Source organism: Streptomyces sp. NBC_01283 (assembly GCF_041435335.1).
Classification (GTDB): Bacteria; Actinomycetota; Actinomycetes; order Streptomycetales; family Streptomycetaceae; genus Streptomyces.
In genome coordinates this window covers 1,869,502-2,100,187 of the sequence record NZ_CP108430.1, presented here as the reverse complement: position 1 = coordinate 2,100,187, position 230,686 = coordinate 1,869,502, and the positions used below count along the sequence as shown (strand labels likewise).

Below are 230,686 nucleotides of genomic sequence, written 5' to 3'. Positions count from 1 at the left end.
CCGGAGTCGCGCACGGCGTCGAGGACGGCGACGGCGGTGGACATCGCGTACGCGATCTCCTGCACCGGAGTGGCCCCGGCCTCCTGCAGGTGGTAGCTGCAGATGTTGATCGGGTTCCACTTGGGGATGTGCGCCACCGTGTAGGTGATCATGTCGGTGGTGAGGCGGAGGGAGGGCCCCGGCGGGAAGACGTGCGTCCCGCGCGAGAGGTACTCCTTGACGATGTCGTTCTGCGTCGTCCCCTGGAGCTGCGTGATGTCCACGCCCTGCTCCTCCGCGACCACCTGATAGAGCGCCAGGAGCCACATGGCCGTGGCGTTGATCGTCATCGAGGTGTTCATCTGGTCCAGGGGGATGTCCTGGAACAGCCGCCGCATGTCGCCCACGTGCGAGACGGGGACCCCGACCCGGCCGACCTCACCGCGGGCGAGGATGTGGTCCGGGTCGTAGCCGGTCTGCGTGGGCAGGTCGAACGCGACCGAGAGGCCCGTCTGACCCTTGGCGAGGTTGCGCCGGTACAACTCGTTGGACGCCTCGGCCGTGGAGTGACCGGCATAGGTCCGCATGAGCCACGGCCGGTCCTTCTGACGCTCTGTCATGTGCGAACCCTCAGCCCTCAGACGTTCCGGAAGCGGTTGATCGCGTCGATGTGCTTGGCCCGCATCTCCGGGTCGCGCACGCCGAGGCCCTCCTGGGGCGCGAGGGCGAGGACGCCGACCTTGCCCTGGTGGAGGTTGCGGTGCACGTCGTAGGCGGCCTGGCCGGTCTCCTCCAGGGAGTAGACGCGGGAGAGGGTGGGGTGGATCTTGCCCTTGGCGATCAGCCGGTTGGCCTCCCAGGCCTCGCGGTAGTTCGCGAAGTGCGAGCCGATGATTCTCTTCAGGGACATCCACAGGTAGCGGTTGTCGTACTCGTGGTTGTAGCCCGAGGTCGAGGCGCAGGTGACGATGGTGCCGCCCTTGCGCGTGACGTAGACCGAGGCGCCGAAGGTCTCGCGGCCCGGGTGCTCGAAGACGATGTCCACGTCCTCGCCGCCGGTGAGCTCGCGGATGCGCTTGCCGAAGCGCTTCCACTCCTTGGGGTCCTGGGTGTGCTCGTCCTTCCAGAACTTGTAGCCCTCGGCGTTGCGGTCGATGACTGCCTCGGCGCCCATGGCCTCGCAGATGGCGGCCTTCTCCGGGCTGGAGACGACACAGATGGGGTTGGCGCCGCCGGCCAGGGCGAACTGGGTGGCGTAGGAGCCGAGGCCGCCGCTCGCGCCCCAGATCAGGACGTTGTCGCCCTGCTTCATGCCGGCGCCGTTGCGCGAGACGAGCTGGCGGTAGGCGGTGGAGTTCACCAGGCCGGGGGAAGCGGCCTCCTCCCAGCTCAGGTGGTCCGGCTTGGGCATGAGCTGGTTGGACTTCACCAGGGCGATCTCGGCGAGGCCGCCGAAGTTCGTCTCGAAGCCCCAGATACGCTGCTCGGGGTCGAGCATCGTGTCGTTGTGGCCGTCCGAGGACTCCAGCTCGACGCTCAGACAGTGCGCGACGACCTCGTCGCCCGGGTTCCAGGCGTTCACGCCGGGGCCGGTGCGCAGCACGACGCCCGCCAGGTCGGAGCCGATGATGTGGTACGGCAGGTCGTGGCGCTTGGTGAGCTCGCTCAGACGGCCGTACCGCTCCAGGAAGCTGAACGTGGAGACGGGCTCGAAGATCGAGGTCCACACGGAGTTGTAGTTGACCGAGGAGGCCATGACGGCCACCAGGGCCTCGCCCGGGCCCAGTTCGGGGACCGGCACGTCGTCCAGGTGGATCGACTTGCGGGGGTCCTTGTCGCGGGTCTCGAGCCCGGCGAACATCTCCACCTCGTCCTTGTGCACGGTGATCGCGCGGTACGAGTCGGGGAGCGGAAGAGCGGCGAAGTCGGCGGACGTGGAGTCCGGCGACTGGATCGCGTCCAGGATTTCCTTCACGGTGATGCCTCCGGCGAAGTGCGGGCCCCCTCTGAGGGGACCACGCTCTTGAGGGTTACGTCGGGTGCTGCTGGTGCTTGTGAGGGGTTGCCGTCGGTTCGGCGAAGGTGTTGCTCGGCAGCGCTTGGTGTGGCGCGGGAGGTTGCCTGTGACGCAGGCGTCCGGGCGCACGAGCCGTGGCTTGTGGGGACAGCCGGCGTACGGAAGTTCTCTGCACGCCGGCCGCCCGGACAACATCAACGTATGACACCGCGTGCCAGTGAGCAAGACACTGAGTGCCATCAATTTTTGATGGATGATCGATCAGTGCAGGTCAGAGCGTGTGGCGGCATGACGGAAGGGGCGCTACCGGTGGGTAGCGCCCCTTCAAAAGCCCAGGACAAAAGGGTGTAAAAACGGATCTCGATCTAGGAATTCACTGGGAATCCCGCTCCCGCAGCGCCTTCTCGATCGTGCGCATGATCTCGTCCAGCGGTGCGTCCGTCCGGGCCACGGTGACCAGGACATCGCCCCCGGTGCTCACCGAGGCCGCCGGAGCGGTGGTGGTGTCGCGTCCCGCCCCGATGCCCGAACCGAAGGTCCTGCGGACGATGGCGAAGGCATGGTCCAGCTGGGTCTCCACGTCGCCCTGGCCGCCCGCGCGGAGCCACCGCCGCAGCACGTGGTTGTGTGCCGTCACCACCGCCGACGCCGCGACCTCCGCCAGGAGCGGGTCGTCGTTGCCGTCGTGGTGGGCCTGCTCGTCGAAGTGGCCCAGGAGATAGCGCGTGAAGAGCCGTTCGTAGCGAGCCACCGAGGCGATCTCGCGCTCGCGCAGCGTGGGGACCTCGCGGGTCAGGCGGTACCGCTCGACGGACACGGCGGGCGAGGCCGCGTACATCTTCATGACTTCCTTGATGCCCCGGCACACCGTGTCGAGCGGGTGCTCGTGCGGCGGCGCCGCGTTCAGGACCGCCTCCGCCCGGATCAAGGTGTCGTCGTGGTCCGGGAAGATCGCCTCTTCCTTGGAGCGGAAGTGCCGGAAGAAGGTCCGGCGGGCGACCCCGGCCTGTGCGGCGATCTCGTCGACCGTCGTGGCCTCGTACCCCTTGGACGCGAAGAGCTCCATCGCGGCGGCCGCCAGCTCCCGGCGCATCTTGAGGCGTTGGGCGGCGGCGCGGCTGCCGGCCGCGCTCTCCGGAGCGTCGGGCGTAGCGGGCGTACGTGAGGACTTGGCGGCCTTGGGCATGACCCGAACGTACTGCATATGCGCAGCCGAGTGCTCCTGCGGGACGGGGCCGCCCGGGGGTTCGAGCAGCCCGCCCCAGTCCGTGCGAGGTCTGCCGTCAGGCGCGCTCCCGTCCGCTTCCGGCCTACCGTCGGGCATATTCGCGGAAGCCGCGGCCGGTCTTGCGGCCGAGGCAGCCCGCGGCCACCAGGTGTTCGAGCAGGGGAGCGGGGGCGAGGCCCGGGTCGCGGAACTCGCGGTGCAGGACCTTCTCGATGGCGAGCGAGACGTCCAGGCCGACGACGTCCAGGAGCTCGAAGGGGCCCATGGGGTAGCCGCCGCCGAGCTTCATCGCGGCGTCGATGTCGTCGAGCGTCGCGTAGTGCTCCTGGACCATCTTGATCGCGTTGTTGAGGTAGGGGAACAGCAGCGCGTTCACGATGAAGCCAGCCCGGTCGCCGCAGTCCACCGGGTGCTTCTTGATGGTCGCGCAGACCTGCCGGACCGTCGCGTGCACGTCGTCGTCCGTGAGGACCGTGCGGACCACCTCGACCAGCTTCATCGCCGGTGCCGGGTTGAAGAAGTGCATGCCGATCACGTCGCCGGGACGCGAGGTGGCGCGGGCGCAGGCGACGACCGGCAGGGACGAAGTGGTGGTCGCCAGGATCGCGCCCGGCTTGCAGACCTTGTCGAACGCCGCGAACAGCTGCTGCTTGATCTCCAGGTCCTCGGCGACCGCCTCCAGGGCCAGGTCGACGTCGGTGAACGCGTCGTACGTCCCGGCCGGAACGATCCGGTCCAGTGTCTTGGCCGCGGTCTCCGCCGTCATCCGCCCCTTGTCGACGGAGCGCGAAAGCGACTTGGCGATACGGGACTTGGCCTTCTCCGCCTTCTCCTCGCTGCGCGCGGCGAGCACCACGTCGTAACCGGCCTTGGCGAAGACCTCGGCGATGCCGGACGCCATCGTCCCCGACCCGGCGACACCGACCGAGCGGATGGTGCGCCCGCCGCCCTGGCGCCCGTCCTCCGGCGGGGTCAGCGCGTCCCGCACGACGACCGAACTGCCGGGCTCCGCATACGAGTAGAAGCCGCGCCCCGTCTTGCGGCCGGTCAGGCCCGCCTCGCTGAGCTGTTTGAGGATCGGGGCGGGTGCGTGCAGGCGGTCGTGGGACTCGGAGTACATCGCGTCCAGGACCGTGCGGGCGGTGTCGACGCCGATCAGGTCGAGCAGGGCGAGGGGGCCCATCGGCAGTCCGCAGCCGAGCCGCATCGCGGCGTCGATGTCCTCGCGGGACGCGTACTTGGCCTCGTACATCGCGGCGGCCTGGTTGAGGTAGCCGAAGAGCAGGCCGTCGGCCACGAATCCGGGCCGGTCGCCGACCGCGACGGGCTCCTTGCCCAGCGCGTACGCCAGGTCGGTGACGGAGGCGACGGCCGCGGGCGCGGTCAGCACGGACGACACCACCTCGACCAGCTTCATCGCCGGTGCCGGGTTGAAGAAGTGCAGGCCGAGCACCCGCTCGGGGCGCTGTGATTCGGCGGCAAGGCGGGTCACGGACAGCGCGTTCGTGCCGGTCGCGATGATCGTCCCGGGGCGCACGACACCGTCGAGTTCACGGATGATCTGCTGCTTGATCTCGTACGACTCCGGGGCGACCTCGATCACCAGGTCGGCGTCGGCCGCGGCCTGCAGGTCGGTGAAGGTGCGGACGCGGGCGAGCGCGTCACGCCGCTCGTCCTCGGTGAGCTGCTCACGGCGCACGGCCCGCGCGGTGGACGACTCGATGGCGGCGACGGCCTGGGCGCCCGCGGCCTCGCTGATGTCGATGCCGATGACCTCGCGTCCCGCGCGGGCCAGGACCTCGGCGATGCCGGTGCCCATCGTGCCGAGACCGATCACGGCGACGGTGTTCAAGGGAGTGTCCATGCGTGGACTCCAGGAAGTGAGTGACGACTGAGGGGCGCACGCGGTGCGCGGCAACTGAGGCGCGGCGTACGGAAGGTGAACTGCTGCGTGTCGTGACCGGGCGGCGAAGCGCGCACGCCCGTGAGGAGTCGACCGGCTCTGTCCCGGAGCCGCGTCGTACTGGATGGAGCTGAGGTGCTGAAGCACCGAACCGACAAGCAATCGCACCGGCTGCGTCACCAGGCCGCTGCGAGGTTGGGGAACTGCTGACAGGGAGTGTGCCCCGCTCACATGAGATTAACCGGCGAGTAACGAGCGCGCCAGTCCCCAGGGTTTGTGATCTACATCGCGGATAGGCTCCCCGTCATGGACGTGGAGTTGCGCACGGTGACGGAACGCTTACGCCGCGAGGCGGGGGTCTCGGAGAGTTACGAGAGGCTGGTCGCGACCGGCGATGTGGAGGAACTGGCGGAGGTGCTCGCCGCGGCGGGTCAGCCACTGTGGGCACGGGAGCTGGCGGCGGTCCGCCTCGGTGCCGCCGGGGACAACCGGGCCTTCGAGTCCCTGGTGCTGCTCCTGAACCACCGGGACCCCTCGCGCTGCGCGGCCGCCGCGTACGCCCTGGCCAGGTTGCGTGATCCACGTACGGCACGGGCGGCAGCCGCCCTGGCCACCAATGAGCTGAGGGTCGCCTACGCCCTGTACCCCGTGCGTCTGCTCACCGAGCTGCGCGCCCCCGAATCGGCGCCCGCCCTCATCACCACGCTGGGGCGCAGGCTCGCCCCGCACGATCCGTACGGGAAGATCGCGCTGGCCTGCGTGGAGGGCCTGGGGGCGCTGGAGGACCCGCGGGCCCGGCCCGTTCTGACCCGCGCCATCGGCTATCCGCGGCTCGCGGCGGCGGCCGCCGCGGCCCTCGCCCGACTGCCGGGCTAGCTTTCCGGCGGGCCGGTGTCCGCCGTGGTCACAGGACGGCGTACGCCTCGATCTCCATCATGAACCGCGGCGACACGAGAGCGGCGACCTGCACGGCGGAGGACGCCGGGAGCCGCTCCGGGTCCATGTGGACGTCGCGTGCGGCCCGGATCGCGGGCATGTACGCCATGTCCGTGACGTAGTACGTCAGCTTCACTATGTCGTCGAAGCCGCCGCCCGCGGCCAGCAGGCAGCGCCGCAGATTGTCGAAGACCTGCCGCGCCTGGGCGGCCGCGTCCCCCTCGCCGACCAGTTCCCCGCGCTCGTCCAGGGGGAGCTGCCCGGAGATCGCGACGAAGCGGCCGGTGCCCATGACGACGTGCGTGTACGCGGTGGCGGGGAAGACGCCGTCGGGGGCGTTGATGTGGGTCAGTCGGCTCATGGGTCCATCCTGGACGGTGGGTTCACAGCAGGGCGAGCTGGGTGCCGCCGGGAGGGGCGGTCTCGGTGTGGGCGCCTGAGTCTTGGGGTGGGCGGATACGGCGGGTGGCGTCCGCCCGCGCGGGGCCGATGCCGAACTCCTCGGCCAGCTCGTGCACTTGGCGGGTGATCCGGCGCTGGTACCACTTGGGTGCGTAGGCGCCTTCCGCGTACAGCCGTTCGTAGCGCCGCACGAGATACGGATGGTGCTGCTCCAGCCAGGCCATGAACCACTCGCGCGCCCCCGGCCGCAGATGCAGCACGAGCGGCGTCACGGACGTCGCTCCCGAGGCGGCGATCGCCCGTACGGTCGCCCGCAGTTGCTCGGGCCGGTCCCCGATGAAGGGGATCACGGGCGCCATGAGCACCCCGCACCCGATGCCGTGATCGGTCAGCGTGCGCACCACGTCGAGCCGCCGCTCCGGAGCGGGCGTGCCCGGCTCGACCGTGCGCCACAGCTCCTGGTCGACGAAGCCGACGGACACGGAGATCCCCACGTCGGTGACGGCGGCGGCCTGCCGCAGCAGGTCGAGGTCCCGCAGGATCAGCGTGCCCTTCGTGAGGATGGAGAAGGGGTTCGCGTGGTCGCGCAGGGCGGCGATGATCCCCGGCATGAGGCCGTAGCGCCCCTCGGCCCGCTGATAGCAGTCGACGTTCGTGCCCATCGCGATGTGCTGGCCGTGCCAGCGGGGCGAGGCGAGCTGGCGGCGCAGCAGGTCGGGGGCGTTGACCTTGACCACGATCTGGCTGTCGAAGCCGAGCCCCGTGTCCTGGTCCAGATAACTGTGCGTCTTGCGCGCGAAACAGTAGACGCACGCGTGCGTGCACCCCCGGTACGGATTGACCGTCCACTCGAACGGCATGCGGGACGCTCCGGGCACCCGGTTCACGATGGTCCTGGCCCGGATCTCGTGGAAGGTGATCCCACGGAACTCGGGGGTGTCGAAGGTCCTGGTGGTGACCGCGTCCGCGCCGAACAGCGCGGCATCCGCGACACCCCGTGACGGCCCGTCGGCGAGGTTCTCCCAGCGCATGACGCCTCCTCGGTAGCACTGACCACAGAATAGAACACATGTTCCCTTGATCGTGCGAGGGGATGCCTCGGGGACCACGAGTGGACCCCGAGGGGACCCCGATTTGAGGGCCCGGTGCGCAGGGTGGTTGGCTTCCGGGGATCACCCTGAACAACCGAGTGCTGGAGGAAGTGCCATGGCGCAGGTCGAGGCGACCACGGAGCGGATCATCGCGGCGCGGCCGGAGGACGTCTTCGACGCGCTCGCCGACTACGAAGGCACGCGTCCGAAGATCCTGTCCGAGCACTTCAGTGAGTTCGAGGTGCGTGAGGGCGGGGACGGCGACGGGACGCTCGTCCACTGGAAGCTGCAGGCCACCAGCAAGCGCATCCGGGACTGCCTCCTCGAGGTCAGCGAGCCGACCGACGGTGAGCTCGTCGAGAAGGACCGCAACTCCTCCATGGTCACCACCTGGACCGTGACCCCGGCGGGAGAGGGCAAGGCGCGCGTGGTCGTCTCCACCGTGTGGAACGGTGCGGGTGGCATCGGCGGCTTCTTCGAAAAGACCTTCGCGCCCAAGGGGCTCGGGCGGATCTACGACGCGGTGCTCGGCAAGCTCGCCGCCGAGGTCGAGAAGTAGGCCCTCAACTCCGGTAACCCATAAGGGTTGTTGTCACGCTCACCGTTTCGAGTGGTTTTCTGTTCGGGCCAATTGTACGGCGTAGGGCTCCCACCGGCGCATACGTGCGCCTGACCCCACACAGGGGCGACTCGTCGCGCTTGCTCGCAGTTGTCGCGTAATGCGAGAAATGCGGCGCAGGCGCTGACGAGGGGAGCAGGACGTGGGTGGCACGACGCTGGTGCAGGGCGCCGAGCAGGAGGACGCCGAGGGGGCGGCGGTGGCCACGGTGCCGCCGGGCATCGAAGAGGCGCCGCCACCCCAGGAGCACGTGTCGGCGACGGCAGGGCTCAGCCCCGGGCGCGTCCGGATGGTCTTCGTCGGGCTCATGCTCGCCCTGCTGCTCGCCGCGCTCGAGCAGATGATCGTCGCCACCGCGCTCCCGAAGATCGTCGGTGAGCTGCACGGCCTGGACCGGATGTCCTGGGCGATCACCGCCTATCTGCTCACGTCCACGATCGGGCTGCCCATCTACGGCAAGCTCGGGGACCTCTTCGGGCGCAAGGGCGTCTTCCAGTTCGCCATCGTCATCTTCGTCATCGGCTCCGCGCTGGCCGGCTGGTCGCGCACGATGGACCAGCTCATCGCCTTCCGTGCCATCCAGGGCATCGGCGCGGGCGGCCTCATGATCGGCGTACAGGCGATCATCGCGGACATCGTCCCGCCCCGGGAACGCGGCCGCTACATGGGCCTGATCGGCGCCTCCTTCGGCCTCGCGTCGGTCGCGGGACCGCTGCTCGGCGGGTTCTTCACCGACCACGTCACCTGGCGCTGGTGCTTCTACTTCAATGTGCCCTTCGGGCTCGTCACCCTCCTCGTCGTCAGCTTCGGGCTCAAGCTGCCCAAGCGCACGGTGAGGGCCCGACTCGACGTCCTCGGCGCGCTGTTGCTCGCCTCGGCCTCCACCTGCCTGGTGCTCGTGACCAGTTGGGGCGGCACCGAGTACGCGTGGGGATCGCGCGTCATCCTCGGGCTCGCGGCCGGAGCCGTCGCCTCGACGGTGCTCTTCGTCGTCGCCGAACGCTTCGCCGCAGAACCGATCATCCCGCTACGGCTGTTCCGCGACCCGGTCTTCAACATCACCGGCGTGGTGGGCATGGTCGTCGGCGTCGCCCTCTTCGGGGCGGCCAGCTATCTGCCGACCTTCCTGCAGATGGTGGACGGCGCGAGCGCCACCGAGTCCGGGCTGCTCATGCTGCCGATGATGGGCGGCGTCGTGGGCGCCTCGGTCCTCTCCGGCCAGCTCATCAGCCACACCGGGCGCTACAAGATCTATCCCGTCATCGGCGGCATCCTGTCCGTCATCGGCATGTGGCTGCTCTCCCGGCTTGAGGCCGACACACCCCGGCTGCACTACAGCATCTGGATGGCCGTGCTCGGTGCGGGCGTCGGCCTCGTCATGCCGGTGCTCATCCTCGCCGTACAGAACGCGGTACGCCCCTCCGACCTCGGCACCGCCACCAGCGCCAACAACTACTTCCGGCAGATCGGCGGCAGCGTCGGCGCCGCGATCTTCGGCACGCTCTTCGCCGACCGGCTCGCGGACTCGCTCGCCGACCGCATCCCGGCCGGGGCCGGTCTCCCGGACCCCGAGGCCATCACCCCGCAGCTCGTCCACGCGATGCCCGCCCCGCTGCGCGAGGGCTACATCCAGGCGTACGCCGACGCGATGCCCCGCATCTTCCTCTACCTGGTGCCGGTGCTCGTCCTCGGCATGCTGATCACCTTCTTCCTCAAGGAGACACCCCTGTTGTCCAGCGCAGCGTCCCAGGACGCCCCCACGGCCGAGCCCACGAACATCCCCCAGGCCCGCACCTCGTACGCCGCCGGGGTCCCCGTCTGCGGCACCGTGCAGCACCCGGACGGCACCGTGGTGCCCCGCGCCGCCCTGACCCTCATCGACGTCGGGGGCAGGCAGATCGGCCGCGGTGCGAGCGGGGACGACGGGCGGTACGCGCTCTCCACGCCGGGCTCGGGATCGTTCGTCCTGATCGCGGCCGCCGGGGGCCATCAGCCGCAGGCGGTCACCGTCACCGTCGGCGAGCGCCCCGTGGAACTGGACGTGGTGCTCGGCGGCGCGGGGCGCCTGGCCGGCAGCGTGGTCACCGCCGACGGGACGCCGGTCAGGGACGCCGCGGTCACCCTCACCGACGTCCGCGGAGAGGTCGTCGCCACCACCCGCAGCGGGCGCGAAGGCGGTTATGTGATCACGGAACTGGTGGCGGGCGAGTACACCCTGGCCGCCAGCGCGCCCGCCTTCCGGCCCGCGGCCCTGCCCGTTTCCGTGCAGGCCTCCCGCGAGACCCGGCAGGACGTCGAACTCGCGGGCGGTGCCGTCCTGCGCGGGACCGTGCGGGCCACCGGCGGGCGGCCCGTGGAGGACGCCCGCGTGACGCTGCTCGACGCGGCGGGCAACGTCGTGGACACCCTCACCACGAGGGAGGACGGCACCTTCCGGTTCATCGACCTGTCGTCCGGCGAGTACACCGTCATCGCCGCGGGCTACCCGCCGGTGGCGACCGTGCTCCAGGTCGCGGGCGGCGGGCGTACGGAGCGGGATCTGCAACTGGGCCACGAGGACTAGGGCCCTTTGGGCGGGGCGGCTGGGCGTCTGGGCGGGGCGTCTGGGCGGGTCGGTTGGGCGGGGCGGCGAAAAATACCCGCCGGAGGCGCCCCCGCACGGCCCAATTCCCATATTGAGCCCCATGGCAACCTGCGTCGGTCGTACGGTGGTTGGGGCGGCGCAGGTCTTCGCGGTGCCGCCGGAAGGAGCGTTGGCCATGGAATACGGCACCCCGGGCGGGCCGGTGGCGCAGCTCGCCGTGGCCGGCCGGATCCCCCTCGCCGTGGTCGTCATCGACGGCGCGGGCCTCGTCTCGCACTGGAGCGCCGGCGCACGGAAGCTGTTCGGGTACGCGAAGGAGGCGGCCGTCGGAAGTCCGGCGGGCGACCTGCTTCCGGTGGCGGGCGCGATCCCCGGGGGACGCGCGAGCTACGGCGAGTACGACGGCCTGGGTCCTGACCTGGAGACCTCCCTCGACGGACGCATCTCGTACCCTGCGGCCGGGCGCGCGCGGCTGTCCGTGCCCGGCGGCGAAGACCACCGGGTCGACGTCCTGTGGTGGGCGTACCCCCTCGTCGGCCCCGGCCCCGAGCGGTTGCTCGTGCTCGCCGCGGACGCCGACCGGCTGGCCGACGATGACGACCGCGAGCCGGGACAGGTCGAGCGGATAGCACCGGGGTTCGCCCTGCACACAGACTTCCCGGGAGCGGACGAGCTGGCCGGCCGGCTGCCCGAGATCCTGCCCAGCATGAGCGTGGGCGAGAGCTCCCGCATCGTGTCGCAGGTCCTTGAACTGGGCTATCCCGTCCTGGAGTTCAGCAAGCACGACCGTGTTCCCGTCACCCCGGACTGGGGTGTGCCGCGGCGCGCCGAGCGCAAGGCGCGCAGGCTGCGCGTCCAGCAGGAAGCCGCCCAGGGCGTCGCGCCGGGGCCCGCCGCACCCGAAGAGGCCGAGGATCTCGAATACGCGGCGGTGCGCGAGCACCTGGAGTTCCTGAACGAGGTCAGCGGGCGCATCGGCTCCTCGCTCGACCTCTCGCAGACGATCATCGAGGTCAGCCGGGCCGTCGTGCCGCGGTTCACGGACGTCGCGGGCACGTATCTGCGCGAACAGGTCGTCGCGGGCGAGGGCTTCCCGGAAGGTCCGCCGGACGAGACCACGATGTGGCACAGGGTCGCCGTGGAGCACACGGACGAGCCGGGCCGCTGGGACGACGTCGTACCCGTCGGCGAGTCCATGCCGTTCCCGTCGCACACACCGTTCTTCCAGTGCATGACCTCCGGCGACCCGGTCCTCGTGCCGCGCATCACCGAGGAGATGGGCAACGCGATCGCCTCGCAGTTCGAGAAGCGCGACATCCGCCCGCTCATCAACCACCGCTCGATGCTCGTCGTACCGCTGAAGGCCCGCAATGTGGTGCTCGGATTCATGATCCTGCTGCGCCACCGGGAACGGCCCGTCTTCAACGACATGGACCGCGTCACCGGCGCCGAACTCGCCGCCCGCGCGGGCCTCGTGCTCGACAACGCCCGCATGTACACCTACCAGGAGAGCGTCGCCGACACTCTCCAGGACAGCATGCTGCCGCACATCGAGCCGCGCATGACGGGCTGCGACATCGCCACCCGCTATCTGCCGGGCACGCTCCTCGGCCGGGTCGGCGGCGACTGGTTCGACTCCGTGAAACTTCCCGGCTCGCGCACCGCGCTCGTCGTCGGAGACGTGATGGGCCACGGCCTCAACTCGGCGGCGATGATGGGCCAGTTGCGCACGGCCGTGCAGACCATGGCCGCCCTCGACCTGCCGCCCGCCCAGCTCCTGCGCAACCTCGACGACCTGGCACAGCGGCTCGGCGAGCACTACCTCGCGACGTGTCTCTACGCGGTGTACGACCCCATCGCGAGCGAACTGCACCTCGCCAACGCGGGACACATCCCGCCCGTACTCGTCCGCGCCGACGACGGCCGCAGCGAACTCCTCGACCTGCCGACCGGGGCGCCCATCGGCGTCGGAGGCGTGCCCTTCGAGGCGGTCACCGTCCGGGTGGCGCCCGGCGACCGGCTGCTGATGTGCACCGACGGCCTCGTCGAGGTCCGCGGCGAGGACATCGGCGTCGGCCTCGCCACGCTCACCGAGTCCGCGGCCCACCCGGCCGCCTCCATGGACGCCGCCTGCGACACCATCATCCGCGCCCTCAACACCCGCGGCGGACGCAAGGACGACGTGGCCCTTCTGATGGCACGCCTGAACGGCGTCGCGGACGAGGACGTCGCCCACTGGCGGCTCGCACTGGACCCGAGCGAGGTGAGCAGGGCGCGCGAGCTGGTCCGCGAGCAGCTGCGCACCTGGTCCCGCGACGCCCTGTCCGAGACCGCCGAGCTCCTGGTCAGCGAACTCGTCACGAACGCCGTACGGCACTCGCGCGGCGGCCGTGTCGAACTCCGCCTCGTCCGCTCGGGGGCCACGCTGATCTGCGAGGTCGAGGACGACGACCACACCCTGCCCACGCTCCTGAACGCGGGCCCCGGTGACGAGTTCGGTCGCGGACTGCGGATCGTCAGCGTGCTCGCCAAGGAGTGGGGGACCAGTCGTACGGCCTCCGGCAAGACCGTGTGGTTCGAGCTGGTGCCGCCTAGTAGGTGAGAGCCCCGGGCGTCTCTCGGGGCGTGCGATCGGCAGGGAACGCGTGAAGGCGCGGCGAATGATTGCGCCGGTGACTTGTCCGCGCACCCCGGGCGCGATAGACCGATCTCGCCGACGGCTTCGACGGTCGTCGTCACGACCCTGGGGAGCTGGCCATGAGTGTCACGAGTCGGTACAAGGAGGCGTGGGAGGGGTTCTGGCGGGATGCTCCCGACGAAGAGGGCGCCGTCTTCTGGGACGCCGAACCCGTGCTCACCGTCGGCATCCACCTCGCCCTCTTCGAGCCGCACATGACGGCCGCCGGCCTGCCCGTCGTGGACCTCGGCTGCGGCAACGGCACCCAGACCCGCTTCCTCGCCGACCGCTACCCGCGTGTCCTGGGAGCCGACCTGTCCGCCGCCGCCCTGCGGCAGGCACGGAACGCCGACCCGGCGGGGCAGGTGGAGTTCCGGCAGGTCGACGCTGCGGAGAAGTCCGAGGCCGAGCAGCTGCACGCGGAGCTCGGCGACGTGAACGTCTATATGCGCGGGGTGCTCCACCAGTGCGATCCCGATGACCGTCAGCCACTCGTCGACGGCATCGCGACGCTGCTCGGCGAGCGCGGCAGGGCGTTCGTCGTCGAGCTCGCCGAGGCCGCGGGGGCGGTCCTGAGAGGCCTCGCCACGAGCCCGGAGGGCCCGCCGCCGAAGCTGGCGCCGGTCTTCTCGCACGGCCTCACGCCGGGCGAGGTCGCGGACGCCGCCGTGCCGGAGTACGTCACGGCGGCGGGCCTCACGGTGCTCGCGAAGGGAGAACTGCCGCTGACCACCACCGAGTTCACCCCGGACGGCACACGGATCGAACTGCCGTCGAAGTGGCTGGTGGTGGGGCGGGCGGGCTGAGGGGCCGACTCCGTCTGTCCGGGGCCTCGGCAGAGGAGCGGGGCCGTCTCAGAGGGGCGGGGCGGGCAGCGCGGCGACCACGGGGTGATCGGTGTCGAGAGGCCCGAGCCGGGAAGCACCACCCGGCGAGCCGAGCTCGGCGAAGAACTCCAGGTCCGTCTTGCGGTAGTCCTGCCACTCGTCGGGAGTGTCGTCCTCGAAGAAGATGGCTTCGACCGGACAGACGGGTTCGCAGGCACCGCAGTCGACGCACTCGTCGGGCTGGATGTACATCTTCCGTGCGCCCTCATAGATGCAGTCGACGGGGCATTCGTCGATGCATGCCTTGTCCTTGAGGTCGACGCAGGGCTGGGCGATGACGTACGTCATGAGGATCGCTCCACGGTCCAGGTGTCGCCGCCCGCGAGGAGTGCGGCCAGGTCGCCCTTGCCGTTCTGCTCGATGGCGGTGTCGAGTTGGTCGGACATCAGGGTGTCGTAGACGGGGCGTTCGACGTTGCGGAAGACGCCGATGGGGGTGTGGTGCAGGGTGTCGGGGTCGGCGAGGCGGGACAGTGCGAACGCGAGCGTGGGCGAGGTGGAGTGCGCGTCGTGGATGAGGATCTGAGACTCGGTCTCAGAGGTGACCGGGACGACTTTGAGGTCACCGGTGGCCGCATCGCGGACGACGCCTTTGGAGCCCAGGCCGTTTTCCAGGGGTGCTCCGAAGCGGATGGGCTGGCCGTGTTCCAGGCGGATGACGGCTTCTTCGGCCTGCTGTTTGTCCTTGAGGACCTCGAAGGCGCCGTCGTTGAAGATGTTGCAGTTCTGGTAGATCTCCACCAGGGCGGTGCCGGGGTGTTCGGCGGCCTCGCGCAGTACCGAGGTGAGGTGTTTGCGGTCGGAGTCCACGGTGCGGGCCACGAAGGAGGCTTCGGCGCCGATGGCGAGGGAGACGGGGTTGAAGGGTGCGTCGAGGGAGCCCATCGGCGTGGATTTGGTGATCTTGCCGACTTCGGAGGTCGGGGAGTACTGGCCCTTGGTGAGGCCGTAGATGCGGTTGTTGAAGAGCAGGATCTTCAGGTTGACGTTGCGGCGCAGGGCGTGGATGAGGTGGTTGCCGCCGATGGACAGTGCGTCGCCGTCGCCGGTGACCACCCACACGCTCAGGTCGCGGCGTGAGGAGGCCAGTCCGGTGGCGATGGCGGGGGCGCGGCCGTGGATGGAGTGCATCCCGTAGGTGTTCATGTAGTACGGGAAGCGGGAGGAGCAGCCGATGCCGGAGACGAAGACGATGTTCTCCTTGGCCAGGCCGAGTTCGGGCATGAAGCCCTGCACGGCGGCCAGGACGGCGTAGTCACCGCAGCCGGGGCACCAGCGCACCTCCTGGTCGGACTTGAAGTCCTTCATGGACTGCTTGGCCTCGGCCTTGGGGACCAGGGAAAGCGCTTCGATCGTGCTCCCGGTGCCTTCGGTCTTCGTGTCAGCCATTGATGGCCTCCTTGAGAGCCGTGGCGAGCTGCTCGGCCTTGAACGGCATTCCATTGACCTGGTTGTACGAGACCGCGTCCACGAGGTACTTGGCGCGGAGGAGAGTGGCGAGCTGCCCGAGGTTCATCTCGGGAATCACCACCTTGTCGTAACGCTTCAGGACCTCGCCCAGATTCCGCGGGAAGGGGTTGAGGTGGCGCAGATGGGCCTGCGCCACGCTCTCGCCGACCGCCCGCAGGCGGCGTACCGCGGCGGTGATGGGCCCGTAGGTCGAACCCCAGCCCAGGACCAGCAACTTGGCGTCGCCGGTCGCGTCGTCGACTTCGAGGTCGGGGACCTGGATGCCGTCGATCTTGGCCTGGCGGGTGCGGACCATGAAGTCGTGGTTGGCGGGGTCGTAGGAGATGTTGCCGGTGCCGTCCTGCTTCTCGATGCCGCCGATGCGGTGTTCGAGGCCGGGCGTGCCGGGGATCGCCCAGGGGCGGGCCAGGGTCTGCGGGTCGCGCTTGTAGGGCCAGAAGACCTCGGTGCCGTCGTCCTCGGTGTGGTTGGTCCCCGAGGCGAACTGGACGCGCAGGTCCGGGAGTTCATCGGTGTCCGGGATGCGCCACGGCTCGGAGCCGTTGGCCAGGTAGCCGTCGGACAGCAGGAACACCGGCGTGCGGTAGGTGACCGCGATGCGGGCCGCCTCCAGCGCCGCGTCGAAGCAGTCCGCCGGGGTCTTGGGTGCCACGATCGGCACCGGCGCCTCGCCGTTGCGCCCGAACATCGCCTGCAGCAGATCCGCCTGCTCGGTCTTGGTCGGCAGACCGGTCGAAGGGCCGCCGCGCTGGATGTCCACGACCAGCAGCGGCAGTTCCAGCGACACCGCGAGGCCGATGGTCTCCGACTTCAGCGCCACACCTGGCCCCGAGGTCGTCGTCACCGCGAGCGAGCCGCCGAACGCCGCACCCAGCGCGGCGCCGATCCCCGCGATCTCGTCCTCGGCCTGGAAGGTCCGCACACCGAAGTTCTTGTGCCTGGACAGCTCGTGCAGGATGTCGGAGGCCGGGGTGATCGGGTACGAACCCAGGTAGAGCGGCAGGTCCGCCTGCCGGCCCGCGGCGATCAGGCCGTAGGAGAGGGCCAGATTCCCGGAGATGTTGCGGTACGTGCCGGTCGGGAAGGCGTGGGCGGCCGGAGCGACCTCGTACGAGACGGCGAAGTCCTCCGTCGTCTCGCCGAAGTTCCAGCCCGCGTGGAAGGCGGCGATGTTCGCCTCGGCGATGTCCGGCTTCTTGGCGAACTTCGTGCGCAGGAACTTCTCGGTGCCCTCGGTCGGGCGGTGGTACATCCACGACAGCAGGCCGAGCGCGAACATGTTCTTGCTGCGGCCGGCGTCCTTGCGCGAGAGGTCGAACTCCTTGAGCGCCTCGACCGTCAGCGTCGTCAACGGGACTGGGTGCACCCGGTACGCGTCAAGGTCGTGGCCCTCAAGCGGACTTGATGCGTACCCCACCTTCTGGAGCGCTCGGGGCGTGAACTCGTCCGTGTTGACGATGATCTCCGCACCCCGCGGCACGTCACCGAGATGGGCCTTCAGCGCCGCCGGGTTCATCGCTACGAGCACGTTCGGCGCGTCGCCCGGCGTGAGAATGTCGTGGTCGGCGAAGTGCAGTTGGAAGCTGGAGACTCCGAGCAGTGTTCCCGCGGGGGCGCGGATCTCGGCGGGGAAGTTCGGCAGTGTGGACAGGTCGTTGCCGAAGGATGCCGTCTCCGAGGTGAACAGATCCCCGGTGAGCTGCATGCCGTCGCCGGAGTCACCCGAGAACCGGATGATGACTCGATCGAGCCGCTCTGTCTGCTTCGTCACCGGCACAAGTCCTCTCTCGCTAGGGGTGGTTGGGCGGTCGGACGGCTGTCCGACCCGCCACCCGGCCCGAGCCTAGAAGCGCCGTCAGGGTATTTCAATAGGCGTTGAATTCATCCTGGACCGCCGGTCGACCGGCGGCGGACCACCGTTGGGGCGCTGTTCGGCCGCCGTTCGAGCGGTATTGGACCGGCACCGGATCGCCGGGCGGGCGTCGGCGGGTCATCGGCTCGTGGCGGTGCCTGGACCGATGAACTCACTCTATGTAGACTTCATCGTCAGTTGAATTGATTCTGTGCGGGCTCGCGATCGAGAGGGGCTGCCGCAGTGGGGGACGACAAGGGTGTGCCGAGTACGCGTGAGGCCCATCATGCGGTCCGCCGCGGACCTCTTCGCCGAGCAGGGTTTCCGCAGGGCCTCCGTGTGCTCCATAGCCGCGAACGCGGGCTGCGATCCCGCCCTGGTCGGGCATTATTTCGCCTCCAAGGAGGCCCTGTTCACCGCCGTGGCGGCGGAGACGGTCCGGCCGGCCGAGGTGCTTCGTGAAGCTGTCGGGCGGCGCGATCCGGACGCCGCGGAGTGGCTGCTCCGCAATGCCGTGGCCGACTGGGACGACGGGGTGCAGCGCACGCGCATCCTCGGCGTCCTGCGGTCCGCGCTCGATCTGTCCGCCGCCGAGTCGCGGCTGCGGCAGTCGCTGGTGCCCGAGAGGGTCGCCGACGATGAGGGCGGCGAGATGCGGCTCGCGCTGATCGGCGGCCTGTTCGTCGGGGTCGTGATGGCACGTCATCTGGAGCTGCTTCCGGCCGAGTTGGCGAAGGAAGGCAGCTCCGACGAACTCGTCCGCGCACTCATGCCGGTCGTCGCCGGCTGTCTCGAGGCCGGGCGCTGATCCGGTCCGGCAGGCGCGAGGGACCGCAGCGAGTGTAGGGCGGCCCAACCCTTCAGGCCTTTGCGTTCATAAACGCAAAGGCCCACTTCGGCATGCGCCGGTCCGGGGGTGCTCAGTGCTGTTGAAGCTGCCCCAACGTCCCGCCGCAGCAACGTAACTACGCCTCAAACCTGCCCGCACGGCATTGAGTTGAGCGGAGCCCGGATGTCCGGAAGCGAGCCATCAGGGTTGCGTGAGGAAATTCAATTCTCGTAGACTTCATTGGACGGTGAATAATCCAGCAGGCCGCAGTCAGTGGGCCCGAGGGGGGAACATGGAAGCAATGAGTACCGATGTGAAGGCGGGGAATCCGCCGGGTACTTCGTCCGGGTCAGGGTCCGCCGGACACTCCGCGCGCTGGGTGGTCCTCGCGGTCACGCTCTCCGCGATTTTCATGCAGATGCTGGACACCACGATCACGATGGTCGCCCTGCCGTCGCTGCAGAGCGACCTGGGCGCCACCTTCGCCGAGATTCAACTCGTCGTCGCCGTCTACTCGTTGGCCTTCGCCTGTGCGTTGGTGACCGGTGGCAGGCTCGGCGACATCTACGGCCGCCGGAAGATCTTCCTCATCGGCATGCTGGGCTTCACCGCCGCATCGGCACTGTGCGGCGCGGCCCCCACGTCGACGTTCCTGATCGGGTCCCGGGTGCTGCAAGGCCTGTGCTCGGGCCTGATGTTCCCTCAGGTCCTCTCGATCATCCAGGTCACCTTCTCGACGCGTGAGCGCCCCAAGGCCCTTGCCATGTACGGGGCTTCGATCGGCCTCGGCACCGTCCTGGGGCCCGTGCTCGGCGGCTGGCTGATCGATCTGGACGTCCTGGGCACCGACTGGCGTGCGATCTTCTACGTCAACCTGCCCGTCGGCCTGGTGGCACTCGCACTCGGCCTCGCCAAGATCCCCGAGTCCAAGGCCGACGGTGCCCAGCGCCTCGACGTCGTGGGCGCGACGATCCTCTCCGCGGGACTCTTCAGCCTCATCCTGCCACTGGTCATCGGCCGCGAGCACGACTGGCCGACCTGGAGCCTCGCACTGCTCGGCCTCAGCCCGCTGATCCTGATCGGATTCGCGCTCTACGAGGGCAGGCTGTCGAACAACCCCGCCAAGTCGCCGCTGGTGCCGATGCGGCTGTTCAAGGAACGGTCGTTCTCGGTCGGGCTGCTGATCAGCATCGTGTTCTTCGCGGGCATCCCGTCCTTCTTCATGACGTTCTTCATGAGCCTGCAGGTCGGGTTCGCCTACGCGCCGATCTCGGCGGGTCTGGTGAGCCTCGGCTTCGCCGTCCTCATCGCGGCCGGTTCGGCGCGCTCCACGGCCGTGGTCAAGAAGCTCGGCACCAAGACGCTCGCGCTCGGCACCGGGCTGCTGCTGGTCGGCATGTCCGGGGTGATCGCGACCGTGCACTGGGCCGGATCGGACCTGCACGGCTACCAGCTGATCCCCTCGCTGATGGTGGCCGGCCTCGGCGGCGGCTTCTTCCTCGCCCCGTGCACCGGCATCATCCTGGCCGGCATCCGCTCCCGCGAGGCGGGCTCGGCGTCCGGCATGCTCGCCACCGTGCAGCAGGTCGGCATCGCGATCGGCATCGCGGTCGCGGGCATCCTCTTCTACGGATTCCTCGGCACGAACGCCGACGACTCCAGCCAGGCGGCCGTGTCCGCGCTGCGCAGCGACCTCACGGCGGCGGGTGTCGTCGACGGTCAGCAGGACAAGGCCGTCGGCGGATTCCGGACCTGCTTCCACGACCGCATGAACCAGAAGGACCTCACCGAGACACCGGAGAGCTGCGCGGCCATCGAGAAGGAGATGGCGAACAACCCGGCCCCGCAGGAGGCCAAGGACAAGGTCCGGGCCGCGGTCCTGGAGAAGGCGGTGCCCGAGGCGCGCAGGACCAACTTCAGCGAGAGCTTCGAGCAGGTCGTCTACTGGCAGATCGGCTGCTTCGGCCCCTCCTGCCTGCTCGTCCTCGCCCTGCCGAGGATCCGCCCGGAGGACGTCACGGACGTGCCCGGAGGCGCGTGACACCACCCTGAGGAACCGGAACCGGAACCGGAACCGGATCGGGGGCCGGGGGAGACCCCGCGCCACCGGTCCGGGTCCGGTTCCCCGTCTGCGAAAGGAAGCCGCGGTGGACACCGTCGTGCCGGTTCTGTCGCTCGGCATCGTCTCGGCCCTCGCCTACGCCGCCGCTGCCGTCGTGCAGCGGCGGGTGGCGGCGCGGGGGACCGGTGGTCTCTTCCGTACGGGGGCCTGGTGGGCCTCCGTCCTGTTCAACCTGTCCGGCGCGGCGCTCCACGTGGGGGCGCTGCGGCACGGACCGCTCATCACCGTCCAGACCCTCGGCGTCCTCACGCTCGTCGCCGCGCCCCTCCTGTCCGCCGCCGTCTCGCGTACGAGGATGACCTCGGCCCAGTGGGCCGGTCGCCTCGAAGATCACCTGGCGGGCCTGACGCGACAGACGTCAACTGCCTTCGGGGGCGCGACAGTTGACAGGCCGGGGAACCCTGATCGAGGGTTCCCCGGCCTTCGTGTTCACGTCCGTACGGAGCCGTCGGTCCTGGTCGTCCGTACGGAGCTGGTCAGTCCTGGTCCTCCGAAGGGGCGTCCGGGAGGTCCAGGGAGGCGAGCCGCAGGTTCAGGGTGGGCGTCACCCAGCGGATGATGTCCTCGAAGTCCATCGAGGCCAGCGGCTCGACCTTGAGCACGTAGCGCACGATGGCCACGCCCGCCAGGTGGGACGAGGCGAGGGCCGAGACGATGGACGCGTCCGGGTGGTCCTTGAAGACCATCTGTCCGGCCCAGTTCTCGATGCTGGTCTCGATCCGGTCCCGCAGCAGGTCCGAGGTGGCGCTGTCGGCGAGGCCGGCGCGGTAGATGGCGGTCATCGCATAGCGGGTCTCTTCGTGCTCCCAGAAGTTCAGGTACGTCCGGGCCAGCCATGCGGCGGTCCTGGCCGAACCGTCGGGCTGGGGCGCGTCGAATTCGTCGAAGGCGGCGGAGACGCTCAGCTGCGACTCGACCGCCGCGCGGAACACCCCCTCCTTGTTGTTGAAGAAGTGGTGCACCAGTGCCGGGTCCACCTGTGCTGCCTCGGCGATGGAGCGGATGGTCGTGCTCGTGTAGCCGCGGTCCGCGAAAAGGTGGAGCGCCGCGACGAGGATCTGCTCGCGCGTGCCGCTGTCGCCGGACCGGCGGCCACTGCGTGCGCGCAACGGCCTCGGCTTCTTCCCGGCGGGCGGCTTCTGGGGGGAGGGGGACTTTCGGGCGGACGTCGAAGGTCCGTCCGTGCGCCTGGGCGTCATGGAATCACTGCACTTCGGGGGGTGTCAGAGTGGGTAATTCATTGCGTAGTGAAAACATCCTAACAGGCGCTATCCGAGGACTTCCAGACTCGTGCGTGGATCTTGGCGCGGAGCCGCGCCCCGCGCCGGTCACCCGGCCGTTGGTGCCTGTTGCCGGTGCGGTCACCGGGGGTTGGCGGGTCCGATCAGGGTCTGGCGCAGCGCGGGGGCGATCGTTTCGATCACCGTTTCGAGGTCGGCGGCGGCGACCACCTCGACGCCGATCAGGTGCCGGACGATCGCGGTACCGCCGAGGTGGGCGCCGAAGAGCGCGGTCCGCAGATCCGCGTCGGGGCCGGGCGGCAGGTGGTCGACCTGGCCGTTCAGTGACTCCGATACGCACGTGCGCAGGACCGCGGACGCGTCCCGGTCGGAGAGCGCGATGCGGTGGACCTCGACCAGCGGTGACTCCTCGTCGCCGGGCTCCCACAGGGGCAGGTAGCTGCGGGCGAGGCGGGTCGGCAGGTCGTCGTCGATGCCCGCCGGGATCTCGGGGGGACGCGGTGGTGGGGGCTTGGCGGGCGGGTGTCGAAGCTGATGAAGAACGACTGGCCCGCCGGGATCTCGGCGAGCCGCTCCTCGGTGCTGAGTAGCCCGTTGGTGAAGATCTGCGTGCTGAACGGCTTCCTGCGCGCATGCCGGATGATCTCCCCCGCGTCCCGGTGCGAGAAGATCTCACCCCCCGTCAGAAACACCTGGAGCACGCCCATGTCGGCGAAGTCGTCCAGAAGCCGCTTGATCCGCGGGGTGGATATCTCGTCGGGCCGCTTGAGCGCGGAGTCCGCGTAGCAGCGCCGGCAGCGCAGGTTGCAGAGATTGGTGGTCTCCACGAACGCGATGGCGGGCGCGGACGGATGGAACCGCTCAAGCTCCACCAGTGGATCGGTGAGTACGTGGCTCATCAACTCGGTCGAGGAGACGGGGCTTCCCGCGTTGTGACGCAGGATCATCTCCCTGGCGGGCGCCGCCAGGAACTCGACGTGCCCGTCCGGCAGGAGAGCGACGAGGCCGCCGTCGTTCATCTGGAAGGGGATCTGTCGCGCGAGCGAGCCCTGCCTCTCCTGGTCGTAGGGGGCGCCGCGGGGGCGGACGAACATCAAAGTCAACGCACATTGAACTCGTCCGGTGTTGAACTCTACGACCGTTGAACAGAGCTCCGCAAGGCACCTGCCGCAGCTCCTGTCGACCCGCGGCTCCCGCCGCCCCGAGCTCCTGCCGACATGCCGCGAGCCCCCGCCCGTGTCAGGATCACGGGCGGGAACCCGTACGCCGATGGACCCGCTGGAGCCGCTGGAGCCGCGCCATGCCGAGGGACGCAGCCGACAGCCGCGGCCGGCGCCGGACGGGCCGGATGAACCGGGCGGACCGGATGTACTGGGCGGACCGGATGAACCGCGCCGACGGACTGCCGCCCGCCGCGGGAGCCGCGGTCATGGCCACCGCCGTGCTCTCCGTCGGACTGCACCTGCTCGGCGTGGAGTGGGCGTCACTGGCGCTGCTCGTGGTGGCGCTGCTGGTCTGGCTGTTCCTGGCCGCTGTCTTCGCCCGGCATCTGCTGACCGAACGGGACCGCTGGCGCCGCGAGATCGACACCCCGCCCGCGCTGACCGCCGTCGCCGCCACGGCGGTACTGGGCACCCGGCTCTCCCTGCTCGGGCACCAGCCCGTCTCCATCGCCCTGCTCTGCCTCAGCGCGCTGCTCTGGCCGCCGCTGATGTCCCACGTCATCCGCCACTGGCAGAGCAAGGTGCCGGGCGCCGCCTATCTGGTGTGCGTGGCCACCCAGGCGATCGTCGTCCTCGCCGCGACCGTCGCCACCGCCGACCGGCAGGCGTGGCTGATGTGGCCCGCCCTTGCCCTCTTCGCCATCGGCCTCGTCCTGTACGGCGTGGTGCTGCTCCGCTTCGACTTCCGGCAGCTCGCCACCGGCCGGGGCGACCACTGGATCATCGCCGGTGCCATGGCCATCTCCGCCCTCGCCGGATCGAAGCTGGTCGCCGCCGCCGTGCCGGACGGCCCGCTGCGGTGGGCGACCCCGGCGCACGACGTCCTGCGGATCGTCACCCTCGTCGCGCTCGGCATCGCCTTCGCCTGGTATGTCGTACTCGTCGGCTGCGAACTGCGGTGGCCACGCCTCCACCACGACGTCCGCCGCTGGGCCACCGTCTTCCCCCTCGGCATGACCGCCGTCGCCGCGCTCTCCACCGCCACGGCCGCGGACGTTCCGGCGCTCTGGACCTGCGGGAAGGTACTGCTCTGGCCCGCGCTCGCGGTCTGGGCGGTGGTCGCGGTCGGCGCGTTCCGATCGGCGCGCGACGACGCGCGGACCCCGACCGCCCCCGCGGACCTCAGCCCGCCGCGCTGACGGCCCCCGCCACGCTCCGGGGATCCCCCTGCGTCACGTCACGGGCCACCTCGCGGGCGGTCCTCGCGAACGCCGCGACCGCCCCCGTGCCGTGGCCGGCCCGCCACACCAGGCCGTACCCGACCGGCTCGGCATCGGTGAAGGGCACGTACGCGACTCCTGGCCGGGCGAAGTACGTGCCCGTGTGCGCGGGAGCGAGGAACGCGCCCTTGCCGCCCGCGGCCAGCATCAGCGCCTCCTGCATGTTGGTGACCCCGGGCCCGCGGCCGATCGCCCTGCCGGACGGTGTGCGCGCGGGGACGTGGTGTTCGAGCCAGTAGTCGGGCACCTCGCCCTCGATCGTCAGGAGCGGCACGTCGGCCAGGTCCTCCAGCGACACCGAGTCCCGTGCGGCCAGCGGATGCGCGGAGGCGATCGCCAGGACGCGTTCCTCAGCGATCAGCGCGGGACCGCCGCCCAGGTCATCCTCGCGCACCGGCAACTCCGTGAGCTGCACGTCGAATTCGCCCTTGCGCAACTGCCCGTACGGATCGCCGAGCGGCACCTCGCAGATCTCCACCGCGAGCCCCGGATGGCTCACGCGCAGCACCTCCGTCGCCCTCATCACGATCTCGCCGGCCAGCGGATTGGCGAAGCCGACGTGCAGCACGCTGTCGATGCCGCGCGCGGTGGCCGCGGCCCGCTCGACGGCCGCGTCGATGGCCCGGTGGTGCGGTTCCAGGTCGGCGCGGAGCCGGCGGCCGATCGCGGTCAGCCCGACGCGACGGCTCGTGCGCACGAACAGCGGTGCGCCGACGCGGCGTTCGGTGCGCTGGATCAGCTGGCTCACCCGGGCGCGCGACAGCCGCATGCGTTCGGCCGTCCTGCCGAAGTGCAGCTCCTCGGCGAGGAGCAGGAAGCACTCCACTTCATCGCGTTCCATCGGCGTCCCCCAGGCAGCTCGGATCGGTAAGCCCGACTGAACGAACGTTGTGTTCTTCGCCGTTGTTCCGGCCCTGCGCCCTGATCGAGGGTGAGTGAGCCGGGAAAACCCCGGCACCAGCGACGATGTGGCGGAGAACCGACGTGAGTACGCGAAGAGAGTCATCAGCCGGGGCGCCCAGCGCCTCCCCGGTCACCTTTACACCCCGGGAGCGGGGCGTCCTGCTCGTCCTGTGCGGCGCGATCTTCCTCGAAGGCATCGACGTCGCCATGCTCAACATCGCCCTGCCGTCCATCCGCGCCGATCTGGGCCTGTCCACCGGGTCCCTGCAGTGGGTCATGAGCGCCTACGTCCTCGGATACGGCGGCTTCATGCTGCTCGGCGGCCGTGCGGCCGACCTCTTCGGACGCCGCCAGATGTTCGTCCTCTGGCTCTCCGTCTTCCTGGTCTTCTCCGGTCTCGGCGGCTTCGCCACCGAGGGCTGGACACTGATCGTCGCCCGCTTCGTCACGGGCGTCGCCGCGGCCTTCATGACCCCCGCGGGCCTCTCCATCATCACCACCGGCTTCGAGGAGGGCCCGCGCCGCAACAAGGCGCTGCTCTTCTACTCCGGCACCGCCGCGGGCGGCTTCTCCATCGGCCTGGTCGTCGGCGGTCTGCTCACCGGCATCGGCTGGCGCTGGGTGTTCTTCGTGCCCGTGGTGCTCTCCGCCCTGATCCTGGCCGCCGCGCTCGCCTTCGTCCCCAGGTCGCCGCGGCCCGAGCGCACCGGGCAACGCGTCGACCTGCTGGGCGCCCTCACCGTCACCGCGGCGATCGTGCTGCTCGTCCTCGGCGTGGAGCGCGCATCCCACGCGAGCGCCGCCGTCACGGCCGGCATCATCGCCGCGGGTCTGGCCCTCATCGCCGTCTTCGTCGCCGTCGAGCGCCGCTCGGCCGCCCCGCTCGTCCGCCTGGGGATCTTCCGCAGCGGCGCCCTGGTCCGCGCCAACCTCGCGGGTCTGTTCTTCGCGGGCGGCTTCTTCGGGTTCCAGTTCCTGGTCGTCCTCTACCTCCAGGAACTGCGCGACTGGTCCACCCTCCAGACCAGCCTCGCGCTGATCGTCGTCGGTGCCGACGCGGTGCTCTCGCCCACCCTCACCCCCAGACTGGTCGAACGCTTCGGCAACCCGCGGGTGATCTTCGGCGGCCTGCTGCTCGCCGCGCTGTCCTACGCCCTGTTCCTGCCGGTCGGCGCCGACTGGTCGTACCCGGCGATGTTCCCCGCCCTGATCATCCTCGGCCTCGCCTTCGCCCTCACCTACGGCCCGCTCACCATCGTCGCCACCGAGGGCGTCAAGGAGGAGGAGCAGGGCCTGGCCGGAGGGCTGCTCTACACCGCTTTCCAGTTCGGTGCCGCCCTTGGTCTCTCCGCGGTCACCTTCGTCAACGTCCGTGCCACCACGGCGAGTTCACCCGCCGCGCTGCTCGACGGCTATCGCGCGGCCCTCTGGGTCCCGCTCGCCGCGGCCCTGCTCGCCGCGCTGATCAGCGCCTTCGGACTCCGCTCGGGGTCCGGCGGGACACGTACTCCTCGTCCGTACGCGACGCGCGACGCGGTCGCCGACGGACCTGGTCCAGGAGTTGGTGAACGCGTAGCGTGAGGCGGCATGAAGATCCTGATCAGCGCAGACATGGAGGGGGCCACGGGTGTCACCTGGCCCGCTGACGTGCTGCCCGGTACGCCGCAGTGGGAGCGATGCCGTTCGATGTTCACCTCGGACGTGAACGCCGCCGTGCTCGGCTTCTTCGACGGGGGCGCCGACGAGGTGCTCATCAACGAAGCCCACTGGACCATGCGCAATCTGCTCCTGGAGGACCTCGACGAGCGGGCCGAGATGCTCACCGGTCGGCACAAGTCCCTCTCCATGGTCGAGGGCGTCCAGCACGACGACGTGGACGGCATCGCGTTCATCGGTTACCACGCGGGCGCCGGCATGGAGGGTGTGCTCGCGCACACCTACCTCGCCAACTCGATCACCGGCGTGTGGGTCAACGGCGACCGCGCGAGCGAGGGGCTGCTCAACTCCCACGTCGTCGCCGAGTACGGGGTGCCCGTGGTCCTCGTCACCGGCGACGACCTGGCCTGCGAGGACGCGCTCGGCTACGCGCCCGGCGCGCTGAAGGTCGCCGTCAAGGACCACGTGTCGCGGTACGCGGCGGTCTGCCGCACCCCGCGGCGGACCGCCTCCGACATCCGGGCCGCCGCCAAGGAGGCGGCGCGGCTCGCCGTGCGGCACGAACCGGTCCGGGGCGGCCCGTTCACCGTCGAGCTCGAATTCGACGCCGAGCATCTGTCCATGGCGTCCACCGTGGTGCCGGGCGTGCGGCGCACCGGCGAGCGGAAGATCGCGTACACCAGCGACACCATGTACGAGGGCATTCGTACGTTCAAGGCGGTCACGACGATCGCATCGGCCGCCGTGGAGGAACAGTATGGCTGAGGAGCAGCCGGGGCATCGGGCCGCCGGACACGTCGACGAGCAGGCGCTCGACGAGGTCGTCCGGTTCACCTCGGAGCTCATCCGCATCGACACCACGAACAGGGGCAGCGGCGACTGCCGGGAGCGGCCCGCCGCCGAGTACGCCGCCGAGCGCCTCGCCGGAGCCGGGCTCGAACCGACCCTCCTGGAGCGGACACCGGGCCGTACGAACGTGGTCGCACGCATCGAGGGCACGGACCCCTCCGCCGACGCGCTGCTCGTCCACGGCCACCTGGACGTCGTCCCCGCCGAGGCCGCCGACTGGAGCGTGGACCCCTTCTCCGGGGAGATCCGCGACGGTGTCGTATGGGGTCGCGGCGCCATCGACATGAAGAACATGGACGCGATGATCCTCTCCGTGGTGCGCGGCTGGGCGCGCGCGGGAGTGCGGCCCCGGCGGGACATCGTCATCGCGTTCACCGCCGACGAGGAGGCGAGCGCCGAGGACGGCTCCGGGTTCCTCGCCGACCGGCACGCGTCCCTCTTCGAGGGCTGCACGGAAGGCATCAGCGAGTCCGGTGCCTTCACCTTCCACGACGGCCGCGGCAATCAGCTCTACGCCATCGCGGCGGGGGAGCGCGGCACCGGCTGGCTCAGGCTGAGCGCGCGCGGCAAGGCGGGCCACGGCTCGAAGGTGAACCCCGACAACGCCGTGAGCAAGCTGGCCGCCGCGATCGCCCGCATCGGCGAGCACCGCTGGCCGGTGCGGCTCACGCCGACGGTCCGGGCCGCCCTGACCGAACTGGCCGCGCTGTACGGGGAACAGGCCGATCTGGATGCGCCCGGATTCGACGTGGACGCGCTCCTGGAGAAGCTCGGCCGGTCCGCCGACCTCGTCGCGCCGACCGTACGCAACAGCGCCAACCCGACGATGCTGCAGGCCGGTTACAAGGTGAATGTCATCCCCGGGGAGGCCGTCGCCTATGTGGACGGCCGGTATCTGCCGGGCGGGGAGGAAGAGTTCGCCGCCACCCTTGACCGGCTCACCGGAGTGGACGTCGACTGGGAGTTCCACCACCGTGAGGTGGCGCTTCAGGCGCCGGTCCACTCGTCGACGTACGCGAAGATGCGGGCCGCCGTCGAGGAGTTCGCGCCCGAGGGAAAGGTCGTGCCGTACTGCATGTCCGGCGGCACGGACGCCAAGCAGTTCTCACGACTCGGCATCACCGGCTACGGCTTCTCGCCGCTGAGGACACCGGAGGGCTTCGACTACCAAGCGCTCTTCCACGGAGTCGACGAGCGCGTCCCTGTCGACGCGCTGCACTTCGGCGTCCGCGTACTCGACCGCTATCTGAGAACGGCCTAGGGAACACAACCGATCATGGGGGAAGAGAAGGACATGATGGAGACCCAGGCTTACGGATCATGGCCGTCGCCCATCGACGCGGCGCTCGCCGCCGCCCACGACGGCTCCCCGGCCACCGTGGGCTTCGTCGGGGACGAGGCGTGGTGGACCGAGCCGAGGCCGGCCGAAGGCGGCAGGCGCGCCCTGGTGCGGCGGCGCCGGGACGGCACGGAGGAGTCCGTGCTGCCCGAGCCGTGGAACGTGCGCAGCCGGGTCATGGAGTACGGGGGACGTTCGTGGGCCGGGGCCGAGGGCCCCGACGGGCCGCTGGTCGTGTTCGCCAACTTCGCGGACCAGCGCCTGTACGCGTTCGCGCCCGACGCCCCCGCGGTCGCGCCGCGCCCGCTGACGCCGCTCTCCGACGTGGGCGGCGGCCTGCGGTACATCGACCCGTGCGTGCACCTGGGCCGGGGCGAGGTCTGGTGCGTCCTGGAGGAGTTCACCGGGGAGGGGCCGACCGACGTGCGCAGGGTCGCCGTCGCCGTGCCGCTGGACGGCTCGGCGGCCGGCGACCGCGCCGCGGTGCGCGAACTCTCCGACGACCGGCACCGGTTCATCACCGGGCCCCGGCTCTCACCGGACGGCGCCCGCGTGGCGTGGATCGCCTGGGACCACCCCCGGATGCCGTGGGACGGCACCGAGCTGCTGGTCGCCGACGTCCGCGCGGACGGCACGTTCTGCTCGCCGCGGGTGTTCGCGGGCGGCCCGGAGGAGTCCGTCGCGCAGGTGGAGTGGGCCCCCGACGGGCGGCTGCTGTTCGCCAGCGACCGCACGGGGTGGTGGAACCTCTACCGCGGTGACGCCTCCGACGGCGGCGACGGCATACCGGTCTGTCCGCGCGAGGAGGAGTTCGGCGGCCCCCTGTGGCAGGTCGGCTCCGGCTGGTTCGCGCCCCTGGACAGCGGCCTCGTCGCCGTCGTGCACGGCAAGGGCGCCACGGCGCTCGGCGTGCTCGACCCGGAGACCGGCGAAGTCGTCGACGCGGCGGGCCCCTGGACGGAGTGGACGGCGACCGTCGCGGTGAACGGCACCCGCGCCGTCGGCGTCGCGGCGAGCCCCCGCAGCGCGTACGAGGTCGTGGAGCTGGACACGAGCACCGGCCGCGCCCGCGTCATCGGCGCCGCCCACGACGACCCGGTGGACACCGCGTACTACCCCGAGCCGCGCATCCGCACCTTCAGCGGCCCGGCGGGCCGCGAGGTCCACGCGCACGTCTACCCCCCGCACCACCCGGCCTGCGTGGCTCCCGACGAGGAACTCCCGCCGTACGTGGTGTGGGTGCACGGCGGGCCCACCAGCCGCTCCCCGCTCGTGCTGGACCTGGAGATCGCCTACTTCACCTCGCGCGGCATCGGCGTCGCCGAGGTCAACTACGGCGGCTCGACCGGGTACGGCCGCGCCTACCGCAACCGGCTGCGCGAGCAGTGGGGCATCGTGGACGTCGAGGACTGCGCGGCCGTCGCCCTGGCCCTGGCCGACGAGGGCACCGCCGACCGCGGCCGGCTCGCGATCCGCGGCGGCAGCGCGGGCGGCTGGACCTCTGCCGCCTCGCTGACCACGACGGACGTGTACGCCTGCGGCACGATCATCTACCCCGTCCTGGACCTCACGGAATGGGCGGCCGGCGGGACCCACGACTTCGAGTCGCGGTACCTGGACTCGATGATCGGACCGTTCGACGAGGTGCCCACGCGGTACGTGGAGCGTTCCCCCGCGGAGCACGCCGACCGGGTCAGCGTGCCCTTCCTGCTGCTCCAGGGGCTCGACGACGTGATCTGTCCGCCCGAACAGGCCGAGCGGTTCGTCTCCGAACTGGAGGGGCGCGGCGTGCCGCACGCCTACATCGCCTTCGAGGGCGAGGGGCACGGATTCCGCCGCGCGGACACCCTGATCCGCGCCCTGGAGGCGGAACTCGCCCTGTACGCCCAGGTGTTCCGGCTCAAGCTGGCCGGCGCCGCGCCCACCTTGGAGCTCTCCAAGTGATACCCCTGACGCGCCCCGCGCGGCTCACTCCCGGCGCGCGGGTCGCCGTCGTCGCGCCCAGCGGACCCATCCCGGAGGAACGGCTCCAGGCGGGCCTCGACATCCTGCGCGGCTGGGACCTGGACCCGGTCGTCGCCCCTCATGTCCTGGACCGCCACGAGCGGTTCGACTACCTCGCGGGTACGGACGCCGACCGCGCCCGTGACCTCCAGGAGGCCTGGTGCGACCCGTCCGTCTCCGCGGTGCTCTGCGCGCGCGGCGGCTACGGCGCGATGCGCATGGTGGAGTCGCTCGACTGGGCGGCGATGCGGGCGGCGGGCCCCAAGGTGTTCGTCGGCTACAGCGACATCACCACGCTGCACGAGGCGTTCGCCGCGCGGATGGGCCTCGCGACCCTGCACGGGCCGATGATCGCGGCCATGGACTTCCTCAAGAACAGCCGTGCGCAGGAGCACTTGAGGGCCATGCTCTTCGCGCCCGAGGAGGTCCAGGTGATCGCCTCGGGCGGCACCGCGCTCGTGCCCGGCCGCGTCCGGGGCGTCACGCTCGGCGGCTGCCTCTCCCTGCTCGCCGCGGACCTCGGAGCCCCCGAGGTGCGCACGTCGGCGCGTGGCGGGCTGCTCTGCCTGGAGGACGTGGGCGAGGAGGCGTACCGCATCGACCGCTACCTCACCCAACTCCTCCGTGCGGGCTGGCTGGAGGGGGTGCGCGGGGTCCTGCTCGGCTCGTGGGCCCAGTGCGATCCGTACGACACCGTGCGGGCGCTGCTCCTGGACCGGCTCGGCGGGCTCGGGGTGCCGGTCGTCGAGGAGTTCGGCTTCGGGCACTGCGACGGGGCGCTGACGGTGCCGTTCGGGGTGGAGGGTGAACTGGACGCGGACGCCGGGACGTTGACCCTGGACGTGCCCGCGCTGGCGTGAGGGGGCGAGGGCGTGCGACCGGCGCCGCCGTGCGCGGCGCACTTCCGCACTGAATCTCCGTCAATTCCTGCCGGGAACTCCTGTCACGGGCGTTGACCTTCGCCTGACACGTGTCACAGCATGACCCCTGGCCGGTTACTGACCGGTTGGTAGTTGGCTTGTCCTCAGCGTGGAGGTCTCGTGCCCCGTCGTACCGCACCCCGTCGTGCCCGCACCCGTGCGCCGCTCGCCCTCGCCGTCGGCGCCGCGCTGGCCGCGCCGCTGGCACTGGCGGCGCCCGCGCCCGCGAGCGCGACCGGCCCATTCACGGTCACCCCACTGAAGTTCACGGTCCAGGCGGGCGGCAGGAGCTGCACCGTCGACGCCGACCTCTACCGCCCCGCCGGAGTGGACGCCTCCCACCCGGCGCCCGCCGTCCTCACCACCAACGGCTTCGGCGGCAGCAAGTCGGACGGCGGGACGGCTGCCACCGGCAAGGCCTTCGCCGAGCGCGGCTACGTCGGGCTCGTCTACTCCGGGCTCGGCTTCGGCAAGTCCGGCTGCCTGATCTCCCTCGACGACCCGGACATCGACGGCAGGGCGGCCTCCGGCCTCGTCGACTTCCTCGCGGGCAAGCGCGCGGCCGACGACGGCACAAAGGTCGACTACGTCACCAAGGACGGCACGGCCGACCCGCGCGTCGGCATGATCGGCGGTTCCTACGGCGGGGCGATCCAGCTGGCGACGGCCGCCGTGGACCACCGGGTCGACGCCCTCGTGCCGATGATCACCTGGAACGACCTCAGCTACTCGCTCGACCCGAACAACGCGTCCGACCGCAGCGTCCCGGGCGCCTCCAAGTGGCAGTGGATGAACGGCTTCTACCTCATCGGCGAGGGCCAGCCGCTCCTCGAACCGAGCCTGGACCCCTCCCGCGTCAACTCCCTCACCTGCCTGCACTTCGCCACCAAGGCCTGCGAGACGATCCGTACGCTCAACTCGGGCCGCTACCCCGCCGACAAGACCGAGGCCCTCCAGAAGTACGCCCGCAGCGTCTCGCCCGTCTCGTACCTCTCCCGGGTCAAGGCACCCACGCTGCTGATCCAGGGCCAGGTCGACAGCCTCTTCAACCTCAACGAGGCGCAGGCGACGTACAAGACGCTCAAGGAGCAGGGCACCACGACGAAGATGATCTGGCAGTCGGCGGGGCACAGCGGCGGCCTCACCGACGCGGCATCAGGTGAACTCAACCTCTCCCAGGGCAATCTGGAGACCAGCTACGTAGGCAAGCGCGTCCTGTCGTGGTTCGACCGCTACCTCCACCAGAAGAAGGGCGTCGACACCGGACCCGCCTTCGCCTACCACCGGGACTGGGTCCCGGCCGACAGCGCACCGAACGGCTCCTACGCGACCGCGGCCGAGGTGCCCGCCCTGAACCGCAAGCTGTACCTGTCAGGCGACGGCAAGCTCGTCGACCACCGCGAGCAGGTCGCGCGCGGCAGCCGCGAGTACCGCAACTGGTCCATCCCCACCAGCCACTCCGAGAGCTCCCTCGCGGGCCTGATCGGCCTGCCCGATCCCGCGCCGCGCGACACCAAGGGCACCTACCTCGACTGGACGACCGAGCCGCTGGCCGCCCCCGTGGACGTGGTGGGATCCGCGAAGGCCACCCTCAAGGTCATCTCGCCCCGGACCGAGCGGGTGCAGGACTCCGGCGACGCGGCCGACAAGCTGGTCCTCTTCGCCAAGCTGTACGACATCGCGCCCGACGGCAGGAAGACGCTCGTGCACCGCCTCGTGGCGCCCGTGCGCGTGCCGGACGTGACCAAGCCGTTCACCGTGTCGCTGCCCGGGATCGTGCACCGGTACGCGGCGGGGCACAAGCTGCGGTTCGTGGTGGCGGCGAGCGACGACGCGTACGGGGGCAACAGGGGAGTGAAGCCGGTGACCGTGACCAGCGCGCCCGAGGACACCGGGGTGATCGAGCTGCCCGTCGTCCGCTGACCACCCGCCCGTGGGGCCGGGGCTCACCCGTACGGCCCACACCCCCACCCCGGCGGGGCACCCACCGCGCGCGATCCCGGCCCAGCTGTCCATGCTGGTCACCGGGGGAGGCCGGTCGAAGCTCCGACGGAAGGTCCACGTATGAGTCCCAGCAGCTCCACGGGCGGCTCCAAGGGCGGCTCGGGCGCCGGTGGCGTCATGACGCCCGGCAGGATCGCCGTCTTCGTGGTCGCCGTCCTCACCCTGGTCTTCATCTTCGAGAACACCCGCCACACCAAGATCAGGCTCCTGATCCCCGAGGTGACGATGCCGCTGTGGGTGGCACTCCTCGGCACCGGCCTGATCGGCGCGCTGTGCGGGGCGTACTTCATGCGACGGCGCAAGTGAGGGCCCCGGACCCGGGCGGTTAGCGTGGCCGGATGCACCGCAGCACCGCTCATCTCGCCGAGGGACCCCGCGTAGGCATACGTCCCTACACCTACGCCGACGGCCCCGAGTTCACCGCACGCGCCCGCGAGAGCCGGGAGCTGCACCGCCCCTGGCTGTTCCCGCCCACGACGGACGAGGCGTACGCCGCCTACGCGGGCGGGCTCATCGCGGGCCACGGCAAGACCGGGTTCCTGGTCTGCGAGCGGGGCCGGGAGGACGCTCCCGGCGGCGCCATCGCCGGATTCATCAACGTCAACAACATCGTCGAGGGCGCCTTCCGGTGCGGGGCACTGGGGTACGGCGCCTTCGCGCACGCGGCGGGCCGCGGTCTGATGAGCGAGGCACTCGCACTCGTCACGCGGTACGCCTTCGACACACTGGACCTGCACCGCCTGGAGATCAACGTCCAGCCCGGCAACACCGCGTCGATCGCGCTCGCCCGGGGCCGCGGGTTCCGCCTCGAAGGCTTCTCGCCGGACTTCCTCCACATCGGCGGGGCGTGGCGCGACCACCAACGCTGGGCGCTGACCGCGGAGATGACCCGGCACACGGACCCCTTTGCACAATCCTGACCGGGATAGCCCCTGGTCGGGACGGCTCCGACCGTGTTCCATGGTGATCGTGACGACCACCGTGCGACGTGACGTACTGACGCTGCCCGCCGCCCCGTTGGGCCCCGAGAACCCGCTGCCTCCGCTGCGGCCGCTCCGTGAGGTGCACACGCTGGACGAGCGCGGCAGAGAGGGGCTGCCGCGCGACATGGCGCGGCAGCTCGGGTACGAGCCGCTGCGCGGTGTCCTGCCGACGCGGGTGCTCGACGGGTACGGGCGCGAGCGGACCGACACGGCGATCGACACACTGGTCATCGAGAACGACCGGCTGCGCGCCACCGTCCTGCCCGGCTTCGGCGGCCGTGTCCACTCCCTCTTCCACAAGCCGACCGGACGCGAACTCCTCTACCGCAACCCCGTGTTGCAGCCCGCCGCTTTCGCGCTGAACGGCGCCTGGTTCTCCGGCGGCATCGAGTGGAACATCGGCGCCACCGGCCATACGCCCCTGTCCTGCGCGCCGCTGCACGCCGCGCGGGTGACGGCGCCCGACGGCGGCGAGATGCTGCGGCTCTGGGAGTGGGAGCGGCTGCGGGACGTGCCGTTCCAGGTGGACCTGTGGCTGCCCGAGGACTCCGACTTCCTCCATGTCGGCGTGCGGATCCGCAATCCGCACGAGCGGGCGGTGCCGGTCTACTGGTGGTCCAACATCGCGGTGCCCGAGGAGCGCCGGGTCCTCGCCCCGGCCGACGAGGCCTGGCACTTCGGCTACTCGGGCGCTCTGCGCAAGGTGCCGGTGCCGGAGACCGACGGGGTGGACCGGACGTATCCGACGCGCAGCGAGTACGCCGCCGACTATTTCTACGACGTACCGGACCGGACGCGCCGCTGGATCGCCGCGCTCGACGACGACGGACACGGCCTCGTCCAGACGTCGACCGACCTGCTGCGCGGTCGCAAGCTCTTCGTGTGGGGCTCCGGCACGGGCGGGCGGCGCTGGCAGGAGTGGCTGACGGAGCCGGGCACCGGAGGGTACGCGGAGATCCAGGCCGGCCTCGCGCGCACCCAGCTGGAGCACGTACGCCTGGACACCGAGGGCGAGTTCACCTGGCTGGAGTCGTACGGACCGCTGTCCGCGGAGCCCGGACTCGTGCACGGCTCCGACTGGCGGGCCGCGCGCGAGGAGGCGCGGGCGCGGCTCGCGGACGCGCTGCCGCGCGGTGCGGTGGAGGAGGCGTACGACGCGTGGCGGCGGTGCGCGGACACCGAGCCGGGCGAGGTCCTCGCCGCCGGGTCCGGATGGGGTGCGCTCGAAGTCCTGCGCGCGGGGTACAAGTTGCCGGGCACGCCGTTCGCCGAGTCCACGCTGGGCCCCGAACAGGAGCCGTGGCTGGAGCTGTTGCACTCCGGGGCCGTTCCCGAGCCGCGCCGGGTGGCGCCTCCCGGGCCGACCCTGGTCGCCCCGCACTGGCGGGACATGCTGGAGACGGCACCCGCGCGTCCGGTCGCCGAGTATCACCTGGGTGTGGCGCAGTGGCACGCGGGCGACCTGGCGCAGGCGGTGCGCAGCTGGGAGCGCGGCCTCGAACTCGCCCCGTCGCGCTGGCCGTTCCTGCGGTGCCTCGCCGTCGCCGACCAGGACTCGGGCCACATCGAGCGCGCCGCCGACCGGTACGCGGAAGCCTTCGACGACCTGTGCCAGGAGCGGCGCGACGACGGCGTCCTGTGGACGTCGGCGAGTGCCGCCCTCGGCAGGGAGGCGATAGGCGTCCTGCTCGCGGCCGGACGCCGTGCGGCGGCACGCGGTGTGTGGGACCGGCTGCCCGCGTCCACGCGGGCGGAAGGCCGCTTCCGCCTCATCGAGGTGCAACTGCTGCTGGCGGAGGGGGAGAAGGCCGCCGCGAAGGCGGTCTTCGACGAGGGCTTCGAGGTGGCCGACCTGCGCGAGGGCGCCGAGGTCCTCGGCGAGCTGTGGCGCGCGGCGACCGACGAAGAGCTGCCCGCCCGGTACGACTACCGGATGCGGGCCGCGTCGGAGGAGTGAAGGTACCCGGGAGAGGCGGGGCAGCCGCCCCTCCCGGGAGATCGGTTACGCCAGCTCGCCGTTCCTGGCCACGACGCGACCGCCGTGCACCACCATGTCCCGCTGCGGCATGTCCACCAGGACCTGCTGGACGTTCTCGCCGCGCGCGAGGATGAAGTCGGCCGGGGCGCCGGGCTTCAGGTCCGCGTGGTCCAGGCCCAGCACGTCGGCGCCGCCGTGCGCGCCCACGCGGTAGCAGTCGGCCAGTTCGTCGTCGAGGCGGACGTCGGTGACCCAGCCGAGTATGTGCGCGCGGTGCAGCATGTCGGCGTTGCCGAACGGGCTCCACGAGTCGCGCACCCCGTCCGAGCCGAGCCCGACCCGCACCCCGTGCTCGCGCAGCTTCGCGATCGGCAGGACGAGGGACTCGTTCGGCGCGACCGTCGTCAGGGAGATGTCCTGCTCGCCCAGGTCGGCGGCCATCCTGCCCAGGTCGGTGTCGGACAGGTTCGGCAGGCAGAAGACGTGGCTGACCGTGACCTTGCCGCGCAGCGACAGCGCGCGGGTGCGGTCGATGATGGCCCGCAGGACCTCCGTGCCCTTCTCGTCGCGGTCGTGGAGGTGGATGTCCACGCCGACCCCGTGGCGGTCCGCGAGACCGAAGACCAGGTCGAGCTGTTCGTCCATCGCGTGGTCGAAGCTGATCGGGTCGATGCCGCCGACCAGGTCGATCGCGCCGGAGCGGGCCGCTTCCTCCAGGAGCTCCGCCGTGCCGGGGGTCCGGATCACGCCGTGCTGCGGGAACGCCACGATCTGCACGTCGAGCGCGTCCCGCAGCCGCTCGCGGGCCGCGTTCACGCCCTCGACACCGGCCAGGTCGTAGGCCGGGGCCACGTCCACGTGGGCGCGCATCGCGCGGGTGCCGCGTGTCACGGCGTGCGCCATCAGGCCGTACGCGCGCTCGCCGACCGGGCGGGGCTGGCTCTTGAACACCTCCACGTCCTGGGCGCAGTAGTCGGCGATGCCGCTCGCCGGTTTCCGCGTCAGCCAGGGGCTGCCCCACGTCGTCTTGTCCGGGTGGATGTGGGCGTCCACGAGCGAGGGCAGGGCGACCCGGCCGCCGCCGTCGATCACCGTGGCGCCCTTGGGCGCCCGGTCGTCCGTGATCTTCCCGTCGACCACCGTCAGGTCCACGGGGGTCTTCACACCGAAGGGGCGGACGTTGCGGAACACGACGGCCTTGGGGTGCTTGCCGTTGCCGCGGGGAGCGGCGGCGGCCGGTACGGCGGCCGAAAGGGCGGCTCCGGTGCCGGCGAGGGCGGCTGCGGCGCCGATCACGCCGCGGCGGGAGAGAGGCGTCATGGGGGTCTCCTTGAGGGGTGAGGTGCGCGGGTGACTGCGGGGAGGGGCGGGGGAGTCGGGCGACTCGGGGGAGTTCAGAGCGCGATGCCCGAACGCACCACGCGTACGGGCTTCTTGAGGACCGTCACGTCGGAGAGCGGGTCGCCGTCCACGAGGAGCACGTCACCGGCGAAACCGCGCGCGAGGCGGCCCGCCGTGCGCTCCAGGCCGAGCAGCTTCGCGGCGCCGGTGGTGGCCGTGCGGATCGCGTCGAGCGCGGAGAGCCCGGCCGCCCGCATCAGCTCCACCTCGCGGCCGATGGGCTTGATCTTCCCGCCGGAGGAGTCCGTGCCCGCGGCCAGCGGAACCCCCAGCTCGTGCGCGGCGAGCACGGCCCGCTTCAGGACCGGCAGGTACTGGCGGCCACGCTCGGCGAGCACGGGGTCGGAGGAGTCGACGAGCCCGGCGATCGCGGTCAGGGTAGGCGTGAAATACGTGCCCCTGCGCCGCATCTCGTGCAGCGTGCGCTCGCCGACGAACGCACCGTGCTCCAGCGAGCGGATGCCCGCCATGACCGCGTCGTCGCAGCCCTTCTCGCTGTAGCTGTGGCAGAGCACGCCCTTGCCGCCGCGCCGGGCCGCCGCGACCACGGCGGACAGCTGCTCGCGGTCGTACACCTGGGCCAGCGGGTCCTGCTCGGGCAGCCCCGCCCGCTCGTTGACCCGGGTCTTGATGACGTCCGCGCCACGGGCGAGGTTGACCTGGACGACGCGGCGCAGCGCCTCGGGCGAGCGTACGCCGTCACGGAGCCTGGCCAGCGGGGTCAGCTCCGGGTCGGCGAGAACCGTGTCGCCCAGGTCGGGCGTGACGAAGACACCGGCGGCACGCAGCCGGGGTGCCTGCTCCGGCGCCTGGCGTGCCAGCTCCCGTACGGCGATGTCCTGGAAGAAGTTGGTCGAGCCGCTGCGGGCGCTGGTGGCCCCGCGCAGCACCGCGTCGCGTGCCTCGGCCGCGGTGTTGAGGTGGATGTGCGCGTCGACGAGACCGGGCAGGATCCAGCTGCCGTGCGCGTCGAGCACCTCGGCCCCCGCGGGCACGTCCGCCCGCCCGCGCCTGCCCGCCGAGCGGACGACACCGTCCACGATGACGACCACCGCGTCCTCGGTGACCTCGCCGGTCGAGGGGTCGAGGAGCGTGCCGCCCTCGATGACCAGATCACCGCCGGTCGGCCGCCCCTCGCGCCCGCCCGCGGCGTTCGCCGGGGGCGCGGACGCGGCAACGACGGCCGTGGTCCCGGCGAGCGCCGCGGCACCGGCGAGGACGCCACGCCGGGTGAGCCGTGAGGAGGGCGGAGGGGTGTTCTCGACGCACATGGGGCTGCTCCAGGACGGGTTACGGAGGGAACGCGTCCGCCAGTTTGTATACCAAGCTGGAGTGGCCCGCAAGGAGTCGAGGGCTGAATCTGATGAATTGTCCAGTGAGTGACTAGAAGCGTGGCAAGCGAGGAGATGATTGGTATACAGAAGCTTCGGTCGCCGCTCTCAAGCCTCGCTCTCAGGCCTCGCTCTCCTCGAAGAGCGACCGCAGCGCCACCGCCTGGCTGTCCCGCACGTGCAGGAGCGTGCTCGCCGCCGCCGTCTCCTCGTCGCCCGAAGCGATCTGGCGGTAGATCAGGTCATGCTGGGCCCGCATGTGGTCCGGCTCGGCGCGCATGCCGAACAGGAGCTGGAGCTGCCAGCTCAGCTGCTCCATCGTGCGGGCCAGGAGGGCATTGCCGGAGAGGGTCACGATGCCCTCGTGGAAGGCCGTGTGCGCGGCGACCTCGCGCGGCCCGTCGTCCACGTCCGACGCCTGCTCGGCCTGGTGGAGCGTGGCCCGCAGCGCGGCGAGTTCCGGTGGCTCGTCCGGCGCGCTCCGCGCCACCCGGCGCGCCGCGAGCCGGGACGCCTGGACCGCGAGCGGCTCCCACACCTCGTAGAGGTGCCGCACATCGGAACGTTCCAGGCGGCGCACCCGGACCCCGCTGTGCGGCAGGAGTTCCAGCAGGCCCTCGGTGACCAGCGCGCGCAGCGCCTCCCGCACGGGGACCCGCGACATCCGCAGCTCCTCGGCGACCTCACGCTCCACCAGCCGCGAGCCCAGCGGATAGCGGCGGTCCACGATGCGCTGCCGGACGGCCTCGCGCGCCTGGGCGCTCATCGAGACCCGTTCCGTACCGTCCGCCGTACTGCCCGCCACGTGCACCGTCCTCCGTTCGGCCTGCCTGCCGTGGAGGATACGGGCAGACCGGTCAGGTCGCCGGGCGCCGGTCCGCGTACTCGAAGACCGTGCCGTCCGGGTGCACCGCGATGAGGTTGCGGCCCACCGGCGTCGGCAGGGGGCCCGCGATGACCCGGGCGCCGGACGCGTTCAGGACGGCGTACGCCTCGTCGACGTCCGGTACCGCGATCGTCGCCGAGACCTTCCGCAGGATTTCCAGCTCCCGCTCGGGCCCGCTCATCAACAGGAAGCAGCCGACCGCCGCGACCGACACGCCCTCGCGCTCGAAGCGCTGGGCGGTGCCGCCCGCGAGACGTTCGTAGAAGGCGACCGAGGACTCCAGGTCCTCGACGCAGATACGCAGCGTGGCTCCCAGGATCTCCATACGGGCGAGCCTAGTTGGCCCGGCCGCGATACGTGATCGTTTCGGGTGACTTCCGGGAGTGCCACCCCGTGGCGGCCACCACATCGGCCGCGATGTCCTGAACCCGCCGCCCGTCCGTCGCCACGCGGAGCGTGCCGTCGGCCGCGTGCTCCTCCAGCCGCCGGGCCATCAACGCGCTGCGGCGTAGCTGCTGTTCGAGCTCCGAGCCCCGTTCGCGCGCGGTCAGTCGCTCCTCGACGGTGGCGTCCGACGCGGTGAGGAGGACGCGGATGATGCGCGGGCCGCGCAGGGCGGCGGTGAAGAGCCGCTCCTCGCTCCCGAGGACACTCGCCGTGTTCGTGTAGACGAGGCGACGGCAGCCGAGGTCCGTGTAGTTCGCCCAGAGCGCCGCGAGATTGCGTTCGGTGATCCCGCAGCGGTGCGGGTCGCCCTCCGGTGCCGGATGGACCGCGTCCAGGACGTCGCCCTCGATGTACGCGTGCCCCACGTCGGCCGCCCTCAGCAGCGCCGCGACCTCAAGGCCGACCGAGGACTTGCCGGCCCCGGAACGGCCCCCGATGAGCAGTGCCTCTGTCCTTCGCATGCGGTGAGCGTGGCAGGCCCGGGTGCCCTCACGCGACCCGGTATTCCTCGACCTCCTCGGTGCGCCGCAGCTCCAGGCCGTGGCCGACGCCGCCGTCGGGGCGGACGGTGCCGCCCGTCGGGTCGAGGGCCCCGTCGAAGAACATCGACTCGATCCGCACATGGTCGTGCAGCCACTCGATGTGCCGCAGGTTCGGCACGCACGCGGCGACCGCGGCATGCGCGTGCGGGGCGCAGCGGGCCGACACCTCGATGCCGTGCGCCTGCGCGAGGGCGGCGGCCCGCAGCCACTCGGTCAGCCCGCCGCAGCGCGTCGCGTCCAGCTGGAGGCAGTCCACGGCGGGGATCATCCGCGCGAAGTACGACAGGTCGTAGCCGTACGCGCCCGCCGCCACGTCGCAGACCAGCGCGTCCCGCACCAGGGCGAGGCCCCGCAGGTCGTCCGAAGGCACCGGCTCCTCGAACCAGCCCACGCCGTGCTCGGCGAGCACCCGGCCCACCCGGACGGCCTGCTTGCGGGTGTAGGCGCCGCTCGCGTCGACGTACAGCTCCGCCTGCGAGCCGATGACGTCACGCGCGGTGCGCACTCGCAGCACGTCACGGGCCGCGGCCCGCCCCCAGGCCTCGCCGACCTTGATCTTGACGCGGGGTATGCGCTGGCCGTGCACCCAGCCGTTCAGCTGGGCCGCCAGATGTGTGTCGTGGTAGGTCGTGAAGCCCCCGCTCCCGTAGACGGGCACCTCGTCGCGGGCGGCGCCCAGGAGGCGGACGAGCGGGACCTCCAGGAGGCGTGCCTTCAGGTCCCACAGGGCGATGTCGACCGCCGATACGGCGCACGAAGCGGCGCCGGGGCGGCCGGTGTTGCGGACCGCCTTCGTCATCGCCGCGTGCGCCGCGGGGATGTCCAGCGCGTCGAGGCCGGTGACGGCGGGGGCGAGCTGCTCGGCGAGCAGGGAGACGGTGGACGCGGGACCGTAGGTCCAGCCCGTGCCCGTCGCGTCGCCCGCCGTGATCTCGACGATCACGATGGTCGTGGTCTCCCACGCGAAGGTGCCGTCCGCCTCGGGGGCGTCCGCGGGGACCGTGTAGGCGGACATGGCAGGGCTTTCGATGGGCACTGAGTCCTTCATCGGGACCGTCCTGGATCACGTGCGGGGGTGGGGGACAGCAGGGGCGAAACCGCCGGCGCGTCGTCGTACGAGTAACCCCCGGACCGGCGGTCAAACGGCGCCCGCGCAGGTCCCGGCCCGCATTCCGGCGGCGTTTGACGGCGGTGGGCAGGGGGGACCCGGGAGGTCCCGCGTCCCCGGGCCGCCGGGAGGTCACGCACGCCAGGAACCGACGGCCGGCGCTACCGGCGGAGCCGCCGGAACCGGAAGCCCCACCTCAAGGAGGACCCGCCATGACTACCAGCGAACTCTCCCCGCTCGCACGGCAGTTGCGGGTCGACTCGGTGCGGGCCGCGGCTGCCGCCGGCTCCGGGCATCCCACCTCGTCGATGTCCGCCGCCGACCTGATGGCCGTGCTCCTCGCGCACCATCTGCAGTACGACTTCGACCGGCCCGACCATCCCGGCAACGACCGCTTCATCCTCTCCAAAGGGCATGCCTCGCCCCTCCTCTACGCGGCGTACAAAGCGGCGGGAGTCGTCACCGACGCCGAACTGCTGACCTTCCGCAAGCAGGGCAGCCGCCTCGAAGGGCACCCGACGCCGCGCCGCGTCCCGTGGGTCGAGGTCGCCACCGGGTCCCTCGGGCAGGGGCTGCCCGTCGGCGTCGGCATGGCCCTCTCCGGCAAGCGGCTCGACCGGATTCCCTACCGGGTCTGGGTGCTGTGCGGCGACAGCGAGCTCGCGGAGGGCTCGGTGTGGGAGGCCGTCGAGCACGCCGGGTACGAACACCTGGACAATCTGACCGCCGTCGTCGACGTCAACCGCCTCGGGCAGCGCGGCCCCACCCGGCACGCCTGGGACCTGGACGCCTACGCACGGCGCTTCGCCGCCTTCGGCTGGCATGTCGTCGAGGTCGACGGCCACGACCTGGAGGACGTCGACCGAGCCTTCCAGGAGGCCCGCTCCACCACCCGGCAGCCCACGGTCGTCCTCGCCCGCACGGTCAAGGGCAAGGGCGTCGCCGCCGCCGAGGACCGTGAGGGCCTGCACGGCAAGCCGCTGCCGGAGGCGGCCGTCGAGGAGCTGGGCGGCGTGGGCGACGTACGCGTCGAGGTGCGCAGGCCCGCCGCCGCGCGGGCGCTGCACGCGACGCGCAGCGGTCATCTGGAACTGCCGCGCCACGAGGTGGGCGACTCCGTCGCCACCCGCACCGCCTTCGGCCAGGCGCTGGCCGCGCTCGGCACCGCCCGCGGCGACGTCGTGGCCCTCGACGGGGAGGTCGGCGACTCCACGCGGACCGAGTACTTCGCCAAGGAACACCCCGACCGCTTCTTCGAGTGCTACATCGCCGAGCAGCAACTCGTCGCCGCAGCCGTGGGGTTGGCGGCGCGCGGCTGGGTCCCGTACGCGTCGACGTTCGCCGCGTTCCTCACCCGCGCCCACGACTTCGTCCGCATGGCGGCGATCAGCGGCGCCGGCATCAACCTCGTCGGTTCCCACGCGGGCGTCGCCATCGGTCAGGACGGGCCGTCCCAGATGGGCCTCGAAGACCTGGCGATGTTCCGCTCCGTGCACGGCTCGACGGTCCTGTATCCGTGCGACGCCCACCAGACGGGGAAGCTCGTCGCGCAGATGGCGGGCCTGGACGGCGTGCGGTACCTGCGTACGTCACGGGGGGACACGCCCGTCATCTACGGGCCCGGTGAGGAGTTCCCCGTCGGCGGTTCCAAGGTCCTGCGCTCCTCCGACGTCGACCGGCTCACGGTGGTCGCGGCGGGCGTGACCGTCCACGAGGCGCTGACCGCGGCAGAGTATCTCGACCGCGAGGGCATCCAGATGCGGGTCATCGACCTGTACTCGGTCAAGCCCGTCGACCGCGCCACCCTGCGCGCTGCCGCCGAGCGCACCGGCTGTCTGCTGACCGTCGAGGACCATCGGCCGGAGGGCGGCCTCGGCGACGCCGTCGCCGAGGCGTTCAGCGACGGGGGTCCGGTGCCGCGCATGGTGCGGCTCGCGGTGAACACCATGCCGGGATCCGCGTCCCCCGACGAACAACTGCACGCGGCAGGCATCGACGCGGAGTCCATCGCGGCGGCCGCGCGGCTGCTCGTGGAGCAGGCGGTCGTGCGGTGACCCCGGTCAGGGCCGCCCGGCCGCCGTGGACCGCGCCCTGAACCAGGCGTTGGCGGTGGGCCGGAACATCAGGACCGTCGCCGTGAGCACCGCGCTCAGATGCAGCACGCGGCTCGCGCCGAACAGCACGTCCACCACCCCCAGGTCCCGGAAGGCGTCCCCCAGATCATGGCCGTCGGCCAGCCACCGGAGGGGTTCGACCACCAGGGACAGCGTGCCGAGGACGCCGAGCCCCACGGCGAGCGTCAGACGCGCCCAGTTCCTGCCCCGCCTCAGCTGGACGGCGACCAGGACGGCCGCGGAGAACACGGCCATCCGCAGCAGCAGGCCGCCGGCCAGCTCCCCGGCGGACGTGTCGCCCTCCGAGATCAGCCCGCCGACCATGAGCACCGTCTCGAAGAAGCCCGCCACGACCGCGGTGATCCAGAGCGCGAACGCGGCGTGGACGGGTGGGGGAGCGGAGGTCCCACCGCCGCTGGACCGGGAGGAGGGAAGGGGTCGTCTCTGCGTGCCGTGCGCCATGGTGTGCCTCGCTCACTCGGGTCCGCCCTGAACCCTCGCCCTGAATCCTTCCGGCGCGGGCGGCTCCGGGCACGCCCATCAGCCCCCGTCTTCAGGTGTCGTCAGCACCCCTGCGCGGCCTGAAAGGAACCCCACGTACGGCTTCGCACAGACGGAAGTCCCCGAGCCCGCGGGCTCGGGGACTTCAGGGTTCCGAGTACGGCTACCCCTGGTGGGCGGCTACCACCGGTACCAGCGGGACCGTGTCCCGGAGGCAGTCGTGCTGCGCATCAGGAACCCGACGAGCCAGATGACGAGCACGGCGACGGCGATCCACCAGAGGATCTTCACGGCGAAGCCCGCGCCGAAGAGCAGCAGGGCCAGCAGAAGGACCAGCAGAATAGGAACCATTGTCTTACCTCCTGCTGCTCCGGGTATCCCCGACCGGCCGCTCTAAGCAGCCGAGCGCGCACCCGCGTACGACTGTGGGCGACGCCACGCGAGCGTGCGGCGCCCCGCGTCACTTACGGCACAGGATCTCCCCGTGCAGCACGGCGAACCAGCCGTCGTCCTGCGCTCCCCACTCCCGCCACGCGTCGGCGATCGCCCGCAGTTCACCGGCGTCGGCATGCCCGCCCTCCACGGCCCGGTCGGCGTAGCCGGAGGCGACCGTGCGGTCCGCCCAGAGCCCGCTCCACCAGGCGCGCTCCTCCGCCGAGCTGTAGCACCAGGTGCTCGCGCTCGCGGTGATGTCAGTGATGTCGTCGAAACCCGCCTTCAGCGCCCAGGACTTGAGGCGGCTGCCCGCGTCCGGCTCACCGCCGTTGGCGCGGGCCACCCGCCGGTACAGATCGAGCCAGTCGTCCATGGCGGGGGACTTCGGGTACCACGCCATCGCCGAGTAGTCCGCGTCACGGGCGGCGACGATGCCGCCCGGCGCACAGACGCGCCGCATCTCGCTCAGCGCGCGCACCGGGTCGCCGACGTGCTGGAGCACCTGATGGGCGTGGACGACGCAGAAGGAGTCGTCCGGGTAGTCCAGGGCGTGCACGTCGGCGACGGCGAACTCCACGTTGTCCAGGCCGCGTTCGGCCGCCGTCGCACGGGCCCGGTCCAGGATTCCGGGCGCGTGGTCGACGCCCGTGACATGGCCGTCGGGGACGAGAGCGGCCAGGTCGGCGGTGATGGTGCCGGGACCGCAGCCGATGTCGAGGACGCGCATGTGGGGCTTGACCGCGTCGACGAGATAGGCGGCCGAGTTGGCGACGGTGCGCCAGGTGTGGGAGCGCAGCACGGACTCGTGGTGTCCGTGCGTGTAGACGGCGGTCTCCTCCGGCATGACGGGAACTCCTTCGTTCGCTGCCGCTTGTTGCGGTGGTCGGAACGCTACGCCGACATGTCGAATGATGAGACCCACGTATCACTATGTGGTCAATGGGGTGACGGGGACGGGCGGTACACGGTCAGCGCCTCGGGCAGCTTGTCGACCGTCAACCGGCCCTGCGTGACGGTCTCTTCGCCGTCGTACGACACCACCGTCCCCGGCTCCAGACCGTCCACCCGCAGCCCGGGCAGATGCGCGGCGGTCTGCGCCGGCGAGCGCATCAGCGGCCCCGCGAGCGCCGCGGCGAGCAGCCGTGAGCCGGGCCTGCGGCCGCCGTGCACGATGCGTACGTCGAGCAGTCCGTCGGCCAGGTCGAGCCTGCGGCCGGGCGTGAACCCGAGCCGGTGGTGGACGCCGTTGCCCACGAAGAGCAGCCACAAGTCCCGCTGCCTGCCCCGGAATTCGGCGCTCAGCGGCTGCCGGTCGGAGCGGAGCAGCCGGACGGCGGCAAGGACCGCCGCGGCCCGGCCGCCGACGCGGTGGGTCCAGCGGTCGCGCAGCCGCACGAGCTCCGGGTAGACGCCGAGGCTGAAGCTGTTGAGGAAGTACCCCTGCGGGCCACCGCTCCCGTCGCTGAAACGCCCGACGTCGACGGCGATCGCGTCCCCCGCCTCGACCGCCCGGCAGAGATCGCGCGGGTCCTCGACCCCGATGTCGTACGCGAAGTGGTTGAGCGCGCCGCCCGGCAGGACCGCGAGCGGCAGCCGGTGCCGCAGGGCGACGGGGACGGCCGCGTTGGCGGTGCCGTCCCCGCCGCACACGCCGAGCACCCGGGCCCGCGCGGCGGCACTCTCCAGCTCCGCACCGAGGCGGTCCGGTCCGCACTCCACGACCTCGGCGAGCGGCAGGGCCTCGCGCAGCGCCTGGGCGCGTCCGGGGGCGCGGGCGGCGGAGTTGACCACCAGGACCAGGCCCTTGCCGCCGGGCAGCGCGGGGGCGTCGACGCGGGGCCTGCCCGGCGGCGGCAGCAGATCCCGGGTCGGGACCATGCCGCGCACGGCGAAGGCCGCGCCCGCGCCGAGCGCCGCCCCCGCCAGGACGTCGCTCGGGAAGTGCACGCCGGTGTAGACGCGGGACAGCGCGACCGCGCCCGCGACCGGTGCGACGCCCGCGCCCCAGCCCCGCGACTCCAGCGCGACCCCGGTGGCGAAGGCGGCGGCCGACGCGGAGTGCCCCGACGGGAAGGACGTCGTGATGGGCTGACGCTTGAGCTGCCGCATCAGCGGCACCCCGTCGAGCATCGGCCTGGCCCGGCGCACCGAGCGCTTGCCGAGGGTGTTGATGGTGGCCGAGGCGAGCGAGAGCGACGCGGTCCCGCGCAGCGCGGCACGCCGGGCCCGCGGGGTGCGGGTCGCCGCGATCCCGGCGGCCACCCCGAACCACAGGAGGCCGTGGTTCGCGCTGCGGCTCAGCCGGGGCAGGAAACGGTCGCCGCCCGGCCAGTGCCGGGTGGCGACGGCGGCGAAGGTGCGATGGTCCAGGGCGATGAGACGCGTTCGCAGAGGCATGGGGGCGCGGGTACCCCGCGGAGCGGCTTCCTTTCCCCTGCCGCCGGGCGGGGCAAGAAACCGGCCACGGGGCGCGAGGGCCGGGCGGAGCCGGGCGAAACGCATTTGCGGCGATCGGCACCCGCCACGGAGAATCCCCCGCATGGGACATCTGGAAGCCGCGCACATCGAGTACTACCTGCCGGACGGCCGAGCCCTGCTCGGCGATGTCTCCTTCCGTGTCGGTGAGGGCGCCATCGTCGCCCTCGTCGGGGCGAACGGCGCGGGCAAGACCACCCTGCTCCGCCTGATCTCGGGCGAGATCCAGCCCCACGGCGGCACCGTCACCGTCAGCGGCGGCCTCGGCGTCATGCCGCAGTTCGTCGGCTCCGTGCGCGACGAGACGACCGTGCGCGACCTGCTCGTCTCCGTATCGAACTCCCGCATCCGCGAGACCGCGAAGGCCGTGGACGTCGCGGAACACCTGATCATGACCGTCGATGACGAGTCCGCCCAGCTCCAGTACGCCCAGGCGCTCTCCGACTGGGCGGAGGCACACGGCTACGAGGCCGAGACGCTCTGGGACATGTGCACCACGGCCGCGCTCGGCATCCCGTACGACAAGGCGCAGTTCCGCGAGGTCCGCACGCTCTCCGGCGGTGAGCAGAAGCGGCTCGTGCTCGAAGCCCTGCTGCGCGGCGGCGACGAGGTGCTGCTCCTGGACGAACCGGACAACTACCTCGACGTCCCCGGCAAGCGCTGGCTGGAGGAGAAGCTCAAGGAGACACGCAAGACCGTCCTCTTCGTGTCGCACGACCGCGAGCTCCTCGCCCGCGCCGCCGAGAAGATCGTCAGCGTCGAGCCGGGGCCCGCGGGCGCCGACGCCTGGGTGCACGGCGGCGGCTTCTCCACCTTCCACGAGGCGCGCAAGGAGCGCTTCGCGCGCTTCGAGGAGCTGCGCAGGCGCTGGGACGAGAAGCACGCCCAGCTGAAGAAGCTGGTGCTCAGCCTGCGGCAGGCCGCCTCCATCAGCCATGAGCTGGCCTCGCGGTACGCCGCCGCGCAGACCAGGCTCCGCAAGTTCGAGGAGGCGGGACCGCCGCCCGAGCCGCCGCGCGAGCAGGACATCACCATGCGGCTGCAGGGCGGGCGGACCGGCATCCGGGCCATCACCTGCAAGGGCCTTGAGCTGACCGGCCTGATGAAACCCTTCGACCTGGAGGTCTTCTACGGCGAGCGGGTCGCCGTCCTCGGCTCGAACGGCTCCGGCAAGTCGCACTTCCTGCGCCTCCTCGCCGGCGGCGACGTCACGCACACCGGCGACTGGAAGCTCGGCGCGCGCGTCGTGGCGGGCCACTTCGCCCAGACCCACGCCCACCCCGAGCTGTTCGGCCGCACGCTCCTCGACATCCTGTGGCGCGAGCACGCCCAGGCCAAGGGGCCCGCGATGTCGCGGCTGCGCAGGTACGAGCTCACCGGGCAGGCCGAGCAGCGCTTCGAGCGGCTCTCGGGCGGCCAGCAGGCGCGCTTCCAGATCCTGCTCCTGGAGCTGGAGGGTTCCACCGCCCTGCTGCTCGACGAGCCCACCGACAACCTCGACCTGGAATCGGCCGAGGCGCTCCAGGAAGGCCTTGAGGCGTACGAGGGGACGGTGCTCGCGGTGACGCACGACCGCTGGTTCGCCCGCTCCTTCGACCGCTATCTCGTCTTCGGCAGCGACGGTCTCGTGCGCGAGACGCCCGAGCCGGTGTGGGACGAGCGGCGCGTCGAGCGGAAGCGGTAGCGGCTCCTGGCTCCAGGAGGACAATGGCGGGCATGGCAGAAACGACTGGCACAGCGGGCCCGTCCGATCCGGCGGCCCGCCCGCTCCTCGCCCGGCACGCCGCCGCGCTCGACCTGTTCACCGACCGGGTGCACGCGGTCGGTGCCGATCAGTGGGACGCGCCGACGCCGTGCGCCGACTGGTCCGTGCGCGACCTCGTCAACCACCTCACCGCCGAGCAGCTCTGGGTGCCCTCGCTGGTCCGCGACGGCGTCACCATCGACTCCGTCGGCGACGCCTTCGACGGCGACATGCTCGGACCGGACCCGGTCGCGTCCTGGGACACGGCCTCCGCCGGGTCCCGGGAGGCGTTCCGCGAGCCGGGCGCCCTGGAGCGGACGGTCCACCTCTCCTTCGGGGACACCGGGGCCGATTTCTACTGCGGACAGATGATCACCGACCTCGTCGTGCACGCCTGGGACCTCTCCCGGGCGATCGGCGCGGACGAAAAACTTCCGGATGACCTCGTCGCCTTTTCCGCACGGGAAATCAAGCCGTACGCTGCGGACCTGGCGAAGACCGGGCTCTTCGCTCCCGCGGTGGAACCGTCGCAGGGCGCCGACGCGCAGACGAAGCTGCTGAGTCTGCTGGGGCGCCGGGTGTAGCCGCGGGGGAGCGCGAGTGATGTCGGGGGAGCGGGTGAGTCACGCGTGAGCACCGAGACGCTGAGGACGTCCTTCAGGAGCGCGGACGTGGACGAGGCACGGCAGATGATCGGTGCCACGTTCTACAGCAATTTCATGGATGTCATCGACGGGCCCCGCACCTTCAGCGCCGAGTTCGAGATCGGGCAGCTCGGCGCGCTCACCGTCGGGGAGCTCAGCTGCGGCGCCGACGTGCGGATGCGGGTGGGCGAACTGGGCGCGTATCACGTGAACATACTGCTGGGCGGGCAGATGCACTTCCGGCAGGGCGGCGGCGCGAGCACCGTCGCGACCGCGGAGCGGGCCGGGGTGTTCCAGCCCGTCGGCGACACGGTGGTGGAGCGGTGGACCGGGGACTGCCGGATCCTGGCGGTGAAGATGGACCGCGAGGCGCTCGACCAACGCCTGGAGCAGCTCATCGGGCGGCCTGTCCGCACCCCGCTGGCACTCGCCCCCGAGCTGGACACCACCCGTGGCCCGGGGCGCGGCTGGGCCCGGCTCGTCACCACGGTCATCGAGGACTTGCGCGAGGAGCCCGGCGAGCCCGTGGACATGGCCTCGCTCTATGCCTTGCCCCTGGTCTCCGCGCCCCTCCAGGAGGCGATACTGAACGGACTGCTGCTGGCAGTCGAACACCCCTACCGCGAAGAACTCACCTCTCCGGCACAGAAGTTGCGCCCGGCCCCCGTGAAACGCGCGATGGACGCGGTCAAGGAACAGCCCGAGTACCCCTTCACGCCCGCCGGTCTGGCCGCCGAGGCGCGGGTCGGGGTGCGCTGGCTCCAGGAGGCGTTCCGCCGCTATGTGGGCATGTCCCCCATGGCGTACGTACGCGACGTACGGCTGACTCGCGTGCGCGACGAACTGCGGGCCGCGGAGCCCGGTGAGCTCAGCGTGAGCGAGGTGGCGTACCGGTGGGGCTTCAGCCATCTGGGGCGGTTCGCCGAGCAGTATCACGCCAGGTTCGGGGAGCTGCCGTCCCAGACGCTGCGGAGCTGAACCCGGAGACACCGTCGCCCGGAGCCCGCGTCGTCCTGACCTCCTGACCGCGCGTCCATCGGACCGTGCGTTATGCGGACACTGGCCGCGCTCAGCGGATCGTGACCGCCGGGTCGCTGATTTATCGTTTCACCTGTCACCGGTTGGGCCGGTCGCTGCCCACGGGTCCTTAACCCGCCCCAGGGGTACGACCGTGACGGACCGCCGGGGACGATCCGGCCCGGCCTCAGGCCGGGCCGGGCCCGCGCCGCGGGTCCGGTCGCTCCCCCTGCACCACCGTGCAACCGGACCCGCTCCCCTCCGGACCGGGCCAGGCCCCCCGCCCGGCCGGGGGCCGGGCCGCGGCGCACGTCGCCGTGGTGTGCGGCGCCTCGGCCTCAGGTGGACGCGGCGACATCCCGGAGGGTCACCATGCCCACCGGCTGGCCGTCCTCGACGACGGGCAGCCTGCGCACGGCGTACTCCAGCATCAGGCTGACCGCCGACGACACCGCGTCGTCCGGCGCGACCATCACCGGGTTCGGGGTACAGATGGCCTGCGCGCTGACGGTCAGCGGATCGGCGCCGTCGGCGACGGCGCGCAGGGTGATGTCCCGGTCGGTGAGCACGCCGACCACCCGGCCGCCCGTGGCCACCAGTACGTGACCGATGTCCTGGGCACGCATCACCTGCGCCGCCTCCACCAGCGAGGCATCGGGACCTACTGCCGCGACGCCCGGTGTCATGACGTCCCTTACGACAACAGCCATGGTTGGGGCCCTTCCATGCGGGGGGTGAGTGCTTCCGCCGCAGTACCCGTGTGCGGCCGGTCCATGCGGGTTTGCCCCGAAGAAGTGTGAGTGGGGGAGGACCCGGGGCAGAGGTCCATGGTCCGCAGCCATGACGCACATGTGTTTGCCTCCCGGACCCGGGGGCAGGCGAAGAAGACAGTGCTTCGGACCGGAGGCACGTCCGTGGGAGCAGCTTGAGCTGACCCCGGGTGTGCCCCGTCGCGGTCTCGCGCGCATCCCACGGTGACTCTTCAACCCAAGGCACCCACAAGGGAGTTGCGACGCATCATGCGACCCGACGCGCGACAGACGAAGCGCCACCCGCACGACGACGCCCCCGACACCGCCGCCGCTTTCCGCAGGCTCACCGAGATGCCGCACGGGCCCGAACGCGACGCACTGCGACAGGAGTTGGTCAAGGCCTGGCTGCCGATGGCGGAGCGGCTCGCGGGCCGGTTCCGCAACCGCGGCGAGGCACTGGACGACCTGCGCCAGGTGGCGGCCCTCGGCCTGGTCAAGGCCGTCGACCGCTACGACCCCGAGCGCGGCAGCGCCTTCGAGAGCTATGCCGTGCCGACCGTCACCGGCGAGATCAAGCGCCACTTCCGCGACCACATGTGGACCCTCCATGTGCCGCGCCGGGTGCAGGACCTGCGCAACCGGGTGCGGTTCGCCCGCCAGGAACTGACCCAGACCGTCCCCGGGCGTGCGCCGACCCTCGCCGAGATCGCCGAGAAGGCGCAGCTCTCCCAGGAGGACGCGGCCGCCGGTCTCGAGGCGCTCGACAGCTTCACCGCCCTCTCCCTCGACGCCGAACTGCCGGGCAGCGAGGACGGATACGCGCTGCGCGACGCACTGGGCGCGCCCGACCCCGCACTCGATGTCGTCATCGACCGCGAGGCCGTCAAGCCGCGCATCGCCGCGCTGCCCGAGCGGGAGCGTGACATCCTCTACATGCGGTTCTTCGGCGACATGACGCAGAGCCGCATCGCCGATCAGCTCGGCATCTCCCAGATGCACGTCTCGCGTCTGATCAGCCGCTGCTGCGACCGGCTGCGCGACGAGGTCATGCAGGACGCCGCCTAGGGCCTGGCGGTGGTCCCGCGGCTCGTGTGCCGGGTCATGGCCAGCGCGATGTGGCGGGACATCACGTCGGCGGTCTGGGCCTCGGCCATCGAGAAGGCGAGCCGCGCCCCGCTCCTGAACAGCGTGAGGACGCCTTCCACCGGCCCGTCCGAGCGTCCCCTCAGCGGCACGCACAGCAGGGACGTCACCTGTGCGCGCACGAGGACGGGGGCGCCGGACGTGTCCCGGCCGAAGGACTCCGGGTCCTCCGGACGGACCTGGAGCACGGGCGCCCCGCCGCGTGCCGCCTCGACGACGAGGGGGCACGCGGCGGGCGTCTGTGCGAGGACGTCGCCGACCGGCGCGTCCTTCGGTCCCAGCACGGTCGTACGCCGCTGTCGCGCGGCCCCCTCGTCGGCGATCACCCAGTCGGCGAACCGCGGGTGCAGGACGCCGGCCGCCCGTGCGAGCACGGCCGCGCGGTCCCCGGCGGGAGCCGTCAGGAGGGCGGTGGTCATGGCGTCCGCGAGGTCGATGCGGGCCGCGTGCCGGGTCGCCTCGCCGAGGTCGGGAGCCGGAGAGTGGAAGGCTTCCTGGTGCGATACGCGCGATACGCGCGACGCATGTGATCCCGCGGGCCGCGTGCCCGGCTGAAGCACCACCAGGACCGCCGTGCGCGGCTCGGCGCCGGGCCGCAGCGCGGTGAGCGTCGCGTGGACCGGGAGGTGCGGGTCGCGCTGGAGATGGACGGTGAGGCTGCGGTCCCCCTCGCCGCGTGCGACCGCTGCGGTCTGCGAACGGAACGCGACCCGGTCCGCGTGCAGCAGGAAACCGGTCAGCGGCCTGCCGGTGGCGTAGCCCGCGCGTGCGCCCGTGAAGCCGGTCGCGGCGAAGTTCATCCGCCGGACCACCGACTCCCGGTCGACCAGGGCCACGGGCAGGGGGAGGCGTTGGAAGAGGGCCCGCAGGAGTCGCTGTTCGTCCCGGTCGGGCGCACCGCTGCCCAAGTGGCCCTCGGCGACGAGCCGTTCGTAGAGCGGCCGCAACTGCGCGGCGACATGGTCGAGTTCGAAGATCGCCGCGTCGAGCACCGTGCCCAGGTCATTCGTAGGAACGGAGCGGGCCGACTTCAACTCGGTGACGCGGCGCACGAAATCCGCAATCTCTTCACCGAACTCCTCCGTTTGGGCCATGTGCTGAACGTAGCCGGTGCGGTCGTTTTCCGGGGGGAGTCGCGGGAAGGCGGACCAGAGGAGGCAGAGGAGGAGGAAACCACCATGCCCCTCATACCGGAACCGGACCTCGACCTGGCGGGACCCGAGTCCGCGCTGCCGGGCCGCAGGCTGTCGGAACTGGCGGAACACGCCGTGCGCTGCACCACCGCGTGCTGCGGCGCGGGCACGACCGTATCGGAGGGCGGCAGTGAACACCCCGCTTCGGTGACCCACCCCGACCTCGCCGGTCTCGTCTCCGTTCAGCTGCGCTCGGGCGCCGGGCCCATCCCGGCGGCGCAGGAGCGCGGTGCGCCGGTGGAGACCCGTGACCTGCTCCGGGACGAACGGTGGCCCGAGTACCGCGCCATGGCGCTGGACTCCGGCGTGCGCTCCAGCATCACGCTCCCCTTCCAGCGCGCGGGGCTCACCGTCACCCTGACCCTGTTCAGCTTCCGCCCCGGCGCCCTGGACGACGTCCGGCACGGCCCCGCCCAGGCGCTGGGCGACCTCGCCACGACGGGCCTGGTCCGCGACCGCCGCTACCGCGCGGCCCTCACCGAACTGGACCACCTCGGCACGGCCCTGCGCACCCGCCCCGTCGTCGACCAGGCCTGCGGCATCGTCATGCACGTCCTGACCTGCGACGTGGACAAGGCCTTCACGGTCCTGCGCCGCATCTCCCAGACCACGAACCGCAAGCTGGCCGACGTCGCCGCGGCGGTGGTGGAGACACGGGGCAAGGGTCTTGAGCGAGAACTGGCGGGGCTGGCCACCGAAGACTGACCGCACTCCCTTGAGGGGGTGGGAACCGTGGCAGGCCCCGGGAGAGAAACCACCCGGCCGGAGGCCCCCGCGCGCGCGGAACGGCCCGTCGCGTTTCGATGGGGCCATGCGGACGGAACCCGAAGGCCGTGGCCCTGTCCGGTACGGACCTCCCCTGCCGGAGCCGGGCCTCCCGGTCCTGCCCGAGCTGTCCGCCGTGCTCGCCGGTGCCGCGGGCCGCGCCCACGCCGAACCCCCGGGCGGCGGCCCAGCCCTCCTGGACGCCGCGAGCGGCTACTGGGCCCGGCGCGGACTCCCGGCGGAGCGGAGCCAGGTCGCCGCCGCGCCGGGCGCCGCGCCCCTGCTGCTCGCGCTGACCGTCGCCCTCGGTGACGGCGACGTCCTGCTCCCGCGTCCGTGTCCCGCCTGGTGGGCGCCGCAGGTGCGGCTGCTCGGCCGGTCGGTCTACCACGTGCCGACGCCCGCCGAGTGCGGTGGCGTCCCCGACCCGTACGCCCTCCTGGAGACCGTCCGCCGCATCCGCGCCGAGGGCGGCACCCCGCGCCTCCTGGTGCTCTCCGTCGCCGACGACCCCACCGCCACCGTGCCCCCGCCCGAAGTGCTGCACGAAGCCGTGGAGGCGGCGGCGGACGAGGGGCTGCACATCGTCAGCGACGAGACCTGGCGCGACACCCTGCACCGGCCGCACGACACCGTGCTCGTCGGCCCCGCCGAGATGGACCCCGAACGGGTGACGGTCCTCACCGATCTCTCCGGACCGTTCCTGCCGCCGGGCTGGCCCGCCGCGATCGCCCGGTTCCCGGCCGGTGCGCGGGGCGGCGCCCTGCGGGCCCGCACCCTGGACGTCCTCACCGCGCTCGGCGCGTCCGTCGCGGCGCCCGTCGGCGCTGCGGCGTCGTACGCCCTGGGCGAGCCGGACGAGGTCACCGACCGCCTCGCCGGTGCCACCCACCTGCACGCGCGCGTGGCCGCCGCGGCGGCCACGCGCGCGGTGCTCGCGGCGGGCGCGCTCGCCCGGCCCCCGGCGGCGGGCCGTCACTTCTACGTGGACCTCGGGCCGCTCCGCCCTGCCCTCGCCGCGCGCGGTGTCGGCGACTCGCAGGACCTGGAGGACTTCCTCGGCGAACGCCTCGCCATGCCCGCCCCCGGCAGCCACCGCTTCGGCGACGAACTGGGGGCACTGCGCGTACGTCTGTCCACCGGACCTCTGCTCGGCTCCACCCGGCAGGAGCGCCTCGCGTCCCTCGCCGCACCGGACGCGCTGGAATTGCCGCACGTGGAAAGGGCGTTGAGCATGCTTGGATCGGCCTTCGACGATCTCCGCGCAGCAGCACAGCGAATGGAGCCTCCTCGGTGACGCAACAGACGCAGTCGCAGAAGCAGACACATAAGCAGTCGCAGAAGCAACAAGCGCACACGCATCAGACACCCGCCCGCGTCAGACCCGCGGAGGTCCGACCCGTTGACCTCGGCGTCCCCCGTCTGTGGCCGAAGTCGTTCGCCGACCGGCTCACCGCGCCGCTGCCCGGCCTGCGCGCCTTCGCGCGGTTCGCCCGTGAAGGCGCCCTGCGGCCCGCCCCCGAAGGTCTCGCCGACATCCAACGGCTGCCCTTCGAGCCGGGGCCCCTGCCGCGCGTGGACCACCGCACCATCGCCGTCACCTGGGTCGGCCACGCCAGCTGGGTCGTGCGGATCGGCGGTCTCACGGTCCTCACCGATCCCGTCTGGTCCCGCAAGATCCTCGGTACCCCGGCCCGCGTCACGCCCCCCGGCGTCGCCTGGAGCGCGCTGCCGCGCGTCGACGCCGTCGTCATCAGCCACAACCACTACGACCACCTGGACGCCCCGACCCTCGCCGGACTCCCCAGGGACACACCGGTGTTCGTGCCCGCGGGGCTCGGCCGGTGGTTCACGCGCCGCCGGTTCAGCCGGGTCACCGAGCTGGACTGGTGGGAGGCCGTCGAACTGCCGGGCGTGCGCCTCGACTTCGTGCCCGCCCACCACTGGTCCAAGCGGAGCCTCGTCGACACGTGCCGGACGCTGTGGGGCGGCTGGATCCTCACCGACGCCGACGGGCAGCGCGTCTACTTCGCGGGCGACACGGGCTACGGCCACTGGTTCGAGCGGATCGGCGCCCGCTATCCCGGCATCGACCTCGCCCTCCTGCCGATCGGCGCCTACCACCCGCGGTGGTGGCTCAGCGACGTCCACTGCGATCCGGAGGAGGCGGTGCGGGCGGCTGCCGACGTCGGGGCGCGCCGTCTCGCCCCGATGCACTGGGGCACGTTCCTGCTGTCGGGCGAGCCGGTCCTCGAACCGCTGACCCGGGTGCGTACGGCCTGGGAGAAGGCGGGACTGCCCCGCCAGGACCTGTGGGACCTGCCGGTCGGGGCGTCCCGCGTACTCACCCGGGCCGATGGGTCCCATGAGACGCATGAAGCCCATGAGGCGCATGACACCGAAGCGGCCGACGCACCTAGGACGCCGTACGCCGGACCTTGCGCCACACCGTCGGCGCCACGCTGATCAGCACCGTCAGACCGACCGCCACCACCACGCCCTGCCACGGCTCCTTGAAGAGGGAGCCGCCGAGAATGCCGATCAGCTGGTACGTCACGGCCCAGGCGAGGCACGCCGGTACGTCACCGCGGGCGAACTCGCGCAGCGGCATCTTCGCCATCAGACAGGCCAGCATCACCGGGATCCGCCCGGCGGGCACGAGCCGGGACAGGACGAGGACCAGCACGCCGTGGTCGGCGAGCTTCTCCTGCGCCTGCGCGAGCCGCTCCTCGGGCGCCCGGTCCCGGATCGCCGCGAGCCAGCGCGAACCGTTCTTCGAGTGCATGCCGCGCCGCCCGAGCCAGTACAGCGCCATGTCCCCGAGGAACGCCGCGAACGCCGAGATGCCGAACACCACGAGCAGCGCGAGCGGCGCCTCCTGGTGGAAGGCCACCACCGCGGCCGAGCTGACCAGCGCACCCGTCGGCACCACCGGCACCAGCGCACCGACCACGATGAGCAGGAACAACGACGGATAGCCCACGGCCTGCTGGGTCGACTCCGGTGCCACCTGGGCCGTCAGGGCGAGGATCACTGAGGGTCTCCCTTGGTGACCTCGGGCCACACGCTCTCGCCGTGCCCCAGGCGGTGCACGGCCACCTCGGGCGCGATCCGCGCCGCCTGGCGCACGAACTCCTCTCCCGGAGTGTGGAATTCATGCGGCCGTACGGCGTCCATCCCGATCGGCCAGTACGTGCCGTAGTGCACCGGCACCGCGCTGCGCGGCGCGATCCTCGACAGGGCCTCCGCCGCGCGCGCCGCGTCGAGATGACCATGGCCGAGATACGGCCCCCAGCCGCCGACCGGAAGCAGCGCCACGTCGATGTCCCCGACCTCGTCGGCCATCGAGTCGAAGAGTCCGGTGTCCCCGGCGAAGTACGTCCGCGCCTCGCCCCGCACCACGAAGCCGAGCGCGGGCGTGCCGTGCGGCCCCACGGGCAGCCGCCGCCCGTCGTGCCGCGCCGTCACCACGCGGACGACGAGGTCCCCGATCCGCACCTCGTCGCCCGGCACGACGTCGACGAGGTGCAGATGGGAGAGCCTGCGGGCGAGCCCGGGCACCTGTCGGCGGGCGCCGCGCGGCAGCAGCACCCGGGTGCCGGGTGCGATCCGTGCGAGAGAGGGCAGATGCAGATGGTCGGCGTGCAGATGGGACAGGAGCACGGCGTCGGCGACGGCCGCCTCGGGCGGCGGGAGCGCGCCCCTGCGCCGGCGCAGATGGGCGAGGCGGCGGGCGAACAGCGGGTCGGTGAGCACCCGGACACCCGAATCCTCGACCGTGCAGGTGGCATGACCCCACCAGGTGATCTCCACCGGCACTCCGGTTCCTCCTTCGCGCGACTGTTTACGAGCCTACGGCCAGGAGTAGGGTCTTCGGCTGACGCCCGTGGTGAGGACGCCAGAGGTGAGGGGGGACGCGATGGCAGACGCCGCAAGCGCGACAGTGGTGCGGGTCGCCGCGATCGCCAGCCTGACACCGCTGGAGGAGCTGGACGCCGACCCCTTCCTGGTGGACTCGCGCAGCCAGCACGCGATGTGCGCGCGGTGGGCCGCGGACCGGGGGTACGTCGTCACCCGGGAACTCGTCGTCCGCGGGCTGCCCGCCGATCACGCCGTGCTCTGGGCCGACGTCGACGAGGGACTCGTGGACCTGTTCGTCGTGCCGAGCCGCCGGGTCCTCGACCGGGCGCTGCGCGCACCGGACGAGTTCACCGCGGAGTGCGGGCGGCGCGGGGTGCGGATCGAGACGGCGGGCCTGGAGGAACCGTCGTACGACGCGGTGATGAAGGCCCACGTCCACCGGCGGCTCTCCATGCCGACCGCGGGGTACGACGGCCGCTGACACCTGCCGCCCACCCGGCCCTTGCCCCTGTGACACGCTGGTGTCCTGATCTGTCATGAAACGTGAGGCGGCGCGGCGTGGGGCGAGAGCGATGGCGGTCGGTCGGCAGTGCGCTGTGGAGATCCGTCGCCGTATGGCTGGTCAGCACGCTCACCATGCTCGCGCTCGCCGGGATCCTGCCCGACTTCCAGCTGCAGTCCGACGACGGCGACAGCGCCACCCGCATCGCGATCACCGCCGCCCTCGGTGCCGGAGCCTTCGGACTGCTCTCCTCACTGGTGTGGCCGCTGCTCGTGCGGGCGCTGCTGCTCGTGCCCGCGCTCGTGCTCGGGCTGCTCGCCTTCTTCCTCAACGGGTCGCTCCTCCTGCTCGCCCTCAGCCTGATCCCGGACGGCCGGGGTGAGGCCAACGCCGAGACCGCGGTCGTCGTGGCCGCCGTCATGTCCGCCGTCGCCTCCGCCACCGGCGGTGCCCTCGCCGTCCGCGACGACGACGCCTACCGCCGCCGCCTCTACCGGCTCTCCGACCGCAGGCGCCGCCGCCTCGCCGAGGGGCGGGTCGGTCCCGTGCCGCCCGGCACCGTCTTCATCCAGCTCGACGGCGTGGGCCACGACGTCCTGCGCACCGCCGTGGACAAGGGGCTCATGCCGACCGTCGCGGCGTGGCTCGGCCAGGAGGGCACGCCGAGCCATCGCCTGACCCCCTGGCGCACCGACTGGTCCAGCCAGACCGGCGCGAGCCAGCTCGGCATCCTGCACGGCTCCAACCACGACGTCCCCGCCTTCCGCTGGTACGAGAAGGACACCGGGGAGGTCATGGTCTCCAACCGGCCCGCATCCGCCGTCGAGCTCCAGCGCCGCGCGATCGAGCGCACCGGCGACGGCGGCCTCCTCACCCTCGACGGCGCGAGCCGCGGCAACCTCTTCAGCGGCGGCGCCGAACAGGTTGCCCTCGTACTCTCCATGGCCGCGCGCCGCGGCAAGGAGAACCGTTCGCGCGCCGGGTACTTCGCCTACTTCTCCGACCCCGCCAACGCCGTCCGCACCGCCCTGTCCTTCGTCGCCGAAGTCGGCCGCGAGATCGGCGAGTCGACCCGCGCCCGGCTCAGAAGGCGGCGCCCGCGCGTCGGCCGGGGCGGGCTCTACCCCTTCATCCGCGCCTTCGCGACCGTCGTCGAGCGCGACGTCGTCGTCACCGCGGTCATCAGCGACATGCTCGCGGGGCGCACCGCGGTCTACGCCGACCTCGTCGCGTACGACGAAGTGGCCCACCACTCGGGGCCCACGGGCCCCGACGTGGAGAAGGTGCTCCAGCGGCTCGACCGGTCCCTCGCACTGATCGCGAAGGTCGCCGAACACGCCCCCCGCGCCTACCGCGTCGTGGTCCTCTCCGACCACGGCCAGAGCCCCGGCGAGACCTTCCGCACGCGGTACGGCCTCACCCTCGGCGACCTGGCACGGGCCGGCTGCGGCCTGCCCGTGCCGCGCAAGGCGCAGCGCACGCACAGCGGCGCCGAGGCCCGTGCGACGGTCCGCACCGCGCTGCGCCGCCCCGTCGAGGAGGGCGCGGGAGAGCACCGCCCCGCCCGCCGCGCGGAGCCGATCGTCCTCGCCTCCGGCAACCTCGGCCTGATCTCCTTCCCCGACGTCCCGCACCGCATGACCCGCGAGGAGATCGACCTGCGCCATCCGGCGCTGCTGCCCACCCTCGCCAACCACCCGGGCATCGGCTTCCTCCTCGTACGCAGCCAGGAGCGCGGCCCGGTCGTCCTCGGCGCGCGCGGCAGCGAGGTGTACCTCGACGAGGAGCCCGGTGACCTCGGGCCGCTCACGGACTTCGGGCCCGGCGCCGCCGACGCCGTGCGCCGCACCGACGGCTTCCCGCACGTCGCCGACATCATGGTCAACTCCTGGTACGACCCCCAGGACGGCGAGGTCCTCGCCTTCGAGGAGCAGATCGGCTCGCACGGCGGACTCGGCGGCGCCCAGACCCAGCCGTTCCTCCTGTCGCCCCTCGTGCTCTCCGCGCCGGTCGACGACGGACACGAGCTCGTCGGCGCCGAGCGGGTCCACGACGTGCTCCGGCGCTGGCTCGGCGAGTACCAGGGCCCGGAGATTCCGCTGGTGGGAGGGGGCGGAGGGGCTGCGGACGATTCCCGGCACGAGGGCCCCGGAGACACAGCTTTTGCGGTCGCCGACCCTGCCGCGCAGGACAATACCCACTGATTTTGTACGGTTCCCGTCGTGCCCGACCATGTCTCTCGCCCCGGCGATCCCGGGCGTCCGGCACGATGAGAGGCACCACCCCATGCACGACACCGGAACCGCGATCCAGCCGGCTCCGGCCCCCGACCAGGAAGAACAGCGGACGGAGCGGCACGAGGAGCCGGGCAGCAGGCACGCCCGACGCTTCGGTCTCCCGATCGCCACCTGCCTCGTCATGGGCAACATCATCGGCGGCGGCATCTTCCTGCTCCCGGCCTCCGTCGCCCCCTTCGGGACCATCAGCCTCGTCGCGTTCGGCGTCCTGACCGCCGGCGCCATCGCCCTCGCCCTCGTCTTCGGGCGGCTCGCGCAGCGCGATCCGCGCACCGGCGGGCCGTACGTCTACGCGCGCGCCGCGTTCGGCGACTTCGCGGGCTTCCTCGCGGCCTGGTCCTACTGGGCCACCGCCTGGGTGTCGAACGCCGCGCTCGCCGTCGCCGCCGTCGGCTATCTGGACGTCCTGATACCGGTCAACGACCACAAGTGGACCGCCTGCCTCGCCGCCCTCGTCCTGCAGCTGCTTCCCGCGCTCGCGAACCTCGCGGGCACCCGCTACGTCGGCGCGGTCCAACTCGTCGCCACCGTGCTGAAGTTCCTGCCCCTGCTCCTGGTCGCGGTCGGCGGGCTCTTCTTCTTCGACAGCGCCAACCTCGGGCCGTTCCAGGCCGGCGACGACAGCCCGGCCGGTGCGATCTCCGCGTCCGCCGCGATCCTGCTCTTCTCCTACCTGGGAGTGGAGTCGGCCGCCGTCAGCGCCGGTGAAGTACGCGACCCGCGCCGCAACGTCGGGCGCGCCACCATCCTCGGCACCCCCGGCGCCGCCCTCGTCTATCTGCTCGGCACCCTCGCCGTCTTCGGCACCGTCGCCCACGACAAGCTCGTCGGCTCCACCGCGCCGTTCTCGGACGCCGTCGACGTCATGTTCGGCGGCTCCTGGGGCGGCACGGCGGTGGCGGTCGCCGCGCTGGTCTCGATGGTCGGCGCCCTCAACGGCTGGACCCTGCTGAGCGCCCAGACGCCGTACGCCGCCGCCAGGGACGGACTCTTCCCGAGCGCCTTCGGCAAGAAGAAGCGCGGCGTGCCGCCCGTGGGTGTCCTGGTCACCGTCGTCCTGGCCTCGCTGCTCACCGTCTACAACTACACGGCGGGCTCGGGCGCCGTCTTCGAGTCCCTCGTCCTGATCACCACGTTCACCGCGACCGTGCCCTACCTCCTGGCCACCGCCGCACAGATCTACTTCCTGGTCTCCGGGCAGGGCGAGCGCGTCAACCGCGCCCGCCTGGCGCGGGACGGCATCCTCGCGGGCGTCGCGTTCGGCTTCTCCATGTGGCTGGTCGCCGGCTCCGGATACGCGGCCGTCTACCAGGGCGTCCTGTTCCTCTTCGCGGGCGTGCTCGTCTACGCCTGGATGGCGGCCCGCAAGGAGCGGACCGCCACCCGCTGACGGACTACCTGGCGAGCGCCGCGACCACCCAGCGACGGGTGACGAACATGCTGTCCGCCGCCCCGATCTCGATGAGCTTGCGGGCGGCCGGGTAGGCCTCGTTGCCCTCGATCTCATAGCCGACGTCGAACGTGCCGGGCACGTCCCTGACCTCGGGCTCGCGCCGTGCCGCCGCGCCCTGGCCGCTCTGCTCGTCGGCCGTGACGGCGGCGAGCTCGGCGAGCAGCTTGCGTTGGGCGGCGGCGAGCGCCTGGCGGGGGTCGCGCGTCCGCGGCGCGGCTGCGGCGCCCTTGCCGCCCGAGGGAGGCGGTGCGATGTCGGTGCTCGGCTCGCGCGTCGTGCCGGTGGTCTCGCGCGTGGCGATCTGTGCCTGGACGACGGTCGCGTCGTTGTCCAGGACCACGCGGATGAGACCGCGGTCGGGCGTGATGACCGGTATGCCGTCGAAGACCTGCCGGAACGTCACATGGGTCTCCAGGGACACCGGCTCCCCGAGCTCGGAGCCGTCCTTCGCCCCGGAGTTCTGCATCAGGTCGTGCACGCTGTCCACGACGAGCTCGGCGCCGTCGGCGTGCCGCTCGGCGAACGTGCGCGCCGCCTCGACCGCCCGCTCCGTGGGCAGTTGCCGCAGGTTGCGGTGGTTGGCATCGGCGAGCTTGACCCACCGGATCGCGTGCGGAGCCGTGGAGACGGTCCGGTCACCGGAGGTGGCGCTGAGCACGCCCTGCCGCTCGACCTGCACCTCTTGCAGCGCCGCCGACGGGAAGTCCGCGATGCGGCCCATCCTGGTGAGCTCCTCGCCCGGGTCGCGCGGCGCGAGCTGCACGATCTGCGGGCTGTCCGGCGCCTGCGTCAGCGGCTCCCTGAGGGAGTCACGGGCGTTGAACCAGCGCCATGCGTACCAGTTGTCCGGCACGTGCTCGCGGTAGAGGGTCCGCTCGCCGTTGAGCCGGGCCGTGGCCTCGGCCTGGTTGGCGCCGACCGCGGCGACCGAGGGCGCCTGCCCCTTGTAGATGTCCCAGCTCGCGTTCAGCCACGCGTCGGTGAACGTCTGCCCGGCCCGCCACTTCTCCCAGAACTTCTTGCCGTAGTCCGGGCTGTCGATGCTGACGGTCTCGAACCCGAAGATCATGCGGAAGCCGATGTTGGGCCCCGCCCAGGTACGGATGGGGGAGTGCCCGCCGAGCACCCGGACCGAGTTGCAGGTGGACCAGAAGATGTAGTTCACCTTCTCGTTGCCCAGCGCCATCCGGTTCGAGATCGCGTCGCTGCGGCCGTCCCAGACCGCGCCGAGCGGCGCGAAGAAGACGCCGTTGCCGTCCATGCCGCCGTGGCCCGAGTGGTAGACGGCGACCACCGCGTCCATGCCGTACCGGTCCTGCCAGTTGTCGTACGTCTCCTCGTACGCCCACACCTGCGCCCCGCCGTCCGCGAACCAGAAGTTCCGGTCGTAGAACTGCTGGAGGTAGGCGAGCCATCCGGTGGCGTCTTCGTGCGTGTGGAAGAGAGTGTTCTGGTTGACGAACCTCTGGATGCTGAAGGCCCCCCACCAGCCGAACGTCGAGTCGCGGTCACCGGCGGCCCCTGGCTTCGCGCCTTCCAGTGGAGACGGACCGCGTTCCGAGTAGTTCATGCGCATGGCCAAACCCCCTGAGTGGACTCCTCGTCCCGTGGGCGAGGGGGCCTCAAAGTGTCACCGCAGACGCGCCGTGCACAGTTGGCATTTCGGCCATAGCGGCCACGCCCCGGGACTGCCGTGGTGCCTCAGACACCCCGGGTTTCCCGGCTGGACGGCCGGGATGTGATCGGATGGGCGCACGGAAGTTCCGGGACGCATCACGGAACCGCACTGAAGGGATCTACATCGTGGCTACCACGCGCTCCGCGCACACGGTCTGGGAAGGCTCTCTGACGGAGGGCTCGGGAACCGTTACCTTCGACTCCTCCGGGATCGGGGAGCAGGCCGTTTCCTGGCCGTCCCGCGCCGAGCAGGCCAACGGCAAGACCAGCCCGGAAGAGCTGATCGCCGCCGCGCACTCCAGCTGCTTCTCCATGGCGCTGTCGCACGGTCTGACGGGCGCGGGCACCCCGCCCACCCGGCTGACCACCTCAGCCGACGTCACCTTCCAGCCGGGCACCGGCATCACCGGCATCCACCTCACCGTCGAGGGTGAGGTGCCGGGCCTCGACGAGGCCGCGTTCACCTCCGCCGCCGAGGACGCCAAGGCGAACTGCCCGGTGAGCCAGGCCCTGACGGGCACGACCATCACGCTGTCGGCGAAGCTCGCCTGACGTACTTGCGTACGGCTTTACGCCATTTTCCGGCCGTGCCGCCGTCCTCCGGGGCGGCGGCACAGCCATGGGCGGCATTGACAATATGCCGCTCAAGTTTTGTGATGGAGGTCGAAGTACGCCGGGAAACGGGCTCGCGGTGGAAGGGGACTGGACATGGCACGTGCAGTCGGGATCGACCTCGGTACGACGAACTCGGTGGTGGCCGTCCTGGAGGGCGGTGATCCCACGGTCGTCGCCAACGCGGAGGGAGCGCGCACCACACCGTCGGTCATCGCCTTCGCGAAGAACGGCGACGTCCTCGTCGGAGAGGTCGCCAAACGGCAGGCGGTCACCAACGTGGAGCGCACCGCACGCTCCGTCAAACGGCACATGGGCGACGGGAGTTGGCGGTTCCCCGAGGGCGGGTCCGTGGACGGCACCCGGTACACCGCGCAGGAGCTGTCCGCCCGCGTCCTGCAGAAACTCAAGCGTGACGCCGAGTCCTACCTGGGCGAGGACGTGACGGACGCGGTCGTCACCGTCCCCGCGTACTTCGACGACACCCAGCGCCAGGCCACCAAGGAGGCCGGTGAGATCGCGGGCCTGAACGTGCTCCGCATCATCAACGAACCGACGGCCGCGGCCCTCGCGTACGGCCTCGACAAGGGCGACGACCAGACGGTCCTCGTCTTCGACCTCGGCGGCGGCACCTTCGACGTCTCGCTCCTGGAGATGGGCGAAGGCGTCATCGAGGTGAAGGCCACCAACGGCGACACGAAGCTGGGCGGCGACGACTGGGACCAGCGCATCGTCGAGTACCTGGTGCGGCAGTTCAAGAACGCGCACGGAGTGGACCTCGGCAAGGACAAGATGGCGCTGCAACGCCTGCGCGAGGGGGCCGAGAAGGCGAAGATCGAGCTGTCGTCGTCGAGCGAGACGGACATCAACCTGCCGTACGTCACGGCGTCGGCGGACGGCCCTCTGCACCTGGCGGAGAAGCTGACCCGCGCTCAGTTCCAGGAGCTGACAGCGGACTTGCTGGAGCGCTGCCGCGGCCCCTTCCACCAGGCGGTGAAGGATGCAGGCATCAAGCTGTCGGCCGTCGACCACGTGATCCTGGTGGGCGGTTCGACGCGGATGCCCGCCGTGACGGAACTGGTCAAGGAACTCACCGGCAGCGAACCGCACAAGGGGGTCAACCCCGACGAGGTGGTGGCGCTCGGCGCGGCGCTCCAGGCCGGTGTGATCAGGGGCGACGTGAAGGACGTGCTGCTCCTGGACGTGACGCCGCTGTCCCTCGGGATCGAGACCAAGGGCGGCATCATGACCAAGCTCATCGAACGCAACACGACCATTCCCACCCGGCGTTCGGAGACCTTCTCGACCGCCGAGGACAACCAGCCGTCGGTCGGCATCCAGGTCTTCCAGGGGGAGCGGGAGATCGCCGCGTACAACAAGAAGCTCGGTGTCTTCGACCTCACCGGACTGCCCCCGGCGCCGCGCGGCGTGCCCAAGATCGAGGTCACCTTCGACATCGACGCCAACGGCATCATGCACGTGTCCGCCAAGGACGAGGCGACGGGCCGCGAGCAGCGCATGACGGTGACGGGCGGCTCCGCGCTGCCCAAGGACGACATCAACCGCATGGTGCGGGAGGCGGAGGAGCACGCGGAGGAGGACCGCAAGCGGCGCGACGCCGCCGAGACCCGCAACCAGGCGGAGCAGCTCGTCTACCAGACGGAGCGGTTCATGCGGGAGAACGAGGAGCGGATCCCCGCGGACACCAGGGCCGAAGTGGGCGCGGCGGCAGAGGAGTTGAAGGGCATCCTGAAGGACAGGCCCGACGACACGGCGGCACTGCGCACGGGCGTGGAGAAGCTCGGCTCGGTCAGCCAGCGGATGGGGCAGGCCATGTACGCGGCTGCCGGCGAGGGCGCACAGGAGCAGGAAGCTCCGGGGCCCCCTCCCGAGGACGGCGTGGTCGACGCGGAGATCGTGGACGACGAGAAGCCGGGGGAGCCCGGGAAGGGAGCGGGGGAGTAGCGCACCCGGTCACGACCCCGTCTTCTCCCACCCCCGCCGCTCCGGACGCGGTCCCACCCGGCGGGGGTCCTTGCTCCGGTACACCACGTACGGGCGGAACAGGTACTGCACGGGTGCGCTGAACATGTGCACGAGCCGCGTGAACGGGATCAGCGCGAACAGGGCCATCCCCACCACAGCGTGGATCTGGTAGAGGACGGGGACGCCCGCCATGAGATCCGTGTCCGGCTGCAGGGTGAACAGGCTGCGTGCCCAAGGGGCGATCGACTCGCGGTAGTTGTAGCCGTCACCCGACGCGTGCGTCAGCTTGGCCACCATGCCGAGCACGATCGCCGCGAACAGCACGAGATACATCAGCTTGTCGTTGGCCGTCGTCGCCCGGAACACCGGCGCGTTCGTCCGCCGCCGGTAGAGCAGCAGCAGGATGCCGAGGACGAGCAGGACGCCCGCCGCCGTGCCCCCGTACAGCGAGAACAGGTGGTACGTGTGCTCCTTCACGCCCACCTTCTCCGTCCACGACTCCGGGACGAACAGCCCCACCAGGTGCCCGACGAGCACGAACAGGATCCCGTAATGGAACATCGGTGACGCGATGTTCAGGAGCTTCGACTCGTACACCTGCGAAGAGCGCGTCGTCCAGCCGAACTTGTCGTAGCGGTAGCGCCACAACAGGCCCGCCACGAGCAGCACGACGGCCACGTACGGGATGACGCCCCAGAGCAGTGTTCTCATCAGTGCTCCCCGATCAGTGCGAAGGGTTCGAGGCCGACGTCCTCCCGCGGCGGCCCCGAACGGGCAAGCGCCTGCGCCGCCGCCCGGTCCTTCGGCGAGGGCCCCGGCAGCGTCGCGCACACCGCTTCGAGGATGGGCGCGTAGGGCGTGCCGAAGTCGGTGAGGGCGAGCCGCAGCAGTTCGAGGCCCGGCCGGTTCTCCTCCAGGAGGACCGGCCCCGCGTGCGCCGAGAACTCCAGGACGGCGGGCAGGAAGTCCGGCAGCTCCTCGCCGGTGAACTCCATGCCGTGCTCGCGGTAGACCTCCTTGAAGCGCACCAGCGCCATCCCGCGCCGCCGCGTGTCACCGTCGCGCCACCAGCTCAGGTACAGGCTGTGGCGGTTCTTGAAGTCGAAGACCTGGACGTAGTGCGCGGCGAGGTCGGACGGATCGGCCGCCGCCGCATGCGCCAGGAAGCCGCCCAACTCCGGTGCGGCAGACGTCAGTTGCGGCAGCAGGCAGCGGAACCCCTCGTCCGGGTAGGACAGGCAGTGCGCGGCTGCCTGGTAGAGCACGGCGTTCTCGCTCACAGGGTGTCCTTCTCGGAGGCGGGGGGCTGCTCGTCGGCGGTCTGCCGGTGCCGCAGCGCGTGGAAGTTCTCGATGGTCACCAGCGGCAGCTGCCTGCGGCCCGAGTCCTGCCCGAAGGGGCCGTCGCCGCCCATCCCAGGACCGTCCTCGTAGTCGAGGCTGCACGAGTCCGGCAGCGCGGACTCCTCCAGGCGCTGCGCGTCACCGACCGCGGCGGTCGGGATGACGTAGCGGTCCTCGTACTTGGCGATGGCGAGCAGCCGGTACATCTCCTCGATCTCCTGGCCCGACATGCCCACGGCCTCGGCCACCGAACTGTCCGGCCGGTCACCGAGGTTGATGGCCCGCATGTGCGCCCGCATCGCCGCCAGCTTCTCCAGGGAGGACCGCACCGGGCCCATGTCGCCTGCCGTGAAGATCTCCGCCAGGTATTCGAGCGGGATGCGCAGGGTGTCGATCGCGCCGAAGAGGTTGTCCAGGTCCTCGCCGTCGTGCCCGGTCTCGCTCAGCGCGTCCACGACCGGCGAGAGCGGCGGGATGTACCAGACCATCGGCATCGTCCGGTACTCCGGATGCAGCGGAAGCGCCACCTTGTACGTGCTGATCAGCGCGTGCACGGGGGAGCGTCGCGCCGCCTCGATCCAGTCGTGTCCGATCCCGGCCTTCTCGGCCTCGCGCCGCACCTCGGGGTCCTCCGGGTCGAGGAACACCCCCAACTGCGCCTCGTACAGCGCCTTGTCGTCCTTGACGGACGCCGCCTCGGTCACCTTGTCGGCGTCGTAGAGGATCACGCCGAGGTAGCGCAGGCGCCCCACGCACGTCTCCGAGCAGACGGTGGGCAGCCCGACCTCCAGGCGCGGGTAGCACATCGTGCACTTCTCGGCCTTGCCGGTGCGGTGGTTGAAGTACACCTTCTTGTACGGGCAGCCCGTCACGCACTTGCGCCAGCCCCGGCAGGCGTCCTGGTCGACCAGGACGATGCCGTCCTCCTCGCGCTTGTACATCGCCCCGGACGGACAGGACGCCACGCACGCCGGGTTCAGGCAGTGCTCGCAGATCCGCGGCAGATAGAACATGAAGGTCTGCTCGAAGGCGAACTTCACCTTCTCGGCGGCCTTCTCGCGCGTCTTGGCCACCATCGGGTCGAGATCGCCGTACTCCGTCGCGCCGCCCAGGTTGTCGTCCCAGTTCGACGACCACTCGATCTTCATGGGCTTGCCGCTGATCAGCGAGCGCGGCTCGGCGACCGGGTAGTCGTCGCCCAGCGGGGCGTCGGTGAGGTTCTTGTACTCGTACGTCCAGGGCTCGTAGTAGTCCTTGATCTCCGGCAGCTTGGGGTTGGAGAAGATCTCCAGGAGGGCCTTGATCCGGCCGCCGTTCTTGAGCTTCAGGGCGCCCCGCTTGTTCAGCTCCCAGCCGCCGCGCCACTTCTCCTGGTCCTCGTAGCGGCGCGGATAGCCCTGGCCGGGCCGGGTCTCGACGTTGTTGAACCAGACGTACTCCATGCCGTCGCGGTTGGTCCACGCCTGCTTGCAGGTGACCGAACACGTGTGGCAGCCGATGCACTTGTCGAGGTTCATGACCATCGCGATCTGTGCCATGACGCGCATGTGTCAGTACTCCACCTTCTGCGAGCGGCGGCGGATGACCGTCACCTCGTCGCGCTGGTTGCCCGTCGGGCCCAGGTAGTTGAAGGCCCACGACAACTGGGCGTAGCCGCCGATGAGATGGGACGGCTTGAGGATCAGACGGGTCAGGGAGTTGTGGATGCCGCCGCGCTTGCCCGTGGTCTCCGCCTTGGGGACGTTCACCGTGCGTTCCTGCGCGTGGTGCATGTAGACCGTGCCGGCCGGCATGCGGTGCGAGACGACCGCCCGTGCGACCACCACGCCGTTGCGGTTGACCGCCTCGATCCAGTCGTTGTCCTGCACGCCGATCGCGTCCGCGTCCTGCGGCGCCATCCAGATGCACTGGCCGCCCCGGGAGAGCGACAGCATGAAGAGGTTGTCCTGGTACTCGGAGTGGATGGACCACTTGTTGTGCGGGGTGAGGTAGCGGACCGTCACCTCCTTTTCGCCGTCCGGGCCAAGCCGTGGTTCCCCGAAGAGGCGGTTCATGTCCAGGGGCGGCCGGTAGACGGGCATCGCCTCGCCCAGCTCGTGGATCCAGTCGTGGTCGAGGAAGAAGTGCTGGCGCCCCGTGAGCGTGTGCCACGGTTTCAGGTGCTCGGTGTTGAGCGTGAACGCCGTGTAGCGCCGGCCACCGGCCTCGCTGCCCGACCACTCGGGCGAGGTGATCACCGGCACGGGCGCCGCCTGCGTGTCCGCGTAGGTGATGCGCTTGCCCTCGTGCTCGGCCGCCAGGTGCGCCATCTCCTGGCCCGTGCGCTCCTCCAGGGTGTGGAAGCCCTGCGTGGCCAGGCGGCCGTTCGTCGTGCCGGACAGGGCGAGGATGGTGTTCGCCGCCTTGACCGCCGTGTCCATGGCGGGGCGCCCGTCGGCGGGGCCGCCGCGCACGACGCCGTTGCGCTCGCGCAGCTCGTCGACTTCCTGGTCGGGCCGCAGCGCGATGCCCTTCGCGGGCAGGCCCAGCTTCTCCGCCAGCGGGCCGAGCGCGGCGAACTTGGCGCCGATCGCCGTGTAGTCCCGCTCGACCACCGTCAGGCCCGGCATGGTCTTGCCCGGGATCGCCTCGCACTCGCCCTTGCGCCAGTCCAGGACGACACCGCCGGGCTGGGCCGTCTCGCCGGGGGTGTCGTGCTGAAGCGCGGTGGCCACGACGTCCTTGCGTACGCCGAGATGGTCCACGGCCAGCTCGCTGAGCCGGTCCGCGATCGCCTTGAACGCGTCGAAGTCGGTGCGCGCCTGCCAGGGCGGGTCGACCGCGGGGGTGAAGGAGTGGACGTAGGGGTGCATGTCCGTGGAGGACAGGTCGTGCTTCTCGTACCAGGTCGCCGCGGGCAGGACCACGTCCGAGAGCAGCGTCGACGACGTCTGCCGGAAGTCCAGCGAGACGAGCAGATCGAGCTTGCCCTCCGGGGCCTCGTCCCGCCACGTCACCGTCGAGGGCCGCTCGTCCGGCGACGCCTCCTCCGCACGCAGCGAGGAGTGCGTGCCGAGCAGGTGCTTGGTGAAGTACTCCGCGCCCTTCGCGGACGAGCCGAGCAGATTGGCCCGCCACAGGGTCAGGACGCGCGGCCAGTTCTCCGGGGCGTCCGGGTCCTCGCAGGCGAAGTTGAGCGTGCCCGCCTTGAGCTCGTCGACGACGTTGGCGACCGGGTCACCCGATGCGCCTGAAGTGTCGCCCAGGTCAAGGGAGTTGCGGTCGAACGTCGGATACGAGGGCATCCAGCCGGTGCGCGCCGAAAGGGCCAGGCAGTCCGCTCCCGTCATCCCCGCGAACCGTCCCTCGCCAAGGGGTGACGCGAGCACGTCAGCGGCGAACTTGTCGTAGCGCCACTGATCGGTGTTCAGGAACCAGTACGCGGCGCCGATCATCTGCCGCGGCGGCCTGCTCCAGTCGTTGGCGCTGGCCAGCGTCGCCCAGCCGGTCGCGGGACGGCACTTCTCCTGCCCGACGTAGTGCGCCCAGCCGCCGCCGTTGCGGCCCTGGCAGCCGGTGAGCTGGAGCAGAGCCAGGAAGGCGCGGTAGATCGTCTCGGAGTGGAACCAGTGGTTGGTCCCCGCCCCCATCAGGATCATGCAGCGCCCGCGCGACTTCTCGGCGGTCCGCGCGAACTCCCGCGCGATCTTCACCGCCTTCGCGGCCGGGACCGAGGTGTGCGCCTCCTGCCAGGCCGGGGTGCCGGGTGCGTCGGCATCCTCGTACGAGGAAGGCCACTCGCCCGGAAGGCCCTCGCGCCCGACGCCGTACTGCGCGAGGAGCAGGTCGAAGACCGTCGTTACCAGCGGACCGTCCTGCCCGCCGAGGCGCGTGGCGGGCACCCCGCGGCGGACGATCTCACCACGCCCCTGACCGTGTGTGCCGCCCTCGGTGTCGAAGCGCGGGAGCAGCACCTCGACGCCGGTGGAGACATCGGAGCCGTGCAGGGTCAGCTGCGGCTTGATGTTGCCGAGCTCCAGATTCCACTTGCCCTTGCCGGAGTCGGTCCAGCGGAAGCCGAGCGAACCGTTCGGCACGGCGGGCTGCCCGGTGTTCTCGTCGAGGACCGCCGTCTTCCAGTCGCCGCCCTCGCCGCTCTGCCCGAGGTCGGTGGCGCGCAGGAACTTCGCCGGGACGTACGCGCCGTCCCGCTCGGTCAGCGTCACCAGGAAGGGCAGGTCGGTGAACTTGCGCACGTAGTCGGTGAAGAAGTCCGTCTGCCGGTCGACGAAGAACTCCTTGAGGATGACGTGGCCCATCGCGATGGCCAGCGCGCCGTCCGTGCCGGGGTGCGGGTGCAGCCACTCGTCGGCGAACTTGGCGTTGTCGGCGTAGTCGGGCGCGACGACCACGACCTTCTGGCCGCGATAGCGCGCCTCCGCCATCCAGTGCGCGTCCGGCGTCCGCGTCACCGGGACGTTCGAGCCCCACATCATCAGATACGCGGCGTCCCACCAGTCACCCGACTCCGGTACGTCGGTCTGGTCGCCGAACACCTGCGGCGAGGCCACCGGCAGGTCCGCGTACCAGTCGTAGAACGACAGCATGGGCGCGCCGATCAGCGACATGAAGCGGGCGCCCGCCGCGTGCGACACCATCGACATCGCGGGGATGGGGGAGAAGCCCGCGACCCGGTCCGGGCCGTGCGTCTTGATCGTGTGGACGTGCGCCGCCGCGATGATCTCGACGGCCTCGTCCCAGGTCGCCCGCACCAGACCGCCCTTGCCGCGCGCCTGCTGGTACGTCCTGCGCCGCTCCGGATCGCCCTGGATGTCCGCCCAGGCGAGCACCGGGTCCTTGAGCCGGGACTTCGCCTCGCGGTACATCTCCAGGAGCACGCCCCGCAGATACGGATAGCGCACCCGGGTCGGCGAGTACGTGTACCAGGAGAACGCGGCGCCGCGCGGGCAGCCGCGCGGCTCGTACTCCGGCCGGTCGGGGCCGACGGAGGGGTAGTCGGTCTGCTGGGTCTCCCAGGTGATGATGCCGTCCTTGACGTACACCTTCCAGCGGCAGGAGCCCGTGCAGTTCACGCCGTGCGTCGAGTTCACGACCTTGTCGTGGCTCCACCGGTCCCGGTAGAAGGCGTCCGCGTCCCGACCGCCGACGAGTCCGATGCTGTGCAGGTCGGGGGCGGCGGTGCCGCGGCGGAAGAACTTCCCCGCGCGCAGCAGCGCGGCGCCGGGCTCGGTCGTCTCTGTCACGCTTGAGCTCCCTAGGTCTGCCTTTCAACGAACCTAGGCCCGGGGCAGCGGGGGCACACGGCGGCGACCGCCGTACGGGTTGTGCGCGCACCACCCGTGGCCGGCCGGGGCGCCGCCCTTACCTCTGACGTAATCGACCCCTGCTCGCGCGACCGGCACCGTGGTCCTCACGGATCCGGTCCGGCGCACTCCGGCCCGGATCCGGCTCCCTTCCCTTACGCAGCCTGGAGGCCGGACCCCATGTCAACGTACTCCGCACGCCCGCTCACCGCACTGGCCCGCACGAACGACCCGAAGACGATGCTGCGCCGCTTCCTCGCCCTGGACGCGGTGGTGACCACCGGGAACGGACTGGCGTACGCCGTCGCCCCGGGCCCCCTCGGCCGCTTCCTCGGCGTCGACGCGGGGCTCCTGCTCGGCCTCGGCGTCTTCCTCACGCTGTACGGCGCGGGCGTCGGCTACCTCGCGGCACGCAAGAGCCCGCCCACGCTGCCCGTCCGGGGGGTGATCGAGGCGAACGCGGCCTGGGCGGTGCTCAGCGTCGTCGCCCTGGTCACCTGGCTCTCGCCCAGCACCGCGGGCGCCGTGTGGATCCCGCTCCAGGCGGTGGCCGTAGGGGGCTTCGCCGCTCTGCAGTACGCGGCGCTGCGGGCAGCGCGGTATTAGGGACCGCGCGGTACTGACCCTAGGAAGCCGACTGGAGGTACTTGACCGTCGCCGGGTCGGCCGGCAGGAGCGTCTCGATGGCCAGTTCGGCGACCGTCACGTCCATGGGGGTGTTGAAGGTCGAGATCGACGAGATGAAGGAGAGCAGATGCCCGTCGTGCTCGATGCGCAGGGGCAGCGCGAAGTAGGGCACGCCGCTCTGCGGCCCGTCTGCCTCGAACACGTCGACACCGGGATCCGCCACCGGGTACGCCGCCACCTCCTCGTACACCGCACGGAGACCGGCGGACCGCTGCAGTGCGATCTGCCGCTCCATCTGGTGCAGCAGGTGCCCGCGCCACTCGCGCAGGTTGCGGATCCTGGGGGCGAGGCCCTCCGGGTGGAGCGTGAGCCGCATGGCGTTCAGCGGCGGTTGCAGGAGGTGCTCGGGGATGCCGTCGAGGATCATCGTGATGCCCTGGTTCGCGGCGATCACGTCGTACGTCGCGTCGACGACCAGGGCGGGATAGGGCTCGTAGCCGCGCAGGAGCTGCTCCAGGCCCTCCCGCAGGGCGCCCATCGAGGGGTCGTCCATCGGGGTCTCCCGGAAGCGGGGCGCGTAACCGGCCGCCAGAAGCAGCGAGTTGCGGTCCCGTACGGGGACGTCGAGGTGCTCGGCGAGGCGCAGCACGATCTCCTCGCTCGGGCGCGACCTGCCGGTCTCGATGAAGCTGATGTGCCGCGCCGACGAGTCGGCGCGCAGGGCCAGCTCCAGCTGGCTCACCTTGCGCCGCTCGCGCCAGCCGCGCAGGAGCGGGCCGACGCCGGTACTTTCCCTGGTGGACACGGCAGTTGTCATACCCAGACAGTAATCGAAGGCATACGCGATTCGCCGGGTCCGCGGCGAGGGAGGGTGACCGGTCGGCGGCCTGATCAGGGCTTCGCGGGGGCCGATGTGTCAGGCTGAGGGGCACAGGTTCACATGTATGCCGCACGCACGCCGCAGGGCACACCGTATGCACGCCGTACGGAGAGGAAGGGACGCGTCATGTCAGTCGAACCGCTGTCGCAGAAGGACATCGAGGAGCGGCTCGCCGAGCTGCCCGGCTGGTCGCTCGAAGGCGACCGGATCACCCGCTCCTTCCAGCTCGGCTCGCACTTCGCGGCGACCGCGATGGTCGTCCACATCGCACAGATCCAGGAGGAGCTGGGCCACCACTCCGAGCTGACGCTGGGCTACAACACCGTCTCCCTGTCCGTGAACACGCACAGCGCGGGCGGCGCCCTCACCGCCCTCGACTTCGAGCTGGCGGGCAGGGTCGAAGAGCTGGCCGTCGGGCACGGGGCGGTCTGAGCGCGGATGCTGGACTACGGCAAGGAAGCCGACCGCTATGACGCGTCGCGCGGCGGCGCGCCGCGAGCCGACGCCGCTGCCGACGCGGTCCGCGGCCTCCTGCCGCCGGACGCCCGCACCCTCCTGGACGTCGCCTGCGGCACGGGCCTGGTCACCCGGCGTCTTGCCGGGGCGGGCCTTCGGGTGACCGGAGTGGACTCGGCGCACAACATGGCGCGCATGGCGTCGGGACGGCTGCCGGGCGCCATCGTACTGGGCGACAGCCGCAGTCTCCCGTTCCCCGACGGCTCGTTCGACGCGGTGTGCGCGGTGTGGCTGCTCCATCTGCTGTCCGGCGCCGAGGACGCGGCGGCGGTCGTCGCCGAGTGCGCCCGGGTACTGCGGCCCGGCGGCATGTTCGTCACGACCGTCGACAAGGCCGCCGCGCACGACGTGGGCAGCGACATCGACGCCGTGCTCGCGCCGCGCCCGGTGCGCCCCGCGGCCGACCGCGCCCAGGCCGTCGAGACGTACGCGGCGGCGCGGGGCCTGACACCGGCCGGCAGGTCCCGGTTCCAGGGTCACGGCCAGGGCCGCACGCCCCGGTCCACGGTCGAGGACCTCCACCGGGGCTGGTTCACGCAGATCCCGCCGGACGGCCCCCTGGCCGCACGGCTCGTGGAGGGACTCGCGGCGCTACCGGACCAGGAAGTACGGCGCCCCGACCCGCGGTTCACTCTCATGTCGTTCCGGAAGCCGTCGACCGCGTGAACGACATCGTCCAGTTGACCAGGCGCGGACATCGAAGTAATCGAACCCCCGGAACTCCGTGAGGCATTGGCTACGACGGCGGCGAAACCGCACGCCCGCTACTCCTCGCCCCTTGAGACGGTGTTTGCCGAAACCGCAAGGCGGCTGGCCAGAGGGGAGGCGGCGGCGCAGGCTGGAGGCGGCTCGGACAGCACCCTCCCGACATGCAAAGGCGGCGGCAAAAGATGGCCCACGACCACAAGCACGGCCACACCCACACGCACACCCACAAGCACGGCCACCACCACGAGGACATCGACTGGGCGACCATGGGCCCGATGCTGGAGCGCAACGCGGAGCTCGCCGCCCCGCAGAACCGCGAGATCGCGGCGTGGCTGCGCACCTGGCAGCCGGAGCCCACGCTGATCGCGGACGTGGGCAGTGGCTCGGGCAGCATCTCCTTCCTCCTGGCCGAGATCTTCCCCAAGGCCGAGGTCATCGCGGTGGACCCGGCGGAGCCGCTCCTGGAGCGGGCGCGGGAGCGGGCCGCACGTGAGGGCCTGACGGACCGGGTGAGCACTCTCCGGGCGGAACTCCCGGAGGGAATCGGCGCGTTGCCGCCCGCTGACCTCCTCTGGATCGGCCGGGCCCTGCACCACGTAGGCGACCAGGAGGGAGCACTGGCCGCCCTCGCGGACCGCCTGGCGCCGGGCGGTGCGATCGCACTCCTGGAGGGCGGCCTGAACCAGCGCAGCCTGCCCCGCGACATCGGTTTCGGCCGGCCGGGCCTCCAGACCCGCTTCGACCTGGCGGACGACAAGTGGTTCACGCGGATGCGCGCGGACCTGCCCGGAGCGAAGGCGGTCACGGAGGACTGGCCCAGGCTCCTCGCCGAGGCGGGCCTGCGCCACGCGGGCACCCGCTCGTTCCTCCTCGACCTGCCGGCCCCCGTCTCCGACGCCGCTCGCGCCCAGATCATCTCCGAGCTCGCCCGCCGCAGGGAGATGCACGAGGACACCCTCGACGCCGACGACCTGACCACGGTCGACCGCCTCCTGGACGAGAACGATACCCAGAGCCTGCACCACAGGCCCGACGTGTTCCTGCTGTCGGCGCAGACGGTGCATGTGGGGGTCAAGGGCTGAGCCGCTGACGTATCTGCCCAAGAGTGACTGCCCGAAGGGCTGTTGACGTTACCTTTTAGACGACGTCGATCAGACTGCGGAGGGGAGTCGGGCTGTGAGCGAGCTGATGCGATGGGAGTCCGACGAAGGCCCGGTCGTCGTGGAAGTGGACTCCAAGGACCCGGGTTTCAGGTCGGTGGCCCGCAGGAGCGACGGCAGCGATATCCACGATGTCGAGGGGCACTTCGGGGCGGCGCTGGGCAACGTACGCGGTGCCGCCCTGTCCGCCCTGCAGACCTTTCGCACCACCGCGCTCGATCCCGATGGGATCGAGCTCGAGTTCGGGGTGAAGTTGAGTGCCGTCGCGGGAGCCGTCATCGCGAAGACCGCCGCCGAGGGGCACTTGACCGTCAAACTGACCTGGGCCCGGCGTGACGAGCCGGGTGAGCGGTGACGGTGCGGGGCGGATAATGCGAGGCATGGACTGGCGTGCCCGCATCGACATGGGCTGGCGTGCCCGCGTCGATACGGTCGACGGCGTTCCCCGCGGGGCCGGCATGCTGGTCGACGCCACGCGCCTGATCACCTGTGCCCATGTCGTCGACGGGTACTCGGCGGTGTCCGTCACGCTGCCGCACATCACCGGCGCGCTGCCCGCGAAGGTGGCGTGGTCCGGAGACTGGCGGCGCCTCGGGGACCGCGGTGACATAGCGGTGCTCGAACTCGCCCACCCGCTGCGCGTGGCACCCTGCGCGTTCGCCCCGCTCGACCTGCTGCGCCGCCGGCCGGGGCGTGCCGCCCCCGAACTGTGTGCGCTGGGCTTTCCGTTCGGCCACGAGCAGTTCGGGACGCACGCCACGCTGACCACCAGCGCGGACCGGCTCCTCGGCGAGGAGTGGCTGGAGGTCGACGTCGTCCAGGCCCATCTGCGGCGCCTGGACGAGGGGTTCAGCGGCGCGGCGGTCTACGACCCGGAGTCCGGCGAGGTCGTCGGCATGGTCACGGACGCCGTGCTCGGCGGGGATCAGGAGGGGTACATCGGGCGGATGCTGCCCATCGACACCATCCGACGCCACTGGGAGGACCTGGACGACTTCCTGGCCCTGGACTGGCTGTCGGTCGAACCGCGCCGTGAACTGCGCGCCCTGTTCGAGGAGGTGCGCCTCGACACCGATGCCCTCGAACTGCTCGTGCGGCGCGCCTTCCCCACCTTCCGCCGCCCGCTGCCCGCCTTCCGCTCGATCTGGCACGCCATCCGGTACGTCGGCGAGGAACTGACCGGCGACGAACGGCTGTTGCGGCTGCTGCGCGAGCTCAGGGCGCGGCTGCCGGAGGCAGACGTCGGAGCGTGGCTGCGGCGCTGGATGCCCGAGCACTGCGCGGACGAGGCGTACGACGGGAAGGCCGCGCAGCAGCAGACGCCCGTGCCCGTCGGCTCCGTCATGTTCCGTGCGGAGTCGATGACCCGTGGCGCCGGCCTCGACCTCACCGTGTGCACGGTGATCGACGGCGTGCCCGTCGGCTCGTCGGGACCCGTCAGGATCCGCCCGCGGCAACTCCGTACGAAGGTCGAGGCGATGCTCGCCGACCAGATCGGCAAGGTGCACGAATGCGACTGGATGCTGGAGTTCGTGGTCCCGGAGCGGCTGATGAGCGAGCCCTTCGAGGAGTGGCAGATCCACGAACCGGGGGCGGCGCGCCCCCGCCCCATGCGCACGGTACCCGTGGTGGTCCGGCACATGGACCGCCTCAAGCCGCTCACCGTCTCCCGTCTGACCCGCAGGCGCTGGGAGACGGTGCGGGCCCGCGGCGAGACCCGGCCCCGGCGCGTGGCGTGCGGACTGCCCTACGGATACGACGAGTTCCACGACTGGCTGGACGCGGACGACGAGGTGTGCGCCCTCGCGTATGCCGCGACGCCCATGGGGGACTGGCTCTCGGCAGCCCTGGACACCGGTGTACCGATCATGCTGTGGAGACGGCACGACTGCGGCGAGGGCGGCCACGCGCAATGCGCCCCCGAGAAGTTCCTCGACCGGCTCACGGAAGCGGTGGCGGTCCTCGACCCCGACCGGCTGCCGTTCGAGGTCATGCGGCTGCGCAAGGAGGCCCGCTCCCCGGACAAGGGGGACGCCGAGCACTGCGGGCACCGGCTGACGCTCTTCTGGGACGACCCGGAGCGCAAGCCGGATCCACCGCTGGCGATGGGAACACGGGGAGACCAGTGAGCAGACCGAGCACACCTTGCACGAGGAGAACAGTGATCACCGGCAGCGCGGGGCCTGCGAGGAATTCAGGGAGTACGGGAAGCACAGGGAGTACGGGGAGCGTGGAGCGTGCCTGACATTGCCGATACGGCGCCCAACTGGCGTATCTACTCCGGGAGTCGCGTCCCGCACGACGGCATCGACCGCCTCCCGGCCCCGCCCCCCTGGCGCACCTTCACCGGCGGCCCGGCCCTGCGCACCCCGCCCGGCGACTCCGGCAACCCGCACGCGGCCGTCAGCTACCGCCCGAGCCAGGACGCGATCCGCCAGGTCAACGCCGCGCTCTATCTGCGCAGGCCGCTCCTGGTGACAGGGGCGCCCGGCACCGGCAAGTCGTCCCTGGCATACGCGGTGGCCCATGAGCTCGGCCTCGGGAGAGTCCTGCACTGGCCGATCACCAGCCGGGTCACGCTCCGGGACGGCCTGTACGAGTACGACCCGCTCACGCGGCTGTACGCGGCGGAGCGCGGACGCCGTGAGGACGGAGCCGGATCGCCGGGCGACGACATCGGGGACTATCTGCGTCTCGGGCCCCTCGGCACGGCGCTGCTTCCGTACGAGCGCCCGCGCGTCCTGCTCGTCGACGAGATCGACAAGAGCGACATCGACCTGCCCAACGACCTGCTCACCATCTTCGAGAAGGGGGCGTACGAGATCGTCGAGCTGGCCCGCCGTGCGGCGCCGACGGCCCGAGTGATGACGGCCGACAGCACGAGCGACCGCGTGGAGATCCGCGACGGCACGGTCAGTTGCCGCGCTTTCCCGCTCGTCGTCATGACGAGCAACGGCGAGCGCGAGTTCCCGCCCGCCTTCCTGCGGCGCTGTGTGACCGTGGACCTGAAGCAGCCCGCGAGCGTGGCGGAGCTGACGGCGATCGTCCGTGAGCACCTCGGCCCCGTCGTCGAGGGCGAGGAGGGTGAACTCCCCGCAGGGGTACAGGACATCATCGACCGATTCTTCGAGCGGCGCAGCGGTGGTCTGCTCGCGAACGACCAGCTTCTCAACGCCATCTACATGTGCCACCACGCCGCGTTCAGCGAACCTCCGGAAACGGTGCGGCAGTTGGCGGACCAGGTGATGCCGTTCCTGAGCAGCGAGGCGACGCGCTCCGATGGAGACTGAGCGGCTGCGGAAACTGCGGGGCCTGCTCGACACCCTGGGGCCCCACGTCACTCCGCTGGAACTCGCGGAGATGCTGTGGCTCGCGGAGCGACTGCCTCCTGGGGAGGCGGAGAGGGAAGGCGAGGGTGAGGGTGAGGGCGGTGGTGAAGACGCCGACTGGCCCGGGCGGTGGAACGCCACGGCGGGGTCGGCGCTCGAAAGGGCGGGCCCCGCGTCGGTGACGTCGGCGCAGCGGCGGCTGGACGACGATCCGGAGGCCGGTCACCCCGATACCGGCGATGCGCCGGAGGGTGAGGAGCCGCCCGGCGACCCGTACCGCGCGGCCCTGCACATCCCACGCGGCGCCCCGCGCCCCGGCACCGACGCCGACGACGTCCTCGTCCCCGCGCCCCAGGCCCTGCGTCACGAACTGGACATCCAGCGCGCCCTGCGGCCCCTCAAGCAGCGTGTCCCGGACCGGCGCCGCCGCGTCCTGGACGAGGAGGCGACGGCTGCGCGCGCCGCACTCCACACGGGTTCACGCCCCTGGGCCCCGGTCATGGCCCCCGCCACCGACCGCCTCCTGAGCCTGGCGCTCGTCGTCGACACGGGCCCGGCGATGGCGGTGTGGCGACCGCTGGCGCGTGAACTGCGCGAGGCGATGCAGCGCACCGGCGCCTTCCGGGACGTACGGCTCTGGCACCTGGCCGACCTCGGTCCGAGCGTCTGCGTCCGCTCCTCGCCCGGGGGCCCCGCGCTGCCCCCGGCGGCCATGGTGGACCCGACGGGCCGCCAGGTGACCCTGGTGCTCAGCGACTGCTCGGGCCCGCACTGGTGGGGCGGGCGCGCGGCCCCCGCCCTGCATCTGTGGGCCAGGCGCGGCCCCACCGCCATCCTGCAGCCCCTCCCCGAACGCCTCTGGCGCCGCACGGCGGCGCCCGCTATCCCCGGCAAGGCGATCGCATCCCGTGCGGGCGCTCCCAATACCGCGCTGCGGTTCACCCCGCACGACGGCCGGGCGGGACGCCCCGCGCCGGACGCGGTCCCCGTGCCCGTCCTGGAACTGGCCCCCGAGTGGCTTGCCGACTGGGCCGGCCTGGTCACCGCGTCGGGCGATCACCACCGGGACACGGCGGTGACGTGCGTGAGCGTGGCGCGACCACCCCATGGCCAACCCCTGGCGGCAGAGGGGGACTTGACGATCACCGAGCGCATCCTCCGCTTTCAGGCAGCCGCCTCGCCCACGGCGGTGGACCTGGCGGCGCATGTCGCCCTGTCGGTACCCGCGCTGCCGGTGATGCGGCTGATCCAGCAGCGGGTGACACCGGGTTCACGATCCAGCGACCTCGCCGAGGTTCTGCTGAGCGGCCTCCTGGAGCCGGTCGATCCGGATCGGGGCCTGTACGACTTCGTGCCGGGCGCCAGAAGCGCCCTCCTTGAAACCCTGCCCCGCCCCGAGTCACTGGCGGTCGCCGAACTGCTGAACCGGATCGGCGCGGAGATCGAGACCAGGGCCGGTTCGACGACCCGGGCCTTCCGGGCGGTCGTGCCGGTGGCTGAAGGGACAGGGGCCCGCGCGCTGGGTGATGCGGGCCATCCCTTCGCGCTGGTGAGCGAGGAGGCGTTGGGGCTGCTGCGGGGGCGGGCGATCCGGGTGGCGGAGCGGCCGGTGGGCGGGGGGAGTGCTGTCCGCGGGGCGGGGCCGGATCCGTACGACACCGATCGTGGGACCTCCCCGGTCCTTTCGCCGTCCGTGCTCGGCGGCTTCGATCCGCCCGCAAGTGTCGAGCGTCTTCCTGGCCTGACGAATGTGGTGGCGTCGGAGCGGTTGGTCGGCAGACGGAATGAACTGGAGCGCTTGGACCTGGAGCTGACTCCGGTGCCCCACAGAGTTGTTCTGCACGGAGCGGCAGGCATGGGCAAGAGCGCGCTGGCGGTGGAGTGGGCAGCGGGGGTGACCCGGGCCGACACTCTGGGGCCCGTGTGGTGGGTGCGCGCGGACTCACCCGCCTCGATCGTCAAGAGTCTCTCCGATCTGACCCGCGCCCTGCAGCCCTCGGTGCCGGAATTCCTGGCGAGGGAGGGGCGCTGGGAGTGGGCCCTCCAGTGGCTGACCTCGCACGAGGACTGGGTCCTCGTCTTCGACGGTGTGGAGAAGCCCGAGGACGTACGCGTCCTCCTGTCCCGCCTGGGCACGAACGGATATGTCCTGATCACCAGCCGCCAGGGCACCGGCTGGGAGGGGTTCGCCACGCCCATGGAGCTCGGCGGTCTCGAACAGGCCGAAGCGGCCGCGCTGATCGCCCAGCTCACGAACAGGGAACCGGAGGAAGTGGCGCTCCTGGGGGAAGAGCTCGGGCGGCATCCGCTTGCCTTGCGCCAGGCGTCCAAGTACCTCACCGGAACGGACGTGTCCGTCGATGAGTACCGTGCCATGCTCACAGAGACGATGAGCCGGCTGCGCCACTCCGAGAAGAGGAGCAACACGCCGCTCGATTTCGACGACACCTTCAGGCAGAGCCTAAGAGCCGTCAGCGCTCCGTATGCGAGGCGCGTCATGCAGCTCTTGTCCTGGTACGGCCCCGAACCCATCCCCGTGGACCTGCTGACCGGAGCCCAGCTCACAGAGTCACAAGTCGGCCAAGCATTGCGGCCTCTGGTGGACTCCAGCCTGATCAGCCGTGGCGAGGCCGGGACGGTCCGTATGCACCGCCTGATCGCTCCCCTCGCCCGCGCCTGGGACACCGGCGAGGAGAACGAGAGCAATGAGCAGGAGAACCAGGCGGCCCGGCAGGCGGCTGCCCGCTGCCTTGCGGAGGCCGTCCCCGACGGCTCTGACGCCCCGTCCGACTGGCCCCGCTGGCGCGTTCTGCTCCCGCACATCGAGGCGTTCGCCGACCATTCCCCTCCCGAGGACGACGACGAGACCTTCGGCTCCCTGCTGGTGGAGGCGGCACGATTCCTCATGGCGCAGGGCCAGTTGGAACAAGCCCTGAACTTCCTCCGGAGAGCGTCGGAGTCCTTGCAGAGAATCTTGGGGGAGGACAGTTCCCGGGCGCATCACGCCACGACACTGCTCGCCGAGGCGTATGTGTCGTCGGGTGACATGCCGCGGGCGCTTGCCCAGCTCAGGGCCGTACGGGCCGCGATGGACCGGGCGGGGAGAGCCGAGAACGACCCGGAGAGGCTGGCGCTGCGAGCGGACCTCGCCCGCGCGTACCTGGCATCGGGAGCGACGAGGCGGGCGGTCAAGGAGCTGGAGGTGACCCATTCCATCGCGGCCCGGAGCTGGGGAAAGGACCATCCGGCGACCGTTCCGCTGCTGGCACGGCTCGCGAGCGCCTACCTGGCGGACGAGTCGTGGGACCGTGCGGTGGCCGCGTACGAGGAGGCGCTCGCCGCTCACCGGCTGTTGTGGGGCTCCCGGTCACCGTCCACGCTCGCCGTGCAGGGCGAGCTGGCCCTGGTATTCGACAAGGTGGGGAACGTGGAGCGAGCGGTGGACGAGCTCCGGCAGGTGGTGGCCGGATACCGGGCAGTCCTGGGCGAGGGACATCCGCGTACGTTCACGGCTGTGGCGTCCCTGGCGGGCCTGTACGAGCGCGAGGGCGTCCTGGGCCAGGCCATGGAGCTGTACGAGGACGCTGTGGCGCACAGTGCCGAAACGCTCGGGGAAGAGCACCCGGAAACACTGCGCCTGAAGGACCGGCTGGCCCGCGCCTGCGTCCTCGACGGGAACCTCCAGCGGGCGATTCCGCTGTACGAGGAGGCGCTGTCCACCAGCGGTGAGGCGCTGGGCCACGATCACCCCGACACGCTACGGGCAGCCGCGGCGCTGGCCGAGGCCTACCGGCGCGGCGGGTTCAAGGAAAAGGCGATCGCGTTGTACGAACGCACGCTGGCCAAACGGATCAGCGTGCTCGGCGAATCGCACGTCGAGACCCGCAGGACGTACGGCGATCTGGCCGAAGCGCTGCTGGCGGTCGGCGAAGCCCGGCGTGCGGTAGCGCTGTTGGAGACGACACTGGACGAGCGCATGACCAGTCTGGGCGACGTGCATCCAGGAACCCTGCGCACCCGCCGTCAACTCGCGGACGCCTACCAGCAGGCCGGAGAGACGGAAGCGGCGAGCGTGCTGTATCAGACGGCACTGGCCGGCCTGAAGGGCTCACTGGGCGAGGATCACCTGCGGACCTACGAGGCCAGGGCGGATCTCGCGCACGCCCTCGCCGCGGACGGCGACATGGAGGGCGCCATCAGGCAGCTGAGCCGGGCAGCCGAGGGCATCGCCCGCGAGCTCGGGGAGGACGCCGAGGAGACGGTCGCCGCTCGCGAGACCCTGGCCCAGTGGCAGGAGCTCCGCTCCTGATCACCGGGCCAGGGTCTCGCACGAGGGAAAACCTTCAGACCTGAGACGTCAGGCCCCGAACGTGACCGGATCCGGCCCCAGCCGCCGGTCCTCGTTCAGCGCGCTGATCGCCGCCATGTCCTCGGGGTCCAGCTCGAAGTCGAAGACGTCGATGTTCTCCTTGATCCGCGACGGGGTCACGGACTTGGGGATCACCACGTTGCCGAGCTGGATGTGCCAGCGCAGCACGGCCTGGGCCGGCGTGCGGCCGTGCTTCCGGGCGATCGCGACGATCGCCGGGACCTCCAGGAGGCCCTTGCCCTGGCCGAGCGGGGACCAGGCCTCCGTGGCGATGCCCTGCTCCGCGTGGAACTCGCGGGCGGCGTGCTGCTGGAGGTGCGGGTGGAGCTCGATCTGGTTGACCGCGGGGACGACCGACGTCTCGGCGAGAAGCTGCTCCAGGTGCTCGGGCAGGAAGTTCGAGACGCCGATGGACTTGGCGCGGCCGTCGGCCTGGATCTTCTCGAAGGCCTTGTACGTGTCCACGGCGAGGCCCTTGGAGGGCAGCGGCCAGTGGATCAGGTACAGGTCCACGTGGTCGAGACCGAGCTTTTCCAGGGACGCGTCGAAGGCGCGGAGCGTCGAGTCGTATCCCTGGTCGTTGTTCCAGAGTTTCGTCGTGACGAAGAGCTCATCGCGGGCGATGCCGGAAGCGGCGATGGCCTTGCCGGTGCCCTCTTCATTGCCGTAGACGGCAGCGGTGTCGATGCTGCGGTACCCGGCCTCCAGCGCCGTCGCGACGGCGGACTCGGCCTCGTCGTCCGGGACCTGCCAGACGCCGAAACCGAGCTGCGGCATCTCGACGCCATTGTTCAGGATGATCGGGGGGACCTTGCTCACGAGCTTTCGATCCTTAAGTCGTCGGGTGGTACTCCCATGGTCAACGATCAGGTGCGGTGCTGCATTCCATGACCACTCCCGGGTGAAGTCCGGGCGTTTTTTGGTCCGCACCATTGACCGCGTTCCGTCATACCGCGACTCTATTGCACGTCACTGAACGCAGAACACTCATGTGAACGCCGGGTGAATACCCCGCGACGACTCCGGAACCTCTACTGACGACTCCTGAACCCCCACTTTTTCAGGAAGGCAGCCACCCGCACATGAATGAAGACCAGAACCCCACCACGCCCGAAGTGGCCGAAGCCGTCACCGCCTGGCAGACGCCCGAGTACGAGGTCGTGGAGACCGCACTCGAAGTGACCGCGTACCGCAGCGCCGACCGGTAATCCCCCCGCCATGCTGCTGCAGGTGCTCGGCACCGCGGCGGGCGGCGGGCTTCCCCAGTGGAACTGCGCGTGCCCCGGGTGCACCGGGGCACGCGCCCACCCGGAGCGCCGCCGCCGGCACGCCTCGCTCGCCGTTCGCGTGGGGGAGGGGCGCTGGTACGTCGTCAATGCCACCCCCGACATCGGTGAACAGATCGAGGAAACGCCGGAACTGCACCCCGGGCCCGGGGCCCGGCAGACCCCCGTCGCCGGCTTCGTCCTCACCGACGCCGAACTCGACCACACCCTTGGCATCGCCCGGCTCCGCGAGGCCCACGACGGCATCGACGTGCTGGCGACTCCGCCCGTCCTCGACGCCGTACGGGAGGGGCTCCGGCTCGATGCCGTCCTCGGTCCGTACACACCGGTGCGGTGGCGCGAGCTGCCCGGCGGTGTGGGCTGCCCGCTGGACGGGGCATCCGGCATCAGCGTCAGCGCCGTCCCCCTGTCGGACAAGAAGCCCAGGTATGCCGCCAACTCGGCTGATGGCGGCAGTAGTTGGTCCGTCGGTCTGCGGCTGCACGATCCCGGCACCGGACGCACCCTTCTCTACGCGCCCGCCCTCGCCATGTGGTCGGACGCCTTCGACGAGGCCGCGCGCGACGCCGACTGCGTGTTCGTCGACGGCACCTTCTGGGACGACGAGGAACCTCTGCGCTCCGGCTTCTCCACCCGCACCGCCACCGGCATGGGCCATCTGCCCGTCACTGGCCTCGGCGGCACCGCGCACCGTCTCGCGCGGTTGCCGGGGCGCCGCCTCTACACCCACCTCAACAACACCAACCCGCTCGGGAACCCGCATGCCGAACAGCACAAGCAGCTCGCGGAGTGGGGAATCGAAGTCGCGGCGGAACGGATGGTGATCGAGCTGTGACGGCCCCCTGGTCGACAGACGAGTTCACCGAGCGGCTGCGCGCCGTCTCGGCCGAGCGCTACCACGACCGGCACCCCTTCAACGTACGCATGCATGAAGGCGCCCTGAGCCACGACGAGTTGCGCCGGTGGATCGTGAACCGGTTCCACTACCAGCGGCACATCCCCGTCAAGGACGCGCTGATCCTCGCCAAGTTCGACGACCCCTCGCTGCGCCGCGGCTGGGTGCGCAGGATCCAGGACCACGACGGGGAGAAGGACGGGGACGGCGGCATCGAGCGGTGGCTGCGGCTCGGCGAGGCCGCCGGGATCGAGCGCGGCGAGCTCCTCGACGCCTCGCGGGTGCTGCCCGGCGTACGGCTCGCGGTCGACGGATACGTCAACTTCTGCCGCCTGCGGCCCCTGCTCGACGCCGTTGCCGCCTCGCTCACCGAACTGTCGGCGCCGGATCTCATGCGCACCAGGATCGACGCGTTCGAGCGGCACTATCCGTGGATCGATCCGGAGGGCCTCGCGTACTTCCGTACCCGCGTGGAACAGGGCGGCCGAGACGGGCAGGAGGCGCTCGGGCTCGTCCAGGAGTGGGCGCGTACCCGGGAGGAACAGGAGCGGGCCGTCGTGGCGCTCGGCTTCAAGTGCGACGTGCTGTGGACGCTGCTCGACGCGGTCGACCGGGGGCCGGGATGCCGCTGATGGATGAGGTCGTACGACTCGACTGGCGGCCCGCGCTGGCGCGCTCGGTGATGCTGCGGCACGACCGGGTGCGCGGCGTCGACCTCCTTGTGCTGCCCGAGCGGGTGGTCGTGCTGCGCGGCTCCGCCGGGAGCATCCTGCACCTGTGCGATGGTGGGCGCGAAGTCGCCGCGATCGTAAGGGAGTTGGAGCAAGAGCACCCCGGATCTCCGGTGGCCGACGACGTGCCCCGGTTCCTCGCGTCCCTACGGGCGGAAGGGTGGCTTCGGTGACGCAGCCGGCTTCCCCGCGTCCCGCACCACCGCAGCCGCCGTGGGCCCTGCTCGCCGAGCTCACCCACGGCTGCCCGCTGCGGTGCGCCTACTGTTCCAACCCCACGGAACTCACCGCCCGTAGCGCTGAGTTGACGGCGGGGCAGTGGGGTGACGTGATGCGTCAGGCCGCCGACATCGGCGTCGTGCAGACGCATCTGTCCGGAGGTGAGCCACTCCTGCGCCGCGACCTGGCCGAGATCGTCACGGCAGCGGACGCGGCCGGAATCCACACCCAGCTCGTGACCAGCGGCGTCGGCCTGCACGAAAAGCGTCTCGCGGAACTCGTCGGCGCGGGGCTGCGCAGCGTGCAGCTCTCCGTGCAGCATGCCGACCGGAACAAGGCTGAACTCATCGCGGGAGCGCGGGCGTTCACCGCCAAAGAGCGGGCTGCCGGGCTCGTGCGGGCGGCGGACCTCCCGCTCGGGCTCAACGCCGTGCTGCACCGCGCCAATCTCGACGCCCTCGACGGGATCGTGGAGCTGGGCATCGCCTGGGGCGCCGACCGGATCGAGCTGGCCAACACGCAGTTCTACGGCTGGGCCCTGCGCAACCGGGACGCGCTGCTCCCGGACCGCGCCCAGGTCGCCCGGGCCCGCGAGCGCGTCGAGCGGTGGCGTGAGCGGCTCACGGGAAGCATGGAACTCGTGTGGGTGGCGCCCGACTATGTGGACGGCATCGCGAAGCCCTGCATGGGCGGCTGGGGCGCCATCTCGCTGACCGTCGCTCCGGACGGCACGGTGCTCCCGTGCCCGGCAGCCGGTGAGCTCGTCGGACCCGAGGCGCCGAACGTCAAGGACCACCAACTGGGCTGGATCTGGCGAGAGGCGGCGGCCTTCAACCGCTATCGCGGCGAGGACTGGATGCATGAGCCCTGCCGCGGCTGCGCACTGCGGACCGTGGACTTCGGCGGCTGCCGCTGCCAGGCGTACGCCCTGACCGGCGACGGCTCCCGCACGGACCCCGCCTGCCACCTCTCGCCGGACCACGGGGCGGTCCGTGCCCTCGTCGACGGCGCGGGAGGCAGGGCGGGCGACTTCGCCTACCGGGCGTCCCCGAAGACGTAACCCCCACCTCGCGGCGGGACACCATCCCACTCCCGCGTCCAAAGATCGTTAGGAACCCTTCCTAACAGCACATCTCACAACACATCCACTGACCGACGCACCCATCGACCAACGCACCCATCGACCAACGCACTTCACAGCCCGAAGGAGAGCACACCCCCCATGTCTCACACCCCCTGCAGAACGGCCACCGCACTGGCCGCGGCCGGCGTCCTCGCGACGACGGCATCCCTCGCCCTCGCCGCCCAGTCCTCGGCCGCACCCCCGGAGGCGAAGGCCGAGGCGACGCAGATCAAGGCCGCCGGCACCATTCACGCGGCTCCGTACGAGTACCTCGGCTGGGGCAGCCCGCAGAAGCCCACCGACGTGATGGCGGCGACCGGTGTCAAGTGGTTCACCCTCGCCTTCATCCTGTCCGACGGCGGCTGCAACCCGGCCTGGGACGGCAACCGCCCGCTCAAGGGCGGCTCAGACGAGTCCGCCATCAAGTCCATACGCGGCGCCGGCGGAGACATAGTCGTCTCGGTCGGCGGCTGGAGCGGAGCCAAGCTCGGCGAGAAGTGCAGTAGCGCCACCGCGCTCGCCGGGGCATACCAGAAGGTCATCGACGCCTACAAGCTCAAGGCGTTCGACATCGACATCGAGGACACCGAGTTCAGCAACGCGACCGTGCGTCAGCGCGTCGTCGATGCCTTGAAGATCGTGAAGCAGAAGAACCCCGGGATCGTCACGTACGTGACCATGGGGACGACCCCGAGCGGTCCCGACGCCACCGGCAAGGACCTCATCAAGCGCGGTGCCGCGGCCGGGCTCGACAACAACGCCTGGGTCGTCATGCCGTTCGACTTCGGCAGTCACAGCGGCTCCATGGGTGATGCCTCGGTCGGTGCGCTGGAAGGCCTGAAGAGCGCGGTAAAAAGCGCCTACGGCTACAGCGACGCCGACGCCTACAAGCGCATCGGCGTCTCCTCGATGAACGGCAAGACCGACGTGGCGGGCGAGACCGTCACCACGAACGACTTCAAGCAGATCCTCGCCTACGCGAAGCAGCACCACATCGCGCGGTACTCCTTCTGGGCCGTCAACCGCGACCGCGACTGCTCGTCCGGTGGCAGCGCCGGGGACTCGTGCAGCGGGGTGTCCCAGGCCCCGTACGACTTCACCAAAATCGTCGCGCAGTACGGGGGCTGAGCGATGAACCGCGTCATGACGACGAACAACAGGACGAACAGCGGCATGAAGAGGGCCGCTCTGCTCGGTGCCGCCGCCCTGGTGGCCGGCCTCACGCAGTACGCCCCGTCGGTGTCGGCAGCCCCGGCCCCGCCGTCGGCCGCGGCCGGTGAGCCGAAGGACATCGCGACGATATCCACCGGCTGGACGATCCCCTGGGGCACGTCCTGGACGCCGGACGGCGCCTCCGCCCTGGTCACCGAGCGCGATGACTTCCGCGTCTGGATCGTCTCGGCGGACGGCAAGGACAGGAAGCAGATCGGCACCGTGCCCGAGTCCCAGACCACCGGGGGTGAGGGCGGGCTGATGGGAGTCGCCGTCGACCCGGACTGGGCGACGAATCACTATGTGTACCTCATGCACACCTCGTCCGAAGGCAATCGCATCGCACGCATGACGTACGACGGGACGAAGCTGACCGGCTACAAGGCGCTGCTCAAGGGCATCAAGAAGAACAAGTACCACAACGGCGGGCGCCTGGCCTTCGGTCCCGACGGCTACCTCTACGCCACCACGGGCGACGCCCAGGACGGCGCACTCGCGCAGGACAAGAACTCCCTCAACGGCAAGATCCTGCGGCTCACCAAGGACGGCACGGCCGCACCGGGAAACCCCTTCGGCAACTACACCTACAGCATGGGCCACCGCAATCCCCAAGGCATCGCCTTCGATACCCGAGGGCGGCTGTGGGAAGCGGAGTTGGGGCAGAGCAAGAAGGACGAACTCAACCTCATCAAACCCGGGAAGAACTACGGCTGGCCCACCTGTGAAGGCGCCTGCGACGTCTCCGGCATGACCAATCCCAAGGTGACCTGGGGCGTCGCGGAGGCCTCACCGAGCGGTGTCGCCATCGTCGACGGCGCGGTCTACATGGCGGCGCTGAAGGGCGAACGACTCTGGCGCATACCCATCAACGCCGACAGTGAGGACATCGGGACGCCGAAGGCGTTCTACGTCGGCGAGTACGGGCGGCTGCGCGCGGTCACCGCCGTGCCGGGCGCCGACCAGCTCTGGCTCTCCACCACCAACGCCGACAACAACGGTGGGCAGCCCGACGGTTCGGACGAGATATTCCGCGTGACCATCGGCTAGGCCGCGGTGGTCCCGAGGTACGCGTCCCGCACCCTGGGGTCCGCGCGTACCTCGGCCGCCGTGCCCTCGGCCAGGACGCGGCCGAGGTCGAGGACCACCACGCGGGCGCAGAGCCCCATCACGAAGGCGACGTTGTGCTCCACGAGGAGCACGGCGCAGTTTTCCTCGTCCGCGAGGTGCCGGATGACGGCCGACAGGTGGCCTCGCTCGTCGGCCGTCATCCCGGAGGCGGGCTCGTCCAGGAGCAGCACCCTGGGCGGGTCTGCCACCGCGCGTGCCAGTTCCACCATGCGGGCCCGGCCGACTGGAAGCGCGCCCGCGTAGTCGTCGGCGAGTCCCTCAAGTCCGCACTCGCGCAGCACAGTTGAGGCACGGGCCCGCCTCTTCCTCTCGTGGGTGCGCCGGGTGGGCGCCGCGAGCAGATCCGCGGCGAACCCGCCACCGCCGCCGCGCCACTCCTGGGCGACGAGCAGATTGTCGGTGACCGTGAGCTGCCCGAAGAGCTGCTGGCGCTGGAAGGTGCGGCGCATGCCGTGGCGGGCGCGCCAGACGGGCGAGCGGCGGGTGATGTCGACGCCGTCGAGCAGGACGCGCCCCTGGTCGGGGCGGCGGATGCCGGAGACGACGTCGAACAGGGTGGTCTTTCCCGCCCCGTTGGGGCCGATGAGGCCGCAGACCTCGCCGGGGCGCAGGTCCAGGTCCACGCCGGTGAGCGCGTGGACTCCGCCGAAGCGGACGCCGATGCCGGAAGCTTCCAGGATGCGGTCGCTCATGGCCGTCCCACTCCTTCGCTGTGACCCTGCGCGGCGATGCCCAGATAGGCCTCGGTGAGCTGGTCCGCCCGGACCTCGGAGCGCGGTCCGCACCAGGAGACCCGGCCCTGGGCGAGGTAGGCGACGGTGTCGGCGACGCCGAGGATCTCGGCGGCCTTCTCCTCCACCAGGAGCAACCCCGTTCCGGCGTCGCGGAGTTCGGCGAGCAGCCGGAAGACCTCGTCGACCACGCGGGGGGCGAGGCCGAGGGACGGCTCGTCCGCGATCAGTACGTCGGGCGGGCGCTGGAGGAGGGGCGCGAGGGCGAGGAGCTGCTGTTCTCCTCCGGAGAGGGACCCGGCGGTGACCTTGCGCCGGGCGGCGAGGCCGGGGAACCGGGTGTAGACGGCGTCGCGGGCGTCCGGCCGGGGGAGGTGCAGGGTGAGGTTCTCCTCGATGGTGAGGGCGGGGAAGATGCCGCGGCCCTCGGGGGCGAGGACGACTCCCGCCCGGGAGCGCCGGACGGGTCCGTGCCGCGTGGCGTCCGCCCCGGCCACGTAGACCTGCCCCTGGGTGGGGGCGATGAGCCCTGCCGCGACCCGGCAGGTCGTCGACTTGCCCGCCCCGTTGGGGCCGAGGAGGGCGACGATCTCGCCCGGGTGGACGGTGAGGGTCACGCCGTGGAGGACGGGGGCGCCGTCGTAGCCCGCGTGGAGGTCGCGGAGGGTGAGGGCGGAGGGTATTCCCTCGCGGGTCCCGCCCCTCCCGGCGTTCGGCCCCGCCGCCACCGGTGGCCGTCGACCACCGTCTCCACCGAGTTCGTCCTCGAATGCCGCCGGACGGGCCGAGGAGCCCGGCACCGGCGCCGTGACTGCCGACGCGGAGGCCGACGAAGCCGACCTGGCCGAACTGCCCGACGAAGCCGACCTGGCCGAAGCGGCTGACGAAGCTGAACCGGCCGACCTTGCCGCACCGGCAGACGAAGCCGCACCGGTCGGGCCGGCCGACGAAGCTGAACCGGCTGAACCGGCGGACCTTGCCGCACCGGCCGCACTAGCCGCACCGGCTGAACCACCCGACCTGGCCGCACTAGCCGAACCAGCCGCACCGGCTGAACCACCCGGCCTGGCCGCACTAGCCGAACCAGCCGCACCGGCTGAACCACCCGACCTGGCCGCACTAGCCGAACCAGCCGCACCGGCTGAACCACCCGGCCTGGCCGCACTAGCCGAACCAGCCGCACCGGCTGAACCACCCGGCCTGGCCGCACCAGCCGCACCAGCCGAACCACCCGACCTGGCCGCACCAGCCGCACCGACCCCGAAGGCACCCGCCCCCTTCCCAAGCCGTCGCCGGTGCAACCGTACCGAGATCGCCGCGCAGTACCCGTCCGGGTCGTTCGCCAGTGCGAGGCCCGCGAGGCCGAACAGGATCACCGGCAGCTGCACCGACTCCGTCACGTAGTCGGCGACCAGGTGCGGAACGATCGCGAAGACAAGGCCCGCCACCACCGCGAACTGCGGCCTGCGCACCCCGGCGGCCACCACCACGGCCAGCCACACGAGCCCCGTCATCGCGGTGAAGTCCGTGGCCGTGATCCGCGTGTTGAACGACGCGTACATCACGCCGCCGAACCCCGCGAGCCCCGCCGACAACGTGAACAGCAGCAGCTTCGTCCGCACCACCGAGACGCCGGAGGCCATCGCCGCCGCCGGGGCGGACCGCACCGCCAGCATCGCCCGCCCCGTAGCCGACCCGCGCAGCGCACTGAGCGCGGCCACGGCCACCGCCACGAGGACGGCCATCGCCACGCCCATCGCACGGTCGTCGCTCAGGTCGACGGGCCCGAAGACGGCGCGCGGGATCTCCCACCCGGTGTCGCCGTTCCTCAACCACCCCATCTGGAAGAGGACTTGATCGGCGAGGAAGGCCAGCGCGAGGGTGGCGAGCGCCAGCGACCTGCCCCCGAGCCGCAGCGCGGGCAGTGCCACCAGGGCGCCGAGCACCGCCGCCCCGCACGTCCCCACCAGGGCCGCGGCGATGAACGGCCACCCATGGCTCATCAGCAGGCCCGCCACGAGGGCCGCGCCCGTCACGAACGTGGCCTGCGCCAGGGACACCATCGCGCCCAGGCCCGTCACCACGGTGAAGGAGACGAAGACGAGAGAGATCGCGAGTCCCTGCGCGAGGATGCCGCTCCAGAAGGGGGTGGTGACCGTGTAGAAGGACAGCGCGAGCAGCGCACCTCCCACGGCCCACGGCCCCCACCTGCGCATCCAGGACTTCCCTGCGAGATAGTCGATCGGCGGCGCGTCCACCGCCGCCGTGCCCGCCGTCCGGTGGCGCCGCGTCATGAGGAGCAGCCCGGCGAAGAGGATGAGGAAAGGCACCGCCGTGCGGAAGCCGGTTATCTTCTCCGCGAAATCGGCGTACCCGACGACCAGGTTCTGCAGGACGCCCAGACCGAGCCCGCCCGCGAACGCCAGCGGGATCGACATGAAGCGCCCGAGCACCGCTGCTGTGGCCGACACGAAGAGGAAGAGGGTGAAGTCGTGCGACGAGAGACCGAGCAGCGGCGTCGCGAGCACTCCCGCGAGGCCCGCGAGCCCTGACGACAGCATCCACGCCACCGAGGAGAGCCGGTCCGCGCTCATGCCCCGCAGCTCCACGAGCGAGCGGTTGTCGACCGCGGCCCGCAGTCGGAGCCCGAGCGGTGTGTGCCGCATCAGGATCCACAGGCCGATCGCGACCACGGCCGTCGCGACCCAGGTGATGAGCTGGTCGGAGTCGATGCCGACGCCGTCCATGAGCTGCCAGTTCTTGGCGGGGCTCGGCCCGACGCCCGGCAGCCCGAACTGGTTCTCGGCCGGTTTGACGGACGCGCCCGCGTCCTCCAGGAGCTCCACCACCCACAGGCCGAGCGCGGGCAGCGCGACGAGCAGCCCGATCGTCGCCACGATCTGCGCGGTCTCGCCCACCCGCGCCAGCTTGCGGAACATCAGCCGGTCAAGGCCCCAGCCGAGCGCGGGTGCCACGACACAGACGAGGAGCAGCGCCGTCGGCACGGCGGGCCAGCCGAAGCCGGAGTGGAGTTCGTAGAAGGCGAGCGCGCAGAGGTAGGCGGTCGCGCCGTGCGCGAAGTTGAAGAGACCGGAGGCGGAGTAGGACAGGACGAGGCCCGTCGCGAGCAGCGCGTACAGGGCGCCGGAGACGAGACCGCTCAGCACGAATCCCAGCAGGTCGGACATGGATGACACGCCCCTCTACGAGAAGGCCCGCTACTTGAAGGGGATGGGGTCGTAGCACGTGAAGGGCGCCGAGACCGAGTACTTCCCGCCCTTCAGCTGCACCAGGGCGCCGCAGCCGAACGACTCCTTCTGCCCCTTGGGCAGGCTGCGGTCGCCGACCATCGTGTCCTTGTCGGAGAAGCCGTTCGCCGCCTTCTGGAAGGAGCTGACCGTCAGGTCCTTGCCCGTCTTCTCGGCGATCGAGAGGAAGAGGTCGGCCGACATGTAGCCGGTCATCATGTGCATGTTGAGCGGGACGTCCTTGCCCGCCGTCTTCCTGATGTCCGCCTTGAACTGCTTCATCGCCGCGCTGTTCTGTTCGAACGGCTGGAAGGCAAGGAGGATGTGCACGCCGTCGAGCGCCTTCTTCGTCGCGCTCTTGGCGAGGAGGCCGGGGTCGTAGTCGGTCGGGTCCGTGAGCACGCCCTTGAAGCCGGAGCGCTTGACGGCCGTGAACAGACCGATGTTGTACGGGGTCTGCATCACGGAGACGACCACGTCCGGCGCCTGGCCGCCGTCGGAGCGCAGGATCTCCTTGGTGTACGCCGACCAGTCGCTCGGCACGGAGGTCGCGGGCACGGTCGACTTGGCGTACGTCACCTGGTAACCGGCCGCCGCGAAGCTCTGCTTGTAGGTGCGGATGGCGAAGGTGCCCGCGTCGTTGTCGTTGGCGAGGATGGCCACGGACTTGCCCTTCGAGCCGTCCGTCACCTTCTTCAGGCCCTCGGGCCAGCTCTGGGTGATGGTGCCGCCCGGCATCGGGACCATGCAGCCGCCGTAGCCGTACATGTAACTCGGTCCGCAGAAGGGCGGGATGGTGCCCCAGCCGAACGTCGGGACCTTCTGTTTCTGGAGGAAGTCCGCGCCGGAGAAGGTGACCGAGCTCATCGGCGAGACCGCGAACACCTTGTCCTGCTGCACGAGTTTGCGGGCCGCCGCGAGATTCTTGCCCGGATCCTGGCCGTCGTCCTCGGCGCCCAGGTAGTCGATCTTCCGTCCGTGTACGCCGCCTGCGGCGTTCGCGCGGTCGAAGCGCGCCTTCGCGCCGAGGTCGGTGTCCTTCTTGCTGTAGCCGCTCGCGGTCGTCATCGAGACGATGCCGCCGACCTTGATGGAGTCGGCGGTCACACCGCGCACGGAGCCGCCCGGCTTGTCACCGCCGCTCGAACCGGTGCTGTCGGAGGCGGAGTTGCAGGCAGTGGCGAGCAGCAGTGCGGCCACGGTGGCGGTGATGGTGCGGATCGGTCGCGACACGGTTCGAGCCCCCTCCGTCGAAGTGGGGCTGATTCTGTGCGGGACCTGATGAACCGTCAATAACAGACGCGGCAGTAATTGATGAACCGTCAGAAACCCGCCGCACTCACCTCACGCCCGGTACAGCGCCTCCACCTCGGCCGAGTAGGCCGTCTCGATGGCCTTGCGCTTGAGCTTCAGCGAAGGGGTCAGCAGACCGTGCTCCTCGGAGAACTGGTGGGCCAGTATCCGGAACGTACGGATCGACTCGGCCTGTGACACAAGGGTGTTGGCGGCCACCACGGCCCGCCGCACCTCGGTCTCCAGATCCGGGTCGCGCACCAGGTCGTTGGGCGACATCGACGGCTTGCGGCGCATGGTCAGCCAGTGTTCGACGGCCTCGCCGTCCAGCGTGACGAGCGCCGCGATGTACGGGCGGTCGTTGCCGACCACGATGCACTGCGCGACCAGCGGATGGTCGCGCACCCGCTCCTCCAGCTGCCCCGGCGAGACGCTTTTGCCGCCGGACGTCACCAGGATCTCCTTCTTGCGCCCGGTGATCGTGAGGTAGCCGTCCTCGTCGAGGGCGCCCAGGTCCCCGGTGGACAGCCAGCCGTCGTGCAGGGCCGCGTCGGTGGCCTTGGGGTCGTTGAGATAACCCTGGAAGACGTTGCCGCCGTTCAGCCACACCTCGCCGTCCTCCGCGATGTACACGGTGGTGCCGGGGATGGCCTGGCCGACCGTGCCGTAACGGGTGCGCTCGGGCGGGTTGGCGGTGGCGGCGGCGGTCGACTCCGTCAGCCCGTACCCCTCGTAGATCTCCACGCCCGCGCCCGCGAAGAACAGGCCGAGGCGCCGGTCCATGCCGGAGCCGCCGGACATCGCGTGCCGGACGCGACCGCCCATCGCGTCGCGCACCTTGGCGTAGACGAGCTTCTCGAAGAGCGAGTGCTGCATGCGCAGGGCCGCCGAAGGGCCGGGTCCGGTGCCGAAGGCCTTGGCCTCCATCGCGTCCGCGTACCGCACGGCACACTCCACGGCCTTGTCGAACGGACCCGTCTTGCCGTCCTTCTCGGCCTTGCGCCGCGCCGCGTTGAAGACCTTCTCGAAGATGTACGGCACGGCCAGGATGAAGGACGGGCGGAACGCCGCGAGGTCCGGGATGAGCGCCGCCGCGTTCAGGCTCGGCTGGTGGCCCAGCTTGACCCCGCCGCGCACCGCCGCGACCTGCACCATGCGTCCAAAGACGTGCGCGAGCGGCAGGAAGAGCAACGTTGTCGCCTCGTCGCCCCGCCGGGAGTGGAAGACCGGCTCCCAGCGCTGGATGACCGTCTCCGCCTCGAACATGAAGTTCGCGTGGGAGATCAGACAGCCCTTGGGGCGGCCGGTGGTGCCCGAGGTGTAGATGATCGTGGCGATCGAGTCGGGCGTGACGGCGCGGCGGTGGCGGTTGACCACCTCGTCGTCGACGTCCTGGCCGGCGCGGTACAGCTCGTCCACGGCGTCGGCGTCCAGCTGCCACAGCCTGCGCAGCTGCGGCAGCCGGTCGATCACCGAGCCGATGGTCATCGCGTGGTCCTCGTGCTCGACCATCGCGGCCGACACCTGCGCGTCGTGCAGCATCCAGAAGACCTGCTCGGCGGAGGACGTGGGGTAGACGGGCACCACCTGGGCGCCGACCGTCCAGAGCGCGTAGTCGAAGAGCGTCCACTCGTAGCGGGTGCGGCACATGATGGCGACGCGGTCACCGAAGCGAACGCCCTGGGCGAGAAGCCCCTTGGCGAGCGCCATCACCTGGTCACGGAACTCCGCCGATGTGACGTCGCGCCACACGCCGTCGGTCTTGCGGCCGAAGGCGATGTGGAGCGGATCCTCAAGGGCATGGTCGAACACGACGTCGGCAAGGCCGCCCACCAGCGGCGCCGACGCCATCGGAGGGTTCGTGAACTCGCGCAATGATGCTCCTTGTGGCGCTCCGCACAGCGCCGGTGACGGTACCCCACCGCAGTGCCCGGCGGGAGAGGGGTGACCGACCCCTCGGTACGTACCATCCACGCTGGTCAGCCGGTGAAATCCGACCACAAGGGGAGAGGCGGGACAGAATACTTACGGTTCAGTAAGTTTCGGTGGCGTAATCTCCACGGAATCTGTACGCGGCGGTTACGGCTGTGGCTGTCCTTCGAGGATGCGTTCGGCAGGTGCCGGAACCTTCGCTTCCGGTGTCCTGTGCGCCGACCGCACCATGACCAGGACCGCCGCTCCGGCCACCAGGCCGACCACACCCGCGACGACCGCCGCGGTGTTCAGGCCGGAGGCGAACGCGGCCCGCACGGTGTGCTCGGAAAGCGTGCCACGTACGGCCGACGCACCGCCGCCCGCGACGGTGTGAGCCGCGTCATGGCCCAGCGAGTCCTGCATCCGCGAGGTCAGCACGGTGCCGAAACCGGCCACGCCGACCGCGTACCCGAGCTGCCGGAAGGTGTTGACCGCACCACCCGCCATCCCCGAGTTCTCCGGCGGCACCGCCGCGAGGGCCGCGCCGCCGAGCGCCGGCGAGACCAGGCCGGTGCCGACCCCCGCGATGGTGAGCCCGGGGATGAGCGCGCCCCAGGACGACCCGGCGTCGAGCACCGCGAGGGCGACCCCGCCGGCGCCGATGAGGAGCAGTCCCACGCCGATGGTCAGGCGTGCGGGCACCCCGTGCAGCAGCCGTCCGCCGACCGCGGCCACGAGGAACGAGGTCGCGGCGAGCGGCAGCATGACGAGGCTGCCGGTCACCGGGCTCATGCCGAGCACGGTCTGCAGCCAGATCGAGAGGTAGGGCATCAGACCGAACGCGGCGGCGTTGTAACCGATCGCGCCGACCAGGATCCCCGTGAAGGCGGGCACGCGCAGGAGCTTCAGGTCGAGCAGCGGGTGCGCGACGCGGCGTTCGACGGCCACGAAGGCGGCGAGCGCGAGCAGCGAGACCGCGAGGGTCACCACGGTGGGCGCCGACGTCCAGCCCTCCGAACCGGCCCGCACCACTCCGTATGTCAGTGCGCCCGCGAACAGTGCGAACGTCACCGTGCCCGCCCAGTCGACCCGGCGTCCCGCCAGGCCCTTCGACTCCGGCACCAGGCGCCGTGTCAGCCATATCGACGCCACGCTCACCGGCAGGTTCACGAAGAAGATCCACCGCCAGCCGGGCCCCTCGGTGAGCAGCCCGCCGACGATCGGCCCCATCGCCGCCGCGGCCCCGCTGACCGCGCCCCAGACGCCGAGCGCGACCGACCGGTCGCGGCCCTGGTAGGCGGCGCCGAGCAGCGGCAGTGTCGTCGCGAACATCGCGGCGGCGCCGAGCCCCTGCAGGGCGCGGGCGGCCACCAGGACCTCCGCGTTCGTGGCGAGACCGCAGCCGAGCGAGGCGAGCGCGAAGACCGCGGTGCCCACCACGTTCAGCCGCCGCCTGCCGAGCACGTCCGCCGCGGCGCCGACACCGAGCAACAGCGCGGCGAGCGCCAGGGCGTAACCGTCGATCACCCATTGCAGATCACTCAGCGAGGCATCTAGCGCCCTCGCCATGTCGGGCAGTGCCACGACCACGATGGTCACGTCCAGCAGCAGCATGAACGTCCCCAGGCATACCGCTGTGAGCGGCCCCCATGTACGCATTCTCAGATCTCCTCGTGCGACTTCTACGACGCGTGTGCGACGCAGGTGCGACGCGTGCGCATGCCTCGTACGATGGGGTCCGCTCGGACGATCCCCGTCACCAGTCACGCCAGAACGAAGGAATCCGACACCGATGGGTGCTGCATCGATGGAATCCGCCATGCCGGACGCGCCGGATCCGCTCGACGTCAAACTCCTCCAGGCCCTGGAGCTCGACGGGCGTGCGCCCTTCAGCAAGATCGCCGCGGTTCTCGGCGTCTCCGACCAGACCGTCGCCCGCCGCTACCGCAAGCTGGTCTCCGACGGAAACCTGCGGATCGTCGCCGTCCGGGACCACGAGAAGCTCGGCCAGGACCAGTGGATGCTGCGTCTCCGCTGCGCCCCCGACGGCGCCGACGCCATCGCCACCGCCCTGGCGCGCCGCCCCGACACCTCATGGATCGGCCTCACCTCCGGCGGCACCGAGGTCGTCTGCTGCACCCGCCCCCGCACCCGCACCGACCAGGACGAGCTGCTGCTCGCCAAGCTGCCGCGCACCCCGCACATCGTCGACATCCGCGCCCAGCAGATGCTGCACCGGTTCTTCGGCGGCCCCGACGGCTGGCTGATGAAGCACGGGCCGCTCAGTGACGAGCAGGTCGCTGCCCTGCGCTGCACACCACCCGCGCCCGCCGTACGGGACGGGGCGCCCCTGCGGATCGAGCCGGAGGACGAACCGCTCGTCGCCGCGCTCGAACAGGACGGCCGCGCGACCTACCCGGAGCTCCAGCAGGCCACAGGGCGTTCGGAGTCGGCCGTCAAGCGCCGCCTCGGCGCGCTCCTCGCGTCCGGCGTGATCTACATCGACATCGAGTACGCCGATGCCCTCATCGGCCTGCGCGTCGGCACGATGCTCTGGATCACCACCGCACCCTGGGCCATGGACTCGGTGGGCAAGGCCCTCGCATCCCATGCAGAGATCGCCCACGCCACCGCCGTGGCGGGCCCCTCCAACCTCATGGCGACGGCCGTGGCCCGGGACATCCCCGCCCTCTACACCTACCTCAGCCAGAAGCTGGGGCAGCTCGACGGCGTCCAGCACGTCGAGACGGCGCCCTTCATGCGCCGCGTCAAGCAGCTCACGTACCGGCCCTATCCGCGCTGAAACCGTCCGTCACCGCTGGCGCCGCCGGTGCAGCCGGTCGCCGCCCGCGAGGATCGATGCCGCGAGCGCGTCCGCCGCGCGCTGCGCCGAGGCCCGCCGCTCCCCGTGCAGGAGCACGAAGTCGACCGCGCCCAGCTCCGGCAGGCCCGCCCGCTCCGGGACCCGCTCCAGGCCCGGCGGGATCAGACCGTGGGAGTGCGCCATCACGCCGAGGCCTGCGCGGGCCGCGGCGACCAGGCCGTTCAGGCTGCCGCTCGTGCAGGCGATCCGCCAGGCACGGCCGCGCCGCTCCAGAGCTTCCAGGGCGAGGGCGCGGCTGATGCCGGGCGGCGGGAACACGATGAGCGGCACCGGCCGCTCGGGGTCCAGGCGAAGCCGCTCGGCGCCGATCCAGACCAGCTCGTCGTGCCAGACCAGCTCACCGCGCGGATCCTCGGGCCGCCGCTTGGCGAGCACCAGATCGAGCTTGCCCGCGTCGAGACGCTCGTGCAGCGTGCCGGACAGCTCGACCGTCAGCTCCAGGTCGACGTCGGGGTGGTCGTGCCGGAACGACTCGAGGATGTCGGTGAGCCGGGTCAGGACGAAGTCCTCCGACGCCCCGAACCGCAGCCGCCCGCCGAGCCGCGTCCCGGTGAAGAACGCCGTCGCCTGCTCGTGCACCTCCAGGATCCGCCGCGCGAAGCCGAGCATCGCCTCGCCGTCCTCGGTCAGCTCCACGGAGTGCGTGTCGCGCGCGAAGAGCTGGCGGCCGGTGGCGTCCTCCAGGCGGCGTACGTGCTGGCTCACCGTGGACTGGCGAAGACCCAGGCGCCGGGCGGCCTGAGTGAAGCTCAACGTCTGGGCCACGGCGAGAAACGTACGGAGCTGGGCGGGGTCGTACATGGCACAAGGTTATCGCGGAACGTGATGACAGTCAGAGCGGTATCCGGGATTCCCGATCGCGGTGATCAGGAGGATCATCGAGAGGGCACGACATGAACCGAACCGATGGAGCGAAGTGAAACGCCCGAGCTGGCCCACCTGGATGCCGATCGACCCCTACATCCTGGCGTTGCTCGGCACAGTAGGCGTCGCCGCGCTGCTGCCCGCGCGCGGCATGGGCGCCGATGTGGCGGGCGGTGCCTCCACGGCGGCCGTCGCGCTGCTCTTCTTCCTCTACGGAGCACGGCTCTCCACCCGTGAGGCGCTGGACGGGCTCAAGCACTGGCGGCTCCATGTCACCGTCCTCGCCTGTACGTTCCTGGTCTTCCCGCTGCTCGGGCTCGCGGCCAAGGGCCTCGTGCCGTACGTCCTGACGCCCGCCCTCTACAGCGGGTTCCTCTTCCTCACGCTCGTGCCCTCCACGATCCAGTCGTCGATCGCCTTCACCTCCATGGCCCGCGGCAACGTGCCCGCGGCGATCTGCGCGGGCTCCTTCTCCTCACTGGCCGGCATCGTCCTCACACCGCTGCTCGCCGCCGCCCTGCTCGGCAACAGCGGGGGCGGGTTCTCCGCGGACTCGGTCCTGAAGATCGTGCTGCAGCTCCTCGTGCCGTTCCTGGCCGGTCAGTTCCTGCGCCGCTGGATCGGCGGGTTCATCGCACGGAACAAGAAGGTCCTCGGCCTCGTCGACCGCGGCTCGATCCTGCTCGTCGTCTACACCGCGTTCAGCGAGGGCATGGTGCAGGGCATCTGGCACCAGGTGACGCCGCTGCGGCTCGGCGCGCTGCTCGGTGTCGAGGCGGTGCTGCTCGCCGTGATGCTCGCCCTCACCTGGTACGGGGCCAAGCGGCTCGGCTTCGGCCGCGGGGACCGCATCGCCATCCAGTTCGCCGGGTCGAAGAAGTCCCTCGCGGCCGGACTGCCCATGGCGAGCGTCCTGTTCGGGGCGCAGGCCTCGCTCGCCGTGCTGCCGCTGATGCTCTTCCACCAGATGCAGCTGATGGTCTGCGCGGTGATCGCCAAGCGGCGCTCGCGTGACCCCGAGGACTTCGTCACTGAGCCGTCGCCAGTCGAACGGACACGAACCGCGGCCGGTACAGCGACACGTTCCGGCTGACGTTGGCCGCCGCGCTCGCGGGCGCCGCGTCCAGCCAGTTGACGTCGTAGCTGAGCAGCAGCCGCCCGTTCCCGCTGAGCGCGGGATGGGCCTGGGGGTTGTACGCGGCCGTGTCCTGATCGGCCGCCCCGTCCTTCGGCAGGGGCGGCGCGAAGCCCTTCGCGGGGCCGTGCCAGGGACCGGTGGGCGAACACGCCCAGTAGGAGGTCACGTTGGTCAGGCCCTCGGTCCCCGCAGCCATCGTGAACAGGACGTACGTCCCCTTCACCCGCCCCACCGTGAACGCGCTGCCCACGCCCTTGCGTTCGCCGTCGCCGAGGACGGCCCGCGGCTTCCCGGACTCGGTCCAGTCCCCGCCGTCCCAGTACCGCCACGCGCCGGGCTCCGCCAGCCTGCCCTTGGGGACGCGGGCCACATAGGCGTGCGAGGCGGGGCGCGAGACGGCCTTGCCGTCGTTGCCGCCGAAGACGTAGGTCCAGTCGCCGTCGTCGACCGTCGTCGTGCCGTACAGGACGCGCTTGTCGAGATCGCGCACGGACTGCTGGTCGGAGACCTTGACGATCCCCTCGACGCGCAGATCGGGCAGCGAGAGCGTGGCGACCTCGGTGGCGGTCGGCACCCCGTAGATCCACGGGCCGGTGCCGTTGGCGCGGGTCCACAGCAGGACGCGTACGACGTCTTCGGAGGAGCCGGGGGAGCGGGGCTCCACCTTCGCGGCGACCGGCCAGCGCCACTGCTGCGGCGCCGGATCGGCGAAGAGCGGGGCGGGCAGGGTGCGTTCCAGGGTGCCCGAACGCGACATCACCACGCCCGAGTTGCGGACCATGGGCGCCGTCGCGTCACGCCAGGTGTGGGGCTGGCCCACCGGGTTGGGCGGGGCGTGCACCTGGCCGAGGAAGGTGTCGGAGAACAGCCACAGCAGCCGTCCGTCCGGCAGCCGTACCGAGTGCGTGCCGTCGCCGCCGGTCCAGTCGTCCGCCCGCGCCGTGTCGTCGCCGTAGCGGGCGAACGCCCCGGTGACCTTGTCGTCGGCGGTCCAGGACGAGACGGTGCGTGCCTGACATGCGTCGCCGCCCTCCCGGTCGTCCGGGAGGGCGGTGAGCAGCACGGCCGCGCAGGCCAGGGCGAGCAGCAGGACGATCCAGATCCTGCGCGCGCTCGGGCCGCCGCGTGGACCTTGGTCGGCGGACACGTGCGGGACGTTAGTTGCTCGCGCGGACGTGGTCCATGGGGAGCCATGCGACGGTGTCCCGCGTCACAGGCGCCTTGGCGCCGCCGTCCTGGCCGAGTTCGGCGAGTTCGGCGTCGCTCAACGCCCGGTCATAGACGCGTACTTCATCGATCGAGCCGGTGAAATGGGCGCGACTGTCGACCCGTTGGCCGACGTGGAACCCGTACCCGGAGGTGCGGGTGACCGAGCCCGGGACGTCGGCGGTGCTGATCTGTGTGCCGTCGAGGGACATCGTCAGCTGTCCTCCGCCGCGACGCAGGGCGATGTGGTGCCACTGGCCGTCGTTGTAGGCGTTCGTGGTGCGCACGGACGCGGACTTCGGGGGAGTGGAGCCTTCGCGCGTGGTGATCAGGCCCGTGACGCGGTTGCTCGCGGGCTCGCCGCGCAGCCAGACCTGCGGCTGGTTGGTGCCGATGCCGCCCATCCAGAGCAGCGGCTGTTCACCGGTGGTCGCGGAGTAGCGGAACCAGAGGGAGGCAGTGAAGTCCTTCGTGCCCAGCGGGAGTTGGCGGCGGAAGGGCAGGCGCACGGCATCGTTCCGGCCGTCGAGGGCGATGGCACTGCCGAACCGGCCGTCCGTGGTGGACGCGCCGCCGAGCACGGCTGCGGGTCGCGCGTACGGCGCGCGGTCGGTGGTCGTCGGGTCCGGGCCCCGGCGCGGCTGCAGCCAGTCCTCGGTGAAGCGCGCGAAGCGGATCTCGTCGCGCGCGTCGACCGCCCCGCCCTCGTACATCAGACCCACGTGGTCGTCGTCGGCCCGCACCAGGTCCGAGTAGCCGGACCAGTCCGTGGTGACGGTCGTGCCGCGGTCCACGCTGTCCCAGGTGCGTCCGCCGTCGTAGGACGAGCGGATCTGCATGGTGCGGCGGCGGTCGGGGTCGCCGGGGCAGGCGAGCAGCATCCGCTTGCCGAACTGCAGTGTGGAACCCTGGACTTGGGGCGTGTAGAGATCGGGGATGGCCTTGAACGGCGCGACGAAGCTGTCGCCCCCGTCACGGCTGATCGTGTGGGCGCGATGTCCGAGATCCGTGCCGTCCTGTTCACGCCCGCTGACGTAGACCGCCCCGTCCGGGCGCTCCGTGATGGTCATCTCCGACGGCTTCTGCCGGAACGTTCCGTCCTGCGCTATCGGGTACGAATCCTCGGCGCCGATCCGCCAGTTGTCGCCGCCGTCGTCGCTGACGATCAGGGACGCGTGGTTCGCGGTGACCCGACTTCCGTTCCACGTCTCGGTGTTGACGGTGAAGACGAGCCGCCCCGCGTGCCGGCCGCGGGTCAGCTGGAGGCCGTGCACGGGTCCCGTCGCGTACCAGGAGTTCCAGTCGGCGGGCAGGATCTGGTCGCTCAGATCGCGGGGCGCCGACCAGCTGCGGCCGTCGTCGTCGCTGTACTGGAGGTGCGGGGTGCGGTCGCAGGGGACGGCGCAGTTCCCGCCGTCCGTGCGGCCCGTGTTGTACGTCTCCGCCAGGAGGATGCGGCCGGTCCTGCGGTCCACGATCGGCGCGGGGTTGCCGTGCGTGTCGCCCGCGCCTTCGTTGACGACCTGGAGCGGGCTCCAGGTGCGTCCGCCGTCGTCCGACCGCTTGACGACGATGTCTATGTCGCCCGCGTCACTGCAGTCGTTCGTCCGCCCCTCGGCGAAGGCGAGGAGCGTGCCCTTCACCGTCTTCACCACGGCGGGGATGCGGTAGCAGGCGTATCCCGGGTCCTGCGAGGCCTTGAAGAGCACCTGCTGCTCGAACCCCGCCGCGCGGGCGTCCGGAGCCGCCTGCGCCGCGGGTCCGGGGAGGAGTGCCCCGACGGCGACGACGGTCAAGGCGGCCGTGGCGGTGCGGAGGGATCTGAGGCGTACACGGAGAGCTGATGGCATGGCGCGGTCCACCCTTCAAGGTGACTGGACATCCTGACATCCCACGTCCAACGTTCGCGCCTCAGACGCTACTTGTGCGGCTCGACACCCCACAAGAAGCGTGCGTGGCACGAATGGGTGCGGCCTGGTCAGGGTCAGGGAATCAGTACGACTTTCCCGAGGTTGCTCCGCGCCTCGATCACCGCATGGGCCTTCGCCGCGTCCTCCAGCGCGAACCGCGCGTGCACGGCGGGACGCAGATCGCCCGCCTGGAAGAGCCGCCACAGCTCGCGCCGCCACGTCTCGTACGCCTCGGGCCTGCCGCGGGCGATGAGCGCCATCTGGAAGCCGATGACCGACCTGGCGCCCACCAGCAGGTCGTACGCCTCGACGGTGCCGCCCCCCGAGCTGTACGCGACCAGCCGCCCGTACGGCGCGAGTGCCCGCACGGCGGGCGTGAGCAGCTCGCCGCCGACCGCGTCGAGGACGTAGTCCACGGGCTCGCCCCACTGCTCCTCGTCGTACGTGATCACCTCGTCGGCGCCGAGCGAGCGCAGGAAGTCCGCCTTGCCGGAACCTGCCCCGCCCGCCGACACGGCTCCCACGACCCGCGAGGCACCCCTGAGCCCGGCCAGCTGCAGGGCGAGATGGCCCACTCCACTGGCCGCCGCCGTGACCAGCGCGGACTCGCCCGGCGCGGGGCGGGCGGCATCGAGCGCGCCGTACGCGACGAGCCCGCTGCGGACGAGCGCGACCGCGTCGACGGCACTCGCCCCGTCCGGCACGGGGGACGCCATCGCGGTGTCGAGGAGCGCGAACTCGGCGTAGCCGTGGCCGAAACAGAGCCCCGTGACGCGGTCGCCCGGCGCGTACCCGCTCACGCCGTCGCCGGTGGACACCACCTCTCCGGCGATCTCCCCGCCGAGCGGGATCGGCTCGCGGGGCTCACGGACCTTGCGTACGACGGGCAGCGTGACCCCGGCCGCCGCGACGCGCACCAGGAGCTCACCGGGGCCGGGCGCGGGGACCGGCACGTCCTCGGTGAAGAGGACCTCGGGGCCGCCACTGTGTTCGTACCGAACGCGACGCATGAGCGACTCCAGACGCAGGAAACCGTTGGGAGCTCCCACGGTATCCGTAGTTTCATTGGGAAGTCCAATGATTCTCGGATAGGCTCGTCCCATGCCCAGCACCCCGCCCGCACCCAGCGGTATCCGCACCCTGCCCAGCTGGCTCCTCGGCCGCGCGGCGGCCCGTGGCCGCGGCCTCGTCGCCGAAGCCCTGGCGGGCGAGGACATGAAGATGTGGCACCACGTGGTGCTCTCAGCCGTCGCGGACCAGGCCCCCGTCGCGCAGGCCGCGCTCGGCCGCAGCATCTCGCTGGACCCCAAGGACCTGGTCGGCGTCATCAACGATCTTCAGGACGCGGGTCTTGTCCTGCGCTCGCCCGACCCCGCCGACCGCCGCAAGAACGCGATCACGATCACGGAGGACGGCGAGCGCACCCTCGACCGCTGTGCCGAGGTCGCGTGGCGCGCCAACAACGAACTCCTGGCGCCGCTCTCGGCCGCCGAACGCAAGCAGTTCCTGGCACTGCTCACCCGGATCTCGGGCACCGAGGCGTAGGGCCTCCCGTCCGGATCGGGCCGGGGCGGGACCGGGACCCCGCCTGGCGCAGGGGGCGCTCCCCGCCGGCCGGGGCCCCGCCGCCGTGCAGCGGGGAGCGGCCGGTCAGCCCTGGGAGGCCGCGGCCCGCACGGCGATCCGGTGCTCGCCCGCGTACACGTTCATGGAGGAGCCGCGCAGGAAGCCGACCAGCGTCAGACCGGTCTCGGCGGCCAGATCGACGGCCAGGGACGAGGGCGCGGAGACGGCGGCGAGCACCGGAATGCCCGCCATCACCGCCTTCTGCGCCAGCTCGAACGAGGCACGCCCCGACACCAGGAGCACCGCACGCGACAGCGGAAGCCGGCCGTCCTGGAGGGCACGCCCGACGAGCTTGTCGACCGCGTTGTGCCGGCCCACGTCCTCCCGTACGTCGAGGAGTTCGCCGTCCTCGGAGAAGAGCGCCGCCGCGTGCAGGCCCCCGGTCCGGTCGAAGACCCGCTGCGCCGCGCGCAGCCGGTCGGGGAGGCACGCGAGCAGCTCGGTCCCCAGCCGGACCGGGGGAGTGTCACCGCCGTCCGTGTCGTCGATGGCCCAGCGGGCCGTCGTACGGACGGCGTCCAGGCTCGCCTTGCCGCACAGGCCGCAGGACGAGGTGGTGTAGACGTTGCGTTCGAGATTGATGTCGGGCAGGACGAGCCCCGGAGCGGTCTTCACGTCCACCACGTTGTACGTGTTGGACCCGTCCGCCGTCGCCCCGGCGCAGTAGACGATCGACTGGAGATCGTCCGCGGAGCCGAGCACCCCCTCGCTCACGAGGAAGCCCGCCGCGAGCGCGAAGTCGTCGCCCGGCGTGCGCATGGTGATCGCGAGCGCCTTGCCGTTGAGCCGTATCTCCAGCGGCTCCTCCGCGACCAGGGTGTCGGGCCGCTCGCTGACGGCGCCGTCCCGGATGCGGAGGACGCGGCGGCGCTCCGTGACTCGTCCCATGTCGATCAGTCCCGGTTCTGTACGTGCTGGTAGCCGAAGCGGCCCTTGATGCAGAGGTTGCCGTGGGTCACCGGATTGTCGTGCGGTGAGGTGACCTTCACGATGTCATTGTCCTGCACGTGCAGGGTCAGATTGCAGCCGACTCCGCAGTAGGCGCACACCGTGGTCGTCGCGGTCTGCTTGTCCTCGTCCCAGGTCCCCGCCGCCCGCATGTCGAACTCGGACTTGAAGCTGAGGGCGCCGGTCGGACAGACCTCGATGCAGTTCCCGCAGTACACGCACGCGGAGTCGGTCAGCGGTCCGTCGTGCTCGACGGCGATCCGGGCGTCGAAGCCGCGGCCCGTCACGGAGATGGCGAAGGTGTTCTGCCACTGGTCACCGCAGGCGTCGACGCACTTGTAGCAGAGGATGCACTTGTCGTAGTCGCGCACATAGAGGTCGTTGTCGACCTTGGGCTCCTCGTTCAGCCGGGCGGCGTCCGGACCGAAGCGGTCGGGCTTGGCGTCGTACTCCTTGAGCCAGCCCGCGACCTTCGGGGTGGTCGACATGTCGACGGACGAGGCGAGGAGTTCGAGCACCACCTTGCGGCTGTGCCGGGTGCGCTCGGTGTCGGTGAGCACGGTCATGCCGGGCTCCGCCTTGCGCGAGCAGGCCGGGGCGAGCGTACGGGCCCCTTCCACCTCGACGACACACACCCGGCAGGCGTTCTTCGGGGTGAGGGTGTCGCCCTCGCAGAGGGTCGGGACGTCCTTGCCCGCGGCCCGGCAGGCGTCCAGGAGGGTCGATCCCTCGGGCACTCCGGCGTTCTGCCCGTCCAGCGTGAACTCGACGAGACGGCGCGGGATTCCCAGCGGTACGGCGGTCACTTGTACGCCCCCAAGCGGTCGATGGCGGATTCCACGGCGTTCCACGCGGTCTGGCCGAGCCCGCAGATGGAGGCGTCCCGCATGGTCCGCCCCACCTCGCGCAACAGCGCGATGTCACCGGCTGCCTCGGCTCCGGTCCGCTCGACGATGCGGTGCAGTGCCTCCTCCTGCCGGACGGTGCCGACCCGGCAGGGCACGCACTGGCCGCAGGACTCGTCGCGGAAGAACTCGGCGATGCGCAGCAGGACGCGGGGGAGCGGCACGGTGTCGTCCAGGGCGAGGACGACCCCCGAGCCGAGGGTGGTGCCCGCCTCCCGCGTCCCCTCGAAGGTGAGCGGAATGTCCAGCTCGTCGGGGCGTACGAAGCCTCCGGCCGCGCCGCCCAGGAGGACCGCGCGGAGGTTGTCCGGCATCCCGGAGAGAGTGAGGAGCTCGCGGAGGGTGGCGCCGAAGGGGAGCTCGTAGATGCCGGGGCGTTCGACGCTGCCCGAGACACAGAAGAGCTTGGGCCCGGTGGACTTCTCCGTGCCGATGGCGGCGTAGGCCGGTGCGCCCATGGTGAGGATGGGGAGCACGTTGACGAGGGTCTCGACGTTGTTCTCGGCGGTGGGCTTCCCGAAGAGCCCCTTCTCCACGGGGAAGGGCGGCTTCGAGCGGGGCTCACCCCTGTACCCCTCGATGGAGTTGAAGAGGGCGGTCTCCTCCCCGCAGATGTAGGCGCCCGCGCCGCGCCGGATCTCGATGTCGAAGGCGTACCCCTGGCCGAGGACGTCGTCGCCGAGGAAGCCGCGTGCGCGTGCCTGCGCGATGGCGTGCTCAAGCCTTTGGAGCGCACGTGGATACTCGCCCCGGAGATAGAGGTAGCCGAGGTGGGCGCCGGTCGCGTACCCCGCGATGGTCATCGCCTCGATGAGCGCGTACGGGTCGCCCTCCATGATCACCCGGTCCTTGAAGGTGCCGGGCTCGGATTCGTCGGCGTTGCAGACGAGGTAGTGGGGGTGGTCCGGCTGGGAGGCGGTGGCCTGCCACTTCCTTCCCGTGGGGAAGGCGGCACCTCCTCTTCCCACCAGGCCGGAGTCGGTCACTTCGCGGATGACGGCGGCGGGGCCGATGGCGAAGGCGGTGCGGAGGGCGGTGTAGCCGCCGTGGGCGCGATAGTCGTCCAGGGAGGTGGGGTCGACGGTTCCTAGGCGCTTGAGCAGGACGAGGCCGTCCTGCCCTGCCTGGGGGACGGCGAGGGCAGCGGGGGGCTCTGCGGGGGCGGATTCGGGGGTGAGGGCGGCTTGGGTGAGGGTGTCGGGGGCGGCGGGGGCGAGGGTTGCGGTGACGTAGGTCTTCTCCCCAACCCCGCCCCTTCCCGAAAACCCGCTCTGGCGCGGGGGCCTTGGTTGCCGTTGATCACCGGCTCCGCCGAGTTCGTCCTCAAACGCCGGACGGGCTGGAACTCCCGCCCGCACCACCAACGCCGCAGGCGCCCGCTCGCACAGCCCCAGGCAAGGGCTCTCCTCCACCGCCACCCCGGCCGCAGGCCCCAGGCGAGCCCGCACCTCCCCGCACAGCTCCGCCCCACCCCCACAAGCCAGATCCGTACACACCCGCACCACCGTCGCGGGACGTGGCCGTACCGCGAACATGGAGTAGAACGTGGCCACCCCGTACCCCTCCGCCGGCGGCACCATCAGCCGTCGGCAGAGGTAGTCGAGGCCTCCCTCGCTCACCCACCCCACGCGGTCGTTGAGAGCGTGCAACCCCGGCAACAGCTCGTCCCGCCGCTCCCGCGCCGCCCGGCCTCCCCGTGCCCAGCGCAGATCCGCGTCGCTGCGGTCGCCGGCCCCCTCCCACGCGGACTCGGGCGGCCCGAGCAACGCGTCGACGGCTGCCCGCTCCTCGTCCGTCGGCTTGCTGTCACCGAAGTGCAGATCCATACGTCACCTCACCTCGGGCGAACTGGCTCGGCCAGCTTGTCGATACGTATCGCCGACGCCTTGAACTCCGCCGTGCCCGCGATCGGGCAATTGGCCTCGATCGTGAGCTGGTTGGTGTCGACCTCGTCGGGAAAGTGCATGGTCATGAAGGCCAGACCGGGGCGGAGCCCGGGGTCCACCCAGACGGGCGCAGTCACCGCGCCGCGCCGCGAGGAGATGCGGACCTCCTCGCCGACCGCGACCCCGTACCGCTCGGCGTCCTCCGGGCACAGCTCGACGTACTCGCCGCGCCGCAGCGGAGAGGCAAAACTCCCGCTCTGCACACCGGTGTTGTAGGAGTCGAGCCGCCGCCCGGTCGTCAGCCGGATCGGGTACGAGTCGTCCGTCAGGTCCACCGGCGGGTCGTGCGCGACGAGCCCGAAGGGCGCGAGCGTGCCGCGCCGTTCGGGGTCCGCCTCCCACAACCGGCCGTGCAGGTAAGTCGGTTCGACCCGGTCCTCCGAAGGGCAGGGCCACTGGATGCCCTGCAGGGACTCCAGACGGTCGTACGTCATGCCCCAGTGGTCCGGCGACACCGACCGCAGCTCGTCCCAGACCGCCTGCGCGTCCGCGTACTTCCAGTCGTGGCCGAGCCGTTCGGCGAGGTCGCAGAGGATGTCGATGTCCTCGCGCGCCTCACCGGGCGGCCGCACGGCCTTGCGCACCCGCTGCACGCGCCGCTCGCTGTTGGTCGTCGTGCCGTCGGTCTCCGCCCAGCCCGCGGTCGCGGGCAGCACCACATCGGCCAGCTCGGCGGTCTTCGTGAGGAAGATGTCCTGGACCACGAAGAAGTCCAGGGCCCGCATCCGCCGCGTCGCCTGCTCGCTGTCCGCCTCCGACTGGGCCGGGTTCTCGCCGATGCAGTAGACGGCCTTGAGTCCGCCCTCCTCCATCGCCTCGAACATCTCCGTCAGGTTCAGCCCGTAGCGCGGCTGGATGACCGTGTCCCAGGCCGTCTCGAACTTCAGCCGGGTCTCCGCGTCGAGGATGTCCTGGAAGCCGGGCAGGCGGTTGGGGATCGCGCCCATGTCGCCGCCGCCCTGCACGTTGTTCTGGCCGCGCAGCGGCTGGAGGCCCGAGCCGTAGCGTCCCACGTGGCCGGTCAGGAGCGAGAGGTTGATCAGTGCGCGGACGTTGTCCGTGCCGTTGTGGTGCTCGGTGATGCCGAGTGTCCAGCACAGCTGCGCCCGCTCGGCGCGGGCGTAGACGTGCGCCAGCTCCTTGATGGCGGCGGCCGGTACGCCCGTCACCTTCTCGGCGAGCGTGAGCGTCCACGGCTCGACCAGGGCCGCGTACTCCTCGAAGCCGGATGTGGCCCGCTCGATGAACGCCCGGTTGGCCAGGCCCGCGTGGATGATCTCGCGGCCGATCGCGTGCGCCATCGGGATGTCCGTGCCGACGTTCAGGCCGAGCCAGCTCTCCGCCCACTCGGCGGTCTTGGTGCGGCGCGGGTCGACGGCGTACATGCGGGCGCCGTTCCTGATCCCCTTCAGGACGTGCTGGAAGAAGATCGGGTGCGCGAAGCGGGCGTTGGAGCCCCACATCACGATCAGGTCGGTGTGTTCGACCTCTTCATAAGAAGACGTGCCGCCGCCCGAGCCGAAGGCCGCGGAGAGGCCCGCGACGCTGGGTGCGTGGCAGGTGCGGTTGCAGGAGTCGACGTTGTTCGTGCCCATCACCACACGGGCGAACTTCTGTGCCACGTAGTTCATTTCGTTGGTCGCGCGGGCGCAGGAGAACATCCCGAACGCGCCGCGCGCGGCCTGGAGTCCGGCCGCGGTCCTGGACAGTGCCTCGTCCCAGGTGGCCCGGCGGAACGGCTCGTCGCGCGAGTCGCGTACGAGGGGGTGGGTGAGCCGGGTGTACGTCGTGGGCACCCGGTCCCGTTTCCTGCTCATGCCGCGCTCCTGTCGTTCTCGCTCATGCCGCGCTCCTCATGCGGTCGGCCAGCAGGTCCGAGATGGCGTGGACCGTGCGGAGCGTCGGCACCGGGACTCCGGTGATCTCCGCGAGTTCCACGACGGCCGCGAGCAGCACGTCGAGTTCCAGCGGTTTGCCGCGCTCCAGGTCCTGGAGTGTGGAGGTGCGGTGGTCGCCGACGCGTTCGGCGCCCGCCAGGCGCCGCTCGACGGAGATGTCGGGGCGGCAGCCGAGGGCCGCCGCGACGGCGAGCGTCTCGTTCATCATGATCTCGATGACGCGGCGCGTGCCGCCGTGCAGGCACATCTCGCGCATGGTGGCGCGGGAGAGCGCGCTGATCGGGTTGAAGGAGATGTTGCCGAGCAGCTTGATCCAGATGTCGCCGCGCAGGTCCGGTTCGACGGGACACTTCAGGCCGCCCGCCCGCATGGCCTCGCTGAAGGCGAGACAGCGCGCGGAGCGTGAGCGGTCCGGCTCCCCGACGGAGAACCGGGTGCCTTCCAAGTGCCGTACGATTCCCGGACCTTCGAGCTCCGTCGCCGCGTACACCACGCATCCGATGGCCCGTTCGGGCGCGATCACCGCACTGACCGCGCCGTCCGGGTCCACGCTGCTGACACGGTGGCCGTCGTGCGGGCCGCCGTGCCGGTGGAAGTACCACCAGGGGATGCCGTTCTGGGCGGCTATCACCGCCGTCTTGTCATGCAGGAGCGGCTCGATCAGCGGCCCGCACGCCGCGTACGAGTTGGCCTTCAGGCCCAGGAAGACGTAATCGACGGGGCCGATGTCGGCCGGGTCGTCGGTGGCGTGGGCCCGCGCGGTGAAGTCGCCGCGCGGGCTGTGGATACGTACTCCGTGCTGCCTCATGGCCGCGAGATGCGGTCCACGGGCCACGAGATGGACGTCGGCACCGGCGCGGTGCAGCGCGGCTCCGACATAGGCGCCGATCGCACCGGCGCCGAGGACTGCGACTTTCACGGTGGCGCGCTCCGTTCGGTCGAGGGATCCGAAGAAGGCTCAGGGTCGACATCGCATTCCATGACTGTCGATGGAATATTGTCTACAGTATGGAAGTTGGCCCAGCAAGGGGTCGCGCGCCACATTGCATACCGTCGACGGAATCGGTTCCGCCTCTTCCCAACTCCCCTCCCGGCTTCCTACTGTTCGGGATCATGAGGCCCCCCGTAGCACCCCCGGGATGGAGCCGCTGGCTGGTACCGCCCGCCGCGCTGTCCGTCCATCTCTCCATCGGCCAGGCCTATGCCTGGAGCGTCTTCAAGCCCCCGCTGGAATCAGCGCTCCACCTCAGCGGCACGCAGAGCGCGCTCCCCTTCCAGCTCGGCATCGTGATGCTGGGCCTGTCGGCCGCCTTCGGCGGCACGCTCGTGGAGCGCAACGGCCCGCGCTGGGCCATGACGGTCGCCCTCGTCTGCTTCTCGTCCGGCTTCCTGATCGCGGCCCTCGGCGCGGCGATCAGCCAGTACTGGCTGATCGTCTTCGGGTACGGCTTCGTCGGCGGCATCGGTCTCGGCATCGGCTACATCTCACCCGTGTCGACGCTGATCAAGTGGTTCCCGGACCGTCCGGGCATGGCGACCGGCATCGCGATCATGGGCTTCGGCGGCGGCGCCCTCATCGCGTCACCGTGGTCCGCGCAGATGCTGGAGTCCTTCGGCTCGGACTCCGACGGCATCGCCCTCGCCTTCCTCGTGCACGGCCTGACGTACGCCGCCTTCATGTCGCTCGGCGTGTTCCTGGTGCGGGTGCCGCGCACGGAAGGGGCGCGCACGCCCGGCGCCCCCGGGACGCTCGACGGGCCGCAGGTTTCCGCGCGGGCCGCCGTGCGGACGCCCCAGTTCTGGTGCCTGTGGATCGTGCTCTGCATGAACGTGACCGCGGGCATCGGCATCCTGGAGAAGGCGGCGCCGATGATCACCGACTTCTTCTCCGACACCTCGACACCGGTCTCGGTCGCAGCCGCGGCGGGCTTCGTCGCCCTGCTCTCCGCCGCGAACATGGCCGGACGCATCGGCTGGTCTTCGGCGTCCGACCTGATCGGCCGCAAGAACGTCTACCGCGTCTACCTGGGCGTCGGCGCCCTGATGTATCTGCTGATCGCCCAGTTCGGGGACGCCTCGAAGCCGCTCTTCGTCGTCTGCGCGCTGGTGATCCTCTCCTTCTACGGAGGCGGCTTCGCCACGATCCCCGCGTACCTGAAGGACCTCTTCGGGACCTACCAGGTCGGCGCGATCCACGGCCGGCTCCTCACCGCCTGGTCCACGGCGGGCGTGCTCGGCCCGCTGATCGTCAACTGGGTCGCCGACCGCCAGGAAGAGGCGGGCAAGAGCGGGGCGGGGCTCTACGGCCTCTCCCTCACGATCATGATCGGCCTCCTTGTCGTCGGCTTCGTGGCGAACGAGTTCGTCCGGCCCGTCCACGCCCGCCACCACATCCCCGCCCCGAGGGAGGCCGCCCATGACGGCACCGACCAGCACGCCGCCAAGTAGTCCGCCCCGCCGCAGGGCGCTGATCGTCGGCTCCTGGCTCTGGGTGGGGGTTCCGCTCACATATGGGCTGTATGAACTCGTACACAAGGCCACCCAGCTCTTCACCGGGTGACACGATGATGAGAAGTGACCAAACCCGACGCCCGATTCCTGTTGCTTTACGCGTCCTGTTACCGGTGAGTCGCTGAGCAGACTGGACGGTCCCGCATCTCCGGCAACAAGGGGGACCCGTTCATGCACGGCTCACGCATCGCCGCCGTCGGCCACTACCAGCCCGCCAGGATCCTCACGAACGAGGACCTGGCGGGCATGGTCGACACCAGCGACGAGTGGATCCGCTCCCGCGTGGGCATCCGCACCCGCCACATCGCCGGACCCGACGAGCCGGTCGACGAGCTCGCCGCGCACGCGGGGGCCAAGGCCATCGCGGCGGCGGGCCTGTCACCCGACGCCATCGACCTCGTGCTGGTCGCCACCTCCACCGCGATCGACCGCTCGCCGAACATGGCGGCCCGGGTGGCGGCCCGCCTCGGCATTCCCTCGCCGGCCGCCATGGACATCAACGTGGTGTGCGCGGGCTTCACGCACGCGCTCGCCACCGCCGACCACGCCGTACGGGCCGGGGGCGCCACCCGGGCCCTGGTGATCGGCGCGGACAAGATGTCCGAGGTGGCCGACTGGACGGACCGCACCACCTGCGTCCTGGTCGGGGACGGCGCGGGCGCCGCGGTCGTCGAGGCGTGCGGTCCCGGGGAGGCGCCCGGCATCGGTCCCGTGCTCTGGGGCTCGGTGCCCGAGATGGGCAACGCCGTCCGGATCGAGGGCACGCCCCCGCGGTTCGCGCAGGAGGGCCAGAGCGTCTACCGCTGGGCGACGACGCAGCTGCCGCCGCTCGCCCGCAAGGCCTGTGAGCGGGCCGGGCTCACCCCGGAGGACCTGGCCGCGGTCGTCCTGCACCAGGCCAACCTGCGCATCATCGAGCCGCTCGCCGGGCGGATCGGCGCGGTCAACGCGGTCGTCGCGCGCGATGTCGTGCACTCCGGCAACACCTCGGCGGGCAGCATCCCGCTCGCCCTGTCCAAGCTGGTGGAGCGCGGCGAGATCGTCCACGGGGACCCGGTGCTGCTCTTCGGCTTCGGCGGGAACCTCTCGTACGCCGGCCAGGTCATCCGCTGCCCGTAACCGCGGGGTGGCGCCTGCGGGCCGTGTGACCGGCTCAACTCCCCCTGGTGCTGGCCATTGTGCTCGGTAGACTGTAGACAAAAGGCAATCGTCGACGAGGGGACCGCGATGTTGTCCACAGGACTGCCGCAGGGGGCGGTGCCCAAGCTGGAACGCCCAGGTCCGCTCCGTGAGCGGGTCTACGAAGCGCTGCTCGAACTCATCACGACCCGTGCGCTCCAGCCGGGCCAGCACCTCGTGGAGAGCGAACTCGCCGGGCACCTGGGGGTGTCGCGGCAGCCCGTGCGCGAGGCGCTGCAACGCCTCAACACCGAGGGCTGGGTCGATCTGCGGCCCGCGCAGGGCGCGTTCGTGCACGAGCCCACCGAGGAGGAGGCGGACCAGCTGCTCACTGTCCGCACGCTCCTGGAGGCGGAGGCCGCCAGGCTCGCCGCGGCCAACACGGGCACCGCCGGGATCACAGCCCTGGAGGAGCTGTGCGCCAAGGGTGAACAGGCCGTCGCGGACGGCGAGGTGGACCTGGTGGTGACCACGAACGCGGCCTTCCACGCCAAGGTCATGGAGCTCGCCGGCAATGTCGTCCTCGCCGAACTCGCCGGGCAGGTGGACCGCCGGGTGCGCTGGTACTACACGCCGGTGGCCCGCCGGCGCGGCAAGCAGTCCTGGATCGAGCACCGCGCGCTGATCGCGGCGATCGCCGAGCGCGACGAGAGCCGGGCCACGGAGATCATGCGCGCACACACGGAGCACACGCGCGAGACGTACCACCGGCGCGAGCGCGACTGAGGGGCGAGCGGACCCACCGGGCGGGCCCACGCGGACCGGCCGGCGTTTCGGCGCCGGTCCGCGTGGGCCTTTCTGCGTCCGGGGCGCCCGCACCCCTCTTTGTCCTGTGACTGGAGAAAGTCGTGGGTAATTCGTGCGCAACTTCTTCCCACTCCCGGCAGGCGCTGCTACGTTCCCCTCGAAAGCCCGACGAGAAGAACGAAAGCCGGGCGTGACGACATGAGTTGCCCGATGAGGCGGGGAGGGGCGCGTGAGACGTATGACGGCTCGACCCGCCAATGCGCACCAGGCGCGACTGCTGCGACTGCTGCGTGACGGAGGGCCCAACTCCCGTGCCCAGCTGGGCGATCAGGTCGACCTCTCCCGGTCGAAGCTGGCCGTCGAGGTGGACCGGCTCCTGGAGACCGGACTCGTGGTCGCCGACGGACTCGCCGCCTCGCGCGGCGGCCGCCGCTCCCACAACATCCGCCTGGCCCCCGCCCTCCGCTTCCTCGGCGTGGACATCGGCGCGACCTCGGTCGACGTAGCGGTGACCAACGCCGAGCTGGAGGTCCTCGGCCACATCAACCAGCCCATGGACGTGCGCGAAGGGCCCGTCGCGGTCTTCGAGCAAGTCCTCGCCATGGCAGCCAAGTTGAAGGCCTCCGGGCTCGCGGAAGGGTTCGACGGCGCCGGGATCGGCGTCCCGGGCCCCGTCCGCTTCCCCGAAGGTGTCCCGGTCGCCCCGCCGATCATGCCGGGGTGGGACGGCTTTCCCGTACGGGAGGCCATCAGCCAGGATCTGGGCTGCCCCGTCATGGTCGACAACGACGTGAACCTGATGGCGATGGGGGAGCAGCACGCGGGCGTCGCACGCTCCGTGGGCGACTTCCTCTGCGTCAAGATCGGCACGGGCATCGGCTGCGGCATCGTCGTCGGCGGTGAGGTCTACCGAGGGGTGACCGGCAGCGCGGGCGACATCGGCCATATCCAGGTCGAACCGGACGGGCGGCCCTGCGCCTGCGGCAACAAGGGCTGCCTGGAGGCGTACTTCAGCGGCGCGGCGCTCGCCCGCGACGCGGAGGACGCCGTCGGCCAAGGGCTCTCCCAGGAGCTCGCGACCCGCCTGGAAGCCGCCGGGAAGCTCAGCGCGGTCGACGTCTCCGCGGCGGCTGCCGCCGGTGACGCCACCGCACTCGACCTCATCCGCGCGGGCGGCAACCGCACCGGCCAGGTCATCGCGGGCCTCGTCAGCTTCTTCAACCCCGGCCTCGTGGTGATCGGCGGCGGGGTCACCGGCCTCGGCCACACGCTGCTCGCCGCCATCCGCACCCAGGTCTACCGCCAGTCGCTGCCCCTGGCGACCGGCAACCTCCCCATCGTCCTCGGCGAACTGGGGCCGACCGCCGGAGTCATCGGCGGCGCCCGGCTCATCAGCGACCACCTGTTCTCGCCGGCCTGACCGGCACGTACGACCTGTCCGACCCGTACGCAACGAACCGCACCACACCTCACCCAGTACAGCGCGCTGCCTCGCCCTGCTCCGAAACAGGCTCCGCCCCCGCCCGAGGGGGCCACCTCCCTACCCCGCCCTGCCCTGCAACCGGCCGCACCCGCCGACCCGCCCAAGGGAACCGTCATGGCACCAGAACCACCGCTGCTCACCATGTCCGGCATCACCAAGTCGTTCCCCGGCGTCCGCGCCCTCGACGGCGTCGACCTCCAGGTCCAGGCCGGCGAAGTGCACTGCCTCCTCGGCCAGAACGGCGCCGGGAAGTCCACCCTCATCAAGGTCCTCGCCGGGGCACACCAGCCCGACGACGGCGAGATCACCTGGCGCGGCGAGCGCACCACACTCAAGTCGCCCATCGCCGCGATGCGCCTCGGCATCGCCACCATCTACCAGGAGCTCGACCTGGTGGAGGGCCTGTCCGTCGCCGAGAACGTCCACCTCGGGCACGAGCCGACCGCAGCCGGGTTCGTGGTCAAGGGGCGCGAAGCCAAGGCCTCAACTGCCGCCCTTCTCAAGCGACTTGGGCACGGTGAGATCGAGCCCGGGGCGCTCGTCGGTGATCTCTCCGCCGCCCAGCAGCAGATCGTGTCCATGGCCCGCGCGCTCTCCCACGAAGTGCGCCTCATCGTCATGGACGAGCCCTCTGCCGCGCTCGACCCGGACGAGGTCGACAACCTCTTCCGCATCGTCGGCGACCTCACGGCGGACGGCGTCGCCGTCGTCTACATCTCCCACCGCCTGGAGGAGATCCGCCGCATCGGCGACCGGGTCACCGTCCTCAAGGACGGCCGCGCCGTGGCGGGCGGGCTCCCCGCGAAGGAGACGCCGACCCGCGAGGTCGTCGCCATGATGACGGGCCGCAACGTCGAATACGTCTTCCCCGACCGGCCGACCGAACCGCCCGCCACCGACGCGGTGTTGACGGTACGAGGCCTCGCCCGCGCGGGCGAGTTCGAACCCGTCGACCTGGAGCTGCGCCCCGGTGAGATCGTCGGCCTTGCCGGGCTCGTCGGCTCCGGGCGCTCCGAGATCCTGGAGACGATCTACGGCGCCCGCAAGCCGACGGCCGGTCAAGTCTCCGTCTCCGGGCGGGTGTTGAAGCCCGGAAGCGTGCGTGCCGCCGTCCGCGCGGGGCTCGGGCTCGCCCCCGAGGAGCGCAAGGCACAGGCCCTGCTGATGCTGGAGTCCGTCACCAACAACGTGTCGGTCTCCTCCATGTCCCGCTTCTCACGCGGCGGTTGGCTCGACCGGGGCGCCGAGCGGAAGGCCGCGCAGACCGCCACCCGCGAGCTGTCCCTGCGGCCCGACAACCCCACCGCACCCGTGCGCACGCTCTCCGGCGGCAACCAGCAAAAAGCCGTCCTGGCCCGCTGGCTGCTCCGCGGCTGCCGCGTCCTGCTGCTCGACGAGCCCACCCGCGGCGTGGACATCGGCGCCCGCGCCGAGCTGTACGCGGTGATCCGCAGGCTCGCCGACGACGGCCTCGCCGTCCTGCTCGTCTCCAGCGAAGTGCCCGAAGTCCTCGGCCTCGCCGACCGTGTCCTGGTCCTCCGCGAGGGCCGCGTCGTCCATACGGCGCCCGCCCGTGACCTCGACGAACACCGCGTACTCGACCTCGTACTCGAAGGGAGCCCGGCGTCATGACGCAGCCCGCATCGCCGCCACGGCCCGCCGCATCGAAGAGTGAACCGGCGGACGGCTCAAGCCCGTTGCGGACGCTCACCGCGCATGCCGACGTGCGGACGCTGTCCCTGCTCGGCGTGCTCGCCGTCCTGGTCCTGATCGGCGGCATCACCCAGCCCGACTCGTTCCTCGACACCGACAACGTCCAGCTGATCCTCACCCAGGCGTCCGTCATCGGTGTCGTCACGGTCGGCATGACGTTCGTGATCATCTCCGGCGGCATCGACCTGTCGGTCGGCGCGATCGTCGCCCTCGCCTCCGTCTGGGCCACGACCGTCGCCACCCAGGAGTACGGCTTCGCGGGCATCCTCTTCACCGCGGTGATCGTCGGCATGGCCTGCGGCCTCGTCAACGGAGTGCTCATCGCCTACGGCAGGATGGTGCCGTTCATCGCGACGCTCGCGATGCTGGCGTCGGGCCGCGGCCTAGCCCTGCAGATCACCGACGGCAAAACCCAGATGGTCACCGTCGACAGCGTGCTGAAGCTCGGCGAGCGCGACTCCTACGTCCTCGGCATACCGCCGCTCGTGCTGGTCTTCGCGGCCGTCACCGTCATCGGCTGGCTGCTTTTGAACCGCACCACCTTCGGGCGCCGCTCGGTCGCCGTCGGCGGCAACGCGGAAGCGGCGCGCCTCGCCGGCATCGACGTACGCAGGCAGCGCCTCTATCTCTACCTGCTCTCCGGGCTCTGCTGCGGCATCGCGGCCTTCCTGCTGATCATTCTCTCCGGGTCGGGCCAGAACACGAACGGCAACCTCTACGAGCTCGACGCCATCGCCGCCGCGATCATCGGCGGCACCCTGCTCAGCGGCGGCCGGGGCACCATCACCGGCTCCGTGCTCGGCGTACTGATCTTCATGACGATCCAGAACATCTTCGCCCTGAACAACCTCCAGAGCGACGTCCAGCAGATTGCCAAGGGGGCGATCATCGTCGCCGCGGTGCTGGTCCAGCGACGTACGGCCTCAACTCCCTGACCCGAAGGGTTCACCGCCATGCCAGAGAACACGAGCCGCAGAGGACTGCTCTTCGGAGCCGCCGCCCTGTCGACCGGCGCCCTCATCACGGGCTGCACCAGCAATGAGCCCAAGGACGAGGGGTCGGACACCAAGGACCAGCCGGTCGCCGATGACAAGGCGGGCAAGCAGGTCACCATCGGCTTCGCGGGCCCGCAGGCCGACCACGGCTGGCTCAACGCGATCAACGACAACGCCAAGGAGCGGGCGAAGAAGTACTCGGACGTCACGCTGGAGTCCACCGAGGGCTCGAACGACACCGCCGCCCAGATCGGCCAGGTCGAGACGCTGATCAACAAGAAGGTCGACGTCCTGGTGATCCTGCCGGCCGACGGCAAGGCGCTCACCCAGGTCGGCCTGAAGGCCATGAAGGCGGGCATCCCCGTCGTCAACCTCGACCGCGTCTTCGCCTCCCCGCAGGCCTACCGCTGCTGGGTCGGCGGCGACAACTACGGCATGGGCCTCAGCGCCGGGCACTACATAGGCGAGAAGCTCAAGGGCAAGAAGAACGCCAAGGTCATCGAGCTCGCGGGGCTCGACAACCTGGAGCTCACCAAGCAGCGCACGAAGGGCTTCGACGACGCCCTCAAGAACTACTCCAACATCGAGAAGGTCGCCCGGCAGGCCGCCGACTTCACGGTCGAGTCCGGACAGTCGAAGATGTCCCAGCTCCTCCAGGCGCAGAAGAACTTCGACGCCCTGTGGAACCACGACGACGACCAGGGCGTGGGCGCCCTGCGCGCCATCAAGCAGGCGGGTCGTGACGACTTCCTGATGGTCGGCGGCGCGGGCGCGCTCTCCGCGATGCAGGCCATCGAGTCCGACGACAGCGTGCTCAAGGCCACGGTCCTCTACCCGCCGACGATGGCGGCGTCCGCGATCGACCTGGCGCGCGCGCTCGGCCAGGGCAAGGGCGTCAGCGGGATGGCCGAGTTCGAGATCCCGGCCTTCATCACCCTCTACTCGGCCGTGGTCGACAAGGAGAACGTAGGCAAGTACATGTCCACCGGCTTCAAGTGATGCGCGCATCCGCACCCCCCACCGAGCATTTACCAGGAGGAGTACCGCATGCGTGAGACGGAACACGAGGCTGGGACAGGGAAGCGGCCGCTGGGGGTGGGCATGGTCGGATACGCCTTCATGGGCGCCGCCCACTCCCAGGGCTGGCGCACCGTGGGGCGCGTCTTCGACCTGCCGGTACGGCCGGTCCTCTCGGCGGTCTGCGGACGCGACGGCGCCGCCGCGCGCGCCGCGGCGGACCGGCTCGGCTGGGCCGCCGCCGAGACCGACTGGCGCGCCCTCCTGGCCCGTGACGACGTCGACCTCATCGACATCTGCACCCCCGGCGACAGCCATGCGGAGATCGCGATCGCCGCGCTCGACGCGGGCAAGCACGTGCTGTGCGAGAAGCCGCTCGCCAACACGGTCGAGGAGGCCGAGGCGATGGCCGACGCCGCCGAGCGGGCCCGCGCGCGGGGGCAGGTGGCGATGGTCGGCTTCAATTACCGCCGTGTTCCGGCTCTCGCGCTCGCCCGGCAGATGGTCGCCGACGGCCGGCTCGGCACGCTGCGGCACGTCCGGCTCACGTACCTCCAGGACTGGCTGGTCGACCCCGGATTCCCGCTGACGTGGCGGCTGCGCAAGGACCGCGCGGGTTCGGGGGCGCTCGGCGACCTGGGCGCGCACATCGTGGACCTCGCGCAGTACCTGGTGGGGGAGCCGGTGGCGGGCGTCTCGGCCCTGACGGAGACGTTCGTACGGGAGCGGCCGCTGCTCGACGGCGCGTCGAGCGGGCTCACCGCGGCGGGCGGCACCGCGCTCGGCCAGGTCACCGTGGACGACGCGGCGGTCTTCACCGGACGCTTCCCGTCGGGCGCCCTCGCCTCCTTCGAGGCGACGCGCTTCGCGGCGGGCCGCAAGAACGCACTGAAGGTCGAACTCAACGGCTCGGAGGGCTCGTTGGCCTTCGACCTGGAGCGTCTGAACGAGCTCTCCTTCCACGATCACACGGAGCCCGCCGAGTCCTCGGGCTTCCGGCGCATCCTGGTGACCGAGCCCGGCCATCCGTATCTGGAGGCCTGGTGGCCGCCGGGGCACGGACTCGGGTACGAGCACACGTTCGTGCACCAGGCCCGCGACCTGCTGCACGCCATCGCCACGGGGGAGCAGCCCGAACCGTCCTTCGCCGCGGGCCTCTCGGTGCAGCGCGTGCTCGCCGCGGTGGAGGAGAGCGCGGCGAAGAACTCGGTCTACACCCTCATAGCTTCCACCCCCGTCACGGTCTGAGGAGGCCTGTTCATGCCCCGCGACTTCACGCTCTTCACCGGCCAGTGGGCCGACCTGCCGTTGGAAGAGGTCTGCCGCCTCGCCCGCGACTTCGGCTACGACGGCCTCGAACTCGCCTGCTGGGGAGACCACTTCGAGGTCGACAAGGCGCTGAGTGACCGTTCCTACCTGGAGTCGCGCCGCCAGCTCCTCGACAAGTACGGCCTCAAGTGCTGGGCCATCTCCAACCACCTGGTCGGACAGGCCGTCTGCGACGCGATCATCGACGAGCGGCATCAGGCGATCCTGCCCGCCCGCATCTGGGGCGACGGGGAAGCGGAGGGCGTCCGGCAGCGGGCCGCCCGCGAGATCGAGGACACGGCACGCGCGGCGGCGGCCTTCGGCGTGGACACCGTGGTCGGATTCACGGGCTCGGCGATCTGGCATCTGGTGGCGATGTTCCCGCCCGCGCCGGAGTCGATGATCGAGCGCGGCTACGACGACTTCGCCGAGCGCTGGAACCCGATCCTCGACGTCTTCGACGTCCAGGGTGTGCGCTTCGCCCATGAGGTGCATCCCTCGGAGATCGCCTACGACTACTGGACGACGAAGCGCGCCCTGGAGGCGGTCGACCACCGCGCGGCCTTCGGCCTGAACTTCGACCCCTCGCACTTCGTGTGGCAGGACCTGGACCCGGTCGGCTTCCTCTACGACTTCCGGGACCGCATCTACCACGTCGACTGCAAGGAGGCGCGGCGCCGCCTGGACGGCCGCAACGGCCGCCTGGGATCACACCTCCCGTGGGGCGATCCGCGGCGCGGCTGGGACTTCGTGTCGGCGGGCCACGGTGACGTCCCCTGGGAGGACGTGTTCCGGATGCTGCGCTCGATCGCGTACGAGGGTCCGGTCTCCGTGGAGTGGGAGGACGCGGGGATGGACCGCCTCCAGGGGGCGCCGGAGGCGCTCAAGCACCTGAAGGCGTTCGACTTCGAGCCGCCGACGACGTCCTTCGACGCGGCGTTCGGCGGGAACTGAGCCGCTATGGCCGGAGATCACGCGGAGCCACTTTGTCCTGCCCAAGGAAAAAGCTGAACTTCATTGCTGTGCAAGGGCTTTCCGTCCCGGACAAACGTGGCTACCGTCCCTGATGTGTACAGGACATGAACCTTCCGGGGTGACGGCGCACCCCGGCGCCCAGCGCCCCCGCACCACACCCGCGTACGACCGTCCCCCTTCCGGAGGAACCCCGTGCACAGGAAACGCCTCAGAGTCCTCAAGACCCGCAGACTCCGTAAGACCCGCGGACTCCGCAAGACCCTCGCGCTCTTCACCGGCACCCTGCTGGCCGGCGCCACCCTCAGCCTCACCGCCCCCACCGCGAACGCCGCCGACCCGGAGGCCGTCCGCGCCGCCCGGGCCCAGGCGGACAAGGCGGCCACCGGCAAGGCCGCCGCGGCCGAGGACTTCCAGCAAGTCACCCTCGCCAAGGGCGAGACCGAGACGGGCGAGCCCATGACACTCGCCGTCCTGCCCGACCGCTCCGTCCTGCACACCTCACGCGACGGCACGCTCCGCCTGACGGACGCGGCGGGCAACACCAAGATCGCGGGCAAGATACCGGTCTACTCGCACGACGAAGAGGGACTCCAAGGCGTCGGCCTCGACCCGAAGTTCAGCGAGAACCGCGCGATCTACCTCTACTACGCGCCCCCGCTCGACACCCCGGCGGGCGACGCCCCGGAGACCGGCACGGCCGAGGACTTCAAGAAGTTCGACGGCGTCAACCGCCTCTCCCGCTTCGTCCTGAAGACCGACGGGACCCTGGACAACGCCAGCGAGAAGAAGGTCCTCGACGTCCCCGCGAGCCGCGGCATCTGCTGCCACGTCGGCGGCGACATCGACTTCGACAAGAACGGCAACCTCTACCTCTCGACGGGCGACGACTCCAACCCCTTCGCCTCCGACGGCTTCTCGCCGCTGGACGAGCGCGCGGACCGCAACCCCGCCTTCGACGCCCGCCGCAGCGCCGGCAACAGCAACGACCTGCGCGGCAAGATCCTGCGCATCAAGGTCGCCGACGACGGCTCGTACACCGTCCCGGAGGGCAACCTCTTCGCCCCGGGCACGGACAAGACCCGCCCCGAGATCTACGCGATGGGCTTCCGCAACCCCTTCCGCATGAGCGTCGACAAGCCCACCGGCACGGTGTACGTCGGTGACTACGGCCCCGACGCGGGTGCCGCCGACCCCAAGCGCGGCCCCGCGGGCCAGGTCGAGTTCGCCCGCGTGACCAAGCCGGGCAACTTCGGCTGGCCGTACTGCACCGGCAAGAACGACGCGTACATCGACTACGACTTCGCCACGCAGACCTCGGGCGCCGCCTTCGACTGCGCCGCACCGAAGAACGACTCCGTGCGCAACACCGGCCTCACCGATCTGCCGGCCGCGCAGGAAGCCTGGATCCCCTACGACGGCGGCTCCGTCCCCGAGTTCGGCTCCGGCTCCGAGTCCCCCATGGCAGGACCCGTCTACCGCTACGACGCGGCGAACACCTCCCCGGTGAAGTTCCCGGAGGCGTACGACGGCGACTTCTTCGCCGGTGAGTTCGGACGGCGCTGGATCAAGCGCATCGAGCAGGGCGCGGACGGCACGGTCTCGAAGATCAACCCGTTCCCCTGGACGGGCACGCAGATCATGGACATGGAGTTCGGCCCCGACGGCGCGCTGTACGTCCTCGACTACGGCACGGCCTGGTTCGGCGGAGACGAGAACTCCGGTCTCTTCCGCATCGAGAACGCCACGGACGGCCACTCACCGGTCGCCGAGGCGAGCGCCTCCGTGACCAGCGGCCAGGCCCCGCTCAAGACCAAGTTCACCGCGAAGGCCACCGACGCCGACGGCGGCACGCTGACCTACGCGTGGGACTTCGGCGACGGCGGCAAGTCGACCCAGCAGAACCCCTCGTACACGTACAAGAAGAACGGCGTCTACACCGCGACCGTGACCGTCAAGGACTCCACCGGGCGCACCGGTTCGGCCAGCGCGCACATCACCGTCGGCAACACCGCGCCCAAGGTGACCCTGGAACTCCCCGGTGACGGACAGATGTTCACCTTCGGCGACAAGGTGCCCTTCAAGGTGACGGTGACCGACAAGGAAGACGGCCCGATCGACTGCACCAAGGTCAAGGTCACCCACATCCTCGGCCATGACAGCCACGGCCACCCGGTCACCTCGGCCAACGGCTGCGAAGGCACCATCCAGACGTCGGCGGACGGCGAGCACGACCCGAACGCCAACATCTTCGGGGTCTTCGACGCCGAGTACACCGACAAGGGTGCCAACGGCCAGCCCGCGCTGACCACCCACGACCAGAACGTCGTCCAGCCCAAGCACCGCCAGGGCGAGCACTACAACGACTCCAAGGGCGTCTCCGTGGTGAACCACACCCCGGCGCACGGCGGAAAGACGGTCGGCGACATCAACAACGGCGACTGGGTCTCCTTCAAGCCCTACATCCTCGGCAACGCCACCAAGCTGACCGCGCGCGTCGCGTCGGCCGGCGCGGGTGGCACGCTCGAGGTCCGCAGCGGGTCGGCCACCGGCAGGCTCCTGGGCAAGGCCAAGGTCGCACCCACCGGCGGGTGGGAGACGTACGCCGACGTGAGCACCACCATCACCAAGGCACCCACGAAGACGACGACGCTCTTCCTGGTCTTCAAGGGCACGGGCACCGGAGCCCTGTACGACGTCGACGACTTCACCTTCACCACGAGCTGAGGAAGGGGCCACCCCACCATGCGGGCATCCGCACGCATCACCCTTGCCACCGCGACGGCCGCCCTGCTCATCGGCTGCGTATCGGGCCCCGCGGCCTCCGAACCGGAGAGCAAGCAGGCGGGTGAGAAGGTCCTGGTCTTCTCCAAGACCGCGGGCTTCAGGCACGACTCCATCCCCGAAGGCATCGCGGCCATCAAGGAACTCGGCGCGGCCAACGGATTCACGGTCGACGCCACCGAGGACGCCAAAGCCTTCACGGCCAAGAACCTCGCGCGGTACGACGCCGTGATCTGGCTCTCCACCACCGGTGACGTCCTCGACGGCAAACAGCAGGCCGCCTTCGAGGGCTACATCAAGAAGGGCGGCGGGTACGTGGGCGTGCACGCCGCCGCCGACACCGAGTACGACTGGCCCTTCTACGGCGGGCTCGCGGGCGCGTACTTCCAGTCGCACCCCGCGATCCAGCCCGCGAAGGTGCGGGTCGAGGACCACGGGCACCCGTCCACCGCGCATCTGCCGGGGGTCTGGGACCGGACCGACGAGTGGTACAACTACCGCTCCAACCCCCGGGACCGCGCCCACGTCCTCGCCTCGCTCGACGAGTCGTCCTACACCGGCGGCTCGATGTCGGGCGACCATCCCATCGCCTGGTGCCAGGACTACCAGGGGGGCCGCTCCTTCTACACGGGCAGCGGTCACACCAAGGAGTCGTTCGCCGATCCCGCGTACCGCACGCATCTGCTCGGCGGGATCCGCTGGGCGACAGGTGCGGTGCAGGCCGACTGCCGTCCTGAGAAGGGCTACACACCGCTCTTCGACGGTACGGCGAAGTCCCTGGAGGCCTGGAAGCAGGCGGGCCCCGGCTCCTTCGAACTCAACGAGGGCGACGGGACCCTGAAGACCGTCGGCGGCATGGGCATGCTCTGGTACGGGGCGAAGGAGCTCGGCTCCTACTCCCTCAAGCTGGACTGGCGCATGGACGGCGACGACAACTCGGGGATCTTTGTGGGCTTCCCGGCCTCCGACGACCCCTGGTCGGCCGTGAACAACGGCTATGAGATCCAGATCGACGCCACCGACGTCCCGGAGAAGACCACGGGCTCCGTCTACGGCTTCAAGTCCGCCGACCTGAAGAAGCGCGACAAGGCGCTGAACGGGCCGGGGGAGTGGAACACGTACGAGCTCCGGGTCGAGGGCGAACGCCTTCGGATCTATCTCAACGGAGTGAAGATCAACGACTTCACCAACACGGATCCGGCGAGGAGCCTCAAGGACGGTCACATCGGCATCCAGAACCACGGTGCCGACGACCAGGTCTCCTTCCGCGACATCCGGGTGAAGGACCTGCCGGCCGACGCCGCCACCGGCGTGGGCCGCTAGACGGCGGCGGGCGGAGGACGCCGGACCTCCGCCCGCCGTCTCATCCCGTCCGCCGTCTCTCTTCTCCCTTCCCCCGCGCGTTCGCCGCGTGTACGACAGGAGGCAGCCGTGCCCAATCCTTCTCCTACTGGTTCTTCTGACACATCGGGTGGCGGCCTCACGGGGGTGTGGCTGATCGGGGCGCGTGGTTCGGTCGCCACGACGGCTGTCGCGGGGTGCGCGGCCGTGACGGCCGGACTGCACCCGCCGACCGGCATGGTCACGGAGACCCCGCCGTTCACGGACAGCGGTCTGCCAACGTTGTCGTCGCTCGTCTTCGGCGGCCACGACACCGCGGAGTGCCCGCTGCCCAAACGCGCGGAACACCTGGCCGCCGGGGGCGTGCTCCCGCACGGCCTCCCGTCGGCGGTGGCGGCGGAACTCGCCGCGGCGGACGCGGAGATCCGCATGGGCGGGCCGCGCGGCGGGGACTCCGACGGCCGGACCGACGAGGAACTCATCGAGTCCTTCGCCGCCGACCTCCGCGACTTCGTACGCCGCAGGGGGCTCGCCCGTGCGGTGGTGGTGAACGTCGCGTCGACGGAACCGGTGCCGGGGGACGGCGAGGACAGGCTGCCCGCAAGCTCCCTCTACGCGGCGGCAGCGCTGCGGGCCGGCTGTCCGTATGTGAACTTCACCCCGTCGGCGGGCCTGCACCACCCGGCGCTCGCTGCTTCGGCCGCCTCGTCCGGGCTCCCGTTCGCGGGCCGGGACGGCAAGACGGGCCAGACGCTCCTGCGCTCCGTCCTCGGCCCGATGTTCGCCCAGCGCGCGCTGGCCGTCCGCGCCTGGTCCGGCACGAACCTCCTGGGCGGCGGCGACGGCGCGGCCCTCGCGGACCCGGCCGCCGCGGCGGCGAAGAACGCGGGCAAGGAACGAGTGCTTGCCGACACGCTGGGCTCCGCCCCGGAGGGCGAGGTCCACATCGACGACGTCCCGTCGCTCGGCGACTGGAAGACCGCCTGGGACCACATCGCGTTCGACGGTTTCCTCGGCGCGCGGATGGTCCTGCAGACGACGTGGCAGGGCTGTGACTCGGCCCTTGCGGCCCCGCTGATCCTGGACCTGGCGAGGCTGGTGGCCCGCTCCCACGAACTCGGCATCTCCGGCCCGCTGGGCGAGCTGGGCTTCTACTTCAAGGACCCGGACGACGGCTCGTCATCGGCCTTGGCCGAGCAGTACGAGGCACTGATGGGCTTTGCTTCGCGGCTGCGGGAGGCTTCGGTATGAGGAGGGCGGAGGGGGCGAGTGGGGCTTCCGAGGCGGCTGGGTTTGGGGCTGGTGAGCGGGAGGGCTCGCGGGGTGGACGGCTGGGTGGTGTGAGTGAGGCTGCGCGGGGACTGCGTCTTGTCGGCGGTGGTGATGCTTCGTACAGCCGTGGGAGCGGGGCGGGCGTCGGCCGTGCGGCCCCTCGCGGTGGGCTCCGCCTGGGCGCTGCTCGTGACTGGGCCGAACTCCTGCGGGTCTCCGCCCTGTTCACCGTTCCCGGCGACGCTCTCGCCGGCGCGGCGGCGACAGGGCTTCGCCCCAACCGTCGCACCCTCCTCGCCATAGCCGCCTCGCTCTCCCTCTACGAAGCGGGCATGGCCCTCAACGACTGGGCGGACCGCGAGGAGGACGCGATCGAACGCCCCCACCGCCCGCTGCCCTCCGGGCGCATTGCCCCGCCGGTTGCCCTGGGCGCGGCAGCGGCTCTGACGGCAGGGGGTCTTGCCCTGGCCGCCGGCGCGGGCCGCCCCGCCCTGACGGTGGCGAGCGGCCTGGCGGCCACGGTGTGGGCGTACGACCTGGGCCTGAAACACACTCCGGCGGGCCCGGCGGCCATGGCCACGGCCCGTGCCCTGGACCTGCTGCTGGGGGCGGCGGCTACTTCGGTGGGGGCTGCCTCGGTGGGGGCTTCGGCTGCTGGGCATCGGCGGCAGCCGGCGGGGCGGTTCGGGGTGGGCGTCCGGGCGGGGGAGAGGCGCTCAAGGCCGTTGGCGAGGCTTGCGGCAGGGCTCTCCGGGCGGGGGCGGGGGCGTGGGAGTGGGCGTGGGTTGGGGTTCGGGTTCGGGCCTGAGGTCGGGGCTGGTTCCGATCCTGGGCTCGGTCATGCTTCCGGCCCTGGTCATGATCTCGTTCACGTGCCCGACGCAGGTCCCGACCCTGGCCCTGGTCCCGGCCTCCGCGCGGCAGGACCCGCCGCCCTTGTCCTGGGCGCCCACACCCTCGCGGTGACCGCGGTCTCGCGCCGCGAGGCACAGGGCGGCTCCACGGCGGTACCCCTGGCCGCCCTCGCCGCGACAGCCGCGCTCGCACAACTGCTGGCCCGAAGGGGTGGCGCTGCGGCTCGCGTGGACGGGGGCCGCGGCGACGGCGGCGGCACACGAAAGGGCACTGGCGCTGGCTCCGGCAGGTGTGACCTTGTCGGCACCGGCATAGGCGCCGCACCCGACACCGGCGTCGGCACCTCCACGGCTATCACCACCAGCACCAGCACCAATACCCGCGCCAGCACCCACCCCCCTCAACTCCCGGTAGGCCGCGGCGAAGCAGCCACCCGCGGTCTGCCGGGCTTCACCTCGGGGGAGCTGACGGGGGCCCGCCTGGTGGGCCGGACGGCGGGCCGGGTCCGGCGTACCGGCGGTGTGCCGGGAGGCCCCGCCTCGGGGCGTACCGGCGCTGCCTGGCGGACCGGCACCCGCGGTGCTGTCCAGGCCGCGCTCGCCGCCACCTACGCGGCCACCGCCGCCCGGCCCCTTTTCCACGCGGCGCTCAACCCGTCACCCCAGCTCACCCAGCGGGCAGTGGGCGGCGGCATCCGAGCCATGATCCCGCTCCAGGCCACACTCTCCGCCCGCACGGGCGCCCTGGGCCCCGCCCTGCTGACCGTGGCTCTGGCACCGGCGGCCCGCAAGTTCGGCCGGAAGGTGAGCGTCACGTGACGGGGACGACAGGGACGACGGGGACGACGGGGACGACGGGGACGACGGACGGGCCGAACACCCCACAGCCGCACGTGCAAGCGCAAGCGCGGGCGCAGGCGCAGTCAACCGCACGGAGCGCAAGCCCCACCACCCCGGCGGCTTCGTCCCCGGCGGCTTCGTCCCCGTTCCGCTTCGGGTACGGCACCAACGGCCTGACCGACCTCCGGCTCGACGACGCTCTGGGCCTCCTCGCCGACCTCGGTTACGCGGGCGTCGGGCTCACCCTCGACCACATGCACCTGGACCCCCTCGCCCCCGACCTCGCCGCCCGCACCCGGCACGTGGCCCGCAGGCTGGAAAGCCTCGGTCTGACGGTGACGATCGAGACCGGCGCCCGCTACGTGCTCGACCCGCGCCGCAAGCACGGCCCGTCGCTCCTGGACCCCGACCCGGACGCACGCGCCGCCCGCGTCCGCCTGCTGCTCAGGGCTGTCCAGGTCGCCTCCGACCTGGGCGCCCACGCTGTGCACTGCTTCAGCGGCATCACCCCGGAAGGCACCTCCGACGAAACCGCCTGGCAGCGGCTCGCCGAAGCCCTCGGCCCCGTACTTGACGCCTCGTTCGGCGCCGCCGTGCCCCTGGCCATCGAACCCGAGCCCGGCCACCTCCTCTCCACCCTCGCCGACTTCCACCAGCTCCGTCACGAACTGGGCGACCCACAGTCCCTGGGCCTCACCCTCGACATCGGCCACTGCCAGTGCCTCGAACCGCGGTCTCCCGCCGACTGCGTACGCGCCGCCGCCCCCTGGCTGCGGCACGTGCAGATCGAGGACATGCGCCGCGGCGTCCACGAACACCTCCCGTTCGGTGACGGAGAGATCGACTTCCCGCCCGTCCTCGAGGCCCTGGCCTCCACCGGCTACCAGGGCCTCACCGTCGTCGAACTGCCCCGCCACTCCCACGCGGGCCCCCAACTCGCCTCCCGGTCCATCGAGTTCCTGCACAAGGCCGCCGCCGAGGCGATCCGCACCCCCGCCGGAGGAGGAACCCCGTGACCGAAGCCCCCGTCATCGACGACCTCCGCACCCGCCTCGAAGCCGCCCTCGGCGGGGCCGCCCGCGCCTGGCTCGACCAGGCCACCGCGGAGGCCGCCGCCCACCCCGGGCGACCGGAGCAAAAGGGCACCCCCGTCTGGGAGTTGCGCTTCGCCGAAGCCGGGCGACGCTGCGGCCAGGACCACGCCGACGCTGCCCGCGTACTCCTCCTGCACGCGGCCGAAGCGGACCCGGCCACCCTCGCCCGCGTCTACGGACAAGGCACCGCGGCCGAGCGCCGCGCCGTCCTGCGGGCCCTGCCCCATCTGGTCCAGGGCCCGCAGGCGCTGCCCCTGGTCGAGGACGCCCTGCGTACCAACGACACCCGGCTCGTCGCCGCCGCCGTAGGCCCGTACGCCGCCCGGCACCTCGCCCCGCACGACTGGCGCCACGCGGTGCTCAAGTGCCTGTTCACCGGTGTCCCCGTGGAGGCCGTCGCCGAACTGGAACGCCGCGCCGGTGCCGACGCCGAGCTCGCCCGCATGCTCGGCGACTACGCGGGCGAACGCACCGCCGCCGGGCGCACCGTCCCCAGCGATCTGCACCGCGTCCTGGCCCTGACCGCTCCTACGGCCCCCTCGGCCGCCGGAGCGCCCTCGGCCCCCGCGACCCCTTCCACCGGCGAGGAGCAGGAGTCCTGATGCGCATTTTCGACCCCCACATCCACATGACGTCCCGTACGACCGACGACTACGAAGCCATGTACGCCGCAGGCGTCCGTGCCGTCGTCGAGCCCGCGTTCTGGCTGGGCCAGCCCCGCACCTCACCCGCCTCCTTCTTCGACTACTTCGACTCCCTCCTGGGCTGGGAGCCCTTCCGCGCCGCCCAGTACGGCATCGCCCACCACTGCACGATCGCCCTCAACCCCAAAGAGGCGAACGACCCCCGCTGCACCCCGGTCCTCGACGAGCTGCCCCGGTATCTCATGAAGGACAACGTCGTCGCCGTCGGTGAGATCGGCTATGACTCCATGACCCCGGCCGAGGACGCCGCGCTCACTGCCCAGCTGCAGCTCGCCGCCGACCACGAGCTGCCCGCGCTCGTCCACACCCCGCACCGCGACAAGCTCGCCGGTCTGCGCCGCACCATCGACGTCATCCGGGAATCCGCGCTGCCCCTGGACCGCGTCCTCATCGACCACCTGAACGAGACCACGGTCAAGGAAGCCAAGGACAGCGGCTGCTGGCTCGGGTTCTCCGTCTATCCCGACACCAAGATGGACGAGGACCGGATGGTGGCCATCCTGCGTGACCACGGGCCCGAGCGGGTCCTGGTCAACTCGGCCGCCGACTGGGGCAGGAGTGACCCCCTGAAGACCCGCAAGGTCGCCGACGCCATGCTCAAGGACGGATTCAGCGAGGACGACGTCGACCTGGTGCTGTGGCGCAACCCTGTCGCCTTCTACGGACTCAGCGGCCGCCTCGCCCTCGACGTCACGGACACCGAAGCCACCCACGAGGGCAACTCCATCCTCCGCGGCGGGGCGTGAGCCATGCGCTTCCGGCACCCCGACGGCAGCGTCGTCCACCTCGCGTACTGCACCAACGTCCACCCCGCCGAAACCCTCGACGGCGTCCTCGCGCAACTCCGCGACCACTGCGAACCCGTACGCAAACGGCTCGGCAGGGACCGCCTGGGCATCGGCCTGTGGCTCGCCAAGGACGCCGCGCACGCCCTGGTCACCGACCCGGCGGCGCTGCGCGGCCTGCGCACCGAACTCGACCGGCGCGGCCTCGAGGTCGTCACCCTCAACGGCTTCCCGTACGAAGGCTTCGGCGCCGAAGAGGTCAAGTACCGCGTCTACAAGCCGGACTGGACCGACCCCGAGCGCCTCTCCCACACGACCGACCTGGCCCGGCTGCTGGCCGCCCTGCTCCCGGACGACGTCACCGAAGGCACCATCTCCACCCTTCCCCTCGCCTGGCGCACCCCCTTCGACACCACTCACGCCGAGGCCGCCCGCGCCGCTCTCACCGCGCTCGCCCAACGCCTGGACGCCCTCGCGGAGCTGACCGGCAAGTCGATCCGCATCGGCCTCGAACCGGAACCGGGCTGCACCGTGGAGACCACGGGCGACGCGATCGCCCCCCTCACCGCGATCGGCCACGACCGCATCGGCGTCTGCGTCGACACCTGTCACCTCGCCACCTCCTTCGAGGACCCGCAGACCGCCCTCGACGCCCTCGCCGCCGCGGGCATCCCCGTCGTCAAGTCCCAGCTCTCCGCCGCCCTGCACGCCGAACACCCCCATCTCCCCGGAGTCCGCGAGGCCCTCGCCGCCTTCGACGAACCCCGCTTCCTGCACCAGACCCGCACCCGCACCGCGGCCGGACTGCGCGGCACCGACGACCTCGGCGAATCCCTCGCCGGCGACGCCCTGCCCGAAAGCGCACCCTGGCGCGCCCACTTCCACGTCCCCCTGCACGCCGCTCCCGCGCCGCCCCTCACCTCCACCCTCCCCGTACTCAAGGACACCCTCGCCCACCTGGTCGGCGGGCCCGAACCCCGCACCCGCCACCTCGAGGTCGAGACCTACACCTGGCAGGCGCTGCCGCCCGCACTGCGCCCCCGCTCCCGTCCCCAGCTCGCCGACGGAATCGCCGCCGAACTCACCCTCGCCCGCGATCTCCTGACGGACCTCGGCCTGAAGGAACTGCCATGACCGCACCCGAATCTGGCCCCACTCCTCTCCTCGTCCTGGACGTCGTCGGCCTCACCCCCCGTCTCCTCGACCACATGCCGCACCTCAAGTCCCTGGGCCAGTCCGGCTCCCGGGCCCCCCTGGGCACGGTCCTGCCCGCCGTCACCTGCGCGGCCCAGTCCACCTTCCTCACCGGCACCACCCCCGCCGAGCACGGCATCGTCGGCAACGGCTGGTACTTCCGCGAGCTCGGCGACGTACTCCTGTGGCGCCAGCACAACGGCCTCGTCGCCGGCGACAAGCTGTGGGACGCCGCCCGCCGCGCGCACCCCGGCTACACCGTCGCCAACATCTGCTGGTGGTACGCCATGGGCGCCGACACCGACATCACCATCACCCCCCGTCCCGTCTACTACGCCGACGGCCGCAAGGAACCCGACTGCTACACCCGGCCCCCGGCCCTGCACGACGAACTCACCGAGAAACTCGGCACGTTCCCCCTCTTCCACTTCTGGGGCCCCGGCGCCGACATCGTGTCGAGCCGCTGGATCGTGGACGCCACACGCCACATCATCAGCACCCGCCACCCCGACCTGGCCCTTTGCTACCTCCCTCACCTCGACTACGACCTGCAGCGCTTCGGCCCCGACGACCCGCGCTCCCACCAGGCCGCCGCCGAACTCGACGCGACCATCGCCCCTCTCCTCGACGAGGCGAAGGACGAGGGCCGCACCGTCGTCGCCCTGTCCGAGTACGGCATCACCCGCGTCGACCGCCCCATCGACATCAACCGCGCCCTGCGCCGCGCGGGCCTGCTCGAAGTGCACACCCAGGACGGCATGGAGTACCTCGACCCGATGACGTCCCGCGCCTTCGCCGTCGCGGACCACCAGATAGCCCACATCTACGTGCGCAGGCCCGAGGACCTCGAAGTCACCCGCCAGGCGCTCGCCGACGTGCCCGGCATCGAGCAACTCCTCGACGACGAAGGCAAGAAGGCCCACCACCTGGATCACCCGCGCTCCGGCGAACTCGTCGCCGTCGCGGAGCCGGACGCCTGGTTCACGTACTACTACTGGCTCGACGACGACCGCGCGCCCGACTTCGCGCAGCTCGTCGAGATCCACCGCAAACCCGGCTACGACCCCGTCGAGCTCTTCATGGACCCCCTGGACCCCTATGTGAAGGTCAAGGCGGCCAAGGCCCTGGCCCGCAAGAAGCTCGGCATGCGCTACCGCATGGCGGTCGTGCCCCTCGACCCGTCACCTATTCGCGGCAGCCACGGCCGCCTTCCCACGAGCGACGACGACGGTCCGCTCATCATCAGCTCCACCCCCCATGCGTTTCCCGACAGGATCGCGGCCACCGCCGTGAAATCCCTCCTGCTCGACCTGGCCGGCCTGGGCTGAGGCACACCTCGCCCCACCAACAGCCCGAACAGGATCAGTTACACAGAGTGAAGCACGCGTCACTGACAACGCGCCAGTGGCGTCCGCCCGCACGTCGAAAAGCCCATGTCAAAGCCCACGTCAAAAGCCCACGTCCAAGAGCCCAGGAGAGCACCCGTGACCGACTTCCACGACACTCCCGCCGACGAGGCACTCAGACAGCGTCTCGGCATCAACCGCCGCCGCTTCCTCAGCACCTGCACCGCCGTCGGCGCGGGCGCGATCGCCGCGCCTGTGTTCGGCGCGGCACCATCCTTCGCCCAGCCGCAGCCGACGGGCGGCCATGGCCACGGCCACGGTCACGACCTGGTCCCGGCGAAGAAGCGCGGAATCATCCTCTACACGGTGCGTGACGCGACCGGCCGTGACCCGCTCGCCAGCACCCTGCCCTCCGGTTTCCGTGAGGTGTTCAAGGAACTGGCCCGCTACGGCTACAAGCAGGTCGAGTTCGCGGGCTACGGCCAGCACGCCAACGCCCCCGGCGGCGCCGGCCTGGAGTCCGTCGAGGGCGCCAAGCTGCTGCGCTCCTGGCTCGACGAGTACGGCCTGCGCGCCCAGGGCAACCACGGCTTCATACCGGGGTCATGGCCGCTCTCGCAGCCCGACCTCGACACGTTCAAGAAGCACCTGGAGATCGCCAACATCCTCGGCATGGACCACATGGGCACCGGTGGCGACCCCACCAACAGCTCGTACAAGGCCGACTGGGACGTCGCCGCCGACAAGTGGAACGCCATGGGCGCCATCGCGCGCAAGGCCGGCATCAAGCTCTACACCCACAACCACGACGCGGCGTACGGCTTCCTGCTCGACGGGGGGCCGCTCGACGCGCAGGGCCGCCCGACCCGCAGCTCCGGCATCCGCAAGCTGGAGTACTTCCTCAAGGCCACCGACCCGCGGACGGTCTGGCTGGAGATGGACATCTACTGGGCGCACGTCGCGCAGTACAAGTTCCACACGTACACGGCGCACGACGGCTCCCAGCGGAAGAAGGTCTTCGACCCGGCCGCGCTCGTCAGCCGCAACAACAAGCGCTACCCGCTGTTCCACGCCAAGGACGGCACCCGCAACGACACCAGCGGTGAGGGCTACGACATGGTGGCCTTCGGTGAGGGCGTCATCGACTACCGCACCTTCTTCAGCCGGGTCGGCGAGAAGAACTACCACAACCCCATGGTCGAGCAGGACAACGCGCCCAGCGGCACCGACCTCGGCCAGTCCCTGAAGCTCGCGAAGGTCGGCTACGACAACCTGGCGGCCCTCCGCAAGAAGCGCTGACACAGTCGGGAGAAGAGGCTCGGGAAACGCCCGCACACACAGCTCTCGCCGCGCGCAAGCCGCGCGGCGAGAGCTGTGTGTGCGTCACGGGGGTCAAGCGGGCGCAGGCGCCCGCTCACGCCCCGGCTGGCGGAGCAGCAGTGCGACGGCCGCCGCCAGCATCGAGATGCCGCCCGCGAGCGCGTACGCGCCGTTGTAGCCCCACGCGGCCACCACCATCGAGCCGAGGCCGCCGCCGAACAGGCCGCTGATCAGCTTGCCGCTGTAGACGAGCCCGTAGTTGGTGGCGTTGTAGTTCTCGCCGAAGTAGTCCGGGGTCAGTGCCGCGAACATCGGATAGAACGCACCGCCGCCGAATCCGGAGAGGAACGCGAAGACCAGGAACAGCCATTCGCTGTGGATGTCGCCCGCCCAGATCACTCCGAACTGGGAGAGCCCGAGGACCAGGATCACGAATATCAGGGTCGCCTTGCGGCCCCAGATGTCGGAGAGCCAGCCGACCACCCCGCGTCCGATGCCGTTGATGACGGCCATGAGCCCCATCGACGTCGCGGCGACCAGCGGCCCGAAGCCCACCTCCTTGGCGAAGTCCACCTGGAAGGAGATCCCGAAGATGGACACACCCGCGGTCATGACGAGGGTGAACCACATCAGGGGCAGCATGCCCGTCCTGATGGCCTCCTTCGGCGTGTACTGACGTACCGCGGGCGGGTTCTTGGCGAGGCTCGCCGCGTCCTTGGAAGCGCCCGACTTCTCCAACGGGTCGACTTCGGAGGGCCACCAGTTCTTCGGCGGGTCCTTGAAGAAGAAGGCGCAGGCCAGCACGACGACCAGGATGTACGCGCCGATCAGGTCGAGGACGCGATGGTAATTACCCGTGTCGAAGGCGTAGTTGAAGATGAAGATGAACGGCAGTGAGCCGTAGGCGAATCCGCCGTTGACGAATCCCGTCTTGGCGCCGCGGCGTTCCGGGAACCACTTGGCGACCATATTGATGCAGGTCGCGTAGACGAAGCCGGAGCCCACGCCGCCGATGACGCCGAACCCGATGATCGCGAGCCATACGTTGTTCAGGTGCGAGAGGGCGAGGAATCCGATCAGGCACATGAACGACCCGATGAACATGGCGTTGCGCGCCGTGAGGATGCCTCGTTCGCGCATCCATCCGGCCGGGAACGCTATGCCCGCCTGGAAGAAGACCCAGACACTCAGAATCCAGAAGGTGTTGGACTGCGTCCAGCCGTGGGCGTGGGACAGGGTGTCCTCCGCCGAGCCGAACGCGTACTCGAAGACGCTGATGGCCATCATCGCGATCCACGGCAGGTACACCATGATCTTGCGGGAGTGGCCGAGGATGTCCCGGTCCGTCTCGCCCACGCGATAGACGCGGCCGTGCTCGTCGGTGATCTCGCGATACGGGGTGCCGGCCGGCACCTTGTTGCTTGCGGCGATGGGCTCCGCCGTCATCAGGCCATCTCCTCACCGAGGGGTTGCGGATTGGGTTTGATGCCTTTGTCCTTGGGCCTTCCCGGTTGGGAAAGGAAGAGCGCGATGAATCCCGCGAACAGGGAAATCGAGCCGGCCAGCGTGAAGGCGCCGGTGTGTCCCCAGTTGTGCACCACGATGGCGCCCATACCGGAGCCGAGAAGCCCGGAGACCAGCTTGGAGCTGTAGACCAGGCCGTAATTGGACGCGTTGTTGTTCTCGCCGAAGTAGTCCGCCGTCATCGCCGCGAACATCGGGAAGATGGCGCCTCCTCCGAATCCGGAGATGCTGGAGAAGATCAGGAACAGCGGGAGGTTCTTGATGTCCGCGGCCCACAGGATTCCGTACTGGGAAAGGCCGAGGACGATACAGACGAAGATCAGGCAGCGTTTGCGTCCGTAGAGGTCCGAGAGCCAGCCGATGACACCTCGGCCCGTGCCGTTGACGATGGCCTTCAAGGACATCGCGGTGGCGACGATTCCACCGGCGAATCCGGCTTCCTTCCCGATGTCCACCTGGAAGGCGATGCCGAAGATGTTCACGCCCGATGTGCACAGCAGGCAGAACCACATCAGCGCGACCCGCCCGGTCTGCCACGCCTCCTTCGGCGTGTACTGGTGCACGGCCGGCGGGTTCATCGCCAGCGCGCGCCTGGCCCGTGGGTCGCTCGGCGGCCGCAGCGGGTCCACGTCGGCCGGCCACCAGTTCTTCGGCGGGTCCCGGAAGAAGTAACCGGCCACGGCGACCATCGCCGCCAGGAGGAGGCCGACGCTCACGAGCACCCAGCGGAAGTTCGTCAGATCCATGAAGCCGGTGAAGATGAACACGAACGGCACCGAACCGTAGGCGAATCCGCCGTTGACGAATCCGGTCTTTCCGCCCTTCCGTTCGGGATACCACTTGCCGACCATGTTCACGCAGGTCGCATACACCATTCCGGCGCCCATACCGCTGAACATGCCGAAGCCGATGAAGGCGACGACGACATGGGGCGCGAACGCCAGTGACAGATATCCCAGCAGCGTGCCGACAGCGCCGCACATCATCGCCCAGCGTGCCGGAAGTTTCCCGCTCTCACGGAGTTTGCCCGCCGGGAAGGCCACGGCGGCCTGGAAGAAGACCCAGACCCCCAGCATCCAGAAAATGGCGGTGTCGCCCCAGGCGTGCGCCTCGCGCAGGGTGTCCTCGGCCGACGCGAACGCGTACTCCGCCGAACTGATTCCCATCATGCCGACCCACGGCAGGATGACCATCCACTTGCGCTTGCGGCCCATGATGTCGACGTCGGTCTCGCCGACCCGGAACATCCGGCCGTTGGAGTCCTTCACCTCCCTGTAGGGGACGGCTGTGGGTATGTCTGTTGTCGTCATGTCGCTCTAGCACCCCTTGCGTCGAAAAGATCCTGGCCAGCGCCCCCTGTCCAATTCCTTTCGTGTGCGCACGGGTCCCGGGGCCGGCCGACGCGCACCGCCGGCCGGCCCCCACACCGGTCACCTCATGGACCGCCCCCCAACAGGCCGGCAGCCCGGGCCCACCGGTACTTCGCACCGAGGGCTGCCACCGGCTTCTCCGTCGTGTACGGGTACGCCACGACGCCCCGCTCGAAGAGGTACTGGCAGGCCTCCTCGACCTCGACGTCGCCCGCAAGGGAGGCGACGACGGGCTTCTCGATGCCGCGCTCACGGAACTCCGCGATCACGCGGGCCGTCAGTTCGGCGAAGACCATGGGCGGGGTGACGATGGTGTGCCAGTAGCCCAGGACGAGCGCGTGGATGCGCGGATCCTCCAGGCCGAGCCTGATGGTCGCCTCGTACGTCGACGGGGGCTCGCCTCCGGTGATGTCGACGGGGTTGCCCGCCGCCCCGAAGGGCGGGATGAATGCCCGGAAGGACGCGTCCAGGTCGTCGGGGATCTCCATGAGCCGCAGCCCGTTGTCGGTCACCGCGTCGGAGAGCAGCACACCGGAGCCGCCCGCACCCGTGATGATCACGATGTTGTCGCCCTGCGGGGTGGGAAGCACCGGCAACGCGCGCGCGTACTCCAGCATCTCGTTGAGTCCGGGGGCCCTGATGACGCCCGCCTGCCTGAGGATGTCGTCGTACACGGCGTCGTCGCCCGCCAGGGCGCCCGTATGCGATCCGGCGGCCTTCGCCCCGGCGGCCGTACGTCCGGCCTTCAGGACCACGACCGGCTTCTTCGGGACGGTCGCCTTCGCGGCCTCCACGAAGGCGCGGCCGTCCTTGAGGTCCTCCAGGTGCATGGCGATGCACTTGGTGTTGGGGTCCTCGCCGAACCACGTGAGGAGGTCGTCCTCGTCCAGGTCGGACTTGTTGCCGAGCCCGACGATCGCCGAAACGCCCGTCTTCGTAGTGCGCGCGAAACCCAGGATGGCCATCCCGATGCCACCGGACTGGCTCGTCAGGGCGACCCCGCCCTTGACGTCGTACGGCGTGCAGAACGTGGCGCACAGGTTCTGCCACGTCGAGTAGTAGCCGTAGATGTTCGGCCCGAGAAGGCGCACCCCGTGCCGCTCGCCGATCTCCACGATCTCGTCCTGGAGCGCCTGTTCACCGGTCTCGGCGAACCCGGAAGGGATGAGGACCGCGTTGGGGATGCCCTTGCGGCCCACCTCCTCCAAGGCCGACGCCACGAACTTGGCGGGGATCGCGAAGACCGCCACATCCACCTCACCGGGAACGTCCGTGACACTCTTGTACGCCTTGCGGCCCAAGATGTCATCGGCCTTGGGGTTCACCGGATGGATCTCTCCGGAGAAGCCGCCGTCGATGAGGTTGCGCATCACGGAGTTGCCGATCTTGCCCTGCTCGTTGGAGGCGCCGACCACGGCGACCGAGCGGGGCTCCATCAGCCGCCGCATCGACGTGAGCATCTCCTCGCGCGTGTAGGTACGGCGCTTCTTCGGAGCCCCTTCGGCGAGGATGACGCGGATGTCCGCGGCGATCGCGCCCTCCGGAGTGGCGATCACCGGGTTGAGGTCCACCTCGGCGATCTCCGGGAAGTCGGTGACCAGTCGGGACACCCGGCGTATCTGCTCGGCCACCGCCCACCGGTCCACCGCGGGCGCGCCCCGTACGCCGCGCAGCACCTCGGCGGCACGGATCGAGTCGAGCATCGATGCGGCCTCGTCAGCGTCTACCGGCGCGAGGCGGAACGTGACGTCCTTGAGGACCTCGACGAGTACGCCGCCAAGCCCGAAGGCGACGACCTTCCCGAACGTCGGGTCGGTCACCGCCCCGACGATCACTTCCTGGCCGGAGGGCAGCAGCTCCTGCACCTGCACGCCCTCGATACGTGCCTCCGGAGCGTACGCACGCGCGTTCTTGACGATCTCGCAGAAGGCGGCCCGCACGTCGGTGGCGCCCTGCACCCCGACGATGACACCGCCGGCATCGGTCTTGTGCAGGATGTCGGGGGAGACGATCTTCATGACGACGGGGCCGTCGAAGCGGGCCGCGTGCGCGACCGCCTCGTCCACGTCCGTCGCCAGCTCCTCGCCGGGCACGGCGATCCCGTACGCGTCCGCGAGGATCTTTCCCTCCGGCGCCGTCAGGGACGTCCGCCCCTCCGCGCGTACCGAGTCGAGGAGCGCCCGCACCGTCAGTGCGCGGTCTTCGGCCATCAATCAGATCACTCCGTTCGACTTGAGCAGACGCAGTTCCTCGTCACCTAGGCCGAGCTCACCGACGAAGACCTCCGCGTTGTGCTCGCCCAGGAGCGGCGAACTGACCACGTTCACAGGGGAGTCCGACAGCTTCAGCGGGGAGCCGACCGTGGTGAAGGAGCCGCGCTGCGGATGCGCGACCTCCACGACCATCTCGTTCGCGGCCAGCGAGGCGTCCTCGATGATCTCCTTGGTGGAGAGGATCGGGCCGCAGGGGATGTTGTGGGCGTTGAGCCGCTCCAGGACCTCCCACTTGGGGAGCGTGGAGGACCATTCCTCGATCAGCGGGAACATCTTGCCGAGCTTGGGGAGCCGCGACTCCGGAGTGGCCCACTCGGGGTCCTCGGCGAGCTCGGGACGCCCGATGAGCTCGGTGAGGGGCTGCCAGCCGACGGGCTGCACGATGACGTACACGTAGTCGTTCGGTCCGCCCGGCGCGCACTTGACGGCCCAGCCGGGCTGTCCGCCGCCGCTCGCGTTGCCCGAGCGCGGCACCTCGTCACCGAAGTCCTCGTTCGGGTACTCGGCGAGCGGCCCGTGCGCCAGGCGCTGCTGGTCGCGCAGCTTGACCCGGCACAGGTTGAGCACCGCGTGCTGCATGGCCACGTTCACGCGCTGTCCGCGGCCGGTGTTCTCCCTCTGGAAGAGGGCGGCCAGAATGCCGGCTACGGCGTGGATGCCGGTCCCGGAGTCACCGATCTGGGCACCCGTGGCGAGCGGCGGCCCGTCCTCGAAGCCGGTGGTCGACATGGAGCCGCCCATGGCCTGTGCCACCACTTCGTAGGCCTTGAAGTTCGTGTAGGGGCCCTCTCCGAAGCCCTTGATCGAGGCGTAGACGATGCGTGGGTTGATCTCCTGGATGCGCTCCCAGGTGAAGCCCATCCGGTCCACGGCGCCCGGGCCGAAGTTCTCGACCATCACGTCAGAGCGCCGGATCAGCTCCGTGAGGAGCTCCTTGCCGCGCTCGGTCTTGGTGTTGAGGGTGATGCTCCGCTTGTTGCAGTTGAGCATCGTGAAGTAGAGCGAGTCGACGTCCGGGAGATCACGCAGCTGCTTGCGCGTGATGTCCCCGGAGGGCGCCTCCAGCTTCACCACGTCCGCGCCCAGCCACGCGAGGAGCTGCGTGGCGGAGGGCCCGGACTGGACGTGTGTCATGTCGAGGACGCGTACGCCCTCAAGAGCCTTGGTCGTCATCGCGCGGGCTCCTCACTTGTACATGGTCTGGTTCATGGTTCCGGGGGCGTACGCGTCCGGATCGACCCATACGTTGATCAGCGAGGGCTTGCCGGACTCGCGCGCCCGCCGCAGCGCCGGGCCGATGTCGGCGGGGTCGCGGACCTCTTCGCCGTAGCCGCCGAGCATCTGGGCGAACTTGTCGTAGTGGACGTCGCCGAGGGTGTTGCCGATGCGTTCGCGCTCCTCGCCGTACTTGGCCTTCTGGCCGTAACGGATCTGGTTCATCGAGGAGTTGTTGCCGACGATCCCGACGAAGGGCAGGTGGTAGCGGACGAGCGTCTCGAAGTCCCACCCGGTCAGCGAGAAGGCGCCGTCTCCGAAGAGGGCCACCACCTCCTTGTCGGGCCGTGCCTGCTTGGCGGCGAGCGCGAAGGGGATGCCGACGCCGAGCGTGCCGAGCGGTCCCGGATCCATCCAGTGGCCGGGCGACTTGGGCTGCACGACCTGCCCGGAGAAGGTGACGATGTCGCCGCCGTCGCCGATGTAGATGGAGTCTTCGGTAAGGAAGTCGTTGATTTCGCTGACGAGGCGGTAGGGGTGGATCGGTGAGGCGTCGGACCTGAGGCTCGGCAGCCGCTTTTCGATGGCCGTCTGCTCGGCGGCGCGCAGTTCGTCGAGCCACTCCTTGCGCTTGGACGCGCCTCCGTTGAGACGTCCGGAGGCGGCCTCGGTGACCGACTTCAGGATGAGGCCGGCGTCGCCGACGATGCCCAGGTCGATGTCCCTGTTCTTGCCGACGGTGCGGTAGTCGAGGTCGATCTGCACGACCGTCGCGTCAGGGGAGAGCCGCTTCCCGTAGCCCATGCGGAAGTCGAAGGGCGTCCCCACGATGACGATGAGGTCGGCGTTGGAGAACGCGTACCGCCGCGAGAGCTGGAAGTGGTGCGGGTCTCCGGGCGGCAGGGTGCCGCGCCCCGCGCCGTTCATGTAGGCGGGCACGTTCAGGGTCCGCACGAGCTCGATGGCGGACGCCGTTCCCCGTGTCGTCCACACCTGGCTGCCGAGCAGGATCGCGGGCTTCTCGGCGTGCACGAGCAGGTCGGCGAGCTTCTCGATGGCCTCTGGATCGCCCACCGAGCGGGTGGAGGCGCGATAGTGCCCGGCCTGCGGCACCCGGGCCTTCTCCACCGGCACCTTGGCGTCGAGCACATCGCGGGGTATCTCCAGGAAGGACGGTCCTGGAGCGCCGTGGAAGCACTCACGGAAGGCCATGGACACCATGTCGGCCGCCCGCGCCGTGTCCGGCACGGTCGCGGCGAACTTGGTGATCGGCGTCATCATGTCGACGTGCGGAAGGTCCTGGAGTGACCCCATCTTGTGCTGGGTGTGTGCTCCCTGGCCGCCGATCAGCAGCATGGGGGACTCCGCGCGGAAGGCGTTCGCGACGCCCGTGACGGCGTCCGTGGTTCCCGGTCCCGCCGTTACCACGGCGCATCCCGGCTTTCCGGTGAGGCGTGCGTAGCCGTCGGCCGCGTGGGCGGCGACCTGCTCGTGGCGTACGTCGACGACATCGATCCCCTCGTCGACGCAGCCGTCGTAGATGTCGATGATGTGGCCGCCGCACAGGGTGTAGATGACCTCCACACCCTCTGCTTTGAGTGCCTTGGCGACCAGATGCCCACCGGAGATGTGGGTTTGGTTCGTGTCGCTGCTGCCGTCGGGCATGGCGAAGTCCTGTCCCTTCGTAGGGGAGTTGGAGCGCTCACAGGCTGCTCGTAGGTGCTCTCGCGGTAGATTGCATACAGTCGACGAATACTGTATGAAGCTTGTTATCCCGCATCCGGTGAGTGGTGTCCAGGGGGCGTGCGTCACTTTTCGGGGGCCCGGGGGTCGCTCCCCGGATCGACACAGCGGTGAGGAGCCGGAATGGACCTGTTCGAGCACCAGGCAAGGGAACTCTTCGAAGAACACGGCATCTTGGTGCCGCAGGCAGAGGTCGCCGACACGGCGAAGGAGGCACGCGCGGGCGCCGAGCGCCTGGGCGGCCGCGTCGTCGTCAAGGCGCAGGTGAAGACAGGCGGACGCGGCAAGGCGGGCGGTGTGAAGGTCGCCGCGGACCCGGCCGCGGCCGAGATCACCGCACGCCGGATCCTCGGCATGGACATCAAGGGCCACACCGTGCACAAGGTGATGCTGGCCCAACCCGTCGAGATCGACCGCGAGTTCTACGTCTCCTACGTACTGGACCGCACGGCCGGGTGCTTCCTCGCGATCGCGTCCGCCGAGGGCGGCATGGAGATCGAGGAGGTGGCGGCGAGCCGCCCGGAGGCCGTCGCGCGCGTGGAGATCGACCCGGCGGCGGGAGTGGACGAGGAGAAGGCGGCGGAGATCGCCGCGGCGGCGGGGCTACCCGAAGCTACCGCCGACGTACTGGTCAAGCTGTGGCAGGTACTGGTCCGCGAGGACGCGCTCCTCGTCGAGGTGAACCCCCTGGTCCGTACCGCCCAGGGGGAGATCCTCGCCCTCGACGGCAAGGTCACCCTGGACGACAACGCCCGCTTCCGCCAGGCACGCTGGGGCGCCGACGACTCCGACCACGACGACCCCCTGGAGTCGGCGGCCGCGTCCAAGGGCCTCAACTACGTCAAGCTCGACGGCGAGGTCGGCATCATCGGCAACGGCGCGGGCCTCGTCATGTCCACCCTCGACGTCGTCGCGGGCTGCGGGGCGCGCCCCGCGAACTTCCTCGACATCGGAGGCGGCGCCTCCGCCCAGATCATGGCCGACGGCCTCTCCGTCATCCTCTCCGACCCCGCCGTGAAGTCCGTCTTCGTCAACGTCTTCGGCGGCATCACGGCCTGCGACGCCGTCGCCGACGGCATCGTCCAGGCCCTGGAATCCGTCCAGTTGACCAAGCCGCTCGTCGTCCGCCTCGACGGCAACAACGCCGTACGGGGCCGCGCCATCCTCGACGAACGCGCTCACCCCCTGGTCCAGCAGGCCACCACCATGGACGGCGCCGCACGCCGGGCCGCGGAACTCGCCGGTCACACCAACGCAGCCTAAGGAGCCGGGACATGGCGATCTACCTCACCAAGGAGAGCAAGGTCCTCGTCCAGGGCATGACCGGCGCCGAGGGCATGAAGCACACCCGCCGCATGCTCGCGGCCGGCACGAACGTCGTCGGCGGCGTCAACCCGCGCAAGGCGGGCCGCACCATCGACTTCGACGACCGCGCCGTACCCGTCTTCGGCTCGGTCCGTGACGGCATGAAGGCCACCGGCGCCGACGTCACCGTCGTCTTCGTGCCGCCCGCCTTCTCCAAGGCGGCGGTCACCGAGGCCGCCGACGCCGGGATCGGTCTCGCCGTGGTCATCACGGAGGGCATCCCCGTGCACGACGCCGTCGCCTTCCACGCGTACGCCAAGGAGCGCGGCACCCGCGTCATCGGCCCCAACTGCCCGGGGCTGATCACCCCCGGGCAGGCCAACGCGGGCATCATCCCCGCCGACATCACCAAACCCGGACACGTCGGCCTGGTGTCGAAGTCCGGAACGCTCACCTACCAACTCATGTACGAACTGCGCGACATCGGATTCTCCACCTGTGTCGGCATCGGCGGCGACCCCGTCGTCGGCACCACGCACATCGACTGCCTCGCCGCCTTCGAGGACGACCCCGAAACCGAACTCATCGTCCTCATCGGCGAGATCGGCGGCGACGCGGAGGAACGCGCCGCCACCTACATCCAACAGGCCGTCACCAAGCCCGTCGTCGCCTACATCGCCGGATTCACCGCACCCGAGGGCAAGACCATGGGGCACGCGGGAGCCATCGTCTCGGGCTCGTCCGGCACCGCACGCGCGAAGCAGGAGGCCCTGGAAGCCGCCGGGGTACGGGTCGGTGCCACGCCGACCGAAACCGCCCGCCTCGTTCTCAACCAGCTCGGGGCGTGATGTCACTCATAGGTGGCAGGGCCTTACTGCACTACCGTCCCCCAGCACACACGGACCGCGAAACGAGCGGTCCCGCACGAGCCATGTACCTCCCGCCCCGACTGTGCACCGTGAGCGGAGACACCCGAATGGCATCCACCCTCACCCACCCCCTCGTCCTCAAAGCGGGTACGGCCTGGGCCGACGCCTGGCAACGCTGCCTGGCCGTCGCCCCCGAGGCCTTCCGCGACGACCGCGTGCTCAACCTCTGGAACGGCACCTGGCAGGCGGACGGCCGCGCCCTGCCCGCCACCTCACCCGTCGACGGCAGCCCCATCGCAGGGCCGCCGCGCCTCGACGCCGCCACCGCCCACCAGGCCGTACGCGCCTCACTCGACCAGCACCGGGCCTGGCGCCACGTCCCGCTGGACGAACGGCGCGCCCGCGTCGCCGCCACCCTCGACGCCCTCACCGAGCACCGCGAACTGCTCGCGCTCCTCCTCGTCTGGGAGATCGGCAAACCCTGGCGGCTCGCCCAGGCCGACGTCGACCGGGCCATCGACGGCGTGCGCTGGTACGTCGACGGCATCGAGCCGATGATCGAGGGCCGGACCCCGCTGGACGGCCCGGTGTCCAACATCGCGAGCTGGAACTACCCGATGAGCGTGCTCGTTCACGCAGTGCTGGTACAGGCACTCGCGGGCAACGCGGTCATCGCCAAGACCCCGACGGATGGCGGCGTCGCCTGTCTCACCCTGGCCTGCGCGCTGGCAGCCCGCGAAGGGATCCCCGTCACCCTCGTGAGCGGCAGCGGGGGAGAACTGTCCGAAGCGCTGGTACGCGCACCGGAGATCGGCTGCGTCTCCTTCGTCGGCGGACGTGACACGGGCGCCGCGGTCGCCACCGCCGTCGCGGACCTCGGCAAGCGGCACATCCTCGAACAGGAAGGACTCAACACCTGGGGCATCTGGAACTACAGCGACTGGGACACGCTCGGTGCCGTCATCCCCAAGCTCTTCGACTACGGCAAGCAGCGCTGCACCGCGTATCCGCGCTTCGTCGTCCAGCGGGGCCTCTTCGACGAGTTCCTCGCCGCCTACCTCCCGGCCGTGCGCACCCTCCGCGTCGGCCACCCGCTGGCGGTCGCGCATGCCGAAGACCCGTTCCCGCAACTGGACTTCGGCCCGCTGATCAACGCGGCCAAGGCCAAGGAGCTGCGCGACCAGGTGACGGAAGCGATCGACCGCGGTGCCGTGCCGCTGTACCGCGGCGCGCCGGTGGCGGACCGCTTCCTGCCGGGCCAGGACACGGACGCGTACGCCCATCCCGTCACGCTCCTCAACCCGCCCCCGTCATCGCCGCTGCACCACGCGGAGCCGTTCGGCCCGGTCGACACCATCGTCCTGGTCGACACGGAGGCGGAGCTGCTCGCCGCCATGAACGCGTCGAACGGAGCGCTGGTCGCCACCCTGTCCACCGACGACACCGCGACGTACGAACGCCTCGCACCGCAGATCCGCGCCTTCAAGACCGGCCACGGGAAGCCTCGCTCGCGCGGGGACCGGGACGAGCTGTTCGGCGGGTTCGGCGCGTCCTGGCGCGGCGCGTTCGTCGGCGGCGAGCTGCTGGTCCGCGCGGTCACCCATGGCCCTGCCATGGAACGGCCGCCGGGGAACTTCCCCAGCTACCACCTGATGGCGTGAGGCCCCGGCCGACCGGGCATCGGAGAACGGCCTAACCGATGCCCTGCCGGTCGGGCCGCAGGGCGAACGCGCGGTCCGCGGCCTCCGGGACCGTGCGTTCCACCTCCCGCTCAAGCAGCTCGCGGTGGCGCAGGAGGGGCTCCCTGCGCTCCTCGGGCGCGAGCCGCAGCAGGTCGTCCAGGCCCGCCAGCATGCGCCGGACGACCTGCGGACTGCCGACCGCGCACCCCCGGATCTCGGCGAACCCCAGATCCACCAGCGCCGTCCAGTCCGGCACGGGCTGCACCATCCGCACCGCCCCGCACCGGTCACGGTGGCGCAGGGCGCCCAGGGGATACGCGGCCACCGACGCCAGGAACTGGATGATGCGGTCCAGGGCCTGGACGGCGGTGGTCGGGTCGTTGACCGCGGGGGACAGGGCCCGCAGCGCGATGTCGGCGAGCTGGCGCAGACCGAAACCGAGGTCCTGGTGGAAGGTGCGCTCCACGCCCACCGACACCGTGTACCGCAGCGCGCGCCGGGGCGGCGCCGCCCCACCGTGGACGGTGAACACCGGCGTGCCCGGCACCACGAAGTCGCCGATGCGGGGCAGCAGCCGCAGCACCACACCGTGGCGCCTGGCCGCACGCACGACGCGGGCGATGTGCACGTCCCGCAGCACTCCGGCCCGCCCGTGATGAATGATCCGGGCGGTGGCGGGGCCGAGGCGTTCGTCGTCCACCGCTCCCTCGGTCGGATGCTTCAGGGCCATCCGGAACGACTCCCGGGCGATCCGGTCGATGACGAAACCGATCCGCATCATGCGGAGGGTTCCGTTCACGTACGCGACGAAGAGCAGCAGGCTCAGGAAGACCATCGCCATCGCCAGGAGTGACTCGATCAGCGGCACGCTCGTCAGGAGACGCGGATCGCTCTCGCTGTCGAAGGACGTCAGCGTCATCAGCGAGAACAGGAACGTCGCCAGGAAGACGGTGAGCGTGATCTTGGTGATCCGCGACCTGATGTACAGCCGGACCACCCGCGGGCTGAACTGCCCGCTCGCCATCTGCACGGCCACCAGCGAGATGCTGAAGACGACACCGATGAAGGTCATCATGGCCGAGCCGATGGTGTTGATCACCGCCTTCGCGTCGTCGGCGATCTTCATCAGACTCTCGACGGTGTCGTAGTCCCCGGCATCCCTTGCCGCCGCCACGAGCCGGCTGTCCAGCTCCGCCGCCACCAGCCACAGCACCATGGCCCCGATCAGACCGGCGGTCGGCGCGAACCACATGGTGTCCCGCAGATGCTCGCGCAACGGGGACAGCAGCCGGGGCCGCCGCACCTTCACGTCACCGAACACTCCCGTAATCAACCCGTCACTCATGGTGAGACTGTAGATGTGGCGGCACGGGCCGCCGGGCATCCGCCCGGCGGCGCACGGATACGCAGGTGAAAGGCACTCCGAAAGCTTGGTATTGTTGTCCATGTCGCCGCGGGGAACACCCCGCGAACGACAGACACCTTGTCCGGGTGGCGGAATGGCAGACGCGCTAGCTTGAGGTGCTAGTGCCCTTTATCGGGCGTGGGGGTTCAAGTCCCCCCTCGGACACCAGCCAGAACCCCACGGCCTCTCTGAGGCCGTGGGGTTCTGTCATGCTTCGAGCTGGAAGCGGTCGTCCCACCGTGGCTTCAGCTGGTCCGCACCACTGCCGCGTCGGCCGCCTCCGGCAGCTCCCTGACCGCCGACTCGATCTCACCGAGCCCCACGCGGTAGCCGCGGATCTTCACCTGCCCGTCGGCCCGGCCCACGACGACCGGACGGCCCTGTGCGTCCAGTCGCACCAGATCTCCCGTGCGGTGGACGCGGTCACCCCCGTCGGGCAGCGTGCCGAACGCGGCCGTCGCGTCGGGAAGGTTGAGGCAGCCGCGGGCGATGCCCTCCCGCTGATGAGTAGCTCGCCCAGGCCCTCGGCCGCCTGCCCGGCATCCGTGCGGTCGACGGTCAGGAGGGTGCCCGGTATCGGGTGGCCGATCGGCAGCGGATCGTCCGGCGCGTACCCCTCGGACGACTCCGTTCGGAATTCCGGCACGGCGGTCCGCGCACCGGTGAATCGGGTGACAGGCGAGGAACTGAGTGACAGCCGCAGAAATGCTAGAGGCGTGACCGCGGTCCTTCAGCAGGGCCATGATGTGCCCTATGCATGCAAAGTGTATGATGCATATATCGAGTAGAATGTCTGCATGGACAAGCCCGGTCGCCGTATGGACAAGCCCGCAGGACGCACGGAGAAGCCCGTGCGGAAGGTCGAATTCGAGACGATGCTGCTCGGACGGCACTCGCATCTGTTCAATCCCCGCACCCGCTCGTCCGGTGGGCGCCTCGACCGTAGCGCGTACATCCTGCTCAGCCGCATCCAGATGGACGGCCCCATGTCCATCGGCCAGCTCACCGAAGCTTTCGGCCTCGACGCCTCCACCCTGAACCGGCAGACCGCGGCCATGATGCGCGGCGGGCTCGTCGAGCGCATCCCGGACCCCGACGGCGGCATGGCCCGCAAGTTCCGCATCTCCGCCGAGGGCACACGGCAACTCGACGCCGACCGGGCCGAGTACACCCAGGGCCTGGAGAAGGTCATGGACGACTGGTCGCCGGAGGATGTGGCGACGTTCGCCGGCTTCCTGCAGCGCTTCAACAGCGACATCGAGCGCCTGGAGGGGCACCCCTGGCCGCGCCCGTAAGGGCCCCGGTCCGCACCGGGGGCAATTCTCGCCGGGTCGCCCGTGTTTCGCACGAGCGGCCCTGTGTCGCGCCGGGACGCCGCGTCGTCGACCGTGGATCAAGGTCGTTGATGGCAGAGTTCGACGATCACCAGATGGCAGCGCCGTGCGGCGCTCCGTCACCGCCCACCTGCCGCCGCACCCCGAGAACCCGGAAGAGAACCGCACCACATGACCCTCCGCGTCCTGCTTGCCGACGACCAGGCCCTCCTCCGGGCGACCTTCCGCACCCTGATCGACTCCTGCGACGACATGGAGGTGGTCGCCGAGGCCACCGACGGCGAGGAGGTCCACGGACTCACCCGGACCCACCGCCCCGACCTCGCCCTCATGGACATCCGCATGTCCGGCACGGACGGCCTGGCCGCCACCACCCGGATCTGCACCGACCCGGACCTCACCGCGACCCGCGTCCTCATCCTCACGACCGGCGAGACCGACGAGCACGTCGCCCGTGCCCTGCACGCCGGCGCGAGCGGATTCCTCGGCAAGGACGTCGGCGTCGACGAACTCCTCGGCGCGATCCGCACCGTGGTCGCGGGCGATTCGCTGCTCTCCCCGCCGGCCACGCGCGCCCTCATCACCCGCTTCCTCGCCACCCCCGGCCCCGACGGCCACCTCGCGCCGCCCGAGAGCCTCGCCGCGCTCACCGCACGCGAGCGGGAAGTGATGGCCCTGGTCGCCGAGGGAAAGGCCAATGACGAGATCGCCGACGCGCTCCTCACCAGCCCGGCCGCCGTGCGCACCCACGTCCAGTGCGCCATGACCAAACTCGACGCCCGCGACCGCGCCCAACTGGTCGTCATCGCCTACCAGTCGGGCCTCGTCCGCCCCACGCCGCCCCTCTGCTGAGTTCAGGGCCGCCCGGACCCGTCCCTCACTTCTTGAGCCCGTCCATCGTCACGCGCGTGTCGGACTTGAGCATCTCCTCGACCTCCGTGGCGGTCGGCGGCTTCGTCTTGCCGTCCGAGCCGCCGTAGTAGCTCCAGCGCGTCTCGATGGTGAACCAGCCCTCGCGCACGGCGAGCGTCATGCCGTTGAGGTCGTCATCGCCCGAGCCGCTCCTGTCGGTCACCAGGTAGGCCTCGTCGCCGATGCCGCTCACGGCCTTGGTCTTGTAGGTGTACGTCTTCTGCGACTGGTCCTCGTAGGCCTTCTGCTCGGAGGCGAACTCGCCCTCCGGGTCGGTCGCCTTGTGCCAGCGGGCGGTCGAGTAGACGTAGATGCTGGAGTACGAGTCGGCGGCTGCCTCCGGGTCCTTGAGCTTGCGGCTGCAGTAGCTCATGTCGAACCCCTTCTGCCGCGAGCCGTAGTGGGTCGTCGAGGTGGCGTCCGTGTCGATCTCGTACTTCTTCTTGAAGCCGTCGAGCGGGGAGACGTCGCAGAGATCCTTCGTGTACTGGTATCCGGCGAGGTCCGCCTTCGCGCCGTCGCCGCCGTCGGAGCCGAGGTTGCCGGTGGCGAAGAGGGCCCCTGCCCACAGGGCCGACGCGACCACGACACCGCCGAGTCCCCACACCCAGCCGGGCGTGGGCTTACGCGGACCGGCCGGGGGCGCGGGCGGTGCGGGCGGCTGGCCGTAGGGACCCGGCTGCTGTCCGTACGGGCCCGGGGGCTGGCCGTAGGGCTGCGGCGAGCCCTGTGGCGGCACCGCGCCCGGGGGCTGCTGGTACGGATTCGGTGTCTGCTGGTACGGGTTGGGCTGATTCGGCTGGTTGGGCTGGGGGTTCGGTATCGACATGGCGGCAATGTACCGCTGGTCCGAGGGCGGCAGGACCCGGCCCGGCCCTGGTCGCCCCAGGGATGACCGGCTCAAGTAAGGTCACCCTTAGCTATGTGCACGCAGTGAACCCCTGGAGGCTCCCCCATGCCGCTCACCGCTCCTCCCGCCGGGGCGACCCGTCGGCCGCCCCGCATCCCGCGGCCACGGCCCGTCGAGCGCGCGGACAGTGCGTGGGTGGAACGGGCCGTGGAGCGAGGGGATTTCTGGGGCGCCGTGCGGGACGCGGGCGGTGCGCCGGTCGTCGAGCCCGACCCCGAGGGCGACGACGGGCATCGGGTGGTCACCTTCCTGTGGCGCGGCACGGACGCGACCCGCACCGTCCTCGTCATGCCGAACAAGATCGTCGACCCGCGTGACATGGCGCCCAACCTGATGGAGCGGGTGCCGGGTACGGACATCTGGCACTGGTCGATCCGGATGCGTGCGGACTGGCGGGCGACCTACAGCCTGTGCGTGGACGAGGGCGACGGCCCGAGCACCGACGCCGAGTACTGGCCGTGGCTGCGGCAGCAGCAGCGCACCGACCCACTCAACTCGCGCACGCTGCCACGACGTTGGGGCGGTTCACCGAACTCGTACGTCGAGCTGCCGCAGGCACCGGCGGGCGACGACTGGCAGCGCCGCGACGGCGTCGCGCGCGGCACCGTCAGCACCCACACCGTCCGCAGCGAACTGCTCGGCAACGAACGGCGGGTGCACCTGTACGAGCCGCCGGGCGGCGCTAGCGACCTGCCCGTCCTGGTGCTCATGGACGGCGAGATGTGGCAGCCGGGCCTGGATGTCGCCGCCCTCCTGGACAATCTCATCGCCGACGGCCGCATCCCGCCCCTGGCCGCCCTGCTGCCCGAATCCCTGAGTGCCGACCAGCGCTGGGCCGAGCTCGCCTGCAACGAACGGTTCGTCGGGTTCCTGGAGACCGAGCTGTTGCCCTGGGCGGGCGAACGGCTGTCCCTGACCGCCGATCCGGCACGCACCGTCGTCGCGGGCCAGAGCCTCGGCGGCCTCACCGCCGCCTACGCCGCCGTGATCGCGCCGGGCCGGTTCGGCCGCGTCCTGGCCCAGTCGGGTTCCTTCTGGTGGCCGGACGGCCCCGACCTCGCACGCTCCGAGTGGCTGACCGGGCGTATCGCCGAGAGCGAGAAGCTGCCCGTCCGGTTCTGGCTGTCGGCCGGTGAGCAGGAGTGGGTCGCGCTGCCCGCCATGCGCAGGCTGCGCGCCACCTTGCGGGAGAAGGGGTACGAGGACGCCGTGTACCGCGAGTTCAACGGCGGGCACGACTACCTGTGCTGGCGCACCGAGCTCGCGGACGGGCTCGTGGGGCTGCTCGGCGCGCGGTCCACGGGGGAGTCAGCGGTGGAGACCGCCGCCGCATAACCCTCGGGGACGGCCACGTCCCGCACCGTCCAGCCCCGCACGCCGACGGGCTCGACGCCCGTCCCCACCAGCAGCGACGCCGTTCCGCCACCGGCGAGGCCCTCGCCCGTCCCCTTGAGGCACGCTTCTTTGCGCGTCCAGCAGCGGGCGAAGGCCAGGGGGCGTTCCGTGGCGGGGAGCCCGGCCAGTTCGGCCTGCTCCTTGGGGTGCAGCGACCCGGCCGCGTCGGCCACCACGCTCGCGGACGGCAGCCTCTCGACATCGACGCCGACCGGCCGGTCCGCGAAGGCGAGCAGGGCCAGGCCGTCCGTGTGGGACAGCGAGAAGTGCGGGCCCGCCCCTCCTGCGACGGCGGGGCGGCCGTGCGGATCACCGCACAGCGGGCACGGCAGCCGCACCAGCTCCACCGCCGCCGGGCCGACGCCGAGGTGCGCGCCGAGCCGCCTGCGCAGCGCGGTGTGCGCCGCCGCGTACAGCTCCTGGTCGGCGGGGCGCCGCAACGCCGCCGCCCGGCGCCGCTCCTCGGCGTCGAGGAGCGACACGTCGAGCGGGGCCGGGCGGACCAGGTGGAGCTGCGTCACTCGGGCGGATCCTGCAGCCGGGCGACGCAGCGGCCGTACGTCTCCGGGCCGTACACCGAGGTCCAGCCCTCGGGTGCGGGGCGGAAGACCGGCCACAGGGAGTACTCGCCGAGCGCGTTCTCCAGGATCAGATGGGTCGGCTCCTCGTCCGCGCCGGTGTCCGTGCCGACCGGGTCGAAGGGGCCGGGTGTCGTCGTCATGCGTGGTCCAGCTCCTTGAGGCGGGCGGCGAGGACGGCACAGACCTCGTCGAGGCGGCGCGGCTGGGTCAGCTCCGGGTGCAGGCAGTCCACGTCGTGGTTGCTGATCGAGCCGCCGACGTACGGCGCCCAGGCCTCCCTGGTCAGCCAGTCCTCGGCGCGCGGCGCGGCCGCCGTGAAGAACAGGGCGTCGCCGTCGAAGGGTCGGTGGTCGTGCTCGCGCATCAGGCGGGCGTTGTTGACCACGATGCCGAGGACCGCGGTCAGCGTCCGGTCGGGCAGGCCCGCAAGCGCGCTGCCCTCGCGCTGCAGCGTGGCAAGTACCTCCTCGCGGGTCATCTCGTCCGTCCGGTCGTAGCCGGCCATCCGCAGCAGCGCCGCCAGCGCGTCCTGCTCCTCCGGCACGGCGGCATCGCGCCACTGGTCGGAGGGATAGGCATCGAGCAGTGCGAGCAACTCGACCTCCTCGCCCGCCTCTTGGAGCAGCACGGCCACCGTGTGCGCCAGGACACCGCCGACCGACCAGCCGATCAGCCGGTAGGGGCCGTGCGGGCGGACGGCGCGCAGTGCGTCGACGTACTCGGCAGCCATCTCCTCCATCGTGGAGGGGAGTTCGCCCCCGCCGTGCAGGCCGCGCGCCTGGAGGCCGTACACCGGCTGTTCCGGGTCGAGCCGCGAGAGCAGCCCCGAGTAGCACCAGCTCATGCCGCCCGCCGGGTGGAACGCGAACAGCGGGGTGCGGTCGCCGCCCGCGCGCAGCGGGAGCAGCACGTCCAGGGAGCGGTCGGCCTCGCTGTGGTCCGCGTCCAGGTGGGCGGCGAGCGCCGCCGGGGTCTGCGCCTGGAAGAGCGTGCCGATGGTGAGCTCGGCGCCGAGCGTGTCACGCACCCTGGCGACCAGGCGGGCCGCCAGGAGCGAGGTGCCGCCGAGGTCGAAGAACGCGTCGTCCACGCCGAGGTGGGGCACGCCGAGAACCTCGGCGAACAGCCGGGTGAGCGTCTCCTCGCGGTGACCACTGGGCACCCGGCCGCCGTCGCCCGAACCCTCGAAGGAGGGGGCGGGCAGGGCGCGCCGGTCCAGCTTGCCGTTCGGGCTCAGCGGGAAGTCGTCGAGGACGAGGATCGCGCCCGGCACCATGTAGTCGGGCAGCGTGCGGGCGAGCCGGGTGCGCAGCTCCTCGGGGTCGGGGACGGCTCCGGAGTCGGACGTCACGTACCCGACGAGCCGCTGGTCGCCCGGCCGGTCCTCGCGGACCAGGACGCTGGCCGCACTCACCGTCTGGTTGGCGGCCAACTCGGCCTCGATCTCGCCCAGTTCGATGCGCAGTCCGCGCAGCTTCACCTGATGGTCGGTGCGGCCCAGGTACTCGATCTCACCGTGCCCGGTCCAGCGCGCCAGGTCACCCGTGCGGTACATGCGGGTGCCGGGCGGGCCGTAGGGGTCGGCGACGAACCGGGACGCGGTCAGTTCGGGGCGGCCCAGGTACTCGCTCGCCAGCTGGGTGCCGGCCAGGTACAGCTCGCCCTGGATGCCGGGCGGGCACGGCTGGAGCGCCGCGTCCAGGACGTACAGGCGCGTGTTCCAGACGGGCTTGCCGATCGGCACCGGGCCCGAGGCGTCGGTGGCGCACGGGTGGTACGTCACGTCGACGGCCGCCTCGGTCGGGCCGTACAGATTGTGCAGCGGTACGCCGTCCAGGACGCGTCCGAACTCCCGCACCGTCTCGCGCGGCAGCGCCTCGCCGCTGCAGAAGACGTGCCGCAGGCCCGCGCAGTCCGCGGCGGCAGGCTCGGCCAGGAACACCTGGAGCATCGACGGCACGAAGTGGCAGACGGTGACACCCTGTTCGCGGATGACGCGCGCCAGATACGCCGGGTCCTTGTGGCCGCCGGGCTCGGCGACGACGAGCGTCGCACCCACCCGCAGCGCCCAGAAGAACTCCCACACCGACACGTCGAACCCGGACGGCGTTTTCTGCAACACCCGGTCACCGGGCGAGAGTTCGTACGTCGCCTGCATCCAGCGCAGCCGGTTGTCGATCGCCGAGTGCGGCACGGCGACACCCTTGGGGCGGCCGGTCGAACCGGACGTGTAGATGACATAGGCGGGGTGGTGCGGCGTGAGCGCGCGCGGCGGGTCGTACGAGCCGTACGGCGTCGTGTCCAGGGTGTCCAGGGCGACCAGCGGCACACCCGAGGCGGGCACCCGGCCGGCACGGTCGGCGATCACGCAGGCCGGCCCCGCGTCGTCCAGCATGTACGCGAGACGGTCCGCCGGATAGTCCGGGTCCAGCGGGAGGTAGGCGCCGCCCGCCTTCAGCACGGCGAGGAGTGTGATCACCAGGTCCAGGGAGCGGGGCACGGCGACCGCCGCGAGCGCGCCCGGACGTACGCCGACCTCGATGAGATGGTGGGCCAGGCGGTTGGCGCGGGCGTTCAGCTCGGAGTAGGTGAGCTCCTGGTCCCCGAAGACCAGGGCGGTGGCGTCCGGGGTGCGGACCGCCTGGCCCTCGATCGGGCCGATCAGGGTGGTGGGCGGCACCGGGTGCGCGGTGGCGTTGAACTCCTCGACCACCAGGGCGAGTTCGGCGCGGCGGGCGATCGTGTGCTCGGCCAGCGGGAGGTGCGGGCCCGCCTCGGCGACGCGCTCCAGGAGCTCCATGAAGCGCGCCTGGTGGACGCCGAGTTCGTCCGGCTCGTACAGGGCGGGGTTGCCGTCGTAGTCGATGCGCAGGCCACTGCCGTCGGCGCGGTCGTAGACGTTGACCGTGAGGTCGTCGACCGGGCCCGCGGAGAGGTTGTGGGCGTCCGTGCGGGCGCCCGCGAAGGTCAGGCCGTAGTCGAACGGCATGACGTTGACCAGCGGCCCGACCAGCGAGCGCCCCTCGCCGAGCAGGCCCAGGTCGCGGCGGATGTCCTCGTAGCGGTAGCGCTGGTGGCGGCGGGCGGCGCGGATGCCGAGCACCACCTGCCGGGTCAGCTCCGCGAAGGTCGCCTGCGGGGTCACCGTGAGCCGCAGTGGCAGCACGTTCATCACCATGCCGGGCACGCGAAGCGCCACCGAGCCCATGCGGCCCATCATCGGCAGGCCGAGCACCACCTCGGCGGAGCCGGTGGCCCGGGAGACGTACAGCGCCTGCGCGGCGACGAGCACCTCCGGCCAGGTCGCCCGCATCGAGGACGCCACTTCCCGCAGCCGTGAGGTCGCCTCGGGGGAGAGGCGGGCGCTGCGGCGGTGGAAGGAGCGGGACGGCAGCGCGGTGCGCCCCGCAAGATTGGGGGCGTCCGGGCGGTCGGCGAAGGCACCGTCCCAGTACCTGCGGTCCGCCTCGAACGTCTCCGACGAGCGGTACGCGGTGTCCTCGGCGACCAAGTCCTCAAGGCGCCCGAAGGGGCTCGCGCCCGGCTCCTCGCCCGCGGCGAGCGCGGTGTAGATCTCCGCGGTGCGGCGGGCGAGCAGCGAGTAGCCGAAGCCGTCCATCACGATGTGGTGCACCCGCTGGTACCAGAGCCACCGCTCGTCGTCGACGCGGAACAGCGCGTGCGCGAACAGCGGCCCCGCCGCCAGGTCGAACGGCGTGGCCAGGTCCTCGCGCATCCACGCCTGCGCGTCGGCGTCCGGGTCGGCCGCGGCCCGCAGGTCGCGCACCTTCAGGGGCAGCGTCGGTTCGACGACCTCCAACTGGTGCGGCCCTTCGGCCCCTTCGATGATCCGCACGCGCAGCGCGTCGGCCTCCGACACCACCTGACGCAGCGTCCGGGCGAACAGCGACGGGTCGATGGGACCGTGTATCTCCAGGCACTCGGCCGTGTTCTGGGCCGGGCTGCCGGGGTCGAGCGCCTGCGCGAACCACATGCCCGACTGGGCAGCGGTGAGCCTCATGCCGAGGCTCCCAGAATCGGCGCCCAGGCCTCGATGGCGGGCTGCTCGGCCAGGTCCACGAAGGTGGCGCTGATGTCGTGCTCGCGGCGCCAGCGCTCGATGAGCGACATGATGCGCACCGAGTCGAGGCCGTAGTCGACGAGGTTCTCGTCGAGGGGGATGTCGGCCGGGTCCTCGCCGAGCACATCGGCGACGTCGGCCCGTATGAGTTCCACGCTGAGCGCCATGTCAGATCCCCTTCAGAACCGTGTCGGTGGTGGTGACGACCGCGCACCGGCCGGCCGCGTACCGCAGCGCCATGTCGTGGTCCTCGCGGGAGAAGTCGGCCACGGCGTCCGCCACGACGAACGCCTGCACGTCACGCATCCACGCGTCGCAGGCCGTCATCAGGACGCCGATGTGCGCGTACACGCCGACGATGACGAGCTGGTCCCGGCCCGCCTCGCGCATGCGCTCATCGAGGTCGGTGCGGACGTACGCGCTGTACTTCCACTTCGTGAGCACGGTGTCGCCGGGCTCCGGCGCGACCGGGCCCGCGATCGCCTTCGCGTGTTCGTCGTCGGGCAGCCCCGGCCCCCAGAAGTCCTGCTGGAGTCCGCGCTCGGCGGGCGACTGGCCGCCCGGCTGCGCCGAGTACATCACCGGGACACCGGCCGCACGCGCCGCCTTCGCCAACTCGCCGACGTTGGACAGGAGTTCGGTCGTCGGTGAGGTGTCGGGGGTGTACGCGGTCAGGAAGTGGTTCTGCAGGTCATGGACGAGCAGCACCGCCCGCCGCGGGTCGATGGTCCACGCGACCCGGTTGTCGGGCAGCTCGTCGGGCGAGGGCATCGGGTACGGCGTGACGGCGGGGAGCGCCATGGTGGGGGCCTTTCGGGAACTCAGGAAAGCGGGGTGGATCGGGGTGCTCCGGGCAGCGGTCAACTGTCCGGAGCGGGCAGTTGACCGTTACCCGGAGCGGGCAGGGGTCAGCTGCCCGGCGCGGCGGCGGTCGTCCGCTGGTCCTTCTTGCTTATCTTGCCGATGCCGGTCTGCGGGAAGGCGGTCACGAACTCGACCCGGTCGGGCACCTTGTACGCGGCGAGACCGCGCTCCCGCACGAACTTCTTGATGACGACGGGCTTCAGCGGTTCGGCGTCCGCGCGCAGGATCACGTACGCCAGGGTCCGCTCGCCGAGGTACTCGTCGGGGACGGCGACGACCGACACGTCATGGACGTGGGGGTGGGCGAGGATGATGTTCTCGACCTCCTCCGGCGCGATCTTCTCGCCGCCGCGGTTGATCTGGTCCTTCGCCCGGCCCTCCACCACCAGATGTCCGGTGGGGGTGCGGCTCACGATGTCGCCGGTGCGGTAGAAGCCGTCGGCGGTGAACGAGCGGGCGTTGTGATCGGGTGCGCGCCAGTAGCCGCGGATGGTGTACGGGCCGCGGGTCAGCAGATGGCCCGCCTCGCCGTCCGGCACCTCCTGGTCGAGGTCGTCGACGATGCGGACCTCGTCGGCCGGGGAGATCGGCCGGCCCTGCGTGGTGACGATCGTCTCCGCCGGGTCGTCCAGACGCGTGTAGTTGACCAGGCCCTCGGCCATTCCGAAGACCTGCTGGAGCGTGCAGCCGAGCGCGGGCGCGACCCGGCGCGCCGCCGACTCGCTGAACTTCGCGCCGCCCACGAGGAGCACCTCGAGGCTGGAGATGTCGTACGGCGTGCTGCGGCCCGCGTCGGTCCACACCAGGGCGAGCGGCGGCACCAGACCGGTGATCGTCACCCGCTCGCGCTCGATGAGCGGGAACGCGGTGTCCGGGTCGGGCTGCGGGCACATCACGACACGGCCGCCCGCGTAGAGCAGACCGAGCGAACCGGGCGACGACAGGGGGAAGTTGTGGGCCGCGGGCAGCGCCACGAGGTAGACGGAGTCCTCCGTCACGCCACAGATCTCGTTCGAGCCCCACAGCGAGTACATGTAGTCGTCGTGGGTGCGGGGGATCAGCTTGGGCACGCCGGTGCTGCCGCCCGACAGCTGGAGGAACGCGAGGTCGGACGGGGCGGGTCCGTCGATCTCGACCGGCTCGCGCGGCACGTCGGCGAGCGCGGTGTGCTCGCCCGGGTCGCCCACCACGAACACCTCGCGCAGCGTCGCCACTTCGGCGCGGACCTTGGACGCCAGGTCGCGGTGGTCGAAACCGCCGAACCGGTCCGGGATGACGTAGGCGACGGCCTCGGTGAACTCGCAGAAGTAGTGGATCTCCGTCTCGCGGTGCGCGGGCAGCGCGAAGACCGGCAGGGCGCCGATCCGGAACAGTGCGAAGATCACCTCGAAGAACTCGGCGACGTTCGGCAGCTGGACGACGACCCGGTCGCCCTTTCCGATGCCACGGGCCACGAACCCGGCAGCCAACTGATCCGCACGCACGTCGAGTTCGCCGTACGTCCAGTTCCGCTCCCCGTCGGTGATCGCGACCCGGGCGGGGTGGGCGTCGGCGCGCTCGCGGAGCATGCCGCCGAAGGTCTCGCCGCGCCAGTAGCCGGCGGCGCGATACCGCTCGGCGAACACTTCGGGGATGGGTGGCGCGTCTCCGCGGATGTCCGTCGTCGTCATCGGTCGACTCCCACCGCGTCCAGGAACGTACGGAACTTGGCGCCTGTCTCGGCGCGTTCGGCCTCCGGCGACGAGTCGGCCACGACGCCCGCGCCCGCGAACAGCCGCAGCCGTCCGCCGCCGCCCCGCGTCTCCTCGGCCTCCGCGCAGCGGATCGTGACGACCCACTCGCCGTCGCCGCGCGCGTCGCTCCAGCCCACCATGCCGGTGTAGTGCCCGCGGCCGAAGGGCTCAAGACCGCCGATCACGTCACGGGCGTGCCCGGTAGGGGTACCGCAGACGGCCGGAGTCGGGTGCAGGGCCGTCGCCAGTTCCAGCGCGGAGGTGGCGGGTTCGGCCAGCTCACCGGTGACGGTCGTCGACAGGTGCCACATGGTCGCGGTGCGGACCAGGGTGGGCCGCTCCGGCACGTCCAGGTCGGTGCAGAAGGGGGCGAGCGCCTTGTGCACGGCGTCCACGACGACGGCGTGCTCGTGCAGGTCCTTCGCCGATTCGAGCAGCGCGGCGGCCCGGCGCACGTCCTCGGCGAGATCCGCCGAGCGGGGCGTCGAACCGGCCAGGGGGTTGGCGGTCAGGCGATTGCCGTGCCGGGAGACGAGCAGCTCCGGGCTCGCGCCGAGAAGGGTGCGGCCCTCGCCCGACGGCACGGCGAAGGAGTAGCCGAGCGGGTCACGGCGGGCCAGGCGCTGGAGCATCGCGGGCAGGTCGAGCGGGCTGTCCGTGGACAGCTCCAGGGTGCGGGCGAGGACGACCTTGTCGAACTCGCCGCTCTTCATGCGCGCCACGGCGGCTTCGACCGACGCGGCGTACTCCTCACCGGAGGGCACCTCCCGCACCCGCCAGCCGCCTGCCGAGGCGGGCGGCGGGGTGGGCAGCGCCACGAGCGGGTCGGTGCGCAGTGCGGGCGCCCAGCGCGCCGCTTCGGGCACGGCGAGCACGGCGGGCTCGGCCGGGTCGAACGGTATGGAGCCCACCACTACCGGGGCCTGGTTGCCCGCGCGCTGCTGCGCGTCGAGAGTGGCGGCGACCCGCTCCGTCAACGGCCGCTCGTCGTGCGGGACTTCGGCGGCCGTGCCGTGGGCGAGGAGGGTGCGGGTGGGCGACGCGAAGAACCGGGTGTCGCCGGGTCGGTAGGCGTCGAGCAGCGCGGTCGCGGCGCCGACGGCCCCGGGGGTGGTGGGGGCGGCGGCTGCGACCACGTCGTTGGGGGGTGTCACGGATGACTCCTCGTCAAGTAGGGGAAGGCGGCGCGGTGTTCAGGCGCGCAGGGTGGCGCCGCCGTCCACGTACAGGTCGTGCAGGGTGATGTGCCGGGCCCGGTCGGAGACCAGGAAGGCGACCGCGTCGGCGATGTCGGAGGGGTCGGCGATCCGGCCGAGCGGAATGCCGACCCGGTACGAGTCCGGGTCGCCGTCGATGACGCGGGCCGCGGCCTGCTCGTGGTCGCCCGTCCACAACTGCCGCTGCATGTCGGTGTGGGTGGAACCCGGCGACACGACGTTGCAGCGCACGCCGTCGCGGGCGACCTCGAGGCCGAGGCATTTGGTGAACATCGTGGCCGCGGCCTTGGACGCGGCGTACGCGGCCATCTGGGTGCGCGGCACCCCGGCGGCGTTCGAGCCGACCGTCACGATGGAGCCCCTGCCCCGCGCGCTCATGCGGCGGGCCGCCGCGCGCGAGGTGTGGAAGACGCCGTTCGTGTTGACGGCGAAGGTCTCCGCCCAGTCGGTGTCGGTGAGTTCGACGACCGGGGCGGGCCTGAGGATGCCCGCCACGTTCACGAGGATGTCCAACGGCCCGGCGGTGCGCTCGACTTCCTCGAACGCCGCGTCCACGGCCGCCGAGTCGGTGACGTCGAGGACCATGCCGGTGATCCGGCCGCCCTCCGTCCGCTCCTCGGCGTCCGTCTGCTCCTTGACGTCGGGCGACCGGTCGGCGGCCACGACCCGCGCGCCGCGCTCGGCGAGCGCGTGGGCCACGGCCTGTCCGATGCCGCGGCCCGCGCCGGTGACCAGGGCCACCCGTCCCGCGAGCTCCGGGCCGGTTATGCCGGAGGTCACTTGCCCATCGCCTTCTCGACGTCCTCCAGGACGGAGACGGCGGCCTGCGCGCCGCCCAGGCTGGTCCACTTCGATCCGTCGATCTCGGTGGTGTGGTTCTTCTTGACCGCGTCGAGCTGCTTGTAGGCGGCCTTGCCCTTCAGTTCCTTGAAGAGGCCGGCGTCCGGACCGGTGGAGCCGAGGGTGCCGATGAACAGCCAGTCGGCGTCGATCTGCTTGAGGTCCTCGTCGCTGAGCGGCGTCGAGTGGCCCTCGCCCTTCTTGTTCTGGATGCCGGGCCGCTTGAAGCCGAGGTCCTTCAGGACGTCGGAGATGAACACGCCCTGCTGCATGACGGCGGTGCCCTTGGCGGAGTAGCGCGCCACGGAGACGCTCGCGCCCGCGTTGTCGCCGAGGTTCTTCTTCACGTCGGCGGCCTTCGTGTCGTAGTCCTTGAGGAACGCGCTCGCCTCGTCGGACTTGCCAAGGACCTTGCCGGTGATCTCCAGGGACTTCTTCCAGTCCTTGGTCCGGTCGATCGTCACGACCGTCGGGGCTATCCCCTTGAGCTGCTTGAGGACCTGCTGGTCGGCGAGCTGCCCGGCGAGAATGACGTCCGGCTTGGCCTGCAGGACCTTCTCCACGTCGGGACCGGTCACCGCGCCGACGACCGGGATGCCCTTGGCCTGGTCGGCCAGGTACTCGGGGGCGCCCTTCTGGCCTCTGCCCGCGGAGAGGCCGACGGGCTTGACCTTCAGGGCGAGGGACGAGTCCAGGTCCATCTCGCTCAGCGCGATGACCTTCTTGGGGTTGGCCGGAACCTTCACCTCCGCACCGGAGGCGTCGGTGACGGTGACGGCCGCGGCGTTTTTGGCATTGCTGCTGGAGTCGGAGTCGTCGGACGAGTCCGAACCGCAGGCGGAGAGGGTGAGCGCGGAGGCCAGAGTGAGGGCCGCGACCGCGGTCAGCCGGGTGCGCGGGGAGTGGTTCGAGGACATGTCCGTGTTCTCCATGCTTCAGAGTCCGGTGGTCAGGCCGGACATAAGGGTTGTCTCTGGCCGCGTCGGGGCATGACGAATCGCCCCTGAAGGAACAGGGAGTTCGCCGCCACCCCGACTCGGGGCTCCAGGTCAAGGTTAGGTTAGGCTAACTTCATGTTGGTTGCGCAAGGGGGGCCGGTCCCAACGTCCGGATCCAGACCTCCGATACCGGACTTGGCGAAGATGCATCGCCCCACGCTGTGGGCGGCCGCCGCCCTCGTTGTCCTGCTCCTGTCGCTCGGCCTCCTCTCACTCCTGGTCGGGTCCGGGTCCACGCCGATGGGCCGCGCCTGGGACTTCCTCACCGGGGACCCGTCCGCGCGGGCCGACGCCCAGATACGGCTCGCCGTCATGGACGTACGCCTCCCGCGTACGCTCGCCGGCGTCCTGGTCGGTGTCGCCCTCGGCGCGGCGGGCTGCCTCCTGCAGGCCGTCACCCGCAACCCGCTCGCCGAGACGGGCCTCCTCGGGGTCAACTCGGGTGCGGCGCTCGGCGTCGTGATCGGACTCACCTACTTCGAAGTGACCTCCGCGTACGGCGTGTTGGTGTGGGCCCTGGCCGGCGGCATGGCCGCCAGTGCGGTGGTGCTGCTGCTCGCCGCGTCCGGCCGGGCCGCGGGCTCGCCGCTGCGGCTGGTCCTCGCCGGATCGGCGCTCGGAGCGACCTTCCACGGCATGACGTCGTACGTCCTGCTCGGCACGCAGTCGACCTTCGACACCTACCGCTACTGGACCATCGGTTCGCTGGCCGGCATCAAGACCTCCGAGACGTACCCCCTGATGCCGCTGATCGCGGCCGGGCTTCTGATCGCCTTCTGCTGCGTACGCCCGCTCTCCGCGCTCGCGCTCGGCGACGACAGCGCACGCTCGCTCGGCCACCACCCGGGGCGCATCCGCCTGATCGTCGCCGCGGCGGTGACACTCCTCGCGGGCTCCGCGGTCGCCCTCGCGGGCCCCATCGCCTTCCTCGGCCTCCTCGCCCCGTACGCCGCCCGAGCGGTCACAGGCCCCCGGATGGCGGGCCAGTTGGTGCTCTCCGCGCTGGTCGCCGCGAACGTGATGATCGCCGCCGACCTGCTCGCCAGGATCGTGATCCGCCCCTGGGAGACCCCGGTCAGCGTGCTCCTCGCCTTCATCGGCGGACCGTTGCTGATCTGGATCGCCCGGTCGCAGCGGATGTCCACGGCGGGGGTCGCCGCGTGAGCACCGAGCGCATGCCCGAGGCCGGGCCCGGGTCATCGGCCGACATCACCCCGCCCGACATCCTCCCGCCCGACTCCACCGCCGTACGCGTCGGGGCCTTCTCCTGGCTCTTCCCCTACCGCAGCGCCCTCGCCGCCGTCGGGCTCACGCTGCTCATCGGGGTCGTCGTCGCGTTCGCCACCTTCGCCAGCTCCACCGGGATGAGCTTCTCCGACAGCCTCTCCGGGCTCCTCGGAACCGGCGACTCCGCCACCGTCATGCTCATCCAGGACTTCCGCCTGCCCCGGATCGCCGTGGGGCTCATGGTCGGTGCGGCGCTCGGCACCGCCGGGTGCCTGACCCAGACGCTCGCCGGGAACCGGCTCGCCACCCCCGACATCATCGGCGTCAACGAAGGCGCCACCGCGGCCGTCGTCGCCTCCGTCGTCGGCTCGTCCACCGGGATGATCGGCGACTGGTGGCTCGGGCCCCTCGGAGCCGCCGCCGCGGCCATGGTCGTCGTCGCCTGCGCGGGCGGCGCGGGCAGCGGCGGATACCGGATCCTGGTCGTCGGCATCGGCGTCTCCACCGTCATCGGCGCCGTCACCGACCTCGTCATGTCCCGCGAGAACGACAACACCGCGGGCGGCGTCTTCCTCTGGACCGTCGGCTCGCTCAGCGGCCGGGACTGGAGTGTCGGCACGCCCCTGTCCCTGATCCTGCTCGTCCTGGTCCCGCTCTCCCTCGTCGCCGGAAGCCGCCTCCAACTCCTGCGCTTCGACGACGACATGGCGGCCACCCTCGGCGTCAACGTCCGCCGCGTCCGCGCCGTGACCCTCGCGCTCGCCGTCGCCCTGTCCGGCGTGGCCGTCGGCATCGGCGGCCCCATCGCGTTCGTCGCGCTCGCCGCACCCGTCGTCGCCACCCGGCTCAGCGGACCCACCCGCGTCCCCGTCATCGGCTCGGCCCTGGTCGGCGCGGCCCTCGTGGGCGCCGCCGACGCGCTCGGCCGCGTCGTCGCCCCCGTGGAGATCCCCGTCGGCGTCATCACCAGCGTGCTTGGCGGACCCTTCCTCCTGTGGGTCCTCTTCGGCAAGAACTCCGAGCAGACCGGAAAGGCCTGACCCCGTGCAACTGACCGTCGAGGCGCTCACCTCCGGCTATCCCGGCCACACGGCCGCCGTGGACGGCGTCGACCTGACCATCCCCAGCGGACAGGTCGCCGCCATCGTCGGCCCCAACGGCTGCGGAAAGTCGACGCTGCTCCGTTCCATCTCCCGGCTCCACAAGCCGAGTTCGGGCACGGTACGCGCCGGGGACGAGGACGTGTGGCAGCTCACCCAGCGCCGCGCCGCCCACCGCATCGCGCTGCTCGCCCAGTCCCCGCAGGCCCCCGAAGCGGTCACCGTCGCCGGACTCGTCCGCTACGGACGCCACCCCCACCAGGGCCTGTTCCGCCAGTGGTCGCGCGAGGACGAGACCGCCGTGCGCGCCGCCCTCGAAGCCACCGGCACCACGGACCTCGCCACGCGCCGCCTCGACCATCTCTCCGGCGGCCAGCGGCAGCGGTGCTGGCTCGCGATGGTCCTCGCCCAGGAGACACCGATCGTGCTCCTCGACGAGCCGACCAGCGCCCTGGACCTCGGGCACGCCGTCGAAGTCCTGTCCCTGGTAAGGGAAGTGGCCGCCGCGGGCCGCACCGTCGTCATGGTCCTGCACGACCTCGCGAGCGCCGCCCGCTACGCCGACACCGTCATCGCCATGAACGCGGGCAAGGTCGTCGCGAACGGCCCGGCCCGCGATGTGGTGACCGCCGAGCTGGTCAAGGAGCTGTACGGGATCGACGCGGACATCCTTCAGGCGCCGGGCGACGGCTCCCCGGTGGTCGTACCGACCATGAAGGCGAAGGCGCCTACGAAAGCGCCGACCGGCTGACCGCGAAGTCCGCGGCCGTCCACGCGAGCCCCACGGCCCCCTCGACCAGGGCCTGTTCGGCCACCGGCGTGGCGGCCGCGGCGGCGAACTCCGGCTGGTGCGGGCCGCAGCCGCCCCCGCTGATGTCGAGTACGGGGTGGATCGACGGCACGACGTGCGAGACGTTGCCCATGTCCGTCGACGCGAAGGGGCCGCGCCGCTGCGGCTCGGGGCGCCCCAGAGCGCGCGCGTTCGCCTCCCACAGCGCGAGCAGAGCGGCATCGGACCGGAAGTCGAGATAGTCGGGCGCGGGCTGTTCGAGCTCCACCGAGCACCCGGCCGCGAGCGCCCCCGCACGGAAGCAGTCCGCCACCCGCTCCCGCAGCTCGCGGAGTTCCTCCACCGACGGCGTCCGCAGCGCGTACGCGGCACTCGCCCGCTCGGGAATGGCGTTGAGCGCCGTCCCGGCCTCAGTGGTGATCCCGTGCACCTTCCACTCCCCGGGAAGGTGCTGCCGGAGCAGCCCGATGGCCACCTGCGCCACGGTCAGCGCGTCGGCCGCGTTCCGCCCGTCCTGCGGGTTGAGCGCGGCGTGCGCGGACTTCCCCGTGTACGTCACGGAGAGCGCCCCCATCGCGTACGAGTGGAAGTCGGCCACCTCGAACGGGCACGGGTGCACCATCATCGCCGCGTCCACCCCCTTGAAGGCCCCGGCGTCGAGCAGCAGCGCCTTCCCGGCACCGCTCTCCTCGGCGGGCGTACCCAACACCCGGACGGTGAGCCCCAGTTGATCGACGACCGGAGCGAGACCGAGGGCGGCCCCCACGCCCGCCGCCGCGATCAGATTGTGCCCGCAGGCATGCCCCATGCCGGGCAGCGCGTCGTACTCGCAGGCCAGCGCGACCGTCACGGGACCCGACCCCAGGGTCGCCTCGAAGGCGGTGTCGAGCCCGTACGCCGGAGCCGTCACCGCGAAGCCGTGCCCGCGCAGCACGTCCGCGCACCACCCGGCGGCCCGCCGCTCCTCGAAGGCGATCTCCGGATGGGCGTGGATCCGCCGGCTGAGTCCGACGAGCTCGCCGCGCACCTCGTCGATCCGAGCCCGGATCACGTCCTTGAGCCCGTCGAGCCCATCAAGCCCGTCGCCTGCCACGCGCGTCCTCCTCGCCACTTCACCGACCACCGGCCACGGGCAGCCGGTCACCGACCACGGACCACCGAATCCCGCCCGGCCAGCTTACGGTCGGCCGCGCCTCCGTTCAGACCGGCAGCAGACGTGCGATCAGCGCGCTGAGCTGCTGCGCGTTGCGGCACTCGTACATCTCCACGAGCTCCGCATAGGTGCCGGCCGCCGAGTCGCCGGTCTGCCACTGGGCGCGGCGCTCCGGGTTGAGCCAGTACACCTTGCGGGCGCGGGAGGCGAGGGTGCGCAGGGCGGGGACGTTCGGGTCGCTCATGTTCGTGCGGGCGTCGCCGAGCACGAAGACCGTGGAGCGCGGGGTGACCGCATCGGCGTAGCGCTCGGCGAACTCGCCCAGGGAGGTGCCGTAGTCGCTGCTGCCGTGGTAGCCGGTGACGGCCGCCCCCGAGATGATGCGGCTGCCCAGGCCCTCGGGGTCGGCCGTGCCGCGTGCGATGAGGTCGGTCACCTCGTCGACGCGGTTGACGAAGGCGAAGACCCGCACCTTGCTGAACTGGTCGTGCAGCGCCTGGACCAGCAGCATCGTGAAGTTGGCGAAGCCCGCCACTGAACCGGACACATCGCACAGGAGGACCAGTTCGGGGCGTGCGGGGCGGCGCCGCCGCAGGACCGGGCGCATCGGGATGCCGCCCGTGGACAGCGAACCGCGCAGCGTCCTGCGCAGGTCGATGTGGCCGCGGGCGGCACGGCGGCGGCGCGCGGCCAGGCGCGTCGCCAGTTTGCGGGCCAGCGGCTGGACCGTCCTGCGGAGCTCGTCGAGCTGGGCGCGGCCCGCGATGAGGAAGTCCACCCGGTCGGCGGTCGGGGCGATGGCCCGCCGCGCGATCTCGTCCGCACCGCGCCGCTCGGCGACCCGGCGCCGGGCCTCGGCACCCACAAGGCCGCGGAAGCCCTCGATGCGGCGGCGGATCTCGTCGGCGGTGAGACGGTCGGTGAACTCGCCTTCGGCCGTTCCCTCGCGGATGCCCGCGAGGATGCGGGCCAGCAGGGTCTCCGGGCGGAGCCTGGACAGCGTCTGGTGCGACGACCAGCCGTCCGACCCGCCGCTCCCTCCGGAGCCCGGCTGTGTCCCGTAGCCGCCCATGCCGTCGACTGCCTCGGCCGCCAACTGGGCAAGCAGCGCTTGGTCGTTGGCGGCGAGCGCGGCGGCAAGGCGCTCACGCAGGTCGTCCCTGTCGAACTCCCGGCCCGAGCCGGGGCTTGAGTCGGAGCCGGAGTCGGAGCCGTCCAGCGCGCCGGGAGCGCCGATCCCGCGCGGAAAGTACAGGTCGAAGACGGGGTCGAACACCGGCCGCTGCCCCTCGCTGTGCAGCAGCGCGGCGGCGAGCCCCTCCCGTACCCGCTCCCGGTCGGCGAGGCCGAGGGCCTCGATCGCCTGCCCGGCGTCCACCGTCTCGCCCGTACCGATCCGGATGCCGTGCGAGCGCAGCGCCTGCACGAGTGCGGTGAGCCGCTCCGGGACCCCGGTGGCCCGCGCGGTCACACGGCGTCCAGGTCCAGCTTGGCCGCCGCCTTCAGCACGTCGTCCTGGTGCTTGAGGACGACGCCGAGCGTGTCGCGCACGATGTCCTCGTCGAGGGAGTCGGCGCCGAGCGCGAGGAGCGTACGGGCCCAGTCGATGGTCTCCGCGACCGACGGGACCTTGCGCAGGTCCATCGCACGCAGCGCGCCGACCACGCGGACGACCGACCGTGCGAGGGCCTCGTCGAGTCCTGGCACCTTCAGGCGCACGATGCGGCGCTCCAGCTCCTCGTCGGGGAAACCGATGTGGAGGAAGAGACAGCGGCGGCGCAGCGCCTCGGAGAGCTCGCGGCTCGCGTTCGACGTGAGGACGGTGAACGGGCGGCGCGTCGCGGTGATGGTGCCCAGCTCGGGAACCGTGACCTGGAAGTCGCTCAGGACCTCCAGGAGCAGCCCCTCCACCTCGACGTCCGCCTTGTCGGTCTCGTCGATCAGGAGCACCTTCGGCTCGCTGCCGCGGATGGCGGTGAGCAGCGGGCGCGGGAGCAGGAACTCCTCGCTGAAGATGTCCGTGCGCGTCTCGTCCCAGGACTCGTCGCGGCCCGCGGTGATGCGCAGCAGCTGCTTGGCGTGGTTCCACTCGTAGAGCGCGCGGGACTCGTCCACGCCCTCGTAGCACTGGAGCCGGACCAGGCGTGCGTCCGCGACCTCGGCGACGGCCTTGGCCAGTTCGGTCTTGCCGACACCGGCCGGGCCTTCCACGAGCAGCGGCTTGCCGAGCCGGTCGGCCAGGAAGACGGTGGTGGCCACGGCGGTCGAGGCCAGATAGCCCGTATCGGCGAGCCGCGTGGCGACATCGTCCACGGATGTGAAGAGCAACGGGGCCTCCGGCTTGGCGGTGCGACGAGTGCGCGCGTTCGGACTGTCGGTCTTGCGCGCTTCGGGCTTGCGGGCTGTGGGGCAGAGCGAGTATCGCCACTTGATCAGTCCTCCGGGCCGCTCCACAACGGGGGCGACGCGTTTGCGTCGAACGTCACGTGACGGCGCCGGCACCCGCCGCGGGCTGCTGAGTCCAGCTTCGAGACCCACCGGGATCCGTGGTCCCTTCTCGTATCATTGCGGCATGAGGCGGACCTCCTTTGCCAACTGGCCCTGCTCCATCGCGCGCACCATGGACCTGCTGGGCGACTGGTGGACGCCGCTCGTGCTGCGCGAGGCGTTCTACGGGATCAAGAGGTTCGACGTCTTCCAGCAGGAGCTGGGCATCGCGCGCAACACCCTGACCGACCGGCTGCGCCGCCTGGTCGACGAGGGCCTCATGGAAAAGCGCGCCTATCAGAGCGAACCGGTGCGCTACGACTACGTGCTCACCGAGAAGGGCCGCGACTTCTTCGGTGTGCTCGCCGTGATGAACAGCTGGGGCAACCGCTGGCTGAGCGGCGACGAGGGAGCGCCGGTCGTCTTCGAGCACGACCGCTGCGGGCACGAGGCCGCGGCGGAGGTGGTCTGCGCCCACTGCAAGGAGCCGATGTCGGCCGCGGACACGCATCCGCGCCTCGGCCCCGGTTACCCGGCGCGACTGGCCGAACGGCCGGACATCCGGGACCGCTTCAGCCGCTGAACGGGCGCGGGACGGCCGCGGAACGGCCGTAGAACCCCTTCCTCCGCTGACGGGGCAGCACTCTTGACGAGTGAGTCTATCTACGCAACTCTCGTGGTCAGCGACTACAGAGAGGCGAACCACGATGGAGTGGACAGGCGCGCGCTACGCGGACACGCCGACGGCCGAGGTACGCAGACGGATCGCCGCATCACCGGAACGCGTGTGGGAGCTCGTCTCCGACATCGGCCTCATGCCCCGCCTGAGCACGGAACTGCGGTCGGTCGAGTGGTTGGGCGGGACGACCTGGCCCGTCGTCGGCGCGCGGTTCGTCGGCCGCAGCGAGCACGCGTCGTTCGGCGCGTGGGAGACCACGTCGTACGTCGTGGAGTGCGAGGCCCCACGCGTGTTCGCCTGGGCCGTCGAGGACCCCGAACGCCCCAGCGCGGTCTGGCGGTTCAGCCTCGCGGCGGCGGACGACGGCGGGACCGAGCTGACCCAGTGGATGCGGATGGGACCGGGCCGCTCGGGTCTTTCGTGCGCGATCGACCGGATGCCGGAGAAGGAGCAGAAGATCGTGTACGTACGGATGCGGGAGTTCGAGCAGAACATGGCGGCCACGCTGGACGCGATCAAGGAACTGGCCGAGGGCGGCGCGTCCGGGGAAGGGGGTGCCGCGTCCGGGGCCGAGGGCGCCGCTTCCCGGGAGGCGGACGCGTGATGCGCACGTCGACGACCATCGAGGCGTCCGGGGCGAACTGGCGGGAGACCGTGGACTTCGTCACCGAGGCCGAGAAGCTGGGGATGGACATCTGCTGGGTCGCGGAGGCGTGGGGTTCCGAAGCGCCCTCCCCGTTGGGCTACTTGGCCGCCCGCACGGAGAGGATGCTGCTCGGTTCCGGCATCATCCAGCTCGCGACCCGGACCCCGGCGGCCATCGCCCGCGCGGCGATCACCCTCTCGAACATCTCCGAGGGCCGCTTCCTCCTCGGGCTGGGACCGTCGGGGCCGCAGGTGATCGAAGGCCTGCACGGAGTGCCCTTCGCTCGGCCGCTGACCCGGATGCGGGAGACCGTGGAGATCATCCGCCAGGCGGCCACGGGGGAGAAGATCTCTTACGCAGGGCGGGAGTTCACCCTCCCGCTGCCCGGCGGTGAGGCGAAGCCCATGCGCCTGTCCATGCGCGCCGAGCACGAACTGCCCATCTACCTCGCCACCCTCTCGCCCAAGATGCTGCGCCTGACCGGCGAGATCGCGGACGGCTGGCTGGGCACCAGCTTCGTCCCGGAGGGAGCGAAGGAGGCCTACTTCGACCACCTCGACGCGGGCCTTGCCGCCTCCGGCCGCACCCGCGGCGACCTGAACATCTGCCAGGGTGCCGAAGTGGCCTTCGCCGACGACGAGGACGCCCTGCGCACGATGGTCGCGAGCCGCAAGAAGGAGCTCGCCTTCAGCCTGGGCGGCATGGGCTCCGCCACCACCAACTACTACAACAACGCCTACAGCAGGCAGGGTTGGGCCGACATCGCGGCGGAGGTCCGCGCCTGCTGGCAGTCCGGTGACCGCGACGCTGCCGCGGCCCTGATCACCGACGACATGGTCCTCGCCACCACTCTCATCGGTACCGAGGACATGGTCCGCGCCCGGCTGAGGGTGTGGCGCGACGCGGGCGTGGACACGGTCCGCTTCTATCCGGCGGGCGAGAGCCTGGAGGCGCGGCTCGCGACGCTGGGGCGGGCGATCGAGTTGGTACGGGAGGCGACCTGATGACCCGCGCAGGGGCCTGACCTGCGTATCCGATGATCGTCAACTACCGGTTGTGGAGGCCCTGTTGGCTCCCGGTACCCCTTGATCTAATGTGGTAGCCGCCTGAGGGGGGTAGCCGGATGAGTGGACGTTTCGAGCACACCCGGAACAGCGAACGACCGGCTCCGGCCGGCAAGGGGGAGCGGGTCGCCGACTGGGCGGACGGTCGCCTCGGCATCAACACTCTGGCCAAGAGCCAGATGCGGAAGATCTTCCCCGACCACTGGTCCTTCATGTTCGGGGAGATCTGCCTCTACAGCTTTCTGATCCTGATCCTCACCGGCATCTATCTGACGCTCTTCTTCGAGCCGAGCGGCTCCGAAGTGATCTACGACGGCGTGTACACGCCGCTCAAGGGCATCCAGATGACCCGGGCGTTCGAGTCCACGGTCGACATCAGCATGGAAGTGCGCGGCGGTCTGCTGATCCGGCAGATCCACCACTGGGCCGCGGTCGTCTTCGTCGCCGCCATGCTCGTGCACATGATGCGGGTGTTCTTCACCGGCGCCTTCCGCAAGCCGCGCGAGGTCAACTGGCTGTTCGGCTGGACGCTGCTGTTCCTCGGGATCATCACCGGCCTCACCGGATACTCGCTCCCGGACGACCTGCTCTCGGGCACCGGGATCCGCTTCGCGCAGGGGGCGATCCTGTCCGTCCCGATCGTGGGGACGTATCTCTCCTTCTTCCTGTTCGGCGGAGAGTTCCCGGGCGACGCCATCATTCCGCGGCTCTTCAGCGTCCATGTCCTGCTGTTGCCGGGGATCATGCTGGGGCTCGTCGTCGCCCACCTGATCCTGGTCTTCTACCACAAGCACACCCAGTTCGCCGGGCCCGGAAAGACCGAGAAGAACGTGGTCGGGGCGCCCTTCATGCCCATCTACATCGCCAAGGCGGGCGGCTTCTTCTTCCTCGTCTTCGGTGTCCTCGCGCTCATGGGCGCGATCGCCACCATCAACCCCGTGTGGGTGATCGGGCCCTACCGGCCGGATCTGGTCTCCACCGGCGCTCAACCCGACTGGTATCTGGGCTTCTCCGAAGGCCTGATCCGGGTGATGCCCAGCTGGGAGATCAACGCCTGGGGGCACACGCTCCAACTGGGCGTCTTCATCCCGTTCTCGCTCTTCCCGCTGATCCTGATGGCCATCGCCGTCTATCCGTTCATCGAGGCCTGGGTCACCGGAGACAAACGCGAGCACCACATCGCAGACCGGCCCCGCAACGCCCCGGTGCGCACCGGGCTCGGTGTGGCGTGGCTGACGCTGTTCGCCGTGCTGATGGTCGGCGGCGGCAACGACGTCTGGGCGACGCACTTCCATCTCTCCATCAACGGGATCACGTGGTTCGTGCGGATCGCCTGCTTCGCCGGACCGGCGCTCGCCTTCTTCGTGACCCATCGATGGTGCATGGGGCTGCAGCTCCGCGACCGCGAGAAGGCGCTGCACGGCCGGGAGAGCGGCACGATCAAACGTCTGCCGCACGGTGAGTACGTAGAGGTCCATGTGCCGCTCTCACAGGGAGAGCTGTACAAACTCACCGCGCACGAGCAGCCCAAGCCCTTCGAGATCGGCCCGGCGGTCGACGCGCACGGCGTGGCACGCAAGATCACCCGGGGCGAGCGACTGCGGGCACGCCTGGGACGGGCCATGTACGGACCATCGGCACAGGTGCCCAAGGCGACCCCCGAGGAGTACCTGCAGATCCAGCAGGGCGGCGGTGAAGGCCACCACTGACGGCAGCCGGTTCCGGCCCCGCGCGGCGAAGGAAGCTGATCGCGCCACGCGGGGTCAGCTCTGCGGTTAGCCTCACTGAGTGACACAAGTACGCGAGAAGAAACCGAAGTTGTACGCCATCAGCGATCTGCACGTCGCGTACGACGACAACCGGAAGTTCCTCGAGTCCCTGCGCCCGGAGACCGACGAGGACTGGCTGATCGTCGCCGGCGACACCGCCGAGCGCATGGCCGACGTCGAATGGGCGCTGCGCACCCTCACCGACCGTTTCGCCAAGGTGGTGTGGACGCCGGGCAACCACGAACTGTGGACGCCACGCGACGACCCGAACCAGCTGCGCGGCGAGGCCCGCTACCGCCATCTCGTCGACCTGTGCCGCTCCCTGGGCGCCGCGACCCCCGAGGACCCCTACCCGGTGTGGCGCGGCGAGGGCGGCCCGGTCACCGTGGCCCCGCTGTTCCTGCTCTACGACTACACGTTCCGCCCCGAAGGCACGTATGCGAAGCGGGACGCGCTGGAGGCGGCGCACACGGCGGGCGTCGTCTGCACCGACGAGGTGCTCCTGCATCCCGACCCCTATCTGGGCCGCGACGACTGGTGCCGCGCCCGCGTGGCGTTCACCGAGGAGATGCTCGCCCGGCGTGAACCCGGCCTCCCCACGGTCCTGATCAACCACTGGCCGCTGGTGCGCGACCCCACCCGGATCCTGCACTACCCCGAGTTCGCCCTGTGGTGCGGCACCGAACTGACCGCCGACTGGCACGTGAAGTACGAGGCGGCGGCGGTCGTCTACGGCCATCTGCACATCCCCCGCACCACTTGGCACGACGGCGTCCGCTTCCAGGAGGTGTCGGTCGGCTACCCACGCGAGTGGCACCGCGAACGGCACCCCGACCCGAGACTCCACCAAATCCTGCCGGAGCCCCGGGACGCCCGCTAGCGGGCCGGGAGCGGGACGTGCAGGGAGCCGAGGCGGGCCGAGGCAGCGGCCCGCCGCAGTGCGACAGCGGCCCCTTCAGCCCCTCGCCCGGCCGAGTGTCTCCTCCATCTGGCGGTCGGCGGCCAGGCCGAACTCCCTCAGCCAGTCCGGGCGTACGGCGGCCATGCCGAAGCCTGACGGGGGCCGCAGTGGGCCGTGCGACAGGTGTTCCTCGCGGTAGCGGCGGCAGTCGCGGTGCCAGGTGTAGATGCCCGCCATCCAGTTCTCCAGCTCGCGCACATAGCCGTCGAGAATGTCCCGCGTCGTTTGTGGCAGGTCGAAGTCGTCGTACAGGACCGGGAGTTCATGGGTCGCGATGTGCTGGAACTGGCTCAGGCGCGACCGCATCAGGTCGTCGACGATGCCGAGCGCCGTCGGATAGTCGCAGCCGAAGAAGTTCTGGACGACGAGGACGCCGTTGTGGATCTCGCCCTCGTACTCGATCTCCTTCTGGTACGAGAAGACGTCGTTCATCAGGGCCGAGTAGTCGACGGCCGCGTTCTCCAGGTTCCGCACCGGGCCGCTCCGGTAGATCTCCGGCGGGACCTGCGGTCCGTGGCCCAGGCGGCACAGGCTCAGCGTGAGCGGGGCGCCGAAGGTCAGGCGGCGCATCTCGATGTAGTCGACGGGGTCGGGGATACGGTTCTGCGCCTGGTTGTCCAGCTCCCACTGCCAGCTCTCCGTCATGACCTCGACGGCCGTGCGCAGCGTCCGGCGCGCCTTCTCGTCCATCGGGGCGGCGGTGCGTTCCCACAGGTCGGCGAGGCCCCGCTCCAGCGCGCTCGTCGCCGGCGGCATGTCGGCGAGGTCCAGCGGCATGAAGAGCGAGAGCCGTTCTTCGCAGAGCTTCGCGCCCGCCAGGTCGCGGCGCCTGCCGAACACCGCGGGGAAGTAGTCGTCGCCGTATGTCCCCCAGGTCAGCCACTGCGAGCCCAGGTCGAGGGCTTCGAGGTCCGCGTCCGGGTGCAGGCCCGCCGCGCAGAGCGGGAAGTCGTAGCCGTACAGCTTGTGCTCGTCCCAGATGTCCGAACCCGGCACACCGGCCTGGGGTTCGAGCATGCCCATGCGCGCCGCCCACTGCACGGTGCGGGGGCGCGAGGCCTCCAGGTACGGCGAGAGACGCGTCTTGAAGGGCAGATTGAAATCTGGCAGCCGGGACGGGCCCACCCGCTGGAAGGGCACATGCGTATGGCCGCGCAGCCGCTCGGCACCCGTGGCGGCGATCAGCGCCTTGATCCCGGCGGCGGACGTGCCGGGGCCGGTGGGCCCGGCGAGCGGCGAGCGCGCGGCGGCGCCGCCCTTGTTCATGTAGCGGCTGGACACCATGTGCCACTCCTGCCCGCCGGACTGCCAGTCCTGTAGCCCCTTGGTGTACGCGAGGACGTCCGCGCACTCCTTCGGGGGCAGCCCGGTCCGCGCGAAGAGCGGCGCCAGCTCGGTCAGCGCCGTGTTCTCGAACTGCTGCATCCGCGAGGTCAGCAGGTCGTTCACGGCGTCCGCCGCCTCCTGCGTGCTGCAGTCGAGGAACTTCTCCAGGACCAGGACACCGTTGGAGAGTTCGCCCTCGTCCTCGATCTCCCGCTGGTACGAGAAGAGGTCGTTGCGCAGGTGGACGGCGTCGGAGAACGTCTCCTTGAGGACGCGCAGCGGCCTGGAACCGGCGACGGCCGCAGGGACCTCCGCACCCGTCGCGTACTCGATGAGCCCCGCCGACCAGGGCGCGCCGCCCACCTTGCGGCGCATCTCGATGTACTCGACGGGGTTGGCGATCCGGCCCTCGTTGATGTTCGAGAGCTCCCACAGGGACTCATTGAGCAGATTCTCCGTGCTCTCGGCGAACCGCGCCCGCCAGTCACGCGACATGAACGGCACGGTCCGCGCCCACAGATCCGCCAGACCCGCCTCGACGGGATTCGTCGGCTCCGGCACGGGCGCGGAGGGGTCCATCGGCATGAAGGCGGGCAGCCGGTCCAGATACGCCCTGCCGCCCTCCCGGTCATGGGTCCGTTTGAAGAGTTCGAGGAAGTGGTCGTCGAAGAAGAACACCCACACATACCAGTCGGTGACCAGGGACAACGCCGGGCCGTCACAGTCGGGATGGGTGTACGCGCACAGCAGCGCGTAGTCGTGGGCGTCCAGGTCGCTCTGCTCCCACACGCCCGAACCCTCCAGCATCCCCATGTCACGGGCCCACTTCCTGGAGTGCTCCCGCGCCTCTTCCACATGGGGGTTGAGGCTCGCGGGATGCACCATGTAGAAGCTGGGCAGTTCAAAGGGCTGCGACATACGGCGTACTCCTCGCGACGGCGGCTTACGGGCAGCGGAGCACTACCCGCGCGAGGACGGCCGATGCGGCGACCGCCGCAGCGTCACACCATTACGTGATCCGCGGCGTTCAAACATCAGCACACCGGTGCCCCGGGCCGAGCGGGATCCCGAGCGCCATCACGAACTGCGGGCTCATGGGCGTGATGGCCGTCGAACCGGAGTCGGCCACCAGGGCGCGCGCCGCGCGGTCCAGCCTCGGTCGGGCGGAAGGGTGAGGCAGAAGCAAGGCCCCGTCAATACCTGTGTCACCAAAGGAATTTGACGTCCGACGCCCCCTTGTACAGGGCATCTTTCTCGATCTAGCCTGCTGGCGCTCAAGCGCTTTAGCTCGGTGGCTGCCAGCCGTCGGCAACTCCCCCCCGCCCCTCGACAACGTTGCCAACCTGACGCGCCCGCACCCCCATCCCGAAGCCCGGAGGTTCCATGCCCCGCCCCACCCGCACGCTCAGACCGCGAACGGCGCTTCTCGCGCTGGCCGTCCTCGCCGTCCCACTGGCGCCCGCCGCGGTCGCCGCGCCCGCGTCGGCCCAGGGGAAGGCCACCCAGGAGGAAACCGTGGCCCGCAGGCTCCCCGCCGTCTCCCCGACCCCGCAGCACATGGCCCGGGCGGGCGACGACGTACCGCTCGCCCGGCGCGCCGAACTCGTCGTCGGCGACGACACGGACGAAGTGGCCCAAAGTCGCGTCACCGAGACGCTGCGCGCCCACGGGGTGCGCGACATCGACGTACGCGCCAAGGCGTCGGGCCGTGCCCCGCTGACCGTCCTGCTCGGCCCGGCGACGCGCCCCGACATCGCGAAGGCACTCGGCGGGACGAAGGCGCCGGAGCAGGCGGAGGGCTACGCGCTGCGGGCGAAGCACCGCACCGTCGCGCTCGGGGGCAAGGACGCGACCGGGCAGTTCTACGCGGCACAGACCCTCGGCCAGCTCATGGCGAAGGGGCGGATAGCGGGGGCCGAGATCTCCGACTTCCCCTCCATGCCGCTGCGCGGCAGCATCGAAGGGTTCTACGGGCCGCCCTGGACCGGGACCGAACGCCTGGACCAGATGGACTTCCTGGGCGACACCAAGGCCAACACCTATGTCTACGCGCCCAAGGATGACCCCTACCACCGGGAGAAGTGGCGCGAGCCGTACCCGGCGGACAAGCTCACCGAGCTCGGCAAGCTGATCGCCCGCGCGACGGCCAACCATGTGCGCTTCACGTTCGCGGTCTCGCCGGGCGGCTCCATCTGCTACTCGGACCCGGCCGACGTCAAGGCGCTGACGGCGAAGCTCCAGGCGATGTACGACCTCGGGGTGCGGTCCTTCTCGGTGCCGCTCGACGACATCAGCTACACCAAGTGGAACTGCGACGCCGACAAGGCGAAGTTCGGCGAGCCGGGCCGCGGTCCCGCGGCCAAGGCGCAGGTGGGGCTGCTCAACACCATCCAGCGGGACTTCATCGCGAAGAGCGAGGGCGCCAATCCGCTGCAGATGGTGCCCACCGAGTACGGGGACCTCACGGACACCGCGTACAAGCAGACGATGCGGGCCGAGCTCGACGGCGCCGTCGAGGTGATGTGGACGGGCACGGACGTGGTCCCGCCGGAGATCACCAACACTCAGGCGGAGAAGGCCGCCGAGCTCTTCGGGCGGAAGGTGTTCGTCTGGGACAACTATCCCGTCAACGACTTCGCGCGTACGGCGGGGCGGCTGCTGCTGGCGCCCTATGACAAGCGCGAGCCCGGTCTGTCCGGTCACCTGAGCGGCATCGTGTCCAACCCGATGAACCAGGAGGGGGCCAGCAAGCTCGCCGTCTTCACCATGAACGACTTCTCCTGGAACGACCGGGGGTACGAGCGGGCGCGTTCGGGGCGGCAGGCGGCGCTGTATCTCGCCGGGGGCGACGAGCGGGTCGCCGACGCGGTCCAGACGTTCGTGGACCTCAACCACGCGGCGCCCACGTTCGGCGAGTCGAACTGGCAGCCGCAGTCGCCGGTTCTCGGGCCGAAGCTGGACGCGTTCTGGAAGCGCTACGAGAGTGATCCCGCCGGGGCGGTACGAGGGCTGCGCCCCACGGCGAGGGAGATCGAGAAGGTCCCCGCGGTGCTGCGTACCGGGGTGCCGGACAAGCAGTTCCTCCACGACGCGAAGCAGTGGCTCGACGCGACGGAGCTGTGGGGGTCCGCGATGCGGCACGGGCTCGCCGCGCTGACCGCCGCCCAGCAGGGAGACGACGCGGGGGCCGCGAAGGAGCGGGCCGCGATGGAGTCCCTCGCGGGACGGGCACGGGCGATCTCGGTGGACCCGGCGGAGCATCATCAGCTGGGGCCGGTGAAGATCGCCGACCCTTACCTGGACGAGTTCGTCGCCGGCGTGGCGGACTGGACCTGACGTCGCCTGACTCCGTCCCGCCGCTTCGCGGTGGATCTCTCCCACCCACCCGTTTGCCCCGCGGTGAAGGGGGTGAGCGGGTGGGTGGGTGTGTGTGGTCCCGTCCGAGTTGCGTGCGGGGACCGATGACGATTGTGGTGACTGATACGTCAGTCAGGATCGCAACATCAATGGAACCCAGTAGTCAGCAGTGACCCAGTGCGCGCAAACTGGCTCCAGCAGATTGCGATCAGCACAACGCCCAGGTAGCGTGACCGACCATGCAGCAAGACCCCGAGGTCGCGGACAGGGTCCGCAAGGTCATCGCCGACGCCGGCGCGACCCAGCGCGAATTCGCCCGGCGCATCGTGATGGACCCCTCCAAGCTCTCCCGCTCCCTCGGCGGCACCCGCCGCTTCACCGCCGCGGAGCTGGCCCGCATCGCCGACACCGGCGGCGTGGACGCGGGCTGGCTCCTGGGCACCCAGAACGTGGCACCCCCGGCCCGCCGGGAACGCACGCCCGCCGCCCCGGAAGGCGGACGCCCCCTCCAGATCGTCCGCGAGACCGTGCGGCTCGTCGCCGAGCGCGGATTCCACGCCGTCCGCGTCGCGGACATCGCCGAGGCCTGCGCCACCAGCACCGCCGCCATCCACTACCACTTCCCCGGCCGCGACGACCTCCTGGAGGCCGCAGTCCGCTGGTGCATGGACGAGGACACCGCCCGCCGGGCGGCGCGCATCGCCGACGCGGCCGACGCCGCCGACGAACTGCGCCAGCTGATCGAGCTCCAGATCCCCCGCACCCCGCAGCAGCGCTGGCAGTGGAGCGTCTGGCTGGACCTGTGGGCGGAGGCCGCCCGCTCCACCGCCGTGGGGCGCCTGCACGCCGAGTACTACCGGCAGTGGCGCGCGACGGTCGCCGACGTCGTCCGGCGCGGCGTCGACCAGGGCGTGTTCCGCCTCGTCGATCCGCAGTCCGCCGCACTCCGGCTCACCGCGCTGATCGACGGCCTGGCGACCCAGGTGCTCGCCTCCGCCCCCGGCGTCGACGGCACCACCCCCGACGACATGCACGAGGCGCTGCTCGTATACGTCGACGCGACGCTCGCCGTGCCGCGCGTAGACACGCCACGCCACGCGTAGACACACCGCGCGCAGCCGCGCCCAGTCATTTCACCACAGCACCAACACCCCATCTCCGAGGGAGAGTTCACGATGCCCGTGAATCAAGACGTCATCATCACCGCCGCCCTCACCGGCGCGGGCGACACCGTACGCAAGAGTCCCCACGTCCCCGTCACCCCCGAGCAGATAGCCACCTCCGCGGTGGAGGCCGCCGAGGCTGGTGCCGCCGTCGTGCACATCCACGTGCGCGACCCCGAGACCGGCGACCCCTCGCGCGACCCCCGCCTGTACCGCGAAGTCGTCGAGCGCATCAAGGAGACCGGCACCGACGTCGTCATCAACCTGACGGCGGGCATGGGCGGCGACCTCGTCATCGACCCGGTCCAGCCGCTGAAGGACCTCGGCGAGCTGCCCGGCACCGACCTCGTCGGCGGCCTGGACCGCCTCCCGCACGTCGAGGACCTGCTCCCCGACATCTGCACCCTGGACTGCGGCTCCCTCAACTTCGGCGACAACCTCTACATCTCCACCCCCGACATGCTCCGCCAGGGCGCCAAGCGCATCCAGGAGCTGGGCGTACGGCCCGAGTTGGAGATCTTCGACACCGGTCAGCTCTGGTTCGCCAAGCAGCTCCTCGCCGAAGGGCTGCTCGACAACCCCACCGTCTTCCAGCTCTGCATGGGCATCCCGTGGGGCGCCCCCGCCGACCCGGGCGTCCTCCAGGCCATGGTCAACATGCTCCCCGAGGGCGCCCAGTGGGCCAGCTTCGCGCTCGGCCGCATGCAGATGCCGTGGGTCGCCCAGTCGATCCTGCTCGGCGGCCAGGTCCGCGTCGGCCTGGAGGACAACCTCTACCTCGGCAAGGGCAACAAGGTCAGCAACGCCCAACTCGTCGAGCGTGCCGTACAGATCACCGAGAACCTCGGCTCGCGCGTCGCCACCCCGGACGAGGCGCGCCAGAAGCTCGGCCTCAAGCCCCGCGCCTGATCGCTTCCCCCCCCACGACGAGTAGGACCCCCGCATGAAGGACATCACCACACCCCCCGCCCCCTGCGCCCCCGAGGACGTACGCCGCATCGCCTGCGTCGGCGCCGGAGTCATCGGCGGCGGCTGGGTCGCCCACTACCTCGCCCGCGGTTACGACGTCACCGCCTGGGACCCGGCCCCCGACGCCGAGCAGAAGCTGCGCCGCCTGGTCGACGCCGCCTGGCCCGCGCTCACCCAGCTCGGCCTCGCCGAAGGCGCTTCCCCGGACCGTCTCCGCGTCACACCGACCCTCGTAGAGGCCGTCGCCGAGGCCCAGTTCGTGCAGGAGAGCGCCCCCGAGAAGCTGGAGCTCAAGCGCGACCTGCTGGCCCAGCTGGACGCCGCCGCGCCCGCCGGAGTCGTCATCGCGTCCTCCACCTCCGGCTACCCCATGACCGACATGCAGACCACGGCCGCCGACCCGGGCCGCCTCGTCGTCGGACACCCCTTCAACCCGCCCTATCTGATCCCGCTGGTCGAGGTGGTCGGCGGCGACAAGACGGCCCCGCACGCGGTGACTTGGACCTCCCGCTTCTACGAGGTCGCGGGCAAGTCCGTGATCACCATGGCGAGCGAAGTACCCGGCTTCATAGCCAACCGCCTTCAGGAAGCCCTCTGGCGCGAGGCCCTGCACATGGTCGCCAACGGCGAGGCCACGGTGAAGGAGATCGACGACTCGATCACCGAAGGCCCCGGCCTGCGCTGGGCGTTCATGGGCCCCATGCTCACCTTCGCGCTCGCGGGCGGTGAGGGCGGCATGGCGCACATGCTCGACCACTTCGGCCCGTCCCTGAAGTCCCCGTGGACGCGCCTCGAAGCCCCCGAGCTCGACAAGGAGCTGTACGACGCCGTGGTCGCCGGATGCGACGACGCGGCGGACGGGCGGACCATCGCCGACCTGGTCGCCGAGCGTGACCAGGGAGTCATCGACGTACTGCGGGCGACGGGACGCCTGCCGCAGCAGCGCACGCAGGAGGACACCAAGTGAGCGACTCCCTGCCTTCCGGGCCCCTGCCCATCACGCCCCTGCCTCTCCTGCACCGGACCGTGCGGCCCGAGTGGATCGACTACAACGGCCACATGAGCGAGGCGTTCTACGTCCTCGTCTTCGGCTACGCCACCGACGCCATGATGATCGAGACGGGCCTGCACGCGGGGTACCGCGAGTCGACCGGCTGCTCCCTCTACACGGTCGAGGCACACATCCGCTATCTCGACGACGTGGCGGAGGGCGCCCACCTCGCCGTCCGCACCCGCATCCTCGGCGCGGACGCCAAGAAGGCGCGCTTCACCCACGAGCTGTACGTGGTCAAGGAGCCGGAAGCGGACATCCCCCAGGACGCGACCCCGGTGGCGACCACCGAACTCCTCGCCCTCCACGTCGACCAGAACGCGGGTAAGTCGGCCCCGTTCCCGGACGGGATCCGCGACCACCTGACGGCCCTCACGGAAGCACCCCAGGAGTGGGCGGGCCGATCGATCGGCGAGGTCCCCCGCCAGCAGTAGGGGCGTAACCGCTCGGCCGCGAGGCTGCTCAGGTGTCGCAGCCGACCCCGTCACCGTCGCGGTCGAGGTGCGGTCCATAACCGGGCTCACCACGGTGCACGGGCGCGGCTCCGGCGGCACGGGCCTCGCTGCAGTTCCCGTAGGAGACACTGCCGCCCCCGCCGGAGCCGCTGCCGCCCGACCCGGGATCGGCAGCCTCCGGCCGGGCGGTGACGGTGGCCTTCACCGTCTTCGTGGCCTTGACGGTCTTGGTGACCGTGGGAGCGGGCTCCGGCTTGGCCGTCTCGGTCGCGGTCGCCGTAGCTGTCGCCGTCACCGTCGGAGTCGAGGGTGACTTCTTCGCGGCAGCCTTCGTGTCGGTGCTGCCGTCGTCACCGAGACCGGCCCCGACGCCGATGAGGAAGGTGACCGCGAGGGCGGGGAGCACGAAGCGTTTGCGTGCCCACTTGGGTGCGGGTCTCGGTGCCGACGGCGGCGCGGGACAGGGATTGGTCATGGTGCCCCCTTGGTGCGGGAAAGAGGCACGACGCTAGTCCTGCAAGGCCAGTTGTGAAGGTTTTTTGTGCAATCAGTGATGGATCCGTGATCCCGCTCGCCCGATCTGCTCCGGCTGGCGTTCCAGCTCCTTGTGGGCCGTTTCCGGGAGCTTGAGGTACACCGCCGATGACACCAGGCAGAGCGCGGCCACGTACCAAGGGAAGAGACCCGGGTTTCCGAGCTCCTTGAACAGCGTGCCCATGTACGGGGCCGTGCCGCCGAACAGGGCGACGGTGAGGGAGTAGGGGAAGCCGATGCCCGCGGCCCGTACCCGGGCGGGGAACACCTCCGCGTTCACGGCCGCCGAGATCGACGTGAAGCCGGTGAGGAGCAGCATGCCCGCGCACTGCACCATCAGGAGCGAGGCGAACGAGCCGTTCAGGGACCGAAGGAGCGGCACGCTCAGGACGGCGAAGCCGAGGCCGAAGAAGAGCAGGAGCGGCCTGCGGCCGAAGCGGTCGGAGAGCAGTCCGCCCACGGGCTGGAGCAGCGCGAAGAACGCGAGCGAGAGGGTGCCGGACAGCAGGGCCTGGCTCTTGCTGATGTCGGTGTTCAGCTCGGCGTACGTCGGAAGGTACGACGTCCACGTGTAGTACGCGATCGTGCCGCCGGCCGTGATGCCGCAGATCAGCAGCGACTGGCGCGGATACAGGCGCAGGGCGTCGAACAGGCCGGGGCGTTCGGCCTCGTCCTGGGACGCCTCATGGGTCTCGTACGCGCCCTGCCTGATCCAGAAGCCGACCAGGCTGAGCACCGCGCCGACGACGAACGGCAGCCGCCATCCCCAGCCGTCCATCTGCCCGTCGGAGAGCGTGGCGACGAGCAGGGCCGCTATGCCGGACGCGGCGAGCTGCCCCGCGCTGGTCGACACGTACTGGAAGCTGGAGAAGAGACCGCGCCGTCCGAGACCGGCGGACTCGACGAGGAAAGTCGTCGACGCCGCGAACTCGCCGCCCACGGACAGGCCTTGGAGCAGCCGCGCAAGGACGAGGACGACCGGCGCGAGCACTCCCACGTACGCGTACGTCGGCGTCAGGCCGACCAGCAGACTGCTGCCGCCCATCAGCAGGATCGTGACGGTCAGCGCGGCGCGCCTGCCGCGCCGGTCGGCGACCGCGCCCATGAGAAGACCGCCGACGGGACGCATGAAGAAGCCGACGGCGAAGACGGCGAACGTGGAGAGCAACGGTACGAGGGAGTTGCCCGAGCTCTTGGGGAAGACCTGGTCGGCGATGTACGTGGCGAGGAACGTGTAGGCGTACCAGTCGTACCACTCGACGGCGTTGCCCACCGACGCGGCGAGCAGTTGCCGGACGGGGCGGCGGGACCGGGTGGGGAGCGGGTCGGACACGGATTCGTGCCGGTATTGCTGTGTCATGATCGCGACCATCCCCCGCCCGGCCCACTCGCACACGTCCGGCTTGTACAGGGTGTGTTCAGAGTGGGTGCGCAGGTCAGCCCGTCGTCGGCCGGTACGCGTAGACGGACGTCGTCACCAGGCACGGCGCCGGCGGCACGACCTCGGCGCGCAGCGTGCGCCGCCCGGCGTCGTAGTCGACGCCCTCCGTCTCGAACGTGCCGCGGCAGATACTCCGTTGCGGGGCGGCGAACAGACTCGTGACCTTGCCCGTGATCTGCTTCCCGTCGAGCGCGCGCTCCAGGTCCACCTGGAGGACTGGCCGGTCCTCGGGCCACAGCTCCTTCGACGCGTCGTTCGACGCGCACACGAGCCGGGTGTCGGAGACGAAGTCGCAGCCCTGGATGTCCCGGACCGGCTTGTCGAGCGAGATCTGACCGGCCTGGGGGAGCGCCCCGCCGGTGGGCGGCGTCGAGGAGTTGAGGAGCGGGGCGGGGAAGACCTGGAGGCGGTTCTGGTCGCCCCACTCGCCCGACACCAGCCACTGCTTGTCGGGCGAGACCGACGCGAAGGAGTTGTTGAGCTTCTCACCCGCGTCGAGCTGGTGCTCGTAGAGGTAGCGCTTGCCGCCGGGTGTCGTGACGGCGAACATCTTCGACTTCGCGTCGTCACCGCCCTGGTAGGCGTCGAAGGTGTGGCCGTCGGCTATGTCCGGGTCGCCGACGTGGGTCCAGCCCTTGACCCGCAGGTCGAGCGGGACCGAGGCGAGGCCCCGGTAGAGGAGGCTGCCGTCGGCGCGGCTCGCCAGGCCCTGGCTTCCGGTGAGGGAGTTGACGGACGAGACGCCGGACTCCTGCCAGCCGCCGGGGGATCTCGGAGCGGTGTCGGCCGATGCGCCGGTGCCGGTGGCCACCGCCAGCGCGAGGGCTCCGAACAGGGCGGCGGATGCCTTCGCGGACGTCTTGAGGTGTGTCATCGGTGCGCTACCTCCGTGGGGGGTCGATCGCTGCCGGGCAATCGTACGTAACGTGACCTCTGTCGACGGGTGAGTTCTGACAGGCCGACAGATATGCGTGTGCCGGTGGCCAGGTGTTCCGACGCCGGTCCGGCGGCTGCTCCGACAGAAGGTGGTTGAGACGTGAAGCTGGTCATTCTCGGTGGCGGCGGATTCCGCGTTCCGCTCGTGTACGGCGCGCTGCTCGGCGACCATGCCGAAGGCCGGGTCACGGAGGTCGTGCTGCACGACCTGGACGCGGGGCGGCTCGGCGCGGTCGCCCGTGTCCTCGCCGAACAGGCGGCCGGGGTCCCGGACGCCCCCGCCGTCACCGCCACCACCGACCTGGACGAGGCTCTGCGGGGCGCGGACTTCGTCTTCTCGGCGATCCGGGTGGGCGGTCTTGAGGGCCGGGCGGCCGACGAGCGGGTGGCGCTCGCGGAGGGCGTCCTGGGGCAGGAGACGGTCGGCGCGGGCGGCATCGCGTACGGGCTGCGGACCGTGCCCGTCGCCGTCGACATCGCACGGCGTGTACGGCAGCTCGCCCCGGACGCCTGGGTCATCAACTTCACCAACCCGGCGGGCCTGGTCACCGAGGCGATGTCCCGGCACATCGGCGACCGCGTCATCGGCATCTGCGACTCGCCGGTGGGCCTGGGCCGCCGCGTGGCGCGCATCCTGGGCGGCAACCCGGACGAGGCGTTCATCGACTACGTCGGGCTCAACCACCTGGGCTGGCTGCGGGGCCTGCGGATCGCGGGGCGCGACGAACTGCCGAGGCTGCTGGGCGACGCACAGCTGCTTGGCTCGTTCGAGGAGGGCCGGCTGTTCGGCGCGGAGTGGCTCCAGTCGCTTGGCGCCATCCCGAACGAGTACTTGCACTACTACTACTTCAACCGCGAGGCGGTCCGCGCCTACCAGGAGGCCGAGCAGACGCGGGGAGCGTTCCTGCGCGGGCAACAGGCCCGGTTCTACGAGCAGTTGAGCCGCGACGCGGAGGTCTCATCGGCGCTGAAGGCCTGGGACGCCACGCGTGCCGAGCGCGAGGCCACGTACATGGCAGAGAACCGGGAGGCCGCGGGTGTCGGTGAGCGCGAGGCCGAGGACCTCGAATCCGGGGGATACGAGAAGGTCGCCCTCGCCCTGATGCGGGCGATCGCGCGGGACGAGCGGACGACGCTGATCCTCAACGTCCGCAACCGCACGACCCTTTCGGCCCTGGACGCCGACGCGGTGATCGAGGTCCCGTGCTCCGTCGACGCCAACGGCGCGCACCCCATGGCCGTGGACCCGCTGCCCGGACATGCGACAGGGCTTGTGTGCGCGGTGAAGGCGGTGGAGCGGGAGATCCTGTCGGCGGCGGAGAGCGGCTCACGCGCCACGGCGGTGAAGGCGTTCGCGCTGCACCCGCTGGTGGATTCCGTGGAGGTGGCGCGACGGTTGGTGGAGGGATACCGGGAGGTGCATCCGGGCCTCGCGTACTTGGCCTGACCGGGCGCCCACGCGCAGGCCGACGAACCAGAGTCCTGAGACCGGCAGAATCCTCGGACCAGCCGGAATCCACAGCCCGGCAGCTTCCGCGGACCAGCCAGCACCCTCAGACCGACCAGCACCCTCAGACCAGACAGAACTCATTGCCCTCGGGGTCGGCCATCTCCACATGATCCGGCCTCCCCTGCATCTCGTGCTCCCGAATCACCGTGGCCCCCGCGGCGGTCAACTTCTCGACCGCCGCGACGACCCGCGGCCACCTGACCTCCCAGGGGGTCGCACGGCCGCCGCCCACCTGCACGTCCAGGTGCAGCCGGTTCTTGGCCACCTTCGACTCCGGGACCTTGAGAAAGGAGAGGCTGGGCCCGGAACCGTCCGGGTCCGACAGATACGCACCGTCGTCCCACTCCTCCTCAGGGACGCCCTGGTGCGCGAACCACGCCCCCCAACTGTCGAAGCCGTCCGGCGGCGGCTTCTCCGCGTAACCCAGGGCCAGGGCCCAGAACTTGGCCAGGTCACCGGGCTGCGCACAGTCAATGGTGACGGTCCACTGGGTCGACATGGCTCCTGCTCCACTTCTTCGCTCCGCCGGGTGGGATGCGATGGACCGAGCGTGCCATGGGGGTCTGACATCGGAGCTGAGATGATCACCGGATGAGCCCCGTCATCTCCATCGGATCCGCCGCCGCCCGCCCCTGCACACTGGTCGTGTGCCGGGGCTGCTGCTGCGGCAACTCGCGCAAGCACCCCGGTACCGACCACGCCTGGCAGCTCGCGCGGATGCGGGCCGCCGCCGCGGAGTCGGCGGGGCGGTTCGCGGTGCGTACGAGTGAGTGCCTCGGGCCCTGCGGGCAGGCGAACATCATCGTCGTACAGCCCTCCCGGGAGGGGCGCCGACGCGGTGGCCGGGCCGTCTGGGTGGGCTTCGCCATGGACGACGACTCGATCGACGAGATACTCGAGTGGGCCGACGCGGGCGGCCCGGGGATCGCGCAGCCGTCGGCAGCGCTCACCCTGCAGGTGGTCGATCCCCGGAAGTCCTGACCCGAGGGTCAGGCCGCCGCCTGCGAACCTTCGAGGACCCTGTCGAGGAAGCCGTGCAGGTTCGCCACGGTGCGCGCGTTCTGCTCCTCAAGGGTGAGGCTCTCCTCGAAGCGGCGGGCCAGGGCGGTGGTCTTCTTGCCCCGTACGTAGAGGGAGCAGGCGAGGTCCGCGCAGATGTAGATGCCGACCGAGTTGCCCTGCCGGCCCGCCGGGCCGGAGAGGGGTGCCACGAGCAGCGTGATGCCCGAGCCGGACTGCGGGGTCACGCAGACCGAGCAGATGCTGGACTTCAGGAGGCTCCTGCGCGCGCCTGTCGAGGCGCGCAGCGCGATGCCGACGTACTCGCCGTTCCGCTCCGTCACGATGTAGCCGCGGTCCGGGGCCTTCGGGTCCCGCCATCCGAGGAAGTCCAGGTCGGACCAGGGGGTCTCCGGGAAGCCTGCGGGGAGGGCGAGTCTGCGGGCTTCGCCCTTGGAGCAGTTGACGAAGGCCGCGCGGATCTCTTTCTCGCCGATAGGTTCCATGATTCGGAACCTACCAACGCGTACGCCGCCCCGTCCTCTCCTTTTCGGCCCAGGCCGATGGCCGCCGCCCCCGCTTGAACCTCCCCCACCCACTTACGGGATCCCCCCGCACCTGCCTGACCCCGAACAGACCTCTCCCACCCACGCACCGGATCCCCCCGCACCTGCCTGACCCCGAACAGACCTCTCCCACCCACCCGCCCGATTGCCCCGCGTCCATTTGACCCCGAACAAGCCTCTCCCACCCACCCGCCCGATTGCCCCGTCTCCACCTCGCCCGGTGCAAGCCTTTCCCACCCACCGCCCCGATTGCCCCGCTGGGCCGGGAAAGGGCTGCATCGCGGGTAGGGGAGTGACCTGCTCGGCGGGGCGGGCGGGAAACGTAGGGCCAGGGGAGGGATGGGGCAGCGAATCGGACCAGGGTGGGATCCCGGCCCGCACGCACTCGTAGCCGGCGACCGTCCGGAGCACGGTTCGCGGCGCTCCGGAGCCGAAGTGGCCCTGCGGGCACTGGATGTTAGGGGGGAGGGCGGACATACCGGCGCGGCCCCGCACCCGCGGCCGGACCGAACCCGTTGCCCGCACGCGCTCGCAGTCGGTGACCGTCCGGAGCGCGGTTCGTGGCGCTCCGGAGCCGGAGAAGCCTCGCGGCCATCGGGCGTTAGCGAGGATGGGCATACCGGCGCGGCGCCGTCCCCACAACCGGCCGGCCCCGCAGCACGCACGCACCCGCAGTCGGCAACGCTCGTGAGGGACCTGGCGGCACGGCCCCGCCCCCGCACAGACGGACCGCACCGCACCCCAGGGAAACCTCAGCCCTCCACCGGCACCCGTGCCGAGTAGAACCGCGTCGTCCGTCGCAGCCGGAACCCCAGTGACTCGTACAGCCGGATGGCACCTACGTTCCGCGCAGCCGTGTGCAGGAACGGTGTTTCCCCGCGGGCGCGGACCCCGTCCGCCACCGCCAGGACCAACCGCGTCGCAAGCCCCTCCCCCCGGAAAGCCGGATCGGTGCAGACCGCGCTGATCTCCGTCCACCCCGGTGGACGCAACCGCTCCCCGGCCATCGCCACGAGAGCACCCCCACGGCGTATGCCGAGGTACGTGCCGAGCTCCACGGTTCGCGGCAAGAAGGGGCCGGGCTGCGTGCGCCGGACCAGGTCCAGCATCTCCGGCACGTCAGCCGCCCCGAGCCGCACAGCCTCCGCGTCAGGCGCGGCGGCCACCCCGTCATCCACCAACTGCACGCCCTCTATGTCGAACGTGACCTCCCACCCCTCCGGCAACCCCACCCGCACCCCGGCCAGCGGAACGTCCGCGCCGGGCCCCGCGAGCGCGGCGAGATCCGCCCAGTCGTCCGCCTCCGGAGCATCGGGCAGCCCCATCCACGGCGACACGTCCAGCGGATACCGGACCACGCGCCCCCGCCGCTCGGCGAACCGCGCGTGCGGCCCGTTCAACGCGGCGTAGGCAGGGTTGTCCAAGGGATGTGTCCCCCGTGGGGGCGCAGTACGGAGGTCACCGCCCGGGGCATCGAGGCCGGACACCGGCGTAACGCCACTCACGCGCCCACCTCGATCACGACCTTGCCCCGCGCATGCCCATCCTCCACCGCACGGAGCGCCTCACCGGCCCGCTCCAGCGGATACGTCGCCGTCACCTGAGGCCGCAGCACCCCGTCCACGGCAAGCCGCGCCACCGCGTCGAGGACCTCCCTGGTCCGCGCCCGCGCGACCGCCGCCCCGCCCAGCTCGGCGACCGTCTCCTTGGCCGCGGCCGTGATCAGCTTCCCCCGCGGGTCGGGGAGCAGGGACGCCGCCGCCACGAGATCCTCGCCGCCCACCAGATCGAAGACCGCGTCGACGCGACCGCCCGGCGCAGCCGCCCGCACCCGGTCCGCCAGACCGGGCCCCGGCGGCACATGCACCGCGCCCAGGGACTCGACGAAAGCCCGCTTGCCCTCGCTTGCCGTGCCCACCACACGGACGCCGAGGTGCCGCGCCAACTGTGCCGCGGCCACGCCCACACCGCCGCCTACCCCGGTGATCAGCAGCGTCGCCCCGGTGGGCAGATCCAGCTGACGCAACCCGTCGTACGCCGTCGCCGCGGCGACCGGCAGCGCGGCGGCCTCCGTGAAGCTGAGGCCCGCGGGCTTGTGCGCGGTGAGAGAGGCGGGGAGAAGGGTGTACTCGGCGTAACCACCGGTGTCCGGATTACCGAACACCGCATCGCCGACGGCAAAGTCCGAGCCGTCCCCAACGCCCGCGCCGCCCACGACGTCCGACCCGACCGCTTCGACCACGCCCGCGACTTCGCTGCCCAGCACCTCAGGGAACTCGGCGGGCGGCGACCCGGGCCTCCGCTTCCCCGCGCGCAGCTTCCAGTCGACCGGGTTGACCCCCGCAGCCCGCACCGCGACCAGAAGCTGCCCCGGACCGGGCTCCGGTGGGTCCTGGTCGAGGAAGGTCTCCACTTCAGGGCCGCCGAACCGGGTGAATACGTACGCCTTGGACATGTGCTCCCTCGCTTCGAGCCGTGAACTGTGAGCCGTGAACCGTGAGCCGTGAACCCCGCACCGCCTAGCGACGAGGGCCTCACCTAGGACGACCGCCATGATCGCCCCGCTATTCCCCGTACGCCGCAGCGTTCACGAGGTCGCAACGAGAGCCTCATGGCCGACGGCGCCAGCTCTCTATCCCACCCACCCCCGCAAAACTGAACGACCCGCAAAGTTTTGCCGACGCGAGCCTTGACCTTAAGTGTTCAACCAATCAAGACTCAGGCCCCGTAACACCGCACTGGCGCGGATGACGCATTCAGCTCTTGGCGTCGTCGACCCAGTTCGGCATGTCCAGAGCCGCGTTCGGAGGCCATTTCGCCATGCCTGCCACCACACGTCGTGAACTCATGAAGCAACTGGGCGGCACCGCAGCCGCCTTCGCCTTCCTGGCCGCCGCCGGTGCCACCCCCGCCACGGCCGCCGCAGCCTCCCAAGGCGCCAGCGCAGGCACCGGAACCGCCACCCCGGGCGCGGCCGCCGCCACGCGCCGCGTCCGGGGGCTCATCGCCCGCCTCACCCTCGACGAGAAGATCAGCCTCGTGCACGGCGCGACCGACCCCCGAAGACTGGGTCAGGCCGGATACCTGCCGGGCGTCGAACGTCTGGGAATACCGGAGCTCCGCCTGTCCGACGGCCCCGCGGGCGTGAACGTCACCAAGTCCGCGACCGGCCTCCCGCCGGTCGCCACGCTCGGCTCCTCCTTCAACCTCGAACTCGCCCGCGAGTACGGCGAGGTCATGGGCCGCGAGGGCCGCATCCTCGACATGGACGTCCTGCTCGCCCCGCAGATCGAGCTCTCCCGCACGCCCTTCTTCAGCCGCAACAAGGACCAGTCCGGCGAGGACCCCTACCTCAACGGCCTGATCGGCGCCGCCCAGGTCGAGGGCGTCCAGGCGCAGGGCATGCTCGCCCAGGCCAAGCACTTCCTCGCCAACAACCAGCGCCTGCACGAGTTCGACCGCGAGAAGCCGGAGAACTCCTACGACTTCGTCGTCGACGACCGCACCCTGCACGAGCTGTATCTGCCCGCCTTCGAGGCAGTGGTCCGCGCCGGTGTCGCCTCGGTCATGTCGGCGTACAACCACCTCAACGGCAAGTGGAACTCCGAGCAGAGCACCACCCTCACCGACATCCTCCGCGGCGAACTCGGCTTCAAGGGCTTCGTCACCTCCGACTGGGGCGCCACGCACTCCACGGCCGCGCTCGAAGCGGGCCAGGACATGCAGATGTGGGACGGCTCGTTCTACGGGGAGCCGCTGAAGAAGGCCATCAAGGACGGCTCCATTCCCGAGGCCGCCCTGGACACCGCCGTCTCCCGCATCCTCGGCCGGTACGACGCCTTCGGCATGCTCGACGGCAGTCGTGTTCCCGCCCGCAAGGAGATCGACGTCAAGGCCGGGGCTCGCGTGGCACGCGAAGTCGCCACGCAGGGCGCGGTGTTGCTCGCCAACGACGGTGGCCTGCCGCTGTCGCACGCCGCCCTCCGCGATCTCGCACTCATCGGCCCGACCGCGGGCCAGGTGGCCACCTCGGTCTCCGGCGAGCGTGCGTACGGCTTCGAAGAGCGCCTGGTCAGCCCGCTCGACGCACTGCGCCGCAGCACCAAGCGGGCGATCGCCCACGAGGTCGGCGTCGACCTCACGGGCACGGCCGTCCCCGCCTCCGCGTTCCCCAAGGGCCTGACACGCAAGGACGGCGGCGAGCGCAAAGGCACGGACCGAACGATCGACTTCGTCGGCGACAAGGCACTCCCCGTCGGCACGACCGCCGAGTGGACCGGCACCTTCGTGCCGCCCGCCACCGGCGAGTACGCGCTCAAGATCCAGGGCTGGGGCGCGGCCGTCTCGCTGAGCCTCGACGGCAAGGAGCTGACGACCGCGGCGGGCGCCCGCGACAGCTTCGCCCGCAAGTGGTCCTCGATCGTCCCGACCACGGACGGCCTCGACAACGGCCAGGCCGAACCCGTCCAGCTGACCGGCGGCAAGTCCTACCAGGTCGTCGTCAAGGCCACCGGCTGGGCCACGACCATCGCCGAACGCGGCCCGGTCCAGGTGCGGTTCGCCTGGGTGACGCCCGAGCGGCGCAGCGCCTCCATCGCCGCCGCGGCGCGGCTGGCCCGGCGCGTCCACACCCCGGTCGTCTTCGCCTTCAACGGCTCCGGCGGATCGGTGGGAGGTGGCGGCGACTTCACCACGCTGACGCTCCCCGCCCACCAGGACGAGCTGATCACGGCCGTGGCCAGGGCCAACCCGCGTACGGTCGTCGTCCTCACCACCGGCTGCCCCGCGACGATGCCCTGGCGCCGCGAGGTCGGCACGATCCTGCACACCGGCTACGTCGGCCAGGAGGGCGGCTGGTCCACCGCCGACCTCCTCACCGGCCGCGCCAACCCGGGCGGCAAAGCCACGGTGACCTGGCCGAAGAAGGACACGGACCACCCCACCCTGGACCCGGCCCACCCCGAGCGGTACTACGGCGTCGACGGCACGGTCACGTACAGCGAGGGCATCTTCACCGGCTACCGCGGCTTCGACAAGGCGGGCATCGAGCCCCTCTTCCCCTTCGGACACGGCCTGTCCTACACGGAGTTCGGCTACGGCGACCTCTCCGTGCGCAGGGCGGGCGAAGGCTACGAGGTGTCGTTCACGGTGACCAACCGGGGACGCCGCGCGGGCGCGGAGGTCCCGCAGGTGTACGTGGGCCCGCCGCGCGGCGCCGACGTGGAGATGGCGGTGAAGACACTGGCCGCCTTCGACCGCGTCGAGTTGCGTGCGGGGGAGTCGCGCCGGGTCAGGGTGCGGGTAGCCGAGCGGCAGCTGTCGTACTGGGACACGGACCGCGGCCACTGGGTACGCCCCGAGGGGCGGCGTGCGGTGTACGTCGGGTCGTCGTCCCGCGACATCCGCCTGACGGGGGTGGCGCGCTAGGGCGGCGGCAGGGGGAGACCCACGTCACATCCGCGCATGTCACAGCACGCGGGGCTGAACCGTCCATGAGGTGTACCCAGCGGCAACCACACAGGAGTGCACCATGGAAGCTCGGCTGAACATCATGGCAAGCCCGGTCGCGGCCAAGGCGATGAAGCACATCGTCGCCGCCGCCACGTCGCTCACGGAGTCGACGCTGCCTGCCGCGACGCGTGAACTGGTGATGCTCCGCGCCAGCCAGATCAACGGCTGCGCCGGATGCATCGACATGCACACCAAGGACGCCACACACGCCGGGGAGTCCCAGGTGCGCCTGCACCTGGTGGCCGCCTGGCGCGAGGCCACGGTGTTCACCGAGGCCGAGCGCGCCGCCCTGGAACTGGCGGAGGAGGGCACCCGGATCGCGGACGCGGCAGGCGGCGTCCCGGACGAGGTGTGGGCGAACGCGGCCAAGCACTACGACGAGGACCAGCTCGCCGCCCTGGTGACCGTGATCGCCGTGATCAACGCCTTCAACCGCGGCAACGTGATCACCCAGCAGCCCGCGGGTGACTACGTAGTCGGCCAGTACCACTGAGGCCAGTGCCACTGAGGAGACGGTCTAGGGGAGCCGCTCCGCCTCGGCCGGCTCACCAAGTCCTGCACCGTCCACGGTGAGGGCTTGGGTGAGCCGGTCCAGGTGCGCACGGTACAACCCGACGAAATCCAGCCGCCCTTCGGCGATGGCCCACTGGACCTGGAGCCCGTCGGACACGGCGAGGATCTCGCGGGCGACGCTTTCCGCGTCGGTCTCTGGCCTCAACTGCCCTGCCTCGACCGCGCGTTGCAGCACGGCGGCCAGGGAGTGCGCGACACGTTCGTATCGCTCGCTGAAGTAGTCGTGTGCCGGGTGCGAGGGGTCGCCGGCCTCCGCCGACAGCTTGGTGTAGAGCTGGATGAGCCCCGGCTGGGTGAGGTTGTACGAGGCCAGCGCGAGGACCTCCCGGAACAGCGCGCGCACGTCGGCACCGCCGGAGTCGGGGCCGAGCCGTCCGAAGGTACGGACCGTGCGTTCCTCGCGTGCTTCGAGCACCGCCATCAGGAGCCGCTGCTTCGACCCGAAGTGGTGGGTGATGACGGTGGCGGAGGTGCCCGCTTCCGTGGCGATCTTCGCCAGGGAGGAGTTCAGATAGCCCGCCTTGGCGAAGAGCGCGAGAGCCGCGTCGATGATGGCCGCCCTACGGGAGTCGGCGGCGGCGTACTGCCCTGTCGGGCGGTGGCGGGGGGTGGGCTGCTCCATGGGGGCAGATTACGTTCCCGCGGATCTCCCACCTGCCGTGCCGCCCCGAACCCCCAGCCCCTCAACCCCGGCCGCTCAACGCCTCAGCCCTTCAGCCCTCGGTACAACGCCCCCACCAGATGCACGCTCCGCAGATCCTCCCCGGAGGTCCCGCCGCCCATCTGGTTCATCACGTACGCGAACGAGACGCGGTTCTCGGGATCGGCGAACGCGTAGGACCCGCCCGCGCCGCCGTGCCCGAAGGCCCGCGGATTGGGGCCTGCCTGCCCGTACAGGTTCAGCATGTAGCCGAGCCCCCAGTCCCACTTCTCGCCCCACGCCGTGCCCGCCGCGAGCACCAGGTCCGGCTCGTCGGGCTCGCCCTGCCGTGTCCGGAGCCGCTCCAGTGCCCCGGGGCTCACCAACTCCCCGCCGCCCAGCGCCGCGTACACCGTCGCGAGGCCCCTGGCGGACGCGTGGCCGTTGGCCGCGGGGATCTCGGCGGACCGGTAGGCAGCGGTGTTCACATTGCCCACGGGGAGGTACTGCAGGGCGAGCGTGACGACCGCCATGGGGTGGTCGTCGATCGACGTCACCGGGGGCGCGGGCGGGGGAGCGGAGCCGAGTGCGCTGCGCGGGCCGTCCGTGACGATCGGCCTTGCCATGTTCGCGCACCGGCCGTGCTCGCTCTCCGGGGTGCCCACGAAGACGTCCGCGCCCAGCGGCCCCGTCACCTCGCTGCGCAGGAACGTGCCGAGCGAGACCCCCGTGATCCGCCGGACGACCTCTCCGACCAGATAGCCGAAGCTCAGCGCGTGGTACCCCTGGGCCGAACCAGGCTTCCACCACGGCGGCGCGGCGGCGAGCGCCCCGCACACCTTCTCCCAGTCGTAGAGGTCGTCCGACGTCATGGGCTCGCGCGGTGCGATCACACCGGAGCGATGGCTCAGCAGCCAGCGCACCGGGATGTCCGCCTTGCCCTCCTGGGCGAACTCCGGCCAGTAGCGGGCGACCGGTGCGTCCAGGTCGAGCTCGCCCCGGTCGACCAGCAGATGCGCGCACAGCGCGGTCATCCCCTTGGTCGTGGAGTACACGTTCACCAGCGAATCGCGCTCCCACGCGCGCGTGCCCGTCTTGTCCGCGTCACCGCCCCACAGATCGACGACGAACTCGCCGTCCACGGTGGCCGCGACGGCTGCCCCGAGGTCGCCGCGCTCGGTGAAGTTCCGCTCGAACTCCTCGCGTACGCCCTCGAATCCCGGGGCACAGGTGCCATGGATGCGTGCGGTCATGACTCTCCTCGATCACTGGAAGCGCCGACCCGCCACATCCTCGCGCATGGTTGCCCGCGGCACCTAGAGTGCGTCGGCGGAGGAGAAAAAGAAGAGGCAAGGAGGTGTTCGCACTCCTTGCCACTCTTAATTTATAGCGCAGCGGGGGGCTTGCGGCAAGGCCCCGGTCGTACCGCACAATCGCAGGCCTAAGCCCAGGACCTGCGAAAACGGGAGATTCATTAAGTGCCTGCGTTGCTGTCTGCGTTCGACCTTCCTGCCCACCTCGCCCCCAAGGCCGACCCGACGCTGATCGACCGGGACGAGAAGCACTTCGCGGCCATCGCACAGAGCCTCGAGCAGACCATCGCCGACGTGTCCGACCGCCTCGACGCCCAGCGCAGGGCGCCCGGCGGCATCGGCCGGGAGGCGATGGACCGGGACCTGGAGATCCACCGCCTGAGCGGTCGCCTGCGCGCGCTGAGCCGCTTCGGTCTCGACCTGTGCCTCGGACACATCGTGACCGCGGACGACCCCGAGCCCGTCTACATCGGCAGGCTCGGCCTCACCGACAGCGAGGGCCGCCGGCTGCTGCTCGACTGGCGCGCACCCGCGGCCGAGCCGTTCTTCGCGGCGACCCACGCCGACCCGATGGGCCTGGCGAGCCGCCGCAGGTACCGCTGGACCGACGGCCGGATCAGCGACTACTGGGACGAGGTGTTCACCGCCGACGGGCTGGAGGGGCACGCGGCCCTCGACGACCAGTCCGCCTTCATCGCCAGCCTGGGCAGCAACCGCTCGTCCCGGATGCGCGACGTGCTCTCCACCATCCAGTCCGACCAGGACGCCATCATCCGGGCGGGCTCACGCGGCGCTCTCGTCGTCGACGGCGGTCCCGGTACGGGCAAGACCGTCGTCGCCCTGCACCGTTCCGCCTACCTCCTCTACTCCGACCCCCGCCTCGGTCACAGCCGGGGCGGGGTGCTCTTCGTCGGCCCGCACCGGCCCTACCTGAACTACGTCGCCGACGTCCTGCCCAGCCTCGGCGAGGAGGGCGTGCAGACCTGCATCCTGCAGGACCTCGTCGCCGAGGGAGCCGCGGCGCGGGCCGAGGCCGACCCGGAGGTGGCGCGCCTCAAGTCGTCCGCCGGCATGGTGAAGGCGATCGAGAAGGCCGTCAGGTTCTACGAGGAGCCGCCCACCAAGGGGATGACGGTCTCGACCGACTGGGCCGACGTCCGGCTGAGCGCCGACGACTGGGCCGACGCGTTCGACGCGGCGGGACGCGGCACCCCGCACAACGAGGCGCGCGAGCAGATCTGGGAGGAGCTCGTCGCCATCCTCCTCGACAAGCTCGACGGCGACGTTCCCGGCGAGCTCTTCGAGAGGTCGCTGCGGCACGACGAGGAGCTGGTCACCACCCTGCACCGGGCGTGGCCGCTGCTCGAAGCGGCCGACCTCGTCGGAGACCTGTGGTCGAACTCCGCCTACCTGCGGATGTGCGCCCCCTGGCTCGGCGGGGACGAGGTGCGCACGTTGATGCGCAAGGAGGCGCCCCAGGCCTGGACGCTGTCCGACCTGCCGCTCCTGGACGCGGCACGGCAGCGGCTCGGGGACCCGGAGGCGGCACGGCGCAAGCGCCGGCACGAGGCGATCCTCGCCGCCCAGCGCGAGCAGATGGCGCAGGTCGTCGACAACCTCATCGACGCCGCGTCGGCCTCCGGCGCCGACGGTGACGACGGCGAGGGCCTGGTGACGATGTTGCGCGGGCAGGACGCCCAGGTCAGCCTGGTCGATGAGTCCGAGCTGCCCCCTGCCGACCCGGACCGGCTCGCGGGACCGTTCGCGCACGTCGTGGTGGACGAGGCACAGGAGCTGACCGACGCGGAGTGGCAGATGCTGCTGCTGCGCTGCCCGTCCCGCAGCTTCACCATCGTCGGCGACCGCGCGCAGGCCCGGCACGGGTTCACGGAGTCGTGGCAGGAACGCCTTGAGCGGATCGGGCTCGACCGCGTCACGGTGGAGTCCCTGAGCATCAACTACCGGACGCCGGAAGAGGTCATGACGGAGGCCGAGCCGGTCATCCGGGCCGCGCTTCCCGACGCCAACGTGCCGACCTCCATCCGCAGCAGCGGCGTACCCGTCACGCGCGGTGCGGTGGCGGACCTCGACGCGGTCCTGGACGGCTGGCTCGCCGCCCACGCCGACGGGGTCGCCTGTGTCATCGGCGATCCCGCCTTCCGGGAGACGGACCGCGTGCGGTCACTGACCCCGGAGCTCTCGAAGGGGCTCGAGTTCGACCTGGTCGTCCTCGTCGACCCGGAGGACTTCGGCGAGGGCATCGAGGGAGCGGTCGACCGCTATGTCGCGATGACCCGCGCGACCCAGCGGCTCGTCATCCTCACGAGCCGCTGAGCCGCTGAGCCGCGGCCCTCGGGATCAGAGCCAGCTGCCGTAGCGCCGGATGTACCAGCCCTTCACCACCTGGGTGAGCGTGCAGTACGCGAGCAGCGTCCCGATCAGCCACGGGAAGTAGCTCATCGGCAGCGGCCGCATCGACAGGGCCGACGCCAGCGGCGAGAACGGCAGCCAGAGACCGAAGGCCATCACCGCGCCCGTCATGAACAGCACCGGCAGTGACGCACGGGACTGGATGAACGGGATCCTGCGCGTGCGGATCATGTGCACGATCAGCGTCTGCGACAGCAGGCCCTCCACGAACCAGCCCGTCTGGAAGAGGGTCTGCTGCGCGGGCGAGTTGGCCTGGAAGACGTACCACATCACCAGGAAGGTGGTGATGTCGAAGACCGAGCTGATCGGACCGATCCGGATCATGAACCGGCCGATGCCCTTGGCGTCCCAGGTGCGCGGCTTGCGCAGGTACTCCTTGTCCATCCGGTCCCAGGGGATCGACAGCTGGCTGATGTCGTAGCAGAGGTTCTGCACCAGGAGGTGGATGGCGAGCATCGGCTGGAAGGGGAGGAACGCTGACGCGACCAGGACGGAGAAGACGTTCCCGAAGTTCGACGACGCCGTCATCTTGATGTACTTGATGGTGTTGCCGAAGGTCTGACGGCCCATCAACACGCCCTGCTCCAGGACCATCAGGTCCTTTTCGAGAAGGATGATGTCCGCGGACTCCTTGGCGATGTCGACGGCCGTGTCGACCGAGACGCCCACGTCCGCCTCGCGCAGCGCCGCCGCGTCGTTGATGCCGTCCCCGAGGAAGCCGACGGTGTGCCCGTCGGCCTTCAGGGACCGTACGATCCGTGCCTTCTGGACCGGGTTGACCTTCGCGAACACCGTGGTCGTACGGGTGAGCCGGCGCAGCTCGGCGTCGTCGACCAGGTCGACGGTGGCGCCCGTGATGAGCTCGCTGACGTCGAGGCCGACGTCCGCGCAGACCCGCGCGGCGACCAGTTCGTTGTCGCCGGTGACGACCTTGACCGCGACGCCGTTCCCGGCGAGCGCGCGCAGGGCGTCACCGGCGTCCCGCTTCGGCGGGTCGAGGAACGCCAGGAACCCGACGAGGGTCAGGTCCGACTCGTCCGCCGCCGTGTAGGTCTCGCGATCGGCGGGCACGGTGCGCGTCGCGACCGCGAGGACGCGCAGGCCCTCACGGTTGTGGCGCTCGCTGATGTGCGTGACGTGGGCGCGCAGTTGACGGGTGAGCTCGACGCGCTCGCCGCGGTCCATGATGTGGCCGCACCGCTCGATGACCTCCTCCACCGCGCCCTTGGTGACGATCGTGTGCTCGGCTGCTGGTCCGGACGGTTCGTCGCGGCGCAGCACGACGGACATCCGCCGCCGGGCGAAGTCGAAGGGGATCTCGTCGACCATCGTGAAGAGCCGGTCGACGACAACCTCCTCGGCCTCGTCGATGCGGTCCACGACCGCCTGGTCCATGAGGTTGCGCAGGCCCGTCTGGAAGTGGGCGTTGAGGTAGGCGTATTCGAGCACCTCGCGGTCCTCGTGACCGTGGGCGTCGAGGTAGCGGTCGAGGACGATGCGGTCCTCGGTGAGCGTGCCCGTCTTGTCGGTGCACAGCACGTCCATCGCGCCCAGGTTCTGGATCGCGTTGAGCTGCTTGACGACGACCTTGTGCCGCGACATCGCGACCGCGCCGCGGGCCAGGTTCGCCGAGACCACCATCGGCAGCATCTCGGGGGTCAGTCCGACCGCCACGGAGATCGAGAAGAGCAGTGCCTGGTCCCAGTCGCCCTTGGTGAAGCCGTTGACCGCGAAGACGACCGGGACCATCACCAGCATGAAGCGGATGAGCAGGAAGCTGACCCGCCGCACGCCGAGGTCGAACGCGGTCTGCGGGCGGTCGCCGGCCAGGGCGCCCGCCATCGAGCCGAAGTAGGTGTCCGCGCCCGTGGTGACGGCCACGCCGGTCGCCGTGCCCGAGGTCACCGACGTACCCATCAGGCAGAGGTTGTCGGCCTCGACGGGGTCGGTGGTCGCGCCCTGGCCGAGGTCAGGGGTACGCGTGTCCGACTTGGCCGCAGGCAACGACTCGCCCGACAGGGCGGCCTGACCGACCATCAGGTCCTTGGCGGTGAGCAGCCGCAGATCGGCCGGGACCAAGTCGCCCGCGGCCAGCTTCACCAGGTCGCCGGGGACGACCTGCTCCATCGGGATCTCTTCGGTGCCGGGGTGCTCGCTCCACCGGCGCAGGACCGTGCAGGAGGTGGTGACCAGAGCTTTCAGTACCTGGGCCGAGCGGGTCGAGCGCAGCTCCTGCCAGAACCGCAGCAGGCCGCTGATCAGCACCATCGAGGTGAGGATCCAGACGCCGGGGTCGGCCGGGTCCTGCCAGTACATGACCGCGGCAAGCGCGATCAGTACGCCGATGAAGGGGTTGCGGAAGGACTTGGCGAGCTGCGCCGTCCAGTGCGGCGCGCGCTCCTGGGTGACGACGTTCTCGCCGTACCGCTCCAGGCGTTCGAGCACCTGGTCCTGGCGCAGGCCGCGGGTGTCCGTGCCGAGGTCCCGCAGGACGTCACGGGCGGGCTTGGCGCTCAACTCGGCCAGGTGCAGGCCGACTTCGCGGGTGCGGGCGTCCAGCTCGGCGGCCTTGCGCTCGCGGCGGTCGTCGCGGAGGCGGGGGGTGGTGGGGGTGGGGTTGTCGCTGGGGTTCTCGCCCGGGGATGCCGGGCGTACCTGGGGAATCAGCTTGTTCATGGCAGACCTCCCTCCGTGCGGGGGCATGACGAAGCAGGCCCGTGCACAGGGACGTAGATGTGAGGGGTGATGCCGTCGGCGGGCACGGCGCATGGCCGTGGGTGCGTCACCGCGTGACGGAGGAGTGGGCCGGGCGGGACGCCTCGGCCGGGAAGCGGAGTCGCTTCGGTCAGCAGAGCGGCTTCGGAGAGCGAGGCCGCTTCAGCGAACGAGGCCGCTTCAGCGAGACGTGGCGCTGACGCAAGGACTTCCTTCGGGACTCATCCCGAACACCTCCTTGCGATCGCGGGACACGGAAGAACGCACCATCGAGCGGTGCAGGGCCAAGTCAGGCATGCCGGTACAGATATGTCAAATACGGGACTTAGGTCCTCATAAGGTCGGGTCTTGTGTCCCACCCACCAAGGGTTGGACTTCTCTTCACATCCAGGTCACGGCCCCTTCCCTGATCCTTGCTCCCCTTGACACACTGCACCCGCTCACGTCCCCCACACCCCACAACACGAGGTCGAATCCACTCATGCCAGAACTCAATCGGCGCCGGTTCATGCAACTCGCCGGCGGCACCGCAGCATTCGCGACGCTCTCGCAGAGCATCGCCCGCGCCGCCGCTCTGCCCGCCCAGCGCCGCTCCGGTTCCATCGAGGACGTCGAGCACGTCATCGTCCTGATGCAGGAGAACCGTTCCTTCGACCACTACTTCGGCACGATGAAGGGCGTACGCGGCTTCGGTGACCCGCGCCCGGTGACCCTGCCGAGCGGGAAACCCGTCTGGAACCAGTCGGGCGGCGGCAAGGAGGTGCTGCCCTTCCATCCGGACGCCGAGGACCTCGGCATGCAGTTCATCGCGGGCCTCGACCACGACTGGGCGGGGGGCCACAGCGCCTTCGGCAACGGCAAGTACGACAACTGGATCGCCGCCAAGTCCGAGCGGACGATGGCGTACCTGACGCGCGACGACATTCCGTTCCACTACGCCCTCGCCGACGCGTTCACCGTCTGCGACGACTACCACTGTTCGTTCATGGGGGCCACCGACCCCAACCGCTACTACATGCTGTCCGGCCACGTCGGCAACGACGGCAAGGGCGGCGGCCCGGTCCTCGGCAACCAGGAGGCGGGCTACGACTGGACGACGTACGCCGAGCGCCTGGAGCAGGCCGGGGTCTCCTGGAAGGTGTACCAGGACATCGGCGACGGCCTGGACAAGGCCGGACACTGGGGCTGGATAGACGATGCCTACCGCGGGAACTACGGCGACAACTCGCTGCTCTACTTCAACAAGTACCGCAACGCCAAGCCGGGCGACCCCCTCTACGACAAGGCGCGCACCGGCACGAACGCGAAGGCGGGCGAGGGCTACTTCGACATCCTGAAGGCCGACGTGAAGGCCGACAAGCTCCCGCAGGTGTCCTACATCGCCGCGCCCGAGGCGTTCTGCGAGCACCCCAACTGGCCGGTGAACTTCGGCGCCTGGTACATCGCGCAGGTCCTGGACGCGCTCACCTCCAACCCGGCGGTGTGGGCGAAGACGGCGCTGTTCATCACGTACGACGAGAACGACGGCTACTTCGACCACATCGTCCCGCCGTACGTCCCCAAGGACGCCAACCAGGGCAAGTCCACCGTCGACACGACCCTCGACTACTTCCCGGGCAACGCGTCCTACGCGGCCGGACACTACGGCCTCGGCCAGCGCGTCCCGATGGTCGTCGTCTCGCCGTGGAGCACCGGCGGCTTCGTGAACTCCGAGGTCTTCGACCACACGTCGATCATCCGGTTCATGGAGAAGCGTTTCGGCGTGCGCGAGCCCAACATCTCGCCGTGGCGGCGCGCCATCTGCGGTGACCTCACCTCCGCCTTCGACTTCAGCGGCAAGGACACCGACCCCGCGCAGCTGCCGGACACCGGCGCCTACGAGCCGCCGGACAAGGAGCGCCACCCCGACTACGTGCCGAAGGCGCCCGCGAAGGCGAACCTGCCCAAGCAGGAGTCCGGCTCCCGGCCCGCGCGCCCGCTGCCGTACGCGCCGCTGGTGGACGGGTCAGGGACGCCCGCCGACGGCAAGTTCACGCTCACGTTCAGCGGGGGCGACGCGGCGGGTGTCTGCTTCCACGTCCGCTCCAACAACCGCACGGACGGCCCCTGGACGTACACCACGGAGGCCGGCAAGAAGATCGCCGACACCTGGAACACGGCGTACTCGAAGGGTGCGTACGACCTGTCGGTGTTCGGGCCGAACGGCTTCCTGCGCGTCTTCAAGGGCCCCGGCAAGACCGCGGGCCCCGAGGTGACCGCCCGCCACGACAAGGCGACCGGCAACCTCAAGCTGACCCTGCGGAACGCGGGCAGCGCCGACGTGAACCTCAGCGTCTCCAACCGCTACGGCGGCGCCGCCCAGACGTTCAAGGTGAAGGCGGGCGGCACGGTCGAGCACACCGTCGACCTGCGGGCGAGCAAGCGCTGGTACGACGTGACGGTGAAGTCCGACGCGGACGGCACCTTCTCGCGGCGCTTCGCAGGACACGTGGAGAACGGCCAGGCGGGAGTCAGCGACCCGGCCATCATCACGGCCTGACGGAACCGGTGACCCCGTCCTGTCGGGACACTTACCCGTCCTGTCAGGACCTCAGAGGCGCCGCCGCCGGGACATACCTCCGGCGGCGGCGCCGGCACCGGCAGACGGAGGTGTGCCGGGGCGGGAAGCCGGTTTGGTGAGTCCCGCGTCACTGGAGGCGCAAGGGGCTGGCGGAGGGCCCTGCGCATCGGGATAGTGTGCCCGGGTGACAACGCATTCGAACACTCCTGCAGGCTGGTATCCGGACCCCCAGGGCGCGCCCCAGCTGCTGCGCTGGTGGGACGGTTCCCAGTGGACCCAGCACACCAACTCGGACCAGCAGGGCGGCGGCCAGGCCGCGCAGGCCCAGCAGGTCCCGCAGCAGGTCGCGCAGCAGGCCCAACCGGCCCAGCCGCAGCCGGCCCACCAGCAGGCGCAGGCCGCGTACGGCCAGCCGCAGGCTCAGTTCGGCCAGCAGCAGGGGCAGGGGCAGTTCGCGCAGCAGGCCCCGCAGCAGGGTCAGTTCGCTCAGCAAGCCCAGCAGCAGGCCCCGCAGCAGGGTCACTACGGTCATCCCCAGCAGGTGGCCCCGCAGGCCGACCCGGCCAAGGTGCAGCGCCAGGTCCAGCAGCAGGCGGGCGTCGCGCCCACCTCCCAGGGCGGCGGCACGCTCTTCACCGAGCCGGTCCTCGTGGTGAACCAGAAGGCCAAGCTCATCGAGCTGACGAACGAGTACAGCGTCATGGACCAGGCGGGCAACACGCTCGGCTCGGTCGTCCAGGTCGGTCAGAGCACGCTCAAGAAGGTCGCGCGTTTCGTCTCCAGCGTCGACCAGTTCATGACGCACAAGCTCGAGATCCGCGACGCGTACGGGCAGCCGGTGCTCCACCTGACCCGCCCGCGCAAGTTCATGAAGTCGCGGGTCATCGTCGAGCGCGCCGACGGCCAGCCGATCGGTGAGATCGTCCAGCAGAACATGATCGGGAAGATCAATTTCGCGATCATGGTCAACGGCCAGCAGGCCGGCGCGATCAAGGCCGAGAACTGGCGTGCCTGGAACTTCTCGATCGTCGACCACGCGGACAATGAGGTCGCCCGGATCACGAAGACCTGGGAAGGCCTCGCCAAGACGATGTTCACGACCGCGGACAACTACGTCCTGCAGATCCACTACCAGCTGCCCGAGCCGCTCCTGAGCCTCGTCGTGGCGACGGCCCTGACGGTCGACACGGCACTGAAGCAGGACTCGCGCGGCTTCGGGTGAGGTTGTTCCGCGCTGAGTCGCGGACTCGCTGAAACGGCATCGGGCGCACCCTGGGTTCAGGGTGCGCCCGACGCCGTTCGGCGCGCCTCAAGGGCGTGACAGATGCAGACCGGTGGGTTCGTTCTGGCCCGGGACGGATGACAGGAAGTCCTCCGCGGACAGCGAGGAGAGCGACGGCAGCGGGGACAGCGCGGACAGGTCCGAAGGTGTCTCCGGGGCCGACTCGTGCTCGTCCCGCGGCGACCGGGTCAGGACCACCACGCCGTACGCCGCGATCGCCGCACCGCCGGCCGCCAGGACCAGCCCGCCCACGCCGCCCTGCAGCCGCTCCCCGAGCAGCGTCAGGCCGATGGCCGCGGCGGCCACCGGGTTGGCCAGGGTGACGACGGCCAGCGGTGCGCCGAGGCCCCCGCGGTACGCGGTCTGGGACAGGAACATGCCGCCCACGGCGAACGCGGCGACGAGCAGCGCGACCACGATCACCTGCGGGCTGAGCAGCGGACCCGAGCGGTCCGTCGCGGCGACCGTCACGGTCTGGGTGAGCGCGGACGCGACGCCCGAGGCGAACCCGGAAGCGGTCGCGTGACGCAGCCCCGGCCGCGTACCCGGGCGGGAGAGGACACCGATGACGGCCATCGTGGCGCCCGCCACGGCCACCGCCTCCGTGAGGGTCAGCGTGTCGTCGGGCGCGGGCCCGGAAGCGGTGAGGAGCAGGGCGCCGAGGCCGATGAGCGTGAGCCCCGTGCCACGCCACTCCGGAGCGGTGACGCGCCGCCCCGCGAGGCGTGCGCCCAGCGGCACCGCGGCGACCAGGGTGAGCGCGCCGAGCGGCTGGACCAGCGTGAGCGGTCCGTACTTCAGGGCCGCCACGTGCAGCAGCGCCGCGCACGCGTTGAGCCCGACGGACGACCACCAGGTGCCGCTGCCGAGCAGCCGCAGGAAGCCGTTGCCGGTGCCCGTGATGCGGGCGGCAAGGCGCTCCTGGGCCACGGCGGCGGAGGCGTACGCGGCGGCCGAGACGAGCGAGAGCGCGACGGCGAGGAGGGTGGCGTTCATCGCCGGACCCCGGTAGCGGCCAGCTCACGTACGGGCGTGCGGCGCCGCACGACGAGCGAGCGCGCGGGGGCGGGCAGCTTGATCACGGCGAGCGCGATGCCGAGCAGCGCGGTCACCACGAGGGCGTCGAGCCAGTAGTGGTTGGCGGTCCCCACCACTACGAGCAGGGTGATCAGCGGATGCAGCAGCCACAGCCACCGCCACCGCGACGAGGTCGCGACGATGAGACCGACGGCGAGCATCAGCGCCCACCCGAAGTGCAGGGACGGCATCGCGGCGAACTGGTTCGCCATCGTGTCGGTCTGCGGGGTGGAGCCGTAGACCGTCGGCCCGTACACCTGCCCGGTGTCCACGAGCCCGGTCGCCGCCAGCATCCGGGGCGGCGCCAGCGGGAAGGTCAGGTGCAGCACGAGGGCAGCCGCGGTGAGCGCGGCGAGCACCCGGCGGCTCCATACGTAGTGCCGGGGCCGACGCAGGTAGAGCCAGACCAGGAACAGCGCGGTGGCCGGGAAGTGCACGGTCGCGTAGTAGGTGTTCGCGATGTGCACCAGGGTGTCGCTGCTGAGCAGCGCGTCCTGTACGGCGCCCTCGCCCGGCAGGTGCAGGGTGCGTTCGGCGTCCCACACGTGGTGGGCGTTGCGGAAGGCCTCACCGGTGTGGCCGTTGGCCAGCTGCCTGCCGAATTTGTAGACGAGAAAGAGTCCTGCGACGAGGAGGAGCTCGCGGACGAGGGGCGGTCGGGCAGATGTGTCCGGCTCCCGGACGGTTATGTCCGGTTCCCTTTCGGCAGGCTCGGTTAGGGATTCCATCCCCCGGCCCCTTTACGTGATGACTGGGTGGTGCGGGTAGTGAGTGAGGAAGCGTTCCGCTCCGTCGTGGAGCACCGCACTCAGCGATACGCCAGTGTACCGATACGCCAGTGTACCGATACGCGGCCGTACCGGTACACTGGCGTATCGATAGGGTCGGTCGAAGCCGCCCCACCGAGGAGAAGAGTCATGACGTCGCCGGACCAGGCACCAGACGCAGCGACAGCCGACCCCGTGGGCTCGTCGCGCCGCTCCAAGATCACGCCCGAGCGTGAGCAGGAGTTCTACGAGGCCGTCCTGGACCAGCTCCGTGAGTGCGGGTACGACTCCGTGACCATGGAGGGCGTGGCCGCGACCACCCGGTGCAGCAAGTCCACGCTCTACCGGCAGTGGAAGACGAAGCCCCAGTTCGTGGCCGCCGCCCTGCGCGCCAACCGCTGTGTGCGGTTCGCGGGCATCGACACCGGCACGCTCGCCGGTGATCTGCGCCTGGCGGCGCGGGCCGCGGGGGAGTGGTCGACCCAGGACAGCATGCTGGTCCAGGCGCTGAGTCATGCGGTCCTTCAGGACGAGGATCTGCGCAGTGCGCTGCGCGAGGCGCTGGTCGAGCCCGAGACGAAGGCCCTGGACGAGCTGATCAAGCGCGGGGTGGCCCGGGGTGAGATCGCCGCGGACCATCCGGCCACGCGGTTCATCACGGCTCAGCTCATGGGCGTGGTCCGGGCCCGGCCCGTCCTTGAGGGCAAGCACGCGGACGAGGAGTACCTGTCCGACTTCGTGGAGGCGTGCGTGCTTCCCGCACTGGGTCTGACCCGATCCACCTGATCGTGGACCGGGGCCCGATGGATGACCGGCCCCGATCTGCCTGAGCCGCGCCGCACCGTGGGGACGGGGGCGACGTGGCTGCCTTTGGCCGGGCGAGCCGGAATCCTCGTGATTCCGGCTCGCCCGGCTCTGGCGTCTCCGGCCGCGTTTCCGGCCGCGCTCTCAGCTGCGTTCCTGGCTCCGTCAGACTTCCTGGCCGTTGCCGCCCCCGCCGCCCGACGCGGCCTTGATCCCCTTGGTGATCTCGTCCATCACGGACAGCTTCGGGGACTTGTCGTTGACGTCGATGCCGAAGCGGACGATGACGAGCTTGGACTTCAGGGTGGGAGAGGGGAAGGCCAGCGACTGGACGTAGCCGTCGTCGCTCTTCTCGGTCACTGCCTTCCAGCGCACGAGATAGCCCTTCTGGCCGGCCACGGTGACCGCCTTGGACTCCAGCTCCTTGTGCGAGGTGACCTTGCCGTAGGTCTTGCCGCCGTACGACTCCTTGGCATTGACGGAGATGTCCGCCTTGGCGGCCGCCTCCGCCGTCTTGGCGTCGATCTTGAAGCCCTCGGCGAGCCCCGCGTACGCGCCGCCGCGGGTGCAGGTCTTGGAGGTCTCCCTGGGGCACGGATAGGGGTCCGTGGTCACCGAGGCCCCGCCGGTCTTGCCGGTCGCGCCGGTCCAGCCGTCCGGCACCGGGAGGCTGACGCCGCTGAGGGGATCGGTGGCGAACCCCTCCTCCGACGGAGGCGCCGAGCCGCCGGGGGGCTGTGACTGCTCCGGGTCCTGCGGGTCCTGCGGGTCCTGGGGTGCGCCGGGCTTCGAGGGAGCGGAGGACGACGGGCCCTTGGCGGCGCTGTCACTGTCCCCGTTGTCGTCGTCGGCGGTCAGGAAGTAGACGCCGCCGCCTATCCCGGCCAGGACCACCAGCGCCACGCCCACGGCTATGCCTATGCGAAGGCCGCGCCGAGGGGCGGTGGGCTGTCCTGGATAAGAGGGATAGCCCGGATATGCGCCGGGTGCGCCCGTCGGGGCGGCGGGCGGATAGGCCGGGGGAGCCGTCGGAGCCGCCGGAGCGGATCCGCCCCACCCGGCGGCGGATCCCACCGCGCGAACCTGGTCCGTCCATACGTTCCCGTCCCACCAGCGTTCGGTACGGGGGCCGTCAGTTGTCTGGCCGGGGTCGGGGTACCAGCCGGGAGGGGTTACCTGGGTCATGGGCGCCAGGGTATGAGCATTCGGTGAAAGTGGGATGAGAGGGGGCCTCTACGGGGTAACCGTTCGGCCGCTGTTGGGGTGGTGGGCGGCTGTGGCTTTGGGCGGCTGTGTCCGGTGTGCTCGGTGTACTCGCCCGAGGGCGAGGCGAGTTCACCGCCCCTGCCCGTCCACCACCAGCCGCACCGGGCCACCGCCCTCAGGAGCCGGCACCCGCACCCCGGCCCGCCCCGGAGTGATCGACCCCAGCACGCTCGCATGCCGGGCCCCCGTGCTCTCCGGCACCGTCCCCGGCAGTCCGTGCGCCGTCAGGAAACCGAGGACGGCGAAGGCGTACGCCTCCTTCGCCGCGGACGGCAGCCCGAGCTCGTCGGAGGTGCGCACCGGGATCCCGCTCCCCAACTCGGCCCGCAGGAACGCCATCAGCGTCGGATTGCGCGTGCCGCCGCCGGAGACGATGACCTCGGAGGCATGCACGGACCTGACGGCGTCGGCGACCGTGCGGGCGGTCAGGCGGGTGAGCGTGGCGACGACGTCCTGCGGGGCGAGTGCCTCGTACCCGGCGAGCGCCGCCCGTAGATAGGGCAGATGGAAGAGCTCCTTGCCGGTGGTCTTCGGGGCGGGGCGCGCGTAGTACGGCTCGCCGAGCAGGACCGCGAGCAGCCCCACGTCGACCGTGCCGCGCGCGGCCATCTCGCCGTCGACGTCGCACGTGAGCCGCTCCCTCGTCAGCTCGCGCACCGCTGCGTCGATGAGCGCGTTCGCGGGGCCGGTGTCGAAGGCGGTGCCGTCCGCGGCGGTGATGTTGGCGATGCCGCCGAGGTTCAGTGCGGCGGGGGCGCCGGGCCTGCCGCGCAGCCACATCCGGTCGACGATGCTGACCAGGGGCGCCCCCTGGCCGCCCGCCGCGATGTCGCGGGGGCGGAAGTCGGAGACCACCGGCAGCCCCGTCGCCTCGGCGATCCAGGCGGGCTGGCCGATCTGCAGCGTGCCGTGCACCTGGCCGCCCTCCACCCAGTGGTAGACCGTCTGCCCGTGCGAGGCGACCAACTCGGCCCGTCCGTCGCACAGTTCACGGTCCGCCTCGCCGGCCGCCGTGGCGAAGGCCCGGCCGATGCGGGTGTCGAGGCGGCAGACGTCCGCCAGCGTGGTGGCGGCGGGCGGCAGCGCGGCGCCGATTGCCGTCCGCAGCTCCTCGTCGTACCCACGGGTGATCAGACCCAGCGGGGAGAGCAGCAGGCGGTCGCCGTCGATCGTCAGGTCGGCCGCCGCGGCGTCGATGGCGTCGTACGAAGTTCCCGACATCAGCCCGATTACGCGCACGTGCTGCCCCTTTCGCTCTCCTCACCGGTGTGTTTGATCATTGCAGCGATGAAGGGGCGCGCGCACTCGCACGTACGATCCAGTTCAGGCCGTCGACGCAGAGGGAGGGGCGACACGTCCATGTGCACAACGGGATCGCCCGGTCCGCGCCGAGGGACGCGACGCACGAACCTCACCCGAACCGACGGCAAACGAACCGTCGGCAGCCGTACCGATGGTGTCTGGAGCGGCCTGCTCCTGAAGGTGTGCGAGCGGCCACGGCCCGGCCTGTCCCTGTGAACCGCCGGGAATCGTCTGCTCCTCACGCAAGTCACGCAAGGTGCCGCCGCGGTTCCGCTGCTGCTGGCCCTGGTCGACCCTCACCGCGACGGAGTCGACTTCTACCGGACGGGGCGCTAGCCCCCTCGTCCCACCCGTGCGCGCCCACATGGCCCGTGCCTACGAGGGCTCCCCGCAGCGCTGGGCCCACCACTTCGCGACCCTGCTCGCCGAGTCGTCCGACAGCCCCTTGCACGACGGGCGCTGGGTGCTGTCGCCGGACCCTCTGCTGCGCGGGTGGAAGCCTGGGGGCGTGCGCGACGGGGAGTACTGGCGCTCGCTGCTCATCGAGGGTGACCCCGACGGGTACATCGACTGGTACGTCCACAGCGGCTCGTGGGAGGTCTTCCCGCTGCGGGCCATGCCCGATGCCGACGACCCCCGGGTCAAGGCGTATCGCAAGCAGGCGAGGGACGGCACGCTGCCGCCCGTCCTGCTCTGGTGGGTGAGCGGCCTCGACTGCCATCTGGTCCTGGACGGTCACGCCCGGCTGGCCGCGGCGATCGCCGAATCCGTGGAACCGGCCGTTCTGGAGCTGCAGAGGACCGTCCCCCAGGACGAGGTGGACTCCGGCACGGAGCGGGCCGTGGAGACGTACGAGGCGGAGCTGGCGCGGTTCACCGAACTGCGCGCCGTGCAGAGCACGCGTGTTCCCCACGGCGCCGAGTTCGCGGGCCCTGCCCTGGCCCGCCGCCTCCACGAACTGCGCACGGGGCGCCGCCCTACCTGGGCCTGGCCGCTCCCGGGTGGTGTCGAGGAATGGTGCAGGACCGCCCGGGAGCAGGTGGGCGAGGGGGGATGGGAGTACGTGTGAGGTGCTCCCCGGCGCCACCTCGGCCCCGAGGAGCCCCCGAACGACCCGCAGGTGGCGAAGTTCCGCGTCAGCGCAGGGAGAGGACGCAGAATTCGTTGCCCTCCGGGTCGGCGAGGCACCTCCACGGAACATCGCCCTGGCCGACGTCGGCGTCGGTGGCGCCCAGGGACCGCAGGCGAGCCACCTCCGCCGCCTGGTCGTCATCGGGGTACGGCGCGACGTCGAGATGGGCCCGGCTCACCGCGGTCCTCGTGCCGGACGTGCGCAGGAACTCCAGGTACGGTCCGACACCCTTGGACGAACGCAGCCGCGCGTGATCGTCGGTCACCTCGTGCAGGGTCCAGTCCATCGCCTCGTCCCAGAACCGGGCCATGGCCCGCGGGTCGGCGCAGTCGACGACGAGCGCGGCGACCGGTCCGGTGTCCCGGTAGATCTCCCGGGGCTCCAGCACGCAGAAGACGTTGCCCTCAGGGTCGGCCATGACCGTCCACGGGACGTCGCCCTGACCTACGTCGGCGGGTGTCGCACCGAGGTCCTTCAGGCGTGCGACCAGCTCCGCCTGGTGGGCCACGGAGGTGGTGGCGAGGTCGATGTGCACGCGGTAGTCCACGGTCTCGGGGTCCGGGACGGTGACGACATCGACGCAGATGGCGGAGGGGTCCGGTGAGGCGACACCCTCGGGTTCGACGTTCGTCACGCCGGGGCCTTCGCTGGAAATACCCCAGCCGAGCGCCTGCGCCCAGAACCGGCCGAGCGTCGAGTCGTCCCGGGCCTTGAAATTCACGTTAACGAGTCGCAGTGCCATGCCGCCGATCATAAGCGCAGGTGGGCGAGGCGTAATCGGTCCCCGCGCGAGCCCGCTGCGGACGTTTCGCCGTTGAACTGCGGCTCTTGAGCGGCGGGTTGGCGCGGTCAGTCGGCCTCCCTGTCCCCGGACAGCACCAGCCGTCGGCACTCCCCGGGGCCGCGCCACGCGCCGCGCAGTGCCCGGGCCTTCGTCAGCCACAGGGACAGGTCGTACTCCGCGGTGTAACCGATGGCCCCGTGGAGTTGCAGTGCCGCCCGCGCGGCGCCGTACGCGGCTTCGCCCGTCGCTGCCTTCGCCGCGGCCACGTCTGCCGTGTCCAGGGTCAACGCCGCCCCGAACAGCAGGGGGCGGGCGAACTCAAGGCCTATCAGGACGTCCGCGAGCCGGTGCTTGACCGCCTGGAAGCCGCCGATCGGCGTGCCGAACTGGGTGCGCTGCTTCACGTACGCGACCGTCCTGTCGAGCAGGGCGAGCCCGACCCCCAGGGCCTGCGCGGCCGTCGCGAGCGAAGCCCAGTCCGCCGCGTACCGGGAAGCCGCCGCCACCGGCGCGCCCGAGGCGAGGAGTTCGCCGGGCCGCAGCCGCGCGAGGCGACGCACCGGGTCCAGCGACCGCTCCACGCGCGCGTGCCCGGAGGCAAGGCGCAGCTCGCCGCCCGTGACGGTCAGCCGTAGCGCCGCCGCGTCCGCGTCCAGCGCGAACGGCCCCCCTTCGGGGAGGCCGAGAGTCGTGATGGCCTCCCCGGAGGCCAGGGCCGTAAGGAGCCGTTTGGCCGGGGCGGCCTCTCCCAGCTCGGCGAGCCGGGAGAGGAGCGCGCCCGCCGCCACCGTCTCGACCACCGGTCCCGGCACCGCATGCCGCCCCAACTCCACGAAGGCGACCACCATGTCGACCGGGAGCAGTCCCATCCCCTCGTACTCCTCGGGGACGGCCAGGGCGAACACGTCCGCGTCCGCGAGACGCCCCCACAACGCGCGCCCCGGCGCGTGGTCCCCGGCCGCCCACGCCCTCGCGGCCGCCGGGGTGTCCGCCGCCGTCAGCATCGCGTCCAGCGAGCGTGCGAACTCGCGCTGCTCGTCGTCGAGGAGGAACCTCATCAGCGGCGTCCCTTCGGCAGTCCGAGCAGCCGCTCGGCGATGATGTCGCGCTGGATCTCGTTGGTGCCCGCGTAGATCGGCCCGGCGAGCGAGAAGACATATCCCTCGGCCCATTCGCCGCCGTCCGCCAACTCGCCCTCCGCACCCAGGAGATCGAGCGCGGTCTCGTGCAGTGCGATGTCGTACTCGGACCAGAAGACCTTGTTCAGGCTCGATTCCGCGCCGATCGTCTCGCCCGCCGCGAAGCGCGACGCGTTGGCCCAGGTGAACAGCTGATAGGCGCGGGCCCCGATCGCGGCGTCGGCGACCCGGTCGCGCAGCGCGGTGTCCGCGGGGTCGCCGTGCGCGCGCCACTGCCGCACCAGACGGTCGGCCGAGGCGACGAAGCGGCCGGGGGAGCGCAGCGTCAGACCGCGTTCGTTGCCCGTCGTCGACATGGCGATCCGCCAGCCCTGGCCCGGCTCGCCGATCACGTCCTCGTCCGGCACGAAGACGTCGTCGAGGAAGAGCTCGGCGAACGCGGGCTTGCCGTCGAGGCGCCCGATGGGGCGGACGGTCACGCCGTCCGCGTCGAGCGGGAACATCAGGTACGTGAGGCCGCGGTGCGGCTTGGCGTTGCCGGTCCCGCCGCTCTCGTACGGTTCGCTGCGGAACAGGCCGAACGCGCGGTCGGCGAACGCGGCCCGTGACGACCAGGTCTTCTGCCCGCTGATCAGCCAGCCCCCTGACGTGCGGCGAGCGGTGGAGCGCAGGGACGCGAGGTCCGAGCCCGACTCCGGCTCGGACCAGGCCTGCACCCAGATCACCTCCCCGCTCGCCATCGGCGGCAGCACCCGTGCGCGCTGCTCGTCGGTGCCGAAGTCGAAGAGGGTCGGCGCGAGGAGGTTGATGCCGTTCTGGGAGACCCGGCCGGGGCCGCCCGCCGCGAAGTACTCCTCCTCGAACATCAGCCACTTGACGATGTCGACGCCCTGCCCGCCGTACTCCTCGGGCCAGGAGACCACCGACCAGCGGTCGGCCGCGAGCTCGCCCTCCCAGGCGCGGTGGGCCGCGAAACCCTCCCGCGTCTCCAGCGAGGGCAGCGGCTCGGCGGGCACATGGCCGGCGAGCCAGTCACGCGCCCGCTGCCTGAACTCCTCTTCCCCTGCGGTGAAGTCGAGGTCCATCAGTGGCTCACCCTCTTCGGTCGGTTCTTCCCCAGTCTTCCCCGGCACTCTTCCCTAACAAGTGTTTGGTAGATTACCCTGAAGTCGAGTCAGCCGTCGAGCGCGAGTCGAGAGACAGCCGAGAACCAAGGGAGGCCGAGCATGGACGCGCCCACCTACGTGCCGGGGCACGGTCTGCTCGCGGGCCGCACCGCCGTCATCACCGCCGCGGCCGGAGCGGGGATCGGCGGCGCCACCGCCCGCCGCTTCCTGGAGGAGGGCGCGCGCATCGTCATAGGCGACGCCCACCCGCGCCGCACGAAGGAGACGGTGGAGGCGCTGGCCGGGGAGTTCGGCGCCGACCGGGTCGACGGCACGCCGTGCGACGTGACGGACGAAGCCCATGTGCAGGCGCTCTACGACCTGGCGGAGCAGCGCCACGGCGGCCTGGACGTCGTCGTGAACAACGCGGGACTCGGTGGCACCGCCGAGCTCACCGAGATGACCGACGAGCAGTGGGACAGAGTCATCGACGTGACACTGAACGGCACGTTCCGCTCCACCAGGGCCGCCCTGCGCCGCATGCGGGCCGCCGACCGTGGCGGCGTGATCGTGAACAACGCCTCGGTGCTCGGCTGGCGGGCCCAGGCCGGACAGGCGCACTATGCCGCGGCGAAGGCGGGCGTCATGGCCCTCACCCGCTGCGCCGCCGTCGAGGCCGCGCCCCACGGCATACGGATCAACGCGGTGTCGCCCAGTCTCGCCATGCACCCGCACCTCGCGAAGGTCACCTCTCCGGAGCTGCTGGAAGAGCTCACCGCGCGCGAGGCGTTCGGGCGCCATGCCGAGCCGTGGGAGATAGCCAACGTCATCGTCTTCCTGGCCAGCGAGTACTCCTCGTACATGACGGGGGAGACGGTCTCGGTCAGCAACCAGCACGCCTAGGCGGAGAATGACCGTGTGTCGAAACCGAAGCAGAGCAGCACCAGCACCAGCACGAGTACCAGCAGCAAGAAGGCACCCGCGAAGAAGGCGCCCGCCAAGAAGACTCCTGCCAAGAAGGCCGCGGTGAGTCCCTCGCCCGAGCGCCGCGGTGAACTCCTCGCCATCGCGGCCGACGTCTTCGCCGAGCAGGGGTACAACGCGACCACGGTCCGCAAGATCGCGGACGCCGCCGGCATGCTCGCCGGCAGCCTCTACTACCACTTCGACTCCAAGGAGTCGATGCTCGAAGAGATCCTCTCCACCTTCCTCACCGAGCTGTGGGACGGGTACGACACCGTGCTCCAGTCGCAGCTCGGCCCCCGCGAGACCCTCGAAGCACTCGTCACCGAGTCCTTCCGGGAGATCGACCGGCACCGCTCGGCCGTCGCCATCTACCAGAAAGAGGCCAAGCAGCTGGTCGCACAGACGCGCTTCGGGTACCTGGCCGACTCGCAGCAGCGCTTCGAGAAGACCTGGCTGACGACGCTGGAGCGCGGAGTCGCGGAGCGCGTCTTCCGGGACGACCTGGACATCCGGCTCGCCTACCGCTTCGTGCGCGACACCGTCTGGGTCGCCGCGTCCTGGTACCGCCCCGGCGGCGGCCACAGCCCCGAGGAGATCGCCCGCCAGTACCTGTCGATGGTCCTGGACGGCATCGCCGTACGCACATAGGGAGCGTGTCGTCACCCCGGCGACCGCACCGACCGACGAGTACGAGGAGTACGCAGTCATGGCCGAGGCCTACATCGTCGAAGCGGTCCGCACCCCCGTCGGCAGGCGCAAGGGCGGTCTCTCGGCCGTCCACCCCGCCGACCTGGGAGCCCATGTCCTGAAGGCACTCGTCGAGCGCAGCGGAATCGAACCGGCCGCCGTCGAGGACGTCGTGTTCGGCTGCCTGGACACGGTCGGCCCACAGGCCGGGGACATCGCCCGCACCTCCTGGCTGGCGGCCGGACTGCCCGAAGAGGTGCCCGGCGTGACGATCGACCGGCAGTGCGGATCCTCGCAGCAGGCCGTGCACTTCGCGGCGCAGGGCGTCCTCTCCGGCACCCAGGACCTCGTCGTCGCCGGCGGCACACAGAACATGTCGATGATCCCCATCGCCTTCGCCTCCCGGCAGGCCGCCGAACCGCTCGGCCTCACCGAAGGCCCGTATGCGGGCAGCGAGGGCTGGCGCGCCCGCTACGGCGACCGGCCCGTCAACCAGTTCCACGGCGCCCAGCTCATCGCCGAGAAGTGGGGCATCTCCCGCCGCGACATGGAGGAGTTCGCGCTCCGCTCGCACCAGCGGGCCGTCCGCGCCATCGACGAGGGCCGCTTCGACCGCGAACTCACCGCCTGTGCGGACGTGACCACCGACGAGGGCCCGCGCCGCGACACGACCCTGGAGAAGATGGCGGGCCTCAAGCCCGTCCTGGACGACGGAACGATCACCGCCGCATGCTCCTCGCAGGTCTCGGACGGCGCCGCCGCCCTGCTCGTCGCGAGCGAACGGGCCGTGCGGGAACATGGGTTGACGCCCCGCGCCCGTATCCACCACCTCTCCGTGCGCGGCGAGGACCCCATCCGCATGCTGTCCGCGCCGATCCCCGCCACCGCGTACGCCCTCAAGAAGACCGGCATGAGCATCGGCGACATCGACCTCGTCGAGATCAACGAGGCCTTCGCGCCGGTCGTCCTCGCCTGGCTGAAGGAGACCGGCGCCGACCCGGAGAAGGTCAACGTCAACGGCGGTGCGATAGCCCTCGGTCACCCTCTCGGCGCGACCGGCGTCAAACTCATGACGACGCTTCTGCACGAACTGGAGCGCACAGGCGGCCGGTTCGGCCTCCAGACCATGTGCGAGGGTGGAGGTCAGGCGAACGTGACCATCATCGAGCGCCTCTGACGGCGTTCAGTCGGCGACCTGACCTTCACCCCTTGCGGGAGTTGCTGCCCGGACCCCGCACCGTGAGGCCTTCTCCCCAGCTAGTCTCGATGTCTGTACGTCGATTGAGCGACCTCGGGAGGTAGCGCGATGACGCAGGGACGGCCCGGAGGTGGCACCTGGGCCCCGCTGTGGGAGCGCGACGCGGAACTCGCGGCGGCCGCGAAGGCCGTCGACGAACTGCGCTCGGACTCGACCACGGCGGGCGGGCTGCTCGTCTTCCAGGGCGAGGCGGGCATCGGCAAGACGGCGCTCCTCGCCGAGGTGCGCCGCATGGCGGAGGGACGGGCCACGGTGTGGTCCGCGCGGGGTGGCGAGACCGTCACCTCCGTCCCCTTCAACGTCGTACGCCAGTTGCTCCAGCCGGCTCTCGTCAGTCTCTCCCCGGAGCTGGCACGCGACTATCTGGGCGACTGGTACGAGATCGCGGGCCCCGCGCTCGGCATAGCCGAGCCGACCGGCGTCCAGGCCGACCCGCAGGGCGTGTGCGACGGACTGGTCGAAGCGGTCAAACGCCTCTCGGGGCTGCACTGGCCGCTGGTCCTGCTCATCGACGACGCGCACTGGGCCGACCAGGAGACCCTGCACTGGCTGGCCGCGTTCGCCCAGCGCCTCGACGAACTGCCCGTCCTCGTGGTGGTCGCCCACCGGCCTGACGACGCCACCGGCGAAAGCGCCCGCCACCTCGCGGCGGTCGGCGCGGCGGCCCGCCCCCTGCCCGCGCTGCGCGCCCTCACCCCGGACGCGGCGGCCGGCCTCACCCGGGCCACCCTCGGCGAGCACGCGGACGCCCCGTTCTGCCGCGAGGTGTGGGCGGTCACCGGCGGCAATCCGTACGAATCCGTGGAACTTCTCGCCAAGGTGCAGGACAGCGAGCTGGAGCCGGTGGAGGCCTCCGCCGCCGAACTGCGCGCCCTGAACCGCTCGGCGCGCGGCCGCGGACTCGTCGCCCGTCTCGAAGGCCTCGGCACGGACGTCACACGGTTCGCGTGGGCCGCCGCGATCCTGGGCACCGCCATCCCGCTCGACCTCGCGGGCTCGCTCGCCGGGCTGACCCGCGAGGCGGCCGAGCGGTGCGCGGAGCGGCTGCGCACCGCGCGCATCCTGCTCGGCGCCGACGAGGGCCTGGAATTCGTCCATCCGCTGATCGCGAGCACCGTCTACCGCTCGATCCCGGCCGCCACCCGCACCGCGTTCCACGGCCAGGCCGCCTGGGCCGTCACCTTGTCGGGCCGTGGTGCGGCGGCCGCCTCCCGGCACCTCCTCGAAGTGCATCCGGACGACGACCCCGAGCTGGTCAGGCAGTTGCGCGAAGCGGCGGCCGAGCACCTCGCGGTCGGCGCGCCCGACGCGGCCCGCCGCTGTCTGGAGCGGGCGCTGCAGGAACCGCCGTTGCCCGAGACCCACGCGCGCGTGCTCTACGAACTGGGCTGCGCCACGCTCCTCACCTCGCCCGCCAAGACCATCGGCCACCTGCGTGAGGCGCTCCACACCCCGGGGCTCGACCGCAAGCTGCGCGTGGACGCCGTGTGCCGTCTCTCCCAGGCACTGGTGCACAACGACCAGCTGGAGGAGGCCCTGCGCGTCGTGGACGCCGAGGCCGAGCGTCTCGACCCCGGACCCGACCGGATGCGTCTGGAGGGGGTCCACTACATGTGGGAGGGCATCCACGCGCGCGAGCATGACGCGACGGGCCGTTCGCGCCGCCTCGCCGCGCTCGCCGGACCGCTGCCGGGACGCGACAACTCCGAGCGCGCCCTGCTGATCCTGCGCGCCTTCGACGCCATGACCCGCGGCGAGAACGCGGAGGAGATCGTCGAGCTCTGCGACCGCTCCCTTGTCAACGGCCGCCTCGCGCCCGGGCTCGGCTGGACCGACACGGAGTGGGGCTTCGAGCTCCTTACGATGCTGGGCGGCGCCTACATCTTCACCGACCGCCTCGACCGCGCCGAGAGCGTCTTCGCCGAGGGAGTCCGCGCGTACGAGGCCGCGGGCTGGAGCGGCGGTCATCTGGCCGTCGCCAAGGCCTGGTTGGGCCTGGTGTACCGCAGGCGCGGACGTCTCGCCGAGGCGGAGGCCTCGCTGCGGGAGAGTCTCCGTCTCACCGACCGCGTCGGCAGCGGCCTCCCGATGCACTGGGACGCCGCGTGCAAGCTCATCGACACACTGCTCTCCCGCGGCAAGATCGACGAGGCCCAGGAGGCAGCCGAACGCTACGGCATCGCGCCGCCCTACCCCTCCACGATCCTCCTGCCCGACATCCACTCCGTGCGGGGCCGTCTGCTGCTCGCCACGGGGCACCGGCCGGAGGGCGTCAGTGAGCTGGAGGTGGCGGCGAAGACGGCCGCCGAACGCGGCTGCTACAACACGGTCGTCAACCCCTGGGCGTACGACCTCGCCCGCGCACTCGCCGACGAGGATCCGGGGCGCGCCGCCCAACTGGTCGCCGACGCCAGGGTCCAGGCGGAGCTCTTCGGTACGGAGACCGCGATCGGCGAGGCCCTGCGGTGCGAGGCATCCCTGGAGAGCGGTCGGCGCGCGGTCGAGCTGTACGGACGAGCCGTCGCCTGCCTGGAGGCGTCACCGTGCGCCTATGAACACGCGGTCGCACGGGTCGAGTACGGGATCGCGGCGGGCTCCGCGAGCGAGCTGGCCCGAGGCCTCGCGCTCGCCGAATCCTGCGGGGCGATCGGCCTGGTCGCCAAGGCACGGGCTTCCCTGGAGGTGGCCAGGGTCTGAACAGCAGGCCCCTGTTGGGCGACGCGTGTGCGGGCGCGCGGCCCAAGGCATCCCGTGTGGACCCAGGAATCCTGTGTGCCGCACGGCGTCCGGCCGGCGTCCGGCTGCTCCTCCGGAGGGCCTTCGCCCAAGCTGTGGCAGGGGCATGAGTGACTGTCAGGCCGCAGCCGTCAGGGCCTCGGACGACACAGCACAGGGCTGCCGGTCCGGCGTCCGAGGGCCGGGACCCGCATCGGAGGCAGCCCCCGCCGGAGGCCTCTGCCCTACCCCGTGGGGCCACGGCTCAGCCCAGCCGTGCCACCACCTCCGCCGCCTCCAGCATCACCCCCGTGATCAGCTCCTCGCACGACGGCAGATCCTCGATGACCCCCGCCGCCTGACCGGAAGCCATGACACCCGCCTCCGGCAGCCCGTCCACCATCGCCGACTTCAACATCATCGGCGTGTTCGCGGCGAGCAGGATCTGGCTCCACGTCATCCCTTTGCCGTGCCGCATCGCAAGCCCGTCCCGGACCATCTCGCCCCACCCCATGCCGGACACCTTCCGGAACGCCGCCGCGTGCCGCGCGGCCCGTGCGAGGGACGAGAACCGGCCCGACTTCTCCAGCGACGCGACAAGCTCCGTCCGCAGCATCCGGTGGGGGAGACCGTCGACCCGTGTGGTCACGGTGATGTCGTTCACCGAAGCGGCCAGATAGCGGGCCTTGACCGCGTCCGGCACCGTCGAGTCCGACGTCAGCAGGAAGCGCGTGCCCATGGCGACCCCCGCCGCGCCGTAGGCGAGCGCGGCGACGAGTCCGCGGCCGTCGAAGAAGCCGCCCGCCGCGATCACCGGAATGTCCACCGCGTCCACGACCTGCGGCAACAGCACGGTCGTGGCGACCTCGCCGGTGTGCCCGCCGCCCTCACCACCCTGCACGACGACCGCGTCCGCACCCCACGCGGCGACCTTCTCGGCATGCCGCCGCGCGCCGATGGACGGGATGACGACCACCCCGGCATCCTTCAGCTCCGCGATCAGCTCCTTCGAGGGTGCCAGCGCGAAGGAAGCGACCCGCACGCCTTCGTCGACGATGACCCGCACCCGGTCCCGCGCGTCGCCCGCGTCGGCGCGGAGGTTGACCCCGAACGGCTCGTCCGTACGGGACTTGACCTCACGCACGGCGGAGCGCAGCTGGTCGACGGTCATCGTCGCGGAGGCCAGGATGCCGAGGGCACCCGCCCTCGCCGTCGCGGACACCAGGCGGGGGCCCGCGACCCAGCCCATGCCGGTCTGCACGATGGGGTACCGGACACCGACCAACTTGGTCAGGGCCGTCTCCATGCCTGCCGGGGGCGGCGTCACGAACGCACCTCGCGGTCGCGCAGACCGCGCGGGTCCACCACGTCCCGGATCAGCCGCAGCTCCTCCGCGGTCGGATCGCGGGTGAAGGGCACGTCGTCCACCGCCGCGAGCGTGAAGCCGGTCGCCTCACGCACCTGCTCGACCGTCACACCCGGATGCAGGGACACCAGGCGCATCGCGTGGTCCGCCGCCCCGAAGTCGAGGACGCCGAGGTCCGAGACGACCCGGCGCAGATCGTGGAAGCGGGTCGCGGAAGGCCCTGCCGCCGCCGCGCTGTCGTAACCCACACCGCTGATCATGTCGACCTTCTCGACGAAGACGCGCGTCGAGTGGCGTGGGATCCAGTAACTCACCGGATTGTTGAGGGTGTTGACCGGAGCTCCGCGCACCCCGAGCAGCTGGCGCTTGGGTCGCTCCCAGTAGCCGATGCAGGAAATGTTCTGGTTCCCGAAGCGGTCGATCTGGCTGGCGCCCATCATCACGTGACGCCTGCCGCCCATGACCATCGTCAGGTGCTTGCGGTACGGCAGCCAGCCCTCCGTCACCGCCGACGGCGCCCCCACGGCGGGCACATCGCCGATCAGCAGCGCCTCCCCGTCCGTGAGCAGCAGGTCCGGCGAGAACGTCAGCTTGGCGAGGCGGGCGGCGATCGCGGGGACCGTGCCCATCGGCGACGCGAGGATCTCGCCTGCGTCCCGCCAGGCCTCGGCGCACGCGATCACGCAGTACTCGGCGCGGGTGACGGCGGTCGCCTCGGGCGTGCCGGCCGCAGCCGTCGGGTCGGTCCGCGTCATCGCTGCTCCTTGTGCCAGGTCCGGACGGCTGCTTGATACTCCTGCTCGGTGCCGGTGAGGAAGCGGTCCTCGAATTCCTTCCAGGCGTCCTGGTCGCCCGCCGCGGCCACGTACGCCTTCTGGAAGGGTTCGTCGCGGCCGTAGTCCGGCACGCAGGACGTGAAGTGCGCGCCCTTGGGTGTCTCGGTCACGCCCGTCACCGCGTGCCGGGAGATCAGCATCGTCTGCGGTGCCGCCCGTTCGGTGAGCTCGCCCGAGCCGACGATCCGCTCGCACGACACGTACGCCGTGTCGGCCGCCTCGCAGAACAAGTCGTCGAAGTACGGGTCGGCGCCCAGATACTGGGCGTTGCCCAGGCGATCGGCGCGGTTCAGGTGCACCAGCGCCGCGTCCATCCGCAGGGCGGGCGCGGCGACCAGCTCCTCCCCGTCCTCGTACGGCGAAGTGACCGTACGCAGCTGGGGGTTGACCCGCAGGACGTCCGAACCGAGGCCCGCGCGGATCGGCAGGAACGGAAGACGCTGGGCGGCTGCGGTCAGGCCCTGCATGAACATCGCCTCGTCCAGCTCGACGAGTTCGAACGCGCCCCGCTCGCGTGCCGCGCGGAAATGCGGCTCCAGGGGGATCGAGTCGAGGGTCGTGAACGCCGTGACCAGCTTGCGGATCTTGCCTGCCGCGGCGAGCAGTCCCACGTCCGGGCCGCCGTACGACACGACCGTGAGGTCGGTGATCCCGGACCGCAACAGGGCCCGCACCAGTGCCATGGGCTTGCGGCGCGACCCCCAGCCGCCGATGCCGAGCGTCATCCCGCTGCGCAACCGCCCCACGATCGCGTCGGGCGTCATGATCTTGTCCGTCACGCCCCGCCCTCCTTCTTCCTTCATGCCCTGCCCTCCTCCTTCTTCTTCACGGAGTCCGATCCGAAGCCCTCGCGGACGCGGTCGGCCAGGCCGCTCAGGTTCGCCTCGAAGGTGAAGCCCTGCTCGAAGCGGTAGCTGCGGTGGACGTCGACCGGGTCGATGCCGTTGATCGCGGCCTTGGCGAACCGCAGCAGCGTCCCGTCCTTCCGCGCGATCTCACGCGCCAACTCCAGTGCCGCCTCGCGCAGTTCCTCGCGCGGCACGACCCGCCAAACGGACCCGTGCGCGTGCAGCTCCGCCGCCGTGGCCGTGCGCGAGGTGTAGTACAGGGCGCGCATCAGGTGCTGCGGCACCAGGCGGGCGAGATGCGTCGCCGCGCCCAGCGCGCCCCGGTCCAGCTCGGGCAGGCCGAACGTCGCGTCCTCGCTCGCCACGATCGCGTCCGCGTTGCCCACCAGGCCGATGCCGCCGCCCAGGCAGAAACCGTGCACCGCGGCCACGACCGGCACCTCGCATTCGTAGACCGCCGAAAATGCCTCATAGCAGCCGCGGTTGGCGCCTATCAGGGCGCTGTGGCCGCTGTCGCGCTGCATCTCCTTGATGTCCACGCCCGCGTTGAAACCGCGGCCCTCGGCGGCAAGGAC

At 71.0% G+C, this 230,686-nt stretch carries 190 protein-coding genes and 1 tRNA gene (2 of these 191 running past the window's edge); 101 read left to right on the top strand and 90 right to left on the bottom strand.

What is annotated here, in order from left to right; translation table 11 throughout:
• The 4 genes from OG302_RS09505 to OG302_RS09490 form a co-directional block, all read right to left on the bottom strand.
• Positions 1-599, bottom strand: the 5' end (the start) of a protein-coding gene (locus OG302_RS09505; RefSeq protein ID WP_371526368.1) for a protein meaA. The gene continues 1,429 nt to the left of window position 1, outside the view; the window shows 599 of its 2,028 coding nt (coding positions 1-599); the start codon lies at positions 597-599; its stop codon lies beyond the left edge, outside the window.
• A gap of 17 nt (positions 600-616) precedes the next feature.
• A complete protein-coding gene (ccrA, locus tag OG302_RS09500) occupies positions 617-1,954 on the bottom strand; it encodes a crotonyl-CoA carboxylase/reductase (protein WP_371526367.1) in 1,338 nt (445 codons plus the stop codon).
• A gap of 415 nt (positions 1,955-2,369) precedes the next feature.
• Positions 2,370-3,182, bottom strand: coding sequence for a TetR family transcriptional regulator (locus OG302_RS09495; RefSeq protein WP_371526366.1), 813 nt, complete (start codon positions 3,180-3,182; stop codon positions 2,370-2,372).
• 124 nt (positions 3,183-3,306) lie between these two features.
• Entirely contained in the window at positions 3,307-5,088 is a 1,782-nt protein-coding gene (locus OG302_RS09490) for a 3-hydroxyacyl-CoA dehydrogenase family protein (RefSeq protein ID WP_371526365.1), read from the bottom strand.
• 345 nt (positions 5,089-5,433) lie between these two features.
• Between OG302_RS09490 and OG302_RS09485 the strand changes: the two genes are divergently transcribed.
• Positions 5,434-6,003 (top strand): adenylosuccinate lyase, encoded by a 570-nt coding sequence (locus OG302_RS09485; RefSeq protein WP_371526364.1) that lies wholly within the window; start codon positions 5,434-5,436, stop codon positions 6,001-6,003.
• 28 nt (positions 6,004-6,031) lie between these two features.
• Here the strand turns inward: OG302_RS09485 and OG302_RS09480 are convergent, their stop codons facing one another.
• Both OG302_RS09480 and OG302_RS09475 read right to left on the bottom strand, forming a co-directional pair.
• Positions 6,032-6,424, bottom strand: a complete 393-nt coding sequence (locus OG302_RS09480; RefSeq protein WP_371526363.1) for a RidA family protein — start codon at positions 6,422-6,424, stop codon at positions 6,032-6,034.
• A gap of 22 nt (positions 6,425-6,446) precedes the next feature.
• Positions 6,447-7,496 carry an Rv2578c family radical SAM protein gene (locus tag OG302_RS09475; RefSeq protein WP_371526362.1) on the bottom strand — a complete coding sequence of 350 codons (1,050 nt, stop codon included), beginning with the start codon at positions 7,494-7,496 and terminating at the stop codon, positions 6,447-6,449.
• A gap of 175 nt (positions 7,497-7,671) precedes the next feature.
• Here OG302_RS09475 and OG302_RS09470 point away from each other — a divergent pair, with 175 nt between their 5' ends.
• From OG302_RS09470 to OG302_RS09455, 4 genes are all read left to right on the top strand, one after another.
• The gene (locus tag OG302_RS09470) at positions 7,672-8,115 is read left to right on the top strand and encodes an SRPBCC family protein (protein WP_371526361.1); all 444 of its coding nucleotides are present in this window, start codon (positions 7,672-7,674) and stop codon (positions 8,113-8,115) included.
• A gap of 202 nt (positions 8,116-8,317) precedes the next feature.
• Complete coding sequence (locus OG302_RS09465) at positions 8,318-10,738, top strand: MFS transporter (protein ID WP_371526360.1); 2,421 nt, start codon at positions 8,318-8,320, stop codon at positions 10,736-10,738.
• Positions 10,739-10,934: 196 nt separating this feature from the next.
• Positions 10,935-13,361 carry a SpoIIE family protein phosphatase gene (locus tag OG302_RS09460; protein WP_371526359.1) on the top strand — a complete coding sequence of 809 codons (2,427 nt, stop codon included), beginning with the start codon at positions 10,935-10,937 and terminating at the stop codon, positions 13,359-13,361.
• Between the two features lie 155 nt (positions 13,362-13,516).
• Positions 13,517-14,242: a class I SAM-dependent methyltransferase gene (locus OG302_RS09455; RefSeq protein WP_371526358.1), complete on the top strand. Its 726-nt coding sequence runs from the start codon at positions 13,517-13,519 to the stop codon at positions 14,240-14,242.
• A 48-nt stretch (positions 14,243-14,290) separates the two neighbouring features.
• Here the strand turns inward: OG302_RS09455 and fdxA are convergent, their stop codons facing one another.
• The 3 genes from fdxA to OG302_RS09440 are packed head-to-tail and all read right to left on the bottom strand — an operon-like array spanning position 14,291 to position 17,569.
• Positions 14,291-14,611: a ferredoxin gene (gene fdxA, locus OG302_RS09450; protein ID WP_371526357.1), complete on the bottom strand. Its 321-nt coding sequence runs from the start codon at positions 14,609-14,611 to the stop codon at positions 14,291-14,293.
• Positions 14,608-15,711 (bottom strand): 2-oxoacid:ferredoxin oxidoreductase subunit beta, encoded by a 1,104-nt coding sequence (locus OG302_RS09445; RefSeq protein WP_371526356.1) that lies wholly within the window; start codon positions 15,709-15,711, stop codon positions 14,608-14,610. Before OG302_RS09445 ends, fdxA begins: the two co-directional genes overlap by 4 nt.
• On the bottom strand, positions 15,704-17,569 hold the full coding sequence (locus OG302_RS09440) for a 2-oxoacid:acceptor oxidoreductase subunit alpha (RefSeq protein WP_371526355.1): 1,866 nt from the start codon (positions 17,567-17,569) through the stop codon (positions 15,704-15,706). Before OG302_RS09440 ends, OG302_RS09445 begins: the two co-directional genes overlap by 8 nt.
• Positions 17,570-17,930: 361 nt before the next feature.
• On the opposite strand from OG302_RS09440, the gene OG302_RS09435 reads away from it, so the two are divergent.
• The gene (locus tag OG302_RS09435) at positions 17,931-18,452 is read left to right on the top strand and encodes a TetR family transcriptional regulator (protein WP_371526354.1); all 522 of its coding nucleotides are present in this window, start codon (positions 17,931-17,933) and stop codon (positions 18,450-18,452) included.
• 322 nt (positions 18,453-18,774) lie between these two features.
• Positions 18,775-20,514 carry an MFS transporter gene (locus OG302_RS09430; protein ID WP_371526353.1) on the top strand — a complete coding sequence of 580 codons (1,740 nt, stop codon included), beginning with the start codon at positions 18,775-18,777 and terminating at the stop codon, positions 20,512-20,514.
• Positions 20,515-21,071: 557 nt separating this feature from the next.
• Here OG302_RS09430 and OG302_RS09425 read toward each other — a convergent pair.
• From OG302_RS09425 to OG302_RS09415, 3 genes are all read right to left on the bottom strand, one after another.
• A complete protein-coding gene (locus tag OG302_RS09425) occupies positions 21,072-21,704 on the bottom strand; it encodes a TetR family transcriptional regulator (RefSeq protein WP_371526352.1) in 633 nt (210 codons plus the stop codon).
• A gap of 252 nt (positions 21,705-21,956) precedes the next feature.
• The gene (locus OG302_RS09420) at positions 21,957-22,265 is read right to left on the bottom strand and encodes a hypothetical protein (RefSeq protein ID WP_371750071.1); all 309 of its coding nucleotides are present in this window, start codon (positions 22,263-22,265) and stop codon (positions 21,957-21,959) included.
• The gene (locus OG302_RS09415) at positions 22,157-22,930 is read right to left on the bottom strand and encodes a radical SAM protein (protein WP_371526351.1); all 774 of its coding nucleotides are present in this window, start codon (positions 22,928-22,930) and stop codon (positions 22,157-22,159) included. The genes OG302_RS09420 and OG302_RS09415 overlap by 109 nt, the downstream gene beginning before the upstream one ends.
• A gap of 206 nt (positions 22,931-23,136) precedes the next feature.
• Here OG302_RS09415 and OG302_RS09410 point away from each other — a divergent pair, with 206 nt between their 5' ends.
• Positions 23,137-24,198, top strand: a complete 1,062-nt coding sequence (locus OG302_RS09410; RefSeq protein ID WP_371526350.1) for a tellurite resistance/C4-dicarboxylate transporter family protein — start codon at positions 23,137-23,139, stop codon at positions 24,196-24,198.
• On the opposite strand, the gene OG302_RS09405 is transcribed toward OG302_RS09410, so the two are convergent.
• Positions 24,182-25,120, bottom strand: coding sequence for a LysR family transcriptional regulator (locus OG302_RS09405; protein WP_371526349.1), 939 nt, complete (start codon positions 25,118-25,120; stop codon positions 24,182-24,184). The two genes, OG302_RS09410 and OG302_RS09405, sit on opposite strands and share 17 nt — an antisense overlap.
• Before the next feature lie 143 nt (positions 25,121-25,263).
• Here OG302_RS09405 and OG302_RS09400 point away from each other — a divergent pair, with 143 nt between their 5' ends.
• The 9 genes from OG302_RS09400 to OG302_RS09360 all read left to right on the top strand — a co-directional run bounded on the left by OG302_RS09400 (position 25,264) and on the right by OG302_RS09360 (position 36,894).
• Complete coding sequence (locus tag OG302_RS09400; RefSeq protein WP_371526348.1) at positions 25,264-26,763, top strand: MFS transporter; 1,500 nt, start codon at positions 25,264-25,266, stop codon at positions 26,761-26,763.
• A 6-nt stretch (positions 26,764-26,769) separates the two neighbouring features.
• Entirely contained in the window at positions 26,770-27,603 is an 834-nt protein-coding gene (locus tag OG302_RS09395) for a M55 family metallopeptidase (RefSeq protein ID WP_371526347.1), read from the top strand.
• Complete coding sequence (locus OG302_RS09390) at positions 27,596-28,948, top strand: M20/M25/M40 family metallo-hydrolase (protein ID WP_371526346.1); 1,353 nt, start codon at positions 27,596-27,598, stop codon at positions 28,946-28,948. Before OG302_RS09395 ends, OG302_RS09390 begins: the two co-directional genes overlap by 8 nt.
• Positions 28,949-28,984: 36 nt before the next feature.
• Positions 28,985-30,970: an LpqB family beta-propeller domain-containing protein gene (locus OG302_RS09385; RefSeq protein WP_371750070.1), complete on the top strand. Its 1,986-nt coding sequence runs from the start codon at positions 28,985-28,987 to the stop codon at positions 30,968-30,970.
• The gene (locus OG302_RS09380; RefSeq protein ID WP_371526345.1) at positions 30,967-31,890 is read left to right on the top strand and encodes an LD-carboxypeptidase; all 924 of its coding nucleotides are present in this window, start codon (positions 30,967-30,969) and stop codon (positions 31,888-31,890) included. Before OG302_RS09385 ends, OG302_RS09380 begins: the two co-directional genes overlap by 4 nt.
• Positions 31,891-32,070: 180 nt before the next feature.
• Positions 32,071-33,873: a CocE/NonD family hydrolase gene (locus OG302_RS09375; RefSeq protein WP_371526344.1), complete on the top strand. Its 1,803-nt coding sequence runs from the start codon at positions 32,071-32,073 to the stop codon at positions 33,871-33,873.
• Between the two features lie 141 nt (positions 33,874-34,014).
• Entirely contained in the window at positions 34,015-34,260 is a 246-nt protein-coding gene (locus OG302_RS09370) for a hypothetical protein (RefSeq protein WP_371526343.1), read from the top strand.
• 32 nt (positions 34,261-34,292) lie between these two features.
• Positions 34,293-34,874, top strand: a complete 582-nt coding sequence (locus tag OG302_RS09365) for a GNAT family N-acetyltransferase (protein WP_371526342.1) — start codon at positions 34,293-34,295, stop codon at positions 34,872-34,874.
• Between the two features lie 40 nt (positions 34,875-34,914).
• Positions 34,915-36,894, top strand: coding sequence for a DUF5107 domain-containing protein (locus OG302_RS09360; RefSeq protein ID WP_371526341.1), 1,980 nt, complete (start codon positions 34,915-34,917; stop codon positions 36,892-36,894).
• Positions 36,895-36,939: 45 nt separating this feature from the next.
• On the opposite strand, the gene OG302_RS09355 is transcribed toward OG302_RS09360, so the two are convergent.
• The 6 genes from OG302_RS09355 to OG302_RS09330 form a co-directional block, all read right to left on the bottom strand.
• On the bottom strand, positions 36,940-38,235 hold the full coding sequence (locus OG302_RS09355; protein ID WP_371526340.1) for an amidohydrolase family protein: 1,296 nt from the start codon (positions 38,233-38,235) through the stop codon (positions 36,940-36,942).
• A 74-nt stretch (positions 38,236-38,309) separates the two neighbouring features.
• Positions 38,310-39,587: an amidohydrolase family protein gene (locus OG302_RS09350; RefSeq protein WP_371526339.1), complete on the bottom strand. Its 1,278-nt coding sequence runs from the start codon at positions 39,585-39,587 to the stop codon at positions 38,310-38,312.
• A 181-nt stretch (positions 39,588-39,768) separates the two neighbouring features.
• Complete coding sequence (locus OG302_RS09345; RefSeq protein ID WP_371750069.1) at positions 39,769-40,413, bottom strand: GntR family transcriptional regulator; 645 nt, start codon at positions 40,411-40,413, stop codon at positions 39,769-39,771.
• Between the two features lie 91 nt (positions 40,414-40,504).
• Positions 40,505-40,858: a VOC family protein gene (locus OG302_RS09340; protein ID WP_361830247.1), complete on the bottom strand. Its 354-nt coding sequence runs from the start codon at positions 40,856-40,858 to the stop codon at positions 40,505-40,507.
• A 10-nt stretch (positions 40,859-40,868) separates the two neighbouring features.
• Positions 40,869-41,441, bottom strand: coding sequence for a hypothetical protein (locus OG302_RS09335; protein ID WP_371526338.1), 573 nt, complete (start codon positions 41,439-41,441; stop codon positions 40,869-40,871).
• A 28-nt stretch (positions 41,442-41,469) separates the two neighbouring features.
• Entirely contained in the window at positions 41,470-42,570 is a 1,101-nt protein-coding gene (locus OG302_RS09330) for an enolase C-terminal domain-like protein (protein ID WP_371526337.1), read from the bottom strand.
• A gap of 272 nt (positions 42,571-42,842) precedes the next feature.
• Here OG302_RS09330 and OG302_RS09325 point away from each other — a divergent pair, with 272 nt between their 5' ends.
• Positions 42,843-44,684: a transketolase gene (locus OG302_RS09325; RefSeq protein WP_371526336.1), complete on the top strand. Its 1,842-nt coding sequence runs from the start codon at positions 42,843-42,845 to the stop codon at positions 44,682-44,684.
• 6 nt (positions 44,685-44,690) lie between these two features.
• On the opposite strand, the gene OG302_RS09320 is transcribed toward OG302_RS09325, so the two are convergent.
• The 4 genes from OG302_RS09320 to OG302_RS09305 form a co-directional block, all read right to left on the bottom strand.
• Positions 44,691-45,206 carry a hypothetical protein gene (locus tag OG302_RS09320; protein ID WP_371526335.1) on the bottom strand — a complete coding sequence of 172 codons (516 nt, stop codon included), beginning with the start codon at positions 45,204-45,206 and terminating at the stop codon, positions 44,691-44,693.
• 219 nt (positions 45,207-45,425) lie between these two features.
• Positions 45,426-45,596: a hydrophobic protein gene (locus OG302_RS09315; protein ID WP_361830241.1), complete on the bottom strand. Its 171-nt coding sequence runs from the start codon at positions 45,594-45,596 to the stop codon at positions 45,426-45,428.
• Positions 45,597-45,705: 109 nt separating this feature from the next.
• Positions 45,706-46,524, bottom strand: coding sequence for a class I SAM-dependent methyltransferase (locus OG302_RS09310; RefSeq protein ID WP_371526334.1), 819 nt, complete (start codon positions 46,522-46,524; stop codon positions 45,706-45,708).
• Between the two features lie 92 nt (positions 46,525-46,616).
• Positions 46,617-48,077 (bottom strand): bifunctional phosphatase PAP2/diacylglycerol kinase family protein, encoded by a 1,461-nt coding sequence (locus OG302_RS09305; protein WP_371526333.1) that lies wholly within the window; start codon positions 48,075-48,077, stop codon positions 46,617-46,619.
• A 142-nt stretch (positions 48,078-48,219) separates the two neighbouring features.
• Here OG302_RS09305 and OG302_RS09300 point away from each other — a divergent pair, with 142 nt between their 5' ends.
• The 3 genes from OG302_RS09300 to OG302_RS09290 are packed head-to-tail and all read left to right on the top strand — an operon-like array spanning position 48,220 to position 51,521.
• Positions 48,220-49,839, top strand: coding sequence for an ATP-binding cassette domain-containing protein (locus OG302_RS09300; protein ID WP_361830237.1), 1,620 nt, complete (start codon positions 48,220-48,222; stop codon positions 49,837-49,839).
• A 32-nt stretch (positions 49,840-49,871) separates the two neighbouring features.
• Positions 49,872-50,483: a TIGR03086 family metal-binding protein gene (locus tag OG302_RS09295; protein ID WP_371526332.1), complete on the top strand. Its 612-nt coding sequence runs from the start codon at positions 49,872-49,874 to the stop codon at positions 50,481-50,483.
• Between the two features lie 45 nt (positions 50,484-50,528).
• Entirely contained in the window at positions 50,529-51,521 is a 993-nt protein-coding gene (locus tag OG302_RS09290) for an AraC family transcriptional regulator (protein WP_371526331.1), read from the top strand.
• A gap of 377 nt (positions 51,522-51,898) precedes the next feature.
• Here the strand turns inward: OG302_RS09290 and OG302_RS09285 are convergent, their stop codons facing one another.
• Positions 51,899-52,270 carry a CBS domain-containing protein gene (locus OG302_RS09285; protein WP_371526330.1) on the bottom strand — a complete coding sequence of 124 codons (372 nt, stop codon included), beginning with the start codon at positions 52,268-52,270 and terminating at the stop codon, positions 51,899-51,901.
• Between the two features lie 309 nt (positions 52,271-52,579).
• On the opposite strand from OG302_RS09285, the gene OG302_RS09280 reads away from it, so the two are divergent.
• The gene (locus tag OG302_RS09280; RefSeq protein ID WP_361830231.1) at positions 52,580-53,377 is read left to right on the top strand and encodes an RNA polymerase sigma factor SigF; all 798 of its coding nucleotides are present in this window, start codon (positions 52,580-52,582) and stop codon (positions 53,375-53,377) included.
• Here OG302_RS09280 and OG302_RS09275 read toward each other — a convergent pair.
• Positions 53,374-54,549 carry a PAS domain-containing protein gene (locus OG302_RS09275; RefSeq protein WP_371526329.1) on the bottom strand — a complete coding sequence of 392 codons (1,176 nt, stop codon included), beginning with the start codon at positions 54,547-54,549 and terminating at the stop codon, positions 53,374-53,376. The genes OG302_RS09280 and OG302_RS09275 overlap by 4 nt on opposite strands.
• 84 nt (positions 54,550-54,633) lie before the next feature.
• On the opposite strand from OG302_RS09275, the gene OG302_RS09270 reads away from it, so the two are divergent.
• From OG302_RS09270 to OG302_RS09260, 3 genes are all read left to right on the top strand, one after another.
• Positions 54,634-55,353, top strand: a complete 720-nt coding sequence (locus OG302_RS09270; RefSeq protein WP_371526328.1) for an ANTAR domain-containing response regulator — start codon at positions 54,634-54,636, stop codon at positions 55,351-55,353.
• Positions 55,354-55,459: 106 nt separating this feature from the next.
• Positions 55,460-56,710, top strand: a complete 1,251-nt coding sequence (locus tag OG302_RS09265; RefSeq protein ID WP_371526327.1) for an aminotransferase class I/II-fold pyridoxal phosphate-dependent enzyme — start codon at positions 55,460-55,462, stop codon at positions 56,708-56,710.
• The gene (locus OG302_RS09260; RefSeq protein WP_371526326.1) at positions 56,707-57,879 is read left to right on the top strand and encodes an MBL fold metallo-hydrolase; all 1,173 of its coding nucleotides are present in this window, start codon (positions 56,707-56,709) and stop codon (positions 57,877-57,879) included. The genes OG302_RS09265 and OG302_RS09260 overlap by 4 nt, the downstream gene beginning before the upstream one ends.
• Here OG302_RS09260 and OG302_RS09255 read toward each other — a convergent pair.
• Entirely contained in the window at positions 57,830-58,447 is a 618-nt protein-coding gene (locus tag OG302_RS09255; RefSeq protein WP_371526325.1) for a DedA family protein, read from the bottom strand. The two genes, OG302_RS09260 and OG302_RS09255, sit on opposite strands and share 50 nt — an antisense overlap.
• Positions 58,444-59,232, bottom strand: coding sequence for an MBL fold metallo-hydrolase (locus OG302_RS09250; RefSeq protein ID WP_371526324.1), 789 nt, complete (start codon positions 59,230-59,232; stop codon positions 58,444-58,446). The genes OG302_RS09255 and OG302_RS09250 overlap by 4 nt, the downstream gene beginning before the upstream one ends.
• Before the next feature lie 100 nt (positions 59,233-59,332).
• Here OG302_RS09250 and OG302_RS09245 point away from each other — a divergent pair, with 100 nt between their 5' ends.
• The 3 genes from OG302_RS09245 to OG302_RS09235 all read left to right on the top strand — a co-directional run bounded on the left by OG302_RS09245 (position 59,333) and on the right by OG302_RS09235 (position 63,463).
• Positions 59,333-59,755 carry a hypothetical protein gene (locus OG302_RS09245; RefSeq protein WP_371526323.1) on the top strand — a complete coding sequence of 141 codons (423 nt, stop codon included), beginning with the start codon at positions 59,333-59,335 and terminating at the stop codon, positions 59,753-59,755.
• Between the two features lie 77 nt (positions 59,756-59,832).
• A complete protein-coding gene (locus OG302_RS09240) occupies positions 59,833-61,980 on the top strand; it encodes an alkaline phosphatase family protein (protein WP_371526322.1) in 2,148 nt (715 codons plus the stop codon).
• 82 nt (positions 61,981-62,062) lie between these two features.
• Positions 62,063-63,463: an amino acid permease gene (locus OG302_RS09235; RefSeq protein WP_371526321.1), complete on the top strand. Its 1,401-nt coding sequence runs from the start codon at positions 62,063-62,065 to the stop codon at positions 63,461-63,463.
• Positions 63,464-63,467: 4 nt separating this feature from the next.
• Here OG302_RS09235 and OG302_RS09230 read toward each other — a convergent pair whose 3' ends face one another.
• Positions 63,468-65,102 carry a DUF6345 domain-containing protein gene (locus tag OG302_RS09230; protein ID WP_371526320.1) on the bottom strand — a complete coding sequence of 545 codons (1,635 nt, stop codon included), beginning with the start codon at positions 65,100-65,102 and terminating at the stop codon, positions 63,468-63,470.
• Between the two features lie 227 nt (positions 65,103-65,329).
• Between OG302_RS09230 and OG302_RS09225 the strand changes: the two genes are divergently transcribed.
• A complete protein-coding gene (locus OG302_RS09225; protein ID WP_365816075.1) occupies positions 65,330-65,755 on the top strand; it encodes an OsmC family protein in 426 nt (141 codons plus the stop codon).
• 156 nt (positions 65,756-65,911) lie between these two features.
• Positions 65,912-67,780: a molecular chaperone DnaK gene (gene dnaK / locus OG302_RS09220; RefSeq protein WP_371526319.1), complete on the top strand. Its 1,869-nt coding sequence runs from the start codon at positions 65,912-65,914 to the stop codon at positions 67,778-67,780.
• Positions 67,781-67,789: 9 nt separating this feature from the next.
• Here dnaK and narI read toward each other — a convergent pair whose 3' ends face one another.
• From narI to OG302_RS09200, 4 genes are read right to left on the bottom strand one after another with little or no spacing between them, the layout of a single operon-like run.
• Positions 67,790-68,512, bottom strand: a complete 723-nt coding sequence (narI, locus tag OG302_RS09215; protein ID WP_361830211.1) for a respiratory nitrate reductase subunit gamma — start codon at positions 68,510-68,512, stop codon at positions 67,790-67,792.
• Positions 68,512-69,081, bottom strand: coding sequence for a nitrate reductase molybdenum cofactor assembly chaperone (narJ, locus tag OG302_RS09210; RefSeq protein WP_371526318.1), 570 nt, complete (start codon positions 69,079-69,081; stop codon positions 68,512-68,514). Before narJ ends, narI begins: the two co-directional genes overlap by 1 nt.
• Positions 69,078-70,691, bottom strand: coding sequence for a nitrate reductase subunit beta (gene narH, locus OG302_RS09205; RefSeq protein WP_371526317.1), 1,614 nt, complete (start codon positions 70,689-70,691; stop codon positions 69,078-69,080). The genes narJ and narH overlap by 4 nt, the downstream gene beginning before the upstream one ends.
• 3 nt (positions 70,692-70,694) lie before the next feature.
• Positions 70,695-74,387: a nitrate reductase subunit alpha gene (locus OG302_RS09200; protein ID WP_371526316.1), complete on the bottom strand. Its 3,693-nt coding sequence runs from the start codon at positions 74,385-74,387 to the stop codon at positions 70,695-70,697.
• 240 nt (positions 74,388-74,627) lie between these two features.
• Between OG302_RS09200 and OG302_RS09195 the strand changes: the two genes are divergently transcribed.
• A complete protein-coding gene (locus OG302_RS09195; RefSeq protein WP_371526315.1) occupies positions 74,628-75,053 on the top strand; it encodes a hypothetical protein in 426 nt (141 codons plus the stop codon).
• A 19-nt stretch (positions 75,054-75,072) separates the two neighbouring features.
• On the opposite strand, the gene OG302_RS09190 is transcribed toward OG302_RS09195, so the two are convergent.
• A complete protein-coding gene (locus tag OG302_RS09190; protein WP_371526314.1) occupies positions 75,073-75,891 on the bottom strand; it encodes a helix-turn-helix domain-containing protein in 819 nt (272 codons plus the stop codon).
• A 189-nt stretch (positions 75,892-76,080) separates the two neighbouring features.
• Here OG302_RS09190 and OG302_RS09185 point away from each other — a divergent pair, with 189 nt between their 5' ends.
• From OG302_RS09185 to fxsT, 7 genes are all read left to right on the top strand, one after another.
• Entirely contained in the window at positions 76,081-76,386 is a 306-nt protein-coding gene (locus OG302_RS09185; protein ID WP_371526313.1) for a 4a-hydroxytetrahydrobiopterin dehydratase, read from the top strand.
• A gap of 6 nt (positions 76,387-76,392) precedes the next feature.
• Positions 76,393-77,136, top strand: a complete 744-nt coding sequence (locus tag OG302_RS09180) for a class I SAM-dependent methyltransferase (protein ID WP_371526312.1) — start codon at positions 76,393-76,395, stop codon at positions 77,134-77,136.
• Between the two features lie 224 nt (positions 77,137-77,360).
• Positions 77,361-78,260: a trans-aconitate 2-methyltransferase gene (locus OG302_RS09175; RefSeq protein ID WP_371526311.1), complete on the top strand. Its 900-nt coding sequence runs from the start codon at positions 77,361-77,363 to the stop codon at positions 78,258-78,260.
• A 94-nt stretch (positions 78,261-78,354) separates the two neighbouring features.
• Positions 78,355-78,693, top strand: a complete 339-nt coding sequence (locus tag OG302_RS09170; RefSeq protein ID WP_371526310.1) for a CU044_2847 family protein — start codon at positions 78,355-78,357, stop codon at positions 78,691-78,693.
• A gap of 25 nt (positions 78,694-78,718) precedes the next feature.
• The gene (locus OG302_RS09165) at positions 78,719-80,467 is read left to right on the top strand and encodes a trypsin-like peptidase domain-containing protein (RefSeq protein WP_371526309.1); all 1,749 of its coding nucleotides are present in this window, start codon (positions 78,719-78,721) and stop codon (positions 80,465-80,467) included.
• A 108-nt stretch (positions 80,468-80,575) separates the two neighbouring features.
• Positions 80,576-81,628 (top strand): AAA family ATPase, encoded by a 1,053-nt coding sequence (locus OG302_RS09160; protein WP_371526308.1) that lies wholly within the window; start codon positions 80,576-80,578, stop codon positions 81,626-81,628.
• Positions 81,618-85,976, top strand: coding sequence for an FxSxx-COOH system tetratricopeptide repeat protein (gene fxsT, locus OG302_RS09155; RefSeq protein ID WP_371526307.1), 4,359 nt, complete (start codon positions 81,618-81,620; stop codon positions 85,974-85,976). Before OG302_RS09160 ends, fxsT begins: the two co-directional genes overlap by 11 nt.
• 48 nt (positions 85,977-86,024) lie before the next feature.
• Here fxsT and OG302_RS09150 read toward each other — a convergent pair whose 3' ends face one another.
• Positions 86,025-86,813 carry an aldo/keto reductase gene (locus tag OG302_RS09150; protein WP_371750068.1) on the bottom strand — a complete coding sequence of 263 codons (789 nt, stop codon included), beginning with the start codon at positions 86,811-86,813 and terminating at the stop codon, positions 86,025-86,027.
• Positions 86,814-87,118: 305 nt separating this feature from the next.
• Between OG302_RS09150 and pqqA the strand changes: the two genes are divergently transcribed.
• From pqqA to OG302_RS09115, 7 genes are all read left to right on the top strand, one after another.
• Positions 87,119-87,244 (top strand): pyrroloquinoline quinone precursor peptide PqqA, encoded by a 126-nt coding sequence (pqqA, locus tag OG302_RS09145; RefSeq protein ID WP_361044163.1) that lies wholly within the window; start codon positions 87,119-87,121, stop codon positions 87,242-87,244.
• 10 nt (positions 87,245-87,254) lie between these two features.
• Positions 87,255-88,157, top strand: a complete 903-nt coding sequence (locus OG302_RS09140; RefSeq protein ID WP_371526306.1) for an MBL fold metallo-hydrolase — start codon at positions 87,255-87,257, stop codon at positions 88,155-88,157.
• A complete protein-coding gene (gene pqqC, locus OG302_RS09135; RefSeq protein ID WP_371526305.1) occupies positions 88,154-88,849 on the top strand; it encodes a pyrroloquinoline-quinone synthase PqqC in 696 nt (231 codons plus the stop codon). Before OG302_RS09140 ends, pqqC begins: the two co-directional genes overlap by 4 nt.
• On the top strand, positions 88,849-89,121 hold the full coding sequence (gene pqqD / locus OG302_RS09130) for a pyrroloquinoline quinone biosynthesis peptide chaperone PqqD (protein ID WP_371526304.1): 273 nt from the start codon (positions 88,849-88,851) through the stop codon (positions 89,119-89,121). Before pqqC ends, pqqD begins: the two co-directional genes overlap by 1 nt.
• Complete coding sequence (gene pqqE, locus OG302_RS09125) at positions 89,118-90,227, top strand: pyrroloquinoline quinone biosynthesis protein PqqE (RefSeq protein WP_371526303.1); 1,110 nt, start codon at positions 89,118-89,120, stop codon at positions 90,225-90,227. The genes pqqD and pqqE overlap by 4 nt, the downstream gene beginning before the upstream one ends.
• 162 nt (positions 90,228-90,389) lie before the next feature.
• Positions 90,390-91,418, top strand: coding sequence for a chitinase (locus OG302_RS09120; RefSeq protein ID WP_371526302.1), 1,029 nt, complete (start codon positions 90,390-90,392; stop codon positions 91,416-91,418).
• Positions 91,419-91,433: 15 nt separating this feature from the next.
• Entirely contained in the window at positions 91,434-92,549 is a 1,116-nt protein-coding gene (locus OG302_RS09115) for a sorbosone dehydrogenase family protein (RefSeq protein WP_371526301.1), read from the top strand.
• Here OG302_RS09115 and OG302_RS09110 read toward each other — a convergent pair.
• The 5 genes from OG302_RS09110 to OG302_RS09090 all read right to left on the bottom strand — a co-directional run bounded on the left by OG302_RS09110 (position 92,546) and on the right by OG302_RS09090 (position 101,475).
• Positions 92,546-93,322 carry an ABC transporter ATP-binding protein gene (locus OG302_RS09110; protein WP_371526300.1) on the bottom strand — a complete coding sequence of 259 codons (777 nt, stop codon included), beginning with the start codon at positions 93,320-93,322 and terminating at the stop codon, positions 92,546-92,548. The genes OG302_RS09115 and OG302_RS09110 overlap by 4 nt on opposite strands.
• A complete protein-coding gene (locus OG302_RS09105) occupies positions 93,319-96,549 on the bottom strand; it encodes an ATP-binding cassette domain-containing protein (protein WP_371526299.1) in 3,231 nt (1,076 codons plus the stop codon). The genes OG302_RS09110 and OG302_RS09105 overlap by 4 nt, the downstream gene beginning before the upstream one ends.
• Before the next feature lie 30 nt (positions 96,550-96,579).
• Positions 96,580-97,842: an ABC transporter substrate-binding protein gene (locus OG302_RS09100; RefSeq protein ID WP_371526298.1), complete on the bottom strand. Its 1,263-nt coding sequence runs from the start codon at positions 97,840-97,842 to the stop codon at positions 96,580-96,582.
• 111 nt (positions 97,843-97,953) lie between these two features.
• The gene (locus OG302_RS09095) at positions 97,954-99,777 is read right to left on the bottom strand and encodes a long-chain fatty acid--CoA ligase (RefSeq protein WP_371526297.1); all 1,824 of its coding nucleotides are present in this window, start codon (positions 99,775-99,777) and stop codon (positions 97,954-97,956) included.
• A gap of 204 nt (positions 99,778-99,981) precedes the next feature.
• Positions 99,982-101,475: an MFS transporter gene (locus tag OG302_RS09090; RefSeq protein WP_371526296.1), complete on the bottom strand. Its 1,494-nt coding sequence runs from the start codon at positions 101,473-101,475 to the stop codon at positions 99,982-99,984.
• Between the two features lie 133 nt (positions 101,476-101,608).
• Here OG302_RS09090 and OG302_RS09085 point away from each other — a divergent pair, with 133 nt between their 5' ends.
• The gene (locus OG302_RS09085) at positions 101,609-102,619 is read left to right on the top strand and encodes an Lrp/AsnC family transcriptional regulator (protein WP_371526295.1); all 1,011 of its coding nucleotides are present in this window, start codon (positions 101,609-101,611) and stop codon (positions 102,617-102,619) included.
• Between the two features lie 9 nt (positions 102,620-102,628).
• Here the strand turns inward: OG302_RS09085 and OG302_RS09080 are convergent, their stop codons facing one another.
• Positions 102,629-103,501: a LysR substrate-binding domain-containing protein gene (locus tag OG302_RS09080; protein ID WP_371526294.1), complete on the bottom strand. Its 873-nt coding sequence runs from the start codon at positions 103,499-103,501 to the stop codon at positions 102,629-102,631.
• A gap of 142 nt (positions 103,502-103,643) precedes the next feature.
• On the opposite strand from OG302_RS09080, the gene OG302_RS09075 reads away from it, so the two are divergent.
• Positions 103,644-104,657, top strand: coding sequence for a bile acid:sodium symporter family protein (locus OG302_RS09075; RefSeq protein WP_371750067.1), 1,014 nt, complete (start codon positions 103,644-103,646; stop codon positions 104,655-104,657).
• Here the strand turns inward: OG302_RS09075 and OG302_RS09070 are convergent.
• The 3 genes from OG302_RS09070 to OG302_RS09060 all read right to left on the bottom strand — a co-directional run bounded on the left by OG302_RS09070 (position 104,593) and on the right by OG302_RS09060 (position 108,828).
• Positions 104,593-105,849 (bottom strand): DUF4185 domain-containing protein, encoded by a 1,257-nt coding sequence (locus OG302_RS09070; protein ID WP_371526293.1) that lies wholly within the window; start codon positions 105,847-105,849, stop codon positions 104,593-104,595. The genes OG302_RS09075 and OG302_RS09070 overlap by 65 nt on opposite strands.
• Before the next feature lie 10 nt (positions 105,850-105,859).
• Entirely contained in the window at positions 105,860-107,758 is a 1,899-nt protein-coding gene (locus OG302_RS09065) for an exo-alpha-sialidase (RefSeq protein WP_371526292.1), read from the bottom strand.
• A gap of 134 nt (positions 107,759-107,892) precedes the next feature.
• A complete protein-coding gene (locus OG302_RS09060) occupies positions 107,893-108,828 on the bottom strand; it encodes a zinc-binding alcohol dehydrogenase family protein (RefSeq protein ID WP_371526291.1) in 936 nt (311 codons plus the stop codon).
• A gap of 91 nt (positions 108,829-108,919) precedes the next feature.
• Between OG302_RS09060 and OG302_RS09055 the strand changes: the two genes are divergently transcribed.
• Positions 108,920-109,363, top strand: a complete 444-nt coding sequence (locus OG302_RS09055; RefSeq protein WP_371526290.1) for a MarR family winged helix-turn-helix transcriptional regulator — start codon at positions 108,920-108,922, stop codon at positions 109,361-109,363.
• Between the two features lie 105 nt (positions 109,364-109,468).
• Here OG302_RS09055 and fdhD read toward each other — a convergent pair whose 3' ends face one another.
• Genes fdhD through OG302_RS09030 form a run of 5 tightly spaced genes read right to left on the bottom strand, consistent with a single transcriptional unit; the run spans position 109,469 to position 116,060 of the window.
• The gene (fdhD, locus tag OG302_RS09050; RefSeq protein ID WP_371526289.1) at positions 109,469-110,332 is read right to left on the bottom strand and encodes a formate dehydrogenase accessory sulfurtransferase FdhD; all 864 of its coding nucleotides are present in this window, start codon (positions 110,330-110,332) and stop codon (positions 109,469-109,471) included.
• Positions 110,333-110,337: 5 nt separating this feature from the next.
• Positions 110,338-111,198 (bottom strand): 2Fe-2S iron-sulfur cluster-binding protein, encoded by an 861-nt coding sequence (locus tag OG302_RS09045; RefSeq protein WP_371526288.1) that lies wholly within the window; start codon positions 111,196-111,198, stop codon positions 110,338-110,340.
• Positions 111,195-113,123: an NADH-ubiquinone oxidoreductase-F iron-sulfur binding region domain-containing protein gene (locus OG302_RS09040; RefSeq protein ID WP_371526287.1), complete on the bottom strand. Its 1,929-nt coding sequence runs from the start codon at positions 113,121-113,123 to the stop codon at positions 111,195-111,197. Before OG302_RS09040 ends, OG302_RS09045 begins: the two co-directional genes overlap by 4 nt.
• Before the next feature lie 8 nt (positions 113,124-113,131).
• The gene (locus OG302_RS09035; RefSeq protein ID WP_371526286.1) at positions 113,132-115,060 is read right to left on the bottom strand and encodes a molybdopterin oxidoreductase family protein; all 1,929 of its coding nucleotides are present in this window, start codon (positions 115,058-115,060) and stop codon (positions 113,132-113,134) included.
• 22 nt (positions 115,061-115,082) lie between these two features.
• A complete protein-coding gene (locus OG302_RS09030) occupies positions 115,083-116,060 on the bottom strand; it encodes a 2-dehydropantoate 2-reductase (RefSeq protein ID WP_371526285.1) in 978 nt (325 codons plus the stop codon).
• Between the two features lie 194 nt (positions 116,061-116,254).
• Between OG302_RS09030 and OG302_RS09025 the strand changes: the two genes are divergently transcribed.
• The 20 genes from OG302_RS09025 to OG302_RS08930 all read left to right on the top strand — a co-directional run bounded on the left by OG302_RS09025 (position 116,255) and on the right by OG302_RS08930 (position 140,579).
• Positions 116,255-117,589, top strand: coding sequence for an OFA family MFS transporter (locus OG302_RS09025; protein ID WP_371526284.1), 1,335 nt, complete (start codon positions 116,255-116,257; stop codon positions 117,587-117,589).
• A complete protein-coding gene (locus OG302_RS09020) occupies positions 117,558-117,701 on the top strand; it encodes a hypothetical protein (protein WP_371526283.1) in 144 nt (47 codons plus the stop codon). Before OG302_RS09025 ends, OG302_RS09020 begins: the two co-directional genes overlap by 32 nt.
• Positions 117,702-117,823: 122 nt before the next feature.
• Positions 117,824-118,771: a beta-ketoacyl-ACP synthase III gene (locus tag OG302_RS09015; RefSeq protein WP_371526282.1), complete on the top strand. Its 948-nt coding sequence runs from the start codon at positions 117,824-117,826 to the stop codon at positions 118,769-118,771.
• A 108-nt stretch (positions 118,772-118,879) separates the two neighbouring features.
• Positions 118,880-119,557, top strand: a complete 678-nt coding sequence (locus OG302_RS09010) for a GntR family transcriptional regulator (protein ID WP_371526281.1) — start codon at positions 118,880-118,882, stop codon at positions 119,555-119,557.
• A gap of 259 nt (positions 119,558-119,816) precedes the next feature.
• Positions 119,817-120,998, top strand: a complete 1,182-nt coding sequence (locus OG302_RS09005) for an ROK family transcriptional regulator (protein ID WP_249586653.1) — start codon at positions 119,817-119,819, stop codon at positions 120,996-120,998.
• Positions 120,999-121,175: 177 nt separating this feature from the next.
• Positions 121,176-122,693: a sugar ABC transporter ATP-binding protein gene (locus OG302_RS09000; protein WP_371526280.1), complete on the top strand. Its 1,518-nt coding sequence runs from the start codon at positions 121,176-121,178 to the stop codon at positions 122,691-122,693.
• Complete coding sequence (locus tag OG302_RS08995) at positions 122,690-123,709, top strand: ABC transporter permease (RefSeq protein ID WP_371526279.1); 1,020 nt, start codon at positions 122,690-122,692, stop codon at positions 123,707-123,709. Before OG302_RS09000 ends, OG302_RS08995 begins: the two co-directional genes overlap by 4 nt.
• Before the next feature lie 18 nt (positions 123,710-123,727).
• Positions 123,728-124,768, top strand: a complete 1,041-nt coding sequence (locus tag OG302_RS08990; RefSeq protein WP_361830141.1) for a substrate-binding domain-containing protein — start codon at positions 123,728-123,730, stop codon at positions 124,766-124,768.
• 48 nt (positions 124,769-124,816) lie between these two features.
• The gene (locus tag OG302_RS08985; RefSeq protein ID WP_361830139.1) at positions 124,817-126,034 is read left to right on the top strand and encodes a Gfo/Idh/MocA family oxidoreductase; all 1,218 of its coding nucleotides are present in this window, start codon (positions 124,817-124,819) and stop codon (positions 126,032-126,034) included.
• Positions 126,035-126,046: 12 nt separating this feature from the next.
• A complete protein-coding gene (locus OG302_RS08980; RefSeq protein WP_371526278.1) occupies positions 126,047-127,048 on the top strand; it encodes a sugar phosphate isomerase/epimerase family protein in 1,002 nt (333 codons plus the stop codon).
• 213 nt (positions 127,049-127,261) lie between these two features.
• Positions 127,262-129,793: a PQQ-dependent sugar dehydrogenase gene (locus OG302_RS08975; protein ID WP_371526277.1), complete on the top strand. Its 2,532-nt coding sequence runs from the start codon at positions 127,262-127,264 to the stop codon at positions 129,791-129,793.
• An 18-nt stretch (positions 129,794-129,811) separates the two neighbouring features.
• Positions 129,812-131,173, top strand: a complete 1,362-nt coding sequence (locus OG302_RS08970; protein WP_371526276.1) for a ThuA domain-containing protein — start codon at positions 129,812-129,814, stop codon at positions 131,171-131,173.
• A gap of 108 nt (positions 131,174-131,281) precedes the next feature.
• A complete protein-coding gene (locus OG302_RS08965) occupies positions 131,282-132,442 on the top strand; it encodes an inositol-3-phosphate synthase (protein ID WP_371526275.1) in 1,161 nt (386 codons plus the stop codon).
• A gap of 89 nt (positions 132,443-132,531) precedes the next feature.
• The gene (locus tag OG302_RS08960; protein WP_371526274.1) at positions 132,532-134,136 is read left to right on the top strand and encodes a UbiA family prenyltransferase; all 1,605 of its coding nucleotides are present in this window, start codon (positions 132,532-132,534) and stop codon (positions 134,134-134,136) included.
• Between the two features lie 194 nt (positions 134,137-134,330).
• Positions 134,331-135,173 (top strand): sugar phosphate isomerase/epimerase family protein, encoded by an 843-nt coding sequence (locus tag OG302_RS08955; protein ID WP_371750066.1) that lies wholly within the window; start codon positions 134,331-134,333, stop codon positions 135,171-135,173.
• Entirely contained in the window at positions 135,170-135,853 is a 684-nt protein-coding gene (locus OG302_RS08950) for an EboA domain-containing protein (RefSeq protein WP_371526273.1), read from the top strand. The genes OG302_RS08955 and OG302_RS08950 overlap by 4 nt, the downstream gene beginning before the upstream one ends.
• Positions 135,853-136,701, top strand: coding sequence for a TatD family hydrolase (locus OG302_RS08945; RefSeq protein ID WP_371526272.1), 849 nt, complete (start codon positions 135,853-135,855; stop codon positions 136,699-136,701). The genes OG302_RS08950 and OG302_RS08945 overlap by 1 nt, the downstream gene beginning before the upstream one ends.
• Positions 136,702-136,704: 3 nt before the next feature.
• Positions 136,705-137,874 carry a metabolite traffic protein EboE gene (eboE, locus tag OG302_RS08940; protein ID WP_371526271.1) on the top strand — a complete coding sequence of 390 codons (1,170 nt, stop codon included), beginning with the start codon at positions 136,705-136,707 and terminating at the stop codon, positions 137,872-137,874.
• The gene (locus tag OG302_RS08935; protein WP_371526270.1) at positions 137,871-139,262 is read left to right on the top strand and encodes an alkaline phosphatase family protein; all 1,392 of its coding nucleotides are present in this window, start codon (positions 137,871-137,873) and stop codon (positions 139,260-139,262) included. The genes eboE and OG302_RS08935 overlap by 4 nt, the downstream gene beginning before the upstream one ends.
• Positions 139,263-139,418: 156 nt before the next feature.
• A complete protein-coding gene (locus OG302_RS08930) occupies positions 139,419-140,579 on the top strand; it encodes a sugar phosphate isomerase/epimerase family protein (RefSeq protein WP_371526269.1) in 1,161 nt (386 codons plus the stop codon).
• Positions 140,580-140,672: 93 nt separating this feature from the next.
• Here the strand turns inward: OG302_RS08930 and OG302_RS08925 are convergent, their stop codons facing one another.
• From OG302_RS08925 to OG302_RS08905, 5 genes are all read right to left on the bottom strand, one after another.
• The gene (locus OG302_RS08925) at positions 140,673-142,046 is read right to left on the bottom strand and encodes an OFA family MFS transporter (RefSeq protein WP_371526268.1); all 1,374 of its coding nucleotides are present in this window, start codon (positions 142,044-142,046) and stop codon (positions 140,673-140,675) included.
• On the bottom strand, positions 142,046-143,434 hold the full coding sequence (locus tag OG302_RS08920; protein ID WP_371526267.1) for an OFA family MFS transporter: 1,389 nt from the start codon (positions 143,432-143,434) through the stop codon (positions 142,046-142,048). The genes OG302_RS08925 and OG302_RS08920 overlap by 1 nt, the downstream gene beginning before the upstream one ends.
• A 125-nt stretch (positions 143,435-143,559) precedes the next feature.
• Positions 143,560-145,704, bottom strand: coding sequence for an acetate--CoA ligase family protein (locus OG302_RS08915; RefSeq protein ID WP_371526266.1), 2,145 nt, complete (start codon positions 145,702-145,704; stop codon positions 143,560-143,562).
• A 3-nt stretch (positions 145,705-145,707) separates the two neighbouring features.
• The gene (gene frc, locus OG302_RS08910; RefSeq protein WP_371526265.1) at positions 145,708-146,940 is read right to left on the bottom strand and encodes a formyl-CoA transferase; all 1,233 of its coding nucleotides are present in this window, start codon (positions 146,938-146,940) and stop codon (positions 145,708-145,710) included.
• A 12-nt stretch (positions 146,941-146,952) separates the two neighbouring features.
• Positions 146,953-148,647, bottom strand: a complete 1,695-nt coding sequence (locus OG302_RS08905; RefSeq protein ID WP_371526264.1) for a thiamine pyrophosphate-binding protein — start codon at positions 148,645-148,647, stop codon at positions 146,953-146,955.
• Between the two features lie 201 nt (positions 148,648-148,848).
• Here OG302_RS08905 and sucC point away from each other — a divergent pair, with 201 nt between their 5' ends.
• From sucC to OG302_RS08890, 3 genes are all read left to right on the top strand, one after another.
• Positions 148,849-149,988, top strand: coding sequence for an ADP-forming succinate--CoA ligase subunit beta (gene sucC, locus OG302_RS08900; RefSeq protein ID WP_371526263.1), 1,140 nt, complete (start codon positions 148,849-148,851; stop codon positions 149,986-149,988).
• An 11-nt stretch (positions 149,989-149,999) separates the two neighbouring features.
• Positions 150,000-150,878 (top strand): succinate--CoA ligase subunit alpha, encoded by an 879-nt coding sequence (gene sucD / locus OG302_RS08895; RefSeq protein ID WP_371526262.1) that lies wholly within the window; start codon positions 150,000-150,002, stop codon positions 150,876-150,878.
• 128 nt (positions 150,879-151,006) lie between these two features.
• Entirely contained in the window at positions 151,007-152,560 is a 1,554-nt protein-coding gene (locus OG302_RS08890; RefSeq protein WP_371526261.1) for an aldehyde dehydrogenase family protein, read from the top strand.
• A 31-nt stretch (positions 152,561-152,591) separates the two neighbouring features.
• Here the strand turns inward: OG302_RS08890 and OG302_RS08885 are convergent, their stop codons facing one another.
• Positions 152,592-153,926: a DUF2254 domain-containing protein gene (locus tag OG302_RS08885; protein ID WP_371526260.1), complete on the bottom strand. Its 1,335-nt coding sequence runs from the start codon at positions 153,924-153,926 to the stop codon at positions 152,592-152,594.
• Between the two features lie 140 nt (positions 153,927-154,066).
• Between OG302_RS08885 and OG302_RS08880 the strand changes: the two genes are divergently transcribed.
• Positions 154,067-154,154, top strand: a tRNA-Leu gene (locus tag OG302_RS08880).
• Between the two features lie 77 nt (positions 154,155-154,231).
• On the opposite strand, the gene OG302_RS08875 is transcribed toward OG302_RS08880, so the two are convergent.
• Positions 154,232-154,384: a hypothetical protein gene (locus OG302_RS08875; protein ID WP_371526259.1), complete on the bottom strand. Its 153-nt coding sequence runs from the start codon at positions 154,382-154,384 to the stop codon at positions 154,232-154,234.
• A gap of 420 nt (positions 154,385-154,804) precedes the next feature.
• Between OG302_RS08875 and OG302_RS08870 the strand changes: the two genes are divergently transcribed.
• On the top strand, positions 154,805-155,281 hold the full coding sequence (locus OG302_RS08870) for a MarR family winged helix-turn-helix transcriptional regulator (RefSeq protein WP_371750065.1): 477 nt from the start codon (positions 154,805-154,807) through the stop codon (positions 155,279-155,281).
• A gap of 210 nt (positions 155,282-155,491) precedes the next feature.
• On the top strand, positions 155,492-156,172 hold the full coding sequence (locus OG302_RS08865) for a response regulator (protein WP_371526258.1): 681 nt from the start codon (positions 155,492-155,494) through the stop codon (positions 156,170-156,172).
• Between the two features lie 25 nt (positions 156,173-156,197).
• On the opposite strand, the gene OG302_RS08860 is transcribed toward OG302_RS08865, so the two are convergent.
• Entirely contained in the window at positions 156,198-157,061 is an 864-nt protein-coding gene (locus OG302_RS08860) for a hypothetical protein (protein WP_371526257.1), read from the bottom strand.
• 126 nt (positions 157,062-157,187) lie between these two features.
• On the opposite strand from OG302_RS08860, the gene fes reads away from it, so the two are divergent.
• Positions 157,188-158,477: an enterochelin esterase gene (gene fes, locus OG302_RS08855; protein WP_371526256.1), complete on the top strand. Its 1,290-nt coding sequence runs from the start codon at positions 157,188-157,190 to the stop codon at positions 158,475-158,477.
• Here the strand turns inward: fes and OG302_RS08850 are convergent.
• The 9 genes from OG302_RS08850 to OG302_RS08810 form a co-directional block, all read right to left on the bottom strand.
• Positions 158,381-159,058, bottom strand: a complete 678-nt coding sequence (locus OG302_RS08850) for a 4'-phosphopantetheinyl transferase superfamily protein (RefSeq protein WP_371526255.1) — start codon at positions 159,056-159,058, stop codon at positions 158,381-158,383. The genes fes and OG302_RS08850 overlap by 97 nt on opposite strands.
• Complete coding sequence (locus OG302_RS08845; RefSeq protein WP_371526254.1) at positions 159,055-159,258, bottom strand: MbtH family NRPS accessory protein; 204 nt, start codon at positions 159,256-159,258, stop codon at positions 159,055-159,057. Before OG302_RS08845 ends, OG302_RS08850 begins: the two co-directional genes overlap by 4 nt.
• Positions 159,255-163,139 carry an amino acid adenylation domain-containing protein gene (locus tag OG302_RS08840; RefSeq protein WP_371526253.1) on the bottom strand — a complete coding sequence of 1,295 codons (3,885 nt, stop codon included), beginning with the start codon at positions 163,137-163,139 and terminating at the stop codon, positions 159,255-159,257. Before OG302_RS08840 ends, OG302_RS08845 begins: the two co-directional genes overlap by 4 nt.
• Entirely contained in the window at positions 163,136-163,366 is a 231-nt protein-coding gene (locus OG302_RS08835) for a phosphopantetheine-binding protein (protein ID WP_371526252.1), read from the bottom strand. Before OG302_RS08835 ends, OG302_RS08840 begins: the two co-directional genes overlap by 4 nt.
• A 1-nt stretch (position 163,367) precedes the next feature.
• Positions 163,368-164,000, bottom strand: a complete 633-nt coding sequence (locus OG302_RS08830) for an isochorismatase family protein (RefSeq protein WP_371526251.1) — start codon at positions 163,998-164,000, stop codon at positions 163,368-163,370.
• Positions 164,001-164,107: 107 nt separating this feature from the next.
• Complete coding sequence (locus tag OG302_RS08825) at positions 164,108-165,733, bottom strand: (2,3-dihydroxybenzoyl)adenylate synthase (RefSeq protein ID WP_371526250.1); 1,626 nt, start codon at positions 165,731-165,733, stop codon at positions 164,108-164,110.
• Positions 165,730-166,950, bottom strand: coding sequence for an isochorismate synthase DhbC (gene dhbC / locus OG302_RS08820; protein WP_371526249.1), 1,221 nt, complete (start codon positions 166,948-166,950; stop codon positions 165,730-165,732). The genes OG302_RS08825 and dhbC overlap by 4 nt, the downstream gene beginning before the upstream one ends.
• Before the next feature lie 39 nt (positions 166,951-166,989).
• The gene (locus OG302_RS08815) at positions 166,990-167,793 is read right to left on the bottom strand and encodes a 2,3-dihydro-2,3-dihydroxybenzoate dehydrogenase (protein WP_371526248.1); all 804 of its coding nucleotides are present in this window, start codon (positions 167,791-167,793) and stop codon (positions 166,990-166,992) included.
• Entirely contained in the window at positions 167,790-168,785 is a 996-nt protein-coding gene (locus OG302_RS08810) for an ABC transporter substrate-binding protein (protein ID WP_371526247.1), read from the bottom strand. The genes OG302_RS08815 and OG302_RS08810 overlap by 4 nt, the downstream gene beginning before the upstream one ends.
• A gap of 210 nt (positions 168,786-168,995) precedes the next feature.
• On the opposite strand from OG302_RS08810, the gene OG302_RS08805 reads away from it, so the two are divergent.
• From OG302_RS08805 to OG302_RS08795, 3 genes are read left to right on the top strand one after another with little or no spacing between them, the layout of a single operon-like run.
• Positions 168,996-170,015: a FecCD family ABC transporter permease gene (locus OG302_RS08805; RefSeq protein ID WP_371750064.1), complete on the top strand. Its 1,020-nt coding sequence runs from the start codon at positions 168,996-168,998 to the stop codon at positions 170,013-170,015.
• Positions 170,016-170,026: 11 nt separating this feature from the next.
• Entirely contained in the window at positions 170,027-171,118 is a 1,092-nt protein-coding gene (locus tag OG302_RS08800; RefSeq protein WP_371750063.1) for a FecCD family ABC transporter permease, read from the top strand.
• Positions 171,119-171,122: 4 nt separating this feature from the next.
• Positions 171,123-171,929 (top strand): ABC transporter ATP-binding protein, encoded by an 807-nt coding sequence (locus OG302_RS08795; protein ID WP_371526246.1) that lies wholly within the window; start codon positions 171,123-171,125, stop codon positions 171,927-171,929.
• On the opposite strand, the gene OG302_RS08790 is transcribed toward OG302_RS08795, so the two are convergent.
• The 3 genes from OG302_RS08790 to OG302_RS08780 form a co-directional block, all read right to left on the bottom strand.
• Positions 171,907-173,019 carry a M20 family metallopeptidase gene (locus OG302_RS08790; protein WP_371750062.1) on the bottom strand — a complete coding sequence of 371 codons (1,113 nt, stop codon included), beginning with the start codon at positions 173,017-173,019 and terminating at the stop codon, positions 171,907-171,909. The genes OG302_RS08795 and OG302_RS08790 overlap by 23 nt on opposite strands.
• Before the next feature lie 148 nt (positions 173,020-173,167).
• Positions 173,168-174,592 carry a VWA domain-containing protein gene (locus OG302_RS08785; RefSeq protein WP_371526245.1) on the bottom strand — a complete coding sequence of 475 codons (1,425 nt, stop codon included), beginning with the start codon at positions 174,590-174,592 and terminating at the stop codon, positions 173,168-173,170.
• A complete protein-coding gene (locus OG302_RS08780) occupies positions 174,589-175,449 on the bottom strand; it encodes an AAA family ATPase (RefSeq protein ID WP_371526244.1) in 861 nt (286 codons plus the stop codon). Before OG302_RS08780 ends, OG302_RS08785 begins: the two co-directional genes overlap by 4 nt.
• Before the next feature lie 244 nt (positions 175,450-175,693).
• On the opposite strand from OG302_RS08780, the gene OG302_RS08775 reads away from it, so the two are divergent.
• From OG302_RS08775 to OG302_RS08755, 5 genes are all read left to right on the top strand, one after another.
• Positions 175,694-176,191, top strand: coding sequence for a winged helix-turn-helix transcriptional regulator (locus tag OG302_RS08775; RefSeq protein WP_371526243.1), 498 nt, complete (start codon positions 175,694-175,696; stop codon positions 176,189-176,191).
• Between the two features lie 124 nt (positions 176,192-176,315).
• Complete coding sequence (locus tag OG302_RS08770) at positions 176,316-176,891, top strand: SRPBCC family protein (RefSeq protein ID WP_371526242.1); 576 nt, start codon at positions 176,316-176,318, stop codon at positions 176,889-176,891.
• Complete coding sequence (locus OG302_RS08765) at positions 176,891-177,937, top strand: LLM class flavin-dependent oxidoreductase (RefSeq protein WP_371526241.1); 1,047 nt, start codon at positions 176,891-176,893, stop codon at positions 177,935-177,937. The genes OG302_RS08770 and OG302_RS08765 overlap by 1 nt, the downstream gene beginning before the upstream one ends.
• A 119-nt stretch (positions 177,938-178,056) precedes the next feature.
• Positions 178,057-179,706, top strand: a complete 1,650-nt coding sequence (locus tag OG302_RS08760; RefSeq protein ID WP_371526240.1) for a cytochrome bc complex cytochrome b subunit — start codon at positions 178,057-178,059, stop codon at positions 179,704-179,706.
• Between the two features lie 79 nt (positions 179,707-179,785).
• Positions 179,786-180,646 (top strand): metallophosphoesterase, encoded by an 861-nt coding sequence (locus OG302_RS08755; RefSeq protein WP_371526239.1) that lies wholly within the window; start codon positions 179,786-179,788, stop codon positions 180,644-180,646.
• Between the two features lie 75 nt (positions 180,647-180,721).
• Here OG302_RS08755 and OG302_RS08750 read toward each other — a convergent pair whose 3' ends face one another.
• Positions 180,722-182,971 carry a germacradienol/geosmin synthase gene (locus OG302_RS08750; RefSeq protein WP_371526238.1) on the bottom strand — a complete coding sequence of 750 codons (2,250 nt, stop codon included), beginning with the start codon at positions 182,969-182,971 and terminating at the stop codon, positions 180,722-180,724.
• A gap of 465 nt (positions 182,972-183,436) precedes the next feature.
• On the opposite strand from OG302_RS08750, the gene OG302_RS08745 reads away from it, so the two are divergent.
• From OG302_RS08745 to OG302_RS08725, 5 genes are all read left to right on the top strand, one after another.
• A complete protein-coding gene (locus tag OG302_RS08745) occupies positions 183,437-185,389 on the top strand; it encodes a beta-N-acetylglucosaminidase domain-containing protein (protein WP_371526237.1) in 1,953 nt (650 codons plus the stop codon).
• Between the two features lie 260 nt (positions 185,390-185,649).
• The gene (locus OG302_RS08740) at positions 185,650-186,513 is read left to right on the top strand and encodes a TetR/AcrR family transcriptional regulator (RefSeq protein WP_371526236.1); all 864 of its coding nucleotides are present in this window, start codon (positions 185,650-185,652) and stop codon (positions 186,511-186,513) included.
• Positions 186,514-186,585: 72 nt separating this feature from the next.
• Entirely contained in the window at positions 186,586-187,482 is an 897-nt protein-coding gene (locus OG302_RS08735; protein WP_361830033.1) for a 3-keto-5-aminohexanoate cleavage protein, read from the top strand.
• A gap of 34 nt (positions 187,483-187,516) precedes the next feature.
• On the top strand, positions 187,517-188,509 hold the full coding sequence (locus tag OG302_RS08730) for a 3-hydroxyacyl-CoA dehydrogenase NAD-binding domain-containing protein (protein WP_371526235.1): 993 nt from the start codon (positions 187,517-187,519) through the stop codon (positions 188,507-188,509).
• A gap of 29 nt (positions 188,510-188,538) precedes the next feature.
• Complete coding sequence (locus OG302_RS08725; RefSeq protein ID WP_371750061.1) at positions 188,539-189,027, top strand: thioesterase family protein; 489 nt, start codon at positions 188,539-188,541, stop codon at positions 189,025-189,027.
• Between the two features lie 28 nt (positions 189,028-189,055).
• Here OG302_RS08725 and OG302_RS08720 read toward each other — a convergent pair whose 3' ends face one another.
• The 3 genes from OG302_RS08720 to OG302_RS08710 all read right to left on the bottom strand — a co-directional run bounded on the left by OG302_RS08720 (position 189,056) and on the right by OG302_RS08710 (position 191,897).
• On the bottom strand, positions 189,056-189,523 hold the full coding sequence (locus OG302_RS08720; RefSeq protein ID WP_371526234.1) for an excalibur calcium-binding domain-containing protein: 468 nt from the start codon (positions 189,521-189,523) through the stop codon (positions 189,056-189,058).
• Between the two features lie 72 nt (positions 189,524-189,595).
• A complete protein-coding gene (locus OG302_RS08715) occupies positions 189,596-190,954 on the bottom strand; it encodes an MFS transporter (protein ID WP_371750060.1) in 1,359 nt (452 codons plus the stop codon).
• Between the two features lie 64 nt (positions 190,955-191,018).
• Positions 191,019-191,897, bottom strand: coding sequence for a hypothetical protein (locus tag OG302_RS08710; protein WP_371526233.1), 879 nt, complete (start codon positions 191,895-191,897; stop codon positions 191,019-191,021).
• Between the two features lie 162 nt (positions 191,898-192,059).
• On the opposite strand from OG302_RS08710, the gene OG302_RS08705 reads away from it, so the two are divergent.
• Positions 192,060-193,406 carry a 6-phospho-beta-glucosidase gene (locus tag OG302_RS08705; protein WP_371526232.1) on the top strand — a complete coding sequence of 449 codons (1,347 nt, stop codon included), beginning with the start codon at positions 192,060-192,062 and terminating at the stop codon, positions 193,404-193,406.
• A gap of 124 nt (positions 193,407-193,530) precedes the next feature.
• Here OG302_RS08705 and OG302_RS08700 read toward each other — a convergent pair whose 3' ends face one another.
• On the bottom strand, positions 193,531-193,968 hold the full coding sequence (locus OG302_RS08700; protein WP_371526231.1) for a VOC family protein: 438 nt from the start codon (positions 193,966-193,968) through the stop codon (positions 193,531-193,533).
• A gap of 92 nt (positions 193,969-194,060) precedes the next feature.
• Between OG302_RS08700 and OG302_RS08695 the strand changes: the two genes are divergently transcribed.
• Positions 194,061-194,450, top strand: a complete 390-nt coding sequence (locus OG302_RS08695; RefSeq protein WP_371526230.1) for a (2Fe-2S) ferredoxin domain-containing protein — start codon at positions 194,061-194,063, stop codon at positions 194,448-194,450.
• A gap of 8 nt (positions 194,451-194,458) precedes the next feature.
• Here the strand turns inward: OG302_RS08695 and OG302_RS08690 are convergent, their stop codons facing one another.
• The 3 genes from OG302_RS08690 to OG302_RS08680 all read right to left on the bottom strand — a co-directional run bounded on the left by OG302_RS08690 (position 194,459) and on the right by OG302_RS08680 (position 197,489).
• Positions 194,459-194,974 (bottom strand): FBP domain-containing protein, encoded by a 516-nt coding sequence (locus OG302_RS08690; protein WP_371526229.1) that lies wholly within the window; start codon positions 194,972-194,974, stop codon positions 194,459-194,461.
• 812 nt (positions 194,975-195,786) lie between these two features.
• Positions 195,787-196,521 carry a GNAT family N-acetyltransferase gene (locus tag OG302_RS08685; protein ID WP_371750059.1) on the bottom strand — a complete coding sequence of 245 codons (735 nt, stop codon included), beginning with the start codon at positions 196,519-196,521 and terminating at the stop codon, positions 195,787-195,789.
• A 14-nt stretch (positions 196,522-196,535) separates the two neighbouring features.
• A complete protein-coding gene (locus OG302_RS08680; protein WP_371526228.1) occupies positions 196,536-197,489 on the bottom strand; it encodes an NADP-dependent oxidoreductase in 954 nt (317 codons plus the stop codon).
• 365 nt (positions 197,490-197,854) lie between these two features.
• Between OG302_RS08680 and OG302_RS08675 the strand changes: the two genes are divergently transcribed.
• Positions 197,855-200,461, top strand: coding sequence for a beta-glucosidase (locus OG302_RS08675; RefSeq protein ID WP_371526227.1), 2,607 nt, complete (start codon positions 197,855-197,857; stop codon positions 200,459-200,461).
• A 103-nt stretch (positions 200,462-200,564) separates the two neighbouring features.
• Entirely contained in the window at positions 200,565-201,038 is a 474-nt protein-coding gene (locus OG302_RS08670; RefSeq protein WP_371526226.1) for a carboxymuconolactone decarboxylase family protein, read from the top strand.
• A gap of 24 nt (positions 201,039-201,062) precedes the next feature.
• Here OG302_RS08670 and OG302_RS08665 read toward each other — a convergent pair whose 3' ends face one another.
• Positions 201,063-201,740 carry a TetR/AcrR family transcriptional regulator gene (locus tag OG302_RS08665; RefSeq protein WP_371526225.1) on the bottom strand — a complete coding sequence of 226 codons (678 nt, stop codon included), beginning with the start codon at positions 201,738-201,740 and terminating at the stop codon, positions 201,063-201,065.
• Positions 201,741-201,823: 83 nt separating this feature from the next.
• Positions 201,824-203,011 (bottom strand): serine hydrolase domain-containing protein, encoded by a 1,188-nt coding sequence (locus OG302_RS08660; RefSeq protein WP_371526224.1) that lies wholly within the window; start codon positions 203,009-203,011, stop codon positions 201,824-201,826.
• 225 nt (positions 203,012-203,236) lie between these two features.
• On the opposite strand from OG302_RS08660, the gene helR reads away from it, so the two are divergent.
• Positions 203,237-205,405, top strand: coding sequence for an RNA polymerase recycling motor ATPase HelR (gene helR, locus OG302_RS08655; RefSeq protein ID WP_371526223.1), 2,169 nt, complete (start codon positions 203,237-203,239; stop codon positions 205,403-205,405).
• 24 nt (positions 205,406-205,429) lie between these two features.
• Here the strand turns inward: helR and mgtA are convergent, their stop codons facing one another.
• Complete coding sequence (gene mgtA, locus OG302_RS08650) at positions 205,430-208,177, bottom strand: magnesium-translocating P-type ATPase (protein ID WP_371526222.1); 2,748 nt, start codon at positions 208,175-208,177, stop codon at positions 205,430-205,432.
• Positions 208,178-208,697: 520 nt separating this feature from the next.
• Here mgtA and OG302_RS08645 point away from each other — a divergent pair.
• Both OG302_RS08645 and OG302_RS08640 read left to right on the top strand, forming a co-directional pair.
• Positions 208,698-210,755, top strand: a complete 2,058-nt coding sequence (locus OG302_RS08645; protein WP_371526221.1) for a phosphocholine-specific phospholipase C — start codon at positions 208,698-208,700, stop codon at positions 210,753-210,755.
• Positions 210,756-210,960: 205 nt separating this feature from the next.
• Positions 210,961-211,998, top strand: a complete 1,038-nt coding sequence (locus OG302_RS08640; RefSeq protein ID WP_371526220.1) for a phospholipid scramblase-related protein — start codon at positions 210,961-210,963, stop codon at positions 211,996-211,998.
• Between the two features lie 87 nt (positions 211,999-212,085).
• On the opposite strand, the gene OG302_RS08635 is transcribed toward OG302_RS08640, so the two are convergent.
• Both OG302_RS08635 and OG302_RS08630 read right to left on the bottom strand, forming a co-directional pair.
• Positions 212,086-213,054, bottom strand: coding sequence for a DMT family transporter (locus OG302_RS08635; protein ID WP_371526219.1), 969 nt, complete (start codon positions 213,052-213,054; stop codon positions 212,086-212,088).
• Positions 213,051-213,863, bottom strand: a complete 813-nt coding sequence (locus OG302_RS08630) for a phosphatase PAP2 family protein (protein WP_371526218.1) — start codon at positions 213,861-213,863, stop codon at positions 213,051-213,053. Before OG302_RS08630 ends, OG302_RS08635 begins: the two co-directional genes overlap by 4 nt.
• 189 nt (positions 213,864-214,052) lie before the next feature.
• On the opposite strand from OG302_RS08630, the gene OG302_RS08625 reads away from it, so the two are divergent.
• On the top strand, positions 214,053-214,688 hold the full coding sequence (locus OG302_RS08625; RefSeq protein WP_371526217.1) for a TetR/AcrR family transcriptional regulator C-terminal ligand-binding domain-containing protein: 636 nt from the start codon (positions 214,053-214,055) through the stop codon (positions 214,686-214,688).
• A gap of 183 nt (positions 214,689-214,871) precedes the next feature.
• Here the strand turns inward: OG302_RS08625 and OG302_RS08620 are convergent, their stop codons facing one another.
• Complete coding sequence (locus tag OG302_RS08620) at positions 214,872-215,891, bottom strand: DUF2510 domain-containing protein (RefSeq protein WP_371526216.1); 1,020 nt, start codon at positions 215,889-215,891, stop codon at positions 214,872-214,874.
• Positions 215,892-216,041: 150 nt separating this feature from the next.
• Positions 216,042-217,211 carry an anhydro-N-acetylmuramic acid kinase gene (locus tag OG302_RS08615; protein WP_371526215.1) on the bottom strand — a complete coding sequence of 390 codons (1,170 nt, stop codon included), beginning with the start codon at positions 217,209-217,211 and terminating at the stop codon, positions 216,042-216,044.
• Between the two features lie 415 nt (positions 217,212-217,626).
• Between OG302_RS08615 and OG302_RS08610 the strand changes: the two genes are divergently transcribed.
• Complete coding sequence (locus tag OG302_RS08610) at positions 217,627-218,343, top strand: hypothetical protein (protein ID WP_371526214.1); 717 nt, start codon at positions 217,627-217,629, stop codon at positions 218,341-218,343.
• A gap of 67 nt (positions 218,344-218,410) precedes the next feature.
• Here OG302_RS08610 and OG302_RS08605 read toward each other — a convergent pair whose 3' ends face one another.
• The 3 genes from OG302_RS08605 to OG302_RS08595 form a co-directional block, all read right to left on the bottom strand.
• Positions 218,411-219,148 carry a VOC family protein gene (locus OG302_RS08605; RefSeq protein ID WP_371526213.1) on the bottom strand — a complete coding sequence of 246 codons (738 nt, stop codon included), beginning with the start codon at positions 219,146-219,148 and terminating at the stop codon, positions 218,411-218,413.
• Positions 219,149-219,255: 107 nt separating this feature from the next.
• Positions 219,256-220,248: an acyl-CoA dehydrogenase family protein gene (locus OG302_RS08600; RefSeq protein WP_371526212.1), complete on the bottom strand. Its 993-nt coding sequence runs from the start codon at positions 220,246-220,248 to the stop codon at positions 219,256-219,258.
• Positions 220,248-221,414 (bottom strand): acyl-CoA dehydrogenase family protein, encoded by a 1,167-nt coding sequence (locus OG302_RS08595; protein ID WP_371526211.1) that lies wholly within the window; start codon positions 221,412-221,414, stop codon positions 220,248-220,250. Before OG302_RS08595 ends, OG302_RS08600 begins: the two co-directional genes overlap by 1 nt.
• A gap of 141 nt (positions 221,415-221,555) precedes the next feature.
• Between OG302_RS08595 and OG302_RS08590 the strand changes: the two genes are divergently transcribed.
• From OG302_RS08590 to OG302_RS08575, 4 genes are all read left to right on the top strand, one after another.
• Complete coding sequence (locus OG302_RS08590) at positions 221,556-222,338, top strand: SDR family oxidoreductase (RefSeq protein WP_371526210.1); 783 nt, start codon at positions 221,556-221,558, stop codon at positions 222,336-222,338.
• A gap of 123 nt (positions 222,339-222,461) precedes the next feature.
• Positions 222,462-223,049: a TetR/AcrR family transcriptional regulator gene (locus tag OG302_RS08585; protein WP_371750058.1), complete on the top strand. Its 588-nt coding sequence runs from the start codon at positions 222,462-222,464 to the stop codon at positions 223,047-223,049.
• 58 nt (positions 223,050-223,107) lie between these two features.
• Positions 223,108-224,265 carry an acetyl-CoA C-acetyltransferase gene (locus OG302_RS08580; protein ID WP_371526209.1) on the top strand — a complete coding sequence of 386 codons (1,158 nt, stop codon included), beginning with the start codon at positions 223,108-223,110 and terminating at the stop codon, positions 224,263-224,265.
• A gap of 129 nt (positions 224,266-224,394) precedes the next feature.
• Positions 224,395-227,043, top strand: a complete 2,649-nt coding sequence (locus tag OG302_RS08575) for an AAA family ATPase (RefSeq protein WP_371526208.1) — start codon at positions 224,395-224,397, stop codon at positions 227,041-227,043.
• 283 nt (positions 227,044-227,326) lie between these two features.
• Here OG302_RS08575 and OG302_RS08570 read toward each other — a convergent pair whose 3' ends face one another.
• The 4 genes in view from OG302_RS08570 to OG302_RS08555 are tightly spaced (at most 17 nt apart) and all read right to left on the bottom strand, a layout consistent with a single transcriptional unit that may run on beyond the window.
• A complete protein-coding gene (locus OG302_RS08570) occupies positions 227,327-228,367 on the bottom strand; it encodes an NAD(P)H-dependent flavin oxidoreductase (RefSeq protein ID WP_371750057.1) in 1,041 nt (346 codons plus the stop codon).
• 17 nt (positions 228,368-228,384) lie between these two features.
• Positions 228,385-229,182, bottom strand: a complete 798-nt coding sequence (locus tag OG302_RS08565) for a CoA-transferase subunit beta (RefSeq protein WP_371526207.1) — start codon at positions 229,180-229,182, stop codon at positions 228,385-228,387.
• Positions 229,179-230,066, bottom strand: coding sequence for a CoA transferase subunit A (locus OG302_RS08560; RefSeq protein WP_371526206.1), 888 nt, complete (start codon positions 230,064-230,066; stop codon positions 229,179-229,181). Before OG302_RS08560 ends, OG302_RS08565 begins: the two co-directional genes overlap by 4 nt.
• Positions 230,063-230,686, bottom strand: partial view of an enoyl-CoA hydratase family protein gene (locus OG302_RS08555; protein WP_371526205.1) — the 3' portion only. The gene runs 147 nt beyond the window's last position; only the last 624 of its 771 coding nucleotides appear in the window; its start codon lies beyond the right edge, outside the window — the gene reads right to left on this strand; it ends in the stop codon at positions 230,063-230,065. The genes OG302_RS08560 and OG302_RS08555 overlap by 4 nt, the downstream gene beginning before the upstream one ends.

Excerpts from the sequence above, each read along its gene's own strand:
- OG302_RS08920 (WP_371526267.1), bottom strand. The coding sequence starts at position 143,434 with ATGACGACAACAGACATACCCACAGCCGTCCCCTACAGGGAGGTGAAG.
- OG302_RS09295 (WP_371526332.1), top strand. The coding sequence starts at position 49,872 with ATGGCAGAAACGACTGGCACAGCGGGCCCGTCCGATCCGGCGGCCCGC.
- OG302_RS08825 (WP_371526250.1), bottom strand. The coding sequence starts at position 165,733 with ATGACGACGACGGACATCCGCGGAGACGCGCCACCCATCCCCGAAGTG.
- OG302_RS08565 (WP_371526207.1), bottom strand. The coding sequence starts at position 229,182 with ATGACGCGGACCGACCCGACGGCTGCGGCCGGCACGCCCGAGGCGACC.
- OG302_RS09390 (WP_371526346.1), top strand. The coding sequence starts at position 27,596 with ATGGCTGAGGAGCAGCCGGGGCATCGGGCCGCCGGACACGTCGACGAG.
- OG302_RS09320 (WP_371526335.1), bottom strand. The coding sequence starts at position 45,206 with ATGGCGCACGGCACGCAGAGACGACCCCTTCCCTCCTCCCGGTCCAGC.
- OG302_RS09090 (WP_371526296.1), bottom strand. The coding sequence starts at position 101,475 with ATGCGTACATGGGGGCCGCTCACAGCGGTATGCCTGGGGACGTTCATG.
- OG302_RS09035 (WP_371526286.1), bottom strand. The coding sequence starts at position 115,060 with ATGAGCAGGAAACGGGACCGGGTGCCCACGACGTACACCCGGCTCACC.
- OG302_RS09485 (WP_371526364.1), top strand. The coding sequence starts at position 5,434 with ATGGACGTGGAGTTGCGCACGGTGACGGAACGCTTACGCCGCGAGGCG.
- OG302_RS09345 (WP_371750069.1), bottom strand. The coding sequence starts at position 40,413 with ATGAGCGCCCAGGCGCGCGAGGCCGTCCGGCAGCGCATCGTGGACCGC.
- OG302_RS08600 (WP_371526212.1), bottom strand. The coding sequence starts at position 220,248 with ATGAGGTTCCTCCTCGACGACGAGCAGCGCGAGTTCGCACGCTCGCTG.
- OG302_RS08870 (WP_371750065.1), top strand. The coding sequence starts at position 154,805 with ATGGACAAGCCCGCAGGACGCACGGAGAAGCCCGTGCGGAAGGTCGAA.
- fdhD (WP_371526289.1), bottom strand. The coding sequence starts at position 110,332 with ATGGGACGAGTCACGGAGCGCCGCCGCGTCCTCCGCATCCGGGACGGC.
- OG302_RS08985 (WP_361830139.1), top strand. The coding sequence starts at position 124,817 with ATGCGTGAGACGGAACACGAGGCTGGGACAGGGAAGCGGCCGCTGGGG.
- OG302_RS08905 (WP_371526264.1), bottom strand. The coding sequence starts at position 148,647 with ATGCCCGACGGCAGCAGCGACACGAACCAAACCCACATCTCCGGTGGG.
- OG302_RS09020 (WP_371526283.1), top strand. The coding sequence starts at position 117,558 with ATGACGGCACCGACCAGCACGCCGCCAAGTAGTCCGCCCCGCCGCAGG.
- OG302_RS09355 (WP_371526340.1), bottom strand. The coding sequence starts at position 38,235 with ATGACGCCTCTCTCCCGCCGCGGCGTGATCGGCGCCGCAGCCGCCCTC.
- OG302_RS08810 (WP_371526247.1), bottom strand. The coding sequence starts at position 168,785 with ATGGAGAACACGGACATGTCCTCGAACCACTCCCCGCGCACCCGGCTG.
- OG302_RS08590 (WP_371526210.1), top strand. The coding sequence starts at position 221,556 with ATGGACGCGCCCACCTACGTGCCGGGGCACGGTCTGCTCGCGGGCCGC.
- narI (WP_361830211.1), bottom strand. The coding sequence starts at position 68,512 with ATGAGAACACTGCTCTGGGGCGTCATCCCGTACGTGGCCGTCGTGCTG.
- OG302_RS09385 (WP_371750070.1), top strand. The coding sequence starts at position 28,985 with ATGGAGACCCAGGCTTACGGATCATGGCCGTCGCCCATCGACGCGGCG.
- OG302_RS08595 (WP_371526211.1), bottom strand. The coding sequence starts at position 221,414 with ATGGACCTCGACTTCACCGCAGGGGAAGAGGAGTTCAGGCAGCGGGCG.
- OG302_RS09040 (WP_371526287.1), bottom strand. The coding sequence starts at position 113,123 with ATGGATCTGCACTTCGGTGACAGCAAGCCGACGGACGAGGAGCGGGCA.
- OG302_RS09340 (WP_361830247.1), bottom strand. The coding sequence starts at position 40,858 with ATGGAGATCCTGGGAGCCACGCTGCGTATCTGCGTCGAGGACCTGGAG.
- OG302_RS08750 (WP_371526238.1), bottom strand. The coding sequence starts at position 182,971 with ATGTCGCAGCCCTTTGAACTGCCCAGCTTCTACATGGTGCATCCCGCG.
- OG302_RS08690 (WP_371526229.1), bottom strand. The coding sequence starts at position 194,974 with ATGGAACCTATCGGCGAGAAAGAGATCCGCGCGGCCTTCGTCAACTGC.
- pqqA (WP_361044163.1), top strand. The coding sequence starts at position 87,119 with ATGAATGAAGACCAGAACCCCACCACGCCCGAAGTGGCCGAAGCCGTC.
- OG302_RS09000 (WP_371526280.1), top strand. The coding sequence starts at position 121,176 with ATGGCACCAGAACCACCGCTGCTCACCATGTCCGGCATCACCAAGTCG.
- OG302_RS09460 (WP_371526359.1), top strand. The coding sequence starts at position 10,935 with ATGGAATACGGCACCCCGGGCGGGCCGGTGGCGCAGCTCGCCGTGGCC.
- OG302_RS09140 (WP_371526306.1), top strand. The coding sequence starts at position 87,255 with ATGCTGCTGCAGGTGCTCGGCACCGCGGCGGGCGGCGGGCTTCCCCAG.
- OG302_RS09435 (WP_371526354.1), top strand. The coding sequence starts at position 17,931 with ATGCGGTCCGCCGCGGACCTCTTCGCCGAGCAGGGTTTCCGCAGGGCC.
- sucC (WP_371526263.1), top strand. The coding sequence starts at position 148,849 with ATGGACCTGTTCGAGCACCAGGCAAGGGAACTCTTCGAAGAACACGGC.
- OG302_RS09065 (WP_371526292.1), bottom strand. The coding sequence starts at position 107,758 with ATGCCATCAGCTCTCCGTGTACGCCTCAGATCCCTCCGCACCGCCACG.
- OG302_RS08760 (WP_371526240.1), top strand. The coding sequence starts at position 178,057 with ATGAGTGGACGTTTCGAGCACACCCGGAACAGCGAACGACCGGCTCCG.
- OG302_RS08620 (WP_371526216.1), bottom strand. The coding sequence starts at position 215,891 with ATGACCCAGGTAACCCCTCCCGGCTGGTACCCCGACCCCGGCCAGACA.
- OG302_RS08560 (WP_371526206.1), bottom strand. The coding sequence starts at position 230,066 with ATGAAGGAAGAAGGAGGGCGGGGCGTGACGGACAAGATCATGACGCCC.
- OG302_RS09330 (WP_371526337.1), bottom strand. The coding sequence starts at position 42,570 with ATGAAGGACTCAGTGCCCATCGAAAGCCCTGCCATGTCCGCCTACACG.
- OG302_RS09010 (WP_371526281.1), top strand. The coding sequence starts at position 118,880 with ATGTTGTCCACAGGACTGCCGCAGGGGGCGGTGCCCAAGCTGGAACGC.
- OG302_RS08990 (WP_361830141.1), top strand. The coding sequence starts at position 123,728 with ATGCCAGAGAACACGAGCCGCAGAGGACTGCTCTTCGGAGCCGCCGCC.
- OG302_RS08945 (WP_371526272.1), top strand. The coding sequence starts at position 135,853 with ATGCGCATTTTCGACCCCCACATCCACATGACGTCCCGTACGACCGAC.
- OG302_RS09350 (WP_371526339.1), bottom strand. The coding sequence starts at position 39,587 with ATGTGCGTCGAGAACACCCCTCCGCCCTCCTCACGGCTCACCCGGCGT.
- OG302_RS09310 (WP_371526334.1), bottom strand. The coding sequence starts at position 46,524 with ATGCCGGAGGAGACCGCCGTCTACACGCACGGACACCACGAGTCCGTG.
- OG302_RS08730 (WP_371526235.1), top strand. The coding sequence starts at position 187,517 with ATGAAGGACATCACCACACCCCCCGCCCCCTGCGCCCCCGAGGACGTA.
- OG302_RS08580 (WP_371526209.1), top strand. The coding sequence starts at position 223,108 with ATGGCCGAGGCCTACATCGTCGAAGCGGTCCGCACCCCCGTCGGCAGG.
- OG302_RS09335 (WP_371526338.1), bottom strand. The coding sequence starts at position 41,441 with ATGCGAAGGACAGAGGCACTGCTCATCGGGGGCCGTTCCGGGGCCGGC.
- OG302_RS09055 (WP_371526290.1), top strand. The coding sequence starts at position 108,920 with ATGCCCAGCACCCCGCCCGCACCCAGCGGTATCCGCACCCTGCCCAGC.
- sucD (WP_371526262.1), top strand. The coding sequence starts at position 150,000 with ATGGCGATCTACCTCACCAAGGAGAGCAAGGTCCTCGTCCAGGGCATG.
- OG302_RS08970 (WP_371526276.1), top strand. The coding sequence starts at position 129,812 with ATGCGGGCATCCGCACGCATCACCCTTGCCACCGCGACGGCCGCCCTG.
- OG302_RS09230 (WP_371526320.1), bottom strand. The coding sequence starts at position 65,102 with ATGCGCATGAACTACTCGGAACGCGGTCCGTCTCCACTGGAAGGCGCG.
- OG302_RS09060 (WP_371526291.1), bottom strand. The coding sequence starts at position 108,828 with ATGCGTCGCGTTCGGTACGAACACAGTGGCGGCCCCGAGGTCCTCTTC.
- OG302_RS08840 (WP_371526253.1), bottom strand. The coding sequence starts at position 163,139 with ATGAGGCTCACCGCTGCCCAGTCGGGCATGTGGTTCGCGCAGGCGCTC.
- OG302_RS09085 (WP_371526295.1), top strand. The coding sequence starts at position 101,609 with ATGGGTGCTGCATCGATGGAATCCGCCATGCCGGACGCGCCGGATCCG.
- OG302_RS08885 (WP_371526260.1), bottom strand. The coding sequence starts at position 153,926 with ATGAGTGACGGGTTGATTACGGGAGTGTTCGGTGACGTGAAGGTGCGG.
- OG302_RS08605 (WP_371526213.1), bottom strand. The coding sequence starts at position 219,148 with ATGGCACTGCGACTCGTTAACGTGAATTTCAAGGCCCGGGACGACTCG.
- OG302_RS08630 (WP_371526218.1), bottom strand. The coding sequence starts at position 213,863 with ATGGAATCCCTAACCGAGCCTGCCGAAAGGGAACCGGACATAACCGTC.
- OG302_RS09480 (WP_371526363.1), bottom strand. The coding sequence starts at position 6,424 with ATGAGCCGACTGACCCACATCAACGCCCCCGACGGCGTCTTCCCCGCC.
- OG302_RS09275 (WP_371526329.1), bottom strand. The coding sequence starts at position 54,549 with ATGGCCCAAACGGAGGAGTTCGGTGAAGAGATTGCGGATTTCGTGCGC.
- OG302_RS08700 (WP_371526231.1), bottom strand. The coding sequence starts at position 193,968 with ATGTCGACCCAGTGGACCGTCACCATTGACTGTGCGCAGCCCGGTGAC.
- fxsT (WP_371526307.1), top strand. The coding sequence starts at position 81,618 with ATGGAGACTGAGCGGCTGCGGAAACTGCGGGGCCTGCTCGACACCCTG.
- OG302_RS09110 (WP_371526300.1), bottom strand. The coding sequence starts at position 93,322 with ATGAGCGACCGCATCCTGGAAGCTTCCGGCATCGGCGTCCGCTTCGGC.
- frc (WP_371526265.1), bottom strand. The coding sequence starts at position 146,940 with ATGACGACCAAGGCTCTTGAGGGCGTACGCGTCCTCGACATGACACAC.
- OG302_RS08745 (WP_371526237.1), top strand. The coding sequence starts at position 183,437 with ATGCCCCGCCCCACCCGCACGCTCAGACCGCGAACGGCGCTTCTCGCG.
- OG302_RS08740 (WP_371526236.1), top strand. The coding sequence starts at position 185,650 with ATGCAGCAAGACCCCGAGGTCGCGGACAGGGTCCGCAAGGTCATCGCC.
- OG302_RS08665 (WP_371526225.1), bottom strand. The coding sequence starts at position 201,740 with ATGGAGCAGCCCACCCCCCGCCACCGCCCGACAGGGCAGTACGCCGCC.
- OG302_RS08995 (WP_371526279.1), top strand. The coding sequence starts at position 122,690 with ATGACGCAGCCCGCATCGCCGCCACGGCCCGCCGCATCGAAGAGTGAA.
- OG302_RS08800 (WP_371750063.1), top strand. The coding sequence starts at position 170,027 with ATGCCCGAGGCCGGGCCCGGGTCATCGGCCGACATCACCCCGCCCGAC.
- OG302_RS09165 (WP_371526309.1), top strand. The coding sequence starts at position 78,719 with ATGGACTGGCGTGCCCGCATCGACATGGGCTGGCGTGCCCGCGTCGAT.
- OG302_RS09150 (WP_371750068.1), bottom strand. The coding sequence starts at position 86,813 with ATGCCGCAGCTCGGTTTCGGCGTCTGGCAGGTCCCGGACGACGAGGCC.
- OG302_RS09360 (WP_371526341.1), top strand. The coding sequence starts at position 34,915 with ATGGTGATCGTGACGACCACCGTGCGACGTGACGTACTGACGCTGCCC.
- OG302_RS09370 (WP_371526343.1), top strand. The coding sequence starts at position 34,015 with ATGAGTCCCAGCAGCTCCACGGGCGGCTCCAAGGGCGGCTCGGGCGCC.
- OG302_RS08710 (WP_371526233.1), bottom strand. The coding sequence starts at position 191,897 with ATGACACACCTCAAGACGTCCGCGAAGGCATCCGCCGCCCTGTTCGGA.
- OG302_RS08860 (WP_371526257.1), bottom strand. The coding sequence starts at position 157,061 with ATGTCGATACCGAACCCCCAGCCCAACCAGCCGAATCAGCCCAACCCG.
- OG302_RS09190 (WP_371526314.1), bottom strand. The coding sequence starts at position 75,891 with ATGACAACTGCCGTGTCCACCAGGGAAAGTACCGGCGTCGGCCCGCTC.
- OG302_RS09445 (WP_371526356.1), bottom strand. The coding sequence starts at position 15,711 with ATGGCTGACACGAAGACCGAAGGCACCGGGAGCACGATCGAAGCGCTT.
- OG302_RS09025 (WP_371526284.1), top strand. The coding sequence starts at position 116,255 with ATGAGGCCCCCCGTAGCACCCCCGGGATGGAGCCGCTGGCTGGTACCG.
- OG302_RS08720 (WP_371526234.1), bottom strand. The coding sequence starts at position 189,523 with ATGACCAATCCCTGTCCCGCGCCGCCGTCGGCACCGAGACCCGCACCC.
- OG302_RS09410 (WP_371526350.1), top strand. The coding sequence starts at position 23,137 with ATGCCGAGGGACGCAGCCGACAGCCGCGGCCGGCGCCGGACGGGCCGG.
- narH (WP_371526317.1), bottom strand. The coding sequence starts at position 70,691 with ATGCGCGTCATGGCACAGATCGCGATGGTCATGAACCTCGACAAGTGC.
- OG302_RS08915 (WP_371526266.1), bottom strand. The coding sequence starts at position 145,704 with ATGGCCGAAGACCGCGCACTGACGGTGCGGGCGCTCCTCGACTCGGTA.
- OG302_RS08625 (WP_371526217.1), top strand. The coding sequence starts at position 214,053 with ATGACGTCGCCGGACCAGGCACCAGACGCAGCGACAGCCGACCCCGTG.
- fes (WP_371526256.1), top strand. The coding sequence starts at position 157,188 with ATGCCGCTCACCGCTCCTCCCGCCGGGGCGACCCGTCGGCCGCCCCGC.
- OG302_RS08675 (WP_371526227.1), top strand. The coding sequence starts at position 197,855 with ATGCCTGCCACCACACGTCGTGAACTCATGAAGCAACTGGGCGGCACC.
- OG302_RS09495 (WP_371526366.1), bottom strand. The coding sequence starts at position 3,182 with ATGCCCAAGGCCGCCAAGTCCTCACGTACGCCCGCTACGCCCGACGCT.
- OG302_RS08980 (WP_371526278.1), top strand. The coding sequence starts at position 126,047 with ATGCCCCGCGACTTCACGCTCTTCACCGGCCAGTGGGCCGACCTGCCG.
- OG302_RS09175 (WP_371526311.1), top strand. The coding sequence starts at position 77,361 with ATGGCCCACGACCACAAGCACGGCCACACCCACACGCACACCCACAAG.
- OG302_RS08765 (WP_371526241.1), top strand. The coding sequence starts at position 176,891 with ATGCGCACGTCGACGACCATCGAGGCGTCCGGGGCGAACTGGCGGGAG.
- OG302_RS08735 (WP_361830033.1), top strand. The coding sequence starts at position 186,586 with ATGCCCGTGAATCAAGACGTCATCATCACCGCCGCCCTCACCGGCGCG.
- OG302_RS09265 (WP_371526327.1), top strand. The coding sequence starts at position 55,460 with ATGCGGACGGAACCCGAAGGCCGTGGCCCTGTCCGGTACGGACCTCCC.
- fdxA (WP_371526357.1), bottom strand. The coding sequence starts at position 14,611 with ATGACGTACGTCATCGCCCAGCCCTGCGTCGACCTCAAGGACAAGGCA.
- OG302_RS08805 (WP_371750064.1), top strand. The coding sequence starts at position 168,996 with ATGCATCGCCCCACGCTGTGGGCGGCCGCCGCCCTCGTTGTCCTGCTC.
- OG302_RS09245 (WP_371526323.1), top strand. The coding sequence starts at position 59,333 with ATGGCAGACGCCGCAAGCGCGACAGTGGTGCGGGTCGCCGCGATCGCC.
- OG302_RS09270 (WP_371526328.1), top strand. The coding sequence starts at position 54,634 with ATGCCCCTCATACCGGAACCGGACCTCGACCTGGCGGGACCCGAGTCC.
- OG302_RS08695 (WP_371526230.1), top strand. The coding sequence starts at position 194,061 with ATGAGCCCCGTCATCTCCATCGGATCCGCCGCCGCCCGCCCCTGCACA.
- OG302_RS08775 (WP_371526243.1), top strand. The coding sequence starts at position 175,694 with ATGAGGCGGACCTCCTTTGCCAACTGGCCCTGCTCCATCGCGCGCACC.
- OG302_RS09105 (WP_371526299.1), bottom strand. The coding sequence starts at position 96,549 with ATGTCCGACCTGCTGGGATTCGTGCTGAGCGGTCTCGTCTCCGGCGCC.
- OG302_RS09195 (WP_371526315.1), top strand. The coding sequence starts at position 74,628 with ATGTCAACGTACTCCGCACGCCCGCTCACCGCACTGGCCCGCACGAAC.
- OG302_RS09470 (WP_371526361.1), top strand. The coding sequence starts at position 7,672 with ATGGCGCAGGTCGAGGCGACCACGGAGCGGATCATCGCGGCGCGGCCG.
- OG302_RS09455 (WP_371526358.1), top strand. The coding sequence starts at position 13,517 with ATGAGTGTCACGAGTCGGTACAAGGAGGCGTGGGAGGGGTTCTGGCGG.
- OG302_RS08575 (WP_371526208.1), top strand. The coding sequence starts at position 224,395 with ATGACGCAGGGACGGCCCGGAGGTGGCACCTGGGCCCCGCTGTGGGAG.
- OG302_RS09285 (WP_371526330.1), bottom strand. The coding sequence starts at position 52,270 with ATGGCTGTTGTCGTAAGGGACGTCATGACACCGGGCGTCGCGGCAGTA.
- pqqD (WP_371526304.1), top strand. The coding sequence starts at position 88,849 with ATGGATGAGGTCGTACGACTCGACTGGCGGCCCGCGCTGGCGCGCTCG.
- OG302_RS09430 (WP_371526353.1), top strand. The coding sequence starts at position 18,775 with ATGAGTACCGATGTGAAGGCGGGGAATCCGCCGGGTACTTCGTCCGGG.
- OG302_RS09120 (WP_371526302.1), top strand. The coding sequence starts at position 90,390 with ATGTCTCACACCCCCTGCAGAACGGCCACCGCACTGGCCGCGGCCGGC.
- OG302_RS08715 (WP_371750060.1), bottom strand. The coding sequence starts at position 190,954 with ATGGTCGCGATCATGACACAGCAATACCGGCACGAATCCGTGTCCGAC.
- OG302_RS08935 (WP_371526270.1), top strand. The coding sequence starts at position 137,871 with ATGACCGCACCCGAATCTGGCCCCACTCCTCTCCTCGTCCTGGACGTC.
- OG302_RS09185 (WP_371526313.1), top strand. The coding sequence starts at position 76,081 with ATGTCAGTCGAACCGCTGTCGCAGAAGGACATCGAGGAGCGGCTCGCC.
- OG302_RS09300 (WP_361830237.1), top strand. The coding sequence starts at position 48,220 with ATGGGACATCTGGAAGCCGCGCACATCGAGTACTACCTGCCGGACGGC.
- eboE (WP_371526271.1), top strand. The coding sequence starts at position 136,705 with ATGCGCTTCCGGCACCCCGACGGCAGCGTCGTCCACCTCGCGTACTGC.
- OG302_RS08865 (WP_371526258.1), top strand. The coding sequence starts at position 155,492 with ATGACCCTCCGCGTCCTGCTTGCCGACGACCAGGCCCTCCTCCGGGCG.
- OG302_RS09325 (WP_371526336.1), top strand. The coding sequence starts at position 42,843 with ATGACTACCAGCGAACTCTCCCCGCTCGCACGGCAGTTGCGGGTCGAC.
- OG302_RS08925 (WP_371526268.1), bottom strand. The coding sequence starts at position 142,046 with ATGACGGCGGAGCCCATCGCCGCAAGCAACAAGGTGCCGGCCGGCACC.
- dnaK (WP_371526319.1), top strand. The coding sequence starts at position 65,912 with ATGGCACGTGCAGTCGGGATCGACCTCGGTACGACGAACTCGGTGGTG.
- OG302_RS08890 (WP_371526261.1), top strand. The coding sequence starts at position 151,007 with ATGGCATCCACCCTCACCCACCCCCTCGTCCTCAAAGCGGGTACGGCC.
- OG302_RS09015 (WP_371526282.1), top strand. The coding sequence starts at position 117,824 with ATGCACGGCTCACGCATCGCCGCCGTCGGCCACTACCAGCCCGCCAGG.
- OG302_RS09365 (WP_371526342.1), top strand. The coding sequence starts at position 34,293 with ATGCACCGCAGCACCGCTCATCTCGCCGAGGGACCCCGCGTAGGCATA.
- OG302_RS09005 (WP_249586653.1), top strand. The coding sequence starts at position 119,817 with ATGACGGCTCGACCCGCCAATGCGCACCAGGCGCGACTGCTGCGACTG.
- mgtA (WP_371526222.1), bottom strand. The coding sequence starts at position 208,177 with ATGAACAAGCTGATTCCCCAGGTACGCCCGGCATCCCCGGGCGAGAAC.
- OG302_RS08645 (WP_371526221.1), top strand. The coding sequence starts at position 208,698 with ATGCCAGAACTCAATCGGCGCCGGTTCATGCAACTCGCCGGCGGCACC.
- OG302_RS09180 (WP_371526312.1), top strand. The coding sequence starts at position 76,393 with ATGCTGGACTACGGCAAGGAAGCCGACCGCTATGACGCGTCGCGCGGC.
- OG302_RS09315 (WP_361830241.1), bottom strand. The coding sequence starts at position 45,596 with ATGGTTCCTATTCTGCTGGTCCTTCTGCTGGCCCTGCTGCTCTTCGGC.
- OG302_RS08660 (WP_371526224.1), bottom strand. The coding sequence starts at position 203,011 with ATGACCGCACGCATCCATGGCACCTGTGCCCCGGGATTCGAGGGCGTA.
- OG302_RS09405 (WP_371526349.1), bottom strand. The coding sequence starts at position 25,120 with ATGGAACGCGATGAAGTGGAGTGCTTCCTGCTCCTCGCCGAGGAGCTG.
- OG302_RS09395 (WP_371526347.1), top strand. The coding sequence starts at position 26,770 with ATGAAGATCCTGATCAGCGCAGACATGGAGGGGGCCACGGGTGTCACC.
- OG302_RS08845 (WP_371526254.1), bottom strand. The coding sequence starts at position 159,258 with ATGACGACGACACCCGGCCCCTTCGACCCGGTCGGCACGGACACCGGC.
- OG302_RS09305 (WP_371526333.1), bottom strand. The coding sequence starts at position 48,077 with ATGCCTCTGCGAACGCGTCTCATCGCCCTGGACCATCGCACCTTCGCC.
- OG302_RS08680 (WP_371526228.1), bottom strand. The coding sequence starts at position 197,489 with ATGTCCAAGGCGTACGTATTCACCCGGTTCGGCGGCCCTGAAGTGGAG.
- OG302_RS09415 (WP_371526351.1), bottom strand. The coding sequence starts at position 22,930 with ATGTTCGTCCGCCCCCGCGGCGCCCCCTACGACCAGGAGAGGCAGGGC.
- OG302_RS09115 (WP_371526301.1), top strand. The coding sequence starts at position 91,434 with ATGACGACGAACAACAGGACGAACAGCGGCATGAAGAGGGCCGCTCTG.
- OG302_RS09075 (WP_371750067.1), top strand. The coding sequence starts at position 103,644 with ATGCCGATCGACCCCTACATCCTGGCGTTGCTCGGCACAGTAGGCGTC.
- OG302_RS09490 (WP_371526365.1), bottom strand. The coding sequence starts at position 5,088 with ATGGACACTCCCTTGAACACCGTCGCCGTGATCGGTCTCGGCACGATG.
- OG302_RS09475 (WP_371526362.1), bottom strand. The coding sequence starts at position 7,496 with ATGCGCTGGGAGAACCTCGCCGACGGGCCGTCACGGGGTGTCGCGGAT.
- OG302_RS08830 (WP_371526251.1), bottom strand. The coding sequence starts at position 164,000 with ATGGCGCTCCCCGCCGTCACGCCGTACCCGATGCCCTCGCCCGACGAG.
- OG302_RS08670 (WP_371526226.1), top strand. The coding sequence starts at position 200,565 with ATGGAAGCTCGGCTGAACATCATGGCAAGCCCGGTCGCGGCCAAGGCG.
- OG302_RS09235 (WP_371526321.1), top strand. The coding sequence starts at position 62,063 with ATGCACGACACCGGAACCGCGATCCAGCCGGCTCCGGCCCCCGACCAG.
- OG302_RS08570 (WP_371750057.1), bottom strand. The coding sequence starts at position 228,367 with ATGGAGACGGCCCTGACCAAGTTGGTCGGTGTCCGGTACCCCATCGTG.
- OG302_RS08635 (WP_371526219.1), bottom strand. The coding sequence starts at position 213,054 with ATGAACGCCACCCTCCTCGCCGTCGCGCTCTCGCTCGTCTCGGCCGCC.
- OG302_RS09280 (WP_361830231.1), top strand. The coding sequence starts at position 52,580 with ATGCGACCCGACGCGCGACAGACGAAGCGCCACCCGCACGACGACGCC.
- OG302_RS08770 (WP_371526242.1), top strand. The coding sequence starts at position 176,316 with ATGGAGTGGACAGGCGCGCGCTACGCGGACACGCCGACGGCCGAGGTA.
- OG302_RS08835 (WP_371526252.1), bottom strand. The coding sequence starts at position 163,366 with ATGGCGCTCAGCGTGGAACTCATACGGGCCGACGTCGCCGATGTGCTC.
- OG302_RS09080 (WP_371526294.1), bottom strand. The coding sequence starts at position 103,501 with ATGTACGACCCCGCCCAGCTCCGTACGTTTCTCGCCGTGGCCCAGACG.